The organism is Pedobacter nyackensis (genome assembly GCF_032678475.1).
GTDB classification, from domain to species: domain Bacteria; phylum Bacteroidota; class Bacteroidia; order Sphingobacteriales; family Sphingobacteriaceae; genus Pedobacter; species Pedobacter nyackensis_A.
Genome location: NZ_JAVTSF010000006.1, coordinates 1 through 230,686, shown reverse-complemented (window position 1 = coordinate 230,686; position 230,686 = coordinate 1). Strand labels below are relative to the sequence as shown.

Genomic DNA, 230,686 nt, shown 5'->3' with positions numbered 1-230,686 from the left:
TATACAACAAAAGAATTACCCGGCCCAGTTATCGTGATTTAAGTCCCTTTAGTTATATTTGGGATGAGTACACCCGTACAGTTGGAAACCCTGGTTTGCGTTCGGAACTTACTGATCATATTGAAATGGCTTATCTTTATCGGAAGAATTATCGGGGTACTTTGTTCTTTTCGAATACCAAGGATCCGATTATGCAAAATATTGAGATATCAGACAACAGCAGTGCCCTTCTCTATCCTGATAATTTTAAGAACAACCAGCGTGTGGGATTGAGGTTCGATATGATGAGCCTGCAGCTGAAATCATTTTGGAGGGCAGGACTAAACTCGGTGTTTTCTTATTCGATTTATGGATGGGAAGAATCTGGAAAAGAAATTCGAAAAAAGCTGGCTACATTTTCGATGGGAGCTACCAGTCAGTTTACCTTGCCGAAAAAATGGACTTCCGAGTTATCCGGTTTCTATAATGGTCGTATGGTAGTTGGAAAAGCTACAGTAAATCCGTATTATTCCATATCTGTGAGTGTACAACGACAAGTTTTAAATGACAGGCTTACATTGAAGGTATATGGTAACGACATATTTCAGAGCACCCGGCAGAACCTGGACCTTGAGCTCATCCAAAATAGGGTGCGGGCATCGACAAGGCAGTTTAACGACTACCGTTGCATTGGCTTATCGCTGTCCTTTAGCTTTAAAGGCGGTCAGCAGATGAAAGGTGCTGTTCGGGAAGCTGTTATAGATGAAAGTAAAAGAATAAATATGTAATTCGATGGAGCAAAAATTTAATGTGCTTACGCCGGTGCTGATGACTGTTCTGATTATAAGCTGTGTATGGACAGTTGCTGATGTTGCCTACGATGTGCGAATGTGGGAGTCTGATGTAAATGGATGGATGGACAGACTGAAAGCTATGGTACTTGTTTCCTTTGAAACATTAATGGCATATTTTGTCTTTCGCAGTATTGCAGAACATGCATTGGAAAGGAACCTTTCAAACAATTGGTACAGCCAGCTGCCTGAATATGTTCTGGTTATTACATTTATATTGGTGACACTGAATATGACACTGTATTTTATAATTTTCTATATTAACGACAGTCATTATCGCTGGGGTGAAGCACTGATGCTGAATGCTACCGCTTTACCGGGTTTTCTTTTGTACTATGTTTCAATCCGTAATGGCTTACTTTTTAAAAAGTATTCGGAAAAAAATGTTCAGCTTGAACGTGTTAAAGTGGACCAGCTAGAAACGGAACTCAAGCTCTTAAAGGCACAGTACCATCCTCATTTCTTATTTAATGCGCTGAATACTGTTTATTTCCAAATTGATGATAAGAACAATGAGGCCTTGGATACTATTGATCTGCTCGCCAATTTACTTCGTTATCAATTGTACGAAGTTAATAGGCAAGTCACTGTTCGTCAGGAAATGGAATATTTGGAACATTATATGCGTTTTCAACAATTGCGTACAACAACACGATTGCAATTCCATTGTTATATAGATCCTGCCCTGGATACCCAAAAAATTCATCCCTTACTTTTTCAGCCATTACTGGAAAATGCGTTTAAATATATTTCCGGAGATTATTGTATGAAAGTTGAAATTTTGTTTGACACGGGTAAGATTCATTTCCGGGCGATGAACTCTATTGCTACACCGGCAGTTTTGATGAAGAAAACGAATGGTACGGGGTTGGAAAACCTCAAACGAAGGCTGGATTTGCTTTATTCCGGTAAACACCAGTTTGAAACCGAGATTAAGGAGTCGACATATACAGTCAATTTAATCATCGAATTAGCTAATTGATATGGAAATAAAGTGCATAATAACTGACGATGAGCCTGTAGCACGGAAAGGAATCAGACAATACATAGAAAAGATTGAATTTCTGACTTTGGTTGAAGAATGTGAGGATGCTTTACAGCTGAATTCAGTGTTAAAATCAGTTCAACCCGACCTGTTGTTTCTTGATATTGAAATGCCTCATTTAACAGGACTGGATTTTCTTGCCAACCTGACAAACCCGCCCAGGGTAATTATCATCTCAGCGCATGCTGAATACGCATTAACGGGCTATGAACTGAATGTGGTAGATTACCTCCTCAAGCCTGTTTCATTTCAACGTTTTCTAAAAGCTGTGAACAAGGTTCACGCAGCAATGGAAGTTGAATCCTCAAGTGGAAAGGAGGAGTATATTTTTGTCAAAAGCAATAAACAACTTCGAAAAATATTCATCAGGGATATTCTTTTTATTGAAAGCCTGGAAAATTACATTGTCATTCATACGCCGGAATCTAAAGATATAGTTAACATGAGACTAAAAAGTATTTCTAATTCGCTTCCCGTTAGTCTTTTTCTTCAAGTGCACCGATCGTTTATAATTAATATTTCGCACATAAAAGCCGTTGAATATCATCAGGTGATTGTTGGGAATCATAAGATCCCAATAGCTCGTGCGTTACAGGAGAAAGTGTATAGTGTAATTGTGAATAATAAGTTAATATAGTTATAGGTTAATAACTTATAGGATTTTCATGTCCATATGTTTTGCGCTGTTTAGTATCGGTTAGCTGTTTTAGCTAATCGATTATAATCGTATATTAGAAATTAGAACTAAACACCAAATATGAACCGTAGAAAGTTTATCACCCTGGGGACAGCCACAGCGGGGCTTTTGACAGCGAGCTCTACAGCCGATGTATTGGCCGATACCAAAAAGGAGTTAAAGAAAGAAAAACGCTATCAGAAAGGGGCTAGCCCGTGGCCCATTTGTTTGGATACAGCCACTATCAGGCCAGCCTCATTAAAGGATAAAATCAAATTTGCTGCAAAAGCGGGATATGATGCTATTGAACCATGGGATGGAGAATTACAGGAGTATGAAGCCAAAGGTGGTAATCTTATAGATCTGGGTAAAGAGATCAAAGACCTCGGTTTATTCGTGCCTAGTGTGATCGGTTTATGGAATGCAATACCCCCAACTCAGGAACTCTTCGATAAGTCGTTAAAGGATACGAGAAACCGTATGCGTATGGCTGCCCAGATAGGAGCTCAGCATGTCCAGACCATAGCCAACACTGCTGGCGAGCCTTATGATCAGAAGTGGATGGCTAGTCGCTATAAAGACATCATTGAAATCGGATTAAAAGAATATAAGATTAACCCTGCACTTGTATTTGTAAAATATCAGCCTGTAAAAACTATGGGGCAGGCCATGGGAATTGCCTTAGATGCTAATCATCCTAATGCTATGATCATTCCGGATACCTACCATATGTATATTTCTGAAGGTAACTTTGAAGGACTGAAGATCATGAACGGAAAGGCAATAGCCATTTTTCAGTTTTCTGATGCACCTGCATCGCCGGGAGTGAAAGACCTGGGCGACCAGCATCGGGTATATCCCGGCGATGGTATCCTTCCCTTAACTGAAATACTTAAAGACTTAAAAAAAACGGGTTTTAATGGCTGTATATCTTTAGAACTTTATAATCCTGGTTACTGGAAGGAAGATTTACAGCAGGTTGCAATTACCGGTCTTCAAAAGACACTGGAAGTGATAAAAAGAGCAGGAGTCTAATAGTTTTAGCGCTGTTAACCCATATAAACTTTATTATAATGCGGCGATTAATTTTTATTTTACTGGGAATAATGTTTTTGGTATGCGTTAGCATCTATTTTTATTCATCGGCTGTTCCTGATTTACCACCAGATGTGGAACAAGCTTATCGGGCTTTGCCCAAAAAACTGGACTATAACATAGATGTAAAACCCATACTTTCTGATAAATGCTTTGCCTGCCATGGACCAGACAAGGCCAAGCAGGAGGCGGGCTTAAGGTTAGACCTTGCTGATTTTGCTTATGCTGAGTTGCCGGAAAATAAAGGTAAGGTAGCCATAGATCCTGGTAATTTACTAAACAGTGAAGCTTTTCACAGGATCATATCTCATGATCCGAAATATTTAATGCCTACACCGAGTTCAAACCTGACACTTACCGCTGTTGAAAAGGCAACACTGGTTAAATGGATAAAGGATGGGGCTGAATACAAATCGCACTGGGCGTTTGTAAAACCTATAAAAGTGGAAGTGCCAAAAGTGAAGGAAGAAGCGAAGTTGAATAATCCTATAGATAACTTTATAGTCGAGAAGTTGGAAAAACAGCAGTTAAAGCAATCTCCGGAAGCAAATAAAGAACTTCTTCTCCGCAGGGTATCATTGGACTTAACTGGTCTGCCACCAACGCTGGAAGAAATAGATGCGTTTTTAAAAGATAATTCCCCTGCTGCTTATGAAAAGCAGGTAGACCGTTTGCTGAAGTCGCCACATTATGGAGAAAAAATAGCAGTAGATTGGTTGGATTTAGCCAGGTTTGCAGATTCTCATGGATATACTGTAGATAGGCTCAGGGATATGTCGCCCTACCGCGATTGGGTTATCAAAGCTTTCAATACCAATATGCCTTATGATAAATTTTTGCACTGGCAGCTGGCTGGTGACCTGATGCCTAATCCAACACGTGAAATGATGATAGCTACTGCTTTTAACCGTAATCACCAGCAAAATATGGAAGGTGGGATTATTGAACAGGAATTTCAAACTGAGTATGTGGTAGATCGTACCAATACTTTTGGTGATGCGATGCTGGGATTGTCGGTGGGCTGTGCAAAATGCCATGACCATAAGTACGACCCCATTTCACAAAAGAATTATTATGAACTGTTTAGCTTTTTTAACAATGTGAAAGAGGCCGGACAGATTTCGTTTGATGATAGCATGCCTGCACCTACTTTACTGCTGCCTGATGCCGAGAAAGAAAAGGTGATCAACGGGATAAAAAAAATGATCGCAACACAGCAGCAGAAGATAAAGGGAAAAAAGGTTGAGCAGGAAGCAGGTTTTATGAACTGGCTCAAGGCGAAAGGGTATAGTAAGCTTTCAGCTGAGCATATACCCAGGGAAGGTCTGCAGGCTTATTTTAATTTTGATAAAGGGGGGCTGGAGGATGCGATAGATCGCAAACGAATTGGCGTGATGAAACGCGATGGAGGGACTGGTGATGCACCGGTTTTTACTGGTGGAAGTTCCGGTAAGGGGATTGTTATGAACGGTGATACCTGGCTTGACTTGAACTCTGCAGGCGTGTTTCGTAAATCAGAATCATTTAGCATTGGACTTTGGGTTTCGATTCCTAAACAGCTTACTGAAGGGGTGATCTATCATAAGAGCAATGCAGAACGGTTGTATAATTTCAAGGGATATCATCTATACCTGAAGGATAATAAGTTAGAATTGAATCTGGCACATGCTTTTCCAGCAAATGCTATAACTAAGCTTAGTATAGATCATGTCCCGCGTGATAAATGGATACAATTGACAATGAGCTATGATGGCTCTTCAAAAGCTGCAGGGCTAAAACTGTACCTTGATGGAGCAGAAATGAAGATGCAGACTGTGACGGATAACCTGGTCAAGGATATCGTGTTCCGGGGTGGGGGACAACCAGGATTGCAGATAGGTGGCTGGTCGCGTGGTCGCGGTTTTACCGAGGGTAAAGTAGATGAGATTTTGGTTTACAATCGTGTTCTAAGTCCAATTGAGGCTGGAATATTGGCGAAAAAGACAAGCTGGAAAGATATTGCTTTAAAATCTCGGCTAACAGAAGACGAGATGAATTCACTTAGACAGTATTATTTTACAGCAGTTGACCCACAATTGAAAAAAGAAGAAAATGAGCTAAAATTGTTGCGTACTTCATTGTCGGATTCTACCGAAAGTGTTCAGGAATTGATGGTTATGGAGGAGATGCCGACACCTAAAAAAACTTTCCTGCTTAAACGTGGTAATTATGATATGCCTGGAGACCAGGTGTTCCCCAACACCCCCTCCAGTATCTTGACTTTTGCGAAGAACTTGCCGAAAAACAGGTATGGATTGGCTCAATGGTTAACTAATCCCGATCATCCGCTAACCGCCCGGGTTGCGGTAAACCGGCTTTGGCAAAATTTATTTGGTGTAGGTTTAGTCAAGACTTCAGAAGATTTTGGTAATCAGGGGGAAATGCCTAGCCATTTAGAACTGTTGGATTGGCTGGCAGTTTCTTTTATGGAATCAGGATGGGATGTGAAAGCTTTGAATAAACTGATCGTTATGTCGGCTACTTATAAGCAAGATTCACGGGCAACGAAAATGGCCAGGGAAAAAGATCCGGAAAACCGGTTACTTTCTTCCGGACCAGCTAATCGGATGTCGGCCGAAATGATACGCGATAATGCATTGTTGGCTAGTGGATTATTGAATCCGAAAATAGGAGGTAAGAGTATAAAACCTTATCAGCCAGGTGGTCTTTGGGAAATTAACAATACTTCCTATACTCAGGATATTGGTGAGGACGTGTATCGCCGAAGTCTGTATATTGTAGTTAAAAGGTCGGTGCCAAATCCTACTCTGTCTACTTTTGATGCTACTTCTCGCAGTTATTGTGTTGTCAGAAGACAAAAAACCAATACTCCCCTTCAGGCCCTGGTAACACTAAATGATCCAACGTTTGTTGAAGCTGCGAAAGTACTGGGGGAGCAGATGACAAGGCTGGCCGATGGACGTAAAGGTATTGCTCAAACTTATAAAAAACTGACAGGACGCAGTGTATCAGAAAAAGAACTGGAAATGTTAACCACATTACAGCAAATACAACTGAATAAATTTAGGAAGAACCCTGGAAAACAAATTGGCTGGCTCCATGCCGGACAGTACAAGGTAGATCATATGTTGGATAGTGCAATGATTGCTGCAAATGCAGTTGTTGCCAGTACGATACTTAATTCAGATGCAACAATAACTAAACGGTAATTACATGGCAGATCATCATCATCACGAAGAAGAATTCAGGATCAATGAACCTGAATTTAACCGGTTGAACCAAAAGCTGGACAGACGCAATTTTCTGACTAAAACATCGATGGGTATAGGTGCTTTGGCACTTGGCTCTTTGTTTGGTAATAAGTTAATCGGCAGTTCATCTCGTCCGGTAATCAATAATGCTACAAGCGATATGGAGCAGGAGATACTGAGGGCTTTACCTCACTTTGCTCCAAAAGCCAAAAGAGTCGTATATCTTTTTATGAGCGGCGGACCATCGCAACTGGAAACTTTTGATTATAAACCTGCTTTAGTAAACCTGATGGGTCAGAATCTTCCGGATTCTGTGCGAAAGGGGCAAAGGCTAACTGGTATGAGTGCCAACCAGAGTGCTTTACCTATGGTTCCGTCCTATTTTAAATTTAATCAGCATGGACAAAATCAGACCTGGGTTAGTGAATTACTACCCTATACAGCGAAGGTAGTGGATGATCTTTGTATTGTGAAAACCATGCATTCTGAAGCGATCAATCATGATCCCGCAATTACTTTTTTCCAAACCGGGAACCAACTGCCCGGTCGGCCCTCAATAGGCTCCTGGTTAAGCTATGGTTTGGGCTCTGATAATGATAATCTGCCTACTTTCATAGTATTGGTATCCAAAAATGCAAAGAAAGATCAGCCGCTTTATGCGCGGTTATGGGGGAATGGATTTCTCCCTTCTAAACACCAGGGGGTACAGTTCGGCTCAGGAAAAGACCCGGTATTGTTTCTGAATAATCCGGAAGGCTACGATGGAGCTGACAGGAAGGAAATGCTGGAATACCTTTCTAAATTAAATGAGGTGCAAAACAGTGCCTATGGTGACCCTGAAGTAGACGCGCGGATAGCGCAGTATGAAATGGCTTACAGGATGCAAACATCAGTTCCAGATGTAATGGATGTTGCAGATGAGCCGGACGAGGTATTTGATTTGTATGGCCCTGATAGTCGCGATCCTGGAACCTATGCTGCGAATTGTCTTTTAGCAAGGAAGTTGTTAGAAAAGGATGTGAAATTTGTTCAACTTTATCACCAGGGCTGGGACCAGCATGGCAGTTTACCATCTGGTATTGCGGAACAGTGCAAAGCTACTGACCAGGCAACAGCCGCTCTGATCACAGATTTGAAACGCAGAGGTTTACTGGAAGATACGCTGGTGATCTGGGGAGGTGAATTTGGGCGTACCGTGTATTCGCAAGGTAAGTTAACGGCTAATGATTATGGCAGAGATCACCATCCACGGTGTTTTACCATGTGGATGGCAGGTGCGGGGGTGAAACCGGGAATTAGTTTCGGTGAAACAGATGACTTTAGCTATAATATTGTTAAGGACCCGGTTCATGTACACGATTTCCAGGCAACGTTATTGCACTTAACGGGAATTGATCACCAACGACTGACATACAAGTTTCAAGGACGCCGTTTCAGACTCACTGATGTAGAAGGACAAATAGTAAAGGGTATTTTAGCATGATATTACTAGATATTTTTACATTTTCAGGTCGTCTGCACCCATTGATTGTACATTTGCCGATTGGTTTTATCCTCCTGGCTACATTGTTTGATGTTTTATCTTATCTGAAAAGATACCGGTACCTTAAGCAAACAGTACCACTTATATTATTGATAGGTTTTATTGCGGCCGTATTGGCCTGTGTGTTCGGGTATTTACTTTCCCTTAGCGGTGAATATGATTTGGAGACACTTAGGTACCATAAGTTTTCGGGGATTACGTTGGCCATCATTTCGGGGCTGCTTTACGGTTCTGCAACTGAAATGATTAAAAAACATTTGCGACTGAGTGATAAACTATTTTCAGTTCTGCTCATTGGATTGGTTGTATTGATGAGCTATAGTGGTCACCAGGGCGCAAGTCTGACCCATGGAAATGATTACCTTAGTTTTCGTACGCTGATGCATAAGGAACGTGAAAAACCCACTACGGTAGAACAGGCTATGTTGTTTGAAGATGTCATACAACCGATCCTTCAAAATAAATGTGTCCAATGTCATCGTGAGGGTAAACAAAAAGGAAAACTGTCGCTTGAAACGTTGTTAGAAATAAAGAAAGGAGGAAAATCCGGGCCGGCAGTTGTAGCAGGGAAGTTGGATGCCAGTGAATTATTCAGACGTATTACGCTGGATGAAGGCCATAAAGAGTTTATGCCTAGTGATGGAAAACCTCCATTAACTAAAAATGAAGTGGCATTGATCCGCTGGTGGATTAAGGAAGGTGGAGTTGGAGCGGGTAAGACTATTGCAAAGCTTGGGAATACAACTGCGTTAAAGCCAAAGGTAGCCTTGTTTCTGGGAATTGGAGGGGCGGCAGATGCCGGGAAAGATGATGCGGAAATTTCTGTAGCTGTTAATCCGGATTTGCCTCTTTCTGTCGATACGATGGTCATAAATAGCATGAGAAATAAAGGGGTAAGAGTTAGGGTTATGCTGAATAAACCGATTATGCTTGACGTTACATTGCCACCAAAATCGACAATTAAAGTTGCCGATATAAAAGCTGAACTGTTGAAGGTTGCGAAGAGTATTGTTTGGTTAAATCTTTCAGATAATCAGTTAACAGATGCTGAACTTGACTTTTTACCGGCTTTGACAAATCTTGAGAAACTGAGATTGGAAAAGAATTTGGTTACCGATCGAGTAAGTGATTATCTTGTTTCCTTAACAAGCCTGGAAGCAGTGAACTTGAACGAAACCGGGATAACAGATGCCACCATGCTTAAGCTTAAGAAGAATCCCGGGATTAAGAGGGTATATAGCTGGAAAACCGAAGTAAATGAAATAGAATAAAATCTTTCCTATTTTTGGCCAAAATAAGATAATATCATTATGCTTGGACTAAAATTATTGACAGACCCACGTTGGGCAAACATTGCTGAATCAAATTTGGAAGAGATTTTAACCGATCATGCCTGGTGTGAGCAAAAAGCAGCAACAAATGCCATTACGTTAATTGCCAATAATTCGGAGCATATGGATCTGGTTGAGGAACTGACTATCATCGCCCTTGAAGAAATGCAACACTTTCAAATGGTGGTGGATATCATTAAACAACGAGGTTATACACTGGGGCGTGAGCGTAAGGATGATTATGTGGGGCGCCTGGTGAAATTCAGTAAGAAGGATGGCAGCAGGAACACCTCATTTATCGATCGGTTGTTGTTTGCAGCTATGATTGAAGCCAGAAGTTGTGAACGTTTTAGGGTGCTTTCCCAAAACATTAAAGACGAGGAGCTGGCTAAATTCTATTATGATTTAATGGTATCAGAAGCTGGCCATTATACTACTTTTCTAAACTTTGCCCGTAAATATACTATCGACGTTGATGTGGATAAGCGATGGAAAGAATGGCTTGAATTTGAAGGTGAGTTAATTCAAAGCTTTGGTAACAAGGAAGCTATTCACGGCTAATATTTTATATATAAATATTTAAATCTTATCTTGTCGTGCCTAAGCTGGTAATTTTTGTCGGCCAAGGCCCTAAACACAAATGACTATAAACAATAATTATTTTATGCGTAAAAAAATCCTAGTATTTGGTATGAGCTGCCTGTTAATGGCGGGTTCTGCCGATAATTTGTTTGCTTCGGCAAATACTCCAGTTATTAAAACAGCACAATCAGCAGCACCGAAAGATCTGATCGGACGTTGGGATATTATCGTTGATGTAAATGGTAAAACTGCTCCCTCATGGCTGGAAGTAAAACTATCAGGTTTTAAAACATTGGTAGGTTATTTTGTGTCTGTAGCTGGAAGTGCTCGTCCGGTATCCGAAGTGAAGTTTGACAATGGCAAATTCAGATTCGAAATTCCACCACAGTGGGAAAGTGGAGACCAGAATTTGATCATCGAAGGAGAGCTTACTGCTGCTGGAATAGCGGGTACGATGACAGATTGTGATGGTAAAAAATATAGCTGGAAAGGTGTAAAAGCTCCTTATTTAAAAAGAACTGCTGCACCTGTTTGGGGCAAACCAATCAATCTTTTTAATGGTAAGGATTTAAGTGGCTGGAAAGCTTCAGGTGAAAACCAATGGGTAGTGAAAAATGGTATTTTAACCAGTCCTAAAGCAGGTTCAAACTTAATTACCGATCAGAAATTTACCGATTTTAAATTACGTGTTGAATTCAAATATCCGAAAGGTGGCAACAGTGGCGTTTATTTAAGAGGCCGTTACGAAACTCAAATCGAGGACAGCAATAAAGACGCGCATCCTAATAGTGTGTTATTTGGTGGTATTTATGGGTTTTTAACCGCTAATGAAATGGTTACATTAGGACCAGATCAGTGGCAAACTTTTGACATTACTTTGGTGGGCCGCCTGGTAACTGTAGTCGCTAATGGTAAAACCATTATCAGTAATCAGGAAATTCCGGGTATTACTGGTGGTGCGTTAGATAGCAATGAAGGTGAGCCGGGTCCTATTTATCTGCAAGGTGATCATATGCCGATTGAATTCAGAAAGATCGTAATTACACCAGCGAAATAGCTGTAGTGTATTAAAAAGAAATAGAATTACTAAACAGAGCCCGATAGAGAATATCGGGCTCTGTTTATTTAACATCAGTTTTATTAGCTTTTGAATGTAGTAACAAAGGCGTTTTTTGATGTCATTTTTTTAGTATAAGTAAAAGGTTATTCGTAAGAATAGCCTTTTTTTATTGATTGTATTGTCCATTATTAAGATCGAAAAATCCATTTCAAGACACGGTATAATAACGAATTTTGGAATCATACTATAGCCAATTATCGGCCGGTAGTGGATATATACTTGCTGAAAGTCAGTTACATTTAGAATATTTAGGCATAGAACAATTAGGAATACTTGTTCTTTTTTAGGCTTTTGAAAATTTATTTCAAGAGGAAAAATGATGCTAAAATAGTGATATGTGGATATGTATATACAATATATGTTGCTTAGATAAACCAAACTAAACCAAATAAATTATGAACGAAAGTATCTTTTCTTACTTGAGGGTGAAATACCTCTTGTGTATTTTTTTACTGGGGATCTGTATTCAGGTATCTATCGCGCAAACCGGCGATCTTACCATTAAGGGTAAGGTGAAAGATACAGATGGACTCGGGTTGCCAGGTGTTAGCGTAAAGCTGAAAAACACTAACATTGGAACAATTACAGACCGTGATGGTAATTATAACATCAAAGTACCAAATCTCAAAGGAATTCTTGTTTTCTCTTTTGTGGGCTATGTAAAGCAGGAAGTAGAAATTAAGGGACTCGAAAAAATTGACGTGTTGTTGTTAGAAGATAAAAGTGAGCTGAATGAAGTGGTGGTGGTAGCTTTTGGACAACAGAAAAAGGAGAGCATGGTCAGTTCCATCACAGCGATCAACCCTAAGGAATTGAAAGGGCCGACAAGTAACCTCACAACGATGTTAGCTGGTAGGTTATCGGGAGTTGTTGCTTATCAGAGAAGTGGAGAGCCGGGGGCGGATAACGCACAGTTTTTTATTCGGGGAATTACCACATTCGGAAGTGGAAAAGTAGATCCGCTCATCCTTATTGACGGTATGGAATCTACTTCCAATGCGTTAGCCAGGCTGCAGCCAGATGATATTGCAGGCTTCTCTGTGTTAAAGGATGCGGCAGCATCCTCGCTTTATGGTGCCAGAGGAGCAAATGGGGTAATATTGGTAACTACCAAATCTGGAGCAGATGGAAAAACCAGGTTTAATATCCGTGCAGAAAACTCACTTTCTTCCAATACCGAAAATTTTAAACTGGCCGACAATATTACTTATATGAAGTTAGCAAATGAAGCGGTACTGACCAGGGACCGGCTTGGTGAATTGCCTTACCAGCAGAATCAAATAGATAAGACTATAGCAGGTGAAAATCCATTACTATATCCAAATAATGACTGGATTGATTTACTGATTAAAGATTATACGCTTAACCAAAGATTCAATATGAATATGAGCGGCGGTGGTAAAGCTGCTCAATATTATATCTCCGGAACTTATAATGTGGATAATGGAGTATTAAAGTCTGAACACGGTAATAAATTCGACAACAACATTAAACTGAAAAGTTATGAAGTCCGTTCAAATGTAAACGTTAAGCTGACCCCGACTACCGAGGGGATTGTAAGAACTTCGGGAAGTTTCGATGACTATCAGGGGCCGATAGGTGGTGGTGGAAATATATTTCAGGGGGCTATAGCAGCGAATCCGGTAAAGTTTCCGGCGATTTTCCCTGCATCCGACTTACCTTACGTGGAACATCCCTTATTCGGAAATGCAAAAATTAATGAAAGAGGAGAGGCTTTATACTTTAATCCCTATGCCGAAATGGTTTCCGGATTTCAGCAATCAAATGCGTCAACATTAAATGTACAGCTGGAAATTAAGCAGGATCTTAAATTTGTTACACCCGGCCTTAATGCAAGGGTAATGGCCTACACGCAGCGGTATTCTTCTTTTAGCGTAAGCAGAAAATACAACCCATTTTTTTACCGGGCTAATGCAACAAGCGCTGCAGGTGACAAATATAATTTAGAATTGCTGAATGAGAGGGATGCGACGGAGTATTTAAATTATTCGGAAGGAGGAAAGACTTTAAATACAGTGTCTTATCTGGAGGCAGCGGTTAACTATAATCGCACTTTTTCTGAAAAGCACAGCGTTGGAGCACTTTTAGTAACCCAGATGCGAAATTATCTTACCGGCAATGCTGGTAACCTTCAAAGCTCATTGCCGTTTAGAAATCAGGGATTATCGGGAAGACTTACTTATGGTTACGACAACAAGTATCTTTTTGAAGCGAATTTTGGTTTGAATGGTTCAGAGCGATTCGCTAAAAATCATCGCTATGGTTTTTTCCCTTCTATCGGATTAGGATGGAATGTGGCTAATGAGCAATTTTTTGATCCGCTGAAGAATGCAGTTACCAAATTAAAATTCAGGGCTACCTACGGGTTGGTAGGTAACGATCAGATTGGTAATCCTAACGACCGTTTTTTTTATTTATCCAATGTTAATTTGAAAGATGGAAATCACGGATCTGCATTTGGAACTAATTATAACTATAACAAACCAGGTGTATTAATTTCCAGGTATGCCAATGAGTCGATTACATGGGAAGAGGCAAAAACAATTAATATTGGAATGGATCTAAGCCTATTTAGTAATCTGAATATCATTCTGGATGTTTATAAACAACGGCGTAATAATATTTTGATGAGCAGAGCATATGTTCCTACAACAATGGGGCTTTCTGCGGGTATACAGGCAAATGTTGGTGAGGCCGAAGGCCAGGGGGTTGATCTTTCTGCAGATTACAATAGGAATTTTGGGAATATGTGGGTACAGGTAAGAGGAACGTTTACGTATGCAACCAGCAAATTACTGATTAATGAAGAACCCAATTATCCTTCAAGTTTAGCTTATTTATCCAGAATCGGTAAATCTCTTAGTCAGAATTACGGGCTAATTGCCGAAAGGTTATTTGTAGATGATGAAGAAGTGAAAAACTCTCCGGTTCAGAGTTTTGGTGAGGTAATGGGCGGAGACATTAAATACAGGGATATAAACGGAGATGGTATAATTTCTTCTTTTGATTATGTTCCCCTGGGTTTGCCTTCAACTCCTGAAATAATTTATGGATTTGGATTGTCCTTAGGTTATAAAAAATTTGATATCAGCGGTTTTTTTCAGGGGTCTGCCAGGTCTTCTTTCTGGATTAATCCCGACAAAATTAGTCCTTTCATTTTAAACGGTGCATATCAGCATGGCCTTTTAAAGGCCGTTGCCGAAGATCACTGGTCTGAAGATAAAAGAGATCTTTACGCCTTTTGGCCACGTTTAAGTCCAAATCTAAGCAGAAATAATCTCCAGCCCTCTAGCTGGTGGATGCGTAATGGTTCTTTTTTACGGTTAAAAACTGTTGAAGCAGGTTATAATCTTTCTGGTAAATCGCTAAGTAAAATCGGACTTGGATCAATCAGACTATATGCAAATGCAAGCAACCTGTTTGTAAAAAGCAGTTTCAAACTATGGGATCCGGAGCAGGGCGGGAACGGCCTCGGTTATCCGGTTCAAAGAGTATTCAATTTTGGACTAAATGTGCAATTCTAACTCAAATAAGAAATTAGATATGAAAAGATATACTATTCGTTTAACCCTTTCAGCAGTATTGCTGATGCTAATAATCAATTCCTGTAAGAAGGGTTTTCTGGATGTAGTACCAGATAACGTATCCACTATAGATCATGCTTTTGCCAATCGCAACGAAGCTGAGAAGTTTTTGTTCACCTGCTATGATGGTTTGCCAAGGGAAGGACATCCCGAGATGAACGCAGGAATGAACACAGGTGATGAACTCTGGATTTACTGGCCAATGCCTACCGGCGAGGATTATTCAAGTTTGTCTCCCTACAACATTGCAAGAGGACTTCAGAATAAAGATGAACCAGACTTGAATTATTGGGACGGATACGACGGTAAGTCTATGTGGCTTGGAATTAGAAACTGTAATATATTTCTTGAAAACATTGAGAAGGTCAGAGATCTGGAACCCTATATGAAAGATCGCTGGATTGCTGAAGCCAAATTTTTGAAAGCCTATTTTCATTGGTATTTATTCAGAATGTATGGCCCTATTCCTATCGTAGATAAGAATTTGCCAATTTCTGCGTCCCCGGATGAAGTAAAAGTAAGTAGACAACCTGTAGATTCTGTGGTAAATTATATCACCAACCTTTTAGACCAGGCAGCTGCTGGTGAAGGGAGTGCGGGGCTGCCCGATAAGATCCTGAATTTAAGTACCGAACTGGGAAGAGTTACGAAACCTACAGCGCTGGCCATAAAAGCAAGAGTTTTGGTAACAGCGGCCAGCCCTCTGTTTAATGGGAATCCGGATTTTGGTAATTTCAAGAATCCAGACGGGAAATTCCTGTTTAACCCTACCTATGAGCAAAAGAAATGGGAAAGGGCAGTGGAGGCGTGTAAAATTGCAATTCTTGCAGCAAAAAATGCTGGTGTAGACCTGTATCGCTTTAGCTCTGCCACACAGACAGTGGATGAAGCTACCAAAATTGAAATGAGCATCCGGAACGCCGTATGTGAAAAATGGAATGCAGAATTGATTTGGGGTACAACTACCAAACCAAATGATACCTGGACTCTGCAATTGTATGCGAGCCCACAGTTAGAAGCTAGTATCCCTAATTCCGGGTTAAAAGGACAGCTTGCACCCACCTTAAAAATGGCCGAGTTGTTTTATACTGAAAATGGCGTGCCCATCACGGAAGATAAAACCTGGGACTATGCGAATAGGTTCCATCTCAGAACGAGTACTGCAGCTGATGTCGGTATACAAAATGGTTACCAGTCTGTAGGACTACATTTCGATAGAGAGCCCCGTTTTTATGCGGATATGGCATTTGATGGTTCTACATGGTTTATGAAAAATGGAAATTTTAACATTCAAAGTAAATCAGGACAATATTCAGGAAAGAAACAAAGCCGCATATATTCTGTAACAGGCTATTACACCAAGAAACTGGTAAACTGGGAAATGGTGGTTAGTCCCACATCAATAACTGTGGAGCGTTACCCCTGGCCGGTAATGCGATTGGGGGATCTTTATTTACTTTATGCTGAGGCATTAAATGAAACAGATAACAAACCACTTGCATTAGAATACCTTAATATGATAAGGGATCGCGCAGGACTTAAATCTGTTGAAACTTCCTGGACAAGTTATTCAAATAATCCAGGTAAATATTTAGATAAAAATGGCTTAAGGGATATTATACATCAGGAACGTTTAATTGAAATGGCCTTTGAGGGTAGTCGTTTCTGGGATTTAAGACGTTGGAAAACCGCCAGAGAACTATTGAATCAGCCTATTTATGGCTGGGATGTGATCCGGTCTAGCTATGCGGATTACAATAGGAGGGTATTGTTGTTTAATCAAAGCTTTAACAGTCCCAGAGATTATTTCTGGCCGATCAAAGACAATAGTTTATTGGTGAATCCAAACCTGGTCCAAAGTGTTGGCTGGTAGTTATGGTCAGTAGTAATTTGGTGTTTAATGACTAATCACAAAAAAGAAAAAAATGAAACGATTAATATATGTGTTATGTGCGGGATTGTTACTTATGGCAACGAGTGAATCCTGCAATGAAACAGAAGTAGGTACAATTGATAAAAACGATAATCAGGCGCCCGGGCAGGTGAGCAATGCGCAGGTTGAAAACCTGAATGGTGCAGCAAAAATAACTTATAGCTTGCCGAAAGATAAAGATTTACTGTATATAAGAGCTGTGTATACCAGTAAACAGGGGGTAGTTCGTGAAACGAAAGTTAGCCGGTATCTGGATAATTTAACACTGGAAGGTTTTGGAGACACTGATATTTACGAAGCAAAACTATATGCAGTAGATAAGAGTGAGAATGAATCTGCCCCCTTAATTGTAAAAGTACATCCTAAAACACCTCCTTTTGCGCTTGTTCAGGATTTGCTTATAGCCACAACTGCCTTTGGTGGGCTGGATGTTGCCTTTGAGAATGAAACAGAATCAGATGTCTCAATTGTTATTTTAACAAACGACAAACTGGGCAATTTTGTACCAATAAGAACACTGAATACAAAGTCTAAAATAGGTAGTTTTAGCGCAAGGGATCTTCCGGCTGTGGAGACCAGGTTCGGGCTTTTTGTCCGGGATAGATGGGGTAATTTGTCTGATACAAGCTATGTAACCTTAACGCCGCTTTATGAAGCCCGGTTGGATAAAACAAAAATGAAAGCATTAAAAATGCCTACAGATGCAAATTTTTATCCTGGAAATGACGTTGATCATCTTTTTAATGATGATGTGAGCGCCAGTACTGCTTACCATTCAATTGATCCGGTAACCATGCCACAGTGGTTTACTTTCGATATGGGGCAAACAGCCAAATTGAGTCGTATGGCCTGGTTTATGAGGCCTGGGTGGTTTTATGCACTTCATAATCCGAGAAAAGTTGAAATCTGGGGTTCAAATAATCCAAATCCCGATGGAAGTTTTGACAATTGGGTATTATTAGCTACACACGAACAGATTAAACCCTCGGGTTTGCCGGCCGGACAGAATTCCAATGCCGACAATGAGGCTGCCGCGCTAGGCGAAACAATTGTTTTCCCAATAGACGCTCCTGCAGTAAGATATATTCGATTTAAAACACTTAAAAATTGGTCTGACGGTGTATATGTGAATTTTACAGAGCTGACCATGTGGGGTAATCCGGAGAAATAGGTCCGGGTATTTATGAATTAATAGAAGAAATTATGAAAACGATAAAATATCTGGCTTGCTTCTTTCTTTTTGGTACTGTAGTCGCAATAAGTTCCTGTACAAAAGAAGATGATTATAAAGAAATTACTAAAGATGGTGAGATTTACTATCCGGGTAGGGTAGACAGTGTGGCTGCTCAGGGGGGCAATAAACGGATTCGATTGCGCATCCATTTGGGAAATGATCCACTCGTAACTAAAGTTAAAGCCTTTTGGAACAATAGTGCTGATTCGGTGGAGATGAACGTAACAAAGACCACTGGTAAGGATGTGGTGGATATGCTCGTCAATAATCTTGCTCAAGGAACCTATTATTTTGAAGTGTATACATATACAAGTGACCGTGCTAAATCGATCGTTAAAAAGGTAACCGGAATGGTATATGGTGACAATTATCTGAAGGCACTCACTAACCGTACGATTAAGGCGCTTAGTTATGCTCAGGATGGAAGTAAAGTCCTTATAGATTGGAATGAAGCACTTGATGGGGAGAAATCTATAGAATTAAAATACACGGATGAAGCAGGAGCAACACAAACTATGATTGTTCCCGGTGGAGCAATGAAAACTGAAGTAACAGGATATAGAAGCGATACTAAGCTTACTTACCGGTCGATATATCTTCCGGAACCTCATGCAATTGATGAATTCTCCATAGGATATACCGAAGTAGTACTCCCCTTATTTGAGCGACAGCTGGATAAATCAAAATTTGCTGCGTATGTACTTCCTACAGATGCAACCGAAGAATGGGGCTGGGAATTGAAATTTTTATGGAATGAAAATTACAATCCTTATGGCTTCGCTACCGCCACCGCGATACCACAGTGGTTTACTTTTGATATGGGGACTTCAGCTTCTATTAGCAGGTTTAAGATCTGGCAAGCCAATGATCGGCTTTATAAGGGAGGAAATCTTAAGAAATTTGAAGTTTGGGGCAGCAATAACCCTGGCGCTGACGGATCCTGGACAAACTGGACAAAATTGGTTGATTGCGAGTCTAGAAAACCCTCAGGTTTGCCAGGTAACGAATACAATGACCAGGATGAAGGTTATGTTCGGGCTGGTGAGCCGTTTACAATGCCTGCCGGATCTCCAAAAGTCCGGTTTATCAGGATTAAGACACTTGAAACCTGGGGCGGTGGTGATGGCATTACCGTAGGGGAAATTACCTTCTGGACTAGCGACCGATAATGTTTTAGTCCCGGGGCATAATACTTATCTACCTAACCTTTAACCAAATATTATAAACACATGAATTTAAAATTGCTAGTGAACTTTTCCTTCTTACTGTTATTAGGTAACAGTGAGGAGGCTAAAAGTTTTATCCCCGTACCTGGTATAGACCGAAATCATAAGGTTGTTGTTGGTACATTTAAAGGAAAACAGGAGACGTTTTTGGTCAAGGGAGTTATATCTGACCAAAGTGGGAAGCCATTACCAAACGCTTCTGTTATATTAAAAGGAAGCTCAATTGGAACAACTGCAGATGAAAAGGGAAATTATTCCCTTAGTGTGCCCAGTGGGGATGGCACCTTGGTGTTTAAGTTCATTGGATTTCAGACCAGGGAAGAACCGATTTTAGGAAGGAAAACCGTGAATATTACCTTGCTGGATGATGACAGCCAATTAAAAGAAATTGTTGTGGTGGGCTATGCCACAAAAGATAAATCATCTGTTACAGGCGCGATTTCTCAGGCTGATAAAAAGGTCTTTGAATCACGGCCGCTGGTGGATGCTTCAAGTGCCTTACAGGGGGCTGTATCCGGACTTACAGTGGTTCGTAGTAGTGGTCAGCCTGGCAGGCAAGGGTATGATCTTCAAATCCGTGGAGTTTCTTCGGTAAATGGAAACAAGCCACTGGTATTGATTGATGGAGTTCCTGGCGATCTTAATGGTTTAAATCCCAGTGATATTGCTAGTGTTACTGTATTGAAAGATGCAGCTGCATCTATCTACGGGGCTCGTGCAGCTGATGGTGTAGTGCTTATTACGACCAAAAATGGTGTTAAGGGACCTCCGCAGGTAGATTATTCCATGAATTTCGGCCTGAAAACGCCTGATTATCTGAAAAGTGTGACCAGTACATTGCAGTTTGCGGAAATGACACACGAGTCGTTAACCAATGTAGGTTTACCCGGCGTTTCAGATGAGGTATTCAGTAAAATCAGACAAAGTGCACCAGCCGATCCAAAAGGATGGGTAACGTATTTGCAGGACTATCCGGGTTTTTATACGGATAACAACTGGAATAAAATTCTTTACGGAGACGCTATTCAGCAAACTCATAACATAAGTGTAACCGGAGGAGCAGAAAATAGTGGTTATCTGTTTTCAGCTGGTTACATGAAGGATAATGGGGTCTTTAAATATGGCGAGAATAATGCGAACCGTTATAACTTAAGGATGAACTATGATTTTAAATTATTGAATAAAATCAATGTTCAGACGAGAAATAGCTTTAGTAACGACATTGTACGGGAACCCCGATCATGGGAAGAGGTGATGTCACATACTCCGAGATTGTTTAATTTTGTCCCTTTACGAAACAAGCTAGGTCAGTATTATACTTATCAGGGCTATGTAAACCCTGCACAGCAATTAGAAGAAGGCGGTACGCGTGAATCCAATAACAATATATTTTCTTTTAATGTCAAAGCTGATGTAGAAATTCTAAAGGGCCTTAAAATAACAGGACAGGCAGGTGTGAACACCGGTAATTATTATGACCATGCCAATACCAGGACATTTACGATGTATGGCTATGAAGGCAATATCCAGGGGTATAGAAATCCGTTAAATTCCGCGTATTATGCGAATAGCAGGAATTTATTTAAATCATATACTGGTTTGATTGAATACACAAAGTTAGTTGGTGATCATCATAATTTCAGTCTGATGGCTGGAACCTCGTTTGAAAAAAATACGGACCTGGGAACAAGCGTTACCGGATCGAATTTTACAGGAAACGAAATATTTACACTTAATCTAGCCGATTTAACTAAGGCCGATTATACAGGACTATCAGGCTTTAATACAGATTGGGCATTAAATTCTTACTTTAGCAGATTTAGCTATGCCTTTAAGAATAAGCTATTTTTGGATGCAACTGTCCGTTTAGATGGCAGCTCTAAATTTTCACCGGATAAACGATGGAGTGCGGCGTTCCCTGGCGTGTCAATGGCTTATAATCTTTCACAAGAGCAGTTCATAAAATCGCTCAACATCATTAGCAATTTTAAACTGAGAGCCTCCTGGGGACAGGCGGGAAACCAGGAAATCCGAGCCTTTAGTAATTACGGTTATATCCCACTTATTACAGTAAGTGGGCGTTATCCGCTTGGTTCTCCGAATGCCAGATTCCAGGGTGCCATATCAGGTATTGCTTCTGACAAAAGAACATGGGAGACAATTGAAACAGCTAACTTCGGAATTGATTTTGGTTTCCTCGATAACCGTTTAACCGGTAGCATCGACGTATACAATAAAGAGAACCGGAATATGCTGGTAAATGTACAGGTGCCTGCAACACTTGGAGGCACACCACCAAGCCAAAACCTGGGGCATTTAACGACGAGAGGATTTGATTTTTCCATCGGATGGAAAGATCAGGCTGGAAAGTTTAAATACGGTATAGTGGCAATTCTGAATGACAGTAAAAATAAACTGGTAGAGTTAAAAGGTAATGATGTGCTTTCTCAGGGACTTAATTATACGCATCAGGGCTATTCTTTAAACAGTTACTTCGGATATAGTTTTGCAGGAATTATACAGAATGCCGAGCAGTTGGCTAATTATAAAAAATTGGCAGGTGTGCCAAATAACATTGGCATTGGTGATGTGATGTATACGGATATTGATGGTGATGGGAATATCACTCCTTATGGTGACCCCACTAAAGGTACTAAAGGTGATTTGGTTAATCTGGGCAATACTTTACCCCGATATACTTTCTCTGCCAATATCAATGTGTCTTATTCCAATTTTGACCTTTCGGTCATGATGCAGGGGGTAGGTAAGCAAATGAATATCAGGGACGGTTCATTTTCAGTGCCCATGAGTGCCATTTATTTCCAGCCGCTGGAATATTTTTATGGAAAAAGCTGGACGCCGGAAAATACGGGAGCAAAATACCCGAGGCTGATCCCCGGAGCAGTAGGCTTTGATAATCTGCTTAGTTACAACTGGAGGTATTCCTCTATGCGGGTAAATAACCTGGCTTACCTGCGTTTCAAGGTTATCACGCTTGGCTATAATGTGCCAGAAGCGCTTTGTAAAAAATTAAAGGTAAAAGGAATCAGGCTTTATGTGAGCGGGCAGGACCTGTTTACAATTTCAAATGGTACATGGGGACGTTCATTCGATCCTGAGGAAGGTTACAAAACTACAACCGAGCAAACTTATCCTTTTACCAAGGTGAAATCTGTTGGCCTGAACGTTAAATTTTAGAATTAGATAAAGATATAATTATGAAACATTATTCTAAACTATTCCTTGTAATGGTATTCACCTTTGGGTTAATATTTAATTCCGGATGTCAAAAACAACTTGATCTTAAACCTAAGGATACATTATCCGATGTGATCTTCTATAAAACAGCTGCTGATTTTAAACTTGCTGCAAATGGTCTGTATAATTCGCTGCAGGGATTCAATTTCAACGATCTTGAAACAGATATTGCTTTTAATATTGCAAATGCCGTAAGTTCAGGCGATTATCTGCCTTCTGAAACGGTAAGCACGTGGACGGATGCCTATTATTATATCCGTAATGCAAATACAATCATCAGTAAAGGAGCAGGGCTAACTGATGCGGGAATTAAAAACTATGTAGCTGAAGCCCGGTTTTTCAGAGCATACAATTACTGGCTCTTGTTCCGTCTTTTTGGTGGTGTGCCCATAATTACCAAAGCACTTGCCGTGGATGATCCTGAGTTGTATACAGCCAGGGCGACCAGAAAAGAAACTGTCGACCTGATTCTTAAGGATCTTGCGGATGCTGCAGTGGATCTTCCATTGAAAAGTAAGGTTGCAGGAATGGATGTTGGGCGGATCACCAGTGGCGCGGCCAATGCGTTAATGGCAAGAGTTGCTTTATTTGAAGGGACCTGGCAGAAATATAGAGGAGGTAATGGTGCCGATTATTTAAATATTGCTATTAATGCCACCAATACCTTAATAATTAGTAAGGAATACGATTTGTTTACTGCTAAGGGCGCACAGAGCTACCGTTATCTTTTTATTGAGGAAGGCGACGATTCGAGAGAAAGTGTGCTCGACCGAAGATATGAAGTAAATATTTCCGGGCAGCAATATCCTTATTCTGTAGTAGGTACTGTTTGTTATCTGCCCACCAGAAAATTAGCTGATATGTATTTATGTAAAGATGGTCTGCCTATCACGCAATCGTCGCAGTTTAACGGTTATAGTACGGTTAGTTCGGAATATGATAACCGTGATCCGCGGATGACGATGACGATGGTTATTCCGGGAACTTCAATTGTAGAAGTATTCAACCCACTTGTTCCTGTTGTGAACTGGCCGAATTCACCACAAAGGAATGGGAATACCGGATATATTACTTATAAATACCTTTCTGAAAATGTATTTGGTAATACAAATAATGGGGATAACTTTGGTTATGATCATCATATTATCCGTTATGCAGAAGTGCTAATGATCTATGCCGAAGCTACGTTTGAAAAGAATGGGGCCCTTTCTGATGATGACTTGAATAAAAGTGTCAACCTGATCCGCGCCAGGGCAAATATGCCAATATTGACCAATGCATTTTTAACAAGCAACGCATTAGACCTGAAAACAGAATTGAGGCGGGAAAGAAGTGTAGAATTTGCACTTGAAGGTTTCAGGTATGATGACATCAGGAGGTGGAAAACAGCAGAAACAGAAATGGTTCAGGACATCAAAGGGATAAAAATTAAAGGAACGGCCTGGGAAACAATTGCTCCGTATAATGGTGCGGGTTATCAGTCCAGAACAGATGCCAATGGGTTTTTAATTGCTCAACCTGCTTCAGCCCGTTCATTTAATCCCGATAAGCATTACCTAAGGCCATTACCTACAAAAGAAATCGCTTTATATAAGGGGAAACTCACACAAAATCCAAACTGGTAAACTAATGAAACCAAATATGATTAAAAACACAATTACAACGCTTTGTTTGTCCATTGCAGCCCACTCCGTTCTCGGGCAAGTCAATTCTACGCAAACAAGAGCAGCTAAAGTTATCAACGTTGATGCTAATGGCGCCGGACGAATTTTTGATGGAATCGGTGCGGTTAGTGCCGGCTCGTCATCAAGACTGTTAATCGATTATACTGATAAATCCAGAAGCGATATATTGGATTATCTGTTTAAACCAAACTTTGGTGCAGGCTTTACTTACCTTAAAACCGAAATTGGTGGAGACGGTAATACTACCTGTGGCTCGGAACCGAGTTTTGCGCGGACGAGAGAAGAAATGGCAGCACCGAATTACAATAGGGGATTTGAGTATTGGCTGATGCGTGAAGCAGCAGACAGAAATCCAGGAATTGAACTTGATGCACTTGAGTGGAGTATGCCAGGCTGGTTTAAAGGAGTCTGGTCGCAGGACAATGCCGATTACCTGGTTAAATTTATCCAGGGAGCAAAACAATGGGGACTTAACATGAAGTATATCTCTGGATGTTGGAATGAACGTGATTATAACAGGGATTGGATCGTCAATACTTTAAGGCCAACGCTGGATAGAAATGGTTTCAAAGATATCAAAATAAATGCCCCGGAAGGAGCAGGGAAAGCATGGGCAATCAGCGACCTGCTGGTTAAGGATTCCGTATTTAAAAATACGATTTCTTCAATCAGTTATCATTATCCGGATTCATATATGTGGCATGCAAATAAGGAAGAGCCAAATCCTAATTCTGTAGCAACCGGCTTGCCTTTATGGTCTGGAGAAGATTTTTCCCTGCCAGGAAAATCGTGGAGGAATACAACTTACTTAGCGAAAAACATATTGAAATGTTACATCAAATGGAAAATTGTGAAAGTGAACATGTGGTGCCCTATTGCTTCCATGCCTGATATTTCTTGTTTTTCGAATGTAGGAATTATGAAAGGAACAACCCCGTGGTCGGGTAACTACGAAGTCTGGCCAACCATTTGGGCGGTAGCACATTTTAACCAGTTTGCAAAACCAGGGTGGAAGTATATAGACAGTGGTTGTGGTGAACTAAGTGGCGATGGTGCTTATTGTACTTATAAGAATATGGATGGCAGAAACGACTATAGCATCGTTGTAGTAAGTGGTACCGATGCTCAAAAGTTAACGTTTAATATTGCTGATCTTCCTAAGAGCAAACTACATGTATGGAAGTCAGATAGTAAAAATCAGTTTCAGAAACAGGTAGACATTACTGCAGTAAATGGTGCAATTACCTTATCGGTTGATCCGGAAAGTATTTATACAATCACAACTACTACGGGGCAGCAAAAAGGCACGCACAATATTCCGAAAGAGAAAGCTTTTCCATTAAATTACACTGATAATTTCGATAATTATTCGTTAGATCGTGCACCGCTTTCGCCTAAATATTTTTACGACAATTCAGGTGCTTTCGAACTGACAAAATCTGAGGGAAATAATAACAAATACTTAAGACAGTTACTGGTAAATGACATCACCCACTGGATTCCGGATGAATGTGCCTATACTTTCGTTGCACAAGGTACAGAATGGGAGCAGGGGCAGATTTCTTCTGATGTTTTTGTCGAAAATGATGCTTTTAATGGTATTGGTTATGCCGGAGTTATTTTGAGAGGTGCCTATGATAAAGCTTCACAGGCAAATATTCCCTTCGGCTATCGTTTCAATATATACAAAGACGGTACCTGGAAACTGCAAACAAAAAATACAACATTAGCCAATGGCAAGGTGGATGTTAGCAAGTGGCATAACCTTAAGCTAACTGGTAAAGGAAACAATATTAAAGCTTACATCGATGGTCAGATGGTTGCCGATGTACAGGATGATACCTATTCAATTGGTGCAGCGGGATATGTTTCGGGGTTTAACTTCGCTAAGTTCGATAACCTTGTGCTTAACTATATGCCGGCTTCTGGTAAATTGCTGTCCGCATGGATGCCCGCAACTTCTCCAGCTGATCCAACAGGTAATAGCCTGATCAGCGCATTTGATGGCAATAGTCTTTCCAAATGGGCCCCTCCGGCTAATGGTACTCCTCAGATTTTGACAGTAGACCTGGGCGTAATACAAAAAATAAAAAGATGTGAAACCTTTACTGATTTCGTGAATAAGGGCTTACAATATAAAATTGAATATTCGACTGATAATTTAAAGTGGTCTGTTTTTTCCGATAAAACTACGAATACGGGCATATCAATTCCGTGCTTTACAGATCAGGGAAGTGCCAAAGGCAGGTGGGTACGTCTGACGCTTCTGCCGGCAAAGGATAATACCGTAGCTGGTATTTATGAATTTAAGGTTTATGGAGATTAATAAACAACACACACAACAATGAAACCGTTAATTGTATTTTACTTTTGCTATTTCGCTTTTACCAATGCAATTGCCCAGCAAAAGCCTTTAAAGTTATGGTATGATAAGCCTGCAAAAATTTGGGAAGCAACCCTGCCACTGGGAAATGGCAGGTTGGGGATGACCCCTGATGGGGGAGTTTTAAAAGAGAAAATTGTTCTTAATGACATCACGTTGTGGTCTGGTAGTCCGCAGGATGCCAATAATTACGATGCTTATAAAAGTCTCCCAGCCATCAGGAAATTAATTTTAGAAGGGAAAAATGACGAAGCTCAAGCATTGGTAAATAGTAATTTTGTTTGTAAAGGGGAAGGCTCAGCAGGTGAGCGGTGGGGTAAATATCAGACTATGGGTGCATTGGAAATTGATTTTACCTATAAGGGGCATCAGGCAGGACAACCAGATGTTAAACAATATCGTCGCGAGCTACTATTAGATCAGGCAACGGCAAATTGTACATTCGTACTAAATGGTGTAAATTATAAAAGAGAATACTTTACCAGTTTTGATGATGATGTAAGTATGATCAGGCTAACCGCTGATAAGCCAGGTCAGCTCAATTGTCGTATTTCGATGAACAGACCTGAGCGTTACAGTGTTAAAACCGAAGGGAATGAATTGCAAATGTCTGGTCAGCTCAATAATGGTACTGATGGTAATGGAATGCAGTATCTGGCAAGGGTGCAGACAAAATTAAAAGATGGAACTGTCCATGCTGAAAACAATAGTCTGGTGATCAAAGATGCGACAGAAGTTTTGATTTATCTTTCTGCCGGTACAGATTTCAGAGGTTTTGCATTCAAAGAAAAAACAAAGCAATTTTTATCTGCGGCTATGGAAAAGCCATATGAATTACAAAGAAGCAGACATATGGCTAATTTTGCTGAGTTTTTTAAAAGAGTGCATATTGATCTTGGTGAAGGTTCTTCATCAGGTTTGACAACAGACCTTAGGTTAGATGATTTTTACAATAATTTTAATAACGATCCTTCGCTTGCAGCGTTGTTTTTTCAATATGGAAGGTATTTAAGTATAAGTAGTACGAGAGTAGGTTTGTTGCCACCAAACTTACAGGGACTATGGGCGCAAGAAATCAACACTGCCTGGAATGGCGATTACCATCTCGATGTGAATGTACAGATGAATCACTGGCCACTTGAGGTGACGAACCTCTCTGAGTTGAATCTGCCACTTGCTGAATTGGTCAAAAGTCTTGTGGAGCCGGGAAAAAAAACAGCCAGAGCTTACTATAATGCAGATGGTTGGATTGCGCATGTGATAACTAACGTCTGGGGCTTTACCGAGCCTGGCGAAAATGCTTCATGGGGAGCATCTAACGCGGGGTCAGGATGGTTATGTAGCAATTTATGGGATCATTATGCCTTTACGAACAATTTGCTCTATCTTAAAAGCATCTATCCTGTATTGAAAGGCTCCGCTGAATTTTATAAAAGTGTACTGATTAAAGATCCAAAAACTGGTTGGATGGTTACTTCTCCTTCGGTTTCACCGGAAAATAGTTTTTATATGGCCAATGGAAAGACAGCAAGTATCTGTATGGGGCCTACCATTGATAATCAGATTGTAAGGGAACTATTTAGCAATGTAATTACAGCATCAAAACATTTAAAAATTGACAGAGACTTTAGAAAGGAGCTGGAGAATATGCTGAAATCAGTACCTCCGGCTGGAGTGATCAGTAAAGATGGACGCATTCAGGAATGGTTGGAAGATTATAAAGAAACAGAACCGACACATCGTCACATTTCTCATTTGTATGGGCTTTATCCGGCTCCATTTATTACACCTTTATCTACCCCGGAACTTGCACAGGCTGCAAGAAAAACGCTTGATGTAAGAGGTGATAAAAGTACAAGCTGGTCTATAGCTTATAAGATACTGTTTTGGGCAAGACTGCACGATGGTAATAGAGCATTCAAATTGGTCAGAGAAATTTTGAGACCTATACTAAACCCAAATAATATGATGGGTGGCGGAGGTGTGTTTCCTAATTTATTTTCTGCACATCCACCATTTCAAATAGATGGTAATTTTGGAGCGACGGCAGGTATAGCCGAAATGCTTTTACAGAGTCACGATGGATGCATTGATTTATTGCCGGCTTTGCCTGATGCCTGGAAAAATGGAACGGTTAAAGGACTTAAAGCAAGAGGTGATTATACAATTGATATGAGCTGGAAAAATGGTAAAATTACCAGTTATACTATATCTTCAACTAAGCCGGGTAAGGTTAAAGTAAGGTTAAATGGTAAATACCATGTACATACTATCAGTAGAAAACAATTTGGACTTTGGATTTTTAAAAACAGCGTAAGTAGTAGGAAAAGAAGTTGAATTGTATAAAAGGTAGCCATTATTTGGCTACCTTTTTATTTAAAAAGAGTTTTACGATATGACGCCGCAGGCGCGTAACATTAAGTTATGTAGATCAGTGTTTCTTACAAATGGTTTTAACAATTCACTACCTGGACCAAACATAGCCAATTCTACATAATCTGCAGAATGATCCATTGATCCCCAACCCACTGAGGTGTATTTAGATTGCACTAATGCCAGCTCTTTGTATGGAAGGTTACGTGGATTATATAATCCTTTTTCATCTATTTTACCATAATGAACCAGTATCTGTTCTGCTTCAGCGGTGGTAATAGGGAAACCTTGTGCCGCTTCTAATTTATCTATAAAGTCCCTTACAGATGTGTCTTTGCTCACGCCGTCAAGAATCCAGTTGTTAGTGTGTTTAAAATTAAAAATCCGCTCAAAATTGCGGTCGGCATTCGAACCATAGAATAACCCGGGATTGGCATTTCCATGGTCGGTGGTGATCACGACCAGCGTGTTGTCGTTCTGCTCTGCAAAAGCAATAGCTTCAGCAACAGCCTCATCAAAAGCAACCTGATCATAGAGTAAGCCACCTACGTCATTCGCATGAGCAGCCCAGTCAACCTTTCCAGCTTCTACTTGTAGCACAAAGCCTTTCTTATTTTTGCTTAAAGTATGAATTGCCTGTTTTGTCATTTCCGCAAGTGTGGGCACTTTTTCAATTAGGGCCTTATCATTTGCACGGTCTAATGAATAGGGGAGTGCATCTTCACTGAAAATTCCCAGCAAAGGTTTTGATCCACTCTGACCGAGAAGTTGTTTGCGATTGTTTACTACTTCGTAACCGTTGTGGCGGGCGATCCCAAAAAGATCCTTGCCATCTTTCCGTAATGAAGGCGAAAAATGGTTTAATCCGCCACCCATAATGACGTCAAGTTTCAGATCTAAATATTTAACCGCAATGCCCGGTTCATCACTACGTTTATTACTTGTTACACTAAAACCTGCAGGTGTTGCATGTGTAGCGGTTACTGTCGTAACTACACCCACTGATTTGCCTGCTTTTTTAAATTTCTGCAGGATGGGCATATTTTCAGAACCATCGGCGTTTACGTTAATTGAACCATTCGGTACCCTGACACCACCTCCCCAGGAAGAACTGGCAGCGGCAGAATCTGTAACCATAGAGCTTGCAGATGCGGTATCCATCAATGCCCGTGTAACCCTGTTTTGTTCATATAGAGAAATCCACTTGCTTGATTTTCCGGTTTTTCGATGGAGCAACATATTGGCCATGTTAAGTGTTCCTGTACTCATACCATCGCTTACCAAAAAAATAATATTTGTAGCTTGTTTGCCTTTAAAATCAGGCGTGGTAACGGCAGCTATGGAGTCGAATGGTGACAATAGCGAAGATCCCAGAAATGCCAGTGATCCGCCTTTAAAAAAGTCTCTTCTTTTCATTTGTCTAATATAACAGATTGATATGAATGTCAGGTTAATGATAAATGAAATTTGTATCAACATTTTCCTATGTACACATCTGTTCAGATGCGCGCTCAAAAATGTCTTAAAAAGTTGTTACGCTGAAAAAATATTTTTTATCGCTTTTTTATGTTGTTTCTCAATTAGTTATAGTTGTTTGTAAAAAGTTTTTCTAAAGGTATCTGAAATTTATTTTCAAAAAAAAGTTTGATACTAAGTTTGTTATATGTAAATATGTATGTACAAATTAGATACTAACTAATAATTATTTGAAATGAACCAAACTAAACTAACCAAATTATGAACCAACGTATCCTTTCCTACGTAAGAGTGAAATATCTTTTATGTTTTTTTTTACTGGGTATCAGTGTACAGCTGTCTGTCGCGCAAAATAGCGGCCTTACCATCAAAGGTAAGGTAAAGGACGGTGCTGGACTGGGAATACCCGGTGTCAGCGTTTTACTGAAAAACACCACTACCGGAACAACGACTGACCTTGATGGTAATTACACTATTAAGGTAACCAATGCAAAAGGTGTCCTTGTTTTTTCTTTTGTAGGTTACAAAAAAACGGAAGTAGAAATTAAAGGTCTTGAAAAGATCGATGTTGTATTGCCTGAAGATGATTCGGCACTAGATGAAGTCGTAGTCGTGGCTTATGGACAACAAAAAAAGGAGAGTATGGTAAGTTCGATTGCGACCATTAATCCTAAGGAACTAAAAGGACCAACCAGTAACCTGACAACTATGTTAGCCGGGCGAGTTTCGGGCATGATCGCCTATCAAAGAAGTGGAGAACCTGGCAGGGACAATGCTAATTTTTTTATCAGGGGTGTTGGTTCATTTGGCGCAGGTAAAGTTGATCCACTCATTCTTATTGATGGTATGGAATCTACAAATAATGCTTTGGCCAGGCTACAACCTGATGATATTGCTAGTTTTTCTGTGTTGAAAGATGCCGCTGCAGCTTCTTTGTATGGTGCAAGGGGAGCGAATGGTGTAATCCTTGTGACAACTAAAGTTGGTAGTGATGGAAAGACCAAGTTTAATTTTAGAGCAGAAAATTCCATCTCTTCGAATACTCAAAATTTTAAGCTGGCTGATAACATTACATATATGAAATTGGCAAACGAGGCGGTGTTGACGAGGAACCCAGGTGCTGCTGAACCTTATAGACAGGATAAAATCGATCATACCATGGCTGGTGATAATCCTTATTTGTATCCGAATAATGATTGGATGGGGTTACTGATTAAAGATTATACGATGAACCAGAGATTTAATTTTAGTATGAACGGAGGTGGAAAAGCTGCTATATATTATATTTCGGGAACCTATAATCAGGATAACGGAGTACTAAAATCAAATGAAAAAAATAATTTTGATAATAACGTTAAGCTGAAAAGTTATGAGATCCGGTCGAATGTTGATGTTAAGTTGACGCCAACCACAATGGGAGCCGTAAAGCTCTCAGGTAGTTTCGATGATTTTAACGGGCCAATTGGGGGTGGTAGCGAAGTATTCAAAAGTACCCTTACTTCTAACCCGGTACTTTTTCCAGCTGTTTTTCCATCTTCCGATTTGCCTGCTGTAAAACATCCGCTTTTTGGAAATGCCAATATCGGTACATCCAAAGACTTTTACAATAACCCATATGCAAGTATGGTTTCTGGTTTCCAGCAGAGTAATACTTCTACTTTAAATGTGCAGTTAGAGTTAAAACAGGATTTTAAATTTATAACTGAAGGACTGAATGCAAGGTTTATGGCTTTCACAAGACGTTATTCTTATTTCGATGTAATTCGTCAGTATAAACCGTTCTTTTACGCGGCAACTCCGACTAATTCTTCAGAAAAGGGCTACAATTTGTCGATATTAAATGAGGAACTAGGTACTGAATACTTAAATTATACAGAACGAGACAAAACGGTAAATACGACAACTCATGGGGAACTGTCCGTAAATTATAACAGAACTTTTGGTCAGAAACATGAGGTTGGTGGTTTGCTGATCACAATCATGAGGAATTATCTGAACGGAAACGCCGGGAGCCTTCAGGCATCTTTGCCTTTTAGAAATCAAGGACTTTCCGGAAGGTTTACCTACGGATATGATACCCGTTATTTGCTGGAAGCGAACTTTGGTTACAATGGATCGGAGCGTTTTGCAAAGAATCACAGGTTTGGATTTTTCCCTTCTATAGGACTTGCCTGGAATGCGCACAACGAAAAATTTCTTAAACCACTTGCCGGAACGTTGACCAAACTAAAACTAAGGGCGACTTATGGTCTTATAGGTATGGATGAGATCGGAAATCCCAATGATCGTTTTTTCTATCTGTCAGAAGTCGATATGAATAGTGGCGGCAGAGGAGCTGTTTTTGGTCAGGATTACGGTTATAGAAGAAATGGGATAGCGATGAAAAGATATCCAAATGAGGGGATTACCTGGGAGATCGTAAAAGCCACCAACATTGGTATGGATATAGGTTTGTTTGGCGCAGTTAATGTTGTGATAGATGCTTACAAAAACCATCGGACCAATATTTTTTCACAAAGGCTGTTTATCCCTTCAACAATGGGCTTGTCTACAGGAATTAGCGCGAATGTAGGAGTAGCTGAAGTAAAGGGTGTAGATATATCTGTAGACTACAACAAGACTCTTGGAAATGTGTGGTTACAAGGTAGAGGTACTTTTACTTTTGCCACAAGTAAAAGATTAGTTAATGAAGAGCCTGCTTATCCGGCTAACATGAGTTACCTGTCTGTGATTGGCCATTCTCTTGATCAGTATTATGGCCATATAGCTGAGCGTTTATTTATCGATGATGAAGATGTTAAGAATTCACCTAAACAAACTGGTTTTGGAGAAGTGCGGGGTGGAGATATTAAGTATCGTGATTTGAACGGAGATGGGGAAATCAATGATTATGATAGGGTAAATGGAATGGGGTATCCAACAAGACCGGAAATAAACTATGGTTTTTGGTTTTCTGCTGGTTATAAGAGCTTTGATTTTAGCGCCTTTTTTCAGGGGTCGGCAAGGTCTTCTTTATTTATAAATCCAGAAGCTATAACACCATTTGCAATGAATAGCAATAAGCAAAACGGTTTACTGAAAGTTATCGCCGAGGATCACTGGTCTGAAGATAACAATAATTTATATGCCTTTTGGCCGCGTTTAAGTTCAACCGTTAGTAAAAACAATACACAGCCCTCTAACTGGTGGATGCGTAATGGGTCTTTCCTGAGACTAAAAACAGTTGAAGTTGGATATAACATGAAGAACCAGTTTGCCAAAAAACTAGGCTTGGGCGGATTAAGACTTTATGCAAATGGTACTAACCTTTTCGTAATTAGTGGTTTCAAAATGTGGGACCCGGAACAGGGCGGGAACGGTTTAGGCTACCCAATTCAGAAAGTGTTTAATGTTGGTGTTAATGTTCAATTGTAAAAGTCAAAAACCTGAAAAATATGAAAATTTTATATAGAAATATTGGGCTTATGATAGTTTCTTTATTAGCAGTGTTCTCCACTGCTTGTAAAAAAAGTTATCTGGATGTAATCCCGGATAATTTGCCAACTATTGAGCATGCGTTTTCAAATCGCGTAGAAGCCGAGAAGTATTTGTTTACCTGTTATTCTTACTTGCCGAAAGAAGGGAACCCGGATATGAACCCGGGCTTTAATGCCGGGGATGAGACCTGGACTTACTGGCCGATGATATACGATTTTTTTGCTTTGGATTCTTATCATATTGCCAGAGGCTTACAGGATAAGGGATATCCTAGAATGAACTATTGGGATGGGTATGACGGCCGCACAATGTGGCAGGGAATCAGAGATTGCAATATATTTTTAGAAAATGTAGATAAGGTGATTGGTTTGGAACCCTACATAAAAGATAGATGGGTGGCTGAAGCAAAATTTTTAAAAGCTTATTACCATTGGTATTTGTTTAGAATGTATGGGCCTATTCCGGTAATGGATAAGAACCTGCCTATCAATGCTACACCTGAGGAGGTGAAAGTAGTTCGTCAGCCTGTAGATTCAGTTGTAAATTATATTTCTAATCTGATAGATGAGGCGACTGTAGGAAACGCCAATGTAGGTCTTCCTGCTAAAATTGACAATCGCATTGATGAACTTGGGCGGGTTACTAAAGTAGCGGCGCTCGCCATAAAAGCCAGGTTGCTGGTTACTGCTGCCAGCCCACTATTTAATGGCAATACAGATTACCGCAACTTTGCAAACAAAGATGGAAGATTACTTTTTAACGCTGTTTACGACCCCAAAAAATGGGTGAAAGCAGCTGATGCGTGTAAAAAAGCTATTGATATGGCGTTAGGTGCAAATGTTGATTTGTATCGTTATGCTTCAGAAACTGGTGGTGCGGTAGATGATGCTACCCAAATAGAAATGAATATCCGCAATGCGGTTTGTGAAAAATGGAATAGAGAATTGATATGGGGCTCTACCGCTGAAGGAACTCCGACTTACTGGCTACAATTATTTGCCTGCCCGCAACTGGATCCGAATAATATCAATAAAGAACTGAAAGGTAAATATGCGCCGACATTAAAAATGGCTGAATTGTTTTATACAAAAAATGGCGTGCCTATAGAGGAAGACAATACCTGGGACTATGCGAATAGATACGAACTGAAGACAGTCACAGCACAGGATAAGCAGATGGAGGAGGGGTACCGGACTGTAGGACTCCATTTCGACAGAGAGCCTCGTTTTTATGCCGATATGGCTTTTGACGGATCTAAGTGGTTGATGGCAAATGGTAAATACACGATTCGCAGTAAATCAGGTGAACACAGTGGTAAAAAACAAGAACGTCAGTATTCTGTAACAGGGTATTTTACGAAAAAATTGGTGAACTGGAATCTTGCGGCTACTTCACTTAATTTGAGTGTAGAATCGTACCCATGGCCGATTATGCGTCTGTCTGATTTATATTTATTATATGCTGAATCCCTAAATGAAGCAGGAAGAACCGCTGAGGCATTACCTTATTTGAATCAGATCAGGGATCGTGCTGGCCTGGCATCAGTAGAAAGTTCCTGGACTAATTTTTCTAATAAACCTGATAAATTTATGAGTATCACAGGGATGCGTGAGATCATTCACCAGGAACGTGGGATTGAAATGGCTTTTGAGGCGAGCCGGTTTTGGGATCTTCGCAGATGGAAAACAGCTGCAAAAGTCCTGAATGCGCCGATTTATGGCTGGAATATTACACAGACAGATGTAGAGGAATATAACACTAAGACATTATTGTTCAATCAGACTTTTATTGGTCCGAGAGACTACTTATGGCCGCTCTCTGAATCTTCACTTCAGATTAATCCGAATCTGGTGCAGACCCAGGGCTGGTAAACACGAGAGATACATAAATGATTGATTTCAATTTAAATAGAAAATAATGAGACGAATTTTATTTATAGGCTATATCGGGCTGTTGTTGCTCTTTACGATCTCTTGTGAACAGGAGGTGCCTGGTCCCATAGAAAATGATGGTGTAGCTCCTGCTCAGGTCAGTAATGTTACTGTAGAAAATCTGAATGGTGCCGCCAGGATTAGTTTTGATGTTCCATCGGATCCCGATTTGCTTTATGTCAGAGCTGTATATACTACAAAAAAAGGAGAGATTAGGGAGACTAAAGTGAGCAAATCCAATAGTAGTGTAATGGTGGTTGGTTTTGGCGATACCGATGCTTACACCGTTAGTTTGTACGCTGTAGATAAGGGAGGCAATGCTTCTGGTTCGGTAAATGTTACGGTTAACCCGAAAGATCCACCTATGGAGCTGGTGAGAAAAACGCTTACCGCTGTTCCGGATTTTGGTGGTATTAATGTTAGTTATGAGAATGTAAATGCCGCAGATGTAGCTATTGTGGTGTTGACCAATAATGAGCTGGGTGAATTTTTGCCTGTAGTCACACATAACACCAAACTTAAAAAGAGTGTGTTTGCTGTTAGAAATTTAAAGGCAGAAGATGCCCGGTTTGGAATCTATGTACGTGACAGATGGGGTAACCTTTCCGATACCTTGTATTTTAATATGACACCCTACTATGAGGAAAGGCTGGACAGGAAAAAGATGAAACCATATGTACTGCCAACCGATGCAGGGCTTGGATACGGTGGAAGTCTGGCGAAGTTATTTGATGACGATAAAGGGGATGGAAGTTTCTATCATAGTGATGATGCAGCAAAGATGCCACAGTGGTTTACTTTTGATATGGGGATAACAGCTAAAGTTACCAGGCTGACTTATTTTATGAGGTTAAATGCTTATTTCGCTTTACACTCACCCAGAGAAATGGAAATTTGGGGTTCAAATGACCCTTCGCCAGATGGCAGTTTTAATAACTGGATACTTCTGGCTACTCATACACAAATTAAACCATCGGGACTTCCGGTTGGTCAGCTCTCGCTGGCTGATACTGATGCCGCGCTGGCAGGAGAATCTATTCCTATTAGTCATGATTTGCCGAAAGTACGTTATATCAGATTTAAAACCCTCAAGAACTGGACGTCTGGAACGTATGTGAATTTCAATGAATTGGAAGTTTGGGGTGACCCGAGATAGTTAGTTTTTAACATAAAATAAAGAGAATGAAACGTATATATATAGTAGCTTACCTGGTTCTTGTTATGCAAGGGCTGTTCTTTACTTCATGTAGAAAGGAGCACGAGTATAAGAAGTATTTTGGCGATGGGGAAATCCTTTACGCCGGAAGGGCTGATACAGTAATTGTACATCCAGGAGACGAAAGGATGCTCCTTTCTGTTGTCCTTGGGAATGATCCGTTAGTAACGAAGGTTAAAGCTTTCTGGAATGATGGAAAGGATTCTATAGTAAAGGCTGTAACGCCGGAAATGATTAAGAGTACGGTAGACTTGATGATTGAGGATTTGGCAGAGGGAACCTACAATTTTACAGTTTTTACTTACGATAATAAAAATAATCCGTCTGTAGTGAGGTATGTTTCCGGAACAGTATATGGATCTGTTTACAGTAGTAATCTGGTAAATAGAAGATTAAAGGGAATTACGTATAACACTGATGGATCAATGGTCAATATCAGCTGGGCACACGGTAATCCGGATGAAGTGGGCATAGAGTTGCTGTATACCGATAAAGACGGGAATAGCAAAACGCGGATGATCCCACAAAAAGAAGTGTTAACAGGTTTGTCTGAATATGATGGAAATACGAAGCTGAAGTATCGTACGATATTTAAGCCGGATCCTAATGCGATTGACACCTATACGATGGACTATGTCGAGGTGGGGTTGCCGGTTTTTGAACGCACGCTTGATAAGTCCAAATTCAATGTTCACATACTTCCGACCGATGCAACTACTGCGCATGGCTGGGTAATGCCTAATATGTGGAAGGATGACGGTGGCGCATCAAGTTTTGCTACAATTAATGGAACGTTACAATGGTTTACTTTTGATACAGGAGTTTCAACTTCCATTACCAGGTTTAAGACCTGGCAGGCTAGCGACAGACTTTATAACCAGGAAAATCTCAAAAGATTTGAAATATGGGGAAGTAACGCACCTGCTGCTGATGGTAGCTGGGCTAGCTGGACCAAACTTGGTACCTTTGAATCTAAAAAGCCATCAGGATCTCCGGTTGGTACAAATACTGCAGGCGATGTTGCTTATGCAAATGCCGGTGAAGATTTTTCGCTTCCTCCAGGCTCGCCAAAAGTTAGGTACATTCGTATCAAAGGACTCGAAATATGGGGAAGTGGAAACTTTACAGTATTAGGAGAGATTACACTTTGGACAAGTGACCGATAAAAACTAATAATTCTAACCATAATAAAAACACACAAATGAAAGTAAAAATGTTAATGTTAACAGGTTTGGGGCTTTTTGCTTTAGGTAAAAACACAAACGCACAGCAGGTTGTGCCTGCAAAGGTTTTACAAAAGGTTGCGTCCATCAAGCCCATGTCGGATTCGGTAGAAGTGATGGCCGAGCGCCTTGTGAAAAAAGGTTTTACTGCCGGTGATGGCTATGGTGAGGTATGGATCAGAGACTTGAATACCTTTGTTACCGTGGCCAGTAAAGTAAATGATAAGGAATTACTAAAAAAGCATTTGATTACTTTCTTTCAATTTCAACAACCTGATGGAGGTATTTTAGATGGTTATGTACCAATTAAAAATGGAGCTGTGCCGTATAATTATTATCATTCGGCTTTAGCGCCTGGTTATGCCGGACATAAAAATACAGTTGAAACTGATCAGGAGACCTCATTGGTGCAGGCGATAGCGAAATATGTAAGAGGTACAGGTGATAAAAGTATTCTGAAAAATACAATTGCAGGTGTATCGGTGCAAAAACACCTGGAACGCGCTATGGGCTTTTTATTAAATAAAAGGTTTGATAAGAAACACGGAATGCTATGGGGGGCAACGACTGTAGATTGGGGAGATGTACAGCCTGAGCATAGCTGGGGTGTTGAATTGGACTCTAATTCGCATTTATCGATCGATATTTATGATAATGCGATGTTTATTATTGCAATAAATGACTTTCTGGAAATTGCAGACTTATCGCCGAAATCCAAAAAATACTGGAAGGATATTAAGGCTAAAATTGCTGTAAATACACGTAAGCACCTTTGGGATAAGAAAAATCAGAAGTTTATACCGCATATTTATTTAAACGGTTCTCCTTTCCCTGCTTCATTTAACGAATCAGAAATCTATTACCATGGAGGAACTGCCGTAGCTATAGAGGCCGGTCTTTTAAATAAAGAAGAGGTAAAAACAGCCTATCGTAAAATGCAGGAGAATGTTAAAAAAGCAAATGCTGCGACTATTGGACTGACAATTTATCCGATCTATCCAAAGGGTTATTTTAAAAATGCTGGTATGGGCCCATATTCTTATCAGAATGGGGGAGATTGGACCTGGTTTGGTGGAAGGATGGTTTCTCAGCTGATCCGTTACAATTTGCTGGAAGAGGCTTGTGAAGCCATGGAACCTATGTTAGACCGAGTGATTAAAAACAATGGATTTTATGAGTGGTATACCCCTGATAACAAACCGCAGGGATCTGCCAGTTTTAGAGGTGAGGCCGGTGTATTGTGGAGTGCGATAAACGAGCTGAAACAGAAAATTAAATAATGCTTTAAAGCTCTTCAAATAGCAAAAAAGGCCTGAGAATATATTTACATTTTCAGGCCTTTTGTTTTTTGTTAGAATTTAGGCACGCCTGCTTTCTACCGAGTAAACAAAGCTGTCTGCTTTATAGTATCCCAGGTTATATTCTATTGGACGGTCGGCCTGATCATAAACATATCTTTTACGGAACAGGATTGGACTACCAGGATCCGTTTCTAGTTTTGCTGCTATAAATTTATCTGCTGCCGCCGCACTGATCTCCTCTTTGGAAAGCTCTGCAATGATATTGTGGTCGCGCTCCAATATATCATATAGCGGCCTTTTAAAATCTTCTTCTCCTGTTAATCCCGTACGGGGATGAAAATAAGATACAAAGTAAACAAATGGACCTTCCGGTTTGCCCCGTAACCTTTCTAGTTTTAGTATTTTTTGATCCGTTTTAATATTGAAAAAGTTGGCTATAGTTTCGGTCGGAAAAATCCAACTCACATGAAGTTCGAAGTTTTTAATTGGAATGCCTCTTGCCTGCATCTCCTGAGAGAAACTAAGCCAGTTAACTGATTTAGAACTGATCATTGCATCAGCCACTTTTGTTCCAACTCCCTTCTTTCGGATCAGTAAGCCTTCGTAAACCAATTTGTTTAAGGCCTGACGCAGCGTGGTGCGGGATATGGCCAGCTGATTTGCAAGATCAATTTCATTAGGTAAAAGCTTACCATTTTGAAATTCAGGAAGCTTAATCATTTTACGTAATAATTCCTCAGCCTGGATATGCAAAGGAATCGGGCTTTTGTGATTGATGGCTATCTTCATGTCTGTTTTTCTGTCCTAGTAGTTTGTAGGTTCAAGGGCAAAATTATGAAAATATATTTGCAAATAATTATTAAATTACTATGTTTGTACATACTTATATATTTGTATTGATTTTGTGAACGGAAGTATTTATGAAACCGATTCAAAATTGATTTAAGCACTGTTTTTTGTTTAATATGTTTGTACATGTTGGTTTGCCTTGATTAATGATAACACACAAAAAAATGATTGAAGATTCTGAAAATGTAGTGAAAACGCAAAGCCGTCAAGCGTTTACAACAAGTAACTGGAGGGAGAGTTTACAGCCCTCGTTGCCTTTGGAAGTGGGGAAGGTACCCTTAGTTGAAAAATATGAACCAACGCCTTATTTCAGCTTAGCTGGTCAAAAGATTATAAATGGTTTTGAACAGCTTACAGATTGGATCATTACCCAGGATAGCGTCCTTATTGATGGCTATGGTGGAGTGTTTTTTAAAGAAATACAGTTAAATATTCAAAAACAACTCGAAATACGTGGTGTTTCCGTGAAATGGCATTTTACAGCTGATTACCTGAAGTCTGAAATCGAGTTGGAAACATTGGTTGGGCCATTTCTAGCTGGAGAAAATGATGTTTGGGGTAAGAAGACCTCACTTGAGCTCGCAGATTTATTTAGGTGTAATGAACTTTCCGGTTTACAAAAAGATAAAAACAAAACGCTCAATATTGTTATAGGTGAGGGAGCAGGACTGGTGCAATGGCTTGCTCCTGTCATCTATTTCGAAATTCCTAAAAATGAGATTCAATACCGGATGAAAGCCGGAGTCATAAGTAATTTAGGTAGTCGTATTACTGATAATCCTTTTTACACCTATAAAAGGTTTTATTTTGTAGACTGGGTATTGTTGAATAAACATAGATTAGCATTACTCGACAGAATTTCGGTTATTGCGGACGGACAATGGCTTGATGATGTGAACTGGATCTTTATGCAAAACCTGCAAGCAGGATTAAGCCAGATGAGTCGTGCTGTTTTTAGAGCAAAACCATGGTTTGAAAGTGGCTCGTGGGGGGGGCAATGGATGAAAGCGCATCTTGACGGACTTAATAAAGAAGAGGTTAACTATGCATGGTCGTTTGAGCTTATTACACCCGAAAATGGCGTTGTGCTGGAAAGTGAAGGTAAATTACTGGAAATAACTTTTGATCTTTTAATGGAGATAGAAAATAAAGCTATATTGGGTAAACATGCTGATCAATTTGGGACTTATTTTCCAATTAGGTTCGACTTTCTCGATACTTTTGAGGGAGGGAACCTTTCTATTCAATGTCACCCTTCCAGATCGTACATAAAAGAGCAGTTTGGTGAAACGATTACGCAGGATGAAACTTATTACATCATGGATTGTGGACCAGAGGCTAAAGTTTATCTTGGGTTTCAGGAGGATATAGATCCTGTAGCATTTCGTAAGGTTTTAGAAGATAGTCAGTCAAACAATGAAAAAATAGAAGTGGAAAAATATATACAAAGTTTTCCATCTCGTAAGCATGAATTGTTTTTAATCCCTAATGGAACTGTACATAGCTCTGGAGTGAACAATATGGTTCTCGAAATTAGCGCCACACCTTATATTTTTACTTTCAAAATGTACGATTGGCTGGCATTAGGGCTTAATGGCAAGCCCCGCCCAATCAATATTGAGCATGCTTTTAATAACCTGAACTTTGAACGTAAAGGTGCTAAAGTTGTTGAAGAACTGATTTCTCATCAAAGTATAATCGAAAAGGGGGCAGACTGGCAATTGCTACAATTACCAACTCATAAGGATCATTTTTACGAAATAGAAAGAGTAGAATTTGATACGGAAGTTGTTTTCAATACGGAAGACAAATGTCATGTGCTTATGCTGGTGGAGGGGACAAGTATTTCTGCTGAAATTGCTGGTGAAGCTTCATACAAATTCAATTATGCGGAAACGTTCATTGTGCCGGCGGCAACTTGCAATTATAAACTAATCAATCATGGAACACAGCGGGCTAAAGTGATAAAGGTCCATCTTAAAGATAATATTCAACTATAAATAAAATTCCCCTAAACAATAACCTAACCAAATAGAACCACATTTTATGAATAAAAACAACAGTGTTTACCTGGGCTTAATTACCCTTGTTGCTTCCCTTGGCGGGCTGCTTTTCGGCTTCGACATGGCAGTAATATCGGGTGTATTGCCATTTGTAGAGGAGAAATTCGATTTAACCCCTTTTTATGAGGGGTGGTTTGTCTCCTCTGCATTGGTAGGTTGCATCATTGGGGTTTCTTTTTCAGGAAGTTTAAGTGATAAAATAGGACGTAAAAAACTGTTGTTCATTTCGGCAATCCTTTTTTTGATTTCAGCAGTAGGGTGTTCAGTCGTTAATTCACTCGATTGGTTAATTGCAGCCCGCTTACTTGGCGGAGTAGGTGTAGGGATTGCTTCTATCGTCGTGCCTTTGTATATATCCGAAATTGCACCTGCGAGTATTAGGGGGCGATTAGTTACCTGTTACCAGCTGGCCATTACAGTTGGTATTTTGCTTGCTTATATCTCGAACTCGCTTTTATTGAGTTATTCTGCAAGTCAATCATCCGTTGGATTTTCTCAGCTTATAGATCTTATTTTCATCGAGGAAGTGTGGCGTGGAATGTTTAGCGTTGGCGGTATATTGGCGATACTTTTTTTAATAGGATTATTTTTTGTTCCTGAAAGCCCCAGGTGGCTGATCAAAAAAGGTCGTGTTCAGGAGGGGATGGACATTCTTAAGTTTATTAACAACGGCCAGGTTCAGGCTGTAGAAGCTGCGTTAAGGGTGGATAGCATTGAAGATGGAGGTTCCTATAAAGAGTTGTTTGCTCCTAAGCTGAGAAAAGCCATGCTACTTGGTATATTGTTACCTTTATTTTCACAGTTGAGTGGGATAAATGCAATTATCTACTATGGCCCTTCAATTTTGCAGGACGCAGGGATTGCCCTGGAAAATTCATTTCTTGGGCAAGTTATCTTCGGTGCAGCGAACCTGGTATTTACTTTTATCGCTATATGGAAAGTAGACCAGTGGGGAAGACGACCATTGTATCTGGTGGGTACACTGGGCGCCTTTGTTAGTTTGTTTGTTACGGGATTTCTCTTTTGGCAAGGATTAACTACCAGTTTTTTTCTGGTCATCAGTGTTACAGTCTTCCTGGCCTGTTTTGCATTTTCTATCGGTCCTTTAAAATTTGTGGTAGCTTCTGAAATTTTTCCTACCAGAATAAGGGGGAAGGCGCTCGGCATTAGTATTATGGTGATGTGGGTGGCAGATACAATAATGGGGCAGGTGACACCAATTTTATTAAAATATGCAGGCACTGCAGCTACTTTCTGGGTATTTGGGGGCTTTTGTCTTATTGCTTTTATAACTGTATATAAGCTGCTTCCGGAAACAAAAGGGAAGTCGCTCGAAGAGATCGAATCTTTTTGGAAGTGATCAGATTATCTATTATTTAATCATATACATAAGAAAAAATGATACCAAATAAATTAAAGCTCAGAACAACTGTTTTTCTGTATTTGTTAGGAACTACAGCCATTTATGCTCAGCAGTTAACAGAACAGGAGTCGATTAAGCTCAATGATCTTTCCGCATTTAACAGTCCTGGCAACAATTGGTCACTGGCCGAAAATGTGACTGTAAATCCCAGGACAGAAAATGAAGTGAAATTTACAAAAGGAACAGGTGTACTTGTTCATCGTTCAGCTAAGAAAGATAAGGGTGTTGATCTGTTTACTCAGGCGCAGCATGGACACCTAATCCTTGAACTAGACTATTTGTTGGGCAAAGGTTCCAATTCGGGAATTTATCTGCAGGGAAATTACGAAGTGCAGCTTAATGACTCATGGGCTGTGGCAAATCCGCAGTCTTCAGATAATGGCGGTATTTACGAACGATGGGATGATACGAAACCAGAAGGATTTAAGGGCTTTGGCGGTTATGCCCCGCGACAAAATGCAAGTAAGGCTCCTGGTTTGTGGCAACACTTGAAAATTGTATTTCAGGCACCTCAATTTGATGCTGCTGGTGTGAAAAGGAGTAACGCAAGGATATTGAGTGCAGAGCTAAATGGTGTACTTATTCACGATAATTTAGAATTGTTTGGACCAACAAAAGGAGGGACAGATCAAGAAAAACCACTTGGACCATTGCGTTTGCAGAGTGGTGAGGGGTTGACTGCTTTTAAAAATATTAAGCTATCTAAGGTTCCTGACGATCAGCTTTATGGTAGAAAAGTAGGTGGAGATGGAGCAGATCCTATTTATATCGATGCGCCTGTTAACACGATGATACGCAGTTTTATAGATATTTCACATAATAAACGTGCGGTACACGCCATATCTGTGGGAACACCGCAGAAAGTGCATTACAGTTATGATCTGGACAATGGCCTGCTTTTGTTTGGCTGGAGTGGCGAGTTTGTCGATGCAACACCTATGTGGGACGGTAGAGGTAACGGTACATCCAGAGCCCGGGGTGTTATAACGCGTTTTACCGATAAACTGGTTCCGGCAGTAGCAAAGCTTTCAAGCCCGCAATCTGCCTGGCCTAAAGATACTACTGGAACAGGCTTTAGAACCAGAGGCTACATATTGGATAACGAAGAAAAACCGAAGTTCAAATACGATGTTTATGGTGCGCATGTTACCGATTCCATTAAGGTTATTGAGGATGGAAAGGGGCTTAGCCGTACCATAAACATAGATAAAACGGTGCCAGATTTATATGTGTTACTGGCCAATGGAGATAATATTCAGGAAATAGGAAAAGGACAATACCGTGTTGACGGAGCGTCTTTTTACATCGAATTAAATGAAACGGCAGATAAACCTATAATCAGAGAGGTTGATGGCAGAAAAGAAATGATTATTCTGCTTGGAAATAAATTAAGATATCACCTTTCGTTCTAACCGCTCTTACTACAAAATGAAACATACTTTTAAAATGCTGGCTATGCTGGCTTTGAGCTTTAATTATACATTTACGCAGGCTCAGGAAACACCAAAAGAAGAAGATTTTTTTAAGATCATGAAAGTGAGGATGCCTGAAGGTCCTGTATTAGAGGTGGGCGGACTTGTTACCCTCCCTAATGGTGATCTGGGAATATCAACCCGTAGGGGCGATGTGTTCATCGTAGAAAACCCGACCAGTAACAGGCCCTATTTTAGAAAGTTTGCAACTGGTCTGCACGAAATATTAGGTCTTGCTTATAAGGAAGGTGCATTTTATGTGGCACAAAGAGGGGAGCTGACCAAATTGATGGATAGGAATATGGACGGTAAGGCTGAGGTGTACGAGACTATTTATGCATGGCCATTAAGTGGTCACTATCACGAGTATAGTTTTGGTCCCAAAATAGCACCAGACGGCTCTTTCTTTGTTACAGGTAATGTGGCTTTTGGCGATCAGGAGTGGTGGCGTGCAGAGAGTCGTGTACCTATGCGTGGTTGGGCAATGAACATTACAGAAGATGGAAAAATGAAACCCTGGGCTGCGGGAATGCGTTCTCCGGCAGGACTAAATGTGATAGACGGACAACTTTATTATACTGAAAACCAAGGCGACTGGGTAGGTTCTGGTGGTGTATGGAAGGTTAATGAAGGTGATTTTATGGGGCATCCCGCCAGTTTGGCCTGGACAAAACGTTCAGATTCCCCATTAAAAATGACTCAGGATTTTTTCTATTCTAAAATAGATGAGAGAAGAATAAAAGATCAAAATGGTTATTATATCAAACCAGAAAACAGGGTGAACGAGAATTTTAAAACTTTGTTTGATATGAAGAAGGAATTCCCTGATCTTCGTCTACCAGCGGTATGGTTACCTTATGGAATTCTGGGTATTTCGACTTCTGAACCTGTTAAAATTCCTAAAGGGACTTTTGGGCCTTTTGAAGGTCAGCTTTTAGTAGGAGACCAGGGGATGAGTATTATTTCACGTGTGTTCCTGGAAAAAGTTAATGGCGAAGAGCAGGGAGCAGCATTTTTGTTCAGAAGTGGTTTCCGTTCGGGTGTGTTGAGAATGGCCTGGGGGCAAGATGGATCTTTGTTTGTTGGTGAAACCAATAGAGGCTGGGGATCTGCCGGTGATGCAAATGAAGGGCTTGAGCGCCTGGTTTACAACAATAAAACTCCTTTCGAAATGAAAGCGGTAAGAGCAATGCCCGATGGTTTTGAAATTGAGTTTACTAGTCCTGTAGATTTGAAGTCGGCTAATGATCTTGCATCTTATGATGTTGAAAGTTTTATCTATAAATACCAGCCTGTTTATGGCTCTCCGCCTGTTAATACTGAGAAGTTAAAGGTGATGGGAGTTAAGGTATCTGCAGATGGTTTAAAAGCTAGGATAGTAGTCGAAAATTTGCGCAAATATTACATCCATACTATTAAGGTAGATGGTGTTCGCGAAAAACAAAATTTCTATTCCCTTGTTCATCCTGTTGCCTATTATACCTTAAACAATATTCCGGCAGGAGAGAAACTTGCGGCAAATGAATGGAGTACAAGGAACTCTAACAGTGATCCGGTGGTGAATGTAACACCAGCGTCTGTAAAAAAGCCAATAAGTGTCAAAGGAAAAGTAATTCCGGCTAAAAAAGTAACTGAACAAATTACAGCGGAAGTAAAAACAGTAGCAAAAGCACCTACTTATACAGAAGTAAAAGGTTTACTGGCTAATTACACCTGTATGGCTTGCCATAATCCCACAAAACGACAGATCGGCCCTTCATTTACCGATATTGCTAAACGTAAATATAGCAATGAAAAGATACTGCAGTTGATTCATAACCCTAAGCCAGAGAACTGGCCCGGCTATTCGACAGAAATGCCGCCAATGCCACAGGTTACTAAAGTTGACGGATTAAAGATTGCAGCTTACATCAATTCTCTAGGTAAATAAACTAAAGCATATATTTGCCCTTCATAAAGAATAACCGATGAAGGATCACAGAATTTACTATAAAATCATTTCGAAATGTGTATGCCCATTGTTGCTAATCGCTATGGTGGGCTGCAATCAACCAGTAAAAACTAACGTTAATAGTTCAGCAAGTGCAGGCTCTGATACTGAACAACAGCAGGATTCAAGCGCCGGTCCTGTCCGAAAACCCACAGGTTATGTGGCGAATGAGATGGGAAAAGTTATGGTTTTGGAATATCATTTAATTGGTTATCCTGAAGACACCTGGAGACGGACGCCGGAGAATTTCAGAAAAGATCTGCAAATGCTTTACGATCATAATTTCTATCCGGTATCTGTACTGGATCTTGCAAGTGGAAAATTTAATGTTCCTGCAGGTATGACACCATTTGCACTTACCTTTGATGATTCCAGTGCTGGTCAGTTTCGTTATATAAAAAAGGGCGACAGTTTGCAGATTGATCCAAATTGTGCGGTAGGGATTATGGAAGAGTTTAAAAAGAAATATGCAGATTTTCCATTAACAGCTTCATTTTATGTGTTGCCGGCCATCAAGCCAAATCTTAGACTGTTTGCCCAGCCTGAATATCAAAAGCAAAAGCTGGAATGGTTAATTGCTAATGGTTATGAAATTGGTAATCATGGGTGGTATCATGTTGCCTTGAATAAGCTGGATGACGCTGGTGTTCAAAAGCATCTGGCGATGTTTGTAAAAGAAATCAGGCAATTTATTCCTGACTATGAAGTGAAGAGTTTAGCATTGCCACTTGGTATGCATGCCAAGAATAGGGTGTTCGAATCTAAGGGAGAATTCGAAGGGGTTAAATACAATCATCAGGCAGTGTTACTGGTGGGGTCTGTGACTTCTGTATCTCCATATAGCAAAGAGTTTAATCCCCTGGCTATTCAACGTGTTCAGGCAGGGGATACCCCTACGGGACCCGAGGCATTTTTAAAACAACAGGATAAGAACGGTAATCGGTTTATTAGTGATGGAGACGCTAAAAAGACAACTGTTTTGATGGATAAATAAGTCTGCTTTTTTTTAATAATTTGGTATTTGGGCAAGATTTGCGGAAATTATATTAATATTGTTACAAAAAAAAAGTAGATTGGTATGGGGCAGTTATCAGACATAAGCGATGATGAACTTCTGGGAGTATTCCAGTCAGGAGATCCGAAAGCTTATAGACAGATATATGACCGTTTCTGGCCCTTACTCTATCGTCATGCCCGGAATATGTTGAGGAACGAGGAGGAAGCAAAAGATGTAGTTCAGGAAGTGTTTACCACTTTATGGATTAAAAAGAACGAGATAAAGCCACCAGTTGCTGCTTTTTTATATTCCGCAACCAGGAACAGAATTCTTAACCAGATAAAACACCTGAAAATTGAAGCCCGTTATATGGAGCAGCGAAAAGTTGTATTGGAGCATAGCGGAGTAAGTTTAGCAGACGAACAGGTGATCGAACGCGATTTTGCACGATTGATAGAAGCCGGCATACAAAGTCTGCCCCCAAAAATGCGCAGGATATTCGAATTGAGCAGGAAAGAGTTTAAAACGCATCAGGAAATTTCTGATGAACTTAATATATCTTCCCTGACTGTTAAACGTCAGGTTAGCAATGCGTTAACTATACTTAAAAATAAATTGAATTCTTTTTTAATATTTTTTTGATTTTCATCTGCATCCTGTGGCATCTTGAGTTGTTATACCTATAAACAACCTTAAAGCGCTGTTGCATGATAGACAAATTAGATGAAAAACAAGAAGAGCTGTTAGCCAAATATCGGCAAGGGACCTGTAGTCCTGAAGAAGCGGCTACAGTAAAATACTTGTATAATCTGGCATCAGCATCAGCGGAGGAAATGCCAGCCACTCCAGACTATCAACAATTGTCTGATGAAATTTGGAACAGGTTGCCAGCTGAAAGAAATATTCGAAAGTTAAGCATCTTCAAAACAATTTCTGCGGTTGCTGCTGCGCTACTGGTTATTGGAGGAAGTTATTTATGGTACAACAACCAATCGGTCCAGGATACAAAACAAGCGCAGGTACAGGATATAGTTCCAGGGAAAAATGCAGCAACGCTTACTTTGGCAGATGGTCGTAAGATTGTACTGACAGCCGATGTTAAAGGAGAGCTGGCAACAGAATCTGGCGCAAGCATTACAAAAACAGCAAATGGCCAACTGATCTATGAAATAAAAGATCAGGAAAGTGGAGATCCGCATGCATTGAACAAGCTTTCTACCGCCAAAGGGGAATCTTATCAGTTGCGCTTACCAGATGGGACCATGGTTTGGCTGAATGCAGCTTCATCCATTAGTTACCCTGTGTCTTTTTCCAGCGCAATGTCTCGGGAAGTTGAGCTTGTGGGGGAAGCTTATTTTGAAGTTTCAAAAGACAAAAAACGTCCTTTTATTGTTAAAACGGTGCACCAGCAGATACGTGTTTTGGGAACGCATTTTAATGTAAATGCTTACACAGATGAGCCTGAACTGAAAACTACATTATTGGAAGGAAGTATAAAATTAAGTCTGGAAGGACTGAGTAGTGGTCGACAGGACCGTATACTAAAACCAGGTGAACAAGCCGCTTTAGCAGGAGCCCGGCTAAATGTTGCCAATGTAGATGTAGAGCAGGTAGTCGACTGGAAAAATGGAGATTTTGTATTTCAATCGGAGCCGTTGACATCCTTAATGAGACGCGTTTCCAGGTGGTACAATGTGCGGGTAATGTATGCTCCCGGAGTAGATAAAGAGGGTACATTTACAGGGAAAGTTTCCCGGAAAAAAAATGTTTCCGTATTGCTTAAGGCCTTACAGTCTGGCGGACTAAAATTTGAAGTGATAGGTAATACAATCATGGTAAAAAATCAATCAACATAAATAACCTAACCAAAACAGATGAAAAAACTATACAGAAACGATCCTTAAGCTCAGAGGAAATAAGCTGGAAATAATTGCCGGAAGTGTACCACCACTTCCGGCGGATGTTTAAGCTTATCCATTAAACCCGGATGTCCCGGGCAATCGCAAACAATTGATTAATGAACCAACTTGAGTTGCCCAAGATTTTTGACGTATTGGCAATTCAAGATTAAACAAGATGTAAATATATGATATTTTACACCAAAAGCCTATATGGGCCCAAGGCTCCTATGGCCAAATTTTTACATATCATAAACCCGGTTTTTAAGCGGATTTGTGAGGTAAATAATAACAAATGGACTATGCGAATTAAATTGATTATCGTATTGTTAACTTCCGCAATTCTACAGGTAAGCGCTACTACCTATGGACAGAATGTTACCTTAAAGCACGAACGTGCGAAATTGGCTACGGTATTGAATGAAATCAGAAAACAAACCGGTGTTGATTTTGTATTTAGCGATAAAATCATTGCCGGATCAAGACCTGTTAGCATCAATGTAGAGAATGTAAGTCTTGAAGTTGCATTAGAGGAATGTTTTAAAAATCAGCCTGTAACTTTTACGATCGACCAGAAAATGGTGACGATAGAAAAAAAGAAGGCTTCTTTTCTGTCTACTTTGGTTGATCGCCTTATGGTGGACAGATTGAGCGGGACGATTAGAGATGACGAAGGTAATCCCTTACCAGGGGCATCCATTGCCATCAAAGGCGCTGCTCGCCATGCAATAGCCGACAAAGATGGTAAATTTGCTTTGGATGGTGTGCAGAAAGGCGATGTTGTAGTGATTACTTACATAGGTTTCGTTCCACAGGAGATTGTGTGGAATGGGAACAGTCCGCTGAATGTAAAGATGGTGAGCACTGTTCAAGGCTTGGACGATGTAATGGTAGTTGCCTATGGTACAGCTAAAAAATCAACTTTTACTGGTTCTGTTGCAGTGATTGGTGGAGATAAGCTGTCGAAGGTTCCGGGTACCGGTTTTGCGGAAGCGTTACAGGGGATGGGTAGCGGTATCAATGTGGTGAATAATGAAGGAAATCCCGGAGGTGATACACGTATTCAGATCCGTGGAATTTCGTCTATGAGTGGAGCTTCTAATCCACTATATGTAGTTGATGGAATGCCTTATGATGGACAGTTGAATTCTATCTCACCAAGTGATATAGAGTCTATCTCTGTGTTAAAAGATGCTGCTGCATCTTCATTGTATGGCTCACGTGCAGCCAATGGTGTGGTGATGATAACCACCAAAAAAGGAAAATCTTCTACGCCGCAGATTAACCTGCGCGCAGCATGGGGAACTTCAGATAATGCAGTTAAAAATCCGGTTAAGGCTAACCCTTATGAGCAGTTGCTCAATACCTGGGAAGGTATGTTTAACGATCGGTATTACAAATACGGAATGACTAAAGCCGAGGCAGGTGACTGGGCTTCCGACAATGTGCTGGGTAAAATACTTAAAGCAGTAACTAATTCTGCTGGACAGTCTAGCTATGTATCTCCATTTAAGCACATCACTGAAGATTATGTGTTACATGATGGAAATGGCAAGCCTTATATCAATCCTAAATTGGAAATGGTATGGGATCCGTCAGATTACGATATTTACGGTGCTTTGTATTCACGTAAATTGCGTCAGGATTACGGAGTAGACGTGAGTGGAACCAGTAGCAGTGGTAAAACGAATTATTTGTTTTCCGGTTCATATCTTAACGATGGTGGTTATGCCAGTAATCAATATTTTAAACGCTATACCTTAAGGGCAAATGTTACTACTCAGGTTACTGATTGGTTGCAACTTGGGGGTAATATGGCTTATACGAGTTCAAAACAAAATACCTCTGGGTCAATGCGTGCCCAAACGTTTAGCACAACAATGTCTTCGCCATGGTTAAGGAATATTGACAATACAGATTGGATCTACTCTGAAAAAACAGGCAAGCGTATGTTCGACTATGGTTCGTATGTAAATAATTTCTTCGGAATTCATGCTTTAAACAATGGCGGTGATTATTGGAATAATCCTAATGACGAGGATTTTAATAATAATCAGAGGAATATGATTTCTACCCGTTATTTCGCCAACGTATCATTACCATTTGACCTAAACTTTAGGAGTAGTATCGGGATAGATAACAATAGTACAAAGGAATTCCTTTATGGATCTGCTGTACATGGCTCAGGCCAGATGGCGCCTTACGGTCTTTCCGTACTAACTGCTGGTGGTAATGCTACCCGCACCAATACTGATATTACCTCTTTAACATGGAACAACCTGTTGACCTGGGAGAAAAAGATAGGTGACCACAGTCTGAGTGCATTGGCAGGACATGAGATGTATAATTATGATTTCTTGTACAATACTTCATACGGAGAAGGAATTATGCAGATTGGCCAGTATGAATTGGGTTCAACTACCAAAGGCTGGACAGCTGATTCTCGTAAAGACCGTTATTCCCTGCTTTCTTTTTTTGGTAAACTGGATTACAATTACCAAGGCAAGTACTACCTTTCCGGCTCCGTTAGGAGAGATGGTTCTTCCAGGTTTCATCCCGATAATCGTTGGGGGAATTTCCTCTCTGCAGGTGCTTCATGGAGAATTTCTAATGAAGATTTTCTGAAAGATGTTAGCTGGGTTAATAACCTTTCACTCCGGGGAAGTTATGGTTCAACGGGAAATGATAAATTGTTTAAAAGAGATGGTGATGGAAGTATCGGGGATGAAATATTGTATGGGTACCAGGGCGTATTTGAGTCTGATCCATTATATGGAGATGCTGGGCTCAGACAATTCGCTTATGCAACACCTGATTTGAAATGGGAGAGCAACGAGCAGCTGAATGTTGGGTTTGATTTTACCATTTTTAAAGGTATCAATGGTTCGGTAGAATATTATACGAGAAAATCTTCAGATCTATTGTATTACAAGCTGTTTCCATTGTCGGGACAGGCTGGTTCTGCAAATGGAGTAAACACCAACCTGGGTAATATTCGTAACAGCGGTTTTGAAGTTTCTCTTGGTGCCGATCTGATTAACAATAGGACTTTTAACTGGAGAATTGACGGGAATATTTCTACGCTAAAAAATGAAGTCACTTATCTTCCGGGAGGTTCATTTACCTTCGCTAATCGTGCTGCAACTTATAAAATGGAGGAAGGCCGTTCGGTGTATGAATTCTACATGTTGAAAAATGCGGGTGTTAATCCGGATAACGGAAATATGCGTTACTGGATTCGTGATGGAGCAGGAGGCTGGAAAACAACTGAAAATTACGATGCTGATGTAACTACAAACGATTACCAATATATTGGTTCAGCACTTCCTAAAGCATATGGATCCGTAACAAATACCTTCGCTTATAAAGGGCTTGATTTTTCATTTATGTTCTATTATTCCCTGGGTGCTAAAATGTTCGACTTTGGGTATGTAGAGCGTTCTACGCTGCGTGGTGGTGTGGGTGTGATTCAGGATTTGGTACAGGATCGCTGGAAAAACCCGGGAGATAATGCTTTGCTTCCTAGATGGTCTGACGACAGTTATGTGAGTACTAGAAGATCTACTGATTTTTATGTGTTTACCAATAACTTTGTACGTCTCAGAAACCTTACGCTGGGCTATACACTACCTAAGGAAATAACAAAAAAGCTTGGTGTTTCTAGTGCTAGAATTTACCTGACCGGAAATAACCTGTTGACATTCGGATCTGCGAAAGATCGCTATTCAGATCCGGAAACCGGGGTATTGGGGAATAACTATAATGGTAACACCGATACGGATAATGGTGTTCAAGGTTCAAGAAGGATTTATATGGGCGGCCTTCAGGTCTCATTTTAATTATAAAAGCTACAAAGATGAAATATATATATAAAATATTCGTGTTCATGGCGGCATCTCTTCTGCTGATGGGATCTGCCGGTTGTAAAAAATTTCTGACCACAGATTCATCCACTGCAACTTCGGATGGGTCGGTGCTTAAGAGTGTTAGTCAGCTAAATATGGTGCTGACTTCAGCTTATAGAAAACTTTATTTCAATAATGATGGAGCGGATCGGGTATACTCCGGCTTAGCAGGTTTGCAGATGTATGTGGACCTCGGAGGAGCGGATATTCTTTGTCATACCAATATGGCAGGTAACCAGTATATCGCTTACAATTATGAGCCTACAAGAACACAGATTACGGGAAATTCAGATGCGATCTGGACAATGATGTATAAGATTATTAATCAGGTGAATACCATCATAGATGCGCTGCCTGCTGCTGATGGGAGTACGGAATTGAAACAACAGATCCTGGGGCAGGCCAAAGCTATCCGTGGAATATGTTATTTTCACCTGATCCAAAACTACCAGCAAACCTATATGCTGGCTAAAAATAAGCCTGGAGTGCTATTAAGGTTATCGTCGTCGGACAAGCCTAGTATGGCGCGTTCTTCTGTTGAAGCTTGCTATGCTCAGATTTTGACAGACCTTAAAGATGCAAAAGGCTTATTGGCGGGTTTTCAACGTCAAAATAAATGGACCATTGATAAGAACGTGGTATCCGGACAACTCGCCAGAGTTTATTTGGTGATGAATGATTGGCCCAACGCACTTGCCGAAGCTACTACAGTCTATACAGCCTATAATCAACTGATGACTAAGGAACAATATAGGGCAGGCTTTGATAAAGTGATTACAAATGGGTATGCAGAGGTATTATGGGCTATGAAGTATACTGATGTAGATCAGATCGGCGGAAGTACACAGTACAATTTCTGGTATAACCAGGACGAAAGTTATGGAGAAGGTTTTACCGATGGGCCTATTTACGCTTTCCTGAGTTTCTTTGCGGATGGAAAGTATGAGCAGTTGTTTGAAAAAACAGAAGACAGGTATCAGTTTTGGAAACGTACAAAGAATGCTTCAAAAGAGTGGTCTACAAAATGGGCTTATAATAAATACAAGCATTATGGCGATGCCAATGGAGCTGTACAGGGAAATACCCGTCCCGAAGTTTCGTTGATGCGTGGCTCAGAGATGTTATTGATTATGGCGGAAGCTTCTGCGCATTTGGGAAGTGCTGAGGCACTTACTTATTTAAATCGCCTGCAGCGTGCCAGAGGCGTTACAGCGATAACTACAGTGGCAGCTGGACAACCGCTATTGGATGCTATTTACATAGAAAGACGTAAGGAATTGCTTTGTGAAGGTGTTACAGGCTTTTATGACCTGTTACGTTTACAAAGACCTTTAATTCGTTATCAGGAAACTGCTACTTACGTGGAAGGGCATTACACCTGGGGTTGTAGTCAGCTAAACGGTTATGTTGCATCGGCAGCTCAGCCTATGGGTACCTTACCGTCTAACGATTATCGTTTCATTTGTCAGATTCCACAGTTGGAGATGGCTAACAATGAGGCATTGAAGCCGTCAGATCAGAATCCTTATTCAGGTAATTAATTTGGTTAATACTTAATATAGCGCAATAGAACTAATCATTCTAACTTTTTAACTGCCCGGTAATTCATTGCCGGGCAATTTTTATGTTTGCTTCAGGAACAAGTATGAAATTTAGAAGAAATCAAGGTTATTCTCTGTTAGTTATAAAGATGATTTTTAAAACGTTTTGCCAATAGGCCAGTAGCTTCATCAGGATTGATTTCTGCGACAACTAATCCGGTTTTTCCGTAAGTGGCATGAGCTACACAATTGCCATTTGGATCGATTATGGAACTTGCAGAATCCGGGTAGGTGGAAGCATAGTTTACACTGGCAAAGTAAATCGTGTTTTCCATAGCTCTCATCATCATTGCTTTCTCGTAATACGGATTATCTTTATCGCCCCAGTTATTGAGCAATTTTCCTTCTGTATTGCTACCAACAAAATGAGGGTGAAATACAATCTTAGCACCATTTTGTGCAGCCCATCTTACAGACTCAGGATATCTGAAGCCTTCGTGACATATAGTGATACCAAATTTTAGACCTTTAATTTCGAACAGCTGTCTTTCGGTGCCTGGAACCCAAATGTGATCTTCTGTAGGGTCCAACTGGTTTTTTGTTTGATAGCCTAAGATTTCCCCTGTGGCAGAGATAACATGAGCAATGTTGAGTAAGTGGCCGTTTGGTCCATGCCAATCCATTGGGACAATGATAGCTACATTGTTTTCTAAAGCTACCTGACAAACCTCATTCAATGCCCATTGTAATTTGTCCTGGTCACGGTCTGCCTTCTGATATCCCATTCCAGGGTAACCGGGCAAAAATGATTCAGGAAAACATATTATATCCGCAAGCTCCGTAGCTGCTTCTGCTACAAGTTTGCGAAACCAATACAAGCCATCGCTTAGTGATTTCGGAAATGGAGGTGAGGCAAGTGCTACTATCATTTGTGTAGATGTGTTTACGTCGGTACTTAAAACTGTCTACACTAAAGGTAATCGTTTTTTTATGTTTTGCGTATTGTTCATCATGAATTACATGCCTGTGTCTGTGGAAAACTGTTCGTTCCTACCCTGAGTTTACACTTACTTAAGTATTAACTTATACTTAATAGGGCATTACTAGGGCCTTAGTAGGGCTAGGGGGTAAAGCAAGGCCCTACTAACGCCCTACTAACACCCTAGTAATTTTGGACGCAGATACTCACGTGAATTAACTGTTAAGAAAAAATTTCACAAAAAAAGTGGCTTTGTCAATGCTTGTCTTATTCATGTTGAAGAATTATTGTTATAGCATAGTTGTGGTACGCTAATGTGTTTAGTCCTAATGAATTGAATCTTAAATACTGCCGAGGTGTATTTAAGTATTCCAGAACATTAGAAAAACATTGTTTTTTGAAAACGATAATATTAAATTTGATTGACATTGTACTCTAAATTACTTCATGCCAAAACTCAAACTCAGTGTGCTTAGTGGTCAATTCTTAAAAAAGGATAATTTTTGGGTTGAGTTAATAGGCAGCCGATCAATGTTCTCATTAGAAAGTAGAATATTTCATTCAATTGTTATTGGTTTGATTTTTCTGGCTTGTATTTATGTCCCTTACAATATGTACGCAGGATTGTATATCGGTGCCATTTCTGGTTTGATACTTAGTTCGATCTTTTCCTATCAGTACTATTGTTCCAGGTTTCTTGGTAGAAAACACAGTAGTACAATATTTGCGCTGTCAGGATTAGTGATTTTTGGAATTAATTATTTTTCTAACTCCGGGATTCATGGCTCTACAGATCTTATCTGGCCAGTTCACCTGTTATTGGTGCTTGCCATTTCGCCTTACCATCAGCATATCAGGTGGTTGATCATGTATCTGGCATTTTTTTTAATGTTGCATGTTGTTGAGTATTATTATCCAGATTTGGTGCAATATCCATTTGGCGCCGGCAGGGGACAGTTTATTGACCGGGTGACTGCGTTTCCAATGCCTGTATTTGCCGTTTTTATTATCATCAGATATCTTAGGAGAAGTTATGATAAAGAACGTCAAATCACAGAGAGAAAGACTTTAGCAGTTGAAAAAAGTAAGGAGCAAATTTTGTTGCAAAAAGAACAACTGGAACAAAGCAATATGGAAAAGAATAAGCTAATGTCTATCATATCGCACGACCTCCGGACGCCGCTTATGAACATACAAAGTTATCTTGAGCTATTGAATGCAAATGAACTGGATAGCTCAGATCGGCCTGTATTAGAAAAAGCTTTACTTAATTCTACCAATAATGCAATGGAAATGCTTTCCAATTTATTGAATTGGTCAAAATCGCAAATGGAGGGGCCTAATGTGAATGTGGTGCAGGTAAATCTCCTTACAGTGTTACAAGGTACGTTGGAAATGGAGAAAGCATATGCCTTGAAAAAAGATATTTCATTAAACTATTGCGTTTCGCCTGAATTGATGGTGATAGCTGATGTGGATATGCTTCAGCTGGTAGTACGCAACCTGATTAGTAATGCTGTGAAATTTACTCCGCGGGGAGGATTAATTCGTATAGAAGCTGAGGTAATACTAGATCAGTGCAAAATAACAGTTAGCGATAATGGAAAAGGTATTCCTGAAGACAAACAGAAAAAGGTTTTTTCTATTAAATCTGAACCTTCATATGGTACGGATAATGAAAAAGGCGTGGGCTTGGGGCTGTTACTGTGTAAAGAGTTTATTGAACGACAAGGCGGTAGTATAGATTTTGAAAGTAAGCCTGGGCTAGGTTCCAGCTTTTTCATTTTCGTTCCAATGATATCAAAAAAATATGAATAGAGTCTGCGACCCTATTCATCTCTATCTAATACATGTTTAATTTTATTTGCATTCTCCATTAACTCAGTAAGGTATGCCCAGTTTTCTTTTTCAATACAGGATTTGAATTTCCTAAGCTGAGTAATATGTTCGTTTAATACATCGAGCACATTTTCTTTGTTCTGTTTAAAAATGGGCATCCACATTGCAGGACTACTTTTCGCCAGCCTTACTGTACTTTCGAAACCCGCACTGGCTAGTTCGAATATGGCATTTTCTTCTCTCTCTTTTTCCAGTACAGTGTTCGCCAAAGCAAAGGAAGTAATGTGGGAAATGTGGCTGACATAAGCCACGTGTACGTCATGATCTTTTCCTTCCATATACACGTTGTACATGCCTAGTAAGGTGTATAATTGCTCAACTGTTGCCAAAGCATCTTTATCGCTTTCTGTCGCATTGCATATGACGTTAGCCCGCCCGGTGAAGGCTTGATCAGTTGCAGCTTCAGGTCCACTGAATTCTGTTCCCCACATTGGGTGTGTAGCGATATATCTTCCTCTGTTGGTGTGACCTTTTACTGCATCTAAAAGCGACATTTTTGTGGAACCGGTATCCAACACAATCTGATGTTTTATCTGGTCAAGTACAAGTGGTAATAATGCCGTACAAACACTCACCGGTGCACTTAGGATAATCAGGTCGCTATTGGCTATTGCGCCGTTCAAATCGGTTATTTCATCTACAATTCCAAGTTCCAGCGCCTTTTGTGTATGTGTCTCCTGGTTGTCTACACCGTATACTTTTGTGGCAAAGCCTTTTTGTTTTAACATTAAAGCCATGGAACCACCAATTAGTCCGAGGCCGACTACTGCTATATTCATTATTTAATTTGATTATATAAGCGTTAAATTATTTGCTGATTCGGGTGATTGCCTGTTCAAATCTGGATAGGTCGCCACAAAGACTGATCCTGATATGTCGATTGCCCTGACTGCCAAATATACCACCCGGGGTTAGGAAAACGTTTGCTCCATAAAGAATCTCGTCGCTAAGGACATAGGCGTCTTCATAGTGGTCTGGAATTTTTGCCCAGACGAATAAACCAACCTGTGTAAGCTCGTATCTGCAATTAAGCAGATCTAAGATCTGGTATACTTTTGCTCTTCTTTCTGCATAGATACTGTTGATATCGCTATACCAGTCAGCACCCAGGCTTAAGGCTTTTACTGCTGCCAGTTGTAGTGGCATAAACATACCACTATCCATGTTACTTTTGAATCTCAACACTTCTTCAATTCGTTCTTTTGAGCCGCAAAGCATACCAATCCGCCAACCGGCCATGTTATGCGATTTGCTCAATGAATTTAGTTCTAAGGCGATTTCTTTAGCACCGGGCACAGACATGAGACTTACAGGATTGTCATTTAGAATAAAGCTATACGGATTGTCATGCACCAGCAAGATCTGATGCGCTTTTGCGAAACTTACCAGGTTTTCAAACAATCCGGCACTAACCTGTTGTCCTGTGGGCATATGGGGGTAGTTGACAAACATCAACTTAACCTTGCTTAGATCTGTTGCAGCTAGTGCTTCCAGATCAGGATACCAGTTTTTTTCTTCTTGCAAAAGATAGTTTACAGGCTTTCCACCTGCCAGTTTAACCGCACTACCATAGGTAGGATATCCCGGATCAGGAATTAAAGCTTCATCGCCCTCGTTCAGGTAGGTCATACAGATATGCATGATACCTTCTTTTGAGCCAAGTAGCGGTAATACTTCTGTATCGGGATCAAGCGTTACCTGGTACCATTGTTTATACCAATCTGCAAAAGCTTGTCTTAATGCAGGTATCCCTTTGTATCCCTGATAACCATGTACAGTTGGTTTGGCAGCTTCTTCTTGTAATGTTCTGATCACATCGGGATGAGGTGGAAGATCCGGACTACCAATACCTAAGTTGATGATATTTTTACCTTCTTTATTCAGGGATTCAATTTCCCTTAGTTTTTGGGAGAAGTAGTACTCGCTAATACCCTCCAGTCTTTTTGCAATCATTATTGAACGTTTTTATCAAGACTTGCTTGTTTTCACTATACAGCATTTCGGGTAAGTATAAGTTCATTTATCTTGTCTAAAAAATAGATACTTATTGGTTTGAATATTACAAGTAACATAAATTAGCAAATTCAAGAAAGTTGAATATAATCCCCGATAATTTTAAATCAGCCTAAAGTAACAATTTTTATAATAATGTTTAACTTTTGAGTAATCTTTAGAATAATTATCAGAGAGAAAGACAAATTTTTATCATTCTGTTGAAACAGGTGATATATTGCTAAATTATTTATAATATTGATTTCCTGTAATTCGATCAAAAAGGGTAACTAAATAATGGCAGTTAAACCACTGGAAAATGAAGACTATGTGCTAAAAAAAATAGCAGAAGGAGATGAACGTTCATTTGCCGAATTATTTCATTGGTATTCGAAACCCCTTGCTGAATTTGTCTATAAATTAACAGATTCAATGGATTTGACGGAAGAGATAATTCAGGACTCCTTCATAAAGATCTGGTTAAGGAGGGAAACGCTGACTGACATTAAGAATTTTAGTGGTTATCTATATATATTATGTAGAAATGAAACTTTGCTGGTACTTAAAAAGATCGCTGCGAAGCATGTTTCTCATGCTGCATTTGAAAAAGAGGTTATAAATGAATTGGAATTAGAAGAATTAGCTAATCCTGCTGATGAATATCGGAAGCTTATAGAGATTGCAGTTAATAAATTACCTGAACAACAGCAAAAAGTTTATAAAATGAGCAGATACGAAAGATTAAAGCATGAAGAAATTGCAAAAGCTTTAAACTTGTCTCCCGAAACGGTTAAAAAGCACATTCAACTTGCAGTACAGTTTATTAGAAAAGATGTAAGCGGTGGGGCTGATCTTAGTATTATTCTGATCCTGACCAGCACGGTAATCTTACATTAAAAAAAATATTTTAATTTCATTACCCCTCTTTTACTCCGTTTTAACTCTTTAGTATAGAAGCGGCTGATTTTCTTTAGCCATATTCAATAAATTATGACAGAAGACCGATTTTCCTATTTATTTGAACAGCATTTCATTAAGAAAGCCAGCAATGCAGAAATGGAAGAATTTATGCATTTTATAGATTCTGGTAATTTTGACGGCCAGCTTGAAGTGTTGATTGATCAGTATTATGGAAATTTTAAACCACAGCAAAGCCCTTTTTCTCTAGCACTTGAAAATAAGATATTGAATGTAGTATTGAATGCAAGGCCGGCACTTAAGGAAATTAAAGTTGTTGTTCGGAAAAAGTTATGGGCCAATATCTCCGTCGCAGCAAGCATTGTACTTTGTTTAGGAACTGCTTTTTATTTTTATAAGATCAATGCCTATAAAAAAGAACAAGAGTTGGCAGCGAATTTCATTGGTCCGGGAGCAAGCAAAGCACGGTTAGTTTTAGGGAATGGAAAAGTGATACTGCTGGATACCCTAAAAAATGGAATGCAGGCTTTTGAAGAAGGAGTTGAGGTTACTAAAACAAAAGACGGGCAACTGATCTATAATGTTAGTGCTCAGGATAAAGGTGAAAAGAGTGCAATAAATACGATCGAGACGCCTAGGGGGGGGCAGTTTCAGGTGAGCCTTCCGGATGGTACCAAAGTGTGGTTAAATGCTGCTACTACTCTCAAATATGCAAATGCCTTTAAAGATAAAAGAAGAGAAGTGATGTTAAGTGGCGAAGCTTACTTTGAAGTTGCGCATCGTGAAAATCAGCCTTTTGTTGTACATACAGATAAACAAGAGGTAGAGGTTCTGGGTACGCATTTTAATATAAATGCCTATAATGATGAGGAAACTCAGGTTACTACATTACTTGAAGGCCGGGTAAAAACAACAAGTAAATCAAATGTCTTATTATTGAAACCTGGTGAGCAGGCTGTTTTAAACCTAAACAATAACCAGTTAAAAATGAATAATGCAGATCTGGAAAGTATTATGGCCTGGAAAAACGGAGATTTTATTTTTAAAGATGAAGATCTGGCCAGTGTGATGAAAAAAGTAGAACGGTGGTATGACGTGGATGTTGTTTTTCAGGATGTTGATCCGAAATCCATCAAATTGGGTGGCTGGGTATCACGTGGGAAAAATATTTCAACAGTGATTAAAATTATTGAACCAATTGCGGATATACATATTAAAATCGAAGGAAGGAGGATAACTGTGATGAAGTAACTCTACTTTACACAGGGAATCTGAATAAATCAGGAGTGCGACTAACACTCCTGAAATCCGTTGGATCATCCCTGATTACTTATTTATGCGAACAAACAACTAAACCGATAACCCAAACAACTCAAATGTATGAATTTTAGTAGTAATTTCTCATGCGGAATAAATTCCGGCATGAAGAAATTGAGTATATGCCCGGACGTGAAGCTGAACCGGCTCGGTCTTTCTTTAAGGCGAAAAATAATTATGCGTATTAAACTCATTTTTTTTATTGCATTGAGCACCTTATTACAGGTGAGTGCCAATAGTTTTGGCCAGAAAATTACCATCAACCAAACCAATATCAGCTTAGAAAAGGCTTTAAAATTAATTCGTCAGCAAAGTAATTATGATGTTTTATTTGAAGCGAATGTGATCAGGAAACAATCCGGTATAAACATTCATGTGAATAATGGTACACTTGCAGATGCACTTAGGCAGTGCTTAACAGGTACGGGCTTTACTTATAAGATTGAGGAAAAAACGATTTTAATTAAAGAAAAATCTATCATAGAAGAACTTGGCGAAAAAATCGCCAACCAGTTTCAGGACAATAGAGTACGGGGACTGGTTACATCGATTAATAGCCTCGAAGGACTTCCGGGTGCGACAGTAATGGTTAAGCGGACTAAAAAAGCTGTCTATACTGATTCTTATGGTCGTTTTGAAATCAAAGATGTGTTACCAAAAGATACGCTGGTTTGTAGTTTTATTGGTTATGTAACAAAATATTATCCGGTAGGAAAAGAAAGGGAGTTTTTTATTAGAATGGAAGAGACCACCAATGCGCTTGACGTTGTAGTGGTACAAGCATACGGAAAAACCACGAAGCGTTTAGCTACAGGGAATATTGTTAGTGTTACTGCTGATGATATCGAAAAACAGACAATTTCAAATCCGTTGCTTGCCCTTCAGGGCCTGGTGCCCGGACTTGAAATTAAAGCTCAGAATGGCAACCAGCTTAGTGTACCAAAAGTAGAACTTAGGGGACGAAGTGCCATCAATTCTAATTTTACTTCGGAGCCTTTGTACATCGTGGATGGTGTACCATTGACCGTATTGGGCAATAGATTCACAGGCGCAGGTACCAGTAATCAAGGTGCGATTTCTTCGGGCCTCGATCAAAATATGCTCGCTGGTGGAATTAGCCCACTGTATAATATAAATCCGGCCGATATTGCATCGATTGAAGTATTGAAAGATGCAGACGCTACAGCTATTTATGGTAGCAGGGGAGGAAACGGTGTAATTTTAATTACAACAAAAAAGGGACATGTAGGTAAAACTAAATTTAGTGCCGGCTTAAAGCAGGGAGTACAGGTCGTGATTGCTAAATGGGACATGTTAAATACGGAACAATATTTAGAAATGAGACGTGAGGCTTTAAAAAATGATGGCATTACACCGACCGCTGCGAATGCACCTGAATTGATGGTTTATGATCAGAACAGATATACAGACTGGCAGGAGTATACATGGGGTAATACTGGAAAATGGACTGACTTTAACGCAGGTTTATCCGGTGGAGATGCCAATACAAATTTTAGAATATCAACGGGATTAAACAGTACGCGCGACATCACGACCTCAAGTGGAAAAAATCAGCGTCTGTCTTTTGCCTCTAATTTATCACATAAAAGTAAGAACCAGCGTTTTGATTTGAATCTTTCGGCTCAGTTTTCGGCTGCTAATAGTAATGTACGTGGCCTTTTGGGTAATATTGCAAGACTTGCTCCAAATGCTCCTGATGTTTACAAAGAAAATGGTGAGCTCAACTTTGATGCATGGAAAACTGACATGCAGGAATTTACAAGTATGAAAAAATCTTCGGATTTGAAAACAAACCTGTTAAATGCCGGATTAAATTTAGGCTATACAGCTTTAAAGAATTTATCATTTAGATTGAATCTTGGTTACAATAGCAGTGGTTCAGAAGTCCGGTTAACCACTCCGCTTTCTTCATTTGGACCACTGGCCGTAAATCCTACCTCTTATATAAATTGGGGTACTACGGCCGCTAAAAATATCATTGTTGAACCACAGGTGGAGTACAATGCGTTTATCGGAAAAGGAAGTCTTAATGTTTTGACCGGCGCTACCGTACAACATAATTCAACCACCTCCATTAGCATACGGGCCAGAGGTTTTCTTTCAGATGACCAGTTGACCAGCATGAATTCTGCAGCAGAATTTAACAGTGAAGAGAAAATAAGACAATACAAATATGCCGGTATCTTTGCAAGATTAAGTTACAATTGGGAGAATAAATATATTTTGAATTTAAATGCCAGAAGAGACGGGAGTAGTCGCTTTGGGGCTGCCAATCGTTTCGGAAATTTCGGCTCCATCGGAGCAAGTTGGATTGCATCTGAAGAATCATGGCTAAAAGACAGGTTGCCAAAGGCCATTAGTTTCATCAAATTTCGAGGTAGTTATGGTATTCTGGGAAGTGATGGTGTAGGAGATTACCAGTATTTAACCCAGTGGGGAAGTGAAAGCCCTTCTGGTAAGCTTTATCCGTACGAAGGAGTGAGCCCGGTAATACCACAAATACAACCCAATGCAGATTTTCGCTGGCAACGCAATTCGAAATCGGAACTGGCCATGGAACTGGCATTTTTTAAAGACCTGGTAAGCTTGGACGTTGTATGGTACAGCAATTACTGCGATAATCAATTGCTGAATTTCCCTATACCAAGTTATAGCGGTTTTTCTACAGTAGTTTTAAATTCTCCTGCAGAAGTAAGAAACAGTGGTTTAGAGTTGAGCTTATCAGCGAGGGTCGTAAATACAAAAACAATCGGATGGACTACTTCAATTAACTTCTCGAAGAATAAAAATATACTGGTAGGTTATCCAAGATTGGAAGAGTCGCCATATTATTCAGCTTATAAAATCGGACAATCGTTAAATAATACTTATGTATTTAAAAATACAGGTGTCGACCCCCAAACGGGAAATTACACTTATTATGACTACAATGGTGATGGCGAAATTAAATACTTAAATAATGTGCCCGTGGGTACAATGGGAGACGATCGGGGATTGGCAATCAATACTGCACCAGATTTTTTTGGAGGATGGTCAAATTCCTTCAGGTTTAATAAATTTATGCTGTCTGCAAGATTTTACTATGTAAAACAAAAAGGTAGAATGAGTTTCGGCTCTTCTGGTAACTCAAATTCAAGCTTGTATCAATATGAAAATAGCTGGCATAAGCCCGGTGACCAGGCGATATATTCAAAATATACAACCCAGGAAAATCAACTCAATAACTTTGCGGCTACATCAGATCTGATGTTTGTAGATGCAGATTTTTTCCGTCTGAGAGATCTTAACCTTGGTTATTCATTGCCAGCAGATAAATTGAAGTTTTTGGGAATAACATCGCTCTCATTGAATGTGAACGTTACCAATCTATTTGTCATTACCAATTATAAAGGAATGGATCCCGAGATACAGGAATTTGGTAATATGCCATCGTCGAGAACTTTGACTATGGGCTTTAATTGTAGTTTTTAAGATTATGAGAATCATGAAATTGAAATATAAATCTTTTGTTTACGTTGCCTGTATAACTGTTTTTTTGAGCACAGGTTGTAAGAAACTGGTAGAAATAGATGAACCAATAGATACCAAAACGAGTATCAAAGTTTTTAATACTGATGCCCAGGCTGACCAAACACTCGCTGGCATATACAGCCAGATGATCGGAGGCGACAGGACACTTAAAATGATGTTTGGAGGTGCAACAGTTTATGGTGGACTGGCTGCAGACGAGTTTAACGTGACAAATATTATAAATAGCCCGCTAGATTACGAAATATTTAAGAATCAGATTCTTGTGGATAATGATATTTTAGAATCGGTTTTGTGGCAACAGACTTACAAAGTCATTTATACTGCCAATGCTATTTTAGATGGGGAATCAGCATCGGTTTCGTCACAACTTACTCCAGCTAAACGTATTGAACTTAAGGCCTCGGCAAAATTCCTCAGGGCTTATGGTTTTTTTTACCTGACTAATTTCTATGGTGCAATCCCTCTACCGCTGACTAGTGATTATACACAAACCATCAGATTAAAAAGAGCAGAACCTGAACTGGTATACCAGCAGATTATACAGGACTTAACGGAGGCTTTGGCACTCTTTTCTGATCCCCGGGCTGCAGGATTTACGGCTAAAACCAGGGTGAACAAGTCAGCTGTAGAAGCTATGCTGGCCCGGTGCTATTTATATACAAAAGATTGGGCGAAATCTGAAAATCATGCAGATGCGGTGATTTCTACTACGGCGCTTCAGCTGGAAACTTTGCAAAATACTTTTGAGCCTAATAGTAAAGAAACCATTTTTCAGTTGTCTGTAAATCCATCAGTTAGCGTAGGTATGATTAGCGAGACAGAAAATTTGTCGCCACTTTATGCATTGTCTTTTCTTCCTCCTGCAGACCGCGATTTATTTTTAGATCCAGATTTTTATAAAGAGATTGAACTTATGGTACAACCTCGAATTGGTTTGCACGATGGACTGGTTAACGCTTTTGAAGCGGGAGACAATAGGAAAACCATCTGGGCCAATTACAATGGTACGCCAAATGTGGCGCCGTATTTTGGAAAACCGATGTATTTTGCGTTTAAATATCCAAACGATCCTGTTATAGAGCGGACCAATTATGTATTGATGAGGTTAGCAGAAATATATCTTATCCGAGCCGAGGCCAGGGCAATGCAAAATAAAATCGCTTTGGGAAAAGAAGATATTGATAAAATCAGAAAAAGGGCTGGATTGGGAAATACGCCAGCGGTAGATCAGGAAAGTTTGCTTGTCGCTGTCGCACAGGAGCGCAGAATAGAATTGTTTGCTGAATGGGGACATCGTTTTTTTGATCTTAAAAGAACTGGTAAAGCAATTTCAGTATTGTCTATAATTCCGGAAAAGAACGGCATTACTCTAAATCGGTTGTTATTCCCTATACCGCCGAATGAAATTTTGGCAAATTCTAATTTAACCCAAAATCCCGGCTACTAAGCAAATACACAAAAACATATAAAACAATGAAACCTTATTTATTAATGAAGGGAGGGAAGGCTTTGGCCTTACTTTCCCTGAGTGTGCTGCTCTCTGCATGCGAATATAGCCTTGAAGTACCTGAAGATCAGGAGCGTAAAACGCTGTTTGAGATTGACCATTCCAGGCAGAATCCAGGTATCAAAGGTTATACTTCATGTGGAATAGGTGCCGAAGAACCTGTGGAAGACACAAGTGATGGTATAAACACAAAAGAGATGCTGCAGATTCCATTACCTGATCTGGAAGCCGACGAAAAACTATTAAGCCGGCTGGAAAAGTTCAGACCATTGGCAGAAAAGTTTTTAGCGCAGTTATCCAAAGCCAAAAGTGATGGTGTGCTGCTTGATCTGAGAGCAGATAGAAAAAAATCGGGTTTCAGGGAGGATTATGTGTTGGAAAAAGAAGATGATTTTGCCTTACCAGTAATTATCCTATGGGATGAAGCTTCGGTTTTAAGAGCAGAAAAAATTAAAACTGAGCTCAGCAGTCTTCCGGAAATAAGCACCCGAAAAATAGAACAGAAAAACCTAAATATTAATCACGAAAAAAACACACAATGAAAATTAAGACATGCAGTAAGCTGCTATTGATTGGTTTAATGACTTTTACTTCCTTTTTTGCAACAGCACAAAAAAGAAAAAGTAAAAAATCTAAAATGGCACTGACCGATACGACTAAAGCGGTGGTAAGGCCAAAGATCAACCCAAATAAAAAAATTAAATCTTACGAAAGCGTAGTTAATAAGAGTTTTAACAGCAAAAAGGGGCTGTTTAGCGTACATCGTTATAGGGATACCATCTATTTTGAAATACCCGATAGTTTGTTAAAAAGAGACATTCTGGTTATCAATCGCCTTAAAAAGTCACCTGCTGGTTCAGGAATGTATGCCGGCGAAATGCTGGATGAGAACTTAATCAATTTTGAATTGGGACCAGATTCATCAATCAGGGTCCGGTTAAAATTAATTGTTGATGAAGCAGATCCAGGCAGCAACATCAGTAAGGCAGTAAGAGCAGCAACCCTTGACCCGATGATCGCTACATTTCCGATTAAAGCTTATGCTAAAGATTCCAGCAGTTATGTAATTGACATGTCTAAGTTTTTAACCGAAATGAATTTCATCAATAGCATAGGACCCTCAGCAGAAATATTGAAAAAGATTTCCGCCAGTCCGCTGAAAGATGTTGAGATAGAATCGGTACATGTTTATCCTTTGAACGTAGAACTTGCGCTGAGCAAAAATTTACCAGGTAAATCGGTTGTGGCGGGTGTATCGACCGCAAGTATAGAAACGAATACTTCATTTATTGTTTTACCTAAAGTGCCTATGCAAAGAAGGTATGCTGATAAAAGAGTTGGATATTTTTCAAGGTTCTTTAATGTTTTTGCCGACGATCAGCACCGTGCTGAATCTAAGTCGTTTATTTCCAGATGGCGTTTAGAACCAAAAGATGAAGACATAGAGAAATGGAAAAGAGGTGAATTGGTTGAAGCGAAAAAGCCGATTGTAATTTACATCGACCCGGCAACGCCAAAACAGTGGGTGCCGTTTCTGATTGACGGAATAAATGACTGGCAGGGAGCGTTTGAAAAAGCAGGTTTTAAAAATGCAATTGTTGGAAAAGCATGGCCGGAAAATGACAGCACAATGCAAATCGATGATGCCCGTTATTCTGTTTTAAATTACCTGCCCTCAAATATTCCAAATGCATATGGACCACATGTTGCTGATCCAAGAAGCGGAGAAATCATCCAAACGCATATTGGCTGGTACCATAACATTATGGACCTGCTCAACCGCTGGTACTTTACTCAGGCCAGTGCGGTAGATCCTCAGGCGAGGAAAGCTAAGTTCGATGGCAATTTAATGGGAGAGCTGATTCGTTTTGTATCCAGTCATGAAGTGGGGCACACTTTAGGCTTGCGTCATAATTTTGGTTCAAGCAGTAAAACTCCTGTGGATAGTTTGCGAAATTTAAACTATTTAAAGAAAAATGGTCATACCGCCAGTATCATGGATTATGCTCGTTTTAATTATGTAGCACAGCCGGAAGATCATATTCCTCAAAAGTATTTATTTCCAAGAGTGGGCGATTATGACGAATGGGCTATCGAATGGGGATATAAAAGTAGCTTTGCAGCCAACGCAGATGAAGACAATAAGATTGTTAAAGAATGGATAGTAAAGCGTGTTGGAGCAAATCCAAGGTTATGGTATGGTGATGGTGAAGGGATAGGCGGTGATCCACGTACACAAACAGAAGATCTGGGAGATAATGCGGCTAAGGCAAGCACCTACGGTATTAAAAACCTGAAAAGAATTGTGCCCAATTTAAAAACCTGGTCATACGAAAAAGGTGGTACTTATGAAAACCTGCTTATATATCACACAGAAATCATCACGCAATACAACCGGTATTTAGGTCATGTGATGAAAAATGTAGGTGCTTTCCATAGAACCGTTAGGAACGAAGATGAAAAATTACCTGCATTTAATGCTGTGCCCAGAAAATTACAACTTGAAGCAATGGCATTTTTCGACAGAGAAGTATTTACAACTCCTTTGTGGCTGATTAATTCGGGCATGGAAAAATACGATATGGATCCTGCTTATTTGCCTAAAGATAACCCTACAGGCAGACATACAGTAGAGAATTTACAAATCAGGACTTTAAATACTTTGCTGAAGGACGGAATGTTGCAGCAGATTGAGAAAAATGCAAAACGATTTGGAAAAGGAACTTACTCGCTGGATGACCACATGAATGCATTGCGCAGAAGCATCTGGAAAGATTTAAACGCAGGTCAGATAAAAATGGATAGCTACCGTAGAAACCTGCAAAAGAGTTACGTTGGGGCACTGATAGAGATTGTTACTTTCAAAAACGTTGAAACTGCCGAGACAGATGTACCATCTATCATAAAAGCTGAGTTGAAAAATCTGCGTGTTAAGATTCAGAATTCGATTCCAAAAACAAATGACAAACTTACAAAATATCATTTAATAGATTTGAAGGAGCGAATTGACAAGGCGCTTTATATTAAAGGCTAAAAAGTTCTCACCTACACAACAGTTAACCGCACAGCCTCCTCACTAATTTTAGTCTGGAGGCTGTTTTTTAATGATCATTTTAATTTCTTTTACAATGCTTAGAAAGACGACAATTATGTTTGCCGGTCTTATGGTTTCCTATTTTTTAAGCTATGGACAAACCGTGTTATCCGGAGTAGTGAAGTCTTCAGACGGACTACCGATGCCCGGTGTGAGTATTAAACTAATAAGGTCGAATTTTGGCACTTCAACAGATTCAATCGGACGGTTCAGGTTCGTTACCAATCTATCGGGGAATTACCTGCTAAAAGTCTCTGCAATTGGTTACCAAACCGATAGTTTACGTTTACCGATCAAAGGGGACAGTCTCCGGGTAAATTTCATGTTAAAGGAAGATAACCAAAACCTGATTGGTATTCAGGTTTTGAATAAGCGAAATTTGACTGAGGTTAACCACAACTATACACTTGGTCCAATCGCATTGGTTTTGACTGCTGGTGCGGCAGCAGATGTGACTGCTGCTTTACAAACTTTTCCGGGGGCAGCTCCTGCAGGAAATGAAACAGGTTTTTTTGTACGTGGAGGTGCTGCTGCCGAAACTGTTGTGTTGTTTGATGGCATGCTTGTGAAAAATGCTTTTGGCAGTCGCTTACCGGATCTGGCCAACAGAAGCAGGTTTTCAGCTTTTATTTTTGATAAAACAGCTTTCACTGCTAACGGATATGGTGCAAGCAACGGCCAGGCCTTATCTTCAATTCTAACGATGGATACCAGGGGAGTAGCCAATAAATCTTCGACTGAGTTTTCGGTAGTTAGCCTGGGGGTAGGAGCCGCACATACGCATCGTTTTAAGAACAGTTCTTTAACGCTGGGCGGGAATTATTATAACTTTTCTCCGTATAATAAAATAGTCCCTCAATATACAGATTGGGATAAAGACCCTGAACAAAAACAGTTCTCGCTTCATTATAAATTAAAAACTTCGGGAACAGGAATGTTCAAGGTTTTTGCTGATTATAGTGATACCCAACTTTCATTCAACATTGATAATCCAAATTCTGTCTTAAAAGATTTGCTTTACAACAAGAATAAAAATCTATATGTAAATACCAATTATCAGGATTATGTAAGTGGAAATTGGAAGCTATTTGCTGGGATATCTTATAATAAAACCCTGGAGTCGGGAAAGGTTAATACGGATACTTATTACCAGACTGATGAAGTGTGGCATCAAAAAATGTCCTTTACGAGGAAGTTTAGAGGGAGTTCAGTGTTAAATATCGGAGCCGAATTGTTTGAGAATTCGAGAAACGAAGGCTATGCCGGGCTATCAAGAAAATACAGTGATGTGCTGGCAGCAGGTTTTGCAGAGTCGGAGATCTATTTTATGGATCAGCTTAACTTAAAATCAGGCCTTAGACTGGAGTCCTCCTCTCATCTCGATAAAATGAATCTGTCACCTCGTACGGCTTTATATTTTCAGGCTGATCAGGAAAATAAGTTTGTAGCCTCCTACGGTATGTACTACCAAAAACCAGATGATAGTTTTTTAACACAAACATCCGCACTGAATTATGAGAAGTCTATACAGTATGCCCTGGAATATGAATTGAAACTGCAGTTTCGGATTCTGAAAATATCGGCTTATGTGAAAGATTATCAGCATCTCGTGAAAATTAAAACTCCGGTTTTTTCAGGTTTTCAGGCTTATGGACCGCCGCTTGAGATTTATGAATTTAATAACAACGGTGAAGGATTTGCAAGAGGCTTTGATTTGTATTGGAAAGATAAGCAGAGTGTCGAACTACTGGAATACTATGTTTCTTATTCTTATCTTGATACTAAAAGAGATTATATTGATTTTCAAACCTTAGCCAGGCCTGCCTTTGCACCTAAACATACGTTAAACCTTGTTGCAATGAGGACTGCAGCCAACGCTCGCTGGCAATTTTCGGGAACTTATACTTATAGTAGTGGAAGGAGTTACTATAACCCTTTAAATCCTGTATTCATGGGGGATAGAACTCAGCACAATCACAATTTAAGTTTAGGGATTACACATTTGCCACGTTGGATTAAGGGGTTTTCTGCTTTTAATCTTAATGTCAATAATGTACTGGGATTAAAGAATGTATATGGGTATCGATATGCTTATGACGGAAGTCGAAGTACGCAAATTTTGCCTCCCGCAAAACGAAGTTTTTTATTAAGTTTTTTAATAAATCTGGATGGTGATGATTTTAATCATTAACGGGATTTTATGATATAAAAAAATGGGTTATGAGGTTTGCAAATGAATTTGCTGAAATTTGTATTATATTTGATTGAGCGATAAAAATCGTATTTACACACACTTATGCCTAAAATCCTTCCTGATATAGAGAAAGAACTGCTTTTAAAGTTGAGGTCTGGAGATCAGAAGGCATTTAATGTCTTGTATCAGGCGTATGAAAGAAAGGTTTACTATAACCTGAAAAAGCTTGTGCATATTCCCGAAATTGCCGGAGAACTTCATCAGGATGTTTTTCTTAAAGTTTGGAATAAAAGAGCGTATCTGGATCCGGATATGCCATTTGAAGGCTTTTTAGTCACTATTGCCCGAAATTGTGCGATCGATTTTTATCGGAAAGCTGCAAGAGATAAGCTGCTGACAGAACAGCTGGCTTTGCTCATGACTGAATTTCATGATCCCATTTCTGAGATTATAGCCTTAAAAGAAACGAATAAGGTATTGGAAATGGCGATTAGTAAACTTCCTCCCCAGAGAGGTCTCGTATTCAGACGAATTAAAATGGAAAACCAAAGCTATGAAAATACAGCCAGGCATTTTGGTGTTTCGATAGGTACAATTAAAGATCATATGGCTAAGGCATTGCAATTTGTGCGTGCTGAAATCAGTAATTCTAAACTAATATTGTTACCCGCTTTTATCATTAGCGCATTGGTTCATATGATATGGAGATAGTTTTTATAGCTTTATACAAGGCTTTTTGTTGAGCTAAAAAAAATAAAAATTAGAGCATAGACTTTTCTTTTTTGCAGCGTATAGTAGTATAGAGTTAAGCCAATACTATGCAGGATTTAAAACTATTATATCAAAAATTCTTATCGCGCCAATGTAGTCCCGAGGAAATTAGCTACCTGATGGATCATTTCCAATTAAAGGGAGCGGAAACTGAGTTAAATGATATGATCCTTGCTCAATTGGAATCGGAGGATTATGGTGAGCAGGATAATGAAGAAGTTAACCATGTGCTGAATAACAACCGCGAATTGATCAATAGCAAGATTAATGAAGACCTTCCTGTTAAAAAGGTCTATTCATGGCACATTTACCTTAGGGTGGCGGCTGTTCTTGGCCTAATCACTGCATGCTCCTGGTATTTCTTTAGCTTTAATGCTGATCAGCAGCTTTTAGGCAATACGATCCTGGCTTCGGGTGATGTTGGTCCTGGAAGCAATAAGGCAAGGCTTACCCTAAGTAATGGCGAGTCTATTGATCTTGAAAATGCAAGCGAAGGTTTGGTTGTTAATAAAAACGGCACAAGCTATGCTAAAATTATAGGAGGAAAACTGACTTGTCTGTTGCAGTCATCCGGAAAAAGTGATACAGCATATAATTCAATTACAACTCCAAAGGGGGGCATTTATCAATTGGTTACCCCCGATGGGAGTAAGATATGGTTGAACGCTTCCTCTGAACTTAAATTCCCTACAAATTTTGGTGATAGTAGGCGTGTAGTAGAGCTTAAGGGCGAGGCTTATTTTGAAGTGTCTAAAGATGAACGCCGCCCGTTTGTGGTAAAAACCGCCGGTCAGGAAACAGAAGTTTTAGGAACTCATTTTAATATCAATAGCTACACTGATGAGGTTGCCACAACCACTACCTTATTTGAAGGGGCTGTTCGGGTACATGATGTAAATAGTACCAAGCATGTGCTGCTCAGCCCGGGACAGCAATCCGTTTTAAAAGATCAGCAGCTTACAGTACAGAAGGCAGATGAATCTGCAGCACTGGACTGGATGAATGGAAAGATTGTTTTTAAAAATGAAAAGCTTAAAAACATCATGCGTAAAGTTTCCAGGTGGTATGGCGTTGATGTTCAGATGAAAGGGGATATTGCTGATTTAGAGTTCTGGGGAGCTGTTTCACGCAATCATAATCTTTCGTCGATTTTAAACTATCTGAAAGAAACCGAGGATCTCGATTACACGATAAAAGGGACGAACGTTACAATTTTTAAGAAAGAAACAACAACTAAAAAATAAACAAAGACTAACTAACCAAAACAAACATGAAGAAAATTCTACGCTGTTAAAACAGAATCCGGGTAGTCAAAAAAAAAACGCATTCCGAGTACCAGTCGGAATACGTATAATCATTTGAGCTAAACCCGTCCGGTAAGATCCGGACAAATATTATTGACAGATAACATCAATCGTTAACCCAAACTCATTCAAATGTATGAATTTAATTGCTTTTAACCCAGGCATGCCGGGGAAATGGCTGCCCCAAAAACTCCTATTGGTTATGAAAATAACTATTGCCTTAATTCTTTCTTTTGTCATATCTGCTAGTGCCAGTACTTTTGCACAGAAAATTTCGCTGTCTGAGCGGAATGCGCCCCTGGAAGAAGTACTGGAAAAGATCCGGCTTCAAAGTGGATACGATTTTGTTGGTAGCACCAGATTAATTGAAAAAAGTAATCGGGTGTCTATCGTTGTAAATAACGTAAGCCTGGAAGAAGCGCTCAAAATATGTTTTAGCAACCAGCGACTTACCTATAAGATTGAAGGTAAAATCGTATTGATCAAAGAAAATAAAAATCCCGTAAGCTTACTCATATCCAAGGCTCAGGAGGAGATTACTGTAAAAGGTACCGTTGCAGATAAAGGTGGATTGTTACCTGGAATTACCGTAAGTCTGAAGTCCGATAAGCAGAAAGTTGTGTTGACAGATGCTTCCGGTAGTTTTAAAATAACTTGTCCGGCAGATGCGATTCTTGTCTTTACCAGTGTTGGTTTTAAGACACTTGAAGTTCCGGTAAATAAACGCACCGTAATCGATGTGTTTATGGAACAGGAAACTTCCGGCCTCTCGGAAGTAGTTGTAGTGGGGTATGGGCAAAAACAAACTAAAGTCAGCCTTACAGGCGCCATATCAAGTATATCTACAAAGGAACTGAAACAGAGTCCCGTGGCCAATATTAGTAATGCCCTTGCTGGTCGTATACCAGGTTTGGTAACTGCACAACGCTCTGGAAGGCCAGGCCGTGATGGTTCTTCTCTTTTTATAAGAGGGATCAGTACTTATACAGGAAATACATCTCCTTTAGTAGTAATAGATGGATTGCCGAGAGGGGACCAGAACTTTGGGGATATTGACCCCAATGAGATTGAGTCAATATCTATCTTAAAAGATGCTTCTTCTACCTCCTTGTACGGTATACAAGGTGCCAACGGCGTTATTTTAGTAACAACAAAAAGAGGAGAAGATGGTGCTCCAACCATACAGGTCAATGCACAAAGTGCGTTGATGAAACCCGGACGTTTTCCAAAGTTTTTAGACAGCTATAACTCCGGTTTATTGAGAAATGAAGCCGCCAGAAACGACGGACTGGAACCGATCTATACTGATCGGGAATTACAATTGTTTAAAGATCAGACCAGTCCTTATTTGTATCCTGATGTGGATTGGTATAAGGAAATGATCAGAGAATATACCCCACAAAGACAAGTGAATTTAAATGTAAACGGAGGGACTAAATTTGTGAAATATTTTGTGTCGGGATCATATCTGAGACAGGAGACAAATTTTAAAGCGGCAGACCAAAATATTTATGGTGTTAAATATAAATATGACCGCTATAATTTCCGCTCTAATATAGATGTTACGCTCGATAAGAATACCGATTTGCAACTGGATCTGGCTTCAAGGCTGGAAAACAGGACTATGCCTCATGCAGACCGTTATGACAATGCTTATCTTTTTGTGGTTTTGTCGCAAATGCACAATGCACTTACGCCTGTATTCAATCCTGATGGTTCATTAGCTTCAGGGAACATGCGTGCTGATTTTATTAACCCTTATGGTATAATTACCCGCAATGGATACTCTGATACGAACTTTTCAAATACTTTCGGAAATGTTGCAGCAACAAGAAAGCTTGACTTTATTACACCTGGACTAAAAATCAAAAGTTTATTCTCCTTTGAAACCTATGGTAGTATTGATTTTTCGCAATATCAAATGCCGGCATCTTATCGGTACAGAGGCATAGATGAAGCAACAAACAAGCCTATTTATGTACAGCATTATGCCAAAACATCATTGAACCAGGATGGGGCAACGAATGCAACGAGATACAATTATTTTGATGTTAAGTTGTTGTACGATAGAAGTTTTAAGAATCATAATGTGAGCGGGTTGGCGCTTGCCAACAGAAATTACAGAACCATTACCGGAGACCTTCCAAGGGTTTATCAAGGCTTTGTGAGCCAGGTTAAATACAATTATGACCAGCGTTACTTTTTAGAATTCAATGCTGGATATAATGGTTCTGAGAACTTCCCTAAAGGTAAGCGGTACGGGTTTTTTCCTGCTATTTCTGCAGGCTGGTTGATGTCTGCGGAACCTTTTATGAAAGACAATAAGGTATTTAGCTATTTAAAATTAAGAGGATCGCATGGTCTGGTTGGTAATGATGACATTGGCGATGGCCGTTACCTCTTCGTATCTGAATTTGCACGCGGTGGTGGCTATACTTTTGGAAATAATCCTACAAGTGTTGGTGGATATTCGGAAAGTAGGGTAGGAAATACCAATATCACCTGGGAGAAGGCAATGAAGAGTAATATAGGATTAGAAACAGGCTTTTTAAAAGATCAGATCCGCTTAACGGTTGATTTATTCCGGGAGCATAGAAAAGACATCTTAACAGGTCCAAATCTTATTCCTGATTATTTTGGAATTGATGCCGCACTGAGTTTGAATAAAGGAGCTGTAATAAACAGAGGATTTGAGGTCGAACTGAAACTGAATACCAATATTGGCGGTGTTTATTTATTCTCTAATTTGAATTATACCTTCACGAAGAATAAAATCCTGGAAATTGATGAACCTAAATTACAGTACCCTTGGCAAACACAGATTGGCTTACCTGTAGGTTATTCTTTAGGTTACGAAGCGATGGGTTTTTTCCAGAACCAGATGGAGATTGACAATAGTCCTATTCAAAGTTTTACTGCGGTAATTCCAGGGGATTTAAAGTATAGGGACATTAGCGGGAATGGATCCATTGGGCCTGAAGACAGGGTGCCAATTCCTACACTGAATGTGCCTAATCAGGTTTTTGGAGCTTCATTTGGCTTAAGTTATAAAGGAATTGATTTAAGTGTTTTGTTACAAGGAGCATTAGGAGGACGACAAATTTATTCTGATCAGATCGTTTATACCTATCGGGATGGAATCAGGCCGCATCATCTGGAAAGGTGGACACCTGAAAATCCAATCAATGCCAAATTCCCGATATTACATGGAAATGAGAGCAAGAATGGGAACAACTTTATCCCATCTACTTTCTGGGTACGCAAAACTGATTATCTGAAAATAAAAAATCTGGAACTTGGGTATCGCCTGCCTTCTACCTGGACAAGAAAAGTGGGTACAAAGACGGCAAGGATATTTGTCAATGCGATGAACCTTTATTCATGGGATAATCTGAAGGATATTAATGTTGATCCGGAGTCTAATATTGGCGGCTCGTTTTCGGGACTTTCATATCCGCTTCAGAGCATTTACAATCTTGGATTAACGGTTAACTTCTAATTTAAATTAAGACAATGAAACAACTACATATTTTACTCGTTTTAGTCGTAATTGGACTTGCGGCTTGTAAAAAAGATTATCTGGATCGTTTGCCGAACGCTAAAATATCAGAGGAAGAAGTGTTCTCCGATATAGGAAATTCAGAATTGTTTGTAAATAATATTTACAATTCTGTACCCAATATGTTCCGGACATTCTGGCCTATGTCCAGTGCAACAGATGAAACTGATCAAAGTCAGGACCAGGCTACAATAACGGCAGATGGTGCCGATGCAGGTAATTTTAATAGTGGGTTCTTTACACCTTCGGCATTTCCGTTAAGAGGAAGGTGGAAGGATTATTTTACCCAGATCAGACGTTGCAATATCGTATTGGCAAATTATGATAAGATACCTGAGGACAACAACTACCCGGAGCGTAAAAAAAGAATAAAGGGAGAGGTTCTGACTATGAGGGCTTACTATTATTTCGAATTGCTTCGTGGTTGGGGTGGAGTTCCTCTGTTTGAATCTATCCAGAATCCACTAGGTAATGAGCCTATTTTATTTAAGCGAAATTCTGTTGATGAAGTTGTTGCGGCTATTTTAAAGGACCTTGCAGAGGCCGAGCTGCTGCTTCCTGCTAATTATGCAGACAGGCAATCAGAAATAGGGAGGGCTTCGAAGACTATTGTACTGGGATTGAAAGGCCGGGTATTATTGTATTATGCGAGTCCGCTATTTAATCCCGCTAACATAAGTACCCGATGGAAGGATGCTTCGGACGCCAATAAAAAAGCTTTGGATGCAGCTTTAGCTGCAGGCTATCAGCTTCATGCAAAATATTCAGAGATTTTTACACAGTTTACAAATCAGGAGGTGATTTGGGGACGTCCGGCACCAGGTGCATTTGGAGATGCAGGTATTGACCGGGAAATGAACCCCACAGGGTATATCGGTTACGCAAGGGTAACTGTTCTTCAGGAACTGGTAGACGATTATGAACTTAAAGCAACAGGTAAACGTCCGGGAGAACAAGGTTCAGGATATGATCCTAATCATCCTTACGCAGGACGTGATCCACGCTTTTATCAGTCTGTGTTATATCCGGGAAGTACGTGGAAGGGAAGAAAGATTGATCCTCTAGGTATTGATGCCGCTGAGCCGGGAAAAACAGCAACCAATTACTGGCAGCGGAAATACGTGTTAGAATCAGTGAATCTAATTAACGCTTCAGGAGATTCGCCGCGTAGGTGGGTATTGATGCGGACAGCAGAAGTTTATCTTAACTATGCGGAAGCATATAATGAAGCTATTGGTCCTGATCAGGAAGTTTACGATGCTGTTAATGCGGTACGCGCAAGAGTAGGAATGCCTGATTTACCTTCAGGATTAGGTAGGGAAGAAATGCGTGAAAAGATCAGGCACGAAAGAAGGATTGAATTGGCGTTTGAAGGACAACGGTTTTGGGATGTACGCAGGTGGAAGATCGCTGAAACGGTAGACAATAAAGTCGTACGTGGTGTTTCCATTAGCGTGTCAGGCAGTGATACGACTTACACCTATCCGGTCATAGAGAAGAGGATCTTTAATAAAGCTAAGCAGTACTTTTTGCCAATTCCTCAGTCGGAAATAGATAAGTTGGGCGGGGTAAGCTCAGGCTTTAGTCAGAATCCAGGTTATTAACTAAGTTTTAAAACGATGAAGAACAGAAATCATAAACTGAGTTTATTATTTGTTGCACTGATCATTATAGTTGGTGCATGTCAGAAAGAAATTAATTTGCCGGGTATTGCTAATGATCCCACATTGTATATGCCACAGTCTCCTCGGGGAAATCCTTTTAACACGGTCGAGGTGGTGAGTAGGGAGCCCGGACAGGAGGATACTGTTTATTATCGTCCATATAGCGTTTATTTAGAAGGGAAAGATGCCGCTGTCCAGGATATCGAGGTTGAGTTTATGATTGATCACAAAAAGCTGGACTCATTAAATGAGTTGGAGACAGCTGCGGGCAGAGCTGCTTACGAGCTTCCTCCGGCTGGATCTTATACCGAAGGTGCGATGAAAGCGCTCATAAAAAAAAATGAACGCATCAGTGGTGTTCAACAATTTGGGATCAACCCTAAATTACTAAAGGAAGATAGTAGATATCTGATACCAATATCTATAAAAAATGCTTCACCTAATTTGCCAGTAAAATCGGCGCTTAAAACGACTTATTACCAGGTGAATTTAACCGTTCCTGATTTTGTGAGTGGTACTTATATCGCTTCCGGAACCAGAAATGGAAACGACTATGGAACTGATCCTACAAAGGTTCGGAAAACAATAACGAAGATTGCTAAAAATACTTACGAGAGTAATTTGATTGCGAATTTAGGGCCATGGTGCTGCAGCAATAAGTTCACGCTTAAAGTAAATCCAGCAGATAATACAGTTATTGTTTCCGGGCATTTGGAAGATTCAGGTAATCTGTTAACGAATACTCCCGGTACACAAAGTACTTTTGATCCACAAACGAATACGTTTTTTCTTTATTACGATTATAACTATTATGGATTTTCAGCCAGTATGGTAGAAGTCCTGCGGAAACTTTAAAATAAATCCCGGGCTGGAATGCCCGGGGTTGCATAACACCGTTTTATAATGAATTATATGATGAAATTTAAATTTTTCTTTCCGTTTATAGTTTTACTAATTAACGTAAATTGTAAAAAGAATAAAGTTCTAAAAAGTGATGAAAATGAAAATAAACCTGGGGTAAGCAAGTCCGCCGATCTTTGGGTAGAAAATTCACTTACCGATATTTTTACAGAAACTAAATCTGCTGATAACTTGAAAGCAGTACAGGTAGATATGGTGAAAAATGAAAGTGAAAATGTACAGATTGGTATAAGATCACTAACCCAATTGAATGACGTAACGATTGAAATTAAGCCGTTCAAAGAATCTAATGCGCCAAAAATAAAAGCCATGCCGGTTCGTATGGTTTACAACTCAAAATCATCATACGGATTCACAGGAGAGCATTCCGGTATTGTATCCACACACAAACGAGGCAATTCTCCGGGATATTTTCCTGAATACTATGTACCAACCTCCAATATGGGTAATATTGAAGCGGATAAAAGTTATAGTGTTGTAGTTGAAGTTACAACAACAGTTTTAACTGCTTCGGCGAAATATTCAACTACGTTAATGCTATCATCTAAGCAGGGGGTAATAGGAGAAATACCTGTCACGGTGAATGTACATAATGCCGTATTGCCTGATCCTAAGGATTCACAATTTTCTTATACGAACTGGATTACCCCTTTTGATTGGTGGACAGGTGCTGTCAGTTCCTATTATGACACCTGGTATGCGGTTAAAGAGATTGATCAAAACTTTTTTTCATTAATGTCCAGTTTTGCATCTGCAATGAAAAAGCAGCGGCAAAATACCATCATGGTGCCGTTGGCTCTATTGCGCGCTAATGCATCTTTTGATACACAGGGAAAACTGAAGCTTACATTTAGTGATTTTGATCGGTATATTCAGACGTTTATTGAAAATGGCTCCATCAAGAACCTTGAGGGGGAGCATTGGTATGAAATGAACTGGACGAACTCAAACGATCCTTATAATTCCCCGCTGGTCGCTAAAATTATACGCAAAGGTGCTACAGGGAAAGCTGAGTTTGCACGGGTTCCAGCTGACTCTCCTGAAGCTATATCATACTTTAATGAGTTAATTCCTTTACTTTATGGTCATTTAAAAGCAAAAGGCTGGGATAAAATGTGGATTCAGCATGTGCAGGATGAACCAATGGTAACGGTGCAACATATTGCTATCAGCTCAATGTACAAACGTATTTTGCATGAAATGCCAACAGTCAGGACTATAGATGCAGGAAGTAAACAGAAAGATTGGTTTGCTGATGAACTGAGTATTTTTTGTCCACAATTAGATTATTATGAAAAAGCTCGTGAGGGGTATGATTATATTGGCAAAAAACCAAATCAGGAATTATGGACCTATACATGCGTCAATCCTCAAATGGATAATTTTATGACCCGCATTGCAGATTATCCGTTAATAAGTACCCGTGTAATAGGGTGGTACCTGTGGAAACAAGGAATAACGGGGTACTTACATTGGGCTTGGAATTTGTATAATCAGGCAAAAGCTACACCCAACCAACCATTTAAGGACATGTATTGTGAAGGGGCTTCCGGGGATGGTTGGCTGGTATACCCTGATAAAGAAAATCATTCAGTTTATGAAGGACCCCGGTCTGCATCTGTACGTGATAGCTTTGAAGATTATGAGATACTGGCTCTGGCTGCAAAAAAGAATCCTGCACAAACTCAAGCTATCTGTTCCGAGGTTGTAACCAGCGGTACAATCTTTGTCCGCGAGCCCAATAAACTTCTGGATGCTCGTTTGCGTTTGATAAAGTTAGCATCTCAATAAAAAATAACGATAAAACATAACTAAATGAAAAAAATGACCAGGTATAGGATTTTGATGTTGTTCTCGCTGATGATTGTTGGCATTACTGCCCACAGTGAACCTTATGAAGGAGTAAAGGATATTGCTTTAAGAAGGTTTCCGTGGTTGGCAAAGGCATTGGTCTTTAATGTTATTCCCGGTATTGATGGAAATGAGGTTTTTGAATTGTCGTCTGTTAAAGGGAAAGTGATGGTCTCTGCCAGCACTGCAAGTGCTGCTGCAGAGGGCTTAAACTGGTATCTCAAATACTATTGCAACAGAAGCATGTCACATTTTGGGGATAACCTTAACGCATTAGCTAAACTCCCGGAGGTAGGGAAAAAGGTACGGGTAGTCTCTCCGTATAGCCATCGGTATGCATTAAATTATTGTACCATTAGTTATTCCATGAGCTTTTATACCTGGAAAGATTGGGAAAGAGAATTAGACTGGATGGCTTTAAATGGTGTGAACCTGATGTTAGCTCCAGTGGGAATGGAAGGTGTATGGCAAAATACATTGCGGAAACTAGGTTATAACGATCAGGAAATTGCTGGCTTTATTGCAGGCCCTGCTTTTGGTGCCTGGTGGTTAATGGGAAATCTGGAAGGTTGGGGCGGACCGGTTAGTCAGTCGGTTATAGATCAGCAGGTGCTGTTGCAACAAAAGATCATCAAACGCATGAAACAGATCGGTATTGAACCGGTAATGCATGGGTTTTACGGTATGATACCATCCAGTTTAAAAAATAAACAGTCCATAAAGGTAATTGATCAGGGAATCTGGGCAGGAGGTTTTAAACGCCCTGATTTTCTACTTCCGGAAGATCCTTATTTCGATAAGGTAGCGGATATCTATTATTCGGAAATGAAGAAATTATATGGGGAAGATCTACATTTCTTTGGAGGTGATCCATTTCATGAAGGTGGTAGTTCGGAGGGGGCAGACCTTGCGGCTTCGGGAAAACACATACAGAAAGTGATGCAGCAAAACTATCCGGGTGCTACATGGGTTTTGCAGGGATGGCAGCAAAATCCTGCGAATGGATTACTGGCAGGATTGAATAAAGATAAAACGCTGGTTATTGAATTGTTCGGAGAAAATACAAACAACTGGGAAAAGCGCCATGGTTATGAGGGTACACCATTTGTTTGGAGTAATGTGAGCAATTTTGGCGAGAAGAACGGAATTTATGGAAAATTGCAGCGCTTTGCTGATGAAGTATATCGTGCAAAGAATAGTCCATATGGTTCTTTTTTGAAAGGGGTAGGGATTATTCCAGAGGGTATTTACAACAATCCGGTAGCTTTTGATGTAATGTTGGAGCTAGGCTGGCATGTTGACCATTTGGATCTTAAAAAGTGGATTGGCAATTACACTAAATATCGCTATGGAAAAAGTAACGTCAATGTCGATAAGGCCTGGGCTTTGTTTTTAGAAACGGCATATAGCAGTCCTGAAGTAAATCAGGAGGGACCATCTGAATCGATATTTTGTGCAAGACCTGCGATAGACATTAAGACTGTTTCTTCCTGGGGAACCCGCAAAAGGAATTATGATGTGGCGAAATTTGAAGAAGCGGTTAGGATATTTGTTACTGCCAGTAAAGATTTTGAAGGCAGCGAGACTTATCAGACGGATATGATTGATTTTGTGCGACAGGTACAGGCTAATAAAGCAGACCAGGTATATGCATCAATGATTGATGCTATAAAGAGTAAAAATGCAGGGAACTTTAAGTCGAGCAGTGCAAAGTTCAGACAAATGATTTTGCAACAGGATTCGTTGCTGAGCACGAGTAAGTATTTTTCGGTAAACAGATGGTTGCAACAGGCTATAAATTTCGCTGGTACTAAATCAGATAAAGCTAATGCATTATGGAATGCCAAGACACAAGTGCTATTCTGGGGGCCGGATAACAATCCTAAAACAGATCTGCATGATTACGCGCATAAAGAATGGGCTGGGATGCTTAGTTCAATTTACCTAAGACGATGGGATGCGTTTATAGATCGGGAATTTGCACAAATTACCTCTGGAAATGTATCTGAACCGGATTATTTTAAAATGGAAAATGAATGGGTGAAGACTGGTGAATTGTATACCCTGAAACCATTGAAAAAACGAGAAAGGGATGGACTTGTTAAAAGAATTCTTGCCAATAACCAATGAGCGATGTACCTTTACTTAAAAAATAGAGGATATATATGAATACTGAAAAAGCTATTCTTGCAGGCGGTTGTTTTTGGGGTGTTGAAGAATTGATCCGACACTATCCCGGCGTGATTTCCACAGTAGTGGGATACACCGGTGGTGATGTTCCTAATGCAACTTACAGAAATCATGGTACACATGCCGAAGGCATCGAAATTATATTTGACCCATCAACTTTGTCTTATCGTAAGCTGTTGGAGTACTTTTTTCAGATTCACGACCCAACGACCAGGAACAGACAAGGAAATGATATTGGTACTTCGTACCGTTCAGCAATATTTTTTATGGATGAAACCCAGCAAGAAACTGCTAAGGCCTTAATAGCTGAAATGGAAGCATCTGAAGTATGGCCAGGTCCGATTGTAACAGAGGTTGTTCCGGCAACCGACTTTTGGCATGCTGAAGTAGAACATCAGGATTATCTGCAAAAGAATCCTTATGGATATACTTGTCATTTCGAAAGACCTGAATGGAAATTGAGCTAAATTGCCCTGTTGAATTGCATAAGCTGCTGTTTGGAGGAGATATGGAAATTAAAACCTTCCTAGATAAGGTGCTATTTGGAAATGTTGATAATGAAAGTGGTGTAGATAAATTACAAGATAGCTTACTTTCCTATCATAGGATTGACGGTGATTTTCCGGAAATTGTTGATTTATGGATTGCAGATGCAAAGATTGATCTTACCAGTGGAACTGGTAAGATCAATCTTGAATATATACTTGGTTACAGCAATACCTGTGCTGGAACCAGAACTGATCTGACAAAAAAGGATACCGCGGATTTCAGCATAGATAAGCTGCAAAACCGCTTAGTTTTATCGCTGTTGGATATAGAAGCTCCTTCGACTGGTGATGAGTTTTAATTCCAGAGGTTTTTTGTTAACCATTATAGTCGATATCCAGGTTGAAATGGTAAAGTAAACCTGCAAGGTTTAAGGCCGAAAATTTGGCCTGCTTAACTTTGTTCATAGCTGGATCAAAACTGAAATTACGGGCAGTTCTGAAATCTGTCTTTTCTAAAATAGAACGTACAAAACCGGCACCGGACAGGTCACAGTTCTGAAATACACTGGCAGTTAGATCAGCCTCTTCAAAATCTGTTTCTTTAAGCGAACAGTCTATAAATTTAGTTTTCTTGAGTTTGGTGCCATAGAAAGTGGAATAATCCAATTGACTTTTTTCAAAATGAAAGGAGAACAAGAACTTGTTGCATTTTGAAAAATCGATCCCCAGTATCTTGCATCCTGTAAAAGTAACATCTCTGAATCCTGTACCCGTTACAATAGTTAATGAAAAGTTACATTGTTTAAAATGGCAGTCCACGAAATCGTTATGACTCAGGTCGCTTTTCGAGAAATCGCAGCTGATGAATTCGCAATTAATAAATTCCCTGTTTTTGAGTTGTTTTTCGGCATAGTCGATACCGGTAAATGTTTTGTCCTGATGTACTGTTGTTTCTTCGGATCCGTTCATAAAATGATGATGTTACTCTTTCTGCGAAGGTACCGAACGATCGGTTTGTTTGCAAGCTATTAACACTTCGCTGAGCTGATTTATGTACTTGGTTTTTGATCAGGCAAAGGTTGCATATTCTTAATATATACATCATGTTGTGCAAAAGGTATCATGATTCCTTCAGTATTGAATGCTGTATTGATCCTGGATATGAGATCGCTCCTTAAAGGGAAGTATTCTTTAATATTTCTTACCCAGTAAATCACCTCTATTTCTATGGCGTCAGTTCCAAATTCTTTAAAGAAAACGTCAGATTCCGGGTATTGAAGTATGCGCTCATCATCCTTTAAAATCAATTTAATCTGGTCCCGGGCATGTTCCAGATTGGTGTTATAAGCAACACCGACTATTAAGCTGCATCTCTTTATATTTTTACCCATGCTGTAATTGACCAGTTGCTGACTAAGTAATTCGCCATTGGGAATAATGACGTTCGGCCCGTCAGAGCTGGAAACAATACTACTTCTGAAACCGATGGATTTCATGGTTGCTATTTTTCCGTTGACTTCAATAATATCTCCAACGTTTACAGGTCTTTCAAATGAAATGATCAATCCACTAATCAGGTTATTGACCAGTCCCTGCAATCCTAATCCTATACCAACACCTAATGCCCCTAAAACAATGGCAAATTTGTCGAGCGGAATGCCGGCAGCAGCAAAAGCAAAGAACAAACCTATTGTAATGATCAATATCCTGATGATGAGCAGCCAGCTGCCCAGGCCGGATTTTTTATGTTTTCCACTATTCTGATGAAAAGAATCAGGCTCGGAAGCAAAATAAGAGACCAATCTGGAGAGTACAAATGCACAAAATAAGATGAGGATAAATAGTAACAGAGAGGTAATAGAATAAGTATAATTTCCAATGCTTCTATCTGAGGTTAAAAAGTCCATGAATGGACCTGAAAATCTTTTGAAACTATAGAAGTTACGGGCGATGAGTGTTAGCCACCCTAAAACAAAAACCAGGTAAAACGGCCAGGGAGCATTTTCTCCTACACGCGTGAAGTTCACATAAAAAAACTTTGCACTGGGCTGTTTATATACCTTAGATGCGAGGGTAAGACCTTCATTGATTAACCTGATTGTCCATAGAAAAATAATGGCTGTTAAGATGCCTATATAACCAGTTACCATAAGTGTTTTAGCAACATTAAAGCGGCCAAAAACATTGAATAAGATGGCGAAAAGCTGTAATGCCAGTAAAAATACAATGGCATATTTTATTTTTTTCTCTTTCAGCTCAAATCTTTGCTTTGTGGCAAGGATAAATGCAGCGTAGATGGCTCCGGCCAATGAAAGTACAAGCATAATATACCTTTCAGGTCTGGAGGCTTGCAACACCATATTGTCCACGCTGGCCAATACAAAGAGGATTATAACTGTTGTCCAGAATTGTAACCAGTAGTTTGTTATGTATCCCCTAAAGATTATCCAAAGACAGATGGCTGAAATGATCCACAGTGTTAAACTAAATATAAATGGGGGCGAGGGAAATATAAACTGAAATATTGATAAGGTAATTAAGATTGACGATAGTACAGGGTAACGGATCACCAATTGATTGGAATAATCATCATTTAATAAGTCGTCTTGTTTGAGCTGCTGTTTTAGTGCATTTAAAAAGTACCAGCAGCATACCATCAAAACCAATAGGATAAGAAGCGAAGCCTGATGATTTTCGAAGTAAAATTGAAGCAATATGCTTTCTTTGTCTACAGAAAAACTCAAAATTTCTCCAAGAGGTCTGGAAGTTATAGCTTTATCCCATAGGTTGGGGAATTCACGCTCAAACCTGCTGGACGAAAGTCTTGCGCTATAGATATCAATATCTTCCTGTGCCGAAAGGATACCAAACGCTATTAAATCTGTTTTTATTTGTAGCTCTTCCAGGTTTGCTGTTGCTTTTTCTAAGGCAGAGTCTAAAGGAGCCGTCTCTTTAGCTGCTACAAATATTCGCTTGGCAAACTTTATTAATGAAACAGAGTCTTCAGGGAAAGCATATATGGATGGATCGTTTGATAAAGAATCAATTTTATATTTTACCGCCCTTAGTTTGTTCGCATAATCATCAAGAAATTGTTTTCTGTTAGAAACCCTTGATGAGAGTTCTACGAGGATGGCGGAAGATACTGCTAGATTTCTTTGTGTTTGACTACTTCCGGGGTTAAGCCATATACCTTCTTTTACAACTTCAAGGGAACGCTGGGTATTTCGCAGGAACTCATTCAGATTATTGGTGTCTATCGCTTTTTTTAGCAGGAGTTTTACCTGATGATTCAGGTCTCTTATAGATTGAAGAACTGCGCGTTGTTTGCTGGCATTTTTTTCCTCTTTGAATTTTTGACTGCTTTTGGCAATGTCGTCAGTGCGTATTTCTCTTAGCTTTTTGATTAAAGGAGATACTTTCGCGCTATCGCGTTGTATGCTGTCTTTTTGGGCAGAGGCAGGTATGGTACAAACCCATAACAGACTTACTAAAAGCAAAAGATACTTCATAAAGGACAATGTTTGCCATTAAAATTAAAAAAATAAAACGGCAATTAACCACACAGTTTTTTTACTGCTTCTTCCACAGAGCTTAAAAAAATAATCTGTCTTCTTTTATTGCTCTCATAAATAAAATCTTTAATGCTTTTACCTGTGTATTCGCTGAAATCACCAACAATACCTAGCTGTACACGATAGTTGGAGAATTTTTGTAGGATCTCACCTGCGATGCCGGTTTTTAGATCAAAAAAATCAGGGGTAATATTCTTTTTATGAACAATCATCTTATCAAAATCCTGATAATATAGATCTACCATTAGTTGCAAGGCTTCTTCGGGAGTAGTCATCAGTTGAACTTCAGATATGATTTCAGCGACCTTGATATTATTTTGTTGGTGGATTTCAATTTGCATGATGCAATTTAAGCATCAAACCCTAAACATTTTTCTCTTTTTAGTGTTTTCTTTAAAAACATCAATTATGAAATTAATTAAGCTATCTGTCATTCTGCTCATTAGTGGGATGATATTATCCTGCAGCCCTATAACGAGGGTAACTGGTTCCTGGGTTGATCCCTCAGCAAAAGGGGCATTGTTAAGCGGGCAAACCATTTTCATTGCGTCGCTAACAAAGAATATGAAAGTCAGAACTCAACTTGAAAATGGGTTTACCGAACTGATGGCTATGAAAAATATAAAGACCGTAAAAGGTGCCGATTATTTTAATCCTGAATTTTATAAAAAAATACCGAGCGAGAGTGTGCTACAAAACCAAATCAAAAATTCTGGCGCTAATTATGTTTTAACAATCTCGCTAATCAATAAAGATAGTGAAACCAGGTACGTTCCAGGTTCTTCAGCTTATGCACCATATCCATATTATGGATGGTACGGTGGATTTTATAGCTATTATAATTACTGGTATCCTAGATTTTATGAGCCCGGTTATTATGTAACAGACCGTACCTATTTTATGGAAACTAATCTTTATGAGTTAGGTGGCGGTAAATTGATTTGGTCAGCACAGTCAGAAACTGTTAACCCAGGTTCAATAGATAATTTCGTAAAGTCTTATCCAAAAGTCTTATTTGACCAGATGGTTAAAGATGGATTGCTGCCAATGTAAATAACAGGAAATAAAAGAGGACGGAAACAGTCCGCTATAACCCTCTGCATGTAAAAAAATACTTACGAATGTGTTTTTTAGCAGCTTGCAGAGGGTTTTTTACGTACATATGGAATTGTGTATATGGACAAATTCCGGAAATATATGTAAGTTGCGGCAACTAATAAAAAATAACATGAAGAGACTTACAATGGCACTGGGACTGTTGGTTCCGGTTTTAAGCTTTGCACAGCAGCAACCGCAACCACAAAACTGGCATATGCTGTCTAAAGAAACAGATAAAGTTTATGGCGCTGATGTTGTAAAAGCTTACAATGAGCTGTTAAAAGGTAAAACACCTAAAACTGTAATCGTTGCAGTTTTAGATGGAGGTATAGACACTTTACACGAAGATTTAAATGCTAATTTATGGCGTAATCCAAGAGAAAAAGCAGGTAATGCAGATCTGGATGGTAATGGTTATAAAGGAGATGTGTCAGGTTGGAATTTTCTAGGCGGTCCAAATGGACAGGTTACGACTGAAAGTGTAGAATATCAGCGCGTTTATTACAGATATAAAGATCAGTTTGCAAACGTTCAAAACGAAAAGCAGGTAAAGAAAAAAGATTTACAACATTACCGTTCATGGGTGTTAAGTAAAAGCTTATTGAAAAAAGCAGACAGCATTGCACCCGTTGATTACAGGGGCAAAGAAGTAAAGGATGATTATTTTAATATCAAGGATCGTTTTTATGGGAATGCAAATTTAATGGGTAACCCTTATTTTCATGGTACGCACGTAGGTGGAATCATCGGTGCTGTACGTGGTAATGGAAAAGGCATGGATGGTATTGCCGATGCGGTAAAACTAATGGGAATACGTGTTGTGCCAGATGGTGATGAACATGATAAAGATGTAGCGCTTGGTATCCGTTATGCAGTTGATAATGGTGCACAAATTATCAATATGAGTTTCGGTAAAAGGGTATCCCCGGAACGTAAAATGGTGGAAGATGCTATTCGTTACGCAGAAAAGAAAGGTGTTCTTTTGGTAAATGCTGCGGGAAATGAAGGTAGTGATATTGATAGTCTGCCACATTATCCAAGCCCTTTTTATATGAAAGGTGATAAGAGGGCCCCGAATATGATTACAGTGGGTGCAAGTGGCGCTACAGAAAAAGGCTTAATTGCTTCATTTAGTAACTATGGAGATCAGACAGTAGACGTGTTTGCGCCGGGTGTAGCTATTTATGCTACGTTGCCTGAAAATAAATATAGTCCATTGTCGGGAACAAGTATGGCTACACCAGTGGTTGCAGGGATTGCGGCGTTGATAAAAAGCTACTATCCAGATCTGACTGCAAAACAGATTAAATATGTTATTGAACAATCTGTTACTAAAATTGATTTCCCAGTTACCAAACCCAAATCTGGTGGTAAAAAAGTCGCTATGACTGAATTGTGCAGAACCGGAGGGATTGTAAATGCTTATAGTGCATTGGTGATGGCCGAGAAAATGTCAAAAACGAAGTAATAAATAGAGCTTTACACAATAATAAAAACCCTGTACTTTTTAAGTAGCAGGGTTTTTTATTGAGGCATTATTCAGCAAATTTTAATACTATTTCCTAAACGTAATTTCAATTGTTTCTTTGGAGTTGGGGCCGTCTTCATCCTCTATATAAAGTATCATCTCAGTTGAGTTCAGCTTTCTGATCTCATAATCGTCCGGTTCTTCATCCTGGAATGTAATTGCAACACGGTTATTGCCTTTTACCTGATAGCTACCAGTATATTTATCTCCTGAAATATTTTCAATCATTTTACCCTCTTTTGTAAATTCAAAATAATAGTCAGTATCGAAATCTGTTTCGGTTTCTTCGCTGATAACTACTCCATTTACAATTTCCTTTTCAATGGTTTGTTTAACGTACCATTTACCAACGATGTTTTGTTTTTGTTTATCCTCATCATCTTTTTTACAGCCGGTAAAGGCAACAGCTGTCATCAGTAATACCAATAGGTAGAAATTTTTCATAATTGTTTTTTTAAGAGTTTTATTTAGATTTTTAATTGTTAGTACCTAAATGGCGTTTTGAAACCAAGTTAAATACCTGTGCAAAAGAACATATTCGCATTTGGTGCGACAATACCCATTTATAGGTATTTTTTGATTTATAATTGTTATATTGACATTTATTATAACAGCTTTTTTACAGCATTTTTGTCCCGATGGCAATATCCTATAGTATTTTGGGGAAATGCTACAGTAAAGCCAATAGAGCTGTCCCTATATTTGAAATTCGCACATTAAACCAAATATAGTCTGGGCCTTTTTCGAAAGATTCAGACCGCCTGAAATCTGTATTAAATGAGAAAAATCTACGCCTTTATTTTTTTAAGTTTACTGCTGACTGCCTCGACAGTGTGTTTTGCATCTGAAATTTATAAAAAAAACAAACGGACCATCGTTATTCCATTACATGCTAATCCAAGACTTAAGTTTGGAGCAGATAGGTTGGCAAAGTCTTTATCATTAATTGGCTATGATGTTAAGATTGTACAGAAAGATAAAGTGCCAAATGGAAACGAAATTATTGTAATAGGCACTAAAGGAGATCAATTACTAGCAGGTTTATCAGTTTCTACAGCAAAACAAGTTGGAAAAGAAGGGTTTACTATTGGCTATAATAAAAATAGAAACCTGGTTATAGAAGGCGCCGACCATTCGGGAGCTTTGTATGGTTGTATGGAACTTGTTGATGAAATTAAGGTTAAAAATAAGCTACCAGAAGATATTTTAATTACTGATCAGCCTCAAATGGTTTTACGTGGTACATGTATTGGCCTACAAAAGACCGATTTTTTGCCTGGAAGAGAGATCTATGAGTATCCTTATACACCTGAGAGTTTTCCATGGTTTTATGATAAAGATCATTGGGTTCGTTACCTCGATATGATGGTAGAAAACCGTTACAACTCATTGTACTTATGGAACGGGCATCCTTTTTCGTCACTTGTTCGATTGAAAGACTATCCTTACGCAGTAGAAGTGGATGACGAAACTTTCAAAAAAAATGAGGAAGTATTTAAATTTTTAACAGAAGAAGCAGATAAGCGGGGTATATGGGTAATTCAAATGTTTTACAACATTATAATACCTAAACCATTTGCTGATAAGCATGGTTTAAAAACACAAGATAGAAACCGTCCGATTATTCCATTGATAGCTGATTATACCAGAAAATCTATTGCAGCCTTTGTTGAGAAATATCCTAATGTTGGATTGCTTGTAGCTTTGGGCGAAGCGATGGAAGGTGTAGGGCAGGATGATATCGACTGGTTCACTAAAACAATTATTCCAGGTGTAAAGGATGGTTTAAAAGCTGCTGGTATTAAAGAGGAGCCTCCAATTGTATTGAGGGCACACGATACGCATGCACCAAGCGTAATGGCCGCATCATTGCCACTTTATAAGAACCTTTATACCGAAAATAAGTTCAATGGAGAAGCTTTAACTACTTATACACCAAGAGGCAGCTGGGCGGAACTACACAGAGAGTTGAGCAGGGTAGCCCCGGTGCATATTTCTAATGTACATATATTAGCTAACCTGGAACCTTTCCGTTATGGTTCTGCAGATTTTATTCAGAAATCTGTACAGGCTATGGATAAAATCTATGGTTCTAAAGGTCTGCACTTATACCCACAGTCGGGCTACTGGGATTGGCCATATACGGCCGATAAAATTAACGAAAGACAGTTACAAATAGACAGGGACTGGATCTGGTATAAAGAATGGGGCAGGTATGCCTGGAATTCTTATAGGGATAGAAATGAGGAAATTAATTACTGGGGGAAAGAACTAGGTGATAAGTATGGGACAGATCTGGCAGCCGGGAAAGCTATCCTTAATGCTTATGAAGAATCAGGAGAAATTTCACCTAAATTATTGCGCCGTTACGGAATTACTGATGGTAACAGGCAGACATTGACTTTGGGGATGCTCATGACTCAATTGATCAATCCATATCGTTATGGATTATTTACATTAATGTATGAATCTGAAGCGCCGGAAGGGGAAATGATTATCGAGTACGCGGAAAAAGCCTGGAAAAAAGAAGGACATATTGGTGAAACGCCAGTTCAGGTAGCAAAAGAGGTGATCGAACATGGTAAAAAGGCACTTATTTCTATAAATGAGGCTGCACCGTCGGTGACCAAAGATACGGCTGAGTTCAGGAGACTTAGAAACGATATGCACTGTTATGATGCCATGGCTAATTTTTATGCGGAAAAAGTAAAATCCGCACTTTGGGTTTTACGTTATAAATATTCTAATGATATAACCGATCTGGAGAAAGCTTTGCCATTACTCGAAAAAAGTGTAGCCCATTATGCGGAACTGGTTAAGTTGACACAAAACGATTATTTGTATGCCAACAGCATGCAGACAAAGCAGCGTAAAATACCAATGCGTGGTGTTGATAAGACATTTATCCACTGGAAAGAAATGTTGCCGGTATTTACCCGGGAACTGAACCATTTTAAAAGAAGTATTGATTCATTAAAGGTAGTTAGTTCCGGGAAAATCAATGCTTTAAAGCCTTATACTAATGCAGAAGTTAAAGTGTTATCCGCCAATGGAACTTACATTGTTGATAAAGGGATAGGAATATTTACGGATTCGACAGCTGTAATAAAAGAGGTTACTGAAAAGTTGAAAGGCCTTAAAGGAGTAAAATTAAATAAGGAACAACAAATCAGGTCGGGTACTACACTTGAATTTAGCAACAAAGCTCCGGTAAAAGTACTGGTAGGTTATTTCAATGTAAAAGGACCGCAGTACCTGAAAGCACCCGAACTGGAAACCGATGCAAGCGCAAATAATTACGGACAATCAGAAATAAAAATCTTAAACGCATTGGTGCTGGATGGTTATCCACCAGTAAACATACATGCTTATTCTTTTCCCGCAGGTACAAATATTTTGACTTTGGGTAAAGGGGCTTGCATGATCCTTGGTTTTATCAATGAAAAAGAGGAAATGCGTATTTTTAATGCAGGGCTAGATGGTAATGGAAAAGATATTGACTGGTTATTTGAATGATGATGAATAGAAAAGAATTTATTGTAACGACGTTGTTTTTGATTTTAGCAACGGGTGTATTTGCGCAATCTGCTGGCACGGTGAAACTTAAAAAATATGTGGATTATTTTAATTCAATTGATAATGAAGCCGTAAAAAATTTTGTAACCAACGAGCAGTCGTTTGATTGGTTGTCGCAAAACATACCTCTGTTGGAATGCCCGGATGAGGTATTAGAACAAAATTACTATTACCGCTGGTGGTCTTTCCGCAAGCACCTGAAGAAAACTCCGGATGGATTTATTTTTACCGAATTTATTGAGCCTGTAAAACATGCTGGTAAATACAATTCCATCAGTTGTGCATTGGGGCATCATATCTATGAAGGTCGTTGGCTTAAAAATAATGATTACCTGAAAGCGTATATTGATTTTTGGTTGTACCATGCTAATGTGGGGGAGACGAGAGACCGTTTTCATCAGTTTAGCAGTTGGGTAGATGACGCAGTTTACCAGAATCATCTTGTTAACCCAGATCAGGCCTATTTAACGAGAATTCTACCTGCCCTGGATGCTGATTACGACAAATGGGAAAAAGAAAGACAACTAAAAAGTGGTCTGTTCTGGCAATTTGATGTAAGAGATGGAATGGAGGAGTCGGTAAGTGGATCAAGAAAAGACCAGAACAGAAGGCCTACCATCAGCAGTTACATGTATGGAAATGCCAAGGCATTGGTAAATATTGGAAATATCTTAGGAGACAAGGCGCTGGTAAATAAATACAATGTTAAAGCGGAGGCGCTTAAAAAGCTTGTGCAAGATAGTTTGTGGGATAACAAGGATGGATTTTTCAAAACGCTTCATCCTAATGCTCAGTTTGCAGGTGCCAGAGAAGCTATTGGTTATGTGCCCTGGAATTTCGACCTGCCGTCAGATAGGCCTGAATATGCGAAGGCATGGGATCAGATATTAGATACAGCGGGGTTTAAAGCACCCTGGGGCTTAACAACAGCAGAACGAAGGGAGCCGACATTCAGAACCAGAGGTACCGGGCATAGTTGCGAATGGGATGGCGCTTTATGGCCTTTTGCCAGCTCGCAAACATTAAAAGGATTGGCAAACCTGCTGACCAATTATAAGCATCACGGTAACATGACCGCAAAAGTATTTTATGATGAACTTCATCAATATGCCAAATCTCATCAAATGAATGGTAAACCTTACTTAGGTGAATATCAGGACGAAAAGACTGGAGACTGGTTAAAGGGCGATGATCCCAGAAGTAAATTCTACAACCACTCTACTTTTGCCGATCTGGTAATTAATGACCTGATTGGTATCAAACCACGGTTGGACAATGCTTTTGGCTTTTATCCACTGATTCCGGAAGGACAGTGGGATTGGTTTTTACTGGAGAACGTTACTTATCATGGTAAAACGCTTACCCTGCTGTGGGACAAGACCGGAACAAAATACAACAAAGGTAAAGGCCTGCGTATTTATGCCGATGGTAAAGAAATCTATAAATCTGCAAAATTAAAGCAGGCAGTAATTAAACTTTAATAATCAACTACAAATATAACCATAATGAAGTTTTATAGCCCTATAAATAAAGTTGTAACTGTTTTAACCATGTGTTGCTGCACCATGCTGTTTAGCATAAATGCTACTGCCCAGGCCTATTATAATGTCCTTAAATATGGAGCTAAGAATGATAGTAGCGCATTAGCCACAAAAGCCATTAAAAAGGCGATTGATGCGGCTTCAAAAGCTGGTGGTGGTACAGTTTATTTTCCGGCCGGCAAATATTTAACAGGTTCTATACACCTGAAAAGCAACATTACGATTTTTATTGATGCTGGTGCTGAGCTTCATTTCAGTGATAACTTTGACGACTATTTACCTATGGTGAAGAGCAGGTACGAGGGCGTAGATGTAACTAGTTTCTCGCCTTTGTTTTATGCCTATGAAGCTGAAAATATTGCCATTATAGGTCGGGGAATTATAGATGGGCATGGTAAAAAGTGGTGGGATTTTGTGGAAGGTTATAAAGCGGATCAGCCACGTTCAAAATGGCAATATATGTTTGATGAGCTGAATAAGGATATTGTATTGCCTGATGAACCAAAACAAATGACACGTGGTTTTTTACGTCCGCCATTTATACAAACCATGCATTGTAAAAATGTATTGATACAAGGGATAACCATTCAAAATTCACCATTCTGGACTGTAAATCCGGAGTTTTGCGAAAATGTAACCATACATGCGGTTACGATTTTCAATCCGGCCAGGTTTGCACCCAATACAGATGGTATCAATCCGGAATCTTGTAAAAATGTACGTATTTCTGACTGCCATATTAGTGTTGGTGATGACTGTATTACGATTAAATCGGGTAAAGATGCGCCGGGTAGAAAAATGGCAGTTCCAGCAGAAAATTATACAATTACCAATTGTACCATGCTTTCTGGTCATGGTGGTGTGGTAATTGGTAGCGAGATGTCAGGCGACGTGCGCAAGATTACCATTTCAAACTGTGTTTTTGACGGGACAGATCGCGGACTGCGTATCAAATCTGCTCGTGGCAGGGGCGGTGTTGTTGAAGAGATCAGGGTGGATAACATCATCATGAAAAACATCAAACAGCAGGCTATCGTGTTGGATTTACAATATGCTAAAACTACTGTTGAACCGGTTTCTGAACGTACACCGAGATTCAGAAATATTCGTTTCAGCAACATTACCGCATCTGGAGTAAATGAAGCAGCTTTCTTAAACGGATTGGAGGAGATGCCTATTGAAGGCATTACTTTTAACGACATCAATATGGATGCAAAAACAGGCTTTAATATGCGTAATGCTAACCGTATTGAATTTCATAACGTAGAAGTTAATACTGAAATCGGATCTTCACTTAAAGCCGAAAACGCTAATTCTTTAACCATAAATGGTTTTAAAAGTTATGCCCCGCATAAAAATGTGCCTCTAATCGATTTGAAGGATGTAAATGATGCATTTATCTATAATGCATTTCCGGTTTCGGGAACAGAAGCTTATTTAAAAATTAGTGGAGAAAAAACTAAAAATATATCGCTAGGAAATAATAACTTTAAACATACTAAAACTCCAGTTGTAACAGAGGGGAAAGTTACAGAAGAAGTGCGGGTTATCTCGGGAGATCCTATTAAGTAACTTAATTGTATCGACATGAAATTCACGAGTTTCTCTACCTGTATGAGCATTGTATTTATCAACAGTCTGATTGTCACAGCAGCTGTTGCCCAGCAACCCGTATACCAGCTTTGGTATACTAAACCTGCGGAAAAATGGACTGATGCATTGCCGATTGGTAATGGACGTATTGGTGCAATGGTATTTGCTGGTGTTGAAAAAGATCGTATACAGTTTAATGAAGAAACATTGTGGACCGGTGGTCCCAGAGATTACAATCATAAAGGTGCAGCAAATTATCTTGCTGAAATCAGAAAACTACTTTTTGAAGGAAAACAGCAGGAAGCGGAAAAACTAGCTACAGAAAAGTTTATGGGTACGCAAAGTGCAGCGGGCGACAGGGAGAAATGGACTGCAGATATGAAGGCCCTGAAAGGTATGCAAGGCAATCCATCAGAAGAAAACTACGACGATCAGCAATGGAAAAATATTCAGGTTCCAAGTTACGAAGGATGGGAGACAGTAGGTTTACAGGGATTTGACGGTGCAATATGGCTACGTACCAGTTTTGAGGTTCCTGAAAACTGGGTAGGTAAAGATCTGGTCCTTGATTTGAACCGTATCCGTGATCAGGATTTTACTTACGTTAACGGGGCACTTGTTGGAAACACAGACGGTACCTCGCCAAGAAAATACACCATACCTGCTAAACTCATAAAAAAAGGGAAAAATACCATTGCGGTGCAGGTTTTGAACTATTTTGATAAAGGCGGAATAGCGGGGTATAAGGATACCACCAGGGCAATTTCTGTTTATCCTGAAGGCGGGACAGCAGAAAATGGTGTGTCATTGGTAAAAGAATGGAAATATAAAATTCAAAGTGATGAGCCTCCGGTTGTACCACAGTTTCAGGCTAGTTATCAGCCTTTTGGTGACCTTTACTTAAACTTTAAGAATCATACGGCCCCGGTTACCAATTATAAGCGACAGTTGGATTTAAGTACTGCAACGACTAGTACCTCTTATACTTTAAATGGGGTGAACTATCAGCGTGAGTATTTTGTTAGTCAGCCAAATCAGGCGGTTGTGGTCCGTTTAACCGCTGATAAAAAAGGAAGCGTTAGCCTGGATGCTCTTTTGTCAAGTCCACATAAGTACTTTACAGTTCAAAAATTAACTGAAAATACGATATCTCTTAGTTTAAGGGTAAGAGGAGGTGTACTAAAAGGCGAAAGTCAACTTAAAGCAGTCATTACAAAAGGCAAAATGTTAGTTAGTAAAGGTAAAATCAGTATTACCAATGCTGATGACGTGACGTTTTACCTGACTGCTGGTACCAATTTTATCAACGATAAAAATGTAACAGGGAATCCGGCAATAGCTTGTGTGAAGGCCATTACAGGTTTGCAGGGTAAAACCTATGCACAAGTAAAAACAGCCCACGTAAAAGAGTATCAAAAATACTATAATGCCTTTTCTGTGGACTTCGGAAAAGGTGATAATGATAATCTGCCAACAGATGAGCGCATAGAACAATTTGCAACATCAAAGGATCCTTCTTTTGCAGCTTTGTTTATGCAGTATGGTCGTTATCTGCTTATTTCAAGCTCAAGACCTGGCACACAACCGGCAAATTTGCAGGGGATATGGAATGAATTATTAACGCCACCATGGGGTAGTAAGTACACGACCAATATTAACATGGAAATGAATTATTGGCCTACGGGGATTTTGAACCTGCCGGCGATGAACGAGCCTTTGTTCAAAAAGATCAATGCGCTGGCTAAAAATGGAGCAATTACTGCCAAAATGCATTATAACGCAAATGGATGGGTGCTCCATCATAACACAGACTTATGGAATGCTACGGCACCCATAAATGCGTCCAATCATGGTATCTGGGTAACAGGTGGAGGCTGGCTATGTCAACATTTATGGGAACATTACCAGTTTACACAAGATCGGTTGTTTCTTAGGAACGAAGCTTACCCTATAATGAAACAGGCAGCAGTTTTCTTTAATGATTTTTTAATTAAAGATCCGAAAACGGGTTGGTTAATCAGTACACCATCCAACTCACCGGAAAACGGAGGATTGGTTGCCGGGCCGACTATGGATCATCAGATTATACGCACATTATTTAAGAATTGTATTTCAGCTGGAGAATTGCTGGGTGTAGATCCGGATTTTGGGAAAGTCTTACAAGAAAAACTTACGCTGCTGGCGCCAAATCAGATCGGTAAATACGGCCAGCTACAGGAATGGCTGGAGGATAAAGATGATACCACGAATAAACACCGTCATGTGTCGCATTTATGGGGAGTGCATCCTGGTAACGATATTACCTGGGATACACCGGATATGATGAGGGCGGCACGTCAGTCGCTTATTTACCGTGGCGATGAGGGGACAGGTTGGAGCCTGGCATGGAAAATTAATTTCTGGGCAAGATTTAAAGATGGTGATCACGCGATGAAAATGATAAAAATGTTGATCAGTCCTGCTGCAAAAGGCGGTGGAGCATATGTAAACCTCTTTGATGCACATCCACCATTTCAGATTGATGGGAACTTTGGCGGTGCCGCAGGTATAGCAGAAATGCTTTTACAAAGCCATACTCAGTTTGTGGAAGTTCTGCCAGCTTTACCGGCTGAATTACCAGAGGGCGAAGTAAAAGGAATTAGTGCAAGAGGAGGGTTTGAACTCAGTTTAAAATGGAGCAATGGGGTGTTGACAACCATGGATATATTATCAAAAGCAGGTGGAGTTTGCCTGCTGCGGTATGGAAATAAAATTACAAGTATCGCCACAGAGAAAGGGGTGACATATAAATTGAATGGAGATTTGGAGAGATTATGAGTAAAAGAAAAGTAATAGCTTTTCTGATAGGCCTTTTTTTAACGAGTACAGGGTTTACACAAACAGGATTACGCAAAAACATTACATTAAATGAAGGTTGGCAAAGTATAGCCGATGACACAAATATCAATGCCTATAAAGGGTTTGAGCAAAGTGGCTTTAACGATAAAGCCTGGAAGAAGGTAAATGTTCCTCACAATTGGGACCAGTACGAGGGATACAGAAGGATGTTACATGGAAACAGGCATGGTTACGCCTGGTACCGTAAAACTTTTACAAGTACAGAACAAAAAGGCGGTAAGCGTTTCTTCCTTTATTTTGAAGGAGTGGGGTCATACGCAACAGTCTGGTTAAATGGTAAAAAAGTAGGCTACCATTCGGGTGGTCGTACCACTTTTACATTGGATGTAACTGATGTGATCAAATTAAATAATCAGGCTAATTTACTTGCTGTACGTGCTGATCATCCGGCAAATATACAGGACCTCCCATGGGTTGATGGTGGTTGTTCTACAGAGCGTGGTTTCTCTGAAGGCTCACAACCGATGGGTATTTTCAGGCCCGTACATCTGGTGGTTACGAATGATGTTAGAATTGAACCCTTCGGTGTTCATGTATGGAACGATGATAAAGTTTCCGAAAAATCGGCTGAACTGAAAATGGAAACTACAGTTAAAAATTACAGCAGCAGGTTGCGTACCATTAGTGTACTCAATCAACTTTTCGACAAAACAGGCAAGAAAATAACTGAGACAAAACGTATTGAGAAGGTACAGCCGGGGAAGATTTTATCCATAAATCAGCAGACGGAGCAGTTAAAAGATGTACAGTTATGGTCGTTGGAAAACCCTTATCTGTATACCTTAAAAACAAGCATTAAAGAAGGTAATAAAATAATTGATGAACTGAATACGCCTTATGGTATCCGTTGGATCAGCTGGCCAATAGGCGCAGATCCTGCCGACAGTAAAAGGTTTTTATTAAACGGTAAACCTGTATTTATTAATGGTATAGCTGAGTATGAACATCTTATTGGACAGAGTCATGCTTTTAGTGCAGAGCAAATACGTTCAAGGGTTATGCAGATTAAGGCTGCCGGGTTTAACTCTTTTCGTGATGCACATCAACCGCACAACCTGCTTTACCAGGAATACTGGGACCAGCTCGGTATTTTATCCTGGACGCAAATGGCAGCCCATATCTGGTACGATACCCCGGAATTTAGACAGAACTTTAAAAACTTATTGACGGACTGGGTAAAAGAAAGACGCAACAGTCCTTCTGTCGTGTTATGGGGATTAGAGAATGAGAGTACGTTGCCAGAAGATTTTGCCAGAGAGTGCACCGAATTGATCCGTAAACTTGATCCAACTGCTTCTGCACAACGTAAAGTTACTACCTGCAATGGTGGCAAGGGAACGGATTGGGATGTACCACAGAACTGGACCGGTACTTATGGTGGCGATCCCTTAACCTATGCGGATGATATACAAAAACAAGTATTAATTGGTGAGTATGGTGCTTGGCGAACACTTGACCTGCATACCGAAGGCGCCTTTATGCAAAAAGGCGCCTATAGTGAAAACAACATGACGCAATTGATGGAAACTAAGGTTCGACTGGCAGAATCTGTTAAGGATAAAACAGCAGGACATTACTTCTGGCTTTATAGTTCTCATGATAACCCGGGAAGGGTACAAGGTGGTGAAGGTCTAAGGGAGCTTGATCGCATTGGGCCAATCAATTACAAAGGTATGTTTACACCATGGGAAGAGCCTTTGGATGTTTTTTATATGTTCAGGGCTAATTATGCACCAAAGGAAACTGAACCTATGGTGTATATTGTTTCTCATACCTGGCCGGAAAGATGGCTGACTGCTGGCAAAAAAGACAGCATAACGATTTATTCAAACTGTGATGAAGTAGAACTGTTTAATGATGTTAATGCTGTTTCGCTGGGGAAAAGAAAACGCGGAGGTATCGGCACACATTTCCAATGGGATAATGTAGCTATTCAATACAATGTGCTTTACGCGGTAGGTTATGTGAATGGAAAAGCTGTAGCTAAAGATTATATTGTTCTGAATAATTTACCTCAGGCACCAGGATTTAGTAGATTTAACAAAGATGCTAAGCCCATTACAGCGGCTACTACAGCTTATAGTTATCTGTACCGTGTTAATTGCGGTGGCCCTGCATACAAAGATGAAAATGGGCAACAATGGTCGGCCGATAGACAACTCAGCCCGGGAGGCTTCGGTTCAAAATCATGGACCAGTAATTTCCGGGGAATGCCTGCTTTTTTTGCCAGTCAGCGCCGTACGTTCGATCCAATAAAAGGTACAGCCGATTGGAAGCTGTTTCAGACGTTCAGGTATGGTCGTGATCAGCTAACCTATCATTTTCCTGTACCTGACGGAGAATATCTAGTGGAATTATATTTTGTAGAGCCATGGTTAGGCACTGGTGGAGGAATGGATGCGACCGGTATGCGTTTATTTGACGTAGCTGTAAATGGTAAGACATTACTTAAAAATGTAGACATCTGGGCAGAGGCAGGACATGATGCAGCCTTAAAGAAAACAGTAAAAGCCCAGGTAAAAGGAGGGATGTTGATTGTTTCTTTCCCCCAGGTAAAATCAGGTCAGGCATTGATCTCGGGTATTGCGATTGCATCAGTAAATAAAAATATTGTGCCGGCAAGAGAGAGCTTGTCTATTGTCAGCAACGAACTAGCTGTGAATGCTTTAACATGGATGGATTTAGGCGATCAGCAGTATGCTGACGAACAGGTGTATTTTACCTCCTTACCTTCTGCGCTGTACGGCGCCGAGTGGATTCAAACCAATAGTAAAGAAATAACTACAAGACCATTTAAGGTAAACAATGATGCAGATGTCTATGTAGCTGTTGATGTAGACGCGAATGGTAAATTGAGTTGGTTATCGGATTATGAAGATACCAAAACCACACTTAAAAATAGTAAGGGGAAGGTTTTCAATGTGTACAAAAAGGGCTATCTAAAAGGTGCCAGTGTTACACTAGGACTAAACAAAGAAAATACCGCAATGTATACTATTGCACTATTGCCTAAAACAAGTATGCAACCGGCTTATGATCTAAAAACCGTGACTACTTACAAAGCTACTGATGCAAATTTAATAGGCAGCGGTCTTGTAAAAGAAGAACTGATGGGGAAAGAGCGGGTTACTTTTAAAAAGTCATCTGGTGATGTTTTAGAGTGGCTGATGACTGTTGGTGTAGCCGATACCTATTCACTTACCGTTAAGTATCACAATCCGTTTGAAACCAATTTGAAGGGAAAAATTGAAGTGTTAACCCTGGATGGAACGGTGTTAAAAGCAGCAGAGCATTTTCCATTTACACCTACCAGAAAAGGCAAATGGAATTACTTTAACACCAATACAGGAACGATGATCAATGCTGGTACGTACAAAGTACGTTTAATTGCTGACGATGCACAGGGGCTTAGTGTGGACGGTTTGGATGTACAATAATCTTGTGTTTTATACAAAAGAATCTTAAAATAAGATAAGATCTTACAATATATAGCGAAAATATTATATTAATATAGATACCTGCAAGTTGATATTTGCTTTAACCAATTTATAAACCAGCTAATCGCCAAATGAAGGGTCTCCCTATTTTCGATCTTGTTATAATAGTCATTTACCTGATAGGGATGATATTGGTGGGAATTTACTTTTCCCGTAACAACAAAAATTCAGAACAATTTACCAAAGCATCAGGCCTTATACCGGGCTGGGCAATCGGGATGTCTATTTATGCTACATTTTTAAGTAGCAATACCTTTTTAGGTGTGCCAGGTAAGGCTTTTGGCGGAAACTGGAATGCTTTTGTATTCAGTCTTTCCATGCCACTGGCCGCTTGGGTAGCTTCTAAATACTTTGTGCCTTTTTACCGTGGTACCGGTGAGATATCTGCGTATACACATCTTGAACATCGTTTTGGCGCCTGGGCAAGAACATATGCTGTAGTCTGCTTTTTACTTACCCAGCTGGCCCGTATGGGTTCTATCTTTTTTGGTATTGCACTTAGTTTACAAGCCCTAACCGGTTACTCCATGCAAATGATCATGTTGGTGATGGGGATTTGTATCATCATCTATACGGTACTTGGGGGTATAGAAGCTGTGATCTGGACAGAAGTTGTGCAGGCGGTAGTAAAAACCTTTGGTGCCTTATTAATTCTTTATCTGATCATTACCAATATGCCCGGTGGTGTAGCTAAGGTAATTGAAATTGGTAAAGCTGATGATAAGTTTAGCTTGGGTAGTTTTTCTCCCGATTTTATCAGTTCTTCTTTTTGGGTCGTACTGTTGTATGGGTTCTTTATCAATTTGAACAACTTTGGTATGGATCAGAATTATGTACAGCGTTACCATACTGCATCCTCCTCAAAAGCTGCTGCTAAGTCTATCTGGCTATGTGTATGGTTATATGTGCCCGCTTCGCTGATGTTCTTCATTATAGGTTCGGCTTTGTATGCTTATTACGAAGTGAACCCTGATTTGATTGAAACGATAAAACACCAGGTGGCGGTCGAACGTTTGCCTTTGAATGCTTCAGCGGCAGAAATTGCTACACTGGAAAAATCATTGCAGCCTGCAGATTATGGAGATAAGATTATGCCGCACTTTATGGTAACCAAAATACCTGCAGGTTTAGTTGGTCTGATTGTGTCGGCGATTCTTTCAGCAGCTATGAGTACCATTAGCTCGGGCATGAACTCTTCTGCTACCGTTTTTACGGTTGATATTTATAAGAGATATTTTAAGCCTGGTATAACAGAAAAGCAGAACCTTTCCCTGTTGCATATTTCTACAGTAGTGTTTGGTTTACTGGGGATGGGTGCAGGTATTGCGATGATTGGCGTGAAGAGTATCCTTGATGTATGGTGGGAGTTGTCGGGTATCTTTGCCGCAGGTATGCTGGGGTTATTTTTATTGGGTATAGCCAGCAGGCAGACGAAAAATCACGAAGCATTCATTGCGACAATGATTGGCATTGTAGTGATTATCTGGATGACGTTTTCATCCCATTTGCCAGAGCAGTACGAGTTTCTTCGCAATTCCCTGAACAAAAATATGATCATTGTAATAGGCACGCTAAGCATCTTCCTGGTGGGCGTTTTCTTAACAAAATTGAAAAACAAGAACTTAAAAACTGCTGATGACAGCTTTCCGGTTTAAGCCGGTCATATAGAATACATTATATAAAAATTTATTAGAGAATATAAAATGGAAAACTCACAAAAAGGGTTCATCCCGGTCATGCTTACGCCTTTTTTGGGCAACGGAGAGATAGATTATAACGCACTTACACAGCTTACGGAAGTGTATTTGCAGGCTGGGGCAAAGGGCTTGTTCGCGAACTGTCTTTCAAGTGAAATGTTTGAGCTTACGGATGAAGAACGCTTAAAGGTGATCAGTCATGTCATAAAAGTAGCAAATGGAACTGTTCCTGTAGTCGCTACCGGAACCTTTGGCGGGGCTATCGATAAACAAGCAGATTTTGTTAAAAGGGTAAATGATCTGGGAACAGAAGCTGTAATTATGATTGCTGGTTTATTAGCCGAAGAGCAAGACACAGATCATTTATTTAATCAGCGTGTATTTGAATTGTTTGATCAGACGCCGGGGATAGCAATGGGCTTTTATGAGTGCCCGGTACCATACAAAAGGACATTGGATGCATGGCAACTGAAGTCGTTTGTGGAAAGTGGAAGGGTGATTTATCATAAAGATACTTGTCTGGATCTGGAACAGATCAAACAAAAGCTAAAAGTGACCGAAGGATACAACAAATTTGGCTTGTATGATGCTTACATGGTACATGCGGTAGATTCACTGAAAGCAGGGTCAGCAGGCTTATCCTGTATACAAGGGAATTATTTTCCTGAACTAATTGTTTGGTTATGCGATAATTACAATGATCCGCAGTTGGAGGAAGAAGTTAAAAGGGTACAGCGGTTTCTGATCGACAATATGGATGTTATGCATAATGTATATCCAGTTGTTTCTAAGTACTTTTTGCAAAAAAGAGGTTTAAATATTTCCACTTTTACCAGGAGAGACGTAGGCATATTCAATAATGCCATTGTAAAAGACATTGAAAGCTTATACAGCAATTATAATGTGCTAAGGAACGATTTGAATATTGCAGTATTTTAGTTACCAACGTTAAAATTATTCATTTAAATACTTTCGTTTATAATCCAGAGGAGTCATGCCCGTTACCTTTTTAAAGTGTCTGTAAAAGTTAGATACATTGTTGAAACCACAGTCAAAGCAGATCATTTCTGTAGGCAGTTTGTTCTCAATTAAAAAGCGACAGGCGTGACTTACACGGATTTCTATCAGAAAGTCATAATAAGTCTTCTTGGTCATCAGTTTAAAATATCTGCAAAAGGATGTAATACTAAGGTTGCTTAAAGAAGCAATCTCTTCCAGCGTTATATCGTTTTTATAATTGGTCATCGTATAAGTACAGATTTTGTTAATACGCAGTGTTTCCGACTCGTTACTTTGATAAAATGTATTCTTTCCGGTTACTACCGTCTCAAATTCCTCCGTTTCTGCCAGGGTTTTTAAAATGCTAAGCAGGATAATGATGCGGTCAAGGTTAGTTGCCTCAATAGCCGACTTCATCAGTTCTGCCAGTTTATCCTTCGTTTTACCAGTGATTACCATTCCGCTTTTTGCTTTTTCAAATAACTTGGGAATCAGGTAGGCTTCGGGTAGGTTCAATAAATGTTTCCCCAGACAGTCGGGCAGAAATTGTATGACCATAGCCTCTACATTTAAATCCGGATTGTTCTGGAAATACTCGTCCTTACACCGCCAGGTATGTGGTAGATTTTCTCCAAGCAGGATCATTTCCCCAGGCGTAAAATTACTGATGTTGTCGCCAATAAACCGTACACCTTCACCTTTGATGGTGTAGTGAAGTTCAAGTTCCGGATGGTAATGCCAGATGTTTCCGAAGTCTGGTTTTATATCATGACGAATGCTAAATGAGCTCTGTAATGTACTTGGTATTTTATGAAAATGCGGCTTCATTTTTGTTTTTATATTTGAATATTATATTTATATTTAATTATTTGAAATGGTGATTTAGCAAATCATATACGCAAAGTAGCTATAATTATTATATTTTGTGATAATATCCTACAATAATTTGCTAATAAGCATCAGTAAATGATAAATGCTATTGTTGAGTTTTGTATAGATAGTAATAGCAAATAACCAAATTATAAACCGACAAGTTATTTTTATATGAATAATTTGTTCAGTAATAAATCATGAAACAACGGGTAAACAAGGAAATTTTATTGGTTTCTAGTGGAGATTTAAGGCTGTCAGCAAATCAGAATTGCTGGGCAGCACAATCGCAAATGGAGAACGATCTGACTAAGGCAATTACTAAACTGGGCTGGACAGTTAAGCGTGCCCATCCTTATGATGCCAGTAAAAAACACGGCTTTATTGATTCTCAAAGAATGGGGATGGATGTGTTCCGTAATATCAATCCTGAACAACCTTTAATTGTTGCTGAAAGTGTCTGGCAATATTCACACCATGTATTTGCAGGCTTAACTACACATAAAGGACCTATCCTTACGGTTGCCAATTGGAGCGGACAGTGGCCTGGCCTGGTAGGTATGCTCAATTTAAACGGTTGTTTAACCAAGGCAGGTGTTGCATACAGTACTTTATGGTCTGAACAGTTTAACGATGATTTCTTTGTTGATGGTTTGAATGAGTGGCTGACTACGGGAAAGATCAGTCACGATATGTGTCATGTAAAAAGTATGGCACTTCATAAACTTCCTTTTACTGAAGAAGAGCAAGGCAGAAGCTTTGCGCGGAAACTAAAAGAGAGAAAAGTAATTATGGGGGTTTTTGACGAAGGTTGCATGGGTATGTATAATGCCATTGTACCTGATGAATTACTCCATCCAACAGGTTTTTTTAAAGAAAGATTAAGTCAGTCGGCACTATATGCTGCCATGCTGCGTGTAAATGATACTGAAGCTACTGCAGTTTTAGATTGGTTATTGAATAAAGGAATGAAGTTTAACTGGGGTGCCAACCAGGAAACTGAACTAACCAGAGAACAAACACTAGAGCAATGCAAAATGTACATTGCTTCAGTCCGCATCGCGGATGAATTTGGCTGTGATACTATAGGTATACAATACCAACAAGGATTAAAAGACCTTACTGTAGCGAGCGACCTGGTAGAGGGTTTATTAAATAATGCTGATCGGCCACCGGTATTTTCTGAAAAAGGAACAGAGTTGTATGCTGGAAAAGCATTACCTCATTTCAATGAAGTGGATGAATGTGCGGGAATTGATGCATTGCTGACTTATAATTTATGGCAGGAACTTGGGATGTCGGGCGAGAATACTTTACACGACATTCGTTGGGGTGCACATTATAAAGGAGCGGGAATTGATGATTTTGTATGGTTGTTCCTGATTTCTGGTGCGGCACCTGCTGCGCATTTTATTGGCGGATATGAAGGTGCTGGAAGTGACAGACAACCAGCTATGTATTTTCGTTTAGGCGGAGGGACGCTTAAAGGAATTAGTAAACCAGGTTCAATTGTTTGGAGTCGGATTTATGTGATGGATAATGCATTACATTGTGATTTAGGTGTGGGCGAGGTTGTTGCCCTACCGGAAGAAGAAACCTACAAACGCTGGAATGATACGACACCTGAATGGCCGATTATGAATGCTGTTTTAAACGGTGTTAGCCGGGACCAGTTGATGAGCAGACATAAAGCGAATCACATTCATGTGGTGTACACGGATGATGAAGCTACAGCGCACAAAGCTTGTCGTATTAAAGCCGCAGCCTTGGATGAAATGGGAATTAAGGTGCATTTCTGTGGAGATGTAAACCTGAAAGCCTGATAAATATTTTAATAAAATACTAACCAAATCTATAAATTATGAAGCGTGTTTATCTATTACTGACTTTGATGCTCTCAGGTACAGCCAGCTTATTCGCTCAGAATAATGTAGCTCCCGGACATGTTGAAAACGAAAAAGCTGCTTATGTAAAGATGATCATCCAGCGTTCCGATAAAATCGCAGCTGTTCTTCATATAGATGATGCTGGTAAACAGCAAAAAGTTAGCAACATCATTCGCGATCAATATAGCAACCTGAACGATATTTATGCTGAGCGTGATGCGAATTTAAAAAGGACAAAAGAAACTCATGCTGAGAATAAAACTGCATTAGAGGCTGCTAAAGCTACAGAAGCTGAGAAAACAGAGGCTAAATTAGCTAAGCTACATAAAAAATACCTTTCTAAGTTGTCTGGGCAGTTGACTCCTGAGCAGGTAGATCAGGTGAAGAATGGAATGACTTATGGTGTATTGCCTATCACTTACAAAGCCTATCAGGAACAGATATTAACGCTCAACGATGAGCAGAAAAAGCAAATTCTGATTTGGTTAACCGAAGCACGTGAGCATGCAATGGATGCGGAGTCTTCTGATAAAAAACATGCCTGGTTTGGTAAGTACAAAGGAAGAATCAATAATTATCTTTCTGCTGCAGGTTACGATTTGAAAAAAGAAGGAAAAGACTGGGAATTGCGCAGAAAGTCAGCTGCACAAGCAATTAAATAAAAAATAGTACACGGAAAAAGGATTATCATTCTTTGGTTAGATAGACGCTCTCAAAAGTTCTTTATTTGGTTAGAAAATTCCCGTTACTGATGAAGTAACTATTGGTAACGGGTCTTTTGTATTCCATCAGAATATTAAGAAAATCGATTATTAACTAACATAAGCCAGCCTGATTTGATTAAAAACTTACTTTAAACCGAAACAATAACGCACTCAACGACCTAATACCAATTGTTTAATAGAGACCATCTTTATAAGGTGGGATTGTTATACACCAATAAACCAAATTATAAATCAATAAACCAAGTATGAATTTCAAACTTTTACGAATGTTAAAAGGGATATTCCTATTATCCTTGCTTTTTTGTGCCTCTTCGTATGCGCAAACAAAGAAAATCACAGGTAAAGTTACTGATGCCAGTGACGGTGGGCCAATGCCCGGCGTTAATGTCAGCGTTAAAGGTAAACCCAGTAACGTATCAACGAATGCGGATGGTATTTATACCATTCAGGCCGATCCGGCAACCGATGCATTGGTATTCTCTTACATTGGTTTCATAAGAAAAACAGTACCGTTGGCCGGACAAACTACTTTACATATTTCATTGGCTCAGGATGATGCGAGCCTGAAAGAAGTGGAAATCATATCTGTCGGTTACGGAACGAAGAAGAAGGATGAGATATTAGGCGCAGTAGCGACAATAACCGGAGCTGAGCTGATGGATATTCCAGCACCTAATCTTGCCGGCGCTTTAAGAAACAGAATCGCAGGTTTGGGCGTAAGCCAGGTGTCGGGAAAGCCGGGGGCAGGTATAAGTTTAAATGTTCGGAACTCAACGACTAGTGCGCAGGGAAGTGGGATAGGGGCAACAGCTGAACCGCTTTATATCATTGACGGTATTTCCATGCCCGACAGCGAGGCTTTTGATAACCTGGATGCTTCGATGGTCGAAACCATAACCATCTTAAAAGATGCTTCTGCTGCCATTTATGGTGCGGCAGCTGCTAAAGGTGTTGTATTGGTAACTACAAAACGCGGTAAGGCGGGCAAAATAAACCTAAGTTACAACGGTTATTTAGGTGTTTCTGATGCCGCTACGCTTCCTGAAATGATGTCAACTTATGAGCACGCAATGCTTTTAAATGAGGGGATTGGTATCGGAAATAAACCATTTAGTGATTCATTTTCTCCAGAGGACATGGAATATCTGAAAAATTTAAACTATAAGAGTTGGTATGATGAGTTGTGGCAGGCTTCTGCTACCCAGAAACACAATCTTAGCGTTTCAGGTGGTAGCGACAAGGTAACATTTTTCGCTGGTGGAAGCTATCAAAATGAGAATGGTAATTACAAAGGTTTAAAAATAGATAAATATACCTTAAGAAGTGGTTTAAGTGCTACAATATTACCTGGGTTGAAAGCTGATATTGCTTTTAATGTCGATCAAAATATCAATATAGCAAATAATGATTTAGGCAAGGAAAATGATGCGGATTTTTTTAGGACAATTATTACAACGCCTGGATGGGTACCTATTAGCATAGAAGGAAAGCCTGTGTTTTTTAATAACATAGTAAATCCTTTAGCACTTTTGAATTCAGGTTATTATGATCACCGAAAAGGTTTTGGCTATCGTATCAATGCTAATCTGAGTTATCAGCCTGCGTTTGTGAAAGGATTAACTGCAAAATTCCAGATTTCGCAAGGTGGATCATCAAATAGAAACAGATTATATAAAGCACCTTATGATGTATATAGGTTTGCAACATTTGGCAGAGGTGGAAAATTCTATAGCAATCTTCCCGATCCCAGTAAGGCAATTGAATCAGTAGTAACTAAAGAGAATGCTGAAACCCGGGCCGGACAAAGTACATCGAACAGTTATCAGGGATTTCTTACACTTCAATACAATAAAGTAATTGGTCTCCATACGATGGATCTGACAGCAGGTGCTGAACAAACAGTATCTTATGGTGAAACTCAATCGAATACTTGGGTGGGACAGCTTGTTCCACTTGTTGACGATCCCTGGGCTTTTGACTTAAACAAAATTGGAGTACCTCAGCGTTCTGTATCGGAAGCAACCAAACGTTCGTTTTTCGGTCGTTTTAGTTATGATTTTAACAAAAAGTATTTATTCGAGGCGGTAGGCCGTCTTGATGCATCTTCAAATTTTGCTACAGGAAACAGGTGGGGCCCTTCAGGAAGTGTCGGACTTGGATGGATTATTAGCCATGAAAACTTCTTTAAAGACAACGTTAAGTTTGTTAACTTTTTGAAATTCAAGTTTAATTATGGAATTACTGGTGATGATCGCGTGGCTGCCAGACTTTGGCAGGAAAGATATGCTATCGGCTTAAATGATGGTTACCTATTTGGGTCTAATAATGGCATCGGTTTAAATCCAGCCGTACTTCCTAACCCGGGAATCACATGGGAAAAAAAGCAAACGTTCAATGCTGGTTTTGAAGCTTCACTATTTAACAGCAGACTGGATCTTGGTGTAGAAGTTTTCAGGAACTTTACTTATGATGGATTTGATGGTGGGGTCGATAAATTGTATCCAATGTATGCAGGATTTAAAGGTGCAACCGTAAATTACAGAGAAGTATACAACTGGGGATCTGAGTTTAATATCGGATATAATGCAAATCTTACAAAAGATCTGAAATTAAATACAAGTATGAACTTTGGGTTTGGTAATTCTGTGGTTTACCGGGAACTCTATAATCCAAATGAATTGGTTATCAATATTGGAGAAGATATCATCACAAGTGGATTAGATCCAAGGAAATACAGTAGTAGTAATATAGGATTAATTGCGAAAGGTATGTTGAGAACTCAACAAGAAGTGGACGCTTTTATTTTAGCAAATCCAAATTACAACTTCAGAGGAAACCTTCCGGAAGTTGGATGGCTTGTATACGAGGATACCAATAAAGATGGTTTAATTAGTGAAGCGGATATGGTACCTATGTTTAAGCATACAAACGCATTTTTAAGTACAGGCATTAATTTGAACCTTGGCTATAAATCGTTAAGCTTAAGCACGAATATTAATGCCCGGTTTGGTGGGAAAGTATTTTACGATAGCAGAGCGGTGACCTCGGCGACACCCACAACAAATGTATTAACCATTTGGAGAGATCGCTGGACACCTGAAAATCCGACGCAAGGTAAAATGCCGAGATATGATGATCCGTCTATAGGTATTAATTCAACTTTCTGGGCTGTAGACGGCACGATGATCAGGATCAATAATATGACATTGGCGTATAAAGTCCCTGAAAAAATTGCAAGAATTTTAGGTGTTGGTGGTGCAAGGATACTTGCTACTGGAAATAATTTATGGACCATTGTAAATCCTTTAAAATACAAGGATCCATATACGTCAAGTGCTTATGATTATCCAACAATCCGGACAATCTCATTAGGCTTAAGTGTTAACTTATAATATTTGAAATGATGATTAAGAAATATAAAAACATCCTAAAAAAGTCATTGTTTTTTTTGGCTGCTACAACGTTCCTTACCGCATGTGTCAATAAAGATGAATTTTTCCTGTTGGAAGACAGAAGCGGAATTGATGCAGCGATATGGAGTACCGAAGGTGCTGTAGAAATGCATTTGAGGGAGACTTACGATATGTCTACACCTCGTTTTCCTCATCAGGATACTTATGACCGTTACCCAATTCATCTGGCAAGTGACGAAAATTATTTTTCAGGTAATGATACCTGGGCAAAAGCAGCATTGGGAGTGCAAGGCTTTTTAGCAAACAACGATGTCAGGTTTGTGGGTAACAAATACCAGGGGAACAACTTTGGTGATAACCGGTATTTCGATATCGCGCGCTGTAATAATGGCATTGTTAATATACCTGCGGGTACAATGCCAGATGCAATAAAAAAGAGATTTATTGGTCAGTATTATGCGTTGAGGGCTTTAAATTATTTCGAGCTCGTGAAAGTTTATGGTGGTGTACCGCTCGTGTTGACACCTCAAAGCCCTGGTACATTAAATGTAGGTGGAAGAGCCAGCGCGAAGGAATGTTTCGACCAGATTGTTAAAGATCTGGATCTCGCGATTGAGAATTTACAAGGTACTACCTGGGGAGATAGTGATGGTAGAGGTAGAATTTCAGTCGAAATTGCAACTTGTTTGAAAGCTAAGGTGCTATTGTACTGGGCCAGCCCACAATTTAATCCAGGAAATGACCAATCAAGATGGCAGACCGCTTTACAGGCCAACAAGGCAGCTTATGATATGTGTACCACGAATGGGCGTGATCTTGTACCTAACTATGCAGACATATTTTTATTGGAAGGAACACAGAACAAAGAAGCGATATTTGTACGCACTTATTCTTCAACTGTAGAAAGAAGAGGCCATAATACGGAGAATAAAGTTAGACCCAATACTGAAGGTGGTTCTTCCAATGCTGCATTTATACCTACTTTACAGTTATTGAATGCCTATCCCATGAGCGATGGTAATGCAATTAGTTATACCGGTGCGAACAAAGGAAATGTGACCTATGATGCAACTATGTTCTGGCAAAACAGAGATCCAAGGTTTGAGGCTACTTTCGCTTATAACGGAAGCCTGTGGCCGCTTAGTGGTAAAACAAACCGAAGACAATGGAATTATGTAAATGCAACAGGTGAAACTGCAAATTATGGCGTGTATTGTCGAAAATTCTCTATCCCATCTATCGCATCTGGTGCTGTTGCTTATTCCAATAACCTTGGAGGTAATGGTATGGACTGGATTGACTTGCGTTTTGCTGAAGTGATTTTGAGTTACGCGGAATGTGCAAATGAAACAAGTGACCTTGGTCTTGCAAAAACTTTGGTGGGAAAAGTTAGAATGAGAGCAGGTTTGGGCAAGGGTACAAACCCACGTGATTTTGGTTTAGAAAATGTTAGTGGTACGGCCGATATGCGCGAATTCATTACTAATGAAAGAATGATAGAGTTTGCTTTTGAAAATAAGCGTAATTCTGATCTGAGAAGGTTGAGGAAATGGCACTTACTATCTGGTACGATCCAAACCATTCGGATTGAACTGCAAAGATCCGGAGACAGGGCGAGTCTTGAATCTGTTAATCCGACTAATTCTGCACTTTTAAGAAGGGATACATTAGATTTTAACAAGAAAAGCACCTATACCCATTTCTTTAAGAACACTGTACTAACTCCATCTGGTATAGGCTCATTCAGTATTCCTGAATACCACTATTTTTATACTTTCCACAACGATTTTATGTATTCAAGTCCATTACTTCAAGCTACAATTGGCTGGGCTGGAGGAACTTTTGATCCGTTAAAATAGTCAGGTTGTTTTAATTAGAAAAATTTAAGATGAAAATAAAAAGATTTAAAATAGCTTATGTATTGGTAGCCCTCGCGCTTTCTTTTGGCGCCTGTAAAAAAGAAGCACCAAACATCTATAATATGTTTAATGATGTATCGGTATCATTTAAAGGTGATCATCCTTTCAGCGTGGTTGATTACAAGCAGGTAAATGATGGGGATAGCGTTTACATAGATTTTACTATTAATTCGGCAAAAGACGATATGTCTGCTGTATGTATTAGAAGGGAAGGGCAGGAAACACCTGTTCTACAGATTCCAATCCCGGATGGAGCAGACAAACGTTCCTACTCAGGTGTTTATAAGCTAAAGGCAACACGTGCAGGTGAGAATAAATATCGTGTATATGCATTGAACAAGCAGGCTCAATACATTGGAGACGGTTATAAATTTGTTGTATTTAATGTAACTCCAGGTTTTACGCTAATCGCGAACAGAAGGGTGTACTTGCCCGATACTACGGCTAAAGTACAACCGTGTTATTATTCTGTAAAATTGGGACAGAGTTTCAGTTACCAAAATGGAAAGGATGTTTCTGCCGACATTGACTTTGGCGTGTATAGAACGCAGGATCTTACTGGAACTAATTCAAATGCAACAGGAGGGTATTTTTATCATTTGTATTCACTGAGTGCCAATCCGCTGTTTTTCGATATTAATGATATCAGCACCTGGACGAAGAGAACAACTTTGTTTAGCAACCAGTTAAGTGAGACAAATGTATTCAATAACAACTTAACCTCGTCTTCTGCCATTGAAACCACGGCATTAACGAAAACTATCAATTTGACAGAAACAGCCAGAGCTCCGGGCAATGCAATCCGGCCCGGTTCTGTGGTCTATTTTAAAACCCCGGAGGGGAAATATGGGGCTATTCATTTTAAACAGATCACCGCTGATTTGCAAGGTAAGGTCTTTTGTTCGATCAACGTGAAAGTTCAAAATTAATTGTGTGTGTTAAAGGCTGCTACCGAAAGGTGCAGCCTTTTTTGATCGCTCACAAAATGTACTGAATACGCTTATGATAGCTTCATAACCGATAAAAGACAAAATATATACCAATGAAAATTTTTTGTAAAAGAACCTTCCGTACTTTATTGCTGTTTGTATTCCTCCACTCATTGTGTATTGAACAGGTTGATGCTCAAAAACCTTTGTACAAGCTAATTGGAGAACATTACACTACAGTGAAATTGTCAGAATTTGTGAATGTCTTTTCTGACGCTAAAAACAGCGTTGCAAGGATTAGTAAGCAAATAAATGGATTGGAAGCAGTTAAGATGCCGCTAACCAGCAACCTTGTAAAAGGTGGAACGTTAAAGTTTACAACGAATAGTCAGTGTTATCTATTAATCGGAATTTTCAGAGATTCATCGGCTGTTATAACATCATCTTCATTAAGTGCAATCAATTTTGGTCATGACGAATTGAAGAAAACTCCGATTATTAAAAATGCAATCAGTATAACGGGTTTGCCGGCTGTTGATGTGTACGCTGTTAGGTATAAGAAAGGGGTACACGACTTAAAATGGACTGATAATCTTTTTATGATCCTGGGTGCGGTATCTTCAATAACCAATTTCACCGGGCAGGATGCCGGCTGTCCGGATGGACGACTATGGGAGCCTTTCTATATTGACGGTTTTGCTTCGAAAAAGGCATTGTTTGAAATTGTCGGTGGTTTGGATAAGCCTGTTTTGGATGAGGGAATGGATGGAACAGAAGATATATACGGTGGATTTGAAGGAGGTGTTTGTGTTAAGATTGAGGGAGTCTACCATATGTTTCCTACTGAACGTGCCGGGGAAAAAGGAAAAGACTATGTTTATGACCGTGTTAAAACAAGGATAGGACATTGGACAAGCAAGGATGCTGTAAACTGGAAAAGAGTTTCTACCATTTACCAGGCAAGCGGAACTTATTCTGTTACGCATGACGATAATCCGTTAAACGACAGGAGGGGAGCTATATGGTCGTACATGCCTGTGTTTAACGAAAAGGCTAATAAATGGTATGGTTACTATTTAGCGTATACAGTAGATAAGGAAATATCTCCCAATCATTCATTTGGCAGGATTTGGAGAACAGAATCTGAAACCCCGGGTAGGACGGGAATAGGCGGTCCATATAAAGAAGGTGTAATTATTATGGAGCCAGGTCTTGATACGCAATTGTGGGAAGGCAGACAGGGAGTAGATTCCTTTTTCCCTTATCAGATTGGTCATAACGAATGGCTGGCATTTTATGGTGGTGCTTACCCCTATAAATCCATTAAGGATTATCCGGATAAACCGGGTAAAGGATGGTTTGTTGGTTTGGCGAAGTCGCAATCTATGGAGGGCCCATGGACACGAATGGATACTACAATAAACCCGATCAAAACCATTCATCCATGGTTTATCGAAAATCCTATAGTTTACAAGCTGTCAGAAGAATGCTATATCACCATTTTTGATGGAGGACCGGAAGGCTGGGGACATCATTTACCTAATATGATCGGTTATTCCTTATCAAAGGACGGTTACAACTGGTCGGAAGCTGCTTATCTGCCAATCGAAACCAAAGTCAAAAAATGGTGGGACATTATGCGAACACCAATGTGTTTAATAGATGAAGGGAATGACATATTTACCATTGTTTATGCTGCTATTGATCTTAAAAAGAGGTTTCATCCAATGGGAAAGGTACAGGTTAAACTCAATAGAGATGTTTTAAAAGACAGATCTTTATGAACGAGATTATAACCTGGAGAAGTCATGTTATCGCATTTTTCCAGCCATTGTAGGCCAGGTTAATTTTGGTCTTATCTTTAACAGGTTGAAGTGTTGTCTTCTCTGAATTTAATGTTTCCAACTGAGCTATACTCTTAAAAAAGCCTGTTTTTAATCCTGCCAGGTAAGCCACGCCCAATGCCGATACATCGGGCATTCCCATATTAGAAACATTTTTGTTCAGCAGATCGGCCATGAATTGCAGTACAAAGCCATTGCCGGTCATCCCACCATTTACCATCAATCCAGCCAATGCTATACCCGTATCTTTTTCCATAGCGGCCACCACATCTTTAATCTGGTAAGGAACCGACTCCAGTGCAGCCCTTACAATATGGTTTTTATTGGCGCCAAAACTGAGCCCGCTGATTTCGGCTTTTCGGTTCATTTGCCAATAGGGGGCTCCGAGGCCACTGAAAGCCGGGACCAGGTAAACACCGTTATTGTCCGCTACAGATCTGGCCATACTTTCTGTTTCCGCATTGCTTGAAAAAAGGTTCAGTTCATTTTTAAGCCATTCGATGGTAGATCCACAGGAAACGATTACACCTTCCAGTGCATAAGCGATTTGATCTTCTGTGCTCCAGCAAATAGTGCTGATCATCCCGCTGCCGGAAGATTGGAGTTCCGGGCCGATATTCATCAGAATGGAACATCCTGTGCCCAGGGTTGCTTTTGCAGTTCCGGTACTGAAACAACCTTCACCAAAGGCAGCAGCATGGGAATCACCGATCATTGCAGTAACAGACAGCTCAGCTGGCATCAGTTTGTTAAAATCAGTTGTTCCGAAAAAACAGGACGATGGTTTAATGGAAGGAAGGTTTAATGTGGAGAGCTCAAAAATGTCCAGCAATTCCCGGTCCCAGGTTAGGGAACTGAGATTAAAAAACAGCGTTCTGGAAGCATTGGTGTAATCTGTAAAATAAGATTTACCATCAGTTAGCTTGTACAGCAACCAGGTATCAATAGTGCCAAAATAAGCTTTTCCACTATCAATGGCTTTTTTGATTTTTTCGTCATGTTGATACAACCAGATCAGCTTTGTCCCGGAAAAATAAGGGTCGATTATTAATCCGGTTTTTGCTTTGATCATTTCAGTCAATCCATAACCGGATAGTTTATTGCAAATCTCTACCGAGCGCTTGCACTGCCATACAATAGCATTGTGCAGTGGTATACCCTGATCATCCCATATCACAAAGGTTTCCCTTTGGTTAGAAATGCCGGAGGTTTGTATTTCGGTCAAACTGCCTCCCTTTGATTTAAAATCTGCTAAGCAGGATGTTAAAGAATGCAATACATTCTGGTAAATCTCCTCAGGATCCTGTTCCACAAAACCATCTCCGTAAAAGATACTTTTTAGCGGGACTGATCCTTTGGCGAATACTTTACCGTATTCATCAAACAGGAGCGTTTTAGTACTGCTTGTCCCTTGATCTATTGATAATACATAGCGCATGCTTAGTTATTTTTGGAGTTCGATTTGTCAATAATTACCGCTAATAAAATAACAGCTCCTTTTACAACTTGTTGCCAGAATGGAGAAACATTTAACAGAACCAGTCCGTTGTTTAAAACCCCTATGATGATAGCACCAAGTACTGTTCCCATGATGGTGCCTTTGCCGCCTGACAACGAAGTGCCTCCTATAACAACAGCAGCAATGGAATCCAGTTCGTAGCTATTACCTGCATTAGGTTGCGCAGAATCCAGTCGGGATGTAACAATGAGTCCACCAACGGCTGCCAGGGCACCAGCAATGGAATATACAATGATTTTAACCTTGCTAATATTGATTCCCGATAATCTGGAAGCATTTTCATTACCACCGATAGCATAGATATACCTTCCTAACCTTGTTTTTGTAGTCAGGATCACAGCGGCAACTACTACAATTGCAGAAATCCATACCGGAACAGGAATACCAAGTAACCAGCCTGTACCGAGATAAGAGAACTGATCGCCCAGGCCTGAAATAGGGAAGCCTTGTGTATACAGTAATGTTAAACCTCTGGCAATGGTCAACATGGCAAGCGTTGCGATAAAAGAGGGGACTTTGAATTTTGTAATTGCCCAGCCGTTAAATGCCCCCAAAGAGGTTCCTGCAAGGATCCCGGCCAACATTGCACCAACAATGGTGAAGCCTACATAAAGATTGAATTCAGGCACCGCAATGCCATTTTTTAGAAGTCCCGCTGTTAGCGCTCCGCACAAGGCCAGTACAGATCCTACCGATAAATCTATTCCAGCAGTTAACACGACCAGGGTCATGCCTACGGAAATACAAATGTTAACCGAAATTTGCCGCATTACATTCCATCCGTTAGATAGCGTAAGGAACTTATCCGATACTATACTGATCAACAGACATAGCATAAATAAGGCTATTAATGACTGGAATTTTATAAAATAAGGTTTATATAGTTTTAAGTCCATTTTAAATTGATTTAGGAATTGCTGCTTTTAAAATACATGCTTCATTGGCTTCACCAATAGGGATTTGTGCAGTAATATTTCCCTCCGACATCACCATCACCCGGTCCGATACGGCTAAGATCTCCGGAAGTTCTGATGACACCATAATGATTCCCATTCCTTTGTCAGCAAGGGCCAGAATAAGCTTGTAGATCTCATTTTTTGCGTTTATATCGATGCCGCGGGTAGGCTCGTCTAACAGAAATATTTTTGGATTTGTAGCCAGCCATTTGGCGATTACAATTTTTTGCTGATTACCACCGCTTAAGTCGCCTGCCACTTGTTTCCCCGAAGATGTTTTAATCTTAAGTTCAGCCCGGTACTTGTCGCTTAACTGGGTTTCTTTCCGTACTTCCAGCAATCCCAGGTTTTCCATCTCTTTTAGTGTAGTAATCCCAATGTTCTGTTGAACGTCAAGCCCCAATAAAAGACCGTCTTTCTTCCTGTCTTCGGGAACTAAAGCGAGGCCTGCCTTTATGGCTTCAGCGGCTGTGGCAATTGAAATCGTATTCCCTTCAATCTTTAGTTCACCGGTAACCGATTTCGGATGAATTCCAAAAATTGCTTCCAATAATTCTGTTCTTCCAGCGCCCATCAATCCGAATATCCCCAAGATTTCTCCTTTTTTTAGACTGAAGGATATGTTTTTGAGTAAATATTCATTTTTCTTATTCGGGTGTTTTAGACAAAAGTCCTTTGCACTGAATAAATCTTCCTCACTTAACGCCGAGCTTTGTTTTCTGATCAGGTTAATTTCTCTGCCGACCATTTTATGAATAACATCATCAGGACTGATCTCGTCAATATCGCCACATTCTATTACTTTTCCATCTCTTAGAATTACATACCTGTCGGCAATTTTAAACAGCTCATCTAATTTGTGGGAAATATAGACAATGGCTTTATGTTCTTTTCGCAGGTCCTTAATGATTTCAAATAGAATTTTTACTTCATTGTCACTTATAGCAGAGGTCGGCTCGTCCATAATAATAACTTCCGATTCTGTAAGCAAAGCCTTTGCAATTTCCACGACCTGCTGTTGCCCGACTTTAATGTCGATAATCAAAGTGTCGGGATCAACATTAAGTTTTAAGCGGTTTAACAATTCCTGCGTTTTTAGCCGCATTCTTTTTTTATCCAGCTCTCCCCAGGAGGTGGTCAGCTCGCGACCTAAGAATATATTTTCCGTAATACTCAAATAGGGGATGAGGTTTAACTCCTGATGAATAATTGAAATGCCCAATGCTTGTGCTTGTTTTGGGTTTGAAAAATTAACAGTTTTGCCTTTAAAAATGATTTTTCCCTCGTAATCAGGATATACGCCCGACAGAATTTTCATCAATGTCGATTTCCCTGCACCATTTTCGCCAATAATAGCTGTTACCTGACCCGCATGAACGTCCAGGTTAATCTGATCAAGTGCTTTGACCCCAGCGAAACTTTTACTTATATTTTCTACAACCAGCATGTTGACTCTTATTTAAGTATTCTTAATTGTACGGGTGTAACTTCTATATCACTTAGTTTAAGAAACTTACTGTTTAGCTCAATAGCACCGATAAACTGGATACGATCACCGGCTTTAACATTCTTCTTAAAGTCGGGTAATACCTCTTCTCTGATGAGCTTATTTATTCCTGCGGAAATCTCGTTGAAATCTGATGTATTGTCAAATTCATTCATACTGATTAATCCGGAAGCATCTCTAACCGCATTTCCAAATACATATTCAGTCGCTATACGTACTGAAATATGCTGCGAGTTCGTTTGAACAGATACTGTGGTCTCATTTTCGTTGATGTTTTCAACTTTACCCTCTCCCTTAATCATAAAGTACTTCAAGTCTCCAATCCCCAAAGCATTACCTTTTTCTTTAAAGGCTTTTTTAGGATCGGCTTTAAGCAGCTCAATCAATTCACCAAAAGGCAGACTTTTGTTTAAGGAAGGAATTAGTTTTTGATTCCAGAATGACCTGGTATAGGTAGCTATATTTATTTTTCCGGTTGAAGTAGAGGCCTGCATTTCATTGAGTTTTTTGAAATACACAGAATGATAACCAACAAAAAGAATAGCAACAACTATAAAAAGATATTTTAAAAACTGCTTCATAACTTAGTTTGAAATGTAATTTTTAACATTTTCGGCTGTTACCAGTTCAACAGCTACCGGTACTTTTTGTGGGAAATCGCGTTTGCCCTTAAAGTACTCCTGGGCATACAGCGCTGCGGTTTCTGCCATAATTTTAGGATATTGCATTCCGGTTGCCTTAATTTTGTTTTCATTTATAGACCGGAGGGCATCATCAGCGCCGTCGAAGCCAAATACCTGGACATGATTGGCTTTTCCTGCCGCATACAGCGCCTGGTAGGCACCCATTGCCATGGCATCATTCCCACAAAAAACTGCATCAATATCTGGGTTAGCCTGTAAAACAGATTCAAGAACTTCCATAGCTTTATTTCTGTCGAAATCAGCACTTTGCTGAGCAACCATTTTTAATCCCGGATAATGATCAACCACACTGTGGAAACCCTTGGAGCGGGCCCAGGTATTGTTGTCGCCCACAAGGCCCAGTATTTCAACATATTTACCTGTCTTATTTAGTCGTTTTACAAAATATTTGCCAATGGCAATGCAACCGGAATAACTATCAGACAGAATTTGAGAAGTAGCAGATTTGGTAGAGTTGATCTCTCTATCCATACAAAACACTGGAACGTTTGCAGTTTTGGCTTTAGATACATTGGCGATTGAGCCATCAGCATCAGTAGGATTAAACAAAATGGCGTTATATCCAGAGCTAATTACATTTTCAAAATGATCAGCTTCAAGTGCTGTATTGTTTTGAGAATCAAATATTTTTGCTTCGTAACCTAATGATCTTGCTTTTGCAGCAGCGGTTTCCGCTAACACCACGAACCAGGGATTATTTAAGGTAGATACAATTACAGCAATTTTTTTAGGTTCATCAGCTGTATTTTTGTTTCTGCAGGAGCTTATTGTTAGCAATGACAGCATTAAAAAGAATACATAAATTCTCTTCATAAGTTTACAGGATTATATTTGGTTAGGTTGTGTTTTTGGTTTTTATCAGCTCAATAGCTTCATTGCGGCTGTCAGAATTCCTTGTTCAGAGATTTCATAGTGGTTAAATATCTCATTCTGGGAACCTGTTACCGTATATTCATCCGGGATACCCATAATTTTAAAACGATTTCTGTAATTGTTTTCCATTAAAAAGGAGGCGCAGGCTTCACCCAATCCACCGTAAATACTATGTTCTTCGACGGTGATAATGGGCTTGCCCGTCTCAGCGAATTTTGAAATTAAGTCGTAATCCAGTGGTTTGATGGTATGCATACTCAATACTGCGGCCTGAATGCCGTATTCAGACTGAAGTTTTTCTGCCGCCTGTAGTGCCGGGAATACAGTTTCTCCAGTTCCAATAATGGTCAGATCAGTTCCTTCTTTAATAATTCTTCCTTTTCCAAATTGAAAATCAGTACCATTTTCTACCAGGTAGGGCATGTTCTTTTTGCCAAACCTGATATAAACCGGTTGGTTTAAGGATGCAGCGTGGATAATTGCTTGCTCGGTTTCATAATTGTCTGCCGGAGCAACAATAATGAGGTTATTTACAGCCCTCAAAGCAGCGTAATCATGTAGACTGTGGTGTGTGGATCCCAAAGCACCATAACTTACCCCGGCGCTGATACCGATGAGGTTAACCGGGTTGTCTGAATAAGCTACATCATTCTTAATTTGCTCGAATGACCTGGCAGTAAGGAAGCATGCTGGCGATACGGCAAATACTTTTTTTCCCGTAGAGGCAATTCCCGCTGCAACGCCCACCAGATTTTGTTCTGCGATGCCGATCTCAATGATCTGTTTAGGGAATTTGTCCCCAAAAGGCACTAGCTTTCCCGAACCCCTGGAATCACTGGTTACCACAATAATATCTTTGTCGGTCTGAGCGAGATTTTGAAGTACTTCTGAAAAAACTTCAAGGTTTGCCCGGCCGGTTTCCATTCTTCTATTTACAACTGTTTCCACCATATTTAGTTTATATTGAAGCCAACGTGCTGTCTAATTCCTGCAAAGCAGATTCGTATTGCTGTTCAGAAGGTACGCCATGATGCCATTTGATCTGATTCTCCATATAGCTGATGCCTTTCCCTTTGATGGTATGCGCAATGATCATACTGGGTTTGTTTGTTTCAAAAGGTATACTTGCCAGGACCTCTTTTAGTTGTGCATGATTATGGCCGTCGACATGCTTAACAGCCCAGCCGAAACTCTCAAATTTTTGATCTATCGGATCGGTGTTGCATACATCAGTTGTTTTGCCGGTAATCTGAAGCTTATTGTGGTCGATAATGGCACAGAGGTTATCCAGTTTGTAATGGGCAGCAGTTAAAGCGGCTTCCCAGTTAGAACCTTCAGGTAGCTCTCCATCGCCCAGCAAGGTGAAAACTTTATAGCTTTTGTCGTCAAGCTTTGCAGCAAGGGCGGTCCCTACACTTAAAGGTAATCCATGACCTAAGGCACCTGTATTTTGTTCAATGCCATTAACCTTTTTCGTAGGGTGTCCGATATAATGTGATTTATATTTACATAAGGTCTCCAGATCCGACTCCGGGAAAAAACCTTTGTCGGCCAGAACCACAAACAGTGCTTCTACACAATGTCCTTTGCTTTGAATGTAACGGTCTCTGTCGGGAGATTTTATAGTGGACGGGCTTACATTCATAATGTCATTATAAAGCACATTCAGAATGTCTATGCAGGATAGGCTTCCTCCAGTATGACCGGCCTTCGCTCCGAAAATGTATTTCAGTATCTTTTTCCGGTAGTCTAGTGATTTTGCTTTAAGGTCTTTGTCTGTCATAGTTTTAAATCAAAACATTGGTTAATGTTCATAAATTTCCCATCCCATATAATTTTCAAAAGCTTCTTTCAGTATGGCCCCACTTTTCGATGCATTCATCACCACATGGTGCTCAAAACCGTTTCTGCAAACATATTGCATCAATCCCTGTAGGTTGTGAATTTTTGCTACAGCTCTGTTGCCAAAGGTATTCAGGGCATCATCGGTCAGTTCTCCTTCGCCGAAATAGGCTTTGATTACTCCACGGGTATCATCCGTACTAATTCTTCCGTAGGTAAGTGGCATCGCGGGTGTACGACCATCCAAAGCGCCGTAAGTATTTTCAACACCTACAGTGGTGCCTAAAATAGGGGCATTGCTGATTTGTATATCAGGTAGGAATGATTTTGCCCAGTTTCCGCAGTGAAATAACACGCACTTTTCGTCATCAGCTGCGTAATTGTTGTTCCAATCTACCAATGCACTAGGCGAACCTGAGGCAAGTTGCATGGCGTACATGGTTAATGTGCCGGTTACATCAACTTCGCAAGCACTTGGAAGCATGTTTTCGCTCATAATACTCATCGACGTACATACATTACAACCATAGTTTTGTTGGAGGGAAGTCCAGCATTGAATAGCAGTTGCATCCAGCGAATGGGTCTTCATAAATTCATTTAGCACTACATCAAGTTTAGCGATCTGAATCAATGCCTCGGGTGGGGTAGCACCTGATGGTGCATAATTATGGATCCTTTCCAGGTGGTCCTTAACCGATTGGTCATCTTTGGTTAGTTTATTCGCACTGCCAAGAATTTCAGAAAGGTCGGCAGTAACCACTGAGATACCGTGACGCTGTAGTATTTTTTCACTGTAGCGAACAGTATTAAAACCTCCTGGTCTTGCGCCAATGGCACCAATGCGTACATTTCTAAGGCCTTTTACAACCCTGCATACCGCGACGAAATTTTTAAGATCTTCAGTAAATGAAGGATCAGATGGATGGACAACATGTTTTGTCGTTAATGTGTACTTAATGCCAAACTGGTATAAATTATTACAAACGGAAATTTTACCACACCAGGAATCTCTTCTTCTTGCAACATCCAGTTTATCCAGATCATCCGGATAGGCCTGAATTAAGACCGGAACATTCAATTGGGAGAGTTTTAACGTTTCTGCAACACCTCTTTCATCACCAAAATTGGGCAACACAACCAAAACACCTGTAATCTCTTCGCGATGTTGTTTAAACAGTTCAGCACATTTTTGTGCATCATGAAAGGTTTCCACACCCCCAAGTTTCGATTGCCAATCCTCCAAAAGTATAGGCTTGATGTTCAGCTTCTCCAGTTCTTTCAAAATTTCTGCTCTTGCATCAGCCACCAACCGGTCAGGGAAAAAATCCCTGTTGCCAATAATTACGCCTAGTGTTGTTTGTTTTTCCATCAAATTAATCTGCTATGATTAGTTCTATTTCGTTTTCATTTAACAAATTCTTGTATTTTTCCTGTATGCCGGCATCCGTAATGATGTAGTCGATCAGTGATAAAGCGCCGAGACTGGCAAAAGAACTCTTTCCTATTTTTGTTGAATCGGCTACCAGGTAAGTGGTTTCTGCCGAATTGATCATAGCCCTTTTTACCACTAAGTCGCTGATACTCGGATAAGTTAATCCAGCTTTAAGAGAAAGTCCGGCTGTCGCAAGAAAGAGTTTATGTACGTTAAGCCCGTTAAAGAAATCGGCGGCTTTTTGTCCAGTTAGGGATAGGGTGGGTGGTTTAAATTCTCCACCGGTCATGATCACTTCAATACCCGGTTCCGCGCCCAGTAATAAAGCGATGTTTAAGGCATTAGTGATTACAGTTAAATTTTTAATTCCCTTTAGTTTCTTGGCGATTTCAGTCGTTGTCGATCCCGAATCAAGAATAATAGTATCGCCAGGTTCGATAAATTCCAGGCATTTTTTTGCGATAAGCTCCTTTTTGTCCAGGTTGTCCTGATGGCTCAATGAAAATGTACGAACTTGATTTTCGACATTTTTTAGAAAAGCCCCACCATGCTCCCTAAGTACCAAACCTTCTTTTTCTAATTTTTCCAGATCTTGCCGGATTGTAACTTCAGTTACTTTGAACAGTTTTGCAAGGCTTACAACCTTTGCTGAGCCATCTTCTTTTAAAAGCTCAAGTATCTTGTCTTTTCGTTGATTTGCAAGCATAATTTATCCTTGATGTATTGTGTATACTATTTGGTTATGATCAAAGTAAAACAAAAAATAATTAATAATCGAAGATAATCGAAAATAAACAAAGAATTTAGTTTGGTTTATTTTCGGTTATTTGTTGTTTTTCGAAAGTATTTTTTGCTGAACAGAACAGTGATTCCCTGATAGCGAGGATTTTAAAAATCGTCAAAAAAAATCGTCTCAGCTGCGTTTATGGCAAATGAGACGACACGGTAAATATGGAATAAGAAATTAGCTATTTAAAGGCTAACCTGCAAGGAGTAGTTATTTTCTGTGATGTATTGTTGCATATATCTCAATTTCTGATCAGAATTTAAACGCTTGATCGCAATAGATTTACTTCTTCTTATAGATTCTTTACTTAGCCCTAAATTCGTTGCTATATCTTCCAGTAACATTGGAGTGTCATTGTTTAGTCCGTAATACATACGAAGAATACGCGCTTCACGTTCTGTCAGATTGCCAATCATCAAATCTAAAGATTGTTGCCTGCCTTCAAGTTCTATCTGTTTATCTGGTGCACTGAAGGTATGATCCTCTAAAAAGCTCAATAATCCAGGTTTCTCCTCCTCCTCATCGCTTTCCAATGGAATGCCAAACGGAGAATCCATTAAGTAATCTTTAACTTTTTCTACAGCTATTCCGGTATATTCCGAAAGCTCATCAGGTGTCGGCATGCGTTCCAGTTGCTGTTCCAGATAATCCTGGGCCTTATAAACTTCAAAAATGTCATCTCTCTGATTGGTTGGCCTGCGGATCATACGTCTTTGTTCGCCAATGGTATGCATAATTGACTGTCTGATCCACCATACTGCAAAAGAAATAAATTTAAAACCTTTAGTCTCGTCAAATCGTTCGGCAGCTTTTACCAATCCTAAATTTCCTATGGAAACCAGATCGGGGAGGGAAAGTCCTTGTCCTTCATATTTTTTGGCTACTGAAACTACAAAACGAAGGTTTGAATTGATTAAACGTTGGAATGCCGCCTGGTCGCCTGCCTTAATTTTCCTGGCAAGTGCAATCTCTTCATCAACGCTTAAAACATTGTACTTCGCGATGTCGCTTAAATAACGCTGTAAGGAGGCATGACTACGATTTGTAATGGATTGCCCGATTTTAAGTGCTCTCATAATAACTGTATGTGTAGCTGTTGACTACCGGATTCATTTAACATACTTGAACTTATATTTGGTACATCAAATTTGAATAATTAGAATATATTATCTTTTATTATTATGAAATCGGGAGAATATTCTTTTTTGTTGTTGTTTGTTAGATTTTAAATCTGTTTATACCTTTTTAATTAAGGGTTCTTAGGAAAATTATCTTCATGCTCTGTTTACATAAAAGATATTAGTGCTTATATTTGTAATTATCTTAGTGTGTTGTTAATTGGCTTGTAATCAGTGGTGTTATGAGTATCAAGGTCTATTCGCTCTATGTGCATAAGGGAGATGGCGCCAACATCATTCGTAGCTCAGCCCTACCTTGTAAGAGGCTGCACCTACGAGGTACCTAGAAGGTAGGTATGAGGTACCTGGAACTTACCTACTTGTACCAGACCAAACCTGCGCCAATGCAGTGCCGCCTATGCTTGTCTTAAACCTGGCTTTTAAGTTTCGGATTTCTATATGATTTCCTGACTTATTTGTTTTTATGGTCAGTATTGATTCGTTGAGTTTAATAATATCTATTGTTTCATTCCTAAAAAAGAGTTGATTATTATGTGGTTTGTAGGTTTTTTGTAAAAAATCTGCGACATAAACTGTTAATTTGACGTTTAAAAAATGAAATGCTAATATTGTACATTGGATAGAGAAAATGCTACAGTAAATGCTTAGGTATTGATTGCATTTTTGAAGCCTAAATCAATAACCTAAATTTTATAAAATTAAACAGCAACCAACAGGCGAGATCAAGAGAAATCTTGCCGGATAAACTATCTGCGAAGACTTGTTGTCTTCAGATGAACTGATCTCAATTCCGCACTCACTTATTACAATACAAACAAAATAACCAAATTTTAAATCATTTGACGAGTAGAAGTATGAAACAAAAAAAGCTTTTTAAAAGCAAGTGGTTAAAGGAAGCTTACGCTCCTTTAGTCATGGCACTCTTTTTACCTGTATCAGGTATTGCAGTAGTACCAACTATTAAAAAGACGCAGAACAACGGGATTGTTTCTCCCCTGGTAAACATTACCGGAACAATTAAAGACAAAAGCGGTCAGCCTTTGCCGGGTGCCAGTGTCAAAATTAAAGGTACAACTACAGGTACATCAACTGATGCGAATGGAGTTTTCAGGTTAAACCTGCCAACAGGAACTGAAACATTGGTCATCACTATGATGGGCTACAAAACCCAGGAGATATCTGCAGCCGGAAAAGCAACCATTTCGGTTGTGCTGGAAGATGAAACCTCGGATCTGGACGAGGTAGTGGTGGTAGGATATGGTACCGTAAAAAAACGTGATCTGACTGGTGCAGTCGCTTCCGTAAAAGCTGATGATATTGTGCTTACGCCAACAGCTAATGCGATGAATGCTTTACAAGGAAAAGTTGCAGGAATGGACATAACAACACTTTCGGGGAAATCAGGTGAAAGTCCAAAAATCCGACTTAGAGGTAACCGCTCGGCTTTTGGCAGCAATGATCCTTTGTATATTATTGACGGTATTCCTGGGAGTTATGCTGAACTAAATCCGAATGATATAGAATCTATTGATGTATTGAAAGATGCATCTTCTGCAGCCATTTATGGTTCTGCAGGAGCGAATGGGGTGGTGATGATTACGACAAAAAAAGGAAAAGCGGGAAGTAGCAGCATCAGCTTTGATTCATTCTTCGGATATAATGGCTTTCCTAAATATCCTCACGGATTGATCGGGGACGACTACATCAAATTGAAACGCGAAGCTTACCGTGGTGAAAAAGGGAATTATCCTGAATTTAATAGTGAGATCTTTATTAATAATGCACAACAGCAGGCTGCCTATGAGGCAGGAAAATGGGTAGACTGGGTAGACCTTGCACTCAGAGATGGATTGCAGCAAAATTATAGTGTGTCGGTAAATGGAGCAACGGAAAAAACAGCTGCTTATCTGTCCCTAAACTACAATGATGAACAAGGTTTGATTAAAAATGACCAAAATAAAAAGTACGCGGTACGTGCGAATATAGATCATTCTTTATCTAAGTTTTTTAAGGTTGGAACAAATCTGCAATTAACCTATACGGACAATGATGCTGCTGCTCAGAATGTTTTTGGAAACAGCCTAACCTTTGCGCCTTTCGGCGATGCTTTTGATGCCAATGGAAATATCAATCATATTCCTGTAGAGAATGTGACAAATCCTTTGTCTGATCAAATTCCAAATCAATATGTAAATAATACATTAAATACTTATTTTGCGGGGAACGCTTACCTGGAAGTTAAACCTCTTAAAGGTTTGTCTTTCCGCTCGGTGATTGGAACTGTTCTGGGATCTTCAAGAACAGGAAGGTACTTTGGTACTCAATCTATCGCCAATCCTATAGCAGGCTACAAAGTTCCGGCTGCGGTAATTGATAACCAAAGAATTGTCAACTATCGTTGGGAAAATATCCTGAACTATGATTTTAACATCAATGATGATCATCGGTTTACCCTGACAGGTGTAACCTCTCTGGCTAAAAACCGGCTAGAATCTTCTTCAGCAGGTGGTTCTGGTTTCGATCTGGATTCTTACTCTTTTTATAATCTAGCTGCTGCGTCAGCACCAATTATCAGTTCTGCATTTATACAGGATCAGTCGACATCTTTTGTTGGAAGAATGAATTATAACTATAAAGGTAAATACTTGCTGTCATTATCTAACCGTTGGGACGGTGTATCACGTTTATCTGTAGGTCATAAATGGGATTCATTTCCTGCAGGTGCTCTTGCCTGGAGAATCAGTGATGAAGATTTCTTCAAAGACGTTAAAAGCGTATCCAGTTTAAAACTTCGTGTTGGATATGGTATAACAGGGAACTCGGGGGGGGTAGGTGCCTATGGCACACAGGCCGGAGGTTACAGCGCACCGCGTCCAGTTGGTTTTGGAGATGTTGCCGCTCCTGCATTTATCTTAAACCAATTGCTTGCTAACAGAGAATTAGGATGGGAGAAATCATACAACACTAATATAGGTTTGGATGCCGAGTTTTTTAAGGGGATTGTAAACCTGACTGTAGATTGGTACAATACTGATACAAAAGACATGTTGTATCAGCGCGACCTTCCGGCTTCTTTAGGTGGATCATGGGGCTCACCATTTAAAATCTGGCAAAATATTGGGGAAATGAACAACAGAGGTTTGGAGATACTGGTCAACACGCGTAACATTGAACGTGATGATTTTTCGTGGGGAACTACCTTTACTTTTGCAACTAATAAAGAGAAAATCACCTCGTTACCCGGAGGTAAAGATCTGATATCAGCTGGTTATTTTTACGGACAGCCACTAAAAACACACTACAACTATAAGTATCTGGGCATCTGGCAGGAAAATGAAGCTGCAGAGGCAGCAAAATACAATGCGGTGCCGGGTGATATTAAGTTACAAACAGATGGTACCTTCAACAGCGAAGGGAAACATCCGTATGGCGCCAATGATAGAGTGATATTAGGTTCAGAAGTACCAGATTGGACAGTCGGCCTGCAGAATAATTTTAAATACAAGAATTTTGACGCAAGCCTGATGTTGACCGCCAGATGGGGGCAAATGATTCAAAGTAACTTAATTACCCGTTACAATCCAATAAATGGGACAACTGCAAATAGTCCTGATGACATTGATTACTGGACACCTGAAAACCCGGGTGCTTATTTGCCAAGGCCAGGAATTCATAGCAGTACAGGAGGATATGTTGGATTTGATGCGTTAAGGTTCGTAGATGGCTCTTTCTTTAAAATCAGAAACATCACGTTAGGTTATACGCTACAAGAAGGAATAATGAAAAAGCTATCTATGAAAAAACTTCGTTTTTATGCTACAGCCAACAATCCATTCATCTTTACTAAAAGTGATTTGCTGAAATATCAGGATCCGGAATCTAACGGGTCAGATAATTTCCCTTTAACGAAACAATTTGTACTCGGATTAAACGTGACATTCTAATTTTTGAAAACATGAAAATAAAAAATATATACATAGCAATATTGGGACTGGGGCTGTTCACTAGTTCCTGCTCGTTGGAGGAAGTAAATCCTTCCGGGGTAACGGTCGACAAAATGGTGAACACGAAGTCGGGTTTTAACAAAGTGGTGGCCAGTTGTTATTTTGACTTATCAAGGTATTTCTATGGACGTAATTTAATCTTGGTAACCGAAGGGGGGACAGATATCTGGACTTCCGATTTCAATTCCAATAACAACCAGAATTATATGAAATATGCTTCTGGTGGGGTAATGAATATCGATATGGCTAAAGATTTCTGGAATGGTGCTTATGATGCCATTAATTATTGCAATATTGTAATCCTGAGGCAAGATCAGGTAACTGATTTTAGCAGCGAGCAGGAAAAAAATGCGTTGGTTGCAGAAGCTCATTTTTTAAGAGCACTGTATTACTTTCACCTGGTAGAACAATTTGGTGCTGTACCTTTAACGATTAAAGAAACAGAAACGCCTATTTTTGAATCTTTCCGTACCGCACCATTGGAAGTTTATGAAAAAGTAATCCTTCCGGATCTGCGCTTTGCAGCGGATAACTTGCCTTCTGGTGGTGTTGTGGCCGGTCGACCTACCAAAAAAGCAGCAATAGGGCTTTTAGCTAAAGCTTGTTTGCAAACCAAGGAATACGGAACAGATAAATATTTGGAAGAAGCAATCGTTGCGTCTAAAAAACTGATAGATGCACCAGCTACTTATAATGTTCGGTTGTATGATAATTTTGCTGATAACTTCAATGCTGCTAACAATAAAACTAACGCGGAGGCGCTTTATCAGTTAACCTATTCGCAGAACTATGGTTCTACCAATACACACGATCATAATAATGATTTTAAGCGGTTTTATGCTTCGCCAACTGCGTTTGGCGCTATTGTATCTGCAGGCTTTCAAACTGTAGTGGGGCGCTGGTCAGGTGGTAATTTCATGCCAAGCAAATACCTGATGGATGTATTTAAAAATCCTGATGGAAGTTTGGATCCAAGGTATGCGCTGTCATTTCAAACTACATGGACTGCCAATACAAATTACGCCTGGACGGCTGATGCTGTCAGACAATTTGATAGGGTAGGTGCGACGGTACCAGCTGGAACAGCAGTAGCCAACAATGATCTGGCAATTAAAATTGCACGTCCGGAGGAACCCACTTATGCTGCGGAACAGGCAACAAAATTAGCACAGAAATACATCTGGGTTGATTTTAAAGATTTGTATTCGGACGACCAAAAGGTTAAAATGAAGTATACAAGGGTAAACCAGGCCCCAGGAGAAGTAGATAATCCTTTTATCCGTTTTTATCCTTCATTAACCAAATTCAATTCAGGGTCATTAGTCAGCCCAAGAACGAACGGTTATACCAGCGATGCTTATGCTACTGTAATGCGTTTAGGAGAGGTTTATCTGATTGCAGCTGAAGCAGAATTCTACCTGCGTGGTGCAAACGGTACTGCTGCAGGTTATGTAAACGCATTAAGAACCAGAGTTGTAGGCCAGCAGGTGAGTGCCGGGGATATTTCCGTACAGTTTTTACTGGACGAGAGAGCGAGAGAGCTTTGTGGTGAATATACCAGGTGGTATGATCTGAAACGTACCGGAAAACTAAATAAGGCTTATCTGACACAAAAGAATCCGGATGTAGGTCAGTATTTTGTTGACGGAAGACATGGGGTAAGACCGATTCCTCAAGGACAGATCGATGCGATCAGTAATCCTGCTGGATTTCAAAATCCAGGTTATTAGGAAAAGACTCAATTCAATTTATAAAAATCCTTACCTGAATAAACAGGTAAGGATTTTTTATTACGCTTATACAAGCCCTTGGATAAAAATTCAGTGGCTTTCTGTTTTAAACCAAAATACTTTTGAATAATTTTTATGTTTACTAATTAGATGTTTTATTAAATATTTGGAAATTAATAGTGTTTATTTTGTATTTGTTAATTACGTTTAACTCAATTGTTGTTTGAGTACTGGAAATGAAATGTGTTGTAGGGTGTATGATGATAAATGATGTTTATCTAAATATTTTTTAGAAATTCTAAAGATTATTTAGAATTTTGATGTTTATTGTTTACCTTTATAAAATCTTAGTTGTGGTTGTAATTAGTTATAGTTCTTTAAGAGATTTCTTTAAAAAACACAGTGATGCTGAAGACGCTTTAAATAACTGGTACCGAATAGTTGAAAAAGCTGATTGGTCGGATTTCCATGAAATGAAACAGATGTTTAATTCAGTTGATTCTATTGGAAATGATCATTATATTTTTAATATCAGGGGTAATACTTATAGATTAATTGCACTGATATTTTTTAACACCAGGACAGTATATGTACGTTTTGTCGGAACGCATAGTGTATACAATAAGATAAAAGATTGTTCAGTAATATAATAATGGGTAATGATATGAACCCGGCCAAAAACACAAATAGATGAAACATATTAGCAAAGATTCAGAATATCAGGCTGTAATGTCAAAAATTGAAACCTTAATGACTAAGGGAAGTAAAAATGTAAGTAAAGAAGAACTTGATGAGCTTCGCGAACTTGCTTTAATGGCACAAACCTACGAAAAAAGCATTTATGTGGTCGAGCCCCCAAAAACGCTTGTCGGCATGATTGAAATGAAAATGTATGAGTTGCGTTTAAAACAGCATGAGCTTGCGAAGAAACTGCATGTAAGTAATGCCAAGCTTTCACTCATCATGAACGGTAAACAAAAGCCAGATGTAGAATTCTTAAAGGCAGTTTATAAAGAGCTGAACGTTGATGCTGATTTTCTCTTGCAGCACGCTTAAAATACCTGGATTTCAAACCCTGTAGAAACTGTGGTTTTTGTTCCTGTTTTGTAACATATGCGCGACATAAAACGTTATTTTGACGTATAAAAAGTGAATATGATAATATCGTATAATAGAATGGAAAAATGCTATAGTAAAAGCCATTTTATTGATTGCATTTTTGGGTTATTATACAATCTAACCAAGTAATTTTAACCTGAAATACCAAAAAAACCGAGTTCGCCATTACATAAATTGATTGGATTTTTTTATCTGAAAAATAATTGCGTACTTTTTGGTATATCTATTATTCGAGACTAATGAAAAAGAGATTTTTGCAATTCGTATTTTCCGCTGCACTTGTTGTTGCGACGCCCTCTGTTTTCGCTCAATATCCTAAAATACCAGAAGATGTAGCAAAGGCTTCGGGTGATATGATGAAGGAGGCTTACCGCCAATCGGATATAGCCTGGCAAAAAGCACTTCCGATCATTGAAAAAGAAGCCAAAGAAGGAAAGCCTTATATTCCATGGGCTGGCAGACCTGTCGATCTTCCCCAATCAGAACTTTTAGCTTTTCCAGGCGCAGAAGGCGGAGGTGCTTATAGTTTTGGAGGTCGTGGTGGCCGCGTAATTGTAGTGACCAATTTAAACGATAGCGGACCTGGTTCTTTGCGTGATGCTTGCGAGCAGGGAGGCGCAAGGGTTGTTGTATTTAACGTAGCTGGTATCATTCGCATAAAAACACCTTTAATTATTCGTGCACCATATATTACTATAGCAGGACAAACCGCGCCGGGTGATGGGGTATGTGTGGCTGGTGAATCGGTTTGGTTAAATACACATGATGTTGTTGTTCGTTTCATGCGTTTCAGAAGAGGCGAAACCTTCGTTGGTCGCAGAGATGATGCCATTGGCGGAAATCCGGTAGGAAACATCATGATTGATCACGTTTCTGCAAGTTGGGGATTAGACGAAAATATGTCTATGTACCGCCATATGTATAACGATAGTACAGGTAAAGCGGAAGTTAAACTGGCTACTGTAAATATTACCATTCAAAACTCAATTTTCTCTGAAGCCTTAGATACCTGGAACCATGCATTTGGAAGTACACTGGGCGGTGAAAACTGTAACTTCATGCGTAACCTGTGGGCAGATAATGGTGCACGTAACCCATCTATCGGATGGAATGGTATCTTCAATTTTGCCAATAACGTGATCTTTAACTGGAACAACCGTTCTACAGATGGTGGTGATTATACCGCTATGTATAACATCATCAACAACTATTATAAACCAGGACCGGTAACTTCATTGAAGGACCCTATCAGTTATAGAATATTAAAACCAGAATCAGGTCGTAGCAAATTACCTTATGTTGTATTTGGAAGGGCGTATGTGGAAGGAAACATCATTGAAGGTAATGAAAAAGTAACGAAAGACAACTGGGATGGCGGTGTACAGCTGGAAAATAAAAAAGGTGAACTGATGAGTTATGATCAGGCTAAATCTTATTTCGCAGCGATGCGTGTGAAAAAGCCGTTTCCAATGGCCCAGATGACCATTTTGCCAACGATGGAAGCACATAAATATGTATTGGCGAATGTTGGTGCAACTTTACCTAAACGCGATCCTGTAGATACACGTGTAATCGAGCAGGTAAGAACTGGAAAAATTGTGACCCCGGCAAACGTTAAGTTGTCTGATAAACCAGATTTTCAACATCGCAGGTTGCCAAAAGATTCTTATAAAATGGGTATCATAACAGATATCAGTCAGGTAGGTGGTTATCCGGAATACAAAGGTACGCCTTATAAAGATGCTGATGGTGATGGTATGCCGGATAGCTATGAGACTAAAAATGGCCTGAATCCTAATGATGCAACTGACGCCTCTAAGATTACCAAGAGTGGTTATTCGAATATCGAAGTTTATTTAAATAGTGTCGTTCCTGTAAAAATCGTTAAACCATAATAACATGAAAGTACTTTCATTGATCCTTGCTGTTGCTGCTGTTGGAATTGGAAATCAGGCACTGGCACAGTACCCCGTAATTCCTGCTGCTATGGAAACTAAGGCCGATTCTATTTTAGCAGCTGTTCAGCACAAATCAGATTTACAGTTTGAAAAAGTAAAACCTATTATTGACCGTGACGCAAAAAACGGTAAACCCTTTATTCCCTGGGCAGCTAAGCCTTCGGATTTGCCTCAGGCGAAATTGCTGGCTTTCCCCGGAGCTGAAGGCGGTGGCGCTTATTCGTTTGGTGGTCGTGGGGGCAGGGTATTCGTAGTAACAACAATCGCTGATGAAGGTCCTGGTTCCTTACGTGAAGCTTGTGAGCAGGGAGGAGCAAGAATTATTGTTTTTAATGTTGCCGGCATCATCCGTCTGAAAACACCATTGATTATTCGTGCACCATATATTACTATAGCCGGACAAACAGCGCCTGGCGATGGTGTATGTATTGCAGGGGAATCGGTATGGATCAATACACATGATGTAGTTATTCGTTATATGCGTTTCCGTCGTGGTGAAACCGATGTAACACGTAGAGACGACGCTATTGGTGGTAATGTGGTAGGTAATATTATTATTGACCATGTTTCTGCGAGCTGGGGACTTGACGAAAATATGTCTATTTACAGGCATGTTTATGATCCAAAAGATGGATCAGCTCCTCAAAAATTACCTACTGTAAATGTAACTATACAAAATTCTATATTTTCTGAAGCATTAGACACGTATAACCATGCTTTTGGTAGTACTCTTGGAGGACTAAATAGTACTTTTATGCGTAATCTTTGGGCAAACAATATCAGTCGCAGTCCTTCTGTAGGAATGTATGGTGATTTTGGTTTCGTCAACAATGTGGTATTTAACTGGTGGAACCGTAGTGCAGATGGGGGAGATAACAATTCCTTTTATAACTTCATTAACAACTATTATAAACCGGGGCCAATTACACCGTTGGATCAACCCATCGCTTACCGTATCTTAAAACCTGAAAGTGGAAGAGATAAACGGTTCTCACATTTGTTTGGTAAGGCCTACATCCATGGAAATATCATTGAAGGCAATGATAAAGTCACCAAAAACAATTGGGACGGTGGTGTTCAGGTGGAAGGTCCGGCAGATAAACAAAAGACATTGGATTCTATGCGCGTAAATAAACCTATGCCAATGGCTAAAGTTACAATCATGGATACCCGTAAGGCTTTTGACTACGCCGTAACCAACGCCGGAGCAAATCTGCCGGTACGTGATGCGGTAGACAAGAGAATAATTGAGCAGGTGAAAACGGGCAAAATTGTTAATGTTGACGGAGGGAAAACAAGCCTGGGTAAAGCTTATATCAAACGTCGTTTGCCTGAAGATTCTTATAAAAAAGGGATCATCTCAGACATCAGTCAGGTAGGTGGATATCCTGAATATAAAGGTACACCATACAAAGATTCGGATAATGATGGCATGCCGGACAGTTATGAAATTAAAAATGGTTTAAATCCTAACGACGCAAAGGATGCAGCTAAGATTAGTAAAAATGGCTATGCTAACATTGAAAATTACATCAATAGCGTAGTGCCTTTACTGGCAGTAAAACCTTAAATCGTACAATAGTTTTAATTCGTTAAAAAAATAAATCAGTCTTAACCAAATATGATACTGACAAATAAACATACTTCCATAAAGCAAAGCAGGGTAAGAACTTTACCTGCCTTGCTTTGTTTATTTTGGATCTGTTTTAATACAGGTAATGTATTTGCGCAAAAAGTTAAGGTTGAAGAGCCACCAAAGCCTATTTTTAAAGGTAAAGATGGAAAACTGAACTATACACCTGATGAAAAAGGTAACCGTATTCCCGATTTTTCCTATGTAGGTTATATGGCTGGTGAAAAAGCCATTCCTGATGCTTTGGTGAAGGTTGTAGTGCCTGTTAAAGAAGGCGATGCAACGTTAAGAATCCAGTCGGCCTTAAACTATGTGGCTTCTTTACCTGTTGGGAAGGATGGCTTAAGAGGGGCTGTTTTACTTGAAAAAGGAAATTATGAAATTGCAGGTGTACTGAAAATCAGTGCTTCCGGAGTGGTTTTACGTGGTAGCGGTATGGGAACTGATGGGACGGTTTTATATGCGACAGGATTGGATAGGTTAGGTGTGCTACGTATTTCTGGTAAGGATAACCGTGTGAAAGAAAAGCCGGTAACTATTACCGATAAATATGTACCGGTAAATGCGATGAAAGTTACGATCGCCAATGCTTCAGCATTTAAAAAAGGTGATCAGGTGATTGTGCAGCGTACATCCACAAAAAACTGGATTGATTTATTAGGTGCAGCTCATTTTGGTGGAGGCATTACCTCACTGGGATGGAAACCTGGTCAGCGTGATATCAACTGGGATAGAAAAGTTGTTGCCATAAATGGGAATGAATTAATATTAGATGCACCTTTAACGACCGCTTTGGATGCAGTTTATGGTGAATCTACGGTGTCAAAATATAGCTGGAATGGCAGGATTTCGAATTCTGGAACAGAAAATTTAAGATTTGTATCCGCTTATGACAAGCAGAACCCCAAAGATGAGTATCATCGTTGGACAGGTATTTCCCTGGAAAATGTTAAAGACGCCTGGGTAAGACAAGTGGTGTTTGAACATTTCGCTGGTTCGGTGGTAACCGTTCAGGAGACTGCAAACAGAATTACGGTAGAAGATTGTAAATCGCTGGCCCCTGTTTCTGAGATAGCTGGTGAACGTAGGTATTCCTTTTTAACTACAGGCGGACAAACCTTGTTTCAAAGGCTTTATTCGGAATACGGTTACCATGATTTTGCAACAGGATTTTGTGCTCCCGGTCCCAATGCTTTTGTGCAGTGCCAGGCTTATTTGCCTTTTAGCTTCAGTGGGGCTATTGACAGCTGGGCATCGGGTGTTTTATTTGATATTGTAAATGTAGACGGACAGGCGCTGAGCTTTATGAACCGTGGACAGGATGGACAGGGGGCAGGATGGGCTGCTGCCAATAGTGTTTTCTGGCAGTGTACTGCAGCAAGGGTGGATTGTTATCAGCCTCCTACTGCACAAAACTGGGCTTTTGGTACCTGGGCACAGTTTGCCGGTGATGGATATTGGGACATGTCGAACGAGCAGATTCAACCGCGTAGTTTATATTATGCACAATTGAAAGACAGGCTTGGTTCTCAGGTAGATACCCGCACTTTTGTGATGCCTGTAGAATCTGAAGCCTCAAGCAGTCCACCAGTGGATGTGGCACAGAAATTAACGAAATTAGCTGTTAATCCGGCTTTGCAGCTCACAGATTATATCGATCAGGCAGCGGAAAGGCAAAAAATACCAGTTGATGCACATGGAGCGAAATGCATTGACAAGATTGGCTTGGAGAAGGTTTCTGCAAAACCTCAGGTTGTAGCTATGACTGTTAACAATGGCTGGATTTTACGTGGAGATGTATTGGTATCTGGCAATAGGCAGGATGTACAATGGTGGAACGGAAGTGCAAGGCCTTATGGTTTAAAGACTACAAAGCCACACATTACCCGTTTTGTCCCCGGTCGCTCAGGTAAAGGTTTAACTGATGATCTGGATGCGACCACGGATTCTATGCAAAATGGATCAGTAAAAATTTTAGACCATAATTATGGTTTGTGGTATGATCGCAGACGTGACGACCATGAACGGATCAGGAGAATGGATGGAGAGGTATGGACACCTTTTTATGAACTGCCATTTGCCAGAAGTGGACAAGATAAGGCATGGGATGGTTTGAGTAAATATGACCTGACGAAATATAACCCATGGTATTGGAACAGGTTAAAGACTTTTGCTGATCTGGCAGACCAAAAAGGACTGGTTTTGATTCATCAGAACTATTTTCAACATAATATTATTGAAGCAGGTGCGCATTATGCTGATTTTCCATGGCGTACAGCAAATAACATAAACACTACAGGTTTTCCTGAACCTGTACCTTATGCCGGAGATAAACGCATTTTTATGGCCGAGCAGTTTTATGACATAAATAATCCGGCACGCAGAGCATTGCACCGTGCGTACATTCGTAAATGCCTTGATAATTTTGCAGCTAATTCCAGTGTAATACAGTCTATAAGTGCTGAGTATACAGGACCATTACATTTTGTAGAGTTTTGGATTGATACGATAAAGGAGTGGGAGAAGGAAACAGGCAAACATCCGATTATTAGTTTAAGTACAACTAAAGATGTACAGGATGCAATCCTGGAAGATAAAGACAGGGCAGGGGTAATTGATTTAATTGATATCCGCTACTGGCATTACCAGGCAGATGGAACGGCATATGCACCAGATGGCGGACAAAATCTTGCTCCCCGTCAGCATGCCCGTTTGTTAAAGCCTAAAAAGACTTCGTTCGATCAGGTATACCGTGCAGTTTCAGAATACCGTTTGAAGTATCCTGAAAAGGCAGTGATGTATTCGGGAGATAATTACGATGCTTTTGGATGGGCAATTTTTATGGGAGGTGGTTCGCTTTCGAACGCATTTAACAACACTGCTGCAAACGTACACTCAAATGTGCCTGGAGCAGCTGATAAAGCACTGTTTTCTGTTGCAGGGATGAAACCTTTTCAATTGGCGGGGAAGCCGGCCGGCCAGTACGCATTGGCGAACGCTGGTAATGCTTATGTCTTGTATAACAGCTCATCGACTGCAGTAAAGCTTGATTTAGTTCATTCAGCAGGTAATTATAATTTGAAACACATCGACCCACGTAGTGGTAAGATTGTTAAAGAAGAAAAAATTAAAGGTGGGGCAACCATCGAAATCAATAAACCCTCGTCAGGAGACGATATCGTTTTTATTAATAAAATTTAAAACATTATTGCCATGTATCAAAGGATAGTCTTATTTGCCATTATCTCATTAGCGCTGTTTGGTTGTGCATCAAACAAGAAACCCGATGCTTTAAAAAAGGGTTTAAAGGTTTCAGAAAACGGAAGGTATTTTACCGAAGATGGTAAACCGTTCTTCTGGTTAGGTGATACCGCCTGGCTATTGTTTAACAAAACTACCCGGGAGCAGGCTGATCAATTTTTGGAAGATCGCAGGGAAAAGGGGTTTAATGTGGTACAAGCTATGGTATTGCATACGGTGCCATCTGTTAATATCTATGGTGATTCATCATTAGTGAATGGAGATATTTCCCAGCCAGCGGTTACACCGGGTAGCGACTTTGCTGATTCTACACAATATGATTTTTGGGACCACATTGATTACATCGTTGATAAGGCTAAAGAAAAAGGTATTTACATGGCACTGGTTCCAGTTTGGGGTACCAATGTGAAGCAGAAAAAAGTAACGCCTGCACAGGCAAAGATCTATACCGAGTTTTTAACAAACAGGTATAAAGGAAAGAGCAATATCATTTGGTTGAATGGTGGCGATATTAAAGGATCAGAAGTTAAGGAAGTGTGGGAGGTAATAGGTAATACTTTAAGGGCAACTGATCCTAATCATCTGATCACTTTTCATCCAAGAGGCAGAACTGCATCGTCTGATTGGTTTCATGACGCTAAGTGGTTAGATTTTAATATGGTACAGTCCGGTCACCGTCGTTATGATCAGGATACTTCGTCAAATGAGCAAAAGCATTATGGTGAAGATAACTGGAAGTACATTGAAAAAGATTACAGCCTGAAACCTGCTAAGCCAACGATTGACGGAGAACCTTCTTATGAAGGAATTCCACAAGGCTTACATAATCCTAAGGAGCCTAGATGGAATGATGCAGACGTAAGGAGATATGGCTACTGGTCGGTTTTTGCAGGTGCATTTGGCTATACTTATGGTGATAACTCTGTAATGCAGTTTTATACTTCAACAGACAAAAAAGCTGCTTATGGTGCAACTAAACCATGGCAGGAAGCTTTAAATGATCCTGGAGCAGGTCAAATGCAACATTTAAAAAATCTGATGTTGTCAAGAGTTCCAGCTGATGAGGCTGCTGCTTCAACACAGGTAAACAATGGTTACTTTGATAGAGTTCCTGATCAGTCTATAATTGTCGGCGCGGCAGGTGGTGACGGAGAAAAGTATAACAGGCTACTGGCTACCAGAGGAAAGGATTACATTTTCGTATATACGTACAATGGCAGGAACATCCCTTTAAAAATGGGTGTAATTGAAGGCGGTCAGGTTAAAGCTTCATGGTTTAGTCCACGTGATGGAAAAACGACCGCTATTGGCAATGTAGATAATAAAGGTACGCATGAATTTGATGCCCCGGGAGATGTAAAAGACGGCAACGATTGGGTGTTGGTTATAGATAAATTATAATGATGAACAACATTAAACACATGTGCCGTTCGTTTTTGCTGCTTGCATTGGTGGTTGGCTTTAGTGCTTGTTCCAAAAAAGCCTATTTGTTCACCTCTTTTCATGAACCTGCAAATGAAGGTTTACGAATGTTGTATAGCTACGATGGCTATAAATGGAACGATCTCAATAAGATTTTGCTGAAACCAGAGATTGGTAAGGAGAAGATTATGCGTGACCCTTCGATGATACAGGGGCCTGATGGTGTTTTTCATCTGGTATGGACCTGTGGATGGAAAGGTGAAAGAGGTTTCGGTTATGCAAGTTCTAAAGATTTACGGAACTGGTCAGCACAGCAATTCATTCCGGTATTGCAAAATGAGCCGACTACTGTAAATGTATGGGCACCAGAGTTGTTTTATGATGATGTGAAAAAAGAGTATGTCATTATATGGGCTTCTACTATTCCGTATCGTTTTGAAAAGGGGATAGAAGAAGAAAAAAACAACCACAGGATGTACTCGGTAACTACTAAGGATTTCAAGACTTTTTCGGAAACGAAACTGTTTCTTGATCCTGGATTTAGTGTAATCGATGCCGTAATTGTAAAAAGAGCTGCGGAAGATTATGTGTTGGTATTGAAAGACAATACCCGTCCGAACAGGAATTTGAAAGTAGCTTTTAGCGGAGCGGCACTAGGCCCTTATACGGGCGTATCAGCGCCTTTTAGCGGATTGCTAACAGAAGGCCCGTCGGTTGTTAAAATTGGTAAAAACTGGCTGATCTACTATGATGCTTACGGAGAGAAAAAGTATGCAGCAATAAAAACAAGTGATTTTAAACATTTTGAAGATGTTTCTGCCCAAACAGTAATTCCGGCAGGACATAAACACGGTACAATAGTACCCGTAAACAGGCAAGTGATAGAAAGGTTGATAAAGTAATGAAGAAATACAATAAAATTTGGTTAGCCTCCGCGCTGCTCATCACCGTACAGGCAGTACAAGGACAAGATACATTGCGGTATACCGGCACAACAATCGTTAATGCCGATTACCATCATGGTCAGCTTGCACCTGCCGTAGGGGTACACAATATTCAGACATTGAGAGCAAACCGGGAACATCCTGAATTGTCGGATGGCTTGGATTGGACTTATAACCATGCGTCGATGTTGGCGTACTGGAACAATACCTTTTATCTGGAATACCTCAGTGATCCGGTGGGAGAACATATTCCGCCAAGCAGAACCTTACTGCAAACTTCAAAAGATGGGTACAACTGGTCTAAGCCAGATATCATTTTTCCGCCATACAAAATTCCAGATGGCTGGAAAAAAGAAGGTGTTGAGGGCGTAGCTAAAGATTTATATGCGATCATGCACCAGCGGGTAGGATTTTATGTAGCGAAATCTGATCGGTTTTTTGCATTAGCATATTACGGTATAGCAATGGACAAAAAAGACGATCCCAATGACGGAAAAGGGATTGGAAGGGTAATCAGAGAGATAAAAAAGGACGGGACATATGGACCAATTTATTTACTGAGACCAAATTCAACCTGGGATATGAAGCATACGCTTTATCCAATGTACACCAAAAGTAAGGATAAGGGGTTTGTAACTGCATGTAATGAAATTTTAGCCAGTCCGCTGATGATGCAGCAAATGGTGGAAGAAGCGGATAGAAATGATCCTTTAATACCATTAAACAGACCGGTAAAGGCATTTAGTTATTATCACTTGGCTAATGGAAAGGTAGTAGGTTTGTGGAAGCATGCCCTGACTTCTGTGAGTAACGATGGTGGCAAAACCTGGCAGTACGATCCTTTAAGGGCGCCGGGAGTAGTGAACAGTAATGCCAAGATATGGGGGCAAAGTACATCTGATGGTCGTTATTCGATCGTTTATAATCCTTCAGAGTTCCGCTGGCCTTTGGCAGTTTCAACAAGTGATGATGGTTTGAATTATAAAGATCTGTTACTGGTTAATGGTGAAATATCGCAGATGCGTTATGGAGGTAATTATAAATCGTACGGTCCGCAATATATACGTGGCATTCCGGAGACCGATGGTAAGCCTGCAGATGGAAATATGTGGTTAAGCTATAGCATGAACAAGGAAGATATGTGGATAGCTAAAGTTCCTGTTCCGGTAGTTTCAACTGTACCTGGGCCGGTGAATGATGTGTTTAACACCCTTGCAGATGGTCAGGAATTGAAATACTGGAATATTTTTAGTCCGCTTTGGGCATCTGTTAAGATCGAAAAAACAACTGATGGTACAAAAGCATTGACTTTAAGGGATAAGGACCCATATGATTATGCAAAAGCAGAAAGGGTAATGCCTGCTGGTAGAAAAGTAAATGTAGAATTTACCGTAACCCCTGCACAAAATAACACAGGTACTTTGCATATAGAGTTTCAGGATGCAAAGGGAATAGCAGGAGCACGACTAATATTTGATGCTGATGGGGAATTAACGGCTAAAGTTGGTTACCGCAATTCAGGGATAACAAAATATGAAGCCGGCAAAACCTATAATATTCGGGTGGAGCTGGATATGGATAAGCGCATGTATAATGTGATTGTAAATGGAGAGAACAAGGGGGCACGCCTGATGTTTGCTCCTGTTTCATCTTTTGAAAGGGTAACGTTCAGGACTGGTGATATACGCCGTTTCCCAGATGTGGATACGCCTACTGATCAGAGTTTTGATTTGAAAGACGCAGGAACGCCGGTTAAAGAAGCGGTATACTACATTAAATCATTAAAAACGGAAGTAATTAAGAACCCATAATCTACTTGTAAAACAATTTAAACCAATATTATAAGATCCTTTATTCATGAAGCTTACACCAATCCTTTCCTTTATTTTGCTGATGCTTTTCAGCTCCGTGCATGCCCAGCAGTCGGAGCAACTCTATTTGTCGGGTACCGGAAACGACCATACTGTAAAATGGGATTTTTTCAGTACCGGGGGAATGAATTCAGGCAAATGGACAAGTATAGCGGTGCCGTCAAACTGGGAATTGCAGGGCTTTGGGAAATACGATTATGGCTTTGCAAAAGATAGCGTAAGAGGAAAGGAACAAGGATTATATAAGTATAAATTTAAAGTTCCTGATTCCTGGAAAGGTAAAAAGATCAATATTGTATTTGAAGGATCGATGACGGATACTGAAGTTAAGATCAACGGAAAATCAGCCGGCCCAATCCATCAGGGGGCATTTTACGTGTTCCGTTATGACGTTACTTCTCTATTAAAATATGGTGCTGACAACCTGCTCGAAGCAAAAGTGTCGAAACATTCTGCCAATAAATCAGTGAACGAAGCGGAGCGTAAAGCCGATTTCTGGATATTCGGTGGTATTTTCAGGCCAGTGTACCTGGAAGCTTTACCTGTACAACATATTGAACGGGTGGCTATTGACGCAAAAGCAGACGGACAATTTAAAGCGGAAGCTTATATAGTGGGTAATGCGGATAAGCTGATCGTGCAGCTTTATGACGCTGATGGTAAAAAATATGGTGCCCAATTAAGTTCCGGAATCAAGAAAGGTGCAGCAGCAGTAAGTCTTTCGGGATCATTCAGTGCGCCACAATTATGGTCTTCTGAATTTCCGAACCTGTATACAGCAACTTTCGCTTTGTATCATAAAAACAAGGTTGTTCATACCTTATCTAAAAAGATTGGTTTTAGGACCATTGTGGTAAAGCCTAGAGATGGGGTCTTTGTAAACGGGGTTAAAATTAAGTTTAAAGGGGTAAACAGGCATTCGTTCCGGCCTGCATATGGAAGAACACTGAGTAAAACAAACAGCATTGAAGATGTTGAACTGATGAAGGAAATGAATATGAATGCGGTACGTATGTCGCATTATCCACCTGATGGACATTTTCTGGACGTTTGTGATTCCCTGGGTTTATATGTAATGGATGAGTTGGCCGGCTGGCATGGACACTATGATACTCCAACAGGAACTAAGTTGGTTAAGGAGATGATGAGACATGATGTCAATCATCCTTCCATTATCTTTTGGGCTAATGGAAATGAAGGTGGGCATAACTATGAACTAGATCCGTTGTTTGCAGCGGAAGATATTCAAAAACGTCCTGTTATTCATCCCTGGGAAGATTTTAATGGTTTTGATACACAGCATTATCGTGAGTATAACTATGGTATAGGTAATTACAGACATGGGCATAGCATTGTGATGCCTACCGAGTTTTTACATGGTATGTTTGATGGCGGGCATGGTGCTGGTCTGGAAGACTACTGGAATGATATGCTGCTAAATCCGCTTTCTGCAGGAGGTTTCCTTTGGGATTTTGCGGATCAGGGTGTAGTACGTACCGATAAAAATAATAGCATTGACGCCGATGGGAGTCGTGGTGCTGATGGTATTGTTGGTCCTTACCACGAAAAAGAAGGTAGCTATTTTGCCATTAAGGAAATCTGGAGCCCCGTGTTTTTTGAGCATCGGGAAATGACTGCAGGATTTGACGGAGTATTTAATATTGAGAACCGCTATCATTTTGCGAATACAAATACCTGCAGGTTTGACTGGCGCTTGCTGAACCTTAAAACTAAAGAAGAGATTAAAGGAAAAGCTGTGGCGCCAGCTATTAAACCGCTTGAAAAGGGACAGTTAACAATTGGACTTCCGGCAAACTGGGCAGCTTTTGATGTATTGTACATTACAGTTACAGATATTCATGGAAAAGAATTGTATACCTGGAGCTTCCCGATTACGCTTCCAAAAAAAGAAGCCCTGACAATGGTTAAAAAAGAAGGTGGATCTCCGGTAACCATTCAGGAAAAAGATTCATTACTTACCACCACAGCCAATGGTATATCCTTAAGTTTTAGCAAGAAAACAGGGATACTGCGTGAGGTAAGGAATGCAAAAGGTTTAATTCCTTTTGGTAATGGGCCTGTAATTCAGGAAGGCGCGACAAATTTTAGAAACATCAGCCACCGTATGGATGGTGCTAATTTGATTATTGAGTCGTCATTTGATAGAAAGGAAGCTTACAATACATTGCAATGGACAGTTTATCCATCCGGTATGTTAAAACTGAATGTGAAATACTTCCCGGCAGAGTACCTGACAAATTTTATTGGCCTGAATTTCTCTTTTCCGGAAGATCAGATGAAGGGTGTAGAATATATGGGAAGGGGGCCGCACCGGGTTTGGAAAAACCGCTTAAAAGGAAACCAGTTTGGAATTTGGCAAAAGGAATATAACAACACGGAAACCGGGGAAGCCTGGGTGTATCCGGAGTTTAAAGGCTATCATTCAAATATGTACTGGTGCAAATTTATTACAAAAGATCAGCCTTTTACGGTGATCACAGAGAATGAAGATATCTTTTTAAGGTTGTTCAGTGCAGCCTTTAAGACCGATCAGTGGCACAATTATGAGCCGTTGTTCCCTTCGGGCGATATTTCGTTTATGCAGGGAATTCCGGGGATAGGTACTAAAACCCAGAGAGCAGACAGGAGTGGTCCGATGGCGATGAAGAATATTTTTTATGATTATGAGAAAGACCCTGCAAGGGCGTTGAATATGACCTTGTACTTCGACTTTTCAACAAATAAATAATGCTTAAATTGAATAGAATAAAGCTGGAATCGAATGAAGCTTAAATTAAATATGGCCTTTGGCGCGTTTACTGCGGTACTGACTTTGTGCTTTACTACGTTATTTGCACAGGTGTCCTTGCAGAACCCGCGTTGTGAGCTGTTGCAGGATCCACAGGGTATAGATGTGTTGAAACCGCAGTTAAGCTGGGAAATCAATTCAGTACAGCGTGATGTGAAGCAAATTGCTTACCATATTCTGGTCGCTTCATCGATAGATAAACTTACCGAGAAAGATGCCGATTTATGGAATTCTGGCGAGGTAAAGTCTGCCGAATCTATTTATAACCAATACACCGGACTGGCGTTGAAAAGTAAGCATAAGTATTACTGGAAGGTTAAGGTCCGGACAAATAAAGGTACAACAGATTGGAGCAGGGTGGCTTCATGGTCGATGGGGCTATTGAATTACAAGGATTGGGAAGGTCGCTGGATAGGTTTTGACCGTTTCTTCCCTTGGGATAATGAAACTGAAGGACGTTTGTCTGCCCGTTATTTCAGAAAGGAGTTTTCTACAGATAAGACAGTCGCATCAGCAACCGCCTATATTATGGGGATGGGGCTTTATGAGCTGTATATTGACGGTAAAAAAATTGGTGACCAGGTTTTGGCACCTGCACCTACCGATTATACAAAAAACATTAAATACAATACTTTAGATATTACCGAACAGCTAAAAAAAGGCAAACATGCTATTGGCGTTGTATTGGGGAATGGTCGTTTTTTTGCCATGCGCCAGGCCAAACCCTATAAGGTAAAAACATTTGGATTCCCTAAGTTATTGTTGCAGGTAGTCATCAGGTATACGGATGGCTCTACCGCATCAATAAAAACCGACAATACCTGGAAAGGTACTGCTGAAGGGCCAATTCTTGCTAATAATGAATATGATGGTGAGGTTTATGATGCCCGTAAAGAATTTAAAGGATGGAGTGCGCCAGGGTTTAATGAAGAAAAATGGCTAAACGCCCAATATGTCCAGGAACCGGGGGGCACCTATCAGGCGCAAATGAATGAAGGTATGAAAGTGATGAAAAACATCGCAGCAGTATCAATTATAAAGCGCCCGAATGGGAAATACATCATTGATTTCGGGCAAAACTTTGCGGGTTGGGTGAAATTTAATGTTAAAGGGACTAAAGGAACTACAGTTTCATTGCGGTTTGCGGAGTCATTGGAACCAAATGGCGATCTGTTCAGGACAAACCTGCGTGATGCTAAAGCAACCGATACTTATATCCTTAAGGGAGAAGGAATTGAAACCTGGGCACCTAGGTTTACTTATCAGGGCTTCCGCTATGCGGAATTGAGTGGTTATCCTGGTGTTCCTCTGAAAAGTGACTTTACAGGGTGTGTGGTGTATGATGATATGAAGACTGTAGGTACTTTCGAGTCTTCTAACAGTTTGCTTAACCAGATATTTAAAAATTCATGGTGGGGCATCGCATCTAATTACAAGGGGATGCCGGTTGATTGTCCACAGCGCAACGAGCGCCAGCCATGGTTGGGCGATAGAACAGTGGGAGCGCATGGAGAGAGCTTTTTGTTTGATAATACGGCTTTATATAAAAAATGGCTGGAAGATATTCGCTTCGCACAGAAAGAAGACGGCGCTATACCTGATGTAGCCCCGGCATTCTGGAGGTATTACAGTGACAATGTGACCTGGCCGGCAACTTTGCTTTTTGTGGCTGATATGCTGTATAAGCAAACCGGGGATATTTCCGTAATACACAAAAATTATCCTGCGGTAAAGAAATGGATGAGTTATATGAAGGATCGGTATATGAATGCTGAGGGGATTATGACTAAAGACAGCTATGGCGACTGGTGTGCACCGCCTGCTACAGCTGAAGATGGCAAGGGGGTAAATGCGGATCAAAAACATCCAAGTGCTTTAATCGCTACCGCGTATTATTATCAACTGGCAACAATGATGATTGATTACAGTCAGCTTACGGGGAACGGAGAAGATCAGGCTGGCTTTGTGGAACTGGCGTCCGGATTAAAAAAGAGCTTTAACAGTAAGTTTTATCATGCACAGGGATATTATGGTGACAATAAATTAACGGATAACCTGTTGCCTGTATATTTTGATCTGGTTGAGGAGCAGCATAAAGCACAGGTGGTAAAACAGATCTGTTACATCATAGAGGAAAAGAATAAGGGACATTTGAGTACCGGCGTGATGGGTACAAACTTCCTGATGCGCACCCTTACTAAAGTGGGAAGAAGTGATCTTGCTTATCGCATTGCTTCGCAGAAAACCTATCCTTCCTGGGGATACATGATTGAAAACGGGGCTACAGCAATATGGGAATTGTGGAATGGAAATACTGCCGCTCCTAAAATGAACTCACAGAACCATGTGATGATGCTGGGCGACTTGCTGATCTGGTATTATGAAAACCTTGCTGGTATTAAAGCCGCGGCACCAGGATTTAAAGAAATTGTAATGAAGCCGGAAATGATAAAAGGATTAGATGCCGTAAATGCGGAGTACAATTCTGTTCATGGCTTAATTAAAAGCAGCTGGACTAAGTCTGCAAAGGATTTTAAATGGAATGTTACTATTCCCGCCAATACAATTGCAAGGATTAGTATTCCAGCAAAATCTGCCGCTCAGGTAAAAGAGAACGGTCAGAAAGCTACTGATGTTAAAGGAATGAGATTTATACAAATGGAGGAGGATAGGGCTGTATTTGAATTGGGCTCAGGTAATTATTCGTTTGTAGTTGAATAGCGTTAGGGGTTCATAATTAAGAGTTTAAATGTGAAAATGATGAATAGAAAAATACACTTATTGACCTTACTGATCTGCATTACTGGTGGGTTGAAATTAAATGCGCAATCTCAAAAATGGCGTTCCGGGATTATAACAGATGAGTTTTTGTATGATACGGCGGCTTTTCCGTCATGTCATTCGGCAACTATTGCCGAAACGCCTACAGGTTTGGTAGCAGCCTATTTTGGTGGTACCCGGGAGCGTCATCCTGATGTGGAGATTTACATTAGCCGTCAGGTAAACGGAAAATGGTTAGCGTCTGTTTCGGCGGCAAACGGTATTCAGAACGATAAGCTAAGATTGCCTACATGGAACCCTGTTTTGTACCAGGTACCTGGGGGCGATTTAATACTTTTTTATAAGATTGGCCCTAAACCATCGGAATGGTGGGGGATGATGCGTACATCTAAAGATGGTGGAATCACCTGGTCTGATGCCAAAAAAATGCCTGATGGTTATATAGGTCCGGTTAAAAATAAGCCGGTTTTGTTAAGCAATGGCAATTTATTTAACCCCTCAAGTAAAGAAGGTGATGGCTGGAAAGTGCATTTTGAGGTAACGAAAGACAATGGTCAGAACTGGCGCACAGTAGGTCCAATCGCTGGAAATGGATTGGATGCCATACAACCAAGTATTTTAGATCATGGAAAAGGCAAACTACAGATTTTAGCGAGAAGTAAGAACCGGGCGTTGGTAGAATCATGGTCGGTCGATAATGGTGAAACCTGGTCGCCCCTGGCTAAAACCAATTTGCCAAACAATAACTCGGGAACTGATGCGGTGACCATGAAAGATGGACGTCATGTATTGGTTTACAACCACGTATTGCCTCCGGGCGAACTGGCTAAAGGGCCAAGGACACCGCTAAATGTATCTGTTTCAAAAGATGGTAAACAATGGTATGCGGCATTAATCCTTGAAGATTCGCCAATTAGTCAGTATTCCTACCCGGCAGTAATTCAGACATCGGACGGTATGTTGCATTTCATTTATACCTGGAGAAGACAGAAGATCAAGCATGTGGTGGTCGACCCGTCAAAGTTGAAACTTAAAAAGATTGTAAATGGCGTTTGGCCAAAGGTAAAAGGATATACTGCACCGGTAATTACAGAGATTAAAAACGAAGAGTAATCACATGAAACGAACCGCTTTATTTCTTGGTGTTGGACTTTTGCTGTTTTTAAGCAGCGCTGTTGCTCAAAATCAAAATTCCGATTCTCTATACCGGAAGCCATTAAAAGATGTCTTAGCGGAGATAGAAAGTCGTTTTAAAGTGAAGGTAAAGTACAATGATAACCAAGTGAAGGACCGTTGGGTAAATTATGCCTTATGGCGGTTCAGACCTGATGTGGACGAAACATTGATGAATGTGCTTGCTCCTTTGGATATGAAGGTGAATAAGGAGGCTGTAGGTATTTACAAATTAAAGGAATACGAGTATCATCGCTGGCAGGCAGAGGAAGGACGGGAGATGCTGGATTATCTGGCTACACTGTCTCCGGATAAAATGACCTGGGAACAACGTAAAGCTTTAATTAAGCCTTTGCTTTATGAGGCGCAGCAATTATCGCCAATGCCAGCTAAACCCTCATCAAAACCAATCATTACTCCTAAAAGGGTAATGGACGGTTATACAGTAGAAAACATTGCAATTGAAATATTACCGGGACTGTATGTAAACGGATCTATATACAAACCATTAAAAATTAAAGGACAGATCCCTGTAGTGCTGAGTCCGGACGGGCACTGGGCACAGCAGCGCTATCGGGCCGATTGCCAGGTTCGCTGTGCGATGATTGCTAGAATGGGAGCTATGGCCATTAGTTATGATCTGTTTGCATGGGGCGAATCCCTGCTTCAGTTTAAGGCGGAAGATCACAGACGCAGCCTGGCACAAACGATACAAACTTTAGGCGGTATCAGGATCCTTGATTACGTATTATCCCTGAAAGAAACCGACAAGGGTAGGGTAGGAATCAGCGGTGGATCTGGTGGCGGAAGCCATACGGTCTTAATGGCTGCGATGGATAATCGTATTAAACTAAGTGTTCCGGTGGTTTCTTTATCATCTTCATTTTATGGTGGTTGTCCGTGTGAAAGTGGAATGCCTGTTCACCTGTGTGCTGGTGGAACGAACAATGTCGAGCTGGCAGCAATGACTGCACCGAATCCTCAACTGGTGGTATCAGATGGGAAAGACTGGACGGTCACTGTACCCGATTATGATATGCCTTTCCTTAAAAGAATATATGGTTTTTATGGTTTGCCAAACCTGGTGCAGAACGTTCATTTGCCTGAGGAAGGTCATGATTTTGGTTCCTCAAAACGCAAGGCATTATATGATTTTTTAATTGAACAGTTTAAGTTGAATGGATCTGTGGTAAGGGATAAAAGTGGAAAATATGATGAAAGCAGGTGTACAATTGAAAAAGAACCGGCTATGTACGTATTTGGCGTTAAGGGCGAACGTTTGCCTGCCAATGCAATAAAAGGATTTGAGCAGTTGGAAAAAGTGTTTAAAGCAAGTATTTCGAAATGAATAAACTAGAGAAAGAGAACCGACGTCAGTTTATTGGAAAGTTGGCCCTGCTTACCGGCGGGCTGGTCTTGAGTAGTCAGTCTAACTGGGCTTTTGTTAATGATGCACGTTTTGTTGCGATGGATGCAGATGGTCAGCAGCATAAGAAACAACGCTATAAAGTAGCGGTGGTTGATCTGATGATCTTGAAAAGGCAGAAATTAGGTGCATTCGAGCTGAGCCGTGAAATTGGTGCTGACGGCATAGAATTGGATATGGGCGGTTTGGGCAACAGGGATACTTTCGATAATAAACTGGCGGATCCGATAGCCAGGCAGCAGTTTTTAGATAAAGCAAAAGAAATGAACCTGGAGATCTGTTCTTTGGCCATGACAGGGTTTTATGCCCAGTCGTTAGCCACAAGACCAACTTATCAGCAAATGATTGGCGATTGCATTACTACTATGAAAGCAATGAATGTAAAGGTGGCTTTCCTTCCGTTGGGGGTACAGGGTGATTTAGTACAGCATCCGGAACTTAGACCTGCAATTGTGGAGCGTTTAAAAGTAGCTGGTGAAATGGCTAAAAAAGCAGGTGTGGTGATTGGTATTGAAACGGCATTGGATGCACGCGGCGAACTGCAATTGCTGAAAGATATAGGCTCAGCAGCTGTTAAAAGTTATTTCAACTTCTCCAATGCCATCAAGAACGGGCGTGATTTGCATAGCGAATTACGTATTCTGGGTAAAAAGTACATTGTACAGATTCATTGTACAAATGATGATGGGGTATGGTTGCAGAACGATCCTAAAATGGATTTGAAAGCGGTACGAAAAACATTGGATGACATGGGCTGGAAGGGTTGGCTGGTTGTTGAACGTTCCAGGGATGCCAAAGACCCAAGAAATGTAAAGTGGAACTTTACTGCAAATACAAGCTATGTAAAGTCTGTTTTTCAATAGTATACGTCGCATGAAAAAGACACTTAAACCCTGTTTTCTGGCATTGATTATAGCATTATGCTGGAGTAGTTCCAGTTTGTATGCCACAGATATCTATGTTTCCTTAAAAGGATCTGATAGCAATGCGGGTACAAAGATACAACCGGTAGCGAGCCTGGCCAATGCCCTCCGTAAAGCACGTGAACTGAGGCGCTTAAATGATCCTTCTATAAAAGGGGGGATCAATATCATTATTGAGCAGGGCTTTTATCAGCTGAACGAACCAGTAGTGATCAGGCCTGAAGATTCGGGGACCGCAAATAGTCGCACAGTGATCACAAAACCTGTAGGACATGAAGTTGTTTTGAGTGGGGGAATTCCAGTTTTGGGCTGGAAAAAGCTTTCGAAATCCTTACCCGGGGTTTCGAGTCAAGTTAAAGAGAAACTTTGGGTAGTTGATATACCTGATCTGGGAAACAGTAATTTAGAATTTAGGCAGCTTTGGGTTGATGGAAAAAAGGCAATTAGGGCCCGGAATTACAACGCAGATAAAATGGGGCGGATTCTAAGCTGGAATTTTGTTGCAAAATCTTGCAAGATTCCTTTGCAGGACCTTAAAAGTATAGGTAAATTTGAAGATCTGAAAGGCATGGAAATGGTGATCCAGCAATGGTGGGCCATCGCGAACCTGCGGATAAAATCGGTGAAAGTTACTGGTCAGGAAGCTGAGCTGACTTTTATGGAACCGGAAAGCCGGGTGCAATCTGAACATCCATGGCCCGCTCCCTGGATCTCTGAGAAAACAGGTAATTCTCCATTTTATTTAACCAATGCCATTCAGTTTTTGGATGAGCCTGGAGAGTGGTACGCAGACCAGCATAATGGTAAGCTTTATTACTGGCCCAGAGCAACGGAAAATATGAATACTGCTCAGGTTATCGCGCCTTATCTGGAGACATTAGTGAAGATGGAGGGCACAATCGATCATCCGGTGAGCTATGTGTCGTTTAAGGGGATATCCTTTCAGCATGCAAGTTGGTTAAGACCTTCAAGGTTTGGCCATGTGCCACACCAGGCGGGGATGTATATGCTGGATGCTTATAAATTGAAAGTGCCGGGAACACCGGATAAGAAAGGTCTGGAGAACCAGGCTTGGGTGGGGCGGCCTGCAGCAGCTGTAGAAGTGAGCTATGCACACCATACGGGCTTTGAAGCCTGTAAATTTGAGCATCATGCATCAACAGGATTGGATTACAAAAGAGGTACTTACGATAATGAAGTTAAAGGAAATCTTTTTAGAGATATAGGCGGTAGTGGTATATTGATCGGTACTTTTTCTGATGAGGCTACAGAGGCACATTTGCCTTATAACCCCAAAGATGAACGTGAGATTTGTACCAACGAGCGCATTACAAATAACCTGGTTACAGATGTGACCAATGAGGATTGGGGCTGTGTTGGGATAGGCGCGGGCTATGTTAGGGGTATTCACATTGCAAATAACGAGATTAGTGATGTTGCCTATTCGGGGATCAGCATGGGCTGGGGCTGGACAAGGACCATTAATGCCATGCGCAATAATACAATTACAGCAAACAAGATCCATCATTATGGGAAGTTCCTGTATGATGTGGCGGGTATTTATACTTTGTCGGCCCAACCGGGTTCTGTGATCTCGAACAACTATATCGACAGCATTTACAAAGCACCATATCCACATGATCCTCAGCACTGGTTTTACCTGTATACAGACGAAGGATCATCTTACTTTACCGTAAAAGATAACTGGACTCCGGCGGAGAAATATTTGCAAAATGCCAACGGTCCCGGAAACGTTTGGACGGGGAACGGACCAAAGGTTGCTGACAGTATTAAAGTTAAATCTGGAATTCAGGAGGGGTATTCTTATTTATTGAAATACAGTTATGTAAATAAAAGTAATCAGCTGTTAAATAGTGTAGAGTCTGGCAATGGGAATGAGCTGGCCATAGAGGTTATCTTACCTTCGTTGGGCGAATTGAGTAAGCCTTTATTGGTGGAGATTTGCCGCGAAAAAGGTATTGCCTCCTCTGCCATTTACCAATGGAATAACAGGTTGCTGGCATATGCGTCGACAAACGATGCTGAGGCGCTGATGAGACAAATCAAAGCCAGAATAAAGGGAGCGGAGGTTAACCTATACAAGGATGTGGTTTATAAGTTTGACCGTAAAAAGCATTGTGGACAGGAGCCTGTTAAGGAATGGGACAATATCATTTTAAGCACTAACCTGGTAAAGGATGAGGCTATGCAAAAGGAATACCTGGCCCATCATGCTACACAGTTTGAAAAATGGCCGGAAGTAGCCAAAGGCTTTTGTAATGCCGATTTTCAGCAATTGAGGATCTTCAAAAATGGAAGGCAGCTGATGTTGGTGATTAGCATTCCTAAGGGTGCGGATTTAGATGGATTGAATCCGAAAACGACGCTGAACAATCCCAGGGTAGATGAATGGAATAACCTGATGAAGAGGTACCAGGAGGGTATTGAAGGAACTAAGCCTGGCGAGGTTTGGGTATTTTTTGAGAAGAATAAATAATGTTTGTTTTTTAGATATAAACCACTTTGTATTAATTAGAAAGAATAATATATATTAAGATATACATAACATGTTGAAATTAGGAATATTAGGTTTGGGTGAAGGTCGCAGTACGATGTCGGCCGCCCTGGCCAGCCATAAGTACGAACTGGTAAAAATTTGCGATGCGAATGAAGAAGTGTGTAAGCAACGGGCAAAAGAGTTCGACTTCCCACACTATACCACCAGCTACCAGGAAATGCTGGATGACGCTGCGATCGATGTGATCGCTATCTATACTCCTGATCATTTGCACGCAGACCACGTTAAACAGGCGCTGCTGCACGGAAAGCATGCGGTTTGTACAAAACCCTTCATTGATGATTTGGGTAGGGCTAAAGAGCTCCTGGAGGTTTCAAAGCAAAGTGGTAAAAAGGTATTCGTAGGACAAAGCTCTCGTTTCTTTGAACCTTACAAGCGACAAAGAACAGATTATACCGCAGGTATTATTGGTGATTTAATTACTGTAGAGTGTCATTATAATGCCGATCACCGCTGGTTCCTTGAAAAGAAATGGGCTTTAGAGACTTCTTTTAAATGGCTTTATGGTGGATTGAGCCACCCTGTTGATTTCATTAGATGGTATTTACCGGAAATTGAAGAAGTAATGGGTTACGGGATGATCAGCGCCAATGGTCAAAAAGCTGGTTTGAAAAATGAAGATACCATGCATTTTATCTTTAAATCAACCGATGGAAGGATTGCGCGTGTAAGTGGTGCTTATACCGGGCCGATACAGCCAGCCTATCGCGAAAGTGAGATGAGTTGTGTGTTGAGAGGTACAGAAGGTGCGAGCCAGGCCGATTATCATGAATTACGTTATGCGGTGACGACCAAAACAGGTGAAGAGCAACTGATTACCTGGGGTGATGCTAAGTTGAAACACTTTTTCCGTTTTGAAGGACAAAGCCACCACGCCGGCGAATACCAAAACTACCTTGAATATTTCGCTGAGAGCATTGAAAATGATACTGTGGCTTATCCTGATTTAAAAGAAGGAATAGGCACCATTGCCTTGTTGCAAGCTATGGACAGATCATTACAGACAGGTTTGCCGGTTAAAATTAATGATATATTGAATGAATATGAACTTTTAAGAGCCGATTTCGGACTATAATGGGAAACATCTTAGAACGCTTAACCAGTCTGGATTATTTCATCGTAGTTGCCTACCTGGTTATTCTAATTATTATTGGGTACAGGGCCAGTTTCTCTAATAAAAAGAATGATGATGAAACGCTTTTTCTGGCTAATAAATCACTGGGTTGGCCAAGCATTGGGTTTAACATGTGGGGGACAAACGTTGGCCCGTCTATGTTGTTGGCTTTTGCTAGTATAGGCTATAGTACGGGGATAGTAGCCGTAAATTTCGACTGGTATGCTTTTGTGTTCCTTTTTTTACTGGCTATTGTTTTTGCACCGAAATACCTTGCTGCCAAGGTAAGTACCATGCCCGAATTTATGGGTAAAAGATATGGGGATTCTACACAAAATATCCTTGCCTGGTATGCGCTGATCAAGATATTAATCTCCTGGTTGTCTTTAGGCCTTTTTGCAGGAGGTTTTCTGGTCAGACAGATATTGGGTATTCCTATGTGGCAGTCGGTAACTGTATTGGTTGCTTTTGCAGGTCTTTTTACCTTTTTTGGCGGCCTAAAAGCCATAGCCAAGGTAAACGTATTTCAAATGATCCTGTTGATTGCCGTATCCCTGGCACTCACGGTTTTAGGTTTGCATAAAGTAGGTGGTATCGAAGTTCTCTATAGCAAAACACCGGCTCATTTCTGGAACCTGATCCAGCCGGCCAGCGATCCGAAATATCCCTGGTATGCGATTTTACTAGGTTATCCAGTAGCTGCAATTGCATTTTTCTGCACAGACCAGGCGATGGTACAATCGGTACTGGGTGCTAAAAATCTGGAACAAGGACAACTTGGGGTTAGCTTTATTGGCTGGTTAAAAATCCTGTCGCTCCCTTTGTTCATCATTACGGGAGTGATTTGTTACGTGTTGTTTCCCGGTTTAAAAGATCCTAATGAAGCTTATATGACCATGGTGACCAATTTATTTCCTCCTGGAATGAACGGACTGGTGATCGTTGTATTGATTGCTGTATTGGTTGGTACAATCGGCTCATCTTTAAATTCATTGAGTACGGTTTTTACTATGGACGTATATGTGAAAAATATCAATCCACAGGCAACCAATAAGCAGATCATCAGAATGGGACGTTTATCTGTGATTGCGGGCTGTGTTTTCGCGGTAATGGTAGTGCTGGCTATTGATAACATCAAAGGCTTAAACCTGTTCGATGTGTTTCAATCTGTCCTGGGCTTTATCGCACCACCGTTGTCGGTAGTTTTCCTGCTCACAGTTTTCTGGAAAAGGACAAGCAGAAAAGCGGTGAACTTTACGCTTTCTGTGGGTTCAGTTTTAAGTCTTGGCACAGGAGTAACCTATTTATGGATACTTCCACCTGATCAATATCCTTTCTGGCCACATTATTTGATCCTTTCTTTCCTGATTTTTTCAGGTTTATTGCTGATCGCGATATTGATCTCTTTATTCGATAGGAACCCAACTATTTATGAAATCAATGAGCTGGACGAAAGTGCAATTGAAAAGCCAACTAAACGCGTATGGATATCCTGGGCTACGCTTGCAGTTGTGATGATTGCTTTATACATTTTTTTTAACGGACATTAATTAATGATCTTATGATTAACTACACTACTTCTTATTTTAAAACCGGCTTTTATAAGCTTGCAGCGATGTTTCTGTTGCTAATGATGGGGATGGCCGATGTACAGGCGCAGCAGGGAACGAAGGCCGAATGGATCTGGTACCCAGGGGATCTGGACATCTGGGTGTCTAATAAAATGCAAAACCGCAGAACAGAACGCGGGGCCTTCCTGCCACCTTTTTGGAAAATGGATAGTCACTATGTGTTGGTTGAGTTCCATAAGGAGTTTAACCTGACTAAGGCTGAGGAAGTAAATCTTTATGTGGAAGGGCAGTTTAATGTGAAAATTGACGGGCATGCTTTTTCTGGTTATCCAAAAAAGATCACCGTTCCGGCGGGTAAGCACAAGTTAAGCCTAAAAGTGTATGGACAGGATAAAGTACCTGCAATACTTGTACAAGGGAAGACCATTGTTTCTGATGAAAGCTGGTTGACTACTTTTGAGGATAAAGAATGGATAGATGAGAGCGGAAAGGCTTCTGATAAATCAGGAACGACTTACGTTTCTGTGGGATCCTGGAATTTAACAGACCCGTTATCGCCCCCATCACAGTTTAAACTGGCTACTAAGCCTATGGCCGCGGTCAAAACGGACAAAGTAGATAAAGGTTTTGTGGCTGATTTCGGTAAAGAAACCTTCGGTTTCCTTAAGTTACAAGGCTTAAAAGGTAAAGGGAAACTTAATATTTACTACGGAGAATCCAGAGAAGAAGCATTGTCGGCCGATAAATGTGAAACACTTGATCTGTTAGAAATAGATTTAAAAAGTAAAAGAGATTCGGTAATTGAATTGTCTAAGGCCTTCCGTTATGTGAATTGTCAACCAGAAGGTGACGTGAGTCTTGATGGCGTATCGATGTTGTACGAATATGCACCCGTTACTGAAAAAGGGAGCTTTCACTGTTCGGATGAGCAGATTAACAAGATTTACGACATCTCTAAATATACCTTTCATTTGAATACCCGTGAGTTTTTTATTGACGGTATTAAGCGTGATCGTTGGGTATGGTCGGGTGACGCTTACCAGAGTTACCTGATGAATTATTATTCCTTTAATGAGTCGCCGATAGTAAAAAGGACTTTGCTTGCACAGCGTGGTAAGGATCCGGTAACAGCACACATCAATACCATTATGGATTATTCGTTCTATTGGTTTTTGGGGATTTATGATTATTACCAGTATTCTGGTGATCAGAAATTTGTACAGGATATTTATCCGAGGATGAAGAGTCTGATGGATTATGTATTGAACCGCAGAAATAAAGATGGTTTGTTGGAATGGATGCCGGGAGACTGGATTTTCATTGACTGGGCAGATAAATTGAGTAAAGACGGTGAAGTGAGTTTCGAGCAATTGTTGTTTTGCCGTAGTTTAGAAACGATGGCGCTTTGCGCGGACATGGCAAAAGACACCGAGGCGGCTGCAAATTATAAGAAGCTTGCCGCTGATTTAAAAGCTAAGATTTTTAAACTGTATTGGGATGAAAGCAAGCATGCGTTGGTACACAGCAGGATTGATGGAAAACCAACAGATGATGTAACGCGTTATGCCAATATGTTCGGTATTTTCTTTGATTACTTTACGCCGTCACAAAAGCAGGATGTGAAACAGCATGTGCTGATGAACGACAATGTTAAAAAGATCACTACTCCATATATGCGTTTTTATGAGCTGGAAGCACTTTGTGCGATGGGGGAGCAGTCATACGTATTGAAGCAAATGAAGGATTACTGGGGCGGTATGCTTGATTTGGGGGCGACTTCATTTTGGGAAGAATATAATCCTGACAAGAAAGGTGTGGAACATTTGGCGATGTATGGTCGCCCGTTTGGCAAAAGCCTCTGTCATGCCTGGGGTGCAAGCCCGATTTACCTATTGGGTAAGTATTATTTAGGGATTAAGCCGCTTTCAGCAGGTTATGAAACCTATGTAGTAGAACCTTCATTAGGTGGTTTAGAATGGATGGAAGGTAAAGTACCTACGCCTACAGGGGAAATATCATTGTATTGCAGCAAAAAAGAGATTAAAGTTAAATCGGATGAAGGATCTGGTGTGTTGAGATTTAAAAGTATTTCTAAACCAGTTGTAAAAGGCGGAAAAGCCGTTGAAGTAGGAAAAAGAACGTATGAGCTTAAGCTTGAAAAAGGTGTGTCTTACGTTGTTAGTTATAAAAAATAGGTTGTAAATAATAACAGAAAAAAAATCACCATTCTTTTCGGAGTCTGGGATCTCTTAAGCTCCTGAAAAAGGAGCGAAGAGCGCCTGAGGCCTCCTTAAAGAAGGTGATTTTTTTGTCAAAGTAATAAAAAAGTATACCTTTAGGTTAATGTAAAATCTATTTCATTCACTTAAACTATAACTTATTACATTATGACTTCTAGAATAGCGCTCTTATTACTCGCTCTATGTGTGTACACTACTAGTTTTGGACAAAATCAGATCGGCATCATTAAAGATCCACAGTGGAATTTGCTTGCATCTTATGATAGCAGGTTTGGAAATACACTCTCTCTTTCAAACAATAGTATGGCTATGATTATCGGTGCTCCTAAAATCGATTTTGCGATCGTAAATCTGAATGATAAATTGACTCAGAATTGGCTCACCTCATTAACGGGATATCCATTGACTATTGGCAAGTTTAAAAACGATATTTTAGTTATTGCAGCCAGTGATCGCACTTTTTTCAAAAGTTTTAGTGGTGCTTATAAAGCCTATCTATTGGAAGAAAAAACGGGTAAACTATTGTCTGAAAAAATTATTTATGAAGGGAATAAAGATTTCATAGAAGAGCCGGACTTCTTTTTTGCTAAAGATGGTTCCTATTTTAGAATGTCGGTACGTTTGACTTCCATGAAACGTAAAACGACTATTTTTGCAGTTTCCAAATCAGACAAGTTATATCGGTCTACACAAAACTTTAGTATTATCAATTATGATGCTAACTTGAATCAAAGAGAAATAATCAATCCGAGGATGCCTGAAGGTGAGCATTGGACGTCTTCAAATGGTGCCGATGGCAGTTTGTTTATCGCGACTGTAGACAATAAAGCGGGAAAGGTATCTGCTGCAACTTATATTCCAAGTAGTGCTGATCCATTAAAAATTGTTACCATTCCTTTGGATATCAGAAAAGGTCGAGGGATTAGTTCAATATTGAGTACTTCAGGGGCAAAGCCATTTATCAACTATCTGGCTGTAGTTTACGCAAATACGGATAAAGATGTGACGTTACTAACTTCGAAAATAGATTTTAAAGACGGTACTTCAAAAGTGACCAAGGAAATTTTTGACAATAAGCATATTAAATCGTTGCAAAAATCTTTTATTCCTGTTAACAAAAAGTTTGACGATTTGCAATTCACCAAAATCGATTTTTTAGCGGTAAAGCATATTGACGAATATGCTGATAAATTATTGGTGGGTGTCGCCCCTAGTTTCATCCAGTCGTCCAAATATGGTACTGTTACTTTTGATGGTTCATTGTTAATGAAAATTTATGATCAGGATTTAAATGGGCTGTATCATCAGTTCATTCCGCGGACTTACATGAGTTTGGGCGGTGAAGGCTCAAAGATAGCTTACTCACTTAAAGATAATACTTTAAGAATGGTTGCAAACGTGAGAGCAGGAGGAATGAGTTCGGTTTCTTCATTATATGGTGAAATGGACTTTACAACTGGAAAAATGCTTAAAACAACCAAAATTCCTGACAAAGATATTAAAGGTGGTTTTTATGTGAATACAGAATCTGTTACCTGGTTGGATAATTCGTTCATTCTTCCTTATTTTGATAAGCAACGTATTTTTAGGACAACCCTCGATGTTCAAATGCAACAGTTGAGTTATTAAGAGCAACGTCTTCAAAGAGATATCTGTATTCTTTGAAGACGTTGACTATTATTCCGTAACGGTAAACGGACTTCCCGTTCTACGCCAGATCCCTTTCTGCACACCTTCTACCATAAATGCAACGATACCATAGGTACGGCCTAATGGAAAATCCTGAGGAATCGTGATGGTCATTTCTGTATCCGTTATTTGCATAGGGACTGATCGTGATATCCTGTTGGTGATCGAGACTGATGCGCTTATGCCTGTTTGTGCATAATATTTTAACACTCCCGGAGTTGCTGTGTGTGTGAAAACGAGTGTTTGTCCACGTTTAACGGTAAGTGCATCAGCTGGTAGTGCGATCGTTCCCAGTGCCAGTACAGGTCGGTCTATGTAGTAAGGGCCATTGATAAGCGTACGTTTTCCGGTGATTACTTTGACGTGATAATGACTGGTATCCTGGCTCAGCACCAAAGGGATGTCTGCGACGATGCCTACATTCGATATGCTGTTAATGGTTAGCTGTGTCTCTTTTTTGTTCTTATCCACCAAAAAAACAGAAGTCTTGCTAACCTCGGGTATAAAGTAATCACCCACAAGGTTCAGTGAACCGTTTAGATTTACTTCCAGTTGGTTCAGACTAAAATAGGGAAGAGGTTGATTGTTGGCAATCTTTAAAGTGTAAGTCTTGATGGAGCCATCTTGTGCTTTTACTTCATAGCTGAAACCTTCTTTAAAAGGGATTTTTAAACCGCTCCGTGGTGTAATGACTGCACGATCGGAAACTGCAATTTGTGGCTGTATAGAATCTGGCTGATCCTGAAAAGGAGGCCAGTAAACAATGATGTTTGTAGCTTGTATCGCCGCATTTAGTTCTGTACCCGAAACATCTTTGATACTGAATTTTTCAATTTCATTGTAGGGGAAATCAGGATATTCCTTTTTACAGGAATAGGTTAGTGTTAACAGGAGTGCCGTCAGTACATAGTTAAAGACTAAAAGCTTGTGTTTAAAAATCTCTTTTTGCATTTTATATTAGATCAAATCAATGCATCAGCTCATTACTGGAGATGCAGGTGGAATAGAGGCAACATAACCCACGCTGTTGCCTCTGTTTATTTTATAATTTTTGGCTTTACAGCTTGCGGTAACGGATTACTGTGTTTGCCTTGTTTTGTAAGTTTATACCAGAACCCCAGCTTACAGCATTGGTAAAACCTACCAGTTGAATAGCATAGGTATCTATGCCATCATTGATAAATACGAAAAAGCCCGGAATTGGCGTGGGACCATTCGGCGCCACGTAGTTGAACCAGCCATTTGGCGTAGCGCCGCCACTATTTAACCCCACAATACTTGCTGTTGTTGTGGAAACAGCAGTATAATCAGATAAAGTAAGGTTGCAGAGCGATTTGCTGGTATTGTAAAGGTATTTTAAGGTACCGGGTGTCGAGATAAACGAGTTGGAACTACTCGTAAACCAGGCATTTACACCGGAGAAAGTGGAGAGAGAATCCTGATCTGGTGTATTTAGATCTACAAAAACAGTATCAAAGCCTACGCGTGTTCTGGAATAACCTCCTCTGCCAAGAACTTTGTAAGAAGAAGTATCACAGGTGCTCAATAAAGAATTGATGCCACTTTGTTTGTTTTTCGCAGATAAAAGGGCATCAGTTCCAGTTTGTTCTTTTTTGCACGAAACAGCGATAAGGCCAACTGCGGCAATAATTGCGACAGTTTTAAACATTGTTTTAATTTTAAGCGTCATAGTTTTAAAGTTTAAATGTTAAAATATATATAAATAGGGATGTGGATTCGTTGTTAATTGGTGATGGTGAAGGATGCCGATTTATTTAGTGTGGCCCAGTTGTCAAATAAAATTTTCAGCGGAACATAATGATGTTCACCAAGAGGGAAATTATCAGGGATAGTTAGGGTTATTGACGTGTGGTCATATTTTTTTATAGGTAGATCGTATACAATACCACCAATGGTCACATTTACCGACTTTAATCCAACAATGACGGTTTCAAGTGCAGCAGTATAAACAATTTCATCACCTCTTTTAACTTCTTTAGAGCCGATAAGTACGTCGGGCTGTCTGTACACAATATGTATTTCCGGTAGTTCTTTAACATGTCCCAAAAAGCTTACCCGTCCTTTATAATATCCGGTATCGATATCGGCAGGAGTTTCAAGGAGTAGGTAGTATTGGTAAAGTCCGGAACCGGTAACCAATATCCCTTCATCTAATAGTGTTTCTTTGCCTGTTTTCGGCGAGATCAGGTGTACTTTCGCCAGGCCGTTACCTGTTGCTCTAAAATCACCGAAAATAGTTAGTGCTGTTCTTGGGTTATATACCCTATTGGTAAGCCAGCTGACTGTTAAGTCGGGTGTATTTTGTTGAACAATTTTTAGCTTGTATACCTGTGTGCCGCCGTCTTTTGCTTTTACGGTGTAGCTGACATTGGTTTCGTTCATGTTAACCGGTAAAACTTCTTCTACCAGCCGGGCACCATCAGACACTTTAATTTCCGGATCGATCACCGCCAGGCCGTAATAGTAAGGGATGTACACGGTAATAGATTTTTCAATTGGATCGATAGCGCCAAAGATCACCGTATCCGGTAGGTTGACAACCTTAAACTCCGTGATCCTGTTTTGAGGAAGAGGGGCAAGCTCCATTGTCTTTGTGCAAGAGCTGGTGAACAGTATGGCCAACAAGGAGGCAGTGTAAGAAATGTGTATGAATAGCCTTGACATTTTTGTTTGGTAAGCGTAAATCATATGGGTTATTATTTTTAATCAGTCTAAATAGTGAGACAAATATGTATATATTTAGTTGTAGCGTGCTAACGCTAAAGGGATTATATTTTTACTATTTCGGGATTCTTTTACTGGATTCGGGATTTGTAAACAATAGGTAATACAGATTGTTACTTTACAAAATATATGATTATGGAGACTGTATTTAAACCATTTCTGGATTTGCTCAGAGAGATTTATATCGGTTCTGAGGTAGAACAAACCTGGATTATTGATAGTAATCCGGGATACGGTATTACTGCTGCAATTAAAGAACTTACAGCAAAAGAAGCATCAACACCATTAGTTCGGGCTGGTTCCACTGTTGCTGCACATACAGAACATTTACGCTGGAGTATTGAATTTGCACTGAAGTTTTACAGTGGTGAACAACCTTCGGGAGATTGGGAGGAAAGCTGGATGGTCCGTAAAGTAAATGAAACGGAGTGGGAGCAATTGCAACTCGCGTTATTGGTGGCTTATCAAAAATTGATATATGCATTGAAAGAGGTAAAAGATTGGTCCAATCCACATCTTTTAAAAGGAACACTTGCATTGTTGCCGCATGCCGCATATCATTTGGGGGCAGTAAAACAACTCATAATTGCGGTTAAGGCTAAGGAATAGTTTTATTTAATTTACAACAAAGTTGCAATTACGGCTTTGCTGTATGCTCTATGTTTCGCAACTTTGTTGCAAAACATAGAGCTATGATAAATAATCAAAAATATGATGTAATCATTGTAGGCGGAAGTTATGCTGGTTTATCAGCTGCACTGGCTTTGGGCCGGGCCATCCGTAAAGTACTGGTTATTGATAGTGGGAGGCCTTGTAATCAGCAAACCCCACATTCTCATAATTTCCTCACCCGGGATGGTCATACACCTGCTGAAATCTCTGCCTTAGGAAAATCGGAAGTTATGAAATATCCAACAATCGAGTTCCTGGCAGATCATGTGAACGCTGTATCTGGAGAAAATAATGATTTTGAGGTTTTTACTGCTATGGGGCAGATACTAAAAACAAGAAAGCTGATATTTAGCACAGGTGTTAAAGATCTGATGCCGGAAATTCCAGGCTTTGCAGATTGTTGGGGAATATCTGTTATACATTGTCCTTATTGTCATGGTTATGAATACAAAGACCAGATAACAGGTGTATTGGCCAATGGTGATACTGCATTTGAGATGGCTTTAATGATTTACAACTGGACAAAACAATTGTTTGTCTTTACCAATGGGAAATCTGAGTTGACGGATGAACAGATACAAAAGTTGTCTGCAAGGAATATCAGCATTATTGAAAAGTCTTTTCAAACGCTTATTCATACTGAGGGATATTTGAGTAGTATCAGGTTTACAGACGGTAGCAGTCATTTTCTAAATGCACTTTATGCAAGACCTCCTTTTGAACAGCATTGTGAAGTGCCAAAAGAAATTGGATGTGAGATCAATGCAGCTGGTTATATCCAGATTGATGATCTACAAAAAACGAGTATTCCCGGTGTATTTGCTGCCGGCGATAATACGAGCCGGTTCCGTTCGGTATCAGCTGCGGTTGCGGCAGGAGGTAAAGCAGGGGCTTTCATCAATCATGAGCTTGTTGCTGAGGACCAGGATTGAACGAAATTAGGCTATTATTTTATGAAAATAATTACATAACATTGGCGCTTATTAAGTAGTTTTATAAGAAGACGATTAAATATGGCTGTATACAGCGAACTTTCAGATCAGGAACTTGTCCTCAGGTTAAGGACGGTCGATGATGGTACTGCATTTGAAGAGGTCTTTTTTCGCTATCAGCCCCTGTTACTTAATTTCGTTTATAAAAAGTTAAATGACAGGGATCAGGCAAAAGATGTTTTGCAGGATATTTTTATCCAGCTCTGGAATAATCGTACGCGATTAGAAATTACCACGCTGAGCAGTTATCTCTATACTGCGGCGTTGAATAAGATAAGAGACGGTTATAAGCACCAGGTAATCCATGAGGAGCATATCAGTAAGTTGCAGCAAATGATGATGGACGAGCGGGGAGGTACTGACCATTTGATCAGGGAAAAAGATATTATAAGGCTCATAGACATGGAAATTGCCGCACTGCCGGAAAAGATGCGGCAGGTATTTTTGCTGAGGAAGAAGGCTTTTTTAAGTAACAGGGAAATCGCTGAGCGGTTAGGAATTTCGGAGCAAACGGTAGAAACGCACATGAAGCGTGCTTTAAAAATATTAAAACATCGGTTGGGACCGGCTATTTTCCTCCTGGCCGTACTCAATTAGGATGAATAAAATTATTTATTATTTTTTTTATGCCCCGGTACCCACCGGGCATTTTTGATTCGTCCTGTATTAGTAAGCGGGTTTTATAATCCTCACCTAGCTAAATCATGAAGAAAGCAAAAGCACTGATCGAAAAATATAAAGCCGGTACTTGTACGCCGGAAGAAATGCGGTTGATTGATAAATGGCTGCTGGAAATCCATGCGGGAGAAAACAGTACGCTTAGTGATACCGATTTTGAACAAATTCAAGCAGAGATATGGCGGGAGGTAAAACCAGCGGCCGTAAAAAATCCTGTACGTAAGTTATGGCCACTGTATAAGCAGATTGGTATAGCTGCTGCCATTGTTTTAATGGCTGGTGCCGCAATCTATTTTTTCAATGCTGGGACCAGCAGTACCTCAGATTTAGCACATTACACCGGTACCATTAAACCAGGCGGCAGTAAAGCGTATTTAACAACATCAGATGGCAAACGGATCTCTTTGACGGATGCAACCGATGGACAAATTGCCAATGAAGCCGGGGTAAGTATTGTGAAGCATAAGAACGGAGAGCTGGTTTATAAGCTTACCGGCACAGTCACAAAAAATACTAAAAAGGAAAATATACATATCAACACACTTGAAACCCCTCGTGGTGGACAATACCAGATAGAATTGCCGGATGGCACCAAGGTATGGCTAAATGCTGAATCGACCCTTAAGTTCCCTTCAACTTTTTCAAAATTAAATGGTGATAGAACTGTTGAAATGATCGGCGAAGCCTACTTTGAAGTGGCGAAGGATAAAGCGCATCCTTTTATCGTAAAATCAAATGGACAGGAAATTAAAGTGTTGGGCACGCATTTCAATGTAAAAAACTATGTGCAGGACGGAAATATCAAAACAACCTTGCTGGAAGGCGCGGTACAGGTAAATACAAAAGATCAGCAGCAGGTGATTTTGAAACCTGGACAACAGGCTTTGGTAAAAGGTAGAACGATTGATGTGCAGCAGGCAGATACAGAACTGGCAGTGGCCTGGAAGAATAACAAATTTATGTTCGAAAAGGAGAGCATCCGCGATGTTATGGCTATGGTAGAAAGATGGTACGATGTAGATGTCGTTTATCAGGGAGAAGTAACGGATGACCTTTTTGGAGGTTCAGTATTAAGATCAGACGATATTACGGTAGTCTTAAAGTCTCTCGAGTTAACTGGGAAAGTTCATTTTAAAATAGAGGGAAGGAGGATTTTAGTGACCAAATAATACATGGAAAATCTTAGTCAGGTAAGTCAGAAGTGCCGTCGAAAACACTCCTGACTATAGTTCTGGCTACGTTAATAAAATAATTATCAACTTTTCATCAGCAGGTGTTTACGCTTGGAAACAAAAACACCCTGCCTAACCGAAACTTAACAAATGTATAAAATATATACCATGAAAATGGGTATGTGCGAAGCGCATATTCATAAAATCTTGCTCATTATGCGCCTAACCATCGTTATTTTAATAGCAACCTTTATGCAGGTCAGTGCTACGACCTATGCACAGCGGATCAGTATAAACAAAGCAAATGCATCATTGAAGACTGTTCTTAAAGAGATCAGGACACAAAGCGGCTACGATTTTGTTTATACAGAAGGATTACTCAAAGATGCGAGACCTGTAAGTATCCAGGTGAAGAATGCGATGCTGGAAGATGTATTGAAGGCCGTGTTTTCGACACAGCCGCTTACGTATACGATTAATCAGAAAACAGTTGTTTTAAATGAAAAAGAAAAAACGTTTTTAGATAAAGTTATCGCAGTTTTTAGTGCAATCAATGTTCACGGCCGGGTAGTAGATGAAGAAGGAAAGCCGCTTGCAGGTGCAACTGTGAGTATCCTAAAAATGGAGTCTCAGGGAAACTTTGACGATAAAAAATCAGGTGATTTTTCCTTAACTTATAAAGGTAGGAATGCTGCTGCGGTTACTGACGTAAATGGGGAATTTACGTTGAAGAATGTAGATGAAAACTCATTGATTTTAATTTCTTACACCGGGTATAGTATTTTTCGTGTTAAAGCGGCTAAAGAACTAGGCACTATTAAAATGGTGCTGGACGGAAATCTGCAGGAAATAAATGTTACTGTGAATACAGGTTATCAGTCTATCGCACGCGAAAGAAGTGCAGGCGCAGTTGCCAAGCCTGATATGGAAATCTTAAAAGAGCGTTCGGGTTCTATGAATGTTATCCAGCGTTTGGACGGATTGGTACCGGGATTAACATTGAACAATTCAGCTAGTCCGACCGGAAATATTGGTTCTGACGGGAGAACAAGAGGGACATCTATATTAATTAGAGGGTTAAATACAATTAGTGATTATACAAATCGCGATCCCCTGATTGTGCTGAACGGTATTCCGGTAACTGATATCAATAGTATTAATCCAAACGACGTTCAGGATATTACGGTATTAAAAGATGCTACATCTGCGTCTATATGGGGCGCAAAGGCGGCTAATGGGGTAATTGTTATTGTTACTAAAAAGGGCACAGCAAATAGTGATCTAAAGATCAATTACGATGGCTTCATCAATTTTCAGGGCAAGCCCGATCTGGCTTATCAGAATATGATGAACAGCAGTCAGTTTATACAGGCCGCGAAAGAGATTTTTTACAACACAAATTATAACTGGACTACGTTATATCCCTGGGCAGTGATTAGCAAACCGGCGTTAGGTGGTGGAAAAGCCCCCGTATCTCCACATGAAGCTATTTTGTACAACCAGGCAAATTTGCCTCAATCAGCAGTTGATGAACAACTTAATCAGCTAGCTTCACAAAATAATTTAAACCAGATCAGGGACTTATGGTACCGTAATGCCAGCCTGATGAATCATTCTTTGTCGGTAGCCGGTGGCGGAAATAAATATAGTTTTTACGGTTCTATAAACTATACCAAGACGCAAAATAATACAGTGGGTGCTAAGAATGATAACTATGGCATTAATTTGCGCCAGGATTTCAAGTTTAGTAATCGTGTTCAGATGTATTTGATTACCGACTTACTAAATAATTCGACTAGTGATTTGAACACCAGTGTTTTACCTGATGCTAATTTTTTGCCATATGCGATGTTTAAAAATGCAGATGGAAGCAATGCAGATATGTCCTGGCTGCTTCGTACAGATGCACTTAGAACAAGTTATGAGAATCAAAGTCTGATCAGTTTAAAATACAATCCTTTAGATGAAATCAATACCGCCACTACAAAAAGAAATCTATTTAGTGGAAGGGTAACCTCTGGAATTACAGTTAAGTTAATTGAAGGACTAAGGTATGAAGGTGTGTTTGGAATTTCGAGGGGCCAAAATAAGCAGGTTAATTTGTTGAGACAAGATAACTATACTGTGCGTTCTGAATTGACGTCTTTTACCAAAGCGGCAACAGTAGTAGGCACCAGACCTACTTACCTGCTTCCTGAATTTGGTGGCCGTAATACAGTGGGCAATACTTTGGATAAAAACTGGACCGTTCGTAACCAGCTCATTTATGATAGAGAATGGAATAACAGGCAGCACCAATTGACTTTTTTGGCCGGGCAGGAAGCTCAGGAACAATATATGAATTTCGTAAGGTCTGTGGTAAGAGGTTATAATAGTCAGCTGCTGACTTCAGGGGCGATAGACTATGCAACGCTTGGTAAAGGTGTTACCGGGGTCGTTATGCCAAATGGTACATCTACCAGTGTGTTAAGTCCGGATTTATACGGAGAGAGCGAAAAGACCATCAGAATTACATCTTATTATGCAAACCTAGGGTATACTTTTAAAGAAAAATATACTTTAAACGGAGGGATTCGTATTGATGAGTCTAATTTGTTTGGAAAGGATAAGTCTGCTCAGAACAGACCAGTTTGGAGCAGCGGACTTGCCTGGCAGCTGGGTAAGGAAGAGTTTATGTCGCATTTAACATGGGTCGATAGGTTAGCAATTCGTGCGAGCTACGGCTTAACAGGTAATTCTCCGGATGCGGGTACAGCAGCTTCGAGGGATATTTTATCTTCCGTAAGTAATGTTTTTTATCCCGGTGGCGTTGGGCTTACACTCTCTACTCCTGCAAATAAGGTGTTAACATGGGAGTCAACACAAAATCTGAATCTGGGCATAGATTTTAGCTTGCTTAAAAGTAGATTGAGCGGTACTATTGATGTCTATAGTAAGAAGACAGAAAATCTGATCGGTTTAAAAACACTGAATCCCTTAGCCGGGTACCCAACTATTGTAGGGAACGCCGGGGATATGACCAACAAAGGGATTGACCTGAACATTAGTTCCGTAAATGTTGTCTCCGGTAATTTTAAATGGAAAAGCACTTTTACGCTGGGCTACAATAAAAATAAGATTACACATTTAAACAGAAGTACGCCAATTATTTTTGCTTCTGATATCATCAATCAGGCATATGTTGAAGGATATCCTGCATTTTCTGTTTTTGCCTATGACTATGCGGGGCTGGATCAGATGGGGGATCCACAGATCACCTTAAATGACGGAACTACCACAAAGGCAAGAAATGTGGCCAAGGTGGCCGACGCAAAATTTATGGGAACCTTCCAGCCTAAATGGAGTGGAGGACTAAGCAACATATTTGGTTATAAAGATTTTACTTTAAGTCTAAATATGGTTTACAATCTGGGGCATGTGATGCGAAGAGATTTTAATGACTTGTATGCAGGCCGGGGTTTATATAGTAATTCAGGTGGCTACGAGCCTATGGGAACATTCTTTTCATTTAATGGGAACGTAAATGCTGAGTTCGCAAATCGATGGAAGGAAAAAGGTGACGAAGCTTTTACCAACATTCCTGCTTTTCTGGCAAGTACTTCGGAAAGTGGTACCAGACGGGAACTGGAATATTATAGACGGGCCGATATTAATGTATTGGACGCCTCATATATTAAATTACGTGATATCACCTTGTCATATAGCTTGCCAAAGTTAATCGCCAGTAAATTAAATGCCGATGCCATTACTTTCAGAGGTCAGGTGTCCAACATTATGTTATGGAAAGCAAATGATAAGGGAATAGATCCGGAGTTTATTAACGGGCTGTATGGAACAAGAACGGTAATGTCTAAACAACATACTGTTACGTTGGGTGTACATGTCACATTTTAAATTTAATTCAATAAGAATATTATGAAAGCTTATAAAAGATATTTATGCCGTTCACTTTTCTTACTGCTCCTGTTTAGCCAGGTTGCCTGTAAAAAGAGTTTTCTGGAAATCGATCCTAAAGGTAAACTTGTAGCGAAAACAACCAATGACTACAACCTGATGTTGAATAATCCTTATTTTAACATTACTGGTGTAGACGGACAATTGTTTTTGGGGGATGAGGTAACTGTTGTTAATCCATTTTTTAGTAACATGCTGGAAATTAAGGGGAAAAAGTATTTTCAATACCTGGATGATATTTATGAGCCAATTGAAGATGGATCGGAAATTACAAATTTAACCAGGCAACTGTATACCTACAATGTAATTATAAATGAGGTGATGAATTCCGAGGGGGGCACCATGCAGGATAAACTCAGTTATAAAGCAGAGGCATTGGTAAATCGCTCATGGATTCATTTTATGCTCATTAATTACTACGGTAAACCTTATTATGAAGCTACTGCAGCCAATGATCCCGGATTTCCGATTCTTGATAAGTCAGACGTAACTCAAAATAAATTTGAGCGCGTTTCTGTTAAAGGTGTCTACGACTTTATTATTACAGATTTGCAGACCGCAATCCCTGCTTTGCCGATTTCGGGTGGGAACAGGACACGGGTTTGTAAGGCTGCTGCCGAGGCTTTGTTAGCTAAGGTTTATCTCTTTATGGGGAAATATCCGGAAGGTTTGGTACAGATAAATAATTCCTTTAATCACTTGCCAACGGCGTATCCCGTAAATCTTTACGATTACAATGTGGTGCTAGCCCCAGGTGGGGCCTGGGGCTATAATGTAGTAACTTCTCCGCTCACATTTCTTCTTGGAGAAAGTAACATAACGAACAATCCAGAGGTTATTTTTGCTAAGCTATTACCAAATAGTTACACGTCCTTCGCATCAGATTTACTACTCTCTAAAAGGGCCTATGATTTGTATAGCAGCGGTGATCAGCGTTTAAAGTTCTATTCAAGATTTGCCTATGGAGGGGTTCCGATTAAAACCCCGGATGTTTACCGGAAGTTAGGGCCCTATGGTACACAGTTAGGAATAACTTTGCCTGAAATGTATCTGATGCAGGCTGAATTAAAGGCACGTACAGGTGATGTAACCGGAGCTAAAACTGATCTGGAAACTTTCAGGGCAAAAAGAATGTCGGCAAATGTGTCTGTAAACATTACAGATCCCAATGCGATGGTTAAGTTTGTAATTGATGAACGTCTTCGCGAATTTGCTTTACATGGATATCGCTGGTTTGATATACGCAGATTGTCTGTTGATCCGATTTTTTCGGGAACAGCTTATACACATGAAGTATTATCAGAAACAGGGACTATAATTGGGAGTTTTCCTTTAAAACCAGAAAGATTTACTTTACGGATTCCAAAGAAAATATTACTGGCCAATCCTGGAATGGATGATAATCCTTAATTCAATCAACTCCCAAAACTAAAGTTCATGAAATCAATAAAAAAAGTACTGGCCGGACTATGTCTGTTTTCCACAACAGCTTTTGCGCAGGAAAAAATGGGGCCTGCATTCGGTATTGGGTCCGAGGTATCAGACTATCCAAATGTACAATGGATACAGGGCGAACCGGTAAAAAAGTTTGACAAAAACAAAATCTATATCATAGAGTGTTGGGCTACCTGGTGTGGACCATGCAAAGCTGCCATTCCCCGTGTAAATGAGTTACATAAAAAGTTCGGAGATAAAATCGTGATCATCGGGCAGGACATATGGGAAACCAATTTGAAAAAAGTACAGGACTTTGTCAAAAAGGAAGGTAATGGAATGAGTTATCGCATAGCTTATGGCGGTGGACAGGAAAGTGATTTTTCTCTGAAGTTTATGAAAGCGGCAGGTCAGACTAGCATACCTCATACTTTCGTTATTCAGGATAACAAAGTGGTGTGGATGCCAGAACCATCTGAACTAAGCGAAGAAGCATTACAATTACTTATCGACCGGAAATTTAATATTGATGCAGCCAAAGCCTTAAATCCGGCAAAAAAGTACGAAGACGTAAGGTTATTAATGGGTAAAGAAGAGGATTATGATAAAGCAATGCTGTTTTTAGATTCCATTTTGCAAAAATATCCTTTTGAAGATACCGGAGTGATGATGAAATGGGTATTATATACTAAAATGAAAAAGCCCGCAGACGCGATAAATTATCTTAAAAAGGCTTATGATCAGCACCCTACGTCCACCATTAAATACTTATACTATAAAACACTACAGGATAATAAACAATGGGATGTACTGGCTGAAGAGACTAAATCTTATTTAAAAGAAAATCCAGGTGATGATGCCGACGCAGCAGAAGCAATGATTGCGGCTTACGCTGCTTTAAGCGGAAAGGAAGATTTTAAAGGTGCAGCCGCATTACTTAATACGTTTATAATCAAGTCTAAAAATCCTGTTACTTTAATGAGGTTTGCTTTTATCGATAAGCTGGTGAAGTCGGATAAAGCAGATCCAGCTGTTCAGACGGTCATGCTCAAAGCCGGCGAAAAATCGTTGATGCTTGATCCCGCGAACCTGATGCTAATTGCTGAACTGGTGAAGAGAAACTGGAAAAATAATGACAAGGTGACGGCCAGGAAGTTGACAGCAAGAACAATTACCTCTTTAAGGAAAGACGCTTCACAACAAAGATTAACCGGCATACTTGAAGAGATAGCTGATATGCTAGATAAAGATGTATTACCAACTGAGGCCCAGTTTAAATCATGGGAAGCAGAATCTAAAAAATAAAACATGAAAAAAATAACATTCATACTTGCGGGGCTTATCATGATGGGTATGACCGTAAACGCACAGAACAACTATATCATAAACGGAAAGTTTACAGGTTTAAAAGAAGAGAAAAAGGTTTTTCTGAATTATCGTGAGGAAGGTAAGTCTATTGAAGATTCAACTTTGACCCGTAATGGTACGTTTTCCTTTAAAGGTAAAACCGGAGCAGAACCGATAAAAGCAACGCTAACACTTAAATCCTTAAAAATAGACCCGTCTGTGTCGATGATGGAACGCATCTTAAAGAAAGATGCGCAGGATTTCTTTCTAGAAAAAGGAACGGTAGTCGTGAAAGGGGGATCTACCGTCAAAAAAGCAGTAATTACAGGCGGTAAAACACAGGCAGAATATTTGGTGCTTCAGAAATTACAACAACCTTCATTTGAAAAATTGAAGGTGTTTCAGGACGAACTCATGCCTATTCTGATCAAAACCCAGGGTAAAGGAATGGATACGATAAAAAGGATTCAAGAGTTGAGTGCATTGATGAATCCCTTAACAAAAGCTGCGCGCGAAGAAGAAAGGAGTTTTCTTAAAACACATCCGGATTCCTATGTGAGTTTAGATATTGTTCAGCAAGCCGGTGGAATTATCGACCCTAATACATTTGAACCGATGCTTAATAGTTTAAGCCCGAGACTGAAAAATACGAAAACAGCAAAGGCGTTGGCTGCAAAACTAGATAAAACAAAAAAAACAGCCGTTGGCGTTATGGCCGGAGATTTTAGTCAGCCCGATGTAAACGGTAAAATGATCTCTTTAAGTTCATTTCGTGGTAAATATGTTTTACTTGACTTTTGGGCAAGCTGGTGTGGACCTTGCAGAGCGGAAAATCCTCATGTCTTGAAAGCATATAACCAGTTTAAAGAGAAGAATTTTGAAGTATTTGCCGTTTCTCTGGATGAGAAGAAGGAAAATTGGTTAAAAGCGGTAAAAGATGATGCGATGCCATGGACACAGGTTAGTGATCTGTTGGGCTGGAAAAACAGTGCTGCAAGTATGTATGCCATTACTGCTATTCCGCAGAATTTTTTAATCGATCCGAGTGGAAAAATTATTGCCAGTAATCTTCGTGGAGAAAAGTTAGCTAAAAAACTGGAAGAACTACTAAAATAAGCTGTATACACCAGCAGATTTATTCCTATATTCAATTTACGTTAGTTTATTAAATATATGGAATTTAAAGTGATCCTTACTGGTGCTACCGGAATGGTAGGCGAAGGGGTGTTGCTCACATGTCTGCAACACCCTAACGTTAAACAGGTACTTATAGTAGGCCGCAAGCCCAGTGGCAGGCATCACCAGAAGCTAAAAGAATGTGTCGTGCCTGATTTTTTTAATCTGGACGGAATTGAGGATCAGTTGACTGGTTATGATGCCTGTTTTTATTGCGCAGGTATCAGTTCAGTTGGAATTAGGGAACCTGAATATCGCCGCATTACTTACACTACCACCTTGCATTTCGCGGAGAAGTTACTGAGTCTTAATCCGGAAATGGTTTTTAGCCATATTTCTGGTAGTCATACGGATAGTTCCGAAAAAGGCCGTGTGATGTGGGCGCGTATAAAAGGTAAAACAGAAAATTCCCTGATGCGTATGCCTTTTAAAGCCGTCTATAACTTTCGTCCAGGTTTTATGAAACCAGGTGAGGGGCAACAAAATGTTAAAAGCAGTTTTAAGCTTATCGTAGCATTGTATCCAATACTAAAAATATTCGTACCAGGTCAGTTGCTCACTTTAGAAGAAGTTGGGCTGGCAATGATCAATAGTGTGCTGAAAGGTTATGATAAATCAGTCTTGGAAATAAAAGATATCAAAGCGCTTTCTTTGCAATAAAATGAGTCACTAAAAGCATAGTCCGGGAAGAGGTCGGTAAGCCTTTGTAATGAATGCGCCCTGACTGAATAATTTCAACACCTTGAGTCCGCCTTTTTTCAGTAAAAAGGCGGACTCAAGGCGGACTCATGGCGGACTCACTGCGCTGGCATAATTTTAACTATGAGAATTATTATAAATGCAAGTATTTTGATATACATTTGAAACCTATATAAATTAATTTATGAACAATAACAGGGAAACGGGTAGCTATACCATGCCATTTATCACGATCACTACACTTTTTTTTATGTGGGGTTTTTTAACCTGTATGAATGATGTTTTGATCCCTCACCTTAAACAACTATTTCAGCTCAACTATTTACAATCGATGCTGGTGCAGTTTGTATTTTTTGGGGCCTATTTTATTGGCTCGGTTGTGTATTTTGTGATTTCTTATTTTAAAGGTGACCCAATTAATAGAATAGGTTATAAAAATGGAATGTTATTAGGGCTGGTTGTCGCTTCTATAGGTTGCTTTTTGTTTTTTCCTGCAGCAAAATATGCAGCTTATGGACTTTTTTTAAGCGCGTTGTTTATCCTGGGATTAGGCTTTACTTTATTGCAGATTGCTGCGAACCCTTATGTCTCTTTACTTGGGAAACCAGAAGGAGCTTCCAGCAGACTTAACCTGTCTCAAGCTTTCAATTCACTTGGAACAACAATTGCGCCTATAGTAGGTGGGTTCCTGATCTTTGAATTTTTTGCTGTAAATGGAGAAATCACAGCAGAGGCTACGGAAATCCCTTATGTTATTTTTACAGGGATATTCTTGTTACTGGCGGCTTTGCTTTACAAAATTAAATTACCCGATTTCAGGTCTGAAGACGCCGCTGAAAAATCACTGGGTGCGCTCAAATTCCCTCAACTCAAGTTGGGTATATTCGCCATCTTTTTCTATGTAGGTGGAGAGGTATGTATCGGTAGTTTTATCATTAACTTTTTGGAACACAAAGATATCATGGGTTTGTCGGAAGCGGTAAGTAAGAATTATCTGGCCTTATATTGGGGCGGGGCAATGATTGGAAGATTCCTGGGAGCGATATCTTTAAACCAGAACATAGTGGGACCGAAAAAAGCATTGTTGATGGTAGGGACAGCAATAGCTGTGTTTTTGTTGATTTTTGCAGTTGTAGATTTGAGTTTTGATCAGATTTCTGTATTCCTTATTCTTATTGGGGTCAATTTAATCGGATTTTTTATTGGAAAGGCTGCTCCGGCCAGGACACTTTCATTTTTTGCCATGATTTGTGTCGCATTAATAATGATAACTATATTTTCTAGTGGGGCAACAGCTATGTGGGCTATACTTGGTGTCGGTTTATTTAACTCTATTATGTGGTCAAATATTTTCACTTTATCCATACATGGTCTTGGAAAGTACACCAGTCAGGGCTCATCATTGTTGGTAATGGCCATATTGGGAGGAGCATTACTTCCGTTAATTCAAGGTGCAGCAGCTGATGCAATTGGAATTCAGAAATCGTTTTTTGTCCCGGTAATTTGCTATTTATATATAGTCTTTTTTGGTTTTTATTGTTCGGCAAAGCTGGGAGCGGTGCAGAATGCAACTGTTGCTGGAGGACATTAAACCTAAGCATAAACAATTCTGTACCGGGGTTTGAAAGCTGGTACAGAATTGTTGTTGTGTTTTGAATACGATTAAGGAAATATCCCGCTTTTAAAGTCTTTCTTTTTTATGTATCGGTATTCCAAGTTCAAAAAGAAAGTAATCTTTTATTTCACCAATGTTGACGGCAGGTGCGTTCGATATTTTTTGGTCAGATGTAAAAGAATCGTTAAAGATGGTCTCGAAGATGTTGTTAAAACCAGTGATCATCAGATCTCTGTCGTTTCTTTCGTTGAATTTTGCTAGTGTCATTTTCTTTCCTCCAAATTAATGATAGTATTGTAATACATTTAGACTACATAAGTCGAACATTAAGTCTATTTAAACCAGCGTTGCAATTAGATATGGGAAGTTCATTTTTCCACGGAGTGGTATAATGGTTCATCGATGATATGCTCATCTCAGAGTAGGTAAAACAAAGCCTGTTTTATTTTGTTTTATTTTTTTAACCACTCCATGTCATGCTACGCGGGATTATCTTTATCTTAATCAGTAGTTTTCTGCTGTTATCCTGTGGGGTTAAACGTCCCGTAGTAACTTCTACAGTGCCATATCCTCAGGAAAATAAGCCCGAAGTTCAGGTCGTAAAACAGCGAACATACGATCTCCCGCTGGAGTTCAGGAAAGTGCTGAAGAAGAGATCTGCAGACTTAGCCTACCCGGATCTGGTTTACAAATTCTACGAAAGTAAAGGATTTCAGCCAGTGTTAGTACCGAGGTTTCTTCCCCATAATCAGCTGGATATTCTTTTGGGTTATCTGAGCAATGCCGGTAAACATGGACTAGATACCGGATTGTTTGCGCCGGGTCAGATAAGGAACCTCCTGAACAAAATGGGCAAGGCAAATATCGATACTGTGGTAGAAAACCATCGTAACCTGTCGGCCCTGGAGATAGCGGTAGCAAGTTCCCTCATCAATTACAGCATTACACTGCAGTTTGGGATCGTAGTCCCGGAGAAAGTTTATCCGCTTTACAGCACCTTAACTGCTATGCCCGACAGCAGTAGTATTTTAAAGGTTTTTGAAATACGCGATCTTAAAAATTATCTTGATAGTATTCAGCCAAAAGACAGACTTTATCTTGCCTTACAAAAATCCCTCTCGATGATGCAGGGGACAACCGAACCGGATAGCTTACAGACGCTATTGGTAAACCTGGAACGGTTAAGGTGGAAAAACAGGCCTGCCCAGGATAAATTCGTATCGGTCAATATCCCTAATTTTAGTCTGGATGTAATCAGTAAAGGTAAATCTGTTCTGCATATGAAAGTTTGCGTCGGAGAACCTGAGGGTTGGCAAACCCCGCAACTTGGTAGCATGATCCATAGTGTACAGGTTAACCCGGTATGGAATATTCCACAAAGTATTGCGCGCGATGAGACCTCTCAGGAGGCTGCCCGCGACCGATATTACCTGGCCAATAGCAACATTAAGGTATACCATAAAGGTAAATTGATTACGCATACCGAGTCTATTGACTGGGCATCGGTAGATGTAAGTGAATATACTTTTCAGCAGCAGCCAGGGTCTGAAAATGCCTTGGGCAAAATCAAGTTTTTATTTCAAAATGAAAGTAGTGTCTATCTGCATGATACGCCAGTGAAATCTGCATTCCGGAAAGAAATCCGTGCAGTAAGTCATGGCTGTGTTAGAGTAGAAAAGCCGCTTGAATTAACATATGTTTTATTTGGTAAGGGGGAGCAGTTTGATCAGATCAAAAAGGCCATGCAACGTGGTTATCCTGCTGCAAAATTTATTGCTTTGCCAGAACAGGTCCCAATCATACTTGGTTATTATACCGCTTGGCTTGATGATAAGGGGAAATTACGGTTCAGCAAGGATATCTACGGTTTGGATCAGCTACTCTACGAAGCGATGATGAAGATTAATGCCGGGAATATAGCCGCTCTGATTCATCAAATTTAAAAATTCGAGCTTGTGAAAAAACATTAAGATGAATACCTGAAAAAAATAGAAACAGGTAACGACGATCATTTGTTGTAGGTATTTAGGAATCACATCCTTATTTTAGTAGGATAACCACAAAAGATGAAACCAAATACAGACCAATTTAGGATCGTTATTTTTTTACTGGCGTTGTCGGTGCTTGCTGGTGTTCAGATCAGTTTGGCTGATACTATCAAACCAATATCGATGAGATGCGAACATATGCGCAGGCCTATTGGTATAGACGCTTCATCTCCAAGATTGTCCTGGAAGATGCTGGATGACAGAGAAGGCGCCCGACAAACTGCTTATCGCATCACTATAGGATTTGACTCAGCGGGGTTAATGTCGGAAAAACGAATCCTCTGGACTTCAAAGAAGCTCAATTCGAGTGCTAATCTGGTTCAATATAAAGGTGTACCCTTACAACCGTTTACTAAGTATTACTGGAAGCTGGAAATCTGGGATAAAGACAATAAAGCAGTACAGCCTGCAATTTCAAGTTTCGAAACGGGTATGATGGGGATGGATAACTGGAGAGGAAACTGGATTAGCGATGGAATTGATGTAAATACACTGCCTGCTGCCTATTTTCGTAAGGTTTTCCAACCTGAAAAGAAGATAAAATCAGCAAGGGCATATGTTGCTGCAGCTGGATTATATGAACTCTATCTGAATGGTAACAAAGTAGGTAACCACCGGCTGGATCCCATGTATACGCGGTTTGATAGAAGGAACCTGTATGTAACCTATGATGTGACCGAAAATCTGAAACAAGGTAAAAATGCGATCGGTGTATTGTTGGGCAATGGCTGGTATAACCACCAATCCCTTGCGGTATGGGATTTCGACAGGGCACCCTGGAGAGCAAGACCTGCTTTCTGTTTAGATTTACGAATCACTTATACCGATGGAAGTACAGCAGTTGTTGCTACTGGTTATGATTGGAAAACAAGCTTGAGTCCGGTGATATTTAACAGTATCTATACAGGCGAACATTACGATGCACGATTGGAACAGACAGGATGGAATACTGCAGATTTCGATGATGCTAAATGGAGGGAGATTACACTTAGAGCGGCGCCGTCTAAAAATGTAGTGGCCCAGGTTATGCATCCAATTAGAAATACAGAAGAAATTGAGGTGAAATCGATGCGCAAGCTTAACGACACCACTTACCTGTTTGATTTGGGCAGAACAATAGCCGGAGTAACAAAAATTAATGTCAAAGGAGAAAAAGGGACGGTTATTCGCCTTAAACATACCGAACGGCTGGATAAAAATGGCCGTGCAGATATGTCAAATATTGATGTTTATCACCGGCCGAAAGATCTGTCCGATCCTTTTCAAACCGATATTTTCATCTTAAACGGCAACGGAGAAGAATCGTTTATGCCTAAATTTAATTACAAAGGGTTTCAATATGTAGAAGTTACCAGTAACAAACCTATCCATCTCAGCGAAAAAAGCGTAACAGGTTATTTCATGCATAGCGATGTGCCTGCAGTAGGTAAAATAAGTTCTTCAAACCCTTTGATTGACAAACTATGGTGGGCAACCAATAATTCTTACCTCTCTAACCTTTTCGGTTATCCTACAGATTGTCCCCAACGGGAAAAGAATGGCTGGACAGGAGATGGACATTTCGCTGTAGAAACAGGTCTGTATAACTTTGATGGGATCACTATATATGAAAAATGGCTGGCAGACCATCGGGATGAACAGCAACCGAATGGTGTATTACCTGATATTATTCCTACAGGTGGATGGGGTTATGGAAGAGCAAACGGTACCGATTGGACCAGTACAATAGCCATTATACCCTGGGATATTTACATGTTTTATGGTGACCCAAAACTGCTTTCCGATTGCTATCAGAATATAAAGCGATATGTGAACTATGTTGATGGAATAAGCGTTGGTGGTTTAACGACTTTTGGCAGGGGAGATTGGGTGCCGGTAAAATCCACATCCTCTTTAGAATATACTTCGTCGGTTTATTTTTACGTAGACGCAAATATCCTGGCCAAAGCGGCAAAGTTGTTTAACCGCGATGCTGATTATCGTTTCTACAGTGCCTTGGCAGAGAAAATCAAAAATGCGATTAACACAAAATATTTTAATGCGCAAACGGGAATTTATGGTTCAGGTGTGCAGACGGAATTGAGTATGGCCCTGCAATGGGGAATTGTTCCAGAGGCGTCTAAGCAAAAAGTCGCGGATAATCTCGCAAAAAGGGTTGTTGCCGATGGAATGCACCTGGATGTAGGTGTTTTAGGCGCAAAAGCAATTTTAAATGCGTTGAGCGAGAATGGCCATGGAGAAATTGCTTATAAACTTGCTGCCCAGGATACTTATCCAGGCTGGGGTTGGTGGATCGTAAATGGAGCAACAACTTTGTATGAAAACTGGGACATCAATGCGCCGAGGGACATCTCTCAAAACCATATGATGTTTGGCGAAATTGGTGGCTGGTTCTTTAAAGGCCTGGGCGGAATTAAAGTGGATGAATCGAAACCGGGATTTAAGAATGTTTTATTAAAACCTAATTTCGTAACCGGATTAAGCCATTTCGAAGCGAGTCACAAAGGCCCTTACGGTAATATTACCTCTTCATGGAAAAGGACTGAGAAAGGTATTGAATATAATGTTGTTGTTCCAGCGAATTCAACAGCTAGCCTGGAGCCAGGCTTGAGTGCGGCTCAGCGTATTTATGTGGATGGTAAGGTAGCAGGTCGCAAAGTACAGCTTGCAGCAGGTCAATATAAATTCGAAATCAGGTAATGGTTTAAGATTTTATCTTAGAATTTCCGCCTTTGGTAGGGGATGCCCTGACCATCCTCGCAATAGCATTTAAGACTGTATAGGAACCAGCCCCAGTGATAGTTACAGGAACGGAAGAAGTCGCCGACTTCTTCCCAACCATCTTGTTTTAATCTGATGTCGGTTTTTTCTCCCTTCTCAATAAGTTCAAAGGATATAATGGTGCCAATCCATTCCGGTGCGGAATCTATACATTCCCATTCGATGAGTTTGTTGGGATCCAGCCTGGTAATTTTCATCTTGTCGGTTTCATTTCCGAAAGTAAATTCGTTGATGAACCCGATCTCTGGTTTTACATGGAGCTGTGTGGTCCATACTTCTGATAGTCCTTCTTGGGTACTAAGTGCCTCGTATACTTTAGCAGCTGGTGCCTTAATGGTATTGAAGTGTTCTATTGCGGCCATATGGGCTATTGTTTAGTCGCTTGTTCTGCCGGTACATATACCGGGTAATCCTCAATTGATGGAAATTCTAAGTATATTGACATATTATTTATTTAGTGGTTCTTACTTGTAGTAAGTCTAAAATATTAAAAAAGTTTGAGAAAAAAGTATTTTTTAATAAGAATCATAAGGTTTAATAATAAAAGATAAATTTGTCTTTTATTATTGGTCATTATACTTTACCTTTGTCCCGCCAATGGGAATTTTTTCAAAAACATGTGAATATGCAATGCGTTCGGTCTTCTTTATCGCGCACCGGACTGCTACTGGTAGCAGGGTAGGGATCAAAGAGATTTCGACCGGTATCGATTCACCTGAACATTTTTTGGCAAAGATTCTACAGGATTTGAGTAAGAAAGGGATTGTCCAATCCGTTAAAGGACCTAATGGTGGCTTTTATATGGATGCATCCGCTTTAAAAAGACCACTATCTGATGTGGTAGAAGCAGTTGATGGGAAGAGTTTATTTACAGGCTGCGGTTTAGGCTTGGAATTTTGTTCCGAAAGTAACCCTTGCCCATTACATCACGAATTTAAGGCCATTCGGAACCAGATTCAGCAAATGTTGCAGGATACTTCGATCGCTGATTTTAATGAAGATTTAAACCTGGGGATCACCAAATTGAAGAAGTAAAAAAAAATTAACTAAATAAAGGATAAAAAGGTATTTATATATTTAATTATGACTAGTGAACAAAAACAATTGATCAGCGCTACAGTTCCCGTTTTAAGGGAAAACGGAGTATTGTTAACCAAACATTTTTATAACCGGATGTTTACACACCATCCCGAGCTTAAGAATTTGTTTAACATGGGGAATCAGCAAAGTGGCAAACAGCAAACAGCACTTGCACTTGCGGTATTGGGCTATGCGGAAAACATTGCAAACCCTGGTGTTTTGATGCCTGTTGTTGATCGGATAGGACATAAGCATGTGAGCCTCGACATTCGCCCTGAGCAATATCAAATTGTAGGACGTCATTTAATTGCATCTATTCAGGAAGTTCTGGGTGCTGCGGCTACACCAGAAATTATTGATGCCTGGACTGTTGCCTATCAGCAACTTGCCGATCTGATGTCAGGACACGAAGCAAAAATTTATGCACATAAAACTGCTGAGGAATATGGCTGGACAGGATGGCGTCCCTTTAAAGTAAAGGAAAAAATTCAGGAGTCTGCTGAAATAACTTCATTTTACCTGGTTCCGGCCGACGGCGGTAAGGTCATGAAACACATACCAGGTCAATACATCAGTCTGCGTGTTTTTTTACCCGAAATGGATTTATATCAGGCACGCCAATATAGCATTTCCAGTGTACCTACACAGGAATATTACCGCATTTCGGTGAAAGCGGAAAAAGGAACAACTTTAGATACGAACGGTTTGATCAGTAATCACCTTCATGAATCTATTGCGGTTGGAGATGTGATTGATCTGACTGCTCCAGCAGGTGATTTTAGGTTGGCCGAAGATCATGCAGCTCCGGTGGTGTTCATTAGTGGAGGAGTAGGTTTAACACCAATGATGAGTATGCTTGGTAATTTGGTTGAAAAGAACTTTGAGCATCCCATTACCTGGCTACACGGTTGCCGCAACCGTTCGGTACACGCCTTTAAAAATCAGTTGGATGAAATCGTTAATGAAAATGATCAGGTAGAACAACATATCTTCTACGATACACCAACAGAACTGGATAAGCAGGAAGGGGTAGTGGAGGGATTTTTGGATTTAAGTAAAATCGCTGCTTTACCACAATTTCCTGGGACTAAATACTACGTATGCGGACCGGCAGCTTTTATCCGTAAACAGTATCAGGATCTGATCGCCAGGGGAATTGAAAAAGAAGCTATTCTTTTTGAGGAGTTTGGCCCTGCATTGGTTCAGCTCAACTGAGATCTGAATTAAATCCCGGATCACTTTGAAAATGCTTTTTTGGCACGCAAATGGCACTATACATGAAAAAACTATATGCGTAAGATATATTTTGTACTGGCTATTTCAGGTTTTTTGTTTTTAACTTCATGTTACACTACAAGAACGGCAGGAAATAGTGGTAAAGTGCCTCCCGGACAGGCAAAAAAAGGAACAGGTTCAAAATCAGCAAAACCTTTTGCGCCAGGACAGCAAAAAAAACATTAACTAAAATTGCTCTGATACGGTTATAGTATCAGAGCAATAAATTACTTATAAATAATCTTACCTGATAGGCGTAAATATACCGAGGTCTAGCTCCATTTGGATATTACAGCGTTCGTAAGGGGTAGACCTGCCAACTACTTTTTTAAACCCTAACTTATGATAGAGGTTGATGGCTGGTTTTAAACTGGTATTGCTTTCCAGGTAAAGTTTGGATGCACCCAGTTCCTTTGCTGCATTTACAACTGCCTGACCAAGTAACCAACCTATACTCTTTCCCTGGATTTTTGGCGAAACAGCCATTTTTGCCAGCTCAAAATCATAGTCAGGGTCGTTCATTTTGATGAGTGCACAAACACCTACGGGCATGTTGTTGTACAACGCTATAAATATTTTACCGCCCTTGTCCAGAATATAAGTTTTAGGATTGTCCAAAGCTTTATAATCCGCTTCCTCCATTTTGAAATATCTAGAGATCCACTCTTCGTTTAATGATCTGAAAACTGCCTGATATTGGTCTTCATATGCTACGATCTGCACATCTTTACTTTCCCGTAATTTCTTTTGCTCCTGTACTCTTTTTAGTAATGACTTTTGTTCCAAAAGGAATTCCCATTCTTCAATTGCTTCCCACAGGTTATGCCTGGCTTCCGAAATAATACTTTCAATAGCTGCATCCACATCCGTACACTGAACCTCAATCCGCTTCCAGATCGCTTTCCCCTTTTTTGTCAGTGCAATAACATTCCTTCGTTTATCTGCTGATTCCCGATTTTCCTGAACCAGGCCTGCGGTGATCATTTCCTGGGTAATCTTACTAACAGAGGGTTGCGAATGTCCGATTTCATTAGCAATTTCGGTAATGGTTTTTTCATCACTTTCCGCAAGAATAAAAAATACAGGAAACCATTTTGGTGAAAAATCTACATCGTACAACTCGTATATCTTCGCGGCATCATCCGTTATTTTTGCAGTCATCAATCTCAGACGACTACCCAATGCCATTTTTCCTGTCTTCTCGAAAAAGTTCATAGTATAATTAATTACATAACTGGTTATGCAAATGTAGAGAAGAAAATTGAAAATCCAATTTAATAGTCGTAAAAATCCTCTGAACTGTAATATTTCGTATGGATTAATGAGGAAAGAAAAACAATCGAAAGTGCTAAATGTTAATACCATTACAGAACTTAAGATTTACTTAGATAAACATTGATGGTACTTTCGGAACAGTATATGCAAATCAGGAAACACAGCGAGCAAATTTGTGAACCTTTGCAAACTGAAGATTATGTGGTGCAGCCTGTTATAGATGTTAGTCCGCCTAAATGGCACCTCGGTCATACTACATGGTTTTTCGAAACTTTTATTTTACAACCATTTCATGAAGAATACAGAGTCTACAATCACGAATACAATTATGTATTCAATAGCTATTATGAAACCATTGGCAATCATGTAATCCGTACAGACAGAGGTAATCTCAGCCGGCCCAGTGTCAATGAAGTCTACGCTTATCGGTCCTACGTAGATTTGGCTATGAGGGAGTTTTTAAAAAAGACGCTTACTGAAGATATCAAAGCACTGCTTTTGTTAGGTTTTAATCATGAACAGCAACATCAGGAACTGCTGTTGACAGATATCAAATATATTCTGGGAAATAATCCTCTCTTTCCAGCTTATAAAATAGCAGAAACCATTACCGATGAATTTGACGGTAATATCGCTGAAATGATTTCCTTTCAAGAAGGTGTTTACGAAATTGGCTATTTAGGAGAAGGCTTTTGTTTCGATAACGAACTGGGGCGGCATAAGGTTTACCTGCAGGATTTTTCCATCAGTTCAAAATTGATCAGCAACGAAGAATACCTGGAGTTTATGGATGATGGTGGTTATACCAATTTTGTGTATTGGCATGCTGAAGGTTGGGATTGGCTGAAGAACGATAAAATTACTGCACCCTTGTACTGGCATTTGGTAGATGGCGTATGGTATGTTTATACACTTGGGGGACTTAAACCGATTCACCTGAAGGCCCCTGTTACGCACATCAGTTATTATGAAGCGTATGCATTTGCAAACTGGCGCAAAATGCGTTTGCCTACAGAATTTGAATGGGAAATAGCTGCCAATGTATTTAAATGGGGAGAAAGATGGGAATGGACAGAAAGTGCATACCTTCCTTATCCTGGATTTAGCAGAGCAGCAGGTGCAATAGGAGAATACAATGGTAAGTTTATGGTGAACCAAAAAGTACTTCGGGGCGCATCAGAAGCAACATCACCAGATCATAGCAGGATAACTTACAGGAATTTTTTTCATCCACATTTAAGATGGCAATTTACGGGAATACGATTAGCCCGCTAACACGATATATGAGCACAAATACAACCGAAAATTTAACCGCTGTTGAGCTGCTGTTTCTTACTGAAACGTTAGCCGGACTCCAGGCCAGCCCTAAGTTTATGCAGGCAAAGTACTTTTATGATGAAAGAGGAGGTTCTATATTTCAACAGATTATGGAAATGGAGGACTACTACCTGACCAATGCCGAGATGGATATATTTTCAAATCAGGCCAAACAGATCGCAGCGCTGATTATGATGGAAAATACTCCCTTTGACCTGATAGAACTGGGGGCGGGAGACGCTACGAAGTCTATTTTTTTGTTAAAAGAGCTGAATAAGGGAAAACAGAAATTTACTTACTTACCGGTCGACATCTCTGCACATGTAATCAGTGATCTGGAGGTTAATTTACCAAAGGAATTACCTGGATTGGACGTAAAAGGCCTAAATGGTGATTATCTGGCTATGTTGAATAAGGCAACTACACTTTCTAAACGAAGAAAAGTGGTGTTGTTTATGGGAGCTAATATTGGAAATATGAACCAGGATGAAGCTGCTGACTTTTTACTTTCCCTGAGGAAATTATTGTCCAATGATGATATGCTGATTATTGGTTTTGATCTGAAAAAAAATCCGAAACAAATATTGGCAGCTTATAACGATAGTAAGGGAATCACCAGCGCATTTAATCTGAATCTTCTGGAACGCATTAACAGAGAACTGGGCGGTGATTTTGAACCTGAAAATTTTGAGCATTATGCCAGTTATGATCCGGAATCGGGAGCCTGTAAAAGTTATCTGATTAGTTTAAAAGACCAAACCGTTCATATCGGAGATACAGCAACAATTGGGTTTGCCTGTAATGAGTATATATTTATGGAAATCTCACAAAAATATGCTTTGGAAGACATCAAAAAACTTGCTTCCAGTTGCGGATTTCAATACCAAACCAACTTCTTTGATGCAAATAAGTACTTTGTTGATGCAGTATGGACGGTGACAGATGCGAGTTTAACCTAATTCTTTCCATCGAGGGCTGATAGTAGTCGGTCTAAATCTTCCTGGGTGTTGTAAAAATGGAAAGAAAATCTACTGCCGGCTCCCCGGTTAGAAAACAGAATCTTAGCCTCAATTAGTTTTTCGCAAATAGGAGGTGCTAAAGGAAGACTAATTATGGTTGACTGCACTTCTCTCTCCAACAGTTCAGCATTTAACAGACCCCTGGAACAAAACTCCGTTCTTGCCCGCGCACATATGGACTGGGTAGTTTGTTCGATGTTTTCAAGTCCTATTGATTGGAGGTGGTAAAGGCTTTGATTTAAAGTGCCAAAGTTTAAAGTATCCAGGTGTCCAGGCTCGAAGCATAGAGAAAGGTAGTCTTTGCCCTGAAGGAAATTCTCTGTCGGCAAGGCAGCTTTCTTCCTTTCCTGAAACAGTTGTGTTCTCAATTGGTCAGACACCAAAGCAAAGCCATTTCCATAGCCTCCCAGCATCCATTTATAGCCACTGGACAAGATCGCATCTAAACCCGAACTTTCGAAGTTAAACGGTGCAGTACCGCAAAATTGCGTGCCGTCGGCAATAAGAAGAAGGTCTGGGTAATCCTGTTTAATGGTCTTGATGAAATTGGGACTAAGTCTCAACCCGCTAATATATTGAACCAGGCTAAAGGCAAAAGCACTGGGCTTAAAATCTTCAATCGCAGTTAAAATATGCTCCTCTATATTCCCACTGATCGGTACTGTTGAATATTCAAACCCTCTGCTGCGCACCGGGTAATTTACAGAAGGATAGTCTTCGTCCAATAATAGAAAGCGGTGCTTTTTATCCAATCCGTCCAGCAAAGTATTAAAGCCAAAAGAGAAGTTAGGCACAAGAAATACCTGTTCTACTTCTGATCCAAACAACTTCGCCAGATTTTGCTTTAATTCAGGGAAAATAGAAGCATGTTGCACCCGATGATTACTACCTTCCAGCAGAAATTCAGTATCATGTTTGCTTCTCCAATCCTGCGCCATTGTGGATAAAATCCCTGAATTTGCTGTGTTTAAATAAGTGTAATTATCGATGACAGGATATAGGTTCAAATAGCTCATTTTCAAATTTAAAGATTTTAAAGGTAGTACTGCAACAAACTTTATGCTTTCTTATTTGTAATAAATAAGGTCAATTTTTTAAACTAAAAGTCATGCTAAAAAACTCAAAAGCGTTTAGCACATTTTCAGTAGATGATATTGAGAATGCTAAAGAATTTTATCAGTCAGTTTTAGGATTGGAAGTTAAAGATAATGAGATGGGGATCCTTGAGTTACACATAGGAGGATCAACACCAGTAATGATATATCCAAAAGCCGATCATCTGGCAGCGACATTTACTGTGCTGAATTTCCCGGTTGATAGCGTAGAAAATACTGTCGATGCATTACTGGAGAAAGGCGTACAGTTTGAGCGCTATACCGATGAAGACTTTAAAACGGATGACAAGGGGATTTTTCGTGGTGAAGGACCGGTTATTGCCTGGTTTAAAGATCCCGCCGGTAATATCCTTTCAGTTTTAGAGACCGAATAATCCACAGAATTTTATACGTTTTATGGTATTTTAAGACAAAAATGTGCTTATAATGTCATTTTACTTAACAATGATAAGCGGAAATTGCTTTTTAAGCGATTGAAAATTAATTATTTAATTATTTGTGTTGCTTTTTACCTCAATAATGTGTCCTGGATCACATAATAATCCATTAGTGAATGTTAGCTTTGCAGCTAAATCGATGGTTGTTCGTTTGATACAGGCTTGCCTATGGGTCTGCTAGAAATGAATAAACTGTCCCTCACTATTGTTTATAAAATATGTTCCCAAGAAAGAAAAATTACTATCAGTATTCCAGAAGTAGGCAGAACCCTGTATTTATTACTATATACAAAGGGGATAGTGGTCCGGATAACTCCTGAACCCATTTAATTTTAGTGATTTAACTCTGATTTTAATAGTAAGTAGCCTCGATGATAATTTTTTAAATTATCAATAGGAACTCATTTGCTAAAAATCTCCCTTTTTAAAAAAAATACAATAACATCTAATTAAAATATCTTCATGAATAAAACAGTTAAGCATTATACCATGTTTGTTGGATTGCTATTTGCATTTAATGCAAAAGCGCAGGTAGGAATAGGTACAAGCACTCCAGATGCAAGTGCCCAATTGGAAATACTATCTACTTCTAAAGGTTTGCTTATCCCAAGAATGTCAGTTGTACAACGTAATGGTATTAACAACCCCGCGAGTGGTTTATTAATCTATCAAACAAATGACACGCCTGGTTTTTATTTCTACAGTAATGGACAATGGCAAAAGCTGGCCAATAATTCCGAACTCAGTTCTGGTGGATCAGGAGCAAATGGAAATACCATTTTAAGTGGTAATTCTACTCCAGGGGCCGGAATTGGAAACAATGGAGATTTTTATCTCAATATCATAACCAGTACCTTATTCGGACCCAAGGTTTCAGGAAACTGGCCTTCAAACGGAATATTGTTGGTTGGGCCAAAAGGAGAAAAGGGTGAAAAAGGCTCTCAAGGCGACAAGGGGGCTCAAGGCGAGAAAGGTTTACAAGGAGAGAAAGGAGACAGTGGTGAAAAAGGCGAGAAAGGCGAAAAGGGAGAGAAAGGTGAAAAGGGAGATTCTGGCAGTGGCTTACCTGGTGTTGGAAAAACAGTTACCTCTGCTGGAACCATAGCTATTCAAAATGGCAAAGATGCGGTATTGACAGATCTTGTTTTAGACCTGGCAGACAATGCTGTAACCTCAGCAAAAATAGCCGATGGCGCAATTGAAAATGTAGATCTGAATAAGTCAAAAATCCCTTTGAGTGGTTTTGGCACCCCACTTAAGCACATTGCTATGGGTGGATTTAAGTTAACCAATCTGGGAAACCCAACCAATAACCAGGATGCAGCAACAAAAAAATACGTAGATGACAGATTGGTTGCAGGTGGTCAGGAGCTTAGCCTTAGCTTTGATGGCTTACAAACTTTATCGATAAAAGGGGGGAATTCCGTAAATCTGGGCGACCTGAACCAGTCTTTAAGTCTGGCAGGCACCATTTTATCGATTTCAGGACCTAGAAATAGTCATGTAGACCTGGCTGGTTTACTTGCTAATAGTGGGAGTGGTGCAGGGAATATTGTAGTGCATGATAACACCCTTATTGGTAACGGTATAGTAGGCAGTCCATTAGGACTCTCCAATACAGGTGTTACCCCTGGTAATTATACAGCGGCAAATATAACCATTGACAAAAAAGGCAGGATCACAGCCGCATCCAACGGTGCAGGCGCAGGTGCCGGAGCTGGTACAGTAACTACAGTATCAGTTGAATCCAAAAATGGGTTCACCGGATCGGTTACCAATCCATCTACAACCCCGCAAATTACCCTTGGAACATCTGTAGATGGTCTGTTAATGGGGAAAAACGGAGCTGTAATTGCTGCAACAACAACAGGTTCCGGACCGGTAGTATTAGGAGATTCCCCAGTTTTAACTACGCCGAATATAGGCAACGCTATAGGGAATGTTAGCGGTACAGCTTCAAATGTTACGGGAGTTGTTGCAATCGCAAACGGAGGAACCGGAGGTAAAACAGCAGCAGAAGCTTTGGTTAATTTAGGAATAGATGCCGCACTGAAAGGAAAAGTGGATGCCAATCCAACCATTACAGGCGCAACCAAAACAAAAATAACTTACGATTCAAAAGGTCTGGTTATAAAAGGCGAAGATGCTACAACTGCTGATATTGCCGAGTCTGCCGATAGAAAATACATTACTGATGCACAATTGACCCTGATCAACAATACCTCTAATACCAATTCGGGAGACCAGATTGCGTTAACAGTACCGGTAACTCCTGCAGGCGCATTGGCTTCAACCAATGTGCAAGCAGCACTTGAAGAGTTACAAGCTAAAATTACTACAGCAGCGGGAGGTGGTTTAATTGCAGTTAAACATGATGCTACATTAACCGGCGATGGTAATGCTACAGATTTAGGTTTAGCTGATAAAGCCGTTACATTTTCTAAAATGGCCGACATCGCTTCAAAAACCTTGATGGGAAGAAGTACTGCAGGAACAGGTAGTCCGGAAGCCATCACTTTAGGTAATGGTATCTCCTTAAATGGAGGCGTTCTTGCTGCAGAGACTGCAAGTGCTACTACATTGGGTGTAGTAAAAATAGGTTCAAACCTTAACATTGATGCAAATGGTGTATTGTCTGTTAGCGGACTTTCATCTGGCGATATTACCGGTGTTATTGCTGGAACAGGATTAACTGGTGGAGCATTAAAGGGTGACGCTACATTAAGCCTGGATTCCATAGCCGGAAATACCCTTATGGGAAATAACACTGCCGGTGCTGCCGTACCTGTAGGCTTAAACGCTACCCAGGTAAAAACACTACTTGCGCTTGAAAATGTAAAAAACGTTGATCAGACCAATGCTGATAACCTGACTTCTGGCACCATTGCGGAAGGACGGTTTGGTGTGGGCACTGTTCCATTAAACACTTTGAAGACCACCGGAACTGCTGATGTGTCATCTGTTCTCCGTGGCGATGGTAGCTGGGGAACGGTTGGCGTAGGTGTTTTAACCGGGATACTTCCGGTACCAAACGGAGGAACAGGAATAGGCTCTTATACACCAGGGAACTTCCTTAAAGCAGGTAGTGCAACAACCTTAATTGAGGTAACTCCTGATGAATTAAAAAAAGACTTAGGTTTAGATCTGAAAGAGGATAAAGCAAATAAAACTAAAGATGCCAAATTCTTAAATGCAACAGACGATCAATATCCTTCTGCAAAGGCTACAAAAGATTATGTTGATGAGGCTGTAAAAGGTGCCGTAATTGGCGCAGGTGCTGTTCCTGATGCAGATGGAACTACAAAAGGAAAACTGATGTTAGCGGGCGATTTAGCAGGTTCTGCAGCTAGTCCGGAAGTAAAGTTTGTTGGGGGCTTAACAGCACCGGTTATTAAGGACGGGGTGGAACTGGCAAATGCTGCTACACCGGCTAATCTTCCAAATACGATTGTAAAAAGAGATGCCAACGGCAACTTTTCAGCTGGAAATATCACTGCTGATTTAATAGGAAATGCAAGTACGGCAACCACAGCCGGATCGGCAGCTACGGCGGAAAATGTTACTGGTATTGTTGCCGTTGTAAATGGTGGCACAGGCGCCGATAATGCATTGGATGCACGCTTCAATTTAGGATTAGAAAATGTTCAAAATACAGCAGACATAGACAAAATTGTAAGTGCCAAAACTAAAGAAGCATTAGATCTTAAAATAGACAAAACAGAAAAAGGATCTCCATTGGGCGTAACCCCATTAGATCAATTTGGTAAAATTGACAGTCAGTATTTGCCGGCTGCTTTAACCGGAGCGGTAAACTATCGCGGTACTTATGACGCCGTTAGCAATACACCTGTTTTAGACCCTGCTACTACAGGCAATAAAGGTTATTATTTTGTGGTTACAAAAGCCGGAACTTACCAGGGGTTAAACCTGGGATTGGGAGATTGGGTAATTTCAAACGGTACGGCATGGGATAAGGTAAGCAACAGCAGTAATGTTGCCAGTGTTTTTGGTAGAACAGGAACCGTTGTTGCAGCTGCAAACGATTATAAAACAGATCAGGTAACCGAAGTACCAAGTCATCTCTATTATACAGATGCAAGGGTAGATGCAAATCCTACTGTTGTGGCCAGTAAAAATGGATTGCTGCTAAAAGAAAATCTGACAAACAAAAGCGACGATGCTGCATTAGCCAATAATTCTTCAACACTTTATCCAACCCAGAAAGCAGTAAAAACTTATGTGGATAGCAAAATCCCGGCAATCAAAGCTGGCGATGCGAACAAAGTTTTAACCGTAAACAGTACAGCTACGGCTGCCACATGGTCTAATGCTGTAGGTGGTGGAAGTGGGTCGGTAACAAATGTATCCATCGTTGATGCGAATGGTGTAAGTGGTACTGTTGCCAATGCAACAACAACACCTGCCATCACATTGGCTTTAGGAAATATCAAACCTACCTCTGTCGTAACTACTGGAAATGTAACTGCAAGTAATATTGCTGCAGGCGCAACAGTTTCTGGAACCAATACGGGCGACCAGATCAATATACCAGGTAATGCTGCAACAGTAACCACAAATGCCAATTTAAACGGAGATGTTACTTCTGTGGGTAATACAACAACTATAGCTCCAAATAAGGTGACTTATGCAAAGATGCAAGCCATGACCAGCAATAAATTACTGGGATCGGGCGCATCTGGCACTGTAGTAAGTGAAATTACTTTGGGCACAGGTCTGACTTTTAACGGTAATACACTTAACGCCGCAGGCGGTGGCTCAGTAAGCAATGTATCTGTTGTACCTAATAACGGAATTACCAGTACAGTTACAAATGCAACTACAACGCCTGTCATTACGTTAGGTTTAGGTGCCATTACGCCGGGTTCTGTTGCTGCAACAGGGCCTGTAACCGGAAGTAACATCACAAACGGCGCAACTGTATCTGGTGTGAATACCGGAGATCAAACCATCACACTGACCGATGATGTTACCGGAAGTGGAAAAGGAACATTTGCTGCTAAAATTGGTAATGACAAAGTGACCTCTACACACATTAAAGATGGCACAATCACAGCTGCCGATATTGCTCAGGAAACCATTACAGCAACGAAGTTAAGTGCCCTTAATACCAATGGGACCGACGGACAGGTATTGTCTTCAAATGGAACTGGTGGTTTCAAATGGGCAACACCTGCAGCTGGTGGTGGAACAACCAATTTAACCTATACTGCTGCGGTCGACAAAGGAACAATAAAACCATCAACAGGAACAGGTGCTGATATTCCAGCCGGATCGCTTACTGCAGCGAGTTTAATGCTACCTGCCGATAAGAATAAATTAGACAAGATCGCACCAATTGTTGCACCTGCAGATGCAAATAAAGTATTAACAGTGAACGCTGCAGGTACTGCGGCTACATGGGTAGCTCCGGCAACTGGCGGCGGCAGTGGTGCGGCATACCAGGTGTACAAATTAAACGGAGGAAAGGTGATTGTTAAAGCCTCAGGCCCAGGAGTAACCTACAAGTTAACGGGAAATGTGGTCGATATCAGCATTCCTCCGGGTGTATTGGTGTATTACATGAGGGTGAATACTTCCTTCGCAGAAATTGGCGATAAACTATTTATGGATATTAACATCAACGATGAATCCAAACTGACAAACAATTCAGTTGAGGATGCGGTGATACCATTTGTTGCAGTTGGGGTTAGAACGGCTGCACAACCTTCTTTAACTGGAGCTGATGGCTTTAATTATGTAGGAGGTAGTTTGGCTGTGAACATTTCCGTAACAGGGTATGCGAATGGAATGTTGAATATGAAACTGGTAAACTTAAGCAACGTAAAGAGCCCTCTTGGTTTTTACATCATGATTAATTTTTAACAAATGAGATTATACATACTTGGTTTTCTGATTTTTTGTGCCTCTTATAGTAGCGCTCAGGTACTGACTCAGTTTAACGGATTATTCAATATTCAGCAGATCACTGATATGGGAAACAACCAATATCAGATAAAAGGTATATTCAGTGATCAGGGTAACATATTTCAGGCTTCGGGGGCTATGGCCGGCGACAGGATCATAGACAATACCGGAAGTATGTTTGAAGTAATCTCATTGGTGACAAGCAGTCAGGAGGTAGATGCAGTAACGAAAAATTTAGGAACCAGGCCACCTTCGCTTGGTGATGGTATGCTCTATCGTCCCTCAACTAAAGGATTTCCATTGATCACCAATAGTGCCATGATGAATGTGTTGACTACCGCTCAAAACACAGCAGTCTTAGCCATTGATAAGAGTATCCCAAATTATAATTCAGGATCATCTTTACCTCAATCCAGCTCCAAACTGTGGGATGTAGTCCTAAATACAAGTGATTCCAAGGTGTATAGGTTAGAACAAGGAGGCTGGGTTACGGTTGATAATATTCCATTCGTGTTTGGTTTCCCGGCTAATGCAAATCAAGGTGATGTGATCTATTATGGTATCGACGATAAAAATTATGTTTTCAACGGTGCTTCATGGGAATTGCTGAAAGAGCTTTCTGCATTGCCAACATCAGCAAAATTTGGTGATGTTTTTTTCGTGGAAGGTGAAAAGAAGCTGTACATGATGAGCAAGGACGGAGATTGGGCGCCAATAAGTAGCATGTCAATTCCCGGTGGAGGAGATACGGAGCTCCCTGCCAATCCTAAGCCGGGTGACCTTTTTTTTAATACCGATCTGAATAAATTATATGTATACGAGAACAACGGTAAATGGGTAGTGATTTCCATGAACGGATCAAGCCCTACAGGTACTGTCAATCCAGACCCTGCTACAAACATCGTAAATGAAGGTGAGGTGTTTTACAACACGGCTGATCATAAACTTTACGTTTACAATGGTACAACCTGGGTGTCTTTAGATAATACTCTTCGCAACGGACACATCTTTGTCGGGAATGCCTCAAATGTTGCCGTATCCGTTCCCTTGTCTGGTGATGCCACAGTTTCCACAACAGGAAAATTAACGATTAAAGACCTTGCCATAACAGACGAGAAACTGGATAAAACAAATATTCCTTTAAGTGGATTTGCCAATCCTTTTGACCATGTTTCCATGGGAGATGGGGTTTCCAATTTTAAAATTACCAATCTTGCCAATCCATCAGTAGGCTCAGATGCAACAACCAAGAGTTATGTAGATGCATTGTTTAGTAATCCTGCCTCACTTGTATTAACCAATAATCACTTTTTTGTAGGTAACTCTTCAAACAAAGCTGTAGGGGTAGATAAGAAAAACATTCCGATAAGTGGTTTTGATAAAGCGTTTGCTAATGTATCTATGGGTACTGGTTTAGCCGGAGGGAACTTTAAAATCATCAATATGGCTGATCCTTCAGCCGCCCAGGATGCAGCAACAAAAAACTATGTAGACACACGCGTGATTACACCCGGAAATCTTAACCTTCCAAAGGGAAATATGTTTGTAGGAAATGATATCAGTACCGCTACGGCTACGGCTAAAAATCTGATTCCTTTAAGCGGTTTTGGCGAAGCTACAACAGACATTGCCATTGGTGGATTTAAACTAATGGGGCTTGCAGAACCTTTTGCCGATAATGATGCTGCGACCAAGAAATACGTAGACAATAAAATTATCAATCCGGCTAAAATTAACCTGACCAACGGTAACCTGTTTGTAGGTGATGCCAATGGCAAAGCAGCCGATGTTTTAAAGAATACCATTCCTTTAAGTGGGTTTGGAGATGCTACAGCCGATATTTCTATCGGTGGTTTCCTCTTAACCAATGTAGCTACACCGATAGCGGATGCGGATGCATCAAACAAAAAATATGTAGACGATTTGTTCAAAAGTCCATCGGTTATACTTGCACTTGCTAAAGACAACATGTTTTTAGGAGACGCACAAGGTAAAGCAATCGCTACACCTAAAAAGAATATTGCCATTAGTGGTTTTGCTAAAGCAGCGGATAATATTTATATGGGAGATGCTGCTCAAAGATTTAACATCAGCGAGCTTGCTGATCCGATATTTGAGCAGGATGCCGCAACTAAAAACTATGTAGACTCCAGAACTTCAACACCGGGATCACTGGATTTGCCAACAGATCATATCTTAGTTGGAGATGCGAACAATAAAGCAGTAGCTGTTGCTAAAAATGCAGTACCTGTAAGTGATTTTGGTACTGCCACAGCAGACGTGGTAATGGGTGATGGAACTGCTAATTTTAAAATTATCAACCTTGCCGATCCGGTTTCAGATCAGGAGGCAGCAACCAAAAAATATGTAGATGCCAGCATTACAGCCGCAACATCTTCAACACCAGTTGGAAAAGATAATTTAGGTAATCACATAGCAACAGAAAACATTAAGTTATCTGTATTCGCGATTAGCAATAAAGGAAACGATGGCGAAGGCTTAAGTTTCGATGCACAGGGAAATGCAAACCTGGGACAAGACCTGACGGTAAACGGAAACTTGTATACACCGTCCGATAGAAACCTGAAAACGCATATCGAAACATTAACCACTGTGCTTCAGAAAATTGATCAGATCAGAGGGGTAAGTTTTGAATATAAAGATCAACGTAAATATGCTGTAGGCGTAAAAATAGGGGTAATTGCCCAGGAGCTTCAAACCGTTTATCCGGAAATGGTGACCAAAGGCAAAGACGGCTTCTTAAAAGTAGACTATACGCAGCTTACCGGTATGCTGATTCAGGCAGTAAAAGAACAACAAAAAGAAATTGACGCATTGAAAGTCCGCATGGATAAACAACAGGAGCAGATCAACAGCATCCTCAAAAAAATGCAATAACAAGAGAACAATATTTTGAAGGGACGATTTCATTTTTTTAAGCTCATCATTTTTTTATGCTTAACCGGAGTTAGTACAGTTTCGGCACAGGATTTTTTTAGGGTCATTGGCGGTATTCCACATCTTCCGTCAGTAGACCCTACAACTGTTTTAACACCTGTGCAGGGCATGCTGATTTACAGTAGTACCGATAAGCAACCTATGATTTTTGGCGGTACAAACTGGGAAACATTATGCAGTAGTAACGTCAATTCGCAAACCGTAAAGAATTACCTGGAAGTAAAAACAGGTATCCCATATCTATCTGCCTTAAATGATAAACCTGTTGGTACTATACCTTCAGGTGGCATTTATTTCTCGAAGACAGAAAATACCATGATGGTATACAATGGTAATGAGTGGACATCGGTAGCGAAGTTATATGGAAAAGGTAGCTTTACAGCCAACAGTGATTTTTCTACCCATAGCGGACTTCAAATTTCAAGGCTCCCGGTTTTAAGCAGCAACCCAATCCCCCTGGGCTTATCAGCAGGGGCAATGTACATCAATTCAGTTTCCAGGTCTATACGATATTTTGATGGTATCGAATGGAAAGACATTACATGTTTGCCGGTCATTTCAACCATTCCTCCCAGTAAAATAACCAACACCTCAGCAGAAAGTGGTGCAGATATTAAAAGCAACGGGGGCTCGGCAATTACTACACAGGGGATTTGCTGGGGAACAGCTCCAGATCCTGATGTTAGCCTGAGTACCAAAACAGAATATCAGGTTTTCGGTACTGATATTGGCCTTTTTCCAAGTATCCTATCCGGACTAAAAGCAAACACCGTATACCATGTTCGTGCTTATGCCATCAACGATTCGGGGATCGCTTATGGCGAAGACCTGACTTTTACCAGCGCACCTGCATCAACACCTACAATTATCACCCTTGATGTAGATAATTTTTCTCCGGTTAGTGCCAATAGTGGTGGATTTATCAGCAGTGACGGTGGTGCACCGATTACGGCCAGGGGAATTACCTGGAGTTCGGCGGGCGATCCGAAAGATGATCCAAATGCAATCATTACCGCCGATGGGTCAGGGGTAGGTACTTTTCCAAGTAGACTGACAGATCTTTTAAGAAATACCACCTATTATGTGCGTGCCTATGCCGTAAATGTGATGGGTAAAGCTTATGGTAACCTGATCATATTTACTACGCCCAGGGCCACAGCGCCGGTACTGAGCTCACCCAATATTAAGATTGTCGACATCACCGATGTTTCGGCAGTCAGCGAAGTAACCATTATCAACAACGGAGGTGAACCCGTTCTTGAGCGGGGCATGAGCTGGAGTACCGATCGGGTAAACATTGTGTATGGAAAATCAACACAGGTTAACGCTACCGATATCGGTACTTTCGTCTGCAACATCACCCATCTTAAACCCGGTACACTTTATTATGTAAGGGCTTATGCAAAAAACATTATAGGAACCAGTTATAGCAGCGAGTCGAGTTTTATAACTACTTCCTTACCTACATTAACCACCGTAAAGCCACATAACTATGATGCGGCCAGTCATTACGACGGATGGTATGCAGGATATAACGGTACCATTGCCTTAAGTGGTGGTGATATTACCAGTAACGGCGTTTCACTGATCACAAAGAAAGGGATCTGCTGGAGTACCGACCCAAATCCAACCACAGCTTTAAGCAGTAAAACCGAGATCAATGTAACAGGCAGTGGTACAGGGTACTTTCGCAGTTACCTTACCGCTCTGACTCCAGGGACAACATATTACGTTCGGGCCTATGCCATCAACGATATGGGGACCGCTTATGGGGATGAACTAACTTTTAAAACACCTCAGGTACCAGATCTAATTACCAAACCTGCAACAGCCATCACCAGCACCTCATTTAGCAGTGGTGGTGATGTGCAGGATAATGGGCGTATGCCTGTAAACACCCAGGGTTTATGCTGGGATACAGAAAATAACCCAAGTATTGAGGGAGCGCATACCACCAACGGTATCAACGGATCAAGCTTTGACGCCATCCTTAAAAACCTGATGGGAAGCACTACCTATTATATTCGTGCTTATGCCACCAATTACGTAGGTACAAATTATGGCAACGTGTTAGAAGTAACTACAGCGCCCCCCATAAAGCCAAGTATCATTACTTCAGAAGTGGCCGGTACCGCAGGTACCACTACAACAGGCGGGGGCGAGGTAACCAGTCATGGTGGTGCAGACATCACTGCAAGAGGGGTAGTCTGGAGTCTGACGCCTAATTTTACCCTCGATCTTTCTACCTCAAATAAATCGGAGGTAGCCGGAGGCTTAGGCCGGTTCACAAGCCCCATAACCGGATTGTCGCCAAACAAAACCTATTACGTAAGGGCTTATGCCCTAAACAAAGTAGGTGTTGAATTTGGTAACGAAGTAACTTTTAAAACCTATACCATTCCTTCATTAACGACTACAGCTGCCAGCAGTGTAACCAGCACCGGTGCCGTAAGTGGGGGAGATATTTTTAGTGACGGTGACGATAAAGTAACCATCAGTGGAATTGTATGGAGTACTACTCCGAATCCAACCACCGACTTAGCTACAAAAACAAGAGGTGGAATCGGGATCGGGAGTTTCATTCACAACATTACCGGACTGTTAGGAAATACCACCTATTACGTACGTGCTTATGCAACCAACAGGGCTGGAACAGCTTACGGTAATGAACAAAGTTTTATCACTGGCCCACCTATTGTGCCAACAGTGAAAACGGTTGAAGTAACTGAAATTACCGGAAGTACAGCCAGTAGTGGTGGTATATTGGTAAGTAATGGCGGAGCTTTGCTGTCGAAATCTGGTGTGGTTTGGAGCACTGTGTCCGGATTTACGCCAGACCTTACATCGGCCAATAAAACCACCCAATATGGACAAGGCAATTTCAGTAGCGGAATTACTGGCTTAACGCCGGGAACGGTTTATTATGTACGCGCCTATGCAGAGAATGCGGTAGGCTTGGTATATGGCCAGGAAGTAGTATTCAAAACCGCGAACCTTGCCGTATTGACTACGCTTAAACCGATCCCAAATTCAATTACAAGTGTTTCAGCAACGAGTGGCGGAAATATCATCAGCAACGGTGGCTCATATATCCGTAACAATGGTGTTTGCTGGAGTACATCCGAAAACCCAACCATGGCGGATAAATATACCATTGCAGGATCGGGGATCGGAAATTTTACGGCGGGAATGACTGATTTATTAGGTTCCACAACTTATTATGTAAGGGCTTTTGCAACCAACTTTGCAGGTGTGGCTTACGGGCAACAGGAAAGCTTTACAACCGCACCACCAGTACCATCAACCGTCATTACACTAAAGGTAACAGACATTACGGGTACTACGGCAAACAGTGGCGGTAACATTACCAGCAACGGAGGTGCACTGGTAAGCACCAGGGGCTTGGTATGGAGTACCAATGCAGGTTTCGATCCGGCAACTGTGACCAACGAAAGAACTGCCGAGACGGGCTACGAAAAAGGAATATTCTACAGTCAGATGAAGGGCTTAATGCCGGGTACAACTTATTACGTTCGTGCTTACGCGGTGAGCATTGCAGGTACGTCCTATGGCGAAGAACTGAGCTTTACCACCCCAAATATGGCTACTGTAGTAACCAACTCACCAGGCCTGGTAACCAATACCACGGCAGAAATGGGCGGAACAGTAACAGATTCGGGCGGTTCACCGGTAACGGGCAGAGGGGTGCTTTGGAGTACCGTCGAAAACTTTGATCCAACTGGTACTGCAGTCAATAAAATCAGTAGCGGAGCAGGGGTAGGAAGCTATAACAGTTTGCTGAAAGACCTGGTCCCAGATACAAAATATTACATAAGGGCTTATGCAGTAACCGTTGCTGGTATAGCTTACGGACAACAAATAGGTATCACTACTTATCCACCAACTTTGCCGGTTCTTACTACTGTTGTTCCAAATAGGATTACAGGTGTAACGGCTTATAGCGGAGGTAATATTGAAGATGAAGGTGGTGTAACGGCCGAAACACGTGGTGTTTACTGGAGTACCCAAGCTAACTTTAGCTTAACAGCCCCTTCAACAAAAAAGACTACACAAACAGGCGAAGGAAAAGGTGTTTTCCCAAGTCAGATGACAGGCTTAACCCATGGTACAACCTATTATGTAAAAGCTTATGCCAGCAACCGTGTAGGTACTGCCTACGGTGAGGAATTGAGTTTTACCACACAAACTACAGCCACATTAACCACCATTAATATTACGGAAAATACCGGAACTACAGCAATGAGTGGTGGGGTGATCAGTACCGACGGATCGGCCCCGGTACAAACACAAGGGGTATGCTGGAGCACCAGTCCTAATCCTACAATAGGCTTGACAACAAAAACTACTGACGCAGGAACAGGCGTGTTTACCAGCAAGCTTACCCGTTTAAAGCCTGTAACAAAATATTATGTGAGGGCTTACGCAACCAACGCAATTGGCACTGCATATGGAAACGAAATTAGTTTTACAACGGCACCAATCGTGGCTACTTTAACCACAAGTGATGCGGTAATTACTTCAAATACTACAGCCAGCGCTGGTGGTACCATCAGCAATGATGGTGGAGCAGCAATTACAGAACGAGGTATCGTATTTAGCCGCAAACAAAACTTTAACCCGGAAAGAGATACTGTAGTAAGAACATCAGATGGACAGGGGATTGGAACTTTTATTAGTGAATTGTATGACCTGGAGAAAAGCAGGACGTATTATTATCGTGCTTATGCTGTGAATAGTGCAGGCACAGCTTACGGTAACCAATTAACCGTTGCCATATTTGCGACCTCTCCGATATTGATCACTAATCCGGTAACAGATATCACAGGAACAACTGCCACCGGTGGTGGTGTAATAACCAATGATGGAGGTGCCCAGGTAACGAAAAGAGGAATCTGCTGGAGCACAAACCAAAATCCAACAATTGCCTTGTCTACCAAAACCAGTGATGTCGATTTAGGAGATGGTAAATTTACCAGTCGCATGACCGGTTTATTGCCCAATACGGTGTATTACGTAAGGGCTTATGCAATCAATGGAATAGGTGTTGCTTACGGATTAGAAGAAACGTTCATTACCCTTGCATTGCCAACATTAACGGCAACTGCCCCGGTAACCAATATTAGGGCCACAACGGCAACCAGTGGTGGCGAAATTACCGACGATGGCCGTACACCGATTCTCAGTCGCGGTATTGTATGGAGCACCTACAGCAATCCTACCATTTCCCTGGGGACAAAAACTGTAGATAACGTGACCCAAGGTATTGGCACTTTTACAGCAAACATGACTAAACTAGCTGCAAATACAACCTATTATGTACGTGCTTATGCAACCAATAGTGTAGGGGTGAATTATGGTAGTGAAACCACATTCAAAACCAATGCGGTTATGCTTCCGGAATTAACAACTTCGGCAGTTACCGAAATAGCAGGTTATTCTGCTAAAGCAGGTGGTGAGGTGACTGATGACGGAGGAATGCCAGTGGTAACAAGAGGATTAGTATGGAGTATTAACCCTGCACCAAGCATTGCATTGCCTACCAAAATTGTTAACGGTACAGCTGGCGTTGGTACGTTTGAAAACGTATTTGCTGGATTGATACCTGGAACAACTTATTATGTTCGCGCATTTGCGACGAATAGTGTTGGAACAGCATATGGAAATGAACTGAGCTTCAGGTCATCGGCCGTTGTACCGGGTATGACAAATGCGACCCTTAGCAATCCTACATTGAATAGTGTTGATGGAAAAGCCAATGTTGTATTTGATGGCGGATCTGCAATTACAGATTTGGGACTGGCATGGAATACGGTTGATAGCATTCCGCAGGCCCCATCAAATCACCTTTCGACAGCCAGTACGGGTACAGCGGTATTGGGAACAATTGTGGACCTTAAACCCGCAACAAAATATTATGTGTGGGCTTATGGAACCAATGCTATCGGCACAGGATACAGCTTAAAATCGGTAACACTGAGTACACCAAATGTACCTACAGTTATCACCACCATGGCAACAGCAATCACTGCTATTGGTGCAAATTCCGGAGGTACGGTAACCAATGATGGCGGTATGCATGTTACCGCCAGGGGAATATGCTGGAGCACTGCAAAAGATCCCAATATTGATCAATCAGATAAAACGGTAAATGGAACAGGGACCGGTGGTTTTGTTAGCGCAATTACGGGACTTAAAAAAGGAACAGTTTATTATATACGTGCTTATGCAACAAACGCTATGGGTACAGGATATGGTAATCTGGATAGCTTAACAACTATTGATATTCCAGTGCTTACCACTACTGCTTTAAGCAGTATTTTAAGTACTTCAGCTGTTGGCGGAGGCGAAATTACCAGTGATGGTGGTGGCGTTGTAACTGCAAGAGGTGTGGTTTGGGATACTGCAGAAGAGCCGACGATCTCACTTACTTCGAAAACGTTAAATGGTAGTGGAAAAGGTATTTTTACAAGTACGCTAGCACCTTTAACTCCAGCTACTAAATATTTTGTGAGGGCTTACGCTACAAATTCAGCGGGTACAGCTTATGGCAATCAGCAAACTTTCACATCGATGGCGGTATTGCCAACGGTTGTGTTTAGCAGGTTAGGTGATATGACGGCCAGTAGCGTAACCGGAACAGCCGAAGTTACGGATGATGGTGGGGCAGCGATAGATGTAAGAGGTTTTGTCTGGAATACTAAAGGTAATCCAACATTGGCAGATAGCACCGTTGCAAGTGGTGCGGGGATGGGTATTTTTACCGGAATTGCTTCGGATCTGGAAGACGGGCCAACCTATTACATCCGTGCTTATGCCACAAATAGTGCAGGAACTGCCTATAGTAAAGAAGTACAAAGTTTCAAAATATGTAATCCTGTATCGGTTATCCATACCGCAGGGTTTGGTGGGGCGCCGGTTGATAAAACAGTAACTTATCAAACGGTGAGCCTTTCGATGGCAGGTGCGCCAAAATGCTGGATCACTAAGAACCTTGGTGCAGATCAGGAGCCGACTTCGTTAAATGATGCCTCTGAAAATGCTTCAGGATGGTATTGGCAGTTTAATACGCTGCAAGGCTATAGACATGATGGCGTAACGCGTACACCGAACCTTGATTATGTACCATGGGTAAGCGCTTACGGTTCAAATGCATCATGGACAGCTGCTGTTGACCCATGCGTGCAGCTACTGGGTGGTGGCTGGCGTATACCAACAGCTGTTGAATGGACGGCAGCTGCGGGAACTCCACAGAACTGGAAAACTGCTGAAGACGGTTTTGCTTCGGTGTTGAAACTTCATGCTTCAGGAAACCTGGCTAAAGCAGATGGTAAATTAACCGGAAGGGGTGTCGAAAATAATTACTGGAGTATTGATTACATTCCAAATACCATAGTGTCTGTTGCCTTTAACAATGGCTATCTTGTAGGTAATAAAGACAGGGCAATTGCAATGCCTGTTCGCTGTATCCGCGATGCAGTAACTAAAGGTATTCCTTCAGTAAGTAATGTATCGTTCCCTGTAGCCGAGATGACCGAAGACGCTGCAACCGGTTCAGCTACCGTAACCAAAGATGGCGGTGCAAAAGTGACTGCGCGTGGATTTGTATGGAATACAACAGGAGCGCCAACAATTGATCACAATATAATTCCATTGGGTGCAGGAACAGGAAATATGACAGGCCTTTTAACAGACCTGGAAGAAGGGCCTACTTATTATGTTCGTGCTTTTGCTACAAACAGTGTAGGAACAGCCTATAGCCCTGTAACCACTAGTTTTAAAATATGTAACCCGGTAACGGTGATTCATAAAGGTGGTTTAAAAGGAGCTGCGGTTGATAAGACCGTTACCTATAAAACAGTAAGTACCAGTGTAACGGGAACTGCAACCTGCTGGATAGCCCAGAATCTGGGTTCAGATAGAGCTCCGTTGTCGGTAAATGATGGCTCAGAAGCTTCAGCAGGCTGGTACTGGCAGTTCAATACACTGCAAGGTTATAAACATGATGAAACAACACGTACACCAAATATCGACTATATCAAATGGGTTACTTCGTATACAGGAAATGCGTCCTGGGCTGCTGCCGTTGACCCTTGTGTGCAACTATTAGGCGGTGGGTGGCGCATGCCAACAGAAGTAGAGTGGCGTGCCGTTGTTGCTCCGCCTCAAAACTGGAAAGGCGTTAATGATGCTTTCGCTTCAGTACTTAACTTACATTCGGCCGGAACCTTGAGCAAGGAAAAAGGTGAATTAGCGGGGCGCGGAACTACGTTTCATTATTGGAGTTCAGATTATCTAGCAAATACAGGTGTGTCGTACGCTATTAACAACGGCTCAGCTGTAGGCACAATGGATAGAGCAATAGCTATGCCTGTTCGTTGCATCCGTAATGCAGTAACGATGAGTATCCCTTCGGTAAGTGAAGCACTTTTCCCGGTGTCGGGTATGACAACGGCTGCTGCAAAAGGTACGGCAACGGTGACCAATAGCGGAGGTGCAAAAGTTACAGAGCGTGGCTTTGTCTGGAATACAACCGGAGCGCCAACGACTGCTCATAATGTGATCAAACTGGGCGCTGGAACAGGAAACATGGAAGGTGTGATGTCGGCGCTGGAAGAAGGCCCTACCTACTATGTTCGTGCATATGCAATAAATAGTCAGGGAACGGCTTATAGTCCTGTAACCACCAGTTTTAAAATATGTAACCCGATAACGGTTATTCACAGGGCTGGTATGAACGGCGCTGCAGTTGACAAAATTGTAACTTACCAGACTGTAAACAGCACAGCAAGTGGTACTGCTAAATGCTGGATTACCCAAAATCTGGGTGCAAGTGGTGTGGCAACTTCAGTAGATGACAATTCAGAGGAAAATGCTGGCTGGTACTGGCAGTTTAATACCCTGCAAGGTTATAAGCATGATGGAACAAACCGTACACCAGATATTGCCTACATCCCATGGATAACTGCATTTGGTGGAAACGCGTCATGGGCTGCTGCTGTTGATCCATGCGTACAGTTACTGGGCGGTGGATGGCGTATTCCAACAGAAGTGGAATGGCGTGCTGTTATTGCGCCACCTCAAAACTGGAAAAGTATTGATGATGCCTATGCTTCGGAACTTAAATTGCATAATGCAGGAACCCTGAGCAAACTTAAAGGCGAGTTAACAGAACGTGGAACTGCATCGTATTATTGGAGTTCAGATTATCTGGCAAATACGGGCGTGTCGTATTCCATTAACAAAGGTTCGGCTGTAGGTACAATGGATAGGGCAATTGCTATGCCGATCAGGTGTTTACGTGATGCGGTAACAGTAAGTATTCCATCAGTTACGAATGTGAGTGTACCAGTAGCGGAGATGACCAAAGACTCGGCTAAAGGTTTTGCTACCGTAACCAATAGTGGTGGAGCTACAGTAACTGCAAGAGGTTTTGTATGGAATATCACAGGTGCACCAACAGTAGCGCATAATGTGATTGCCGATGGAAGTGGAACAGGTGATATTTCGGGAATAATTGCCGGTTTAATTGAAGGGCCTACTTATTACGTTCGCGCTTTCGCTACAAACAGTGCAGGAACAGCTTATAGTCCTACCGTAACCAGCTTTAAAATATGTAATCCGGTAACGGTTATTCACAGAGCAGGTATGAACGGTGCCGCGGTTGATAAAATTGTAACCTACCAAACGGTAAATAGCACAGCAAGTGGTATGGCCAGGTGCTGGATTACCCAAAATCTGGGTGCCGATAGGGTAGCTGCTGCTGCGGATGATGCCAGCGAAACTTCGGCGGGATGGTACTGGCAGTTTAATACCTTACAGGGTTATAAACATGATGGGATAAACCGTACACCAGATATTGCCTATATCCCCTGGATAACTGCATTTAGTGGAAATGCGTCATGGGCTGCTGCTGTTGATCCATGCGTACAGTTATTAGGCGGTGGATGGCGCATTCCAACAGAAGTAGAATGGCGTGCAGTTATTGCGCCACCTCAAAACTGGAAAAGTGTTGATGATGCCTACGCTTCGGAACTTAAGTTACATGCTGCAGGAACGTTGAGCAAACTTAAAGGCGAGTTAACAGAACGTGGAACTGCATCGCATTATTGGAGTTCAGATTACCTGGCCAATACAGGACTGTCATATGCGATTAACAAAGGTTCGGCTGTAGCCACAATGGATAGGGCAATAGCTATGCCGATCAGATGTTTACGTGATGCGGTAACGGTAAGCATTCCCTCGGTTACCAATGTAAGTGTACCGGTAGCGGAGATGACCAAAGATTCGGCTAAAGGTTTTGCTACCGTAACCAATAATGGAGGTGCTGCAGTAACCGCAAGAGGTTTTGTATGGAATACCACAGGTACCCCAACAGTAGCACACAATGTGGTTGCCGATGGCAGTGGAACCGGTGATATTTCCGGAACAATTGCTGACTTAATTGAAGGACCGACCTATTACGTTCGCGCTTTCGCTACAAACAGTGCAGGAACCGCTTATAGTCCTACCGTAACCAGCTTTAAAATATGCAACCCGGTAACGGTTATTCACAGAGCAGGAATGAACGGTGCGGCGGTTGATAAAACGGTAACCTACCAAACGGTAAGCAGTAATGTAAGTGGTGCGGCAAGATGCTGGATCACCCAAAATCTGGGTGCCGATAGGGTAGCTACAGCTGCAGATGATGCCAGCGAAGCTTCGGCAGGATGGTACTGGCAGTTTAACCGTTTGCAGGCCTATAAACACGATGGCGCAACACGTACTCCTGACGTTGCTTATACGCCCTGGATAACTTCATTGAGCGGTAACGGAGGATGGGATGCTGCGACAGATCCTTGTGTACAACTGCTGGGTGGCGGATGGCGTATCCCATCACCTACGGAATGGACGGCAGCAGGTGCGCCGCCACAAAACTGGAAGAGCATTGCAGACGGATTTAATTCAGAACTTAAATTACATCCGGGCGGGAACCTGGCAAAAGCAGATGGAATGTTAAAAGACAGAGGTGTGCTGAGTAATTATTGGGGCAATACTTATATCGCCAACGTGAATACAGCATATTCGTTTAACGGTACTTCAACAGTAGTTTCTGATAGAGCAATTGCGATGTCGATCAGGTGTCTGCGCGATGCGGTAACCAGGAGTATTCCATCCGTAACTACGGCGAGCACGCCAGTAGCGAATATGACGAAAGATTCAGCTAAAGCTTTTGCTACGGTAACTAACGATGGTGGTGCTCCGGTAACTGCAAGAGGTTTTGTGTGGGGCACTACAGCGACGCCAACGATATCAGATAAAGTAATTGAAGATGCTACCGGAACAGGTGATATTTCAGGTACGATTGCAAACCTGGCGGAAGGCCCTACTTACTATGTTCGTGCCTTCGCTACAAATAGTGTAGGAACAGGTTATAGCCCTATCGTAAGCAGCTTTAAGATCTGTAACCCGATAACAGTAACACATCAGGCAGGTGTAAATGGTGCCCCGGTAAATAAAACCGTAACCTACCAAACGGTGAGTAGTAATGTAACCGGAGCAGCTAAATGCTGGATTACGCAGAACCTGGGGTCTGATCGGGTTGCTACTGCTGTTGATGACGCTACTGAGGCTTCGGCCGGATGGTACTGGCAGTTTAACCGCCTTGAAGGATATAAACATGATGGTGTAAACCGGAGTCCGGCTACTTCGTGGATTCCTTCTCTTAGCGGGAACGGCGGCTGGACGGCATCCGTAGATCCTTGTGTGCAATTGCTGGGTGGTGGCTGGCGTATTCCATCGCCAGCCGAATGGACGGCAGCAGCAGCTCCTCCGCAATACTGGAAAAACTTTGGCGACGCGTTTAAGTCGGAACTCAAATTACACGCCGGCGGAAACTTGTTGTCAACTGATGGTTTGCTAAAAGATAGAGGTGTGGTGACCACTTTTTGGGGTAACACTTACATTGCTAATGTGAATACTGCGTATTCATTTAACGGTACGGCAACGGTTGTTTCCAACAGGGCGATTGGAATGCCAATAAGATGTATAAAAGATTAAATAAAGTAGAATAAAAATTAATAGATAAAGATGATAGGTAAACGATTAAAGCATACGCTACTCCCTGCTGTTTTTGCAGGACTGTTAGGTTTAAATGCGAACGGACAGCAGAAAGACATCAGCTTGAAAATACACATGTCTGGTGTAGCGAAAAGTAAAATCTCTTTGCTTTCCTTATCCGGAGCAACCATAAAAACAATTGTCGAAAACCCGGGAATAAATGATGGTGGAACAGCAGTGCTGACCATTCCTAAAGAAGAACTGCCGGGAGAGTTTGTGTTGCGGTTTGATTACCAGGAAAAGGAAAGCAGCAATCCTTATCCTGCCGAAAAGCGCATTTTACTGAATAACCAAAATCTGGAACTTTGGGCACGTCCGAAAGCCTTAAACCATCCGGATAGCACCTATTTCCAAAAGGGGGAAATTGAGAACAATATCATAGCAGGTTTTGCTGTCGACAATCTGAAAAAAAGAGAACAGCTGGGCTTGCTACAGAATTTTCTGATGAACTACGACCAGCCTCAGTCTAAGTTTTTTCTAATGGGAACTGAAGAGTATGAAGGTAGGCGTTTGTCTTACAATAAATGGATTTCGGCACAAACAGCGCAACATAAAAACACTTTTGCCAGCAGTGGTTTTGCTTTTCAGTATATCGCTCCAATTCTCTGGAAAGGAACAGAAAAAGACAGGATGAATAGCGTTATCGAAAACTATTTTGAAGGAATGGATTTTAAAAATCCGATGATCATCAAAACTGCGGAGATGAAAGACTGGATGAACAAATATGTAAATATTTATGGTGCTATGTCGACCACCGTCCAACTCCGCGACTCCTTGTTTACACTTGCGGGCAAACGGGCTATCGAGAAAGCACGTTTAGGACATCCTTTGGTGTACGGCTGGATGGTTGATTATTTCTACAACGGATTTGAGAGTTTTAACATGACTGTGGGTATCAAGATGCTGGAACCTTACCTGAACGATCCGCTTTGTCTGACAAGTCGTAGGAAAGCGATTGAAGTAAGACTAAAAGGTATAGAAAGTTTGGTGGTAGGATCTGTTGCGCCTGACTTTGACTGGAAGCTGGCTTCGGGCAGTACCGTTAAATTTCAACAGTTTAAAACCGAGGCTAAATATAAACTGGTATTGTTCTGGTCGGCCGATTGCCAACATTGCAAAGAGCTGGTAGAAAAATTACACCCATGGTATCAAACTACTGCAAAAAGAGAATTGATGGATGTTTTTGCCATCAGTTTAGACGAAACGGAAACGGAAATTCCTGCCTGGGAGAAGGCCAAATTAGGTCTTCCAGCTTTTAAACATAAGCGTGCAGACCAAGGAATCAGAAGTCCGGAAGCCGCGGCTTACTTTGTATTGTCGACACCTATGATGGTACTGATAGATACAGAAACCAACAAAATAATGGCTTTGCCAGAAACTGTAGACCAACTGGAAGCTGCAATTAAATAAGCGCATAAAGAAAACATTAGGATTAAGAGAAAATGAAACAATTGATTGCAACCATTTTTACCGGGATTTCCCTGTTTGCAAGTTCCGACATTAACGCACAGTTGAAAGCAGGCGCTGAGGGCATCGTGATCCTAAATGAAACTGTGTTCCATACTGAAGGCTTAACGTTGGTTCCTTCTAATAATTTGGAGCTTGTTAACCTGAATATCAGTAAACAACAACATACCATCATCTGGCCAAAATTTAACAGCATTCAGCGCCGGTTTCAGTTTAGCCGGCCATTGACTTTTCAGGGCGAACTGGCCATGAATTATGAAAACATTGAACTCAACGGAAATGAAGCTAAAAATTTAGCGCTGGCGTATTCAAAAGCAATAAGTAACAATTACAAAGATTTTACGCTGGTGAAGGAAAGTGTGGTAAACACCAGCGAACGTTACATCGGGCAACTTTTTACCGACAACATCGTGTTTGCTGATTTAACCTCGGTGAGTATAGAAATTCCAACAGTGGCACCTTACACAGAACTGGTGGCGAACAACATGATTACACCGAATGGTGATGGGGTGAACGATACCTGGATTGTTAAGAATATCCATTTGCACCCAAACAATGAATTGAAAATTTACGACCGGGAGGGAAGGCTGGTTTTTGAGATGATCGGTTACGACAATTCATGGGGTGGATTATTTAACGGGAACCCATTACCGGAAGACAGTTATTACTACATCCTGGTTATAGATTCAGGAAAAATTAAAAAGACAGGGTTTATCTCTATTGTGAGAGAATAATAAAGCGGAGGAATCAGAAGATGACAAATAGAAAGAATAAGCTATTTTTAGCTGCTGCGGGAGTTTTGGTGACATTAGGGGCAACGTTCCCGGTTTCGGCACAAATCAGGCCGTTAGGCACACAATATTATGAAAACCAATATATGAGCAATCCGTCCTTTGCGGGAATGGATAAGGGCTTGAATTTAAACCTGAGTTATCGTAATCAATGGCGGACTGTACCGGGATCTCCGGTAACCATGGCATTTAGCGGCGATTACCGTTTCCAAAAAGTAGGCGTGGGGCTTACCGTTTATAACGATAAAGCCGGATTGATTGGACGGACGAGGGTAATGGGTAGTTATGCTTATCACTTACCGTTGAACGGTGATAACAGAAGTCTGCATTTCGGACTTTCGTTAGGAGTGATGAAGGAGAGCCTGGATAATGAAAACATTATTGCGGCACCGGATGATATTTTGGCCCAACGCTTTAATCAGCGGAGTCCATTTATTGATGGTGACTTTGGTATTGCTTATACGAACGACAGATTTACTATTCAGGGGGCTTTACCCAACCTGTCGAAATTTTTGCAAAAGGATGAACTGAATATGATTGACGGTTCCACGTATTTTGCGGCCATGTCGTACAAGATCGGTACCAATCTGGACGTCGTATCCATTGAACCTAAAATTAGCTTTAGAGGGGCTAAAGACATAGAAAGTATCTGGGATGTTGGAACGAACTTAAAACTGGAAAATAACATGCTTAATTTTATGGGAATGTTTCGCAGCGACAAGAGCTCGGTTTTCGGCGTAGGTGTAAATTACGACAAATATTATATCCAGTGTTTTTATACCAGTCAGCTGGCAGGTGACCGCATGCGCACTGGTGGAGATTTTGAAATTAACTTAAAAGTTAATCTGTTTAAAGACAAAAAGTAGTTTTGTTAGTAGTAGGTTTTTGAGTTAAGTTGTTGATTTGTATTGTTTTGTTTTGGTTATTGGGGTTCCCGGCTACTTTGTGAAAAGTGCTTTTAAACGCTCTGAAGCCTATTTCTGTAAATGTATTTTTGCTAAAGTAAAATAATGCTTGGAATTCGAGGGTTCGTGGTGTATATTGCTGATAATCAAGGGATCTCGAATTATCTTTTTCATCGCTGCCAGATGAATCTTACTCCGGGATCTATTTGATTTTAACTGGAGGTTAATCAATTTCTTTTAAGTTTGTGTTTGACTCGGTTGTAGTCCTGTGTTTGTTCATTTTAAACAGGGGCCCAACAGGGAAATAACAGGGGTTTAACAGGGACTTAACAGGGGGAAATCCCTGTAGATCCCTTGTTTAATCCTGGTGAAAATACTGTAACTTAAAGACAATGGTTGACTGACGGACGAATTGTTTATTTATTTATCTTAAATTATTATTTTATGGCTATTCTTAAGAATGGAATTTTAGGAGGTTTTAGCGGAAAGGTTGGAACTGTTATTGGTTACACATTGATGGGCCAGGAGATTATACGTGGACGTGGAGAGGGGCGCAAAGCACCTTTTACTGAAGGTGAATTGACTAATCAGCAAAAGTTTGGATTAACTCAGGCCTGGTTGAAACCTATAACCAATTTTTTGCGGGTCGGGTTTCAACATTATGCTAAAACGTATGAAGGTTTTGTTGCTGCCAAATCTTACAACTCGAAGAATGCACTGGTGTATGACGATGCGGGGGCTCATGTTGATCCCACGTTGGCCCTGGTGAGTTACGGAGATATGGATCTGGCGGAAACGGCGAGTGTCGTTTCTGAAAGTCCGGGGACCGTTACGTTTAAATGGTCGGGCGGGAGAAGCGAGTATGATGACCGGGCAATGTTTATGTTGTATGATATTGAAAATGGAAATGCCGCGTTTGAAACAGCTGCTGTAAAGCGACAGTTGGAAACTGGTGTTCTTAAAGCAGGTGAGGAGTTGATCGGGAAAACCGTTCATGCGTACATTGCTTTCGTATCGGAAGACAGAAAAAGAAGGAGTAACAGCCAGTATCTGGGACTTGTTACTGTACTTTAGTTTGTTTTTTTGACTGTTTTTGGTGCTTTTATGGGCTGAAATATGGTTGGAAAGAGAACGATTTGTAAATAGATCAGCTTAAAATCAGCACGGTAGATCATTTGTTCATGAATTGTTTGCACAATATAGGTGGTAGCACTATATTTGTGCCACTCAAAAAGGAAACGATTTGGGTGAAAAGTTCAAATAGAACGATGATTCCGTAGCTCAGCTGGTAGAGCATTACACTTTTAATGTAGTGGTCCTGGGTTCGAATCCCAGCGGGATCACGAAAAGCCTCACAGAAATGTGAGGCTTTTTGCATTTATACTAAAATCGAAGTCATTTATAATCTGATAGTTCAGTTTTTTCATTATTTCTTCCATTTTTCTGTTGTTTATTTTACCTATCCTAGTGATTTTTACCTAGCAAACTTTCAAAGATTACGGTCGGTTTTATTTATCATACAATAATCCATATAAATCGTAGAATAGTCCATTTATAAACAGGCGTGTTATCTGTTAATTTGCCGTTCTCAAAAAAACATAATTAACGCAACTAAACTTACCCTTACAGCTATTTATCCACTTATGAAAAACAAATTATCGCTTTCTTCCCTTGTGGTATTTCTATGCCTTTTTTTTATCAGTTCATGTAAAAAGGACAGCCTTGATCCTGCCGATCAGTCAATCCATCAGTTATCAAAGGAAGAAATCACTTTTAAATGGGGGCAGGCCCAAAATGGGCGCTGGATGCCTTACCTGTTGGGTGAAATAAAGAAAGAACACCCAGAGGCAAAAGCTGAGGAAATATTTCTGCTTCTGGGAAGCTACTTGAAACCAGTAAATGATGCGATTGCCTATTATTCGGAAAACAGCAAAATTGACCTTGTTATCACTGCTGATGATCATAAAAAATGGCTCCAGAAATACTACTTTGAAAATTACGAGAAAATAAATAACAGCCTTGCACTCCGCAAAGACATGGACAAATTATATGAACAATATAAACGCATGTCTTTGGAGAAAATAAGTTCTGCAAGAAAAATACTATTTGGTAAAATACAGGGAACCCGGGATGGAAAGAGACTAATGGAGCTTGGGGGAGATTTAGAAGAAGTGCAAATAGTAGGTGAATGTTATGTCCCAAGAGGTCTGTATTACTGGATTGAACAGTACTATGGTGTGATGTATTTGCAATTGATCCGAAATGGCGCATCTCCGTCTTGGGTACCCTCATATCCTTTGATTCAAAAGACCTGGAAAGGAGATATGTGTGAAGGGAGATATAACAGATTTAGAGATGCTGTGTGGGATTTGGTTAATGCTTTTGGAGGCGGGTGTACAGACAAAGCGTATCTCGCTATGAATGCTATTGAAGAGTATCATGCCTGCATTCCGGAAAACGGTTCATCACCAGCAGATCCATACGGACCGGGTAGCGGGTCTGGGGGAAGCAATGGGACGGGAAACAGTTCTACCCACTATTCTGAATCGGAGGCAATTTACCTCATCAATAATTTATATGACCCGATAACTCAGGATGGAATACAGCTTTATCTTATAGCCAACTATAAGGGTGCAAAAATGCTTGATCTGAGCAAATTCAGCCAGGCAGCAAATGCATTTGTTGTTGAAGATTATACACTAACACCACACTATAACAGCAGCGGTACACTTCTGTTCTATACAGCGACCCGTTTAAATTCCACCAATGGCATTGAGTTCCTGGTAGAGGCAAGTCAATTAGGTGCATTTAGAGAAAATGTAGACTACTACAGGGCAAGTGCTGATCTGGTCTATATGAACGGTATCCCTACTCCTGCAATGATAAAAATGATGAGTGGCGATCATGCTTCAGGATTACTGGATTTGTGGGTAGATGCTATACAATCTCCTGAATACTGGATGTATTTAGCAAACCTATATGCGATTACGCCTAATACGGCTTCAACCTTAAGCAAGGTTACAGATGCACTTGAAATGCCTGTTAATCGTACACTTACACCTGCAGGACTTGGTTCAACAGGTAGGATTGCGGCCGAAAATCTTGTAGAAGAAATGGCTATGCGAGCCGTAATGGACAACCCAACTATAGGGATACGAATTGCCAATATGCCACCGTTAAGTGACCCTAGATGGCTAGGATGGATAAAAATGGAATTCAAAATAAAAACAGTCAATGGAGTTGACGCGATAGTTCATTATGTTGCAAAATATCAAAATGGTGTAATAAAAGCCGTTGATGACTTTAAATTTAAATAACTATGAAAGTACGTTGCGTAAATAATACGGGAGAATACCTAAGGAATTTTGAGTATGAATCTCTACCAGACAATAAATTAGGTAGGTTTGGCGCTTTTAAAAGTTCTTACTACGGAGGTATAACACCTGGGAAAGAATATTTGGTTATGGGAATATTTATCTTAAAAGACTCTCAAGCCTATTTGTTAGATGACGATGGCATGATCTCCGCAGTTCCATGCCAGCTTTTTGAAATAATAGATAACACAGTTAGCCCAAACTGGAAATTCAGATTAGTTGAAAAAGATGAAGTCGTTTATCCATTTACACAGGCTGTTTTTGGATATGAAGAGCTGGTTACGGATAAAACGACTTGGGAAAACCTCGTTGAGGGGAATCCTGAATATGAGCGCATTTATTTGCTTAGAAAAAAAGAGGCCGAACAGAAACAATTGTAATGATCTCTACCTAGACCGCCGGGCAAAAAACGATCGCTCATACCCTGTCTCTTGGAGATCATTTTGACGACGACACTCCCTGTACTGAAACTACGAAGACATGAACGGTTGGGCTGCGAGTTTCGGGATACCTTCGGGATCACGAAAATCCTCACATTTCTGTGAGGATTTTTTGCATAAAGGATATTTTTGACTGTTAGTTTACGACCAATTCGGATATTTCTATTTGCTTGTTGTGTCGTTTTTGTCTTTTTATGAGGGGCAGCTGTTGGTCTTTAGTTTTTTGTTTTGTTCGTTTCGTTGGCGATATAAGTGGCATTTAAAACATTGATCAGTTGGGTGTATAGGGATAACATATCCGCATTTTCCTTTCCTTCGGCAAAATCATACGAACTGTTTACCCATCCGGTATACAATTCCCAAAGCTTTTCTCTCACTTCATGTAAAGCATTGTTGTCAAAAAAATCGGTTATAACGGTAAAAGGATTTGTCAGTTCATGGCCTGTTAGTTTACTGGGTTGGTAGTTCAGGTTTTTCATAATTTCTTCCATAATATTTAGTTTATTTTCTGCTGATGAATTTATATCGTTCTCGTAGTTGATCTTCAAAAAGCTTGAAATACATATCGTAGTGCAGCTTTAAAATCAATAGTTTATAATCTGTTTCCTCAAAAAATGCTAATACGCTGCAATCTGTCACAGAGTTTAGCAAGTAATATTCTTTCGGATTTTCGGCTGTTGCGACAAAAAAAGTTGGCTCAAAATGATTTGGTAGTTGGTGTATTTTTCCTTGTATCGAAATAAGTAGTGATAAGGAATAGTGGTGCGGATGCTCTTTTCGTAAAATACAGAGCTCTGCTTGTTGATTATTAAAGTTGCAAGGGGTTGATTTGTTCCTTGTTGGCCGCATGCTAACAGTGTAAGTGTTATAAGTGTGCCGTTGGTGATGTAATAAAGGAAATGCCAGCTTCCATAATTTTAAGAGTGCTTTGAAGTTTGCTAGGTTTACCTGCCTGATTTCAGCTTGTGATAAATGGAAAAGCTCATTATACGGAGTTTTGATAGGGGCAATGGTTCTCATTGACGAACAGATTTCGTTTAGTTGTTTCTCTTCCAGAGTAAGATTATTAGTCGGGGTTGGCTCAGTGGAATCAAAATTATGTTGGCTGAAAGAATTGACATCGGTTTTGTCGGTGTCTAAAATGCCTTGATAGGGCATTAAAAAAGGATAGTGATTATCTGTTTCCCAATGATAAAATGGTGTTGCCAGTAAATTGTAGCTAATTATTTTTTCAGGGATATAGTTTAGTTTCTTTTGCTCGATGTTCCACGCGTTTTGGATTTCAATCGTATCCTGTTCGATTTTTGGTAGGAATTGACCTGGTTTAAATAGGCCTTGTAAATGATCCCTGGATAGGACTTCCAATCCGGTTTTTGACTTCAGTAATTTTAGAAATTTCTTTTGCAGGGCTCCACTTCCTAAATCTGGCCAATAGTAATCATAAAATCCTGATCCTTTATGCCTTTCTATTAAACGACATACAGTATGGTAGGCATATTGACTTAAATGGCGTTCGTTTGCTCCTGTGCTACAGCTAACTAACAGCTCCGTTGGCGTTACTTTGATATAAACCTGTTCTACTTTTTGAGCTATGGTTACGGCTAATGTCCAGAATTCATGCTCAAAAGCTACTTTTCTGATTTCTACGTTTAAATAGGGTTTGTTGGTTATTCTGAAATCGGTAAACTGGTTTAGTGTGCCCCGTTCAACTTTAAACGTTCCGGCTTTAAAAGGAAGCCTGCAAAAAGGGAGGGATAGAAAAGGTGCTGCATTAGGCACGTTGATGGGAAATGGAAAGTGCTTTTGTTGACTTTGACACTGGATTGTGGTTCGTGTTTCCATATATTGATCTCATTTAATTGGTTTAGAGCTTAAATGAGTCGCAAATGGATTTAACACAAAAGGCGTGAAACCCACTTTCCATCTTAGAGGCCCTGAGAAGCCTTGGATACGGAAAAGCAGGCTCACGCCTATGACGTGAGCACTACACCTAATCCTCGTATCCATTTGAAATTTCTCAGGTTTCTAAGACGAGACTCGAAGTGCGATGCTTCAATATTTTATGAAGAAGTCGCTAAAATTAATTTATTAATCTATCAATACCCAAATTTACAAATAAGTATTCGTTTAAACAAACTAATAGTTTTTAATAAATTACTATTAGTTCTTTTTTGATTACAGATATTTAGAGAATTACGACTTTGCCTATAAACAGATCTATATGGCTAATTGGAAGTTTACAAATAGTAATCCTGAAAGAGATTTATCCTCAATAGGTGCATTATTTGAGACGCATAAAATTAAAAAGATGTATGATATTTCTGAATTATACCCTACCAAGATTATTAAGTTGCTTGGAATTAATTCAGAACGTTACTCGGTGAAGTTAGCAGATCCAGAAAAATTCACGGTATCTGAGGTTTTACGTCTTGCTTATATTTTTAATATTGATCCGAATCTAATAATCGATGTAATACAAGTGGAAACAGAAAATAAGATCGTAAGCAAGATTAACATTCACAAAGCTAAACATACCAAATAGCATTTATCTGAAATGACAACTGACTTCATTGCCACGCTTACTTATAAAACCACTGAACAGGGAGGGAGAAAAACGCCAGCAATGTCAGGATATAGGCCACAAGTGAAATTTGATTTTGAAGAAATGCAGACTTCCGGCCAACAAACATTTATTAATAGAGAGTTAGTTTTTCCCGGTGAAACAGTTGATGCAGAAATAAGAATACTTGGAGTGGATTATTTTGCAAATAAATTGACGGAGGGGATGGAGTTTGAATTTAGAGAGGGCTCTAGAGTAATTGGGACAGGTAAAATAAAGATTATCATCAATGATAAACTAAAAAAAAATGATGATTCTGATGATGTCTTCCCTGGTTGATGACTAGTATTACTTTATGATAAAACTTATCGGAATTTAATTAAATAAGAAAGCGGGAATGATCTCCGACCATTCCCGCTTCATCTAAATTAACGCTCTCAAATATAAAGACGTTAATCAGGGCTAGATATTGTGTTGTTTGACAAGTAAATTCAGGACGAGACAAGCATCGCACATTATCAAAAGACATTGGATTTAAGCCAATTTACTTTTCTTAATATCTTCGATGATTTGCTCTGAAATTGAGACTAGGTTGTTTTCAAGCTGTTTAGAGAGGTATGCAAGGTTGTTAAAGTCAGGATTTTCAACCAGTACAGTTTCAAGAATGGAATATTGAGGTTTTGTTATTTTGCCTTCGTTCCATTTTGTCCCTTTGAAATACTGCCAATATTTTTCCTGGATGGGGATTGTTTGTCCTAGTAACCAAATTTCAAACCGCATTTTTGTATGGTTTAATACCAACCCCATTTTCAGTTTTCTCTTTTTTAAAAAGTCGTTTGTATAATAGAAATAGGTATAATCCATGTATCCCTGGAAAAGACTTCCAAATGAATAGCTTTCAGAAAGATTTTTGGACAGGCTCGTGCCAAGTCGTGTTACATATTTTACGAGTCCGATATATGCCTCCTGGATATCTCCTTCTCTGAGTTGCTCTTTGTATTTATTGACATAGTAGTTTAAATCTTTCATAGCGTTATTGAAAAATATCAAATAATGGTTAAATTTCTTTACAATAATAAAAGATAGATAAAAGTTCTGTTTTTCACTGATATTTCTTCTTTTTCATGAAGTGAATACTCCTAACTCTACCTGAGTTTAAAACGAAACCGTTGATATTACCGTTATCATCCGCTTGAAAATCAATAGTTGCCGATTCAAGATTTTTATAACCGAAGTAAATTCGATTGTACGAGGTGAGCACTTCTGCTTTCATTGCGACGTTTTTACCTACTTTAAACCACAAGTCACCATCTTTGCTATAGAAATCATAAGTTGCATTTTGTTCCTTACTGTAATAGTGTCCTGTATATCGGCTATGGTGTTTCTGTGACAGTAGGGGGGAGCGCTGGGCGGTGGTGTGGTTGTTGTTTTGAATGATGGTAAGCTGTTGATATTTCCCATTCATCAGATCGTCAAAAACAACCCGGTCTTTTGTCGTGCCGACTCTATAAGCGTTGTTGCCATCCGCATAAAGAATCTGCTTCGGTTGACCAATTATCTGACCTGTGATCGCCCCGTCTTCATACCGGATACGAATAAAGACATTAGGGGCAACCTGATAAATACCGACTACAGGCGCTGCCTTTTCAGGCCGGACGATTATCATATCGTTTTGGGCCTTTGCTTCAGATAACGTTCCCAATTTCGTGTCTTTAAAAACATAATTATCGGCAATAGATCTGGTAATGGATTCAGGATTTATTTCTTCAGCGTTACCAAGGCAGATAATAGTGATCCGTTTCTCAGGAAATCGCAAAGTCTCTGAGCGAAAACCCAAAAAAGCGCCTGCATGCGTTTGAATAACTTCGTTGCGATAAGTGCCCAATATTATGCCCATACCATAATTGAGGATGTTGCCATTATTCAACGTGCCTCGTTTTAAAATGTACTGTACAAGAGAATTCCCATCATAGAACATACTATCCCATTTAGCAAGGTCTTCAATCGTGGCCAGTATTCCCGCATCACCATAAGCGCTGAAGTTGTCTTTATAAGGAAGGTAGCTTGTTCCCCATCTAAAGTAGCTGGTGGCGTATGCAGCTTCTCTGTCCATGTTGCCCGTGCCAAAATTCGCATTGATATTTATATTTTTCAAAAGATCATGCACATTCGCTGCAAGTGTTAGGCCTGTTACACGTTCAATGATCTCTGCAAGGAGAATGTAATTGGAATTGCTATACACACAGCGCTCCCCAGGGCTGAAATTTAATGCGCTTTGCCTGAAGATGATATTTAATGCATTTTTGTTATTAAATTTATCTTCAAAGCTCTGTCCGGTCAACCACATCAGCACCATATAATCGCGGATACCACTAGTATGATAAAGGAGGTTTCCAATAGTTATAGCTTTTCCATAGGCTGGAAATTCGGGGAGGAATTTACCAATGCTATCCGTTAATGCAAGTTTTTTTTGTTGAATGAGGGATGCTACAGTAAAAGCGGTGAACTGTTTGCTGCCCGACGCCAAATTATAAAACACTTTAGACCCGTTTTTTTGATGTGATCTAAGGTTAGCCATTCCATAGCCTTTTTGAAAAATGAGCTTATCATCTTTTAAAATACCTATAGTTGCGCCTGGTTTATCAGTTCCGGAATGCTTGGACATAATAAGATCGACTGTCATTTCTAACGAATCAGAGGTGATAAGCCGAAATGCATTGGCTTGATTTATGACAATCAGATATACTGCTGCAAGAAGTAGACAAGTTTTTTTCATGTACCCTAATTTATTACCAACCACACGATAATGATTATTTTAATTTGAGTGGCATTAATAAGTGACCATTTATCAAACAATCGGAGACTATTTTAGGAAACCTATACTTAAAGGGTATTTGTACGTCCGGTTATTTGTAACCTTCACAGTATTGACAATAATCATCACCTGGCTATACACAGCTAAGAGTATAGATATGGGATGGATCGAAAAGAGCAGGCACGGGAGAAGATAGAGGGACATGCTCAATTGAAAGTTAATAACATCAGTGGCATGTTTCCCTATCCCTTTAACTTGTTCTCGTTTCCATATCCAAATGATGATTGGTGGTATAATTAAAAGTAATAAACCGCTCAAATGTAGTAATGGCAGCAACTTGTCCGTATTTTTTTCGACAGGTTTGTTCCATTCCCTTTCACTATTAGCATTGTTAGCCAGAACTTCATATTCAACCTCTAAAGCTGCGGCGATAGCTTGCAGTGTATAGGTACGCGGGTCTACTTCTCCATTTTCTATTCGCTGTATTGTTCTAACGCTGATATCTGTCTTTGCCGCCAATTCCTCCTGGGTTATACCTTTTTTGAATCTTAAGTCCTTTATCAGTTGCCCTGTTTTCATCTGTGTGTTTTTTATTCCAAATTAAAGAAGATGGTTTGGGTATCACAACTACAAATACCCGACATTTACCCGACAAGATACCCAAAGTAAGTATTTGTTAGACTTATTTCTTGTAGTATTATAGATCGCAGTAATACAAGTTACCTGTATTCGTAAGATCGTTTGCTTTCTTTGTTAAAGTAACTACTTAGAACAAATTTTAGATCTATGTTTCTAGTATAGTTATATTTGAGATATGACTTTGCAGAAATGGAAATACATAAAAGGATAGCACTTGCTAGAAAAAGAACAGGGCTTACTCAGGAGCAATTAGCAGACTTAACAAATGTTACTGTCCGTACAATCCAGCGTATAGAGAGTGGTAAAACTATTCCCAGGATATTTACTATTAAGAGCATAGCAACCGCCCTGGGTATTACCTTTGATGAGTTAGCCAATGATTTACAAAATGATGATTCTTTAAATGCCACATCATTTATCGAAAATAACTTTGACATAGAGAACGAAAAACACTTTCTTAAAATCCTTTGCTTATCCTGCTTTAGTTATCTTGTAATTCCACTTGTACATTTTCTAGTCCCTATTTTTCTTTTGAAGAAGTCAGGCAAGCACCATACTAAAACTATTGCATTTGGTCGTTCAGTAATAAGCCAGCAGATTTATTGGATGATCATGCTATGCCTCTCACTTTTATTTACATTAGCTTATAATTTCATTGTTGTTATATATTTTAAGGAGTTCTACTTGTTGCACTATTTATGGACATTCTTTGTCATGTACCTATTAAATATCTTCCTCATTGTTGTCAATTTGTGGCGCATCAAGACCGGAATTTTTAGTTCATCTTAGCCACAAACATAGACTATTAGTAAATGTCGGGCGAATGACGGGTAAATTACGGCTGACCAGATTCACATTAAGGATAGTTTTGCATAAAACAATAATCTATGCAAATCAAACTCAATTCTTTTGAAAGACTTTTATCAGCAGTAATAATTAGTCTGGTCTGCTCCACTAAATTGCTAATGGCTCAATCTGTACCAACACCGCCAGCCAATCAACTAGTAATACCCTTCGAAACTTTTACGATCTCATTTCACTGGCAGGGCGATTCTATATATGCCAAACAGCGAGATACTATCCTTTCAAAATGGGAAGCTAATATTGCTATTCTTATTCCTATCAAGCTAAGGGACTGC

146 protein-coding genes and 1 tRNA gene (1 of these 147 cut by a window edge) are annotated in these 230,686 nt (G+C 40.3%); 115 read left to right on the top strand and 32 right to left on the bottom strand.

Features of this window, described 5'->3' with window-relative positions; genetic code table 11:
• The 17 genes from R2Q84_RS18995 to R2Q84_RS18915 form a co-directional block, all read left to right on the top strand.
• Positions 1-767, top strand: partial view of an outer membrane beta-barrel protein gene (locus tag R2Q84_RS18995; protein WP_316818173.1) — the 3' end only. Its footprint begins 1,603 nt before the window's first position; only the last 767 of its 2,370 coding nucleotides appear in the window; its start codon lies beyond the left edge, outside the window; it ends in the stop codon at positions 765-767.
• A 4-nt stretch (positions 768-771) separates the two neighbouring features.
• Positions 772-1,812, top strand: a complete 1,041-nt coding sequence (locus R2Q84_RS18990; RefSeq protein ID WP_316818172.1) for a sensor histidine kinase — start codon at positions 772-774, stop codon at positions 1,810-1,812.
• Position 1,813: 1 nt separating this feature from the next.
• Entirely contained in the window at positions 1,814-2,512 is a 699-nt protein-coding gene (locus tag R2Q84_RS18985) for a LytTR family DNA-binding domain-containing protein (RefSeq protein WP_316818171.1), read from the top strand.
• A gap of 120 nt (positions 2,513-2,632) precedes the next feature.
• Positions 2,633-3,586 carry a sugar phosphate isomerase/epimerase gene (locus R2Q84_RS18980; RefSeq protein WP_316818170.1) on the top strand — a complete coding sequence of 318 codons (954 nt, stop codon included), beginning with the start codon at positions 2,633-2,635 and terminating at the stop codon, positions 3,584-3,586.
• Between the two features lie 71 nt (positions 3,587-3,657).
• Positions 3,658-6,855 (top strand): DUF1553 domain-containing protein, encoded by a 3,198-nt coding sequence (locus tag R2Q84_RS18975; RefSeq protein WP_316818169.1) that lies wholly within the window; start codon positions 3,658-3,660, stop codon positions 6,853-6,855.
• A gap of 4 nt (positions 6,856-6,859) precedes the next feature.
• Entirely contained in the window at positions 6,860-8,380 is a 1,521-nt protein-coding gene (locus tag R2Q84_RS18970) for a DUF1501 domain-containing protein (protein WP_316818168.1), read from the top strand.
• Complete coding sequence (locus R2Q84_RS18965; protein ID WP_316818167.1) at positions 8,377-9,711, top strand: c-type cytochrome domain-containing protein; 1,335 nt, start codon at positions 8,377-8,379, stop codon at positions 9,709-9,711. Before R2Q84_RS18970 ends, R2Q84_RS18965 begins: the two co-directional genes overlap by 4 nt.
• A 39-nt stretch (positions 9,712-9,750) precedes the next feature.
• Positions 9,751-10,332, top strand: a complete 582-nt coding sequence (locus tag R2Q84_RS18960; RefSeq protein WP_316818166.1) for a tRNA-(ms[2]io[6]A)-hydroxylase — start codon at positions 9,751-9,753, stop codon at positions 10,330-10,332.
• Positions 10,333-10,435: 103 nt separating this feature from the next.
• Entirely contained in the window at positions 10,436-11,410 is a 975-nt protein-coding gene (locus tag R2Q84_RS18955) for a DUF1080 domain-containing protein (RefSeq protein WP_316818165.1), read from the top strand.
• A gap of 458 nt (positions 11,411-11,868) precedes the next feature.
• On the top strand, positions 11,869-15,018 hold the full coding sequence (locus tag R2Q84_RS18950) for a TonB-dependent receptor (RefSeq protein ID WP_316818164.1): 3,150 nt from the start codon (positions 11,869-11,871) through the stop codon (positions 15,016-15,018).
• A 19-nt stretch (positions 15,019-15,037) separates the two neighbouring features.
• Positions 15,038-16,951 carry a RagB/SusD family nutrient uptake outer membrane protein gene (locus tag R2Q84_RS18945; protein WP_316818163.1) on the top strand — a complete coding sequence of 638 codons (1,914 nt, stop codon included), beginning with the start codon at positions 15,038-15,040 and terminating at the stop codon, positions 16,949-16,951.
• Positions 16,952-17,003: 52 nt separating this feature from the next.
• Positions 17,004-18,182, top strand: a complete 1,179-nt coding sequence (locus tag R2Q84_RS18940) for a DUF5000 domain-containing lipoprotein (RefSeq protein WP_316818162.1) — start codon at positions 17,004-17,006, stop codon at positions 18,180-18,182.
• A gap of 32 nt (positions 18,183-18,214) precedes the next feature.
• Positions 18,215-19,414, top strand: a complete 1,200-nt coding sequence (locus tag R2Q84_RS18935) for a DUF4998 domain-containing protein (protein ID WP_316818161.1) — start codon at positions 18,215-18,217, stop codon at positions 19,412-19,414.
• Positions 19,415-19,474: 60 nt separating this feature from the next.
• Complete coding sequence (locus R2Q84_RS18930; RefSeq protein WP_316818160.1) at positions 19,475-22,669, top strand: TonB-dependent receptor; 3,195 nt, start codon at positions 19,475-19,477, stop codon at positions 22,667-22,669.
• Between the two features lie 20 nt (positions 22,670-22,689).
• Positions 22,690-24,354 carry a RagB/SusD family nutrient uptake outer membrane protein gene (locus tag R2Q84_RS18925; RefSeq protein ID WP_316818159.1) on the top strand — a complete coding sequence of 555 codons (1,665 nt, stop codon included), beginning with the start codon at positions 22,690-22,692 and terminating at the stop codon, positions 24,352-24,354.
• A 4-nt stretch (positions 24,355-24,358) separates the two neighbouring features.
• The gene (locus tag R2Q84_RS18920; protein ID WP_316818158.1) at positions 24,359-26,740 is read left to right on the top strand and encodes a discoidin domain-containing protein; all 2,382 of its coding nucleotides are present in this window, start codon (positions 24,359-24,361) and stop codon (positions 26,738-26,740) included.
• A gap of 18 nt (positions 26,741-26,758) precedes the next feature.
• Entirely contained in the window at positions 26,759-29,134 is a 2,376-nt protein-coding gene (locus R2Q84_RS18915) for a glycoside hydrolase family 95 protein (RefSeq protein ID WP_316818157.1), read from the top strand.
• Between the two features lie 51 nt (positions 29,135-29,185).
• On the opposite strand, the gene R2Q84_RS18910 is transcribed toward R2Q84_RS18915, so the two are convergent.
• Entirely contained in the window at positions 29,186-30,586 is a 1,401-nt protein-coding gene (locus tag R2Q84_RS18910; protein WP_316818156.1) for an alkaline phosphatase, read from the bottom strand.
• A gap of 321 nt (positions 30,587-30,907) precedes the next feature.
• On the opposite strand from R2Q84_RS18910, the gene R2Q84_RS18905 reads away from it, so the two are divergent.
• Genes R2Q84_RS18905 through R2Q84_RS18885 form a run of 5 tightly spaced genes read left to right on the top strand, consistent with a single transcriptional unit; the run spans position 30,908 to position 39,773 of the window.
• Positions 30,908-34,060 carry a TonB-dependent receptor gene (locus R2Q84_RS18905; RefSeq protein WP_316818155.1) on the top strand — a complete coding sequence of 1,051 codons (3,153 nt, stop codon included), beginning with the start codon at positions 30,908-30,910 and terminating at the stop codon, positions 34,058-34,060.
• A gap of 20 nt (positions 34,061-34,080) precedes the next feature.
• On the top strand, positions 34,081-35,994 hold the full coding sequence (locus R2Q84_RS18900; protein WP_316818154.1) for a RagB/SusD family nutrient uptake outer membrane protein: 1,914 nt from the start codon (positions 34,081-34,083) through the stop codon (positions 35,992-35,994).
• Positions 35,995-36,040: 46 nt separating this feature from the next.
• A complete protein-coding gene (locus R2Q84_RS18895; protein ID WP_316818153.1) occupies positions 36,041-37,210 on the top strand; it encodes a DUF5000 domain-containing lipoprotein in 1,170 nt (389 codons plus the stop codon).
• Positions 37,211-37,236: 26 nt separating this feature from the next.
• Complete coding sequence (locus R2Q84_RS18890; RefSeq protein ID WP_316818152.1) at positions 37,237-38,436, top strand: DUF4998 domain-containing protein; 1,200 nt, start codon at positions 37,237-37,239, stop codon at positions 38,434-38,436.
• A gap of 35 nt (positions 38,437-38,471) precedes the next feature.
• Positions 38,472-39,773: a hypothetical protein gene (locus R2Q84_RS18885; RefSeq protein WP_316818151.1), complete on the top strand. Its 1,302-nt coding sequence runs from the start codon at positions 38,472-38,474 to the stop codon at positions 39,771-39,773.
• 78 nt (positions 39,774-39,851) lie between these two features.
• Here the strand turns inward: R2Q84_RS18885 and R2Q84_RS18880 are convergent, their stop codons facing one another.
• Positions 39,852-40,583, bottom strand: a complete 732-nt coding sequence (locus R2Q84_RS18880) for a GntR family transcriptional regulator (protein WP_316818150.1) — start codon at positions 40,581-40,583, stop codon at positions 39,852-39,854.
• A gap of 224 nt (positions 40,584-40,807) precedes the next feature.
• Between R2Q84_RS18880 and R2Q84_RS18875 the strand changes: the two genes are divergently transcribed.
• From R2Q84_RS18875 to R2Q84_RS18835, 9 genes are all read left to right on the top strand, one after another.
• Positions 40,808-42,643 (top strand): class I mannose-6-phosphate isomerase, encoded by a 1,836-nt coding sequence (locus tag R2Q84_RS18875; protein WP_316818149.1) that lies wholly within the window; start codon positions 40,808-40,810, stop codon positions 42,641-42,643.
• Positions 42,644-42,689: 46 nt separating this feature from the next.
• Positions 42,690-44,066 (top strand): sugar porter family MFS transporter, encoded by a 1,377-nt coding sequence (locus tag R2Q84_RS18870; protein ID WP_316818148.1) that lies wholly within the window; start codon positions 42,690-42,692, stop codon positions 44,064-44,066.
• Between the two features lie 38 nt (positions 44,067-44,104).
• Complete coding sequence (locus tag R2Q84_RS18865) at positions 44,105-45,541, top strand: DUF1080 domain-containing protein (protein ID WP_316818147.1); 1,437 nt, start codon at positions 44,105-44,107, stop codon at positions 45,539-45,541.
• Positions 45,542-45,557: 16 nt separating this feature from the next.
• On the top strand, positions 45,558-47,531 hold the full coding sequence (locus R2Q84_RS18860; protein ID WP_316818146.1) for a hypothetical protein: 1,974 nt from the start codon (positions 45,558-45,560) through the stop codon (positions 47,529-47,531).
• A gap of 37 nt (positions 47,532-47,568) precedes the next feature.
• On the top strand, positions 47,569-48,585 hold the full coding sequence (locus R2Q84_RS18855) for a polysaccharide deacetylase family protein (protein ID WP_316818145.1): 1,017 nt from the start codon (positions 47,569-47,571) through the stop codon (positions 48,583-48,585).
• An 84-nt stretch (positions 48,586-48,669) separates the two neighbouring features.
• Entirely contained in the window at positions 48,670-49,230 is a 561-nt protein-coding gene (locus R2Q84_RS18850) for an RNA polymerase sigma-70 factor (RefSeq protein ID WP_316818144.1), read from the top strand.
• A 65-nt stretch (positions 49,231-49,295) separates the two neighbouring features.
• Positions 49,296-50,444 carry a FecR family protein gene (locus R2Q84_RS18845; protein ID WP_316818143.1) on the top strand — a complete coding sequence of 383 codons (1,149 nt, stop codon included), beginning with the start codon at positions 49,296-49,298 and terminating at the stop codon, positions 50,442-50,444.
• A 344-nt stretch (positions 50,445-50,788) separates the two neighbouring features.
• Positions 50,789-54,325, top strand: coding sequence for a TonB-dependent receptor (locus R2Q84_RS18840; protein WP_316818142.1), 3,537 nt, complete (start codon positions 50,789-50,791; stop codon positions 54,323-54,325).
• Between the two features lie 17 nt (positions 54,326-54,342).
• Positions 54,343-55,932 carry a RagB/SusD family nutrient uptake outer membrane protein gene (locus tag R2Q84_RS18835; RefSeq protein WP_316818141.1) on the top strand — a complete coding sequence of 530 codons (1,590 nt, stop codon included), beginning with the start codon at positions 54,343-54,345 and terminating at the stop codon, positions 55,930-55,932.
• A gap of 137 nt (positions 55,933-56,069) precedes the next feature.
• On the opposite strand, the gene R2Q84_RS18830 is transcribed toward R2Q84_RS18835, so the two are convergent.
• Positions 56,070-56,861 carry a carbon-nitrogen hydrolase family protein gene (locus R2Q84_RS18830; RefSeq protein ID WP_316818140.1) on the bottom strand — a complete coding sequence of 264 codons (792 nt, stop codon included), beginning with the start codon at positions 56,859-56,861 and terminating at the stop codon, positions 56,070-56,072.
• 497 nt (positions 56,862-57,358) lie between these two features.
• Here R2Q84_RS18830 and R2Q84_RS18825 point away from each other — a divergent pair, with 497 nt between their 5' ends.
• Entirely contained in the window at positions 57,359-58,729 is a 1,371-nt protein-coding gene (locus R2Q84_RS18825; RefSeq protein ID WP_316818139.1) for a HAMP domain-containing sensor histidine kinase, read from the top strand.
• A gap of 11 nt (positions 58,730-58,740) precedes the next feature.
• Here the strand turns inward: R2Q84_RS18825 and R2Q84_RS18820 are convergent, their stop codons facing one another.
• Positions 58,741-59,589, bottom strand: coding sequence for a prephenate dehydrogenase (locus R2Q84_RS18820; protein WP_316818138.1), 849 nt, complete (start codon positions 59,587-59,589; stop codon positions 58,741-58,743).
• Between the two features lie 28 nt (positions 59,590-59,617).
• Complete coding sequence (locus R2Q84_RS18815; RefSeq protein WP_316818137.1) at positions 59,618-60,763, bottom strand: pyridoxal phosphate-dependent aminotransferase; 1,146 nt, start codon at positions 60,761-60,763, stop codon at positions 59,618-59,620.
• 336 nt (positions 60,764-61,099) lie between these two features.
• Here R2Q84_RS18815 and R2Q84_RS18810 point away from each other — a divergent pair, with 336 nt between their 5' ends.
• The 16 genes from R2Q84_RS18810 (at position 61,100) to R2Q84_RS18735 (ending at position 86,491) form a co-directional block, all read left to right on the top strand.
• Complete coding sequence (locus tag R2Q84_RS18810) at positions 61,100-61,699, top strand: RNA polymerase sigma-70 factor (protein ID WP_316818136.1); 600 nt, start codon at positions 61,100-61,102, stop codon at positions 61,697-61,699.
• Between the two features lie 93 nt (positions 61,700-61,792).
• Entirely contained in the window at positions 61,793-62,971 is a 1,179-nt protein-coding gene (locus R2Q84_RS18805) for a FecR family protein (protein WP_316818135.1), read from the top strand.
• Positions 62,972-63,100: 129 nt separating this feature from the next.
• Positions 63,101-66,529 (top strand): SusC/RagA family TonB-linked outer membrane protein, encoded by a 3,429-nt coding sequence (locus tag R2Q84_RS18800; RefSeq protein WP_316818134.1) that lies wholly within the window; start codon positions 63,101-63,103, stop codon positions 66,527-66,529.
• A gap of 13 nt (positions 66,530-66,542) precedes the next feature.
• Complete coding sequence (locus R2Q84_RS18795) at positions 66,543-68,036, top strand: RagB/SusD family nutrient uptake outer membrane protein (RefSeq protein WP_316818133.1); 1,494 nt, start codon at positions 66,543-66,545, stop codon at positions 68,034-68,036.
• 26 nt (positions 68,037-68,062) lie between these two features.
• Positions 68,063-68,638 (top strand): hypothetical protein, encoded by a 576-nt coding sequence (locus R2Q84_RS18790; protein WP_316818132.1) that lies wholly within the window; start codon positions 68,063-68,065, stop codon positions 68,636-68,638.
• A complete protein-coding gene (locus tag R2Q84_RS18785) occupies positions 68,635-71,130 on the top strand; it encodes a zinc-dependent metalloprotease (protein WP_316818131.1) in 2,496 nt (831 codons plus the stop codon). The genes R2Q84_RS18790 and R2Q84_RS18785 overlap by 4 nt, the downstream gene beginning before the upstream one ends.
• 94 nt (positions 71,131-71,224) lie before the next feature.
• On the top strand, positions 71,225-73,381 hold the full coding sequence (locus tag R2Q84_RS18780) for a TonB-dependent receptor (RefSeq protein ID WP_316818130.1): 2,157 nt from the start codon (positions 71,225-71,227) through the stop codon (positions 73,379-73,381).
• Positions 73,382-73,486: 105 nt separating this feature from the next.
• Positions 73,487-74,095, top strand: coding sequence for an RNA polymerase sigma factor (locus R2Q84_RS18775; protein WP_316818129.1), 609 nt, complete (start codon positions 73,487-73,489; stop codon positions 74,093-74,095).
• Between the two features lie 107 nt (positions 74,096-74,202).
• The gene (locus tag R2Q84_RS18770; RefSeq protein ID WP_316818128.1) at positions 74,203-75,399 is read left to right on the top strand and encodes a FecR family protein; all 1,197 of its coding nucleotides are present in this window, start codon (positions 74,203-74,205) and stop codon (positions 75,397-75,399) included.
• A 196-nt stretch (positions 75,400-75,595) separates the two neighbouring features.
• The gene (locus R2Q84_RS18765) at positions 75,596-78,958 is read left to right on the top strand and encodes a TonB-dependent receptor (RefSeq protein WP_316818127.1); all 3,363 of its coding nucleotides are present in this window, start codon (positions 75,596-75,598) and stop codon (positions 78,956-78,958) included.
• Positions 78,959-78,972: 14 nt separating this feature from the next.
• Entirely contained in the window at positions 78,973-80,622 is a 1,650-nt protein-coding gene (locus R2Q84_RS18760) for a RagB/SusD family nutrient uptake outer membrane protein (RefSeq protein WP_316818126.1), read from the top strand.
• Between the two features lie 15 nt (positions 80,623-80,637).
• A complete protein-coding gene (locus tag R2Q84_RS18755; RefSeq protein ID WP_316818125.1) occupies positions 80,638-81,537 on the top strand; it encodes a DUF1735 domain-containing protein in 900 nt (299 codons plus the stop codon).
• A 57-nt stretch (positions 81,538-81,594) separates the two neighbouring features.
• Positions 81,595-83,394, top strand: coding sequence for a DUF4091 domain-containing protein (locus R2Q84_RS18750; RefSeq protein WP_316818124.1), 1,800 nt, complete (start codon positions 81,595-81,597; stop codon positions 83,392-83,394).
• A 24-nt stretch (positions 83,395-83,418) separates the two neighbouring features.
• Positions 83,419-85,584, top strand: coding sequence for an alpha-N-acetylglucosaminidase (locus tag R2Q84_RS18745; RefSeq protein ID WP_316818123.1), 2,166 nt, complete (start codon positions 83,419-83,421; stop codon positions 85,582-85,584).
• Positions 85,585-85,619: 35 nt separating this feature from the next.
• Complete coding sequence (gene msrA / locus R2Q84_RS18740; RefSeq protein ID WP_316818122.1) at positions 85,620-86,111, top strand: peptide-methionine (S)-S-oxide reductase MsrA; 492 nt, start codon at positions 85,620-85,622, stop codon at positions 86,109-86,111.
• Positions 86,096-86,491, top strand: a complete 396-nt coding sequence (locus R2Q84_RS18735; protein ID WP_316818121.1) for a hypothetical protein — start codon at positions 86,096-86,098, stop codon at positions 86,489-86,491. The genes msrA and R2Q84_RS18735 overlap by 16 nt, the downstream gene beginning before the upstream one ends.
• A gap of 16 nt (positions 86,492-86,507) precedes the next feature.
• On the opposite strand, the gene R2Q84_RS18730 is transcribed toward R2Q84_RS18735, so the two are convergent.
• The 3 genes from R2Q84_RS18730 to R2Q84_RS18720 all read right to left on the bottom strand — a co-directional run bounded on the left by R2Q84_RS18730 (position 86,508) and on the right by R2Q84_RS18720 (position 90,048).
• Positions 86,508-87,101 (bottom strand): pentapeptide repeat-containing protein, encoded by a 594-nt coding sequence (locus R2Q84_RS18730; RefSeq protein WP_316818120.1) that lies wholly within the window; start codon positions 87,099-87,101, stop codon positions 86,508-86,510.
• An 80-nt stretch (positions 87,102-87,181) separates the two neighbouring features.
• Positions 87,182-89,644, bottom strand: coding sequence for a mechanosensitive ion channel family protein (locus tag R2Q84_RS18725; protein ID WP_316818119.1), 2,463 nt, complete (start codon positions 89,642-89,644; stop codon positions 87,182-87,184).
• 44 nt (positions 89,645-89,688) lie between these two features.
• A complete protein-coding gene (locus R2Q84_RS18720) occupies positions 89,689-90,048 on the bottom strand; it encodes a DUF4180 domain-containing protein (protein WP_316818118.1) in 360 nt (119 codons plus the stop codon).
• A 67-nt stretch (positions 90,049-90,115) separates the two neighbouring features.
• On the opposite strand from R2Q84_RS18720, the gene R2Q84_RS18715 reads away from it, so the two are divergent.
• Both R2Q84_RS18715 and R2Q84_RS18710 read left to right on the top strand, forming a co-directional pair.
• Positions 90,116-90,760 carry a hypothetical protein gene (locus tag R2Q84_RS18715; protein WP_316818117.1) on the top strand — a complete coding sequence of 215 codons (645 nt, stop codon included), beginning with the start codon at positions 90,116-90,118 and terminating at the stop codon, positions 90,758-90,760.
• A gap of 175 nt (positions 90,761-90,935) precedes the next feature.
• Entirely contained in the window at positions 90,936-92,273 is a 1,338-nt protein-coding gene (locus tag R2Q84_RS18710) for a S8 family peptidase (protein ID WP_316818116.1), read from the top strand.
• A gap of 87 nt (positions 92,274-92,360) precedes the next feature.
• On the opposite strand, the gene R2Q84_RS18705 is transcribed toward R2Q84_RS18710, so the two are convergent.
• Positions 92,361-92,777 carry a lipocalin family protein gene (locus R2Q84_RS18705; protein WP_316818115.1) on the bottom strand — a complete coding sequence of 139 codons (417 nt, stop codon included), beginning with the start codon at positions 92,775-92,777 and terminating at the stop codon, positions 92,361-92,363.
• Between the two features lie 333 nt (positions 92,778-93,110).
• Between R2Q84_RS18705 and R2Q84_RS18700 the strand changes: the two genes are divergently transcribed.
• The 7 genes from R2Q84_RS18700 (at position 93,111) to R2Q84_RS18670 (ending at position 108,074) form a co-directional block, all read left to right on the top strand.
• Positions 93,111-95,849 (top strand): alpha-glucuronidase family glycosyl hydrolase, encoded by a 2,739-nt coding sequence (locus R2Q84_RS18700; RefSeq protein ID WP_316818114.1) that lies wholly within the window; start codon positions 93,111-93,113, stop codon positions 95,847-95,849.
• Positions 95,846-97,390, top strand: coding sequence for an MGH1-like glycoside hydrolase domain-containing protein (locus R2Q84_RS18695; protein WP_316818113.1), 1,545 nt, complete (start codon positions 95,846-95,848; stop codon positions 97,388-97,390). The genes R2Q84_RS18700 and R2Q84_RS18695 overlap by 4 nt, the downstream gene beginning before the upstream one ends.
• Before the next feature lie 24 nt (positions 97,391-97,414).
• Entirely contained in the window at positions 97,415-99,022 is a 1,608-nt protein-coding gene (locus R2Q84_RS18690; protein WP_316818112.1) for a glycoside hydrolase family 28 protein, read from the top strand.
• Between the two features lie 15 nt (positions 99,023-99,037).
• A complete protein-coding gene (locus R2Q84_RS18685) occupies positions 99,038-101,860 on the top strand; it encodes a glycosyl hydrolase family 95 catalytic domain-containing protein (protein ID WP_316818111.1) in 2,823 nt (940 codons plus the stop codon).
• A complete protein-coding gene (locus R2Q84_RS18680; RefSeq protein ID WP_316818110.1) occupies positions 101,857-105,378 on the top strand; it encodes a malectin domain-containing carbohydrate-binding protein in 3,522 nt (1,173 codons plus the stop codon). Before R2Q84_RS18685 ends, R2Q84_RS18680 begins: the two co-directional genes overlap by 4 nt.
• Positions 105,379-105,509: 131 nt before the next feature.
• Positions 105,510-107,093, top strand: a complete 1,584-nt coding sequence (locus R2Q84_RS18675; RefSeq protein ID WP_316818109.1) for a sodium:solute symporter — start codon at positions 105,510-105,512, stop codon at positions 107,091-107,093.
• Between the two features lie 48 nt (positions 107,094-107,141).
• The gene (locus tag R2Q84_RS18670) at positions 107,142-108,074 is read left to right on the top strand and encodes a dihydrodipicolinate synthase family protein (RefSeq protein ID WP_316818108.1); all 933 of its coding nucleotides are present in this window, start codon (positions 107,142-107,144) and stop codon (positions 108,072-108,074) included.
• A gap of 15 nt (positions 108,075-108,089) precedes the next feature.
• On the opposite strand, the gene R2Q84_RS18665 is transcribed toward R2Q84_RS18670, so the two are convergent.
• Entirely contained in the window at positions 108,090-108,962 is an 873-nt protein-coding gene (locus R2Q84_RS18665; RefSeq protein WP_316818107.1) for an AraC family transcriptional regulator, read from the bottom strand.
• Between the two features lie 242 nt (positions 108,963-109,204).
• Here R2Q84_RS18665 and R2Q84_RS18660 point away from each other — a divergent pair, with 242 nt between their 5' ends.
• The 6 genes from R2Q84_RS18660 to R2Q84_RS18635 all read left to right on the top strand — a co-directional run bounded on the left by R2Q84_RS18660 (position 109,205) and on the right by R2Q84_RS18635 (position 119,660).
• On the top strand, positions 109,205-110,827 hold the full coding sequence (locus tag R2Q84_RS18660; protein ID WP_316818106.1) for a fucose isomerase: 1,623 nt from the start codon (positions 109,205-109,207) through the stop codon (positions 110,825-110,827).
• Between the two features lie 38 nt (positions 110,828-110,865).
• The gene (locus tag R2Q84_RS18655) at positions 110,866-111,552 is read left to right on the top strand and encodes a DUF3826 domain-containing protein (RefSeq protein WP_316818105.1); all 687 of its coding nucleotides are present in this window, start codon (positions 110,866-110,868) and stop codon (positions 111,550-111,552) included.
• A gap of 308 nt (positions 111,553-111,860) precedes the next feature.
• Entirely contained in the window at positions 111,861-115,007 is a 3,147-nt protein-coding gene (locus R2Q84_RS18650; RefSeq protein WP_316818104.1) for a SusC/RagA family TonB-linked outer membrane protein, read from the top strand.
• 8 nt (positions 115,008-115,015) lie between these two features.
• Positions 115,016-116,887 (top strand): RagB/SusD family nutrient uptake outer membrane protein, encoded by a 1,872-nt coding sequence (locus tag R2Q84_RS18645; protein ID WP_316818103.1) that lies wholly within the window; start codon positions 115,016-115,018, stop codon positions 116,885-116,887.
• Positions 116,888-116,916: 29 nt separating this feature from the next.
• Positions 116,917-117,876, top strand: coding sequence for a hypothetical protein (locus R2Q84_RS18640; RefSeq protein ID WP_316818102.1), 960 nt, complete (start codon positions 116,917-116,919; stop codon positions 117,874-117,876).
• Between the two features lie 113 nt (positions 117,877-117,989).
• On the top strand, positions 117,990-119,660 hold the full coding sequence (locus tag R2Q84_RS18635) for a hypothetical protein (protein ID WP_316818101.1): 1,671 nt from the start codon (positions 117,990-117,992) through the stop codon (positions 119,658-119,660).
• Positions 119,661-119,682: 22 nt separating this feature from the next.
• On the opposite strand, the gene R2Q84_RS18630 is transcribed toward R2Q84_RS18635, so the two are convergent.
• The 10 genes from R2Q84_RS18630 to R2Q84_RS18585 form a co-directional block, all read right to left on the bottom strand.
• The gene (locus R2Q84_RS18630; RefSeq protein ID WP_316818100.1) at positions 119,683-121,158 is read right to left on the bottom strand and encodes a glycerol kinase GlpK; all 1,476 of its coding nucleotides are present in this window, start codon (positions 121,156-121,158) and stop codon (positions 119,683-119,685) included.
• Between the two features lie 2 nt (positions 121,159-121,160).
• A complete protein-coding gene (locus tag R2Q84_RS18625; protein ID WP_316818099.1) occupies positions 121,161-122,135 on the bottom strand; it encodes an ABC transporter permease subunit in 975 nt (324 codons plus the stop codon).
• A 1-nt stretch (position 122,136) separates the two neighbouring features.
• A complete protein-coding gene (locus tag R2Q84_RS18620) occupies positions 122,137-123,642 on the bottom strand; it encodes a sugar ABC transporter ATP-binding protein (RefSeq protein ID WP_316818098.1) in 1,506 nt (501 codons plus the stop codon).
• 8 nt (positions 123,643-123,650) lie between these two features.
• Positions 123,651-124,283, bottom strand: a complete 633-nt coding sequence (locus R2Q84_RS18615; RefSeq protein ID WP_316818097.1) for a DUF2291 domain-containing protein — start codon at positions 124,281-124,283, stop codon at positions 123,651-123,653.
• A gap of 3 nt (positions 124,284-124,286) precedes the next feature.
• Positions 124,287-125,219 (bottom strand): D-ribose ABC transporter substrate-binding protein, encoded by a 933-nt coding sequence (locus tag R2Q84_RS18610; RefSeq protein WP_316818096.1) that lies wholly within the window; start codon positions 125,217-125,219, stop codon positions 124,287-124,289.
• Between the two features lie 45 nt (positions 125,220-125,264).
• Complete coding sequence (locus R2Q84_RS18605; protein WP_316818095.1) at positions 125,265-126,230, bottom strand: transketolase family protein; 966 nt, start codon at positions 126,228-126,230, stop codon at positions 125,265-125,267.
• Between the two features lie 7 nt (positions 126,231-126,237).
• The gene (locus R2Q84_RS18600; protein WP_316818094.1) at positions 126,238-127,062 is read right to left on the bottom strand and encodes a transketolase; all 825 of its coding nucleotides are present in this window, start codon (positions 127,060-127,062) and stop codon (positions 126,238-126,240) included.
• Between the two features lie 21 nt (positions 127,063-127,083).
• The gene (locus tag R2Q84_RS18595; RefSeq protein ID WP_316818093.1) at positions 127,084-128,490 is read right to left on the bottom strand and encodes an L-fucose/L-arabinose isomerase family protein; all 1,407 of its coding nucleotides are present in this window, start codon (positions 128,488-128,490) and stop codon (positions 127,084-127,086) included.
• 4 nt (positions 128,491-128,494) lie between these two features.
• Positions 128,495-129,259, bottom strand: coding sequence for a DeoR/GlpR family DNA-binding transcription regulator (locus R2Q84_RS18590; RefSeq protein WP_316818092.1), 765 nt, complete (start codon positions 129,257-129,259; stop codon positions 128,495-128,497).
• A 266-nt stretch (positions 129,260-129,525) separates the two neighbouring features.
• A complete protein-coding gene (locus R2Q84_RS18585; RefSeq protein ID WP_316818091.1) occupies positions 129,526-130,416 on the bottom strand; it encodes an RNA polymerase sigma factor RpoD/SigA in 891 nt (296 codons plus the stop codon).
• 917 nt (positions 130,417-131,333) lie between these two features.
• Between R2Q84_RS18585 and R2Q84_RS18580 the strand changes: the two genes are divergently transcribed.
• The 20 genes from R2Q84_RS18580 (at position 131,334) to R2Q84_RS18485 (ending at position 166,665) form a co-directional block, all read left to right on the top strand.
• On the top strand, positions 131,334-134,423 hold the full coding sequence (locus R2Q84_RS18580) for a TonB-dependent receptor (RefSeq protein WP_316818090.1): 3,090 nt from the start codon (positions 131,334-131,336) through the stop codon (positions 134,421-134,423).
• Positions 134,424-134,434: 11 nt separating this feature from the next.
• Positions 134,435-136,213 (top strand): RagB/SusD family nutrient uptake outer membrane protein, encoded by a 1,779-nt coding sequence (locus R2Q84_RS18575; RefSeq protein ID WP_316818089.1) that lies wholly within the window; start codon positions 134,435-134,437, stop codon positions 136,211-136,213.
• 353 nt (positions 136,214-136,566) lie between these two features.
• Positions 136,567-136,863, top strand: coding sequence for a type II toxin-antitoxin system HigB family toxin (locus tag R2Q84_RS18570; RefSeq protein WP_316818088.1), 297 nt, complete (start codon positions 136,567-136,569; stop codon positions 136,861-136,863).
• Between the two features lie 40 nt (positions 136,864-136,903).
• Positions 136,904-137,269, top strand: coding sequence for a helix-turn-helix domain-containing protein (locus R2Q84_RS18565; RefSeq protein ID WP_316818087.1), 366 nt, complete (start codon positions 136,904-136,906; stop codon positions 137,267-137,269).
• A gap of 302 nt (positions 137,270-137,571) precedes the next feature.
• Positions 137,572-139,227 carry a polysaccharide lyase gene (locus R2Q84_RS18560; RefSeq protein WP_316818086.1) on the top strand — a complete coding sequence of 552 codons (1,656 nt, stop codon included), beginning with the start codon at positions 137,572-137,574 and terminating at the stop codon, positions 139,225-139,227.
• Positions 139,228-139,231: 4 nt separating this feature from the next.
• Positions 139,232-140,860: a polysaccharide lyase gene (locus R2Q84_RS18555; RefSeq protein ID WP_316818085.1), complete on the top strand. Its 1,629-nt coding sequence runs from the start codon at positions 139,232-139,234 to the stop codon at positions 140,858-140,860.
• 51 nt (positions 140,861-140,911) lie between these two features.
• Positions 140,912-144,124, top strand: coding sequence for a DUF6298 domain-containing protein (locus R2Q84_RS18550; RefSeq protein WP_316818084.1), 3,213 nt, complete (start codon positions 140,912-140,914; stop codon positions 144,122-144,124).
• 12 nt (positions 144,125-144,136) lie between these two features.
• Positions 144,137-145,585 carry a glycoside hydrolase family 140 protein gene (locus R2Q84_RS18545; protein ID WP_316818083.1) on the top strand — a complete coding sequence of 483 codons (1,449 nt, stop codon included), beginning with the start codon at positions 144,137-144,139 and terminating at the stop codon, positions 145,583-145,585.
• Positions 145,585-146,508, top strand: a complete 924-nt coding sequence (locus R2Q84_RS18540; protein WP_316818082.1) for a glycoside hydrolase family 43 protein — start codon at positions 145,585-145,587, stop codon at positions 146,506-146,508. Before R2Q84_RS18545 ends, R2Q84_RS18540 begins: the two co-directional genes overlap by 1 nt.
• Positions 146,508-148,361 (top strand): exo-alpha-sialidase, encoded by a 1,854-nt coding sequence (locus R2Q84_RS18535; RefSeq protein ID WP_316818081.1) that lies wholly within the window; start codon positions 146,508-146,510, stop codon positions 148,359-148,361. The genes R2Q84_RS18540 and R2Q84_RS18535 overlap by 1 nt, the downstream gene beginning before the upstream one ends.
• Before the next feature lie 46 nt (positions 148,362-148,407).
• A complete protein-coding gene (locus tag R2Q84_RS18530; protein ID WP_316818080.1) occupies positions 148,408-151,170 on the top strand; it encodes a glycoside hydrolase family 2 TIM barrel-domain containing protein in 2,763 nt (920 codons plus the stop codon).
• Positions 151,171-151,203: 33 nt separating this feature from the next.
• Positions 151,204-153,951, top strand: coding sequence for an alpha-L-rhamnosidase (locus R2Q84_RS18525; RefSeq protein ID WP_316818079.1), 2,748 nt, complete (start codon positions 151,204-151,206; stop codon positions 153,949-153,951).
• A 36-nt stretch (positions 153,952-153,987) separates the two neighbouring features.
• On the top strand, positions 153,988-155,124 hold the full coding sequence (locus R2Q84_RS18520; RefSeq protein ID WP_316818078.1) for a sialidase family protein: 1,137 nt from the start codon (positions 153,988-153,990) through the stop codon (positions 155,122-155,124).
• A 4-nt stretch (positions 155,125-155,128) separates the two neighbouring features.
• Entirely contained in the window at positions 155,129-156,532 is a 1,404-nt protein-coding gene (locus R2Q84_RS18515; protein WP_316818077.1) for an acetylxylan esterase, read from the top strand.
• Positions 156,529-157,473 carry a sugar phosphate isomerase/epimerase family protein gene (locus R2Q84_RS18510; protein ID WP_316818076.1) on the top strand — a complete coding sequence of 315 codons (945 nt, stop codon included), beginning with the start codon at positions 156,529-156,531 and terminating at the stop codon, positions 157,471-157,473. The genes R2Q84_RS18515 and R2Q84_RS18510 overlap by 4 nt, the downstream gene beginning before the upstream one ends.
• Before the next feature lie 10 nt (positions 157,474-157,483).
• Positions 157,484-160,030, top strand: a complete 2,547-nt coding sequence (locus R2Q84_RS18505; protein ID WP_316818075.1) for an L-rhamnose mutarotase — start codon at positions 157,484-157,486, stop codon at positions 160,028-160,030.
• 70 nt (positions 160,031-160,100) lie between these two features.
• A complete protein-coding gene (locus tag R2Q84_RS18500) occupies positions 160,101-161,186 on the top strand; it encodes a Gfo/Idh/MocA family oxidoreductase (protein ID WP_316818074.1) in 1,086 nt (361 codons plus the stop codon).
• Complete coding sequence (locus R2Q84_RS18495; RefSeq protein WP_316818073.1) at positions 161,186-162,775, top strand: sodium:solute symporter family transporter; 1,590 nt, start codon at positions 161,186-161,188, stop codon at positions 162,773-162,775. Before R2Q84_RS18500 ends, R2Q84_RS18495 begins: the two co-directional genes overlap by 1 nt.
• A gap of 11 nt (positions 162,776-162,786) precedes the next feature.
• A complete protein-coding gene (locus tag R2Q84_RS18490; RefSeq protein ID WP_316818072.1) occupies positions 162,787-164,991 on the top strand; it encodes an alpha-rhamnosidase in 2,205 nt (734 codons plus the stop codon).
• A 192-nt stretch (positions 164,992-165,183) separates the two neighbouring features.
• Positions 165,184-166,665, top strand: a complete 1,482-nt coding sequence (locus R2Q84_RS18485; protein ID WP_316818071.1) for a hypothetical protein — start codon at positions 165,184-165,186, stop codon at positions 166,663-166,665.
• Positions 166,666-166,713: 48 nt separating this feature from the next.
• Here R2Q84_RS18485 and R2Q84_RS18480 read toward each other — a convergent pair whose 3' ends face one another.
• The 3 genes from R2Q84_RS18480 to R2Q84_RS18470 all read right to left on the bottom strand — a co-directional run bounded on the left by R2Q84_RS18480 (position 166,714) and on the right by R2Q84_RS18470 (position 169,410).
• Complete coding sequence (locus R2Q84_RS18480; protein WP_316818070.1) at positions 166,714-167,676, bottom strand: hypothetical protein; 963 nt, start codon at positions 167,674-167,676, stop codon at positions 166,714-166,716.
• A 106-nt stretch (positions 167,677-167,782) separates the two neighbouring features.
• Entirely contained in the window at positions 167,783-168,415 is a 633-nt protein-coding gene (locus tag R2Q84_RS18475) for a hypothetical protein (RefSeq protein WP_316818069.1), read from the bottom strand.
• 53 nt (positions 168,416-168,468) lie between these two features.
• Positions 168,469-169,410 carry a hypothetical protein gene (locus R2Q84_RS18470; protein ID WP_316818068.1) on the bottom strand — a complete coding sequence of 314 codons (942 nt, stop codon included), beginning with the start codon at positions 169,408-169,410 and terminating at the stop codon, positions 168,469-168,471.
• Between the two features lie 195 nt (positions 169,411-169,605).
• Between R2Q84_RS18470 and R2Q84_RS18465 the strand changes: the two genes are divergently transcribed.
• The 10 genes from R2Q84_RS18465 (at position 169,606) to R2Q84_RS18420 (ending at position 183,185) form a co-directional block, all read left to right on the top strand.
• The gene (locus R2Q84_RS18465) at positions 169,606-170,079 is read left to right on the top strand and encodes a hypothetical protein (protein ID WP_316818067.1); all 474 of its coding nucleotides are present in this window, start codon (positions 169,606-169,608) and stop codon (positions 170,077-170,079) included.
• A gap of 83 nt (positions 170,080-170,162) precedes the next feature.
• Positions 170,163-171,074 carry an NAD(P)/FAD-dependent oxidoreductase gene (locus tag R2Q84_RS18460; protein ID WP_316818066.1) on the top strand — a complete coding sequence of 304 codons (912 nt, stop codon included), beginning with the start codon at positions 170,163-170,165 and terminating at the stop codon, positions 171,072-171,074.
• An 81-nt stretch (positions 171,075-171,155) separates the two neighbouring features.
• Complete coding sequence (locus tag R2Q84_RS18455) at positions 171,156-171,731, top strand: RNA polymerase sigma-70 factor (RefSeq protein ID WP_316818065.1); 576 nt, start codon at positions 171,156-171,158, stop codon at positions 171,729-171,731.
• Positions 171,732-171,838: 107 nt separating this feature from the next.
• Positions 171,839-172,981 carry a FecR family protein gene (locus R2Q84_RS18450; protein ID WP_316818064.1) on the top strand — a complete coding sequence of 381 codons (1,143 nt, stop codon included), beginning with the start codon at positions 171,839-171,841 and terminating at the stop codon, positions 172,979-172,981.
• Between the two features lie 153 nt (positions 172,982-173,134).
• Positions 173,135-176,878 carry a SusC/RagA family TonB-linked outer membrane protein gene (locus tag R2Q84_RS18445; protein WP_316818063.1) on the top strand — a complete coding sequence of 1,248 codons (3,744 nt, stop codon included), beginning with the start codon at positions 173,135-173,137 and terminating at the stop codon, positions 176,876-176,878.
• 21 nt (positions 176,879-176,899) lie between these two features.
• Positions 176,900-178,348, top strand: coding sequence for a RagB/SusD family nutrient uptake outer membrane protein (locus tag R2Q84_RS18440; protein WP_316818062.1), 1,449 nt, complete (start codon positions 176,900-176,902; stop codon positions 178,346-178,348).
• Between the two features lie 27 nt (positions 178,349-178,375).
• Entirely contained in the window at positions 178,376-179,677 is a 1,302-nt protein-coding gene (locus R2Q84_RS18435; RefSeq protein WP_316818061.1) for a TlpA disulfide reductase family protein, read from the top strand.
• 3 nt (positions 179,678-179,680) lie between these two features.
• Complete coding sequence (locus R2Q84_RS18430; protein ID WP_316818060.1) at positions 179,681-180,835, top strand: TlpA disulfide reductase family protein; 1,155 nt, start codon at positions 179,681-179,683, stop codon at positions 180,833-180,835.
• A 57-nt stretch (positions 180,836-180,892) separates the two neighbouring features.
• Positions 180,893-181,555 (top strand): NAD-dependent epimerase/dehydratase family protein, encoded by a 663-nt coding sequence (locus R2Q84_RS18425; protein ID WP_316818059.1) that lies wholly within the window; start codon positions 180,893-180,895, stop codon positions 181,553-181,555.
• Between the two features lie 223 nt (positions 181,556-181,778).
• Positions 181,779-183,185: a sugar MFS transporter gene (locus R2Q84_RS18420; RefSeq protein ID WP_316818058.1), complete on the top strand. Its 1,407-nt coding sequence runs from the start codon at positions 181,779-181,781 to the stop codon at positions 183,183-183,185.
• A gap of 90 nt (positions 183,186-183,275) precedes the next feature.
• On the opposite strand, the gene R2Q84_RS18415 is transcribed toward R2Q84_RS18420, so the two are convergent.
• Positions 183,276-183,476, bottom strand: a complete 201-nt coding sequence (locus tag R2Q84_RS18415; protein ID WP_316818057.1) for a hypothetical protein — start codon at positions 183,474-183,476, stop codon at positions 183,276-183,278.
• Positions 183,477-183,685: 209 nt separating this feature from the next.
• Between R2Q84_RS18415 and R2Q84_RS18410 the strand changes: the two genes are divergently transcribed.
• Positions 183,686-185,152: a L,D-transpeptidase family protein gene (locus tag R2Q84_RS18410; RefSeq protein ID WP_316818056.1), complete on the top strand. Its 1,467-nt coding sequence runs from the start codon at positions 183,686-183,688 to the stop codon at positions 185,150-185,152.
• 123 nt (positions 185,153-185,275) lie between these two features.
• Positions 185,276-187,957 carry an alpha-L-rhamnosidase gene (locus tag R2Q84_RS18405; protein WP_316818055.1) on the top strand — a complete coding sequence of 894 codons (2,682 nt, stop codon included), beginning with the start codon at positions 185,276-185,278 and terminating at the stop codon, positions 187,955-187,957.
• A 17-nt stretch (positions 187,958-187,974) separates the two neighbouring features.
• Here R2Q84_RS18405 and R2Q84_RS18400 read toward each other — a convergent pair whose 3' ends face one another.
• Positions 187,975-188,400, bottom strand: coding sequence for an SRPBCC domain-containing protein (locus R2Q84_RS18400; protein ID WP_316818054.1), 426 nt, complete (start codon positions 188,398-188,400; stop codon positions 187,975-187,977).
• Positions 188,401-188,635: 235 nt separating this feature from the next.
• Between R2Q84_RS18400 and R2Q84_RS18395 the strand changes: the two genes are divergently transcribed.
• The 3 genes from R2Q84_RS18395 to R2Q84_RS18385 all read left to right on the top strand — a co-directional run bounded on the left by R2Q84_RS18395 (position 188,636) and on the right by R2Q84_RS18385 (position 190,579).
• Positions 188,636-189,073, top strand: a complete 438-nt coding sequence (locus R2Q84_RS18395; RefSeq protein WP_316818053.1) for an Rrf2 family transcriptional regulator — start codon at positions 188,636-188,638, stop codon at positions 189,071-189,073.
• Positions 189,074-189,121: 48 nt separating this feature from the next.
• Positions 189,122-190,333: an NO-inducible flavohemoprotein gene (gene hmpA, locus R2Q84_RS18390; protein WP_316818052.1), complete on the top strand. Its 1,212-nt coding sequence runs from the start codon at positions 189,122-189,124 to the stop codon at positions 190,331-190,333.
• A gap of 75 nt (positions 190,334-190,408) precedes the next feature.
• Entirely contained in the window at positions 190,409-190,579 is a 171-nt protein-coding gene (locus R2Q84_RS18385) for a quinol oxidase subunit 4 (RefSeq protein WP_316818051.1), read from the top strand.
• Between the two features lie 57 nt (positions 190,580-190,636).
• Here R2Q84_RS18385 and R2Q84_RS18380 read toward each other — a convergent pair whose 3' ends face one another.
• Positions 190,637-191,608 (bottom strand): helix-turn-helix domain-containing GNAT family N-acetyltransferase, encoded by a 972-nt coding sequence (locus tag R2Q84_RS18380; RefSeq protein ID WP_316818050.1) that lies wholly within the window; start codon positions 191,606-191,608, stop codon positions 190,637-190,639.
• Between the two features lie 183 nt (positions 191,609-191,791).
• Between R2Q84_RS18380 and egtB the strand changes: the two genes are divergently transcribed.
• Together egtB and egtD are read left to right on the top strand one after the other, a co-directional pair.
• The gene (gene egtB / locus R2Q84_RS18375) at positions 191,792-192,943 is read left to right on the top strand and encodes an ergothioneine biosynthesis protein EgtB (protein WP_316818049.1); all 1,152 of its coding nucleotides are present in this window, start codon (positions 191,792-191,794) and stop codon (positions 192,941-192,943) included.
• Between the two features lie 8 nt (positions 192,944-192,951).
• Positions 192,952-193,944: an L-histidine N(alpha)-methyltransferase gene (gene egtD, locus R2Q84_RS18370; RefSeq protein ID WP_316818048.1), complete on the top strand. Its 993-nt coding sequence runs from the start codon at positions 192,952-192,954 to the stop codon at positions 193,942-193,944.
• Here the strand turns inward: egtD and R2Q84_RS18365 are convergent.
• Positions 193,941-195,020 carry an aminotransferase class V-fold PLP-dependent enzyme gene (locus R2Q84_RS18365; protein WP_316818047.1) on the bottom strand — a complete coding sequence of 360 codons (1,080 nt, stop codon included), beginning with the start codon at positions 195,018-195,020 and terminating at the stop codon, positions 193,941-193,943. The genes egtD and R2Q84_RS18365 overlap by 4 nt on opposite strands.
• Before the next feature lie 92 nt (positions 195,021-195,112).
• Between R2Q84_RS18365 and R2Q84_RS18360 the strand changes: the two genes are divergently transcribed.
• The 11 genes from R2Q84_RS18360 to R2Q84_RS18310 all read left to right on the top strand — a co-directional run bounded on the left by R2Q84_RS18360 (position 195,113) and on the right by R2Q84_RS18310 (position 223,473).
• Entirely contained in the window at positions 195,113-195,493 is a 381-nt protein-coding gene (locus R2Q84_RS18360; RefSeq protein ID WP_316818046.1) for a VOC family protein, read from the top strand.
• A 525-nt stretch (positions 195,494-196,018) separates the two neighbouring features.
• On the top strand, positions 196,019-201,439 hold the full coding sequence (locus R2Q84_RS18355) for a hypothetical protein (protein WP_316818045.1): 5,421 nt from the start codon (positions 196,019-196,021) through the stop codon (positions 201,437-201,439).
• Between the two features lie 3 nt (positions 201,440-201,442).
• A complete protein-coding gene (locus tag R2Q84_RS18350; RefSeq protein ID WP_316818044.1) occupies positions 201,443-204,379 on the top strand; it encodes a tail fiber domain-containing protein in 2,937 nt (978 codons plus the stop codon).
• Between the two features lie 15 nt (positions 204,380-204,394).
• Complete coding sequence (locus R2Q84_RS18345) at positions 204,395-216,496, top strand: hypothetical protein (RefSeq protein WP_316818043.1); 12,102 nt, start codon at positions 204,395-204,397, stop codon at positions 216,494-216,496.
• Positions 216,497-216,526: 30 nt separating this feature from the next.
• On the top strand, positions 216,527-217,966 hold the full coding sequence (locus tag R2Q84_RS18340) for a TlpA family protein disulfide reductase (protein ID WP_316818042.1): 1,440 nt from the start codon (positions 216,527-216,529) through the stop codon (positions 217,964-217,966).
• Positions 217,967-217,998: 32 nt separating this feature from the next.
• Positions 217,999-218,757, top strand: a complete 759-nt coding sequence (locus R2Q84_RS18335) for a gliding motility-associated C-terminal domain-containing protein (RefSeq protein WP_316818041.1) — start codon at positions 217,999-218,001, stop codon at positions 218,755-218,757.
• Positions 218,758-218,777: 20 nt separating this feature from the next.
• Positions 218,778-219,680 (top strand): type IX secretion system membrane protein PorP/SprF, encoded by a 903-nt coding sequence (locus tag R2Q84_RS18330; RefSeq protein ID WP_316818040.1) that lies wholly within the window; start codon positions 218,778-218,780, stop codon positions 219,678-219,680.
• A gap of 483 nt (positions 219,681-220,163) precedes the next feature.
• Positions 220,164-220,793: a DUF6266 family protein gene (locus tag R2Q84_RS18325; RefSeq protein WP_316818039.1), complete on the top strand. Its 630-nt coding sequence runs from the start codon at positions 220,164-220,166 to the stop codon at positions 220,791-220,793.
• Positions 220,794-220,989: 196 nt separating this feature from the next.
• Positions 220,990-221,062: transfer RNA gene (locus R2Q84_RS18320), tRNA-Lys, on the top strand.
• Positions 221,063-221,362: 300 nt separating this feature from the next.
• Positions 221,363-223,036: a hypothetical protein gene (locus R2Q84_RS18315; RefSeq protein ID WP_316818038.1), complete on the top strand. Its 1,674-nt coding sequence runs from the start codon at positions 221,363-221,365 to the stop codon at positions 223,034-223,036.
• Positions 223,037-223,038: 2 nt separating this feature from the next.
• Complete coding sequence (locus tag R2Q84_RS18310; protein ID WP_316818037.1) at positions 223,039-223,473, top strand: hypothetical protein; 435 nt, start codon at positions 223,039-223,041, stop codon at positions 223,471-223,473.
• 275 nt (positions 223,474-223,748) lie between these two features.
• Here the strand turns inward: R2Q84_RS18310 and R2Q84_RS18305 are convergent, their stop codons facing one another.
• Together R2Q84_RS18305 and R2Q84_RS18300 are read right to left on the bottom strand one after the other, a co-directional pair.
• Positions 223,749-224,024: a hypothetical protein gene (locus tag R2Q84_RS18305; RefSeq protein WP_316818036.1), complete on the bottom strand. Its 276-nt coding sequence runs from the start codon at positions 224,022-224,024 to the stop codon at positions 223,749-223,751.
• A 10-nt stretch (positions 224,025-224,034) separates the two neighbouring features.
• The gene (locus tag R2Q84_RS18300; RefSeq protein ID WP_316818035.1) at positions 224,035-225,375 is read right to left on the bottom strand and encodes a hypothetical protein; all 1,341 of its coding nucleotides are present in this window, start codon (positions 225,373-225,375) and stop codon (positions 224,035-224,037) included.
• A 379-nt stretch (positions 225,376-225,754) separates the two neighbouring features.
• Here R2Q84_RS18300 and R2Q84_RS18295 point away from each other — a divergent pair, with 379 nt between their 5' ends.
• Entirely contained in the window at positions 225,755-226,075 is a 321-nt protein-coding gene (locus R2Q84_RS18295) for a hypothetical protein (protein ID WP_316818034.1), read from the top strand.
• A gap of 12 nt (positions 226,076-226,087) precedes the next feature.
• The gene (locus R2Q84_RS18290; RefSeq protein WP_316818033.1) at positions 226,088-226,432 is read left to right on the top strand and encodes a hypothetical protein; all 345 of its coding nucleotides are present in this window, start codon (positions 226,088-226,090) and stop codon (positions 226,430-226,432) included.
• Positions 226,433-226,627: 195 nt separating this feature from the next.
• Here the strand turns inward: R2Q84_RS18290 and R2Q84_RS18285 are convergent, their stop codons facing one another.
• From R2Q84_RS18285 to R2Q84_RS18275, 3 genes are all read right to left on the bottom strand, one after another.
• Positions 226,628-227,122: a DUF7000 family protein gene (locus R2Q84_RS18285; RefSeq protein ID WP_316818032.1), complete on the bottom strand. Its 495-nt coding sequence runs from the start codon at positions 227,120-227,122 to the stop codon at positions 226,628-226,630.
• A 73-nt stretch (positions 227,123-227,195) separates the two neighbouring features.
• Positions 227,196-228,869, bottom strand: a complete 1,674-nt coding sequence (locus R2Q84_RS18280) for a serine hydrolase domain-containing protein (RefSeq protein ID WP_316818031.1) — start codon at positions 228,867-228,869, stop codon at positions 227,196-227,198.
• An 87-nt stretch (positions 228,870-228,956) separates the two neighbouring features.
• Positions 228,957-229,487 (bottom strand): helix-turn-helix domain-containing protein, encoded by a 531-nt coding sequence (locus R2Q84_RS18275; RefSeq protein ID WP_316818030.1) that lies wholly within the window; start codon positions 229,485-229,487, stop codon positions 228,957-228,959.
• Positions 229,488-229,736: 249 nt separating this feature from the next.
• On the opposite strand from R2Q84_RS18275, the gene R2Q84_RS18270 reads away from it, so the two are divergent.
• Together R2Q84_RS18270 and R2Q84_RS18265 are read left to right on the top strand one after the other, a co-directional pair.
• The gene (locus R2Q84_RS18270; protein WP_316818029.1) at positions 229,737-230,336 is read left to right on the top strand and encodes a helix-turn-helix domain-containing protein; all 600 of its coding nucleotides are present in this window, start codon (positions 229,737-229,739) and stop codon (positions 230,334-230,336) included.
• Positions 230,337-230,434: 98 nt separating this feature from the next.
• A partial coding sequence (locus tag R2Q84_RS18265) for a hypothetical protein (RefSeq protein WP_316818028.1) occupies positions 230,435-230,686 on the top strand: 252 nt, incomplete at its 3' end.

Bases quoted from the DNA above. Each gene is read 5' to 3' on its own strand.
- R2Q84_RS18775 (WP_316818129.1), top strand. From the start codon at position 73,487: ATGCCTAAAATCCTTCCTGATATAGAGAAAGAACTGCTTTTAAAGTTG.
- R2Q84_RS18290 (WP_316818033.1), top strand. From the start codon at position 226,088: ATGACAACTGACTTCATTGCCACGCTTACTTATAAAACCACTGAACAG.
- R2Q84_RS18540 (WP_316818082.1), top strand. From the start codon at position 145,585: ATGATGAACAACATTAAACACATGTGCCGTTCGTTTTTGCTGCTTGCA.
- R2Q84_RS18900 (WP_316818154.1), top strand. From the start codon at position 34,081: ATGAAAATTTTATATAGAAATATTGGGCTTATGATAGTTTCTTTATTA.
- R2Q84_RS18660 (WP_316818106.1), top strand. From the start codon at position 109,205: ATGAAACAACGGGTAAACAAGGAAATTTTATTGGTTTCTAGTGGAGAT.
- R2Q84_RS18275 (WP_316818030.1), bottom strand. From the start codon at position 229,487: ATGAAAACAGGGCAACTGATAAAGGACTTAAGATTCAAAAAAGGTATA.
- R2Q84_RS18885 (WP_316818151.1), top strand. From the start codon at position 38,472: ATGAAAGTAAAAATGTTAATGTTAACAGGTTTGGGGCTTTTTGCTTTA.
- R2Q84_RS18640 (WP_316818102.1), top strand. From the start codon at position 116,917: ATGAAAATAAAAAGATTTAAAATAGCTTATGTATTGGTAGCCCTCGCG.
- R2Q84_RS18810 (WP_316818136.1), top strand. From the start codon at position 61,100: ATGGCAGTTAAACCACTGGAAAATGAAGACTATGTGCTAAAAAAAATA.
- R2Q84_RS18435 (WP_316818061.1), top strand. From the start codon at position 178,376: ATGAAATCAATAAAAAAAGTACTGGCCGGACTATGTCTGTTTTCCACA.
- R2Q84_RS18310 (WP_316818037.1), top strand. From the start codon at position 223,039: ATGAAAGTACGTTGCGTAAATAATACGGGAGAATACCTAAGGAATTTT.
- R2Q84_RS18385 (WP_316818051.1), top strand. From the start codon at position 190,409: ATGCGTAAGATATATTTTGTACTGGCTATTTCAGGTTTTTTGTTTTTA.
- R2Q84_RS18665 (WP_316818107.1), bottom strand. From the start codon at position 108,962: ATGAAGCCGCATTTTCATAAAATACCAAGTACATTACAGAGCTCATTT.
- R2Q84_RS18835 (WP_316818141.1), top strand. From the start codon at position 54,343: ATGAAATATATATATAAAATATTCGTGTTCATGGCGGCATCTCTTCTG.
- R2Q84_RS18580 (WP_316818090.1), top strand. From the start codon at position 131,334: ATGAAACAAAAAAAGCTTTTTAAAAGCAAGTGGTTAAAGGAAGCTTAC.
- R2Q84_RS18820 (WP_316818138.1), bottom strand. From the start codon at position 59,589: ATGAATATAGCAGTAGTCGGCCTCGGACTAATTGGTGGTTCCATGGCT.
- R2Q84_RS18720 (WP_316818118.1), bottom strand. From the start codon at position 90,048: ATGCAAATTGAAATCCACCAACAAAATAATATCAAGGTCGCTGAAATC.
- R2Q84_RS18825 (WP_316818139.1), top strand. From the start codon at position 57,359: ATGCCAAAACTCAAACTCAGTGTGCTTAGTGGTCAATTCTTAAAAAAG.
- R2Q84_RS18490 (WP_316818072.1), top strand. From the start codon at position 162,787: ATGATTAACTACACTACTTCTTATTTTAAAACCGGCTTTTATAAGCTT.
- R2Q84_RS18615 (WP_316818097.1), bottom strand. From the start codon at position 124,283: ATGAAGCAGTTTTTAAAATATCTTTTTATAGTTGTTGCTATTCTTTTT.
- R2Q84_RS18805 (WP_316818135.1), top strand. From the start codon at position 61,793: ATGACAGAAGACCGATTTTCCTATTTATTTGAACAGCATTTCATTAAG.
- R2Q84_RS18440 (WP_316818062.1), top strand. From the start codon at position 176,900: ATGAAAGCTTATAAAAGATATTTATGCCGTTCACTTTTCTTACTGCTC.
- R2Q84_RS18280 (WP_316818031.1), bottom strand. From the start codon at position 228,869: ATGAAAAAAACTTGTCTACTTCTTGCAGCAGTATATCTGATTGTCATA.
- R2Q84_RS18700 (WP_316818114.1), top strand. From the start codon at position 93,111: ATGAGAAAAATCTACGCCTTTATTTTTTTAAGTTTACTGCTGACTGCC.
- R2Q84_RS18935 (WP_316818161.1), top strand. From the start codon at position 18,215: ATGAAAACGATAAAATATCTGGCTTGCTTCTTTCTTTTTGGTACTGTA.
- R2Q84_RS18710 (WP_316818116.1), top strand. From the start codon at position 90,936: ATGAAGAGACTTACAATGGCACTGGGACTGTTGGTTCCGGTTTTAAGC.
- R2Q84_RS18505 (WP_316818075.1), top strand. From the start codon at position 157,484: ATGAAAAAGACACTTAAACCCTGTTTTCTGGCATTGATTATAGCATTA.
- R2Q84_RS18780 (WP_316818130.1), top strand. From the start codon at position 71,225: ATGCTTAGAAAGACGACAATTATGTTTGCCGGTCTTATGGTTTCCTAT.
- R2Q84_RS18500 (WP_316818074.1), top strand. From the start codon at position 160,101: ATGTTGAAATTAGGAATATTAGGTTTGGGTGAAGGTCGCAGTACGATG.
- R2Q84_RS18555 (WP_316818085.1), top strand. From the start codon at position 139,232: ATGAAAGTACTTTCATTGATCCTTGCTGTTGCTGCTGTTGGAATTGGA.
- msrA (WP_316818122.1), top strand. From the start codon at position 85,620: ATGAATACTGAAAAAGCTATTCTTGCAGGCGGTTGTTTTTGGGGTGTT.
- R2Q84_RS18635 (WP_316818101.1), top strand. From the start codon at position 117,990: ATGAAAATTTTTTGTAAAAGAACCTTCCGTACTTTATTGCTGTTTGTA.
- R2Q84_RS18535 (WP_316818081.1), top strand. From the start codon at position 146,508: ATGAAGAAATACAATAAAATTTGGTTAGCCTCCGCGCTGCTCATCACC.
- R2Q84_RS18925 (WP_316818159.1), top strand. From the start codon at position 22,690: ATGAAACATTATTCTAAACTATTCCTTGTAATGGTATTCACCTTTGGG.
- R2Q84_RS18695 (WP_316818113.1), top strand. From the start codon at position 95,846: ATGATGATGAATAGAAAAGAATTTATTGTAACGACGTTGTTTTTGATT.
- R2Q84_RS18975 (WP_316818169.1), top strand. From the start codon at position 3,658: ATGTTTTTGGTATGCGTTAGCATCTATTTTTATTCATCGGCTGTTCCT.
- R2Q84_RS18845 (WP_316818143.1), top strand. From the start codon at position 49,296: ATGATAGACAAATTAGATGAAAAACAAGAAGAGCTGTTAGCCAAATAT.
- R2Q84_RS18525 (WP_316818079.1), top strand. From the start codon at position 151,204: ATGAAGCTTAAATTAAATATGGCCTTTGGCGCGTTTACTGCGGTACTG.
- R2Q84_RS18895 (WP_316818153.1), top strand. From the start codon at position 36,041: ATGAGACGAATTTTATTTATAGGCTATATCGGGCTGTTGTTGCTCTTT.
- R2Q84_RS18950 (WP_316818164.1), top strand. From the start codon at position 11,869: ATGAACGAAAGTATCTTTTCTTACTTGAGGGTGAAATACCTCTTGTGT.
- R2Q84_RS18465 (WP_316818067.1), top strand. From the start codon at position 169,606: ATGGAGACTGTATTTAAACCATTTCTGGATTTGCTCAGAGAGATTTAT.
- R2Q84_RS18480 (WP_316818070.1), bottom strand. From the start codon at position 167,676: ATGCAAAAAGAGATTTTTAAACACAAGCTTTTAGTCTTTAACTATGTA.
- R2Q84_RS18300 (WP_316818035.1), bottom strand. From the start codon at position 225,375: ATGGAAACACGAACCACAATCCAGTGTCAAAGTCAACAAAAGCACTTT.
- R2Q84_RS18620 (WP_316818098.1), bottom strand. From the start codon at position 123,642: ATGCTGGTTGTAGAAAATATAAGTAAAAGTTTCGCTGGGGTCAAAGCA.
- R2Q84_RS18445 (WP_316818063.1), top strand. From the start codon at position 173,135: ATGTATAAAATATATACCATGAAAATGGGTATGTGCGAAGCGCATATT.
- egtB (WP_316818049.1), top strand. From the start codon at position 191,792: ATGGTACTTTCGGAACAGTATATGCAAATCAGGAAACACAGCGAGCAA.
- R2Q84_RS18875 (WP_316818149.1), top strand. From the start codon at position 40,808: ATGATTGAAGATTCTGAAAATGTAGTGAAAACGCAAAGCCGTCAAGCG.
- R2Q84_RS18790 (WP_316818132.1), top strand. From the start codon at position 68,063: ATGAAACCTTATTTATTAATGAAGGGAGGGAAGGCTTTGGCCTTACTT.
- R2Q84_RS18355 (WP_316818045.1), top strand. From the start codon at position 196,019: ATGAATAAAACAGTTAAGCATTATACCATGTTTGTTGGATTGCTATTT.
- R2Q84_RS18630 (WP_316818100.1), bottom strand. From the start codon at position 121,158: ATGCGCTATGTATTATCAATAGATCAAGGGACAAGCAGTACTAAAACG.
- R2Q84_RS18305 (WP_316818036.1), bottom strand. From the start codon at position 224,024: ATGGAAGAAATTATGAAAAACCTGAACTACCAACCCAGTAAACTAACA.
- R2Q84_RS18455 (WP_316818065.1), top strand. From the start codon at position 171,156: ATGGCTGTATACAGCGAACTTTCAGATCAGGAACTTGTCCTCAGGTTA.
- R2Q84_RS18945 (WP_316818163.1), top strand. From the start codon at position 15,038: ATGAAAAGATATACTATTCGTTTAACCCTTTCAGCAGTATTGCTGATG.
- R2Q84_RS18675 (WP_316818109.1), top strand. From the start codon at position 105,510: ATGAAGGGTCTCCCTATTTTCGATCTTGTTATAATAGTCATTTACCTG.
- R2Q84_RS18670 (WP_316818108.1), top strand. From the start codon at position 107,142: ATGGAAAACTCACAAAAAGGGTTCATCCCGGTCATGCTTACGCCTTTT.
- R2Q84_RS18520 (WP_316818078.1), top strand. From the start codon at position 153,988: ATGATGAATAGAAAAATACACTTATTGACCTTACTGATCTGCATTACT.
- R2Q84_RS18915 (WP_316818157.1), top strand. From the start codon at position 26,759: ATGAAACCGTTAATTGTATTTTACTTTTGCTATTTCGCTTTTACCAAT.
- R2Q84_RS18960 (WP_316818166.1), top strand. From the start codon at position 9,751: ATGCTTGGACTAAAATTATTGACAGACCCACGTTGGGCAAACATTGCT.
- R2Q84_RS18430 (WP_316818060.1), top strand. From the start codon at position 179,681: ATGAAAAAAATAACATTCATACTTGCGGGGCTTATCATGATGGGTATG.
- R2Q84_RS18360 (WP_316818046.1), top strand. From the start codon at position 195,113: ATGCTAAAAAACTCAAAAGCGTTTAGCACATTTTCAGTAGATGATATT.
- R2Q84_RS18495 (WP_316818073.1), top strand. From the start codon at position 161,186: ATGGGAAACATCTTAGAACGCTTAACCAGTCTGGATTATTTCATCGTA.
- R2Q84_RS18870 (WP_316818148.1), top strand. From the start codon at position 42,690: ATGAATAAAAACAACAGTGTTTACCTGGGCTTAATTACCCTTGTTGCT.
- R2Q84_RS18650 (WP_316818104.1), top strand. From the start codon at position 111,861: ATGAATTTCAAACTTTTACGAATGTTAAAAGGGATATTCCTATTATCC.
- R2Q84_RS18545 (WP_316818083.1), top strand. From the start codon at position 144,137: ATGTATCAAAGGATAGTCTTATTTGCCATTATCTCATTAGCGCTGTTT.
- R2Q84_RS18930 (WP_316818160.1), top strand. From the start codon at position 19,475: ATGAATTTAAAATTGCTAGTGAACTTTTCCTTCTTACTGTTATTAGGT.
- R2Q84_RS18415 (WP_316818057.1), bottom strand. From the start codon at position 183,476: ATGACACTAGCAAAATTCAACGAAAGAAACGACAGAGATCTGATGATC.
- R2Q84_RS18380 (WP_316818050.1), bottom strand. From the start codon at position 191,608: ATGAACTTTTTCGAGAAGACAGGAAAAATGGCATTGGGTAGTCGTCTG.
- R2Q84_RS18340 (WP_316818042.1), top strand. From the start codon at position 216,527: ATGATAGGTAAACGATTAAAGCATACGCTACTCCCTGCTGTTTTTGCA.
- R2Q84_RS18715 (WP_316818117.1), top strand. From the start codon at position 90,116: ATGAAATTAATTAAGCTATCTGTCATTCTGCTCATTAGTGGGATGATA.
- R2Q84_RS18600 (WP_316818094.1), bottom strand. From the start codon at position 127,062: ATGACAGACAAAGACCTTAAAGCAAAATCACTAGACTACCGGAAAAAG.
- R2Q84_RS18315 (WP_316818038.1), top strand. From the start codon at position 221,363: ATGAAAAACAAATTATCGCTTTCTTCCCTTGTGGTATTTCTATGCCTT.
- R2Q84_RS18595 (WP_316818093.1), bottom strand. From the start codon at position 128,490: ATGGAAAAACAAACAACACTAGGCGTAATTATTGGCAACAGGGATTTT.
- R2Q84_RS18955 (WP_316818165.1), top strand. From the start codon at position 10,436: ATGCGTAAAAAAATCCTAGTATTTGGTATGAGCTGCCTGTTAATGGCG.
- R2Q84_RS18985 (WP_316818171.1), top strand. From the start codon at position 1,814: ATGGAAATAAAGTGCATAATAACTGACGATGAGCCTGTAGCACGGAAA.
- R2Q84_RS18890 (WP_316818152.1), top strand. From the start codon at position 37,237: ATGAAACGTATATATATAGTAGCTTACCTGGTTCTTGTTATGCAAGGG.
- R2Q84_RS18605 (WP_316818095.1), bottom strand. From the start codon at position 126,230: ATGGTGGAAACAGTTGTAAATAGAAGAATGGAAACCGGCCGGGCAAAC.
- R2Q84_RS18270 (WP_316818029.1), top strand. From the start codon at position 229,737: ATGGAAATACATAAAAGGATAGCACTTGCTAGAAAAAGAACAGGGCTT.
- R2Q84_RS18350 (WP_316818044.1), top strand. From the start codon at position 201,443: ATGAGATTATACATACTTGGTTTTCTGATTTTTTGTGCCTCTTATAGT.
- R2Q84_RS18420 (WP_316818058.1), top strand. From the start codon at position 181,779: ATGAACAATAACAGGGAAACGGGTAGCTATACCATGCCATTTATCACG.
- R2Q84_RS18765 (WP_316818127.1), top strand. From the start codon at position 75,596: ATGAATTTAATTGCTTTTAACCCAGGCATGCCGGGGAAATGGCTGCCC.
- R2Q84_RS18920 (WP_316818158.1), top strand. From the start codon at position 24,359: ATGAAACCAAATATGATTAAAAACACAATTACAACGCTTTGTTTGTCC.
- R2Q84_RS18530 (WP_316818080.1), top strand. From the start codon at position 148,408: ATGAAGCTTACACCAATCCTTTCCTTTATTTTGCTGATGCTTTTCAGC.
- R2Q84_RS18395 (WP_316818053.1), top strand. From the start codon at position 188,636: ATGGGAATTTTTTCAAAAACATGTGAATATGCAATGCGTTCGGTCTTC.
- R2Q84_RS18550 (WP_316818084.1), top strand. From the start codon at position 140,912: ATGATACTGACAAATAAACATACTTCCATAAAGCAAAGCAGGGTAAGA.
- R2Q84_RS18795 (WP_316818133.1), top strand. From the start codon at position 66,543: ATGAAATTGAAATATAAATCTTTTGTTTACGTTGCCTGTATAACTGTT.
- R2Q84_RS18585 (WP_316818091.1), bottom strand. From the start codon at position 130,416: ATGAGAGCACTTAAAATCGGGCAATCCATTACAAATCGTAGTCATGCC.
- R2Q84_RS18425 (WP_316818059.1), top strand. From the start codon at position 180,893: ATGGAATTTAAAGTGATCCTTACTGGTGCTACCGGAATGGTAGGCGAA.
- R2Q84_RS18510 (WP_316818076.1), top strand. From the start codon at position 156,529: ATGAATAAACTAGAGAAAGAGAACCGACGTCAGTTTATTGGAAAGTTG.
- R2Q84_RS18680 (WP_316818110.1), top strand. From the start codon at position 101,857: ATGAGTAAAAGAAAAGTAATAGCTTTTCTGATAGGCCTTTTTTTAACG.
- R2Q84_RS18610 (WP_316818096.1), bottom strand. From the start codon at position 125,219: ATGAAGAGAATTTATGTATTCTTTTTAATGCTGTCATTGCTAACAATA.
- R2Q84_RS18865 (WP_316818147.1), top strand. From the start codon at position 44,105: ATGATACCAAATAAATTAAAGCTCAGAACAACTGTTTTTCTGTATTTG.
- R2Q84_RS18405 (WP_316818055.1), top strand. From the start codon at position 185,276: ATGAAACCAAATACAGACCAATTTAGGATCGTTATTTTTTTACTGGCG.
- R2Q84_RS18410 (WP_316818056.1), top strand. From the start codon at position 183,686: ATGCTACGCGGGATTATCTTTATCTTAATCAGTAGTTTTCTGCTGTTA.
- R2Q84_RS18830 (WP_316818140.1), bottom strand. From the start codon at position 56,861: ATGATAGTAGCACTTGCCTCACCTCCATTTCCGAAATCACTAAGCGAT.
- hmpA (WP_316818052.1), top strand. From the start codon at position 189,122: ATGACTAGTGAACAAAAACAATTGATCAGCGCTACAGTTCCCGTTTTA.
- R2Q84_RS18850 (WP_316818144.1), top strand. From the start codon at position 48,670: ATGGGGCAGTTATCAGACATAAGCGATGATGAACTTCTGGGAGTATTC.
- R2Q84_RS18590 (WP_316818092.1), bottom strand. From the start codon at position 129,259: ATGCTTGCAAATCAACGAAAAGACAAGATACTTGAGCTTTTAAAAGAA.
- R2Q84_RS18690 (WP_316818112.1), top strand. From the start codon at position 97,415: ATGAAGTTTTATAGCCCTATAAATAAAGTTGTAACTGTTTTAACCATG.
- R2Q84_RS18330 (WP_316818040.1), top strand. From the start codon at position 218,778: ATGACAAATAGAAAGAATAAGCTATTTTTAGCTGCTGCGGGAGTTTTG.
- R2Q84_RS18730 (WP_316818120.1), bottom strand. From the start codon at position 87,101: ATGAACGGATCCGAAGAAACAACAGTACATCAGGACAAAACATTTACC.
- R2Q84_RS18335 (WP_316818041.1), top strand. From the start codon at position 217,999: ATGAAACAATTGATTGCAACCATTTTTACCGGGATTTCCCTGTTTGCA.
- R2Q84_RS18760 (WP_316818126.1), top strand. From the start codon at position 78,973: ATGAAACAACTACATATTTTACTCGTTTTAGTCGTAATTGGACTTGCG.
- R2Q84_RS18860 (WP_316818146.1), top strand. From the start codon at position 45,558: ATGAAACATACTTTTAAAATGCTGGCTATGCTGGCTTTGAGCTTTAAT.
- egtD (WP_316818048.1), top strand. From the start codon at position 192,952: ATGAGCACAAATACAACCGAAAATTTAACCGCTGTTGAGCTGCTGTTT.
- R2Q84_RS18905 (WP_316818155.1), top strand. From the start codon at position 30,908: ATGAACCAACGTATCCTTTCCTACGTAAGAGTGAAATATCTTTTATGT.
- R2Q84_RS18735 (WP_316818121.1), top strand. From the start codon at position 86,096: ATGGAAATTGAGCTAAATTGCCCTGTTGAATTGCATAAGCTGCTGTTT.
- R2Q84_RS18745 (WP_316818123.1), top strand. From the start codon at position 83,419: ATGAAAAAAATGACCAGGTATAGGATTTTGATGTTGTTCTCGCTGATG.
- R2Q84_RS18880 (WP_316818150.1), bottom strand. From the start codon at position 40,583: ATGAAGATAGCCATCAATCACAAAAGCCCGATTCCTTTGCATATCCAG.
- R2Q84_RS18475 (WP_316818069.1), bottom strand. From the start codon at position 168,415: ATGACGCTTAAAATTAAAACAATGTTTAAAACTGTCGCAATTATTGCC.
- R2Q84_RS18685 (WP_316818111.1), top strand. From the start codon at position 99,038: ATGAAATTCACGAGTTTCTCTACCTGTATGAGCATTGTATTTATCAAC.
- R2Q84_RS18970 (WP_316818168.1), top strand. From the start codon at position 6,860: ATGGCAGATCATCATCATCACGAAGAAGAATTCAGGATCAATGAACCT.
- R2Q84_RS18815 (WP_316818137.1), bottom strand. From the start codon at position 60,763: ATGATTGCAAAAAGACTGGAGGGTATTAGCGAGTACTACTTCTCCCAA.
- R2Q84_RS18750 (WP_316818124.1), top strand. From the start codon at position 81,595: ATGATGAAATTTAAATTTTTCTTTCCGTTTATAGTTTTACTAATTAAC.
- R2Q84_RS18325 (WP_316818039.1), top strand. From the start codon at position 220,164: ATGGCTATTCTTAAGAATGGAATTTTAGGAGGTTTTAGCGGAAAGGTT.
- R2Q84_RS18855 (WP_316818145.1), top strand. From the start codon at position 47,569: ATGAAGGATCACAGAATTTACTATAAAATCATTTCGAAATGTGTATGC.
- R2Q84_RS18485 (WP_316818071.1), top strand. From the start codon at position 165,184: ATGACTTCTAGAATAGCGCTCTTATTACTCGCTCTATGTGTGTACACT.
- R2Q84_RS18965 (WP_316818167.1), top strand. From the start codon at position 8,377: ATGATATTACTAGATATTTTTACATTTTCAGGTCGTCTGCACCCATTG.
- R2Q84_RS18990 (WP_316818172.1), top strand. From the start codon at position 772: ATGGAGCAAAAATTTAATGTGCTTACGCCGGTGCTGATGACTGTTCTG.
- R2Q84_RS18800 (WP_316818134.1), top strand. From the start codon at position 63,101: ATGAATTTTAGTAGTAATTTCTCATGCGGAATAAATTCCGGCATGAAG.
- R2Q84_RS18470 (WP_316818068.1), bottom strand. From the start codon at position 169,410: ATGTCAAGGCTATTCATACACATTTCTTACACTGCCTCCTTGTTGGCC.
- R2Q84_RS18400 (WP_316818054.1), bottom strand. From the start codon at position 188,400: ATGGCCGCAATAGAACACTTCAATACCATTAAGGCACCAGCTGCTAAA.
- R2Q84_RS18980 (WP_316818170.1), top strand. From the start codon at position 2,633: ATGAACCGTAGAAAGTTTATCACCCTGGGGACAGCCACAGCGGGGCTT.
- R2Q84_RS18655 (WP_316818105.1), top strand. From the start codon at position 110,866: ATGAAGCGTGTTTATCTATTACTGACTTTGATGCTCTCAGGTACAGCC.
- R2Q84_RS18625 (WP_316818099.1), bottom strand. From the start codon at position 122,135: ATGGACTTAAAACTATATAAACCTTATTTTATAAAATTCCAGTCATTA.
- R2Q84_RS18755 (WP_316818125.1), top strand. From the start codon at position 80,638: ATGAAGAACAGAAATCATAAACTGAGTTTATTATTTGTTGCACTGATC.
- R2Q84_RS18575 (WP_316818089.1), top strand. From the start codon at position 134,435: ATGAAAATAAAAAATATATACATAGCAATATTGGGACTGGGGCTGTTC.
- R2Q84_RS18460 (WP_316818066.1), top strand. From the start codon at position 170,163: ATGATAAATAATCAAAAATATGATGTAATCATTGTAGGCGGAAGTTAT.
- R2Q84_RS18450 (WP_316818064.1), top strand. From the start codon at position 171,839: ATGAAGAAAGCAAAAGCACTGATCGAAAAATATAAAGCCGGTACTTGT.
- R2Q84_RS18515 (WP_316818077.1), top strand. From the start codon at position 155,129: ATGAAACGAACCGCTTTATTTCTTGGTGTTGGACTTTTGCTGTTTTTA.
- R2Q84_RS18565 (WP_316818087.1), top strand. From the start codon at position 136,904: ATGAAACATATTAGCAAAGATTCAGAATATCAGGCTGTAATGTCAAAA.
- R2Q84_RS18705 (WP_316818115.1), bottom strand. From the start codon at position 92,777: ATGAAAAATTTCTACCTATTGGTATTACTGATGACAGCTGTTGCCTTT.
- R2Q84_RS18365 (WP_316818047.1), bottom strand. From the start codon at position 195,020: ATGAGCTATTTGAACCTATATCCTGTCATCGATAATTACACTTATTTA.
- R2Q84_RS18285 (WP_316818032.1), bottom strand. From the start codon at position 227,122: ATGAAAGATTTAAACTACTATGTCAATAAATACAAAGAGCAACTCAGA.
- R2Q84_RS18785 (WP_316818131.1), top strand. From the start codon at position 68,635: ATGAAAATTAAGACATGCAGTAAGCTGCTATTGATTGGTTTAATGACT.
- R2Q84_RS18840 (WP_316818142.1), top strand. From the start codon at position 50,789: ATGCGAATTAAATTGATTATCGTATTGTTAACTTCCGCAATTCTACAG.
- R2Q84_RS18770 (WP_316818128.1), top strand. From the start codon at position 74,203: ATGCAGGATTTAAAACTATTATATCAAAAATTCTTATCGCGCCAATGT.
- R2Q84_RS18295 (WP_316818034.1), top strand. From the start codon at position 225,755: ATGGCTAATTGGAAGTTTACAAATAGTAATCCTGAAAGAGATTTATCC.
- R2Q84_RS18910 (WP_316818156.1), bottom strand. From the start codon at position 30,586: ATGAAAAGAAGAGACTTTTTTAAAGGCGGATCACTGGCATTTCTGGGA.
- R2Q84_RS18940 (WP_316818162.1), top strand. From the start codon at position 17,004: ATGAAACGATTAATATATGTGTTATGTGCGGGATTGTTACTTATGGCA.
- R2Q84_RS18560 (WP_316818086.1), top strand. From the start codon at position 137,572: ATGAAAAAGAGATTTTTGCAATTCGTATTTTCCGCTGCACTTGTTGTT.
- R2Q84_RS18645 (WP_316818103.1), top strand. From the start codon at position 115,016: ATGATGATTAAGAAATATAAAAACATCCTAAAAAAGTCATTGTTTTTT.
- R2Q84_RS18725 (WP_316818119.1), bottom strand. From the start codon at position 89,644: ATGAAGTATCTTTTGCTTTTAGTAAGTCTGTTATGGGTTTGTACCATA.